This window comes from Alcaligenes sp. RM2 (assembly GCF_052931795.1).
This window is the reverse complement of sequence record NZ_JBRFIO010000001.1, coordinates 1,032,022-1,257,527: the sequence shown is the minus strand read 5'-3', so window position 1 is coordinate 1,257,527 and position 225,506 is coordinate 1,032,022. Positions and strand designations below refer to the sequence as shown.

217 protein-coding genes, 2 tRNA genes, 1 pseudogene and 3 riboswitches (2 of these 223 only partly in view) are annotated in these 225,506 nt (G+C 55.4%); of the genes and pseudogenes, 139 read left to right on the top strand and 81 right to left on the bottom strand.

Annotated elements, in window-relative coordinates; translation table 11 throughout:
- A protein-coding gene (purL, locus tag ACU6HM_RS05815; protein ID WP_446763459.1) for a phosphoribosylformylglycinamidine synthase crosses the window boundary here: on the top strand, nt 1-2,196 show its 3' portion. It extends 1,866 nt beyond the left edge of the window; only the last 2,196 of its 4,062 coding nucleotides appear in the window; the start codon falls outside the window, past its left edge; it ends in the stop codon at nt 2,194-2,196.
- A 43-nt stretch (nt 2,197-2,239) separates the two neighbouring features.
- Nucleotides 2,240-3,700 (top strand): IMP dehydrogenase, encoded by a 1,461-nt coding sequence (gene guaB, locus ACU6HM_RS05810; RefSeq protein ID WP_009457979.1) that lies wholly within the window; start codon nt 2,240-2,242, stop codon nt 3,698-3,700.
- A gap of 811 nt (nt 3,701-4,511) precedes the next feature.
- Here the strand turns inward: guaB and ACU6HM_RS05805 are convergent.
- A complete protein-coding gene (locus ACU6HM_RS05805; protein ID WP_446763458.1) occupies nt 4,512-5,417 on the bottom strand; it encodes a DMT family transporter in 906 nt (301 codons plus the stop codon).
- An 85-nt stretch (nt 5,418-5,502) separates the two neighbouring features.
- On the opposite strand from ACU6HM_RS05805, the gene ACU6HM_RS05800 reads away from it, so the two are divergent.
- Entirely contained in the window at nt 5,503-6,309 is an 807-nt protein-coding gene (locus tag ACU6HM_RS05800; protein WP_446763457.1) for an AraC family transcriptional regulator, read from the top strand.
- Here ACU6HM_RS05800 and ACU6HM_RS05795 read toward each other — a convergent pair.
- Complete coding sequence (locus ACU6HM_RS05795) at nt 6,306-7,196, bottom strand: alpha/beta fold hydrolase (RefSeq protein WP_369326676.1); 891 nt, start codon at nt 7,194-7,196, stop codon at nt 6,306-6,308. The genes ACU6HM_RS05800 and ACU6HM_RS05795 overlap by 4 nt on opposite strands.
- A 161-nt stretch (nt 7,197-7,357) precedes the next feature.
- Between ACU6HM_RS05795 and guaA the strand changes: the two genes are divergently transcribed.
- The 3 genes from guaA (at nt 7,358) to ACU6HM_RS05780 (ending at nt 15,265) form a co-directional block, all read left to right on the top strand.
- Nucleotides 7,358-8,944, top strand: a complete 1,587-nt coding sequence (gene guaA / locus ACU6HM_RS05790; RefSeq protein ID WP_045931552.1) for a glutamine-hydrolyzing GMP synthase — start codon at nt 7,358-7,360, stop codon at nt 8,942-8,944.
- Between the two features lie 372 nt (nt 8,945-9,316).
- The gene (locus ACU6HM_RS05785) at nt 9,317-13,072 is read left to right on the top strand and encodes a hypothetical protein (protein ID WP_033534008.1); all 3,756 of its coding nucleotides are present in this window, start codon (nt 9,317-9,319) and stop codon (nt 13,070-13,072) included.
- A gap of 867 nt (nt 13,073-13,939) precedes the next feature.
- On the top strand, nt 13,940-15,265 hold the full coding sequence (locus ACU6HM_RS05780; protein WP_446763456.1) for a GNAT family N-acetyltransferase: 1,326 nt from the start codon (nt 13,940-13,942) through the stop codon (nt 15,263-15,265).
- Between the two features lie 165 nt (nt 15,266-15,430).
- Here the strand turns inward: ACU6HM_RS05780 and ACU6HM_RS05775 are convergent, their stop codons facing one another.
- Nucleotides 15,431-16,342, bottom strand: a complete 912-nt coding sequence (locus ACU6HM_RS05775; RefSeq protein WP_446763455.1) for a LysR family transcriptional regulator — start codon at nt 16,340-16,342, stop codon at nt 15,431-15,433.
- Nucleotides 16,343-16,453: 111 nt separating this feature from the next.
- Between ACU6HM_RS05775 and metE the strand changes: the two genes are divergently transcribed.
- The 5 genes from metE to ACU6HM_RS05750 all read left to right on the top strand — a co-directional run bounded on the left by metE (nt 16,454) and on the right by ACU6HM_RS05750 (nt 23,656).
- Complete coding sequence (gene metE, locus ACU6HM_RS05770) at nt 16,454-18,745, top strand: 5-methyltetrahydropteroyltriglutamate--homocysteine S-methyltransferase (protein ID WP_446763454.1); 2,292 nt, start codon at nt 16,454-16,456, stop codon at nt 18,743-18,745.
- A 241-nt stretch (nt 18,746-18,986) separates the two neighbouring features.
- Nucleotides 18,987-19,964 carry a DUF1852 domain-containing protein gene (locus tag ACU6HM_RS05765; RefSeq protein WP_446763453.1) on the top strand — a complete coding sequence of 326 codons (978 nt, stop codon included), beginning with the start codon at nt 18,987-18,989 and terminating at the stop codon, nt 19,962-19,964.
- Between the two features lie 29 nt (nt 19,965-19,993).
- Nucleotides 19,994-21,022, top strand: coding sequence for a methionine synthase (locus ACU6HM_RS05760; protein ID WP_446763452.1), 1,029 nt, complete (start codon nt 19,994-19,996; stop codon nt 21,020-21,022).
- A 252-nt stretch (nt 21,023-21,274) separates the two neighbouring features.
- Nucleotides 21,275-21,922 (top strand): TetR/AcrR family transcriptional regulator, encoded by a 648-nt coding sequence (locus ACU6HM_RS05755; RefSeq protein ID WP_250757083.1) that lies wholly within the window; start codon nt 21,275-21,277, stop codon nt 21,920-21,922.
- 21 nt (nt 21,923-21,943) lie between these two features.
- A complete protein-coding gene (locus ACU6HM_RS05750; protein ID WP_446763451.1) occupies nt 21,944-23,656 on the top strand; it encodes an acyl-CoA dehydrogenase family protein in 1,713 nt (570 codons plus the stop codon).
- A gap of 108 nt (nt 23,657-23,764) precedes the next feature.
- Here the strand turns inward: ACU6HM_RS05750 and ACU6HM_RS05745 are convergent, their stop codons facing one another.
- Nucleotides 23,765-24,130: a VOC family protein gene (locus ACU6HM_RS05745; RefSeq protein WP_009454661.1), complete on the bottom strand. Its 366-nt coding sequence runs from the start codon at nt 24,128-24,130 to the stop codon at nt 23,765-23,767.
- Between the two features lie 71 nt (nt 24,131-24,201).
- Between ACU6HM_RS05745 and ACU6HM_RS05740 the strand changes: the two genes are divergently transcribed.
- The 8 genes from ACU6HM_RS05740 to hisI all read left to right on the top strand — a co-directional run bounded on the left by ACU6HM_RS05740 (nt 24,202) and on the right by hisI (nt 30,621).
- Complete coding sequence (locus ACU6HM_RS05740) at nt 24,202-24,903, top strand: helix-turn-helix transcriptional regulator (protein WP_031232155.1); 702 nt, start codon at nt 24,202-24,204, stop codon at nt 24,901-24,903.
- 249 nt (nt 24,904-25,152) lie between these two features.
- Nucleotides 25,153-26,376, top strand: a complete 1,224-nt coding sequence (gene zigA / locus ACU6HM_RS05735) for a zinc metallochaperone GTPase ZigA (protein WP_269513707.1) — start codon at nt 25,153-25,155, stop codon at nt 26,374-26,376.
- 63 nt (nt 26,377-26,439) lie between these two features.
- Nucleotides 26,440-27,381, top strand: coding sequence for a GTP cyclohydrolase FolE2 (gene folE2, locus ACU6HM_RS05730; RefSeq protein WP_446763450.1), 942 nt, complete (start codon nt 26,440-26,442; stop codon nt 27,379-27,381).
- A 130-nt stretch (nt 27,382-27,511) separates the two neighbouring features.
- Nucleotides 27,512-27,787, top strand: coding sequence for a membrane protein insertion efficiency factor YidD (yidD, locus tag ACU6HM_RS05725; RefSeq protein ID WP_009454655.1), 276 nt, complete (start codon nt 27,512-27,514; stop codon nt 27,785-27,787).
- Nucleotides 27,684-28,241 (top strand): SufE family protein, encoded by a 558-nt coding sequence (locus ACU6HM_RS05720; protein WP_446763449.1) that lies wholly within the window; start codon nt 27,684-27,686, stop codon nt 28,239-28,241. Before yidD ends, ACU6HM_RS05720 begins: the two co-directional genes overlap by 104 nt.
- Nucleotides 28,238-29,632, top strand: a complete 1,395-nt coding sequence (locus ACU6HM_RS05715; RefSeq protein WP_446763448.1) for a dihydroorotase — start codon at nt 28,238-28,240, stop codon at nt 29,630-29,632. The genes ACU6HM_RS05720 and ACU6HM_RS05715 overlap by 4 nt, the downstream gene beginning before the upstream one ends.
- A gap of 25 nt (nt 29,633-29,657) precedes the next feature.
- Nucleotides 29,658-30,116: a ferric iron uptake transcriptional regulator gene (gene fur, locus ACU6HM_RS05710; RefSeq protein WP_115635190.1), complete on the top strand. Its 459-nt coding sequence runs from the start codon at nt 29,658-29,660 to the stop codon at nt 30,114-30,116.
- Nucleotides 30,117-30,144: 28 nt separating this feature from the next.
- A complete protein-coding gene (gene hisI / locus ACU6HM_RS05705; protein ID WP_446763447.1) occupies nt 30,145-30,621 on the top strand; it encodes a phosphoribosyl-AMP cyclohydrolase in 477 nt (158 codons plus the stop codon).
- 279 nt (nt 30,622-30,900) lie between these two features.
- Here the strand turns inward: hisI and ACU6HM_RS05700 are convergent, their stop codons facing one another.
- From ACU6HM_RS05700 to ACU6HM_RS05665, 8 genes are all read right to left on the bottom strand, one after another.
- Entirely contained in the window at nt 30,901-32,421 is a 1,521-nt protein-coding gene (locus tag ACU6HM_RS05700; RefSeq protein WP_021446689.1) for a tripartite tricarboxylate transporter permease, read from the bottom strand.
- 3 nt (nt 32,422-32,424) lie between these two features.
- Nucleotides 32,425-32,874 (bottom strand): tripartite tricarboxylate transporter TctB family protein, encoded by a 450-nt coding sequence (locus tag ACU6HM_RS05695; RefSeq protein ID WP_026482781.1) that lies wholly within the window; start codon nt 32,872-32,874, stop codon nt 32,425-32,427.
- 147 nt (nt 32,875-33,021) lie between these two features.
- Nucleotides 33,022-34,380, bottom strand: coding sequence for an ATP-binding protein (locus ACU6HM_RS05690; RefSeq protein ID WP_446763446.1), 1,359 nt, complete (start codon nt 34,378-34,380; stop codon nt 33,022-33,024).
- Nucleotides 34,373-35,092, bottom strand: coding sequence for a response regulator transcription factor (locus ACU6HM_RS05685; RefSeq protein ID WP_446763445.1), 720 nt, complete (start codon nt 35,090-35,092; stop codon nt 34,373-34,375). Before ACU6HM_RS05685 ends, ACU6HM_RS05690 begins: the two co-directional genes overlap by 8 nt.
- A 314-nt stretch (nt 35,093-35,406) precedes the next feature.
- On the bottom strand, nt 35,407-36,243 hold the full coding sequence (gene thiD / locus ACU6HM_RS05680) for a bifunctional hydroxymethylpyrimidine kinase/phosphomethylpyrimidine kinase (protein ID WP_254499361.1): 837 nt from the start codon (nt 36,241-36,243) through the stop codon (nt 35,407-35,409).
- Nucleotides 36,240-36,713 (bottom strand): NUDIX hydrolase, encoded by a 474-nt coding sequence (locus tag ACU6HM_RS05675; RefSeq protein WP_009454635.1) that lies wholly within the window; start codon nt 36,711-36,713, stop codon nt 36,240-36,242. The genes thiD and ACU6HM_RS05675 overlap by 4 nt, the downstream gene beginning before the upstream one ends.
- 44 nt (nt 36,714-36,757) lie before the next feature.
- Nucleotides 36,758-36,876, bottom strand: a riboswitch (TPP riboswitch).
- Nucleotides 36,877-36,921: 45 nt separating this feature from the next.
- Entirely contained in the window at nt 36,922-37,311 is a 390-nt protein-coding gene (locus ACU6HM_RS05670; protein WP_009454633.1) for a tautomerase family protein, read from the bottom strand.
- 6 nt (nt 37,312-37,317) lie between these two features.
- On the bottom strand, nt 37,318-37,695 hold the full coding sequence (locus ACU6HM_RS05665) for a hypothetical protein (protein ID WP_446763444.1): 378 nt from the start codon (nt 37,693-37,695) through the stop codon (nt 37,318-37,320).
- Between the two features lie 591 nt (nt 37,696-38,286).
- Here ACU6HM_RS05665 and ACU6HM_RS05660 point away from each other — a divergent pair.
- Entirely contained in the window at nt 38,287-38,832 is a 546-nt protein-coding gene (locus tag ACU6HM_RS05660) for a cytochrome b (protein WP_009454631.1), read from the top strand.
- Between the two features lie 3 nt (nt 38,833-38,835).
- Complete coding sequence (locus tag ACU6HM_RS05655; RefSeq protein WP_446763443.1) at nt 38,836-39,768, top strand: NAD(P)H-dependent flavin oxidoreductase; 933 nt, start codon at nt 38,836-38,838, stop codon at nt 39,766-39,768.
- Between the two features lie 4 nt (nt 39,769-39,772).
- On the opposite strand, the gene ACU6HM_RS05650 is transcribed toward ACU6HM_RS05655, so the two are convergent.
- On the bottom strand, nt 39,773-40,750 hold the full coding sequence (locus ACU6HM_RS05650; RefSeq protein WP_446763442.1) for a LysR substrate-binding domain-containing protein: 978 nt from the start codon (nt 40,748-40,750) through the stop codon (nt 39,773-39,775).
- Nucleotides 40,751-40,832: 82 nt separating this feature from the next.
- Nucleotides 40,833-41,621 (bottom strand): AraC family transcriptional regulator, encoded by a 789-nt coding sequence (locus ACU6HM_RS05645; RefSeq protein WP_035267993.1) that lies wholly within the window; start codon nt 41,619-41,621, stop codon nt 40,833-40,835.
- A 93-nt stretch (nt 41,622-41,714) separates the two neighbouring features.
- Between ACU6HM_RS05645 and ACU6HM_RS05640 the strand changes: the two genes are divergently transcribed.
- Together ACU6HM_RS05640 and ACU6HM_RS05635 are read left to right on the top strand one after the other, a co-directional pair.
- Nucleotides 41,715-41,969, top strand: coding sequence for a hypothetical protein (locus ACU6HM_RS05640; protein WP_009454626.1), 255 nt, complete (start codon nt 41,715-41,717; stop codon nt 41,967-41,969).
- A gap of 156 nt (nt 41,970-42,125) precedes the next feature.
- A complete protein-coding gene (locus tag ACU6HM_RS05635) occupies nt 42,126-42,512 on the top strand; it encodes a hypothetical protein (protein WP_031232143.1) in 387 nt (128 codons plus the stop codon).
- A gap of 88 nt (nt 42,513-42,600) precedes the next feature.
- Here ACU6HM_RS05635 and ACU6HM_RS05630 read toward each other — a convergent pair whose 3' ends face one another.
- From ACU6HM_RS05630 to ACU6HM_RS05590, 9 genes are all read right to left on the bottom strand, one after another.
- Nucleotides 42,601-44,223, bottom strand: coding sequence for a copper resistance CopC/CopD family protein (locus ACU6HM_RS05630; RefSeq protein ID WP_369326702.1), 1,623 nt, complete (start codon nt 44,221-44,223; stop codon nt 42,601-42,603).
- Nucleotides 44,224-44,270: 47 nt separating this feature from the next.
- Nucleotides 44,271-44,807, bottom strand: a complete 537-nt coding sequence (locus ACU6HM_RS05625) for a YcnI family copper-binding membrane protein (protein ID WP_369326703.1) — start codon at nt 44,805-44,807, stop codon at nt 44,271-44,273.
- Nucleotides 44,808-44,858: 51 nt separating this feature from the next.
- The gene (locus ACU6HM_RS05620; RefSeq protein ID WP_052159153.1) at nt 44,859-45,284 is read right to left on the bottom strand and encodes a DUF2946 family protein; all 426 of its coding nucleotides are present in this window, start codon (nt 45,282-45,284) and stop codon (nt 44,859-44,861) included.
- Between the two features lie 209 nt (nt 45,285-45,493).
- Nucleotides 45,494-46,114, bottom strand: coding sequence for a glutathione S-transferase family protein (locus ACU6HM_RS05615; RefSeq protein WP_446763441.1), 621 nt, complete (start codon nt 46,112-46,114; stop codon nt 45,494-45,496).
- Nucleotides 46,115-46,135: 21 nt separating this feature from the next.
- A complete protein-coding gene (locus ACU6HM_RS05610; protein ID WP_009454612.1) occupies nt 46,136-46,738 on the bottom strand; it encodes an ATP-dependent Clp protease proteolytic subunit in 603 nt (200 codons plus the stop codon).
- A 455-nt stretch (nt 46,739-47,193) separates the two neighbouring features.
- A complete protein-coding gene (locus tag ACU6HM_RS05605; protein ID WP_446763440.1) occupies nt 47,194-48,681 on the bottom strand; it encodes a surface lipoprotein assembly modifier in 1,488 nt (495 codons plus the stop codon).
- Nucleotides 48,682-48,796: 115 nt separating this feature from the next.
- Nucleotides 48,797-49,675: a Slam-dependent surface lipoprotein gene (locus tag ACU6HM_RS05600; RefSeq protein WP_250757100.1), complete on the bottom strand. Its 879-nt coding sequence runs from the start codon at nt 49,673-49,675 to the stop codon at nt 48,797-48,799.
- Nucleotides 49,676-49,739: 64 nt separating this feature from the next.
- Nucleotides 49,740-52,925: a TonB-dependent receptor domain-containing protein gene (locus tag ACU6HM_RS05595; RefSeq protein ID WP_254499352.1), complete on the bottom strand. Its 3,186-nt coding sequence runs from the start codon at nt 52,923-52,925 to the stop codon at nt 49,740-49,742.
- Nucleotides 52,926-53,241: 316 nt separating this feature from the next.
- Nucleotides 53,242-54,219, bottom strand: coding sequence for a helix-turn-helix domain-containing protein (locus tag ACU6HM_RS05590; RefSeq protein WP_446763439.1), 978 nt, complete (start codon nt 54,217-54,219; stop codon nt 53,242-53,244).
- 175 nt (nt 54,220-54,394) lie between these two features.
- Here ACU6HM_RS05590 and ACU6HM_RS05585 point away from each other — a divergent pair, with 175 nt between their 5' ends.
- The 10 genes from ACU6HM_RS05585 to ACU6HM_RS05540 all read left to right on the top strand — a co-directional run bounded on the left by ACU6HM_RS05585 (nt 54,395) and on the right by ACU6HM_RS05540 (nt 65,758).
- Nucleotides 54,395-55,429, top strand: a complete 1,035-nt coding sequence (locus tag ACU6HM_RS05585; RefSeq protein WP_446763438.1) for a class I SAM-dependent methyltransferase — start codon at nt 54,395-54,397, stop codon at nt 55,427-55,429.
- A gap of 5 nt (nt 55,430-55,434) precedes the next feature.
- The gene (locus ACU6HM_RS05580; RefSeq protein ID WP_446763437.1) at nt 55,435-56,670 is read left to right on the top strand and encodes an MFS transporter; all 1,236 of its coding nucleotides are present in this window, start codon (nt 55,435-55,437) and stop codon (nt 56,668-56,670) included.
- A 160-nt stretch (nt 56,671-56,830) separates the two neighbouring features.
- Nucleotides 56,831-58,003, top strand: a complete 1,173-nt coding sequence (moeB, locus tag ACU6HM_RS05575; protein WP_446763436.1) for a molybdopterin-synthase adenylyltransferase MoeB — start codon at nt 56,831-56,833, stop codon at nt 58,001-58,003.
- Between the two features lie 19 nt (nt 58,004-58,022).
- The gene (locus ACU6HM_RS05570) at nt 58,023-58,430 is read left to right on the top strand and encodes a Mov34/MPN/PAD-1 family protein (protein ID WP_003801262.1); all 408 of its coding nucleotides are present in this window, start codon (nt 58,023-58,025) and stop codon (nt 58,428-58,430) included.
- A gap of 74 nt (nt 58,431-58,504) precedes the next feature.
- Nucleotides 58,505-58,777: a MoaD/ThiS family protein gene (locus ACU6HM_RS05565; RefSeq protein WP_369326706.1), complete on the top strand. Its 273-nt coding sequence runs from the start codon at nt 58,505-58,507 to the stop codon at nt 58,775-58,777.
- 83 nt (nt 58,778-58,860) lie between these two features.
- Nucleotides 58,861-60,678, top strand: coding sequence for a CoA transferase (locus tag ACU6HM_RS05560; protein ID WP_446763435.1), 1,818 nt, complete (start codon nt 58,861-58,863; stop codon nt 60,676-60,678).
- Nucleotides 60,675-62,336 (top strand): AMP-binding protein, encoded by a 1,662-nt coding sequence (locus tag ACU6HM_RS05555; protein ID WP_446763434.1) that lies wholly within the window; start codon nt 60,675-60,677, stop codon nt 62,334-62,336. The genes ACU6HM_RS05560 and ACU6HM_RS05555 overlap by 4 nt, the downstream gene beginning before the upstream one ends.
- The gene (locus ACU6HM_RS05550) at nt 62,333-63,526 is read left to right on the top strand and encodes an acyl-CoA dehydrogenase family protein (protein WP_035267961.1); all 1,194 of its coding nucleotides are present in this window, start codon (nt 62,333-62,335) and stop codon (nt 63,524-63,526) included. Before ACU6HM_RS05555 ends, ACU6HM_RS05550 begins: the two co-directional genes overlap by 4 nt.
- Nucleotides 63,523-64,713 (top strand): MFS transporter, encoded by a 1,191-nt coding sequence (locus ACU6HM_RS05545; protein ID WP_021446681.1) that lies wholly within the window; start codon nt 63,523-63,525, stop codon nt 64,711-64,713. The genes ACU6HM_RS05550 and ACU6HM_RS05545 overlap by 4 nt, the downstream gene beginning before the upstream one ends.
- Before the next feature lie 4 nt (nt 64,714-64,717).
- Complete coding sequence (locus ACU6HM_RS05540) at nt 64,718-65,758, top strand: hypothetical protein (RefSeq protein ID WP_021446680.1); 1,041 nt, start codon at nt 64,718-64,720, stop codon at nt 65,756-65,758.
- A 114-nt stretch (nt 65,759-65,872) separates the two neighbouring features.
- Here ACU6HM_RS05540 and ACU6HM_RS05535 read toward each other — a convergent pair whose 3' ends face one another.
- Both ACU6HM_RS05535 and ACU6HM_RS05530 read right to left on the bottom strand, forming a co-directional pair.
- A complete protein-coding gene (locus ACU6HM_RS05535) occupies nt 65,873-66,247 on the bottom strand; it encodes a DsrE family protein (protein ID WP_446763433.1) in 375 nt (124 codons plus the stop codon).
- A 21-nt stretch (nt 66,248-66,268) separates the two neighbouring features.
- Complete coding sequence (locus tag ACU6HM_RS05530) at nt 66,269-66,613, bottom strand: carboxymuconolactone decarboxylase family protein (protein ID WP_009454588.1); 345 nt, start codon at nt 66,611-66,613, stop codon at nt 66,269-66,271.
- Nucleotides 66,614-66,732: 119 nt separating this feature from the next.
- On the opposite strand from ACU6HM_RS05530, the gene ACU6HM_RS05525 reads away from it, so the two are divergent.
- The 4 genes from ACU6HM_RS05525 (at nt 66,733) to ACU6HM_RS05510 (ending at nt 68,256) form a co-directional block, all read left to right on the top strand.
- On the top strand, nt 66,733-67,044 hold the full coding sequence (locus ACU6HM_RS05525; protein ID WP_009454586.1) for an ArsR/SmtB family transcription factor: 312 nt from the start codon (nt 66,733-66,735) through the stop codon (nt 67,042-67,044).
- 87 nt (nt 67,045-67,131) lie between these two features.
- Nucleotides 67,132-67,329, top strand: a complete 198-nt coding sequence (locus tag ACU6HM_RS05520; protein WP_009454584.1) for a YgaP family membrane protein — start codon at nt 67,132-67,134, stop codon at nt 67,327-67,329.
- Nucleotides 67,330-67,526: 197 nt separating this feature from the next.
- Entirely contained in the window at nt 67,527-68,075 is a 549-nt protein-coding gene (locus tag ACU6HM_RS05515) for a zeta toxin family protein (RefSeq protein WP_009454582.1), read from the top strand.
- A complete protein-coding gene (locus ACU6HM_RS05510; protein WP_083053684.1) occupies nt 68,068-68,256 on the top strand; it encodes a hypothetical protein in 189 nt (62 codons plus the stop codon). The genes ACU6HM_RS05515 and ACU6HM_RS05510 overlap by 8 nt, the downstream gene beginning before the upstream one ends.
- Nucleotides 68,257-68,477: 221 nt before the next feature.
- Here the strand turns inward: ACU6HM_RS05510 and ACU6HM_RS05505 are convergent, their stop codons facing one another.
- Complete coding sequence (locus tag ACU6HM_RS05505) at nt 68,478-69,314, bottom strand: AraC family transcriptional regulator (protein ID WP_369326712.1); 837 nt, start codon at nt 69,312-69,314, stop codon at nt 68,478-68,480.
- A 285-nt stretch (nt 69,315-69,599) separates the two neighbouring features.
- Here ACU6HM_RS05505 and leuA point away from each other — a divergent pair, with 285 nt between their 5' ends.
- Nucleotides 69,600-71,270, top strand: a complete 1,671-nt coding sequence (gene leuA / locus ACU6HM_RS05500) for a 2-isopropylmalate synthase (RefSeq protein WP_446763563.1) — start codon at nt 69,600-69,602, stop codon at nt 71,268-71,270.
- A 76-nt stretch (nt 71,271-71,346) separates the two neighbouring features.
- On the opposite strand, the gene ACU6HM_RS05495 is transcribed toward leuA, so the two are convergent.
- The 3 genes from ACU6HM_RS05495 to ACU6HM_RS05485 form a co-directional block, all read right to left on the bottom strand.
- Nucleotides 71,347-71,817 (bottom strand): MarR family winged helix-turn-helix transcriptional regulator, encoded by a 471-nt coding sequence (locus tag ACU6HM_RS05495; RefSeq protein ID WP_254499344.1) that lies wholly within the window; start codon nt 71,815-71,817, stop codon nt 71,347-71,349.
- Nucleotides 71,818-71,850: 33 nt separating this feature from the next.
- The gene (locus ACU6HM_RS05490) at nt 71,851-72,726 is read right to left on the bottom strand and encodes an alpha/beta hydrolase family protein (protein WP_446763432.1); all 876 of its coding nucleotides are present in this window, start codon (nt 72,724-72,726) and stop codon (nt 71,851-71,853) included.
- A 107-nt stretch (nt 72,727-72,833) separates the two neighbouring features.
- The gene (locus tag ACU6HM_RS05485) at nt 72,834-73,706 is read right to left on the bottom strand and encodes a LysR family transcriptional regulator (RefSeq protein ID WP_009454570.1); all 873 of its coding nucleotides are present in this window, start codon (nt 73,704-73,706) and stop codon (nt 72,834-72,836) included.
- A 143-nt stretch (nt 73,707-73,849) separates the two neighbouring features.
- On the opposite strand from ACU6HM_RS05485, the gene ACU6HM_RS05480 reads away from it, so the two are divergent.
- The 12 genes from ACU6HM_RS05480 to ACU6HM_RS05425 all read left to right on the top strand — a co-directional run bounded on the left by ACU6HM_RS05480 (nt 73,850) and on the right by ACU6HM_RS05425 (nt 86,177).
- A complete protein-coding gene (locus tag ACU6HM_RS05480) occupies nt 73,850-75,025 on the top strand; it encodes a muconate/chloromuconate family cycloisomerase (protein WP_026482747.1) in 1,176 nt (391 codons plus the stop codon).
- Nucleotides 75,026-75,093: 68 nt separating this feature from the next.
- Nucleotides 75,094-76,029 carry a catechol 1,2-dioxygenase gene (gene catA, locus ACU6HM_RS05475; protein ID WP_009454566.1) on the top strand — a complete coding sequence of 312 codons (936 nt, stop codon included), beginning with the start codon at nt 75,094-75,096 and terminating at the stop codon, nt 76,027-76,029.
- A 125-nt stretch (nt 76,030-76,154) separates the two neighbouring features.
- Nucleotides 76,155-76,850 (top strand): 3-oxoacid CoA-transferase subunit A, encoded by a 696-nt coding sequence (locus ACU6HM_RS05470; protein ID WP_446763431.1) that lies wholly within the window; start codon nt 76,155-76,157, stop codon nt 76,848-76,850.
- A gap of 26 nt (nt 76,851-76,876) precedes the next feature.
- Nucleotides 76,877-77,545 (top strand): 3-oxoacid CoA-transferase subunit B, encoded by a 669-nt coding sequence (locus tag ACU6HM_RS05465; RefSeq protein WP_035268747.1) that lies wholly within the window; start codon nt 76,877-76,879, stop codon nt 77,543-77,545.
- Complete coding sequence (pcaD, locus tag ACU6HM_RS05460; RefSeq protein ID WP_446763430.1) at nt 77,542-78,345, top strand: 3-oxoadipate enol-lactonase; 804 nt, start codon at nt 77,542-77,544, stop codon at nt 78,343-78,345. Before ACU6HM_RS05465 ends, pcaD begins: the two co-directional genes overlap by 4 nt.
- Nucleotides 78,346-78,378: 33 nt before the next feature.
- Nucleotides 78,379-78,654 (top strand): muconolactone Delta-isomerase, encoded by a 276-nt coding sequence (gene catC, locus ACU6HM_RS05455; RefSeq protein ID WP_009454559.1) that lies wholly within the window; start codon nt 78,379-78,381, stop codon nt 78,652-78,654.
- Between the two features lie 97 nt (nt 78,655-78,751).
- Nucleotides 78,752-79,915, top strand: coding sequence for a benzoate/H(+) symporter BenE family transporter (locus tag ACU6HM_RS05450; protein ID WP_060185891.1), 1,164 nt, complete (start codon nt 78,752-78,754; stop codon nt 79,913-79,915).
- A gap of 17 nt (nt 79,916-79,932) precedes the next feature.
- Nucleotides 79,933-81,195 carry a GTPase gene (locus tag ACU6HM_RS05445; RefSeq protein ID WP_302356583.1) on the top strand — a complete coding sequence of 421 codons (1,263 nt, stop codon included), beginning with the start codon at nt 79,933-79,935 and terminating at the stop codon, nt 81,193-81,195.
- Complete coding sequence (locus ACU6HM_RS05440; protein ID WP_446763429.1) at nt 81,195-82,736, top strand: GTPase; 1,542 nt, start codon at nt 81,195-81,197, stop codon at nt 82,734-82,736. Before ACU6HM_RS05445 ends, ACU6HM_RS05440 begins: the two co-directional genes overlap by 1 nt.
- A 365-nt stretch (nt 82,737-83,101) precedes the next feature.
- Nucleotides 83,102-83,944 carry a ZIP family metal transporter gene (locus ACU6HM_RS05435; protein ID WP_371477530.1) on the top strand — a complete coding sequence of 281 codons (843 nt, stop codon included), beginning with the start codon at nt 83,102-83,104 and terminating at the stop codon, nt 83,942-83,944.
- Between the two features lie 309 nt (nt 83,945-84,253).
- Nucleotides 84,254-84,868 (top strand): ATP-binding cassette domain-containing protein, encoded by a 615-nt coding sequence (locus ACU6HM_RS05430; RefSeq protein WP_060186075.1) that lies wholly within the window; start codon nt 84,254-84,256, stop codon nt 84,866-84,868.
- Nucleotides 84,869-85,067: 199 nt separating this feature from the next.
- Nucleotides 85,068-86,177 carry a class II histone deacetylase gene (locus tag ACU6HM_RS05425; RefSeq protein ID WP_009454546.1) on the top strand — a complete coding sequence of 370 codons (1,110 nt, stop codon included), beginning with the start codon at nt 85,068-85,070 and terminating at the stop codon, nt 86,175-86,177.
- 46 nt (nt 86,178-86,223) lie between these two features.
- Here ACU6HM_RS05425 and ACU6HM_RS05420 read toward each other — a convergent pair whose 3' ends face one another.
- The 7 genes from ACU6HM_RS05420 to ACU6HM_RS05390 form a co-directional block, all read right to left on the bottom strand.
- The gene (locus ACU6HM_RS05420; RefSeq protein WP_302356586.1) at nt 86,224-87,159 is read right to left on the bottom strand and encodes a helix-turn-helix domain-containing protein; all 936 of its coding nucleotides are present in this window, start codon (nt 87,157-87,159) and stop codon (nt 86,224-86,226) included.
- Between the two features lie 231 nt (nt 87,160-87,390).
- Nucleotides 87,391-88,002 (bottom strand): superoxide dismutase, encoded by a 612-nt coding sequence (locus ACU6HM_RS05415; RefSeq protein WP_035267933.1) that lies wholly within the window; start codon nt 88,000-88,002, stop codon nt 87,391-87,393.
- Nucleotides 88,003-88,055: 53 nt separating this feature from the next.
- Nucleotides 88,056-88,535: a hypothetical protein gene (locus ACU6HM_RS05410; RefSeq protein WP_021446677.1), complete on the bottom strand. Its 480-nt coding sequence runs from the start codon at nt 88,533-88,535 to the stop codon at nt 88,056-88,058.
- A 303-nt stretch (nt 88,536-88,838) separates the two neighbouring features.
- Nucleotides 88,839-90,272, bottom strand: a complete 1,434-nt coding sequence (locus ACU6HM_RS05405) for a hypothetical protein (RefSeq protein WP_446763428.1) — start codon at nt 90,270-90,272, stop codon at nt 88,839-88,841.
- Nucleotides 90,273-90,517: 245 nt separating this feature from the next.
- Nucleotides 90,518-92,440 (bottom strand): PIG-L family deacetylase, encoded by a 1,923-nt coding sequence (locus tag ACU6HM_RS05400; protein WP_446763427.1) that lies wholly within the window; start codon nt 92,438-92,440, stop codon nt 90,518-90,520.
- Nucleotides 92,441-92,607: 167 nt separating this feature from the next.
- Nucleotides 92,608-93,771 (bottom strand): NnrS family protein, encoded by a 1,164-nt coding sequence (locus tag ACU6HM_RS05395; protein ID WP_257113357.1) that lies wholly within the window; start codon nt 93,769-93,771, stop codon nt 92,608-92,610.
- A gap of 79 nt (nt 93,772-93,850) precedes the next feature.
- Nucleotides 93,851-94,330 (bottom strand): MarR family winged helix-turn-helix transcriptional regulator, encoded by a 480-nt coding sequence (locus tag ACU6HM_RS05390; protein ID WP_009454533.1) that lies wholly within the window; start codon nt 94,328-94,330, stop codon nt 93,851-93,853.
- 413 nt (nt 94,331-94,743) lie between these two features.
- Here ACU6HM_RS05390 and ACU6HM_RS05385 point away from each other — a divergent pair, with 413 nt between their 5' ends.
- Together ACU6HM_RS05385 and ACU6HM_RS05380 are read left to right on the top strand one after the other, a co-directional pair.
- Nucleotides 94,744-95,883 carry an FAD-dependent monooxygenase gene (locus ACU6HM_RS05385; RefSeq protein WP_009454531.1) on the top strand — a complete coding sequence of 380 codons (1,140 nt, stop codon included), beginning with the start codon at nt 94,744-94,746 and terminating at the stop codon, nt 95,881-95,883.
- Nucleotides 95,884-96,151: 268 nt separating this feature from the next.
- Complete coding sequence (locus tag ACU6HM_RS05380; protein WP_446763426.1) at nt 96,152-97,468, top strand: MFS transporter; 1,317 nt, start codon at nt 96,152-96,154, stop codon at nt 97,466-97,468.
- Nucleotides 97,469-97,608: 140 nt separating this feature from the next.
- On the opposite strand, the gene ACU6HM_RS05375 is transcribed toward ACU6HM_RS05380, so the two are convergent.
- Both ACU6HM_RS05375 and ACU6HM_RS05370 read right to left on the bottom strand, forming a co-directional pair.
- On the bottom strand, nt 97,609-97,878 hold the full coding sequence (locus ACU6HM_RS05375) for a hypothetical protein (protein WP_009454527.1): 270 nt from the start codon (nt 97,876-97,878) through the stop codon (nt 97,609-97,611).
- A complete protein-coding gene (locus tag ACU6HM_RS05370; protein WP_009454526.1) occupies nt 97,875-98,678 on the bottom strand; it encodes a YggS family pyridoxal phosphate-dependent enzyme in 804 nt (267 codons plus the stop codon). The genes ACU6HM_RS05375 and ACU6HM_RS05370 overlap by 4 nt, the downstream gene beginning before the upstream one ends.
- A 77-nt stretch (nt 98,679-98,755) precedes the next feature.
- Here ACU6HM_RS05370 and ACU6HM_RS05365 point away from each other — a divergent pair, with 77 nt between their 5' ends.
- Nucleotides 98,756-100,063, top strand: coding sequence for an aminotransferase class I/II-fold pyridoxal phosphate-dependent enzyme (locus ACU6HM_RS05365; RefSeq protein WP_021446672.1), 1,308 nt, complete (start codon nt 98,756-98,758; stop codon nt 100,061-100,063).
- Nucleotides 100,064-100,164: 101 nt separating this feature from the next.
- On the opposite strand, the gene ACU6HM_RS05360 is transcribed toward ACU6HM_RS05365, so the two are convergent.
- On the bottom strand, nt 100,165-101,034 hold the full coding sequence (locus ACU6HM_RS05360) for a DMT family transporter (protein WP_083053673.1): 870 nt from the start codon (nt 101,032-101,034) through the stop codon (nt 100,165-100,167).
- Between the two features lie 85 nt (nt 101,035-101,119).
- Between ACU6HM_RS05360 and ACU6HM_RS05355 the strand changes: the two genes are divergently transcribed.
- The 3 genes and pseudogenes from ACU6HM_RS05355 to ACU6HM_RS05345 form a co-directional block, all read left to right on the top strand.
- Nucleotides 101,120-101,629, top strand: a complete 510-nt coding sequence (locus ACU6HM_RS05355; protein ID WP_336972400.1) for a MarR family winged helix-turn-helix transcriptional regulator — start codon at nt 101,120-101,122, stop codon at nt 101,627-101,629.
- 39 nt (nt 101,630-101,668) lie between these two features.
- Nucleotides 101,669-103,336, top strand: a complete 1,668-nt coding sequence (locus ACU6HM_RS05350; protein ID WP_254499335.1) for a VRR-NUC domain-containing protein — start codon at nt 101,669-101,671, stop codon at nt 103,334-103,336.
- Nucleotides 103,333-105,510 (top strand): annotated as a pseudogene (locus ACU6HM_RS05345) (ATP-dependent DNA helicase); the annotation flags it as partial. The gene ACU6HM_RS05350 and the pseudogene ACU6HM_RS05345, both read left to right, overlap by 4 nt.
- On the opposite strand, the gene ACU6HM_RS05340 reads toward ACU6HM_RS05345, so the two are convergent.
- The 6 genes from ACU6HM_RS05340 to ACU6HM_RS05315 all read right to left on the bottom strand — a co-directional run bounded on the left by ACU6HM_RS05340 (nt 105,455) and on the right by ACU6HM_RS05315 (nt 113,974).
- Nucleotides 105,455-106,816 carry a D-amino acid dehydrogenase gene (locus ACU6HM_RS05340; RefSeq protein ID WP_031232121.1) on the bottom strand — a complete coding sequence of 454 codons (1,362 nt, stop codon included), beginning with the start codon at nt 106,814-106,816 and terminating at the stop codon, nt 105,455-105,457. The pseudogene ACU6HM_RS05345 and the gene ACU6HM_RS05340 sit on opposite strands and share 56 nt — an antisense overlap.
- Before the next feature lie 48 nt (nt 106,817-106,864).
- Nucleotides 106,865-106,945, bottom strand: a riboswitch (glycine riboswitch).
- Nucleotides 106,946-106,949: 4 nt separating this feature from the next.
- A riboswitch (glycine riboswitch) is annotated at nt 106,950-107,037 on the bottom strand.
- 223 nt (nt 107,038-107,260) lie between these two features.
- Complete coding sequence (gene nadB, locus ACU6HM_RS05335; protein WP_446763425.1) at nt 107,261-109,057, bottom strand: L-aspartate oxidase; 1,797 nt, start codon at nt 109,055-109,057, stop codon at nt 107,261-107,263.
- The gene (gene nadA / locus ACU6HM_RS05330; protein ID WP_302356604.1) at nt 109,057-110,196 is read right to left on the bottom strand and encodes a quinolinate synthase NadA; all 1,140 of its coding nucleotides are present in this window, start codon (nt 110,194-110,196) and stop codon (nt 109,057-109,059) included. The genes nadB and nadA overlap by 1 nt, the downstream gene beginning before the upstream one ends.
- Nucleotides 110,197-110,401: 205 nt before the next feature.
- Nucleotides 110,402-111,448, bottom strand: coding sequence for an NADP(H)-dependent aldo-keto reductase (locus ACU6HM_RS05325; protein WP_446763424.1), 1,047 nt, complete (start codon nt 111,446-111,448; stop codon nt 110,402-110,404).
- Between the two features lie 82 nt (nt 111,449-111,530).
- Nucleotides 111,531-113,189: an amidohydrolase gene (locus ACU6HM_RS05320; RefSeq protein WP_446763423.1), complete on the bottom strand. Its 1,659-nt coding sequence runs from the start codon at nt 113,187-113,189 to the stop codon at nt 111,531-111,533.
- A gap of 368 nt (nt 113,190-113,557) precedes the next feature.
- Nucleotides 113,558-113,974: a YkgJ family cysteine cluster protein gene (locus ACU6HM_RS05315; RefSeq protein ID WP_446763562.1), complete on the bottom strand. Its 417-nt coding sequence runs from the start codon at nt 113,972-113,974 to the stop codon at nt 113,558-113,560.
- A gap of 459 nt (nt 113,975-114,433) precedes the next feature.
- On the opposite strand from ACU6HM_RS05315, the gene ACU6HM_RS05310 reads away from it, so the two are divergent.
- A tRNA-Val gene (locus tag ACU6HM_RS05310) sits at nt 114,434-114,510 on the top strand.
- Between the two features lie 536 nt (nt 114,511-115,046).
- On the opposite strand, the gene trhA is transcribed toward ACU6HM_RS05310, so the two are convergent.
- Nucleotides 115,047-115,667 carry a PAQR family membrane homeostasis protein TrhA gene (gene trhA / locus ACU6HM_RS05305; protein WP_009454498.1) on the bottom strand — a complete coding sequence of 207 codons (621 nt, stop codon included), beginning with the start codon at nt 115,665-115,667 and terminating at the stop codon, nt 115,047-115,049.
- 372 nt (nt 115,668-116,039) lie between these two features.
- Between trhA and ACU6HM_RS05300 the strand changes: the two genes are divergently transcribed.
- Nucleotides 116,040-116,213, top strand: coding sequence for a YegP family protein (locus ACU6HM_RS05300; RefSeq protein ID WP_021446666.1), 174 nt, complete (start codon nt 116,040-116,042; stop codon nt 116,211-116,213).
- A 147-nt stretch (nt 116,214-116,360) separates the two neighbouring features.
- On the opposite strand, the gene ACU6HM_RS05295 is transcribed toward ACU6HM_RS05300, so the two are convergent.
- Nucleotides 116,361-116,765, bottom strand: a complete 405-nt coding sequence (locus ACU6HM_RS05295; protein WP_446763422.1) for a RidA family protein — start codon at nt 116,763-116,765, stop codon at nt 116,361-116,363.
- Nucleotides 116,766-117,109: 344 nt separating this feature from the next.
- Between ACU6HM_RS05295 and ACU6HM_RS05290 the strand changes: the two genes are divergently transcribed.
- The 7 genes from ACU6HM_RS05290 (at nt 117,110) to ACU6HM_RS05260 (ending at nt 122,045) form a co-directional block, all read left to right on the top strand.
- Complete coding sequence (locus ACU6HM_RS05290; RefSeq protein WP_203144732.1) at nt 117,110-117,538, top strand: hypothetical protein; 429 nt, start codon at nt 117,110-117,112, stop codon at nt 117,536-117,538.
- A 176-nt stretch (nt 117,539-117,714) separates the two neighbouring features.
- Complete coding sequence (locus ACU6HM_RS05285) at nt 117,715-118,134, top strand: GFA family protein (RefSeq protein WP_203144731.1); 420 nt, start codon at nt 117,715-117,717, stop codon at nt 118,132-118,134.
- A gap of 125 nt (nt 118,135-118,259) precedes the next feature.
- Nucleotides 118,260-118,799 (top strand): lipocalin family protein, encoded by a 540-nt coding sequence (locus ACU6HM_RS05280; RefSeq protein WP_009454491.1) that lies wholly within the window; start codon nt 118,260-118,262, stop codon nt 118,797-118,799.
- Nucleotides 118,800-118,969: 170 nt separating this feature from the next.
- Complete coding sequence (locus ACU6HM_RS05275; RefSeq protein WP_009454490.1) at nt 118,970-119,779, top strand: ABC transporter substrate-binding protein; 810 nt, start codon at nt 118,970-118,972, stop codon at nt 119,777-119,779.
- Nucleotides 119,780-119,881: 102 nt separating this feature from the next.
- The gene (locus ACU6HM_RS05270) at nt 119,882-120,616 is read left to right on the top strand and encodes an amino acid ABC transporter permease (protein WP_009454488.1); all 735 of its coding nucleotides are present in this window, start codon (nt 119,882-119,884) and stop codon (nt 120,614-120,616) included.
- Nucleotides 120,616-121,314 carry an amino acid ABC transporter permease gene (locus tag ACU6HM_RS05265; protein ID WP_446763421.1) on the top strand — a complete coding sequence of 233 codons (699 nt, stop codon included), beginning with the start codon at nt 120,616-120,618 and terminating at the stop codon, nt 121,312-121,314. Before ACU6HM_RS05270 ends, ACU6HM_RS05265 begins: the two co-directional genes overlap by 1 nt.
- Entirely contained in the window at nt 121,311-122,045 is a 735-nt protein-coding gene (locus tag ACU6HM_RS05260) for an amino acid ABC transporter ATP-binding protein (protein ID WP_446763420.1), read from the top strand. The genes ACU6HM_RS05265 and ACU6HM_RS05260 overlap by 4 nt, the downstream gene beginning before the upstream one ends.
- Nucleotides 122,046-122,277: 232 nt before the next feature.
- Here ACU6HM_RS05260 and ACU6HM_RS05255 read toward each other — a convergent pair whose 3' ends face one another.
- Nucleotides 122,278-122,556, bottom strand: a complete 279-nt coding sequence (locus ACU6HM_RS05255) for a hypothetical protein (RefSeq protein ID WP_009454468.1) — start codon at nt 122,554-122,556, stop codon at nt 122,278-122,280.
- A 156-nt stretch (nt 122,557-122,712) separates the two neighbouring features.
- On the opposite strand from ACU6HM_RS05255, the gene ACU6HM_RS05250 reads away from it, so the two are divergent.
- Together ACU6HM_RS05250 and ACU6HM_RS05245 are read left to right on the top strand one after the other, a co-directional pair.
- The gene (locus tag ACU6HM_RS05250; protein ID WP_250757179.1) at nt 122,713-123,204 is read left to right on the top strand and encodes a hypothetical protein; all 492 of its coding nucleotides are present in this window, start codon (nt 122,713-122,715) and stop codon (nt 123,202-123,204) included.
- A 47-nt stretch (nt 123,205-123,251) separates the two neighbouring features.
- Complete coding sequence (locus tag ACU6HM_RS05245; protein ID WP_021446664.1) at nt 123,252-123,614, top strand: hypothetical protein; 363 nt, start codon at nt 123,252-123,254, stop codon at nt 123,612-123,614.
- A 76-nt stretch (nt 123,615-123,690) separates the two neighbouring features.
- On the opposite strand, the gene ACU6HM_RS05240 is transcribed toward ACU6HM_RS05245, so the two are convergent.
- Nucleotides 123,691-125,394, bottom strand: coding sequence for a sigma-54-dependent Fis family transcriptional regulator (locus tag ACU6HM_RS05240; RefSeq protein ID WP_009454454.1), 1,704 nt, complete (start codon nt 125,392-125,394; stop codon nt 123,691-123,693).
- A 351-nt stretch (nt 125,395-125,745) separates the two neighbouring features.
- Between ACU6HM_RS05240 and ACU6HM_RS05235 the strand changes: the two genes are divergently transcribed.
- From ACU6HM_RS05235 to ACU6HM_RS05210, 6 genes are all read left to right on the top strand, one after another.
- Entirely contained in the window at nt 125,746-126,018 is a 273-nt protein-coding gene (locus tag ACU6HM_RS05235) for a phenol hydroxylase subunit (protein ID WP_094196549.1), read from the top strand.
- A gap of 23 nt (nt 126,019-126,041) precedes the next feature.
- Entirely contained in the window at nt 126,042-127,049 is a 1,008-nt protein-coding gene (locus ACU6HM_RS05230) for an aromatic/alkene monooxygenase hydroxylase subunit beta (RefSeq protein ID WP_446763419.1), read from the top strand.
- A complete protein-coding gene (locus ACU6HM_RS05225; RefSeq protein WP_003800437.1) occupies nt 127,049-127,321 on the top strand; it encodes an MmoB/DmpM family protein in 273 nt (90 codons plus the stop codon). Before ACU6HM_RS05230 ends, ACU6HM_RS05225 begins: the two co-directional genes overlap by 1 nt.
- Nucleotides 127,322-127,339: 18 nt before the next feature.
- The gene (locus ACU6HM_RS05220; protein ID WP_021446663.1) at nt 127,340-128,845 is read left to right on the top strand and encodes an aromatic/alkene/methane monooxygenase hydroxylase/oxygenase subunit alpha; all 1,506 of its coding nucleotides are present in this window, start codon (nt 127,340-127,342) and stop codon (nt 128,843-128,845) included.
- A 65-nt stretch (nt 128,846-128,910) separates the two neighbouring features.
- Nucleotides 128,911-129,273 (top strand): phenol hydroxylase subunit P4, encoded by a 363-nt coding sequence (locus tag ACU6HM_RS05215; RefSeq protein WP_009454448.1) that lies wholly within the window; start codon nt 128,911-128,913, stop codon nt 129,271-129,273.
- Between the two features lie 15 nt (nt 129,274-129,288).
- On the top strand, nt 129,289-130,350 hold the full coding sequence (locus tag ACU6HM_RS05210; protein WP_009454447.1) for an NADH:ubiquinone reductase (Na(+)-transporting) subunit F: 1,062 nt from the start codon (nt 129,289-129,291) through the stop codon (nt 130,348-130,350).
- Between the two features lie 125 nt (nt 130,351-130,475).
- Here the strand turns inward: ACU6HM_RS05210 and ACU6HM_RS05205 are convergent, their stop codons facing one another.
- A complete protein-coding gene (locus ACU6HM_RS05205) occupies nt 130,476-131,414 on the bottom strand; it encodes a LysR family transcriptional regulator (protein ID WP_009454446.1) in 939 nt (312 codons plus the stop codon).
- Between the two features lie 453 nt (nt 131,415-131,867).
- Here ACU6HM_RS05205 and ACU6HM_RS05200 point away from each other — a divergent pair, with 453 nt between their 5' ends.
- The 9 genes from ACU6HM_RS05200 (at nt 131,868) to ACU6HM_RS05160 (ending at nt 140,192) form a co-directional block, all read left to right on the top strand.
- Nucleotides 131,868-133,220, top strand: a complete 1,353-nt coding sequence (locus tag ACU6HM_RS05200) for a Rieske 2Fe-2S domain-containing protein (RefSeq protein WP_446763418.1) — start codon at nt 131,868-131,870, stop codon at nt 133,218-133,220.
- A 3-nt stretch (nt 133,221-133,223) separates the two neighbouring features.
- The gene (gene benB / locus ACU6HM_RS05195) at nt 133,224-133,712 is read left to right on the top strand and encodes a benzoate 1,2-dioxygenase small subunit (RefSeq protein WP_369326763.1); all 489 of its coding nucleotides are present in this window, start codon (nt 133,224-133,226) and stop codon (nt 133,710-133,712) included.
- A 15-nt stretch (nt 133,713-133,727) separates the two neighbouring features.
- Complete coding sequence (benC, locus tag ACU6HM_RS05190) at nt 133,728-134,735, top strand: benzoate 1,2-dioxygenase electron transfer component BenC (RefSeq protein WP_115633581.1); 1,008 nt, start codon at nt 133,728-133,730, stop codon at nt 134,733-134,735.
- Between the two features lie 64 nt (nt 134,736-134,799).
- Entirely contained in the window at nt 134,800-135,570 is a 771-nt protein-coding gene (locus tag ACU6HM_RS05185; protein WP_446763417.1) for a 1,6-dihydroxycyclohexa-2,4-diene-1-carboxylate dehydrogenase, read from the top strand.
- Nucleotides 135,571-135,640: 70 nt separating this feature from the next.
- Entirely contained in the window at nt 135,641-136,972 is a 1,332-nt protein-coding gene (locus tag ACU6HM_RS05180) for an MFS transporter (RefSeq protein ID WP_446763416.1), read from the top strand.
- Between the two features lie 145 nt (nt 136,973-137,117).
- Nucleotides 137,118-137,495, top strand: a complete 378-nt coding sequence (locus ACU6HM_RS05175; RefSeq protein WP_086069684.1) for a cell envelope protein SmpA — start codon at nt 137,118-137,120, stop codon at nt 137,493-137,495.
- Between the two features lie 195 nt (nt 137,496-137,690).
- Nucleotides 137,691-138,311 (top strand): LysE family translocator, encoded by a 621-nt coding sequence (locus ACU6HM_RS05170; RefSeq protein WP_446763415.1) that lies wholly within the window; start codon nt 137,691-137,693, stop codon nt 138,309-138,311.
- Nucleotides 138,312-138,799: 488 nt separating this feature from the next.
- Nucleotides 138,800-138,979 carry a PEGA domain-containing protein gene (locus ACU6HM_RS05165; RefSeq protein WP_009454439.1) on the top strand — a complete coding sequence of 60 codons (180 nt, stop codon included), beginning with the start codon at nt 138,800-138,802 and terminating at the stop codon, nt 138,977-138,979.
- Between the two features lie 175 nt (nt 138,980-139,154).
- Nucleotides 139,155-140,192, top strand: coding sequence for a LacI family DNA-binding transcriptional regulator (locus tag ACU6HM_RS05160; RefSeq protein WP_031232111.1), 1,038 nt, complete (start codon nt 139,155-139,157; stop codon nt 140,190-140,192).
- On the opposite strand, the gene ACU6HM_RS05155 is transcribed toward ACU6HM_RS05160, so the two are convergent.
- The 4 genes from ACU6HM_RS05155 to ACU6HM_RS05140 all read right to left on the bottom strand — a co-directional run bounded on the left by ACU6HM_RS05155 (nt 140,189) and on the right by ACU6HM_RS05140 (nt 144,466).
- Entirely contained in the window at nt 140,189-140,893 is a 705-nt protein-coding gene (locus tag ACU6HM_RS05155; protein WP_336972443.1) for a sulfite exporter TauE/SafE family protein, read from the bottom strand. The genes ACU6HM_RS05160 and ACU6HM_RS05155 overlap by 4 nt on opposite strands.
- Nucleotides 140,890-142,308: an amidohydrolase family protein gene (locus ACU6HM_RS05150; protein ID WP_336972444.1), complete on the bottom strand. Its 1,419-nt coding sequence runs from the start codon at nt 142,306-142,308 to the stop codon at nt 140,890-140,892. The genes ACU6HM_RS05155 and ACU6HM_RS05150 overlap by 4 nt, the downstream gene beginning before the upstream one ends.
- A gap of 11 nt (nt 142,309-142,319) precedes the next feature.
- Nucleotides 142,320-143,657 carry a uracil-xanthine permease family protein gene (locus tag ACU6HM_RS05145; RefSeq protein ID WP_369326767.1) on the bottom strand — a complete coding sequence of 446 codons (1,338 nt, stop codon included), beginning with the start codon at nt 143,655-143,657 and terminating at the stop codon, nt 142,320-142,322.
- Nucleotides 143,658-144,136: 479 nt separating this feature from the next.
- Entirely contained in the window at nt 144,137-144,466 is a 330-nt protein-coding gene (locus tag ACU6HM_RS05140; protein WP_026482692.1) for a DHCW motif cupin fold protein, read from the bottom strand.
- Nucleotides 144,467-144,662: 196 nt separating this feature from the next.
- Here ACU6HM_RS05140 and ACU6HM_RS05135 point away from each other — a divergent pair, with 196 nt between their 5' ends.
- The 7 genes from ACU6HM_RS05135 to ACU6HM_RS05105 all read left to right on the top strand — a co-directional run bounded on the left by ACU6HM_RS05135 (nt 144,663) and on the right by ACU6HM_RS05105 (nt 149,473).
- On the top strand, nt 144,663-145,457 hold the full coding sequence (locus tag ACU6HM_RS05135; protein WP_254499323.1) for a hypothetical protein: 795 nt from the start codon (nt 144,663-144,665) through the stop codon (nt 145,455-145,457).
- 146 nt (nt 145,458-145,603) lie between these two features.
- Complete coding sequence (locus ACU6HM_RS05130) at nt 145,604-146,209, top strand: hypothetical protein (protein ID WP_250757191.1); 606 nt, start codon at nt 145,604-145,606, stop codon at nt 146,207-146,209.
- A 223-nt stretch (nt 146,210-146,432) separates the two neighbouring features.
- Nucleotides 146,433-147,359 carry an SPFH domain-containing protein gene (locus ACU6HM_RS05125; RefSeq protein WP_009454414.1) on the top strand — a complete coding sequence of 309 codons (927 nt, stop codon included), beginning with the start codon at nt 146,433-146,435 and terminating at the stop codon, nt 147,357-147,359.
- A gap of 14 nt (nt 147,360-147,373) precedes the next feature.
- Nucleotides 147,374-147,826, top strand: coding sequence for an NfeD family protein (locus ACU6HM_RS05120; RefSeq protein ID WP_009454411.1), 453 nt, complete (start codon nt 147,374-147,376; stop codon nt 147,824-147,826).
- A 23-nt stretch (nt 147,827-147,849) separates the two neighbouring features.
- Nucleotides 147,850-148,608 (top strand): class I SAM-dependent methyltransferase, encoded by a 759-nt coding sequence (locus tag ACU6HM_RS05115; protein WP_009454410.1) that lies wholly within the window; start codon nt 147,850-147,852, stop codon nt 148,606-148,608.
- A 49-nt stretch (nt 148,609-148,657) separates the two neighbouring features.
- Nucleotides 148,658-149,188 (top strand): WG repeat-containing protein, encoded by a 531-nt coding sequence (locus ACU6HM_RS05110; protein WP_369326771.1) that lies wholly within the window; start codon nt 148,658-148,660, stop codon nt 149,186-149,188.
- Nucleotides 149,189-149,233: 45 nt separating this feature from the next.
- Complete coding sequence (locus ACU6HM_RS05105) at nt 149,234-149,473, top strand: putative hemolysin (RefSeq protein WP_009454408.1); 240 nt, start codon at nt 149,234-149,236, stop codon at nt 149,471-149,473.
- A 39-nt stretch (nt 149,474-149,512) separates the two neighbouring features.
- On the opposite strand, the gene ACU6HM_RS05100 is transcribed toward ACU6HM_RS05105, so the two are convergent.
- Nucleotides 149,513-149,806 carry a hypothetical protein gene (locus ACU6HM_RS05100; protein ID WP_003800394.1) on the bottom strand — a complete coding sequence of 98 codons (294 nt, stop codon included), beginning with the start codon at nt 149,804-149,806 and terminating at the stop codon, nt 149,513-149,515.
- Between the two features lie 258 nt (nt 149,807-150,064).
- On the opposite strand from ACU6HM_RS05100, the gene ACU6HM_RS05095 reads away from it, so the two are divergent.
- From ACU6HM_RS05095 to ACU6HM_RS05030, 14 genes are all read left to right on the top strand, one after another.
- Nucleotides 150,065-151,003 (top strand): carbohydrate kinase family protein, encoded by a 939-nt coding sequence (locus tag ACU6HM_RS05095; protein WP_021446651.1) that lies wholly within the window; start codon nt 150,065-150,067, stop codon nt 151,001-151,003.
- Nucleotides 151,004-151,045: 42 nt separating this feature from the next.
- Nucleotides 151,046-151,216 carry a hypothetical protein gene (locus ACU6HM_RS05090; protein WP_446763414.1) on the top strand — a complete coding sequence of 57 codons (171 nt, stop codon included), beginning with the start codon at nt 151,046-151,048 and terminating at the stop codon, nt 151,214-151,216.
- 591 nt (nt 151,217-151,807) lie between these two features.
- Entirely contained in the window at nt 151,808-152,053 is a 246-nt protein-coding gene (locus ACU6HM_RS05085) for a putative hemolysin (RefSeq protein WP_446763413.1), read from the top strand.
- 231 nt (nt 152,054-152,284) lie between these two features.
- Nucleotides 152,285-154,207 carry a threonine--tRNA ligase gene (gene thrS / locus ACU6HM_RS05080; protein ID WP_369326775.1) on the top strand — a complete coding sequence of 641 codons (1,923 nt, stop codon included), beginning with the start codon at nt 152,285-152,287 and terminating at the stop codon, nt 154,205-154,207.
- 46 nt (nt 154,208-154,253) lie between these two features.
- Nucleotides 154,254-154,778 carry a translation initiation factor IF-3 gene (gene infC / locus ACU6HM_RS05075; protein WP_080584954.1) on the top strand — a complete coding sequence of 175 codons (525 nt, stop codon included), beginning with the start codon at nt 154,254-154,256 and terminating at the stop codon, nt 154,776-154,778.
- A 128-nt stretch (nt 154,779-154,906) separates the two neighbouring features.
- The gene (gene gshB / locus ACU6HM_RS05070) at nt 154,907-155,869 is read left to right on the top strand and encodes a glutathione synthase (protein ID WP_446763412.1); all 963 of its coding nucleotides are present in this window, start codon (nt 154,907-154,909) and stop codon (nt 155,867-155,869) included.
- Complete coding sequence (locus tag ACU6HM_RS05065; protein ID WP_009454402.1) at nt 155,866-156,273, top strand: PTS sugar transporter subunit IIA; 408 nt, start codon at nt 155,866-155,868, stop codon at nt 156,271-156,273. Before gshB ends, ACU6HM_RS05065 begins: the two co-directional genes overlap by 4 nt.
- 35 nt (nt 156,274-156,308) lie before the next feature.
- The gene (locus ACU6HM_RS05060) at nt 156,309-156,578 is read left to right on the top strand and encodes an HPr family phosphocarrier protein (protein WP_003800381.1); all 270 of its coding nucleotides are present in this window, start codon (nt 156,309-156,311) and stop codon (nt 156,576-156,578) included.
- Between the two features lie 60 nt (nt 156,579-156,638).
- On the top strand, nt 156,639-158,351 hold the full coding sequence (gene ptsP / locus ACU6HM_RS05055) for a phosphoenolpyruvate--protein phosphotransferase (RefSeq protein WP_021446646.1): 1,713 nt from the start codon (nt 156,639-156,641) through the stop codon (nt 158,349-158,351).
- A 318-nt stretch (nt 158,352-158,669) separates the two neighbouring features.
- Nucleotides 158,670-159,155 carry a hypothetical protein gene (locus ACU6HM_RS05050; RefSeq protein WP_446763411.1) on the top strand — a complete coding sequence of 162 codons (486 nt, stop codon included), beginning with the start codon at nt 158,670-158,672 and terminating at the stop codon, nt 159,153-159,155.
- Nucleotides 159,156-159,262: 107 nt separating this feature from the next.
- Nucleotides 159,263-159,550, top strand: a complete 288-nt coding sequence (locus ACU6HM_RS05045) for an accessory factor UbiK family protein (protein WP_009454398.1) — start codon at nt 159,263-159,265, stop codon at nt 159,548-159,550.
- An 87-nt stretch (nt 159,551-159,637) separates the two neighbouring features.
- Nucleotides 159,638-160,792, top strand: coding sequence for an MFS transporter (locus ACU6HM_RS05040; RefSeq protein ID WP_336972509.1), 1,155 nt, complete (start codon nt 159,638-159,640; stop codon nt 160,790-160,792).
- Nucleotides 160,793-160,921: 129 nt separating this feature from the next.
- Nucleotides 160,922-161,563, top strand: a complete 642-nt coding sequence (locus ACU6HM_RS05035) for a pentapeptide repeat-containing protein (RefSeq protein ID WP_336972461.1) — start codon at nt 160,922-160,924, stop codon at nt 161,561-161,563.
- Between the two features lie 107 nt (nt 161,564-161,670).
- Entirely contained in the window at nt 161,671-163,194 is a 1,524-nt protein-coding gene (locus ACU6HM_RS05030; RefSeq protein WP_336972463.1) for a YifB family Mg chelatase-like AAA ATPase, read from the top strand.
- Between the two features lie 109 nt (nt 163,195-163,303).
- Here ACU6HM_RS05030 and ACU6HM_RS05025 read toward each other — a convergent pair whose 3' ends face one another.
- Both ACU6HM_RS05025 and ACU6HM_RS05020 read right to left on the bottom strand, forming a co-directional pair.
- Nucleotides 163,304-164,083: a hypothetical protein gene (locus tag ACU6HM_RS05025; RefSeq protein ID WP_446763410.1), complete on the bottom strand. Its 780-nt coding sequence runs from the start codon at nt 164,081-164,083 to the stop codon at nt 163,304-163,306.
- Nucleotides 164,084-164,157: 74 nt separating this feature from the next.
- The gene (locus ACU6HM_RS05020; protein WP_009454393.1) at nt 164,158-164,925 is read right to left on the bottom strand and encodes a hypothetical protein; all 768 of its coding nucleotides are present in this window, start codon (nt 164,923-164,925) and stop codon (nt 164,158-164,160) included.
- 865 nt (nt 164,926-165,790) lie between these two features.
- Between ACU6HM_RS05020 and rpmI the strand changes: the two genes are divergently transcribed.
- From rpmI to ACU6HM_RS04985, 7 genes are all read left to right on the top strand, one after another.
- The gene (gene rpmI / locus ACU6HM_RS05015) at nt 165,791-165,988 is read left to right on the top strand and encodes a 50S ribosomal protein L35 (RefSeq protein ID WP_003800367.1); all 198 of its coding nucleotides are present in this window, start codon (nt 165,791-165,793) and stop codon (nt 165,986-165,988) included.
- Between the two features lie 16 nt (nt 165,989-166,004).
- The gene (gene rplT / locus ACU6HM_RS05010; RefSeq protein ID WP_009454390.1) at nt 166,005-166,364 is read left to right on the top strand and encodes a 50S ribosomal protein L20; all 360 of its coding nucleotides are present in this window, start codon (nt 166,005-166,007) and stop codon (nt 166,362-166,364) included.
- Between the two features lie 70 nt (nt 166,365-166,434).
- Nucleotides 166,435-167,457, top strand: a complete 1,023-nt coding sequence (gene pheS / locus ACU6HM_RS05005; protein WP_009454388.1) for a phenylalanine--tRNA ligase subunit alpha — start codon at nt 166,435-166,437, stop codon at nt 167,455-167,457.
- A gap of 77 nt (nt 167,458-167,534) precedes the next feature.
- Nucleotides 167,535-169,940 carry a phenylalanine--tRNA ligase subunit beta gene (pheT, locus tag ACU6HM_RS05000; RefSeq protein ID WP_250757202.1) on the top strand — a complete coding sequence of 802 codons (2,406 nt, stop codon included), beginning with the start codon at nt 167,535-167,537 and terminating at the stop codon, nt 169,938-169,940.
- A 9-nt stretch (nt 169,941-169,949) separates the two neighbouring features.
- The gene (locus ACU6HM_RS04995) at nt 169,950-170,273 is read left to right on the top strand and encodes an integration host factor subunit alpha (RefSeq protein WP_009454385.1); all 324 of its coding nucleotides are present in this window, start codon (nt 169,950-169,952) and stop codon (nt 170,271-170,273) included.
- Between the two features lie 77 nt (nt 170,274-170,350).
- Nucleotides 170,351-170,755 (top strand): MerR family transcriptional regulator, encoded by a 405-nt coding sequence (locus ACU6HM_RS04990; RefSeq protein WP_021446644.1) that lies wholly within the window; start codon nt 170,351-170,353, stop codon nt 170,753-170,755.
- 68 nt (nt 170,756-170,823) lie between these two features.
- Nucleotides 170,824-171,636: a ferritin-like domain-containing protein gene (locus tag ACU6HM_RS04985; protein ID WP_021446643.1), complete on the top strand. Its 813-nt coding sequence runs from the start codon at nt 170,824-170,826 to the stop codon at nt 171,634-171,636.
- Here the strand turns inward: ACU6HM_RS04985 and ACU6HM_RS04980 are convergent.
- Entirely contained in the window at nt 171,611-173,323 is a 1,713-nt protein-coding gene (locus ACU6HM_RS04980; RefSeq protein WP_446763409.1) for an anti-sigma factor domain-containing protein, read from the bottom strand. The two genes, ACU6HM_RS04985 and ACU6HM_RS04980, sit on opposite strands and share 26 nt — an antisense overlap.
- 69 nt (nt 173,324-173,392) lie before the next feature.
- Between ACU6HM_RS04980 and ACU6HM_RS04975 the strand changes: the two genes are divergently transcribed.
- The 9 genes from ACU6HM_RS04975 (at nt 173,393) to sufT (ending at nt 181,959) form a co-directional block, all read left to right on the top strand.
- Nucleotides 173,393-173,635: a hypothetical protein gene (locus ACU6HM_RS04975; protein ID WP_128831580.1), complete on the top strand. Its 243-nt coding sequence runs from the start codon at nt 173,393-173,395 to the stop codon at nt 173,633-173,635.
- Between the two features lie 172 nt (nt 173,636-173,807).
- A complete protein-coding gene (locus ACU6HM_RS04970) occupies nt 173,808-175,589 on the top strand; it encodes an ABCB family ABC transporter ATP-binding protein/permease (RefSeq protein ID WP_446763561.1) in 1,782 nt (593 codons plus the stop codon).
- 60 nt (nt 175,590-175,649) lie between these two features.
- Complete coding sequence (locus ACU6HM_RS04965; RefSeq protein WP_003800349.1) at nt 175,650-176,144, top strand: SUF system Fe-S cluster assembly regulator; 495 nt, start codon at nt 175,650-175,652, stop codon at nt 176,142-176,144.
- Nucleotides 176,141-177,589 carry a Fe-S cluster assembly protein SufB gene (gene sufB, locus ACU6HM_RS04960; RefSeq protein ID WP_009454374.1) on the top strand — a complete coding sequence of 483 codons (1,449 nt, stop codon included), beginning with the start codon at nt 176,141-176,143 and terminating at the stop codon, nt 177,587-177,589. The genes ACU6HM_RS04965 and sufB overlap by 4 nt, the downstream gene beginning before the upstream one ends.
- Nucleotides 177,590-177,602: 13 nt before the next feature.
- Complete coding sequence (sufC, locus tag ACU6HM_RS04955) at nt 177,603-178,382, top strand: Fe-S cluster assembly ATPase SufC (protein ID WP_009454372.1); 780 nt, start codon at nt 177,603-177,605, stop codon at nt 178,380-178,382.
- Complete coding sequence (sufD, locus tag ACU6HM_RS04950) at nt 178,379-179,686, top strand: Fe-S cluster assembly protein SufD (RefSeq protein WP_254499308.1); 1,308 nt, start codon at nt 178,379-178,381, stop codon at nt 179,684-179,686. The genes sufC and sufD overlap by 4 nt, the downstream gene beginning before the upstream one ends.
- Entirely contained in the window at nt 179,683-180,930 is a 1,248-nt protein-coding gene (locus ACU6HM_RS04945) for a cysteine desulfurase (protein WP_009454368.1), read from the top strand. The genes sufD and ACU6HM_RS04945 overlap by 4 nt, the downstream gene beginning before the upstream one ends.
- On the top strand, nt 180,931-181,383 hold the full coding sequence (gene sufU, locus ACU6HM_RS04940) for a Fe-S cluster assembly sulfur transfer protein SufU (RefSeq protein WP_009454366.1): 453 nt from the start codon (nt 180,931-180,933) through the stop codon (nt 181,381-181,383).
- Nucleotides 181,384-181,398: 15 nt separating this feature from the next.
- Nucleotides 181,399-181,959: a putative Fe-S cluster assembly protein SufT gene (gene sufT, locus ACU6HM_RS04935; RefSeq protein WP_254499306.1), complete on the top strand. Its 561-nt coding sequence runs from the start codon at nt 181,399-181,401 to the stop codon at nt 181,957-181,959.
- 15 nt (nt 181,960-181,974) lie between these two features.
- On the opposite strand, the gene ACU6HM_RS04930 is transcribed toward sufT, so the two are convergent.
- From ACU6HM_RS04930 to pgaA, 9 genes are all read right to left on the bottom strand, one after another.
- Nucleotides 181,975-182,739, bottom strand: a complete 765-nt coding sequence (locus ACU6HM_RS04930; RefSeq protein WP_009454362.1) for a response regulator transcription factor — start codon at nt 182,737-182,739, stop codon at nt 181,975-181,977.
- Nucleotides 182,740-183,128: 389 nt separating this feature from the next.
- Nucleotides 183,129-184,238 carry a hypothetical protein gene (locus tag ACU6HM_RS04925; RefSeq protein ID WP_009454359.1) on the bottom strand — a complete coding sequence of 370 codons (1,110 nt, stop codon included), beginning with the start codon at nt 184,236-184,238 and terminating at the stop codon, nt 183,129-183,131.
- An 89-nt stretch (nt 184,239-184,327) separates the two neighbouring features.
- Nucleotides 184,328-185,296, bottom strand: coding sequence for a CsgG/HfaB family protein (locus ACU6HM_RS04920; RefSeq protein WP_031232101.1), 969 nt, complete (start codon nt 185,294-185,296; stop codon nt 184,328-184,330).
- Complete coding sequence (locus ACU6HM_RS04915) at nt 185,293-185,727, bottom strand: curli assembly protein CsgF (protein WP_121738856.1); 435 nt, start codon at nt 185,725-185,727, stop codon at nt 185,293-185,295. Before ACU6HM_RS04915 ends, ACU6HM_RS04920 begins: the two co-directional genes overlap by 4 nt.
- A gap of 15 nt (nt 185,728-185,742) precedes the next feature.
- Nucleotides 185,743-186,228 carry a curli production assembly/transport protein CsgE gene (locus ACU6HM_RS04910; protein WP_009454353.1) on the bottom strand — a complete coding sequence of 162 codons (486 nt, stop codon included), beginning with the start codon at nt 186,226-186,228 and terminating at the stop codon, nt 185,743-185,745.
- A gap of 137 nt (nt 186,229-186,365) precedes the next feature.
- The gene (gene pgaD, locus ACU6HM_RS04905) at nt 186,366-186,899 is read right to left on the bottom strand and encodes a poly-beta-1,6-N-acetyl-D-glucosamine biosynthesis protein PgaD (protein WP_009454351.1); all 534 of its coding nucleotides are present in this window, start codon (nt 186,897-186,899) and stop codon (nt 186,366-186,368) included.
- The gene (gene pgaC, locus ACU6HM_RS04900) at nt 186,896-188,224 is read right to left on the bottom strand and encodes a poly-beta-1,6-N-acetyl-D-glucosamine synthase (protein WP_021446639.1); all 1,329 of its coding nucleotides are present in this window, start codon (nt 188,222-188,224) and stop codon (nt 186,896-186,898) included. Before pgaC ends, pgaD begins: the two co-directional genes overlap by 4 nt.
- Nucleotides 188,217-190,238 carry a poly-beta-1,6-N-acetyl-D-glucosamine N-deacetylase PgaB gene (gene pgaB, locus ACU6HM_RS04895; RefSeq protein WP_021446638.1) on the bottom strand — a complete coding sequence of 674 codons (2,022 nt, stop codon included), beginning with the start codon at nt 190,236-190,238 and terminating at the stop codon, nt 188,217-188,219. Before pgaB ends, pgaC begins: the two co-directional genes overlap by 8 nt.
- 12 nt (nt 190,239-190,250) lie before the next feature.
- Nucleotides 190,251-192,734 (bottom strand): poly-beta-1,6 N-acetyl-D-glucosamine export porin PgaA, encoded by a 2,484-nt coding sequence (gene pgaA / locus ACU6HM_RS04890; protein WP_446763408.1) that lies wholly within the window; start codon nt 192,732-192,734, stop codon nt 190,251-190,253.
- A gap of 931 nt (nt 192,735-193,665) precedes the next feature.
- Between pgaA and ACU6HM_RS04885 the strand changes: the two genes are divergently transcribed.
- The 14 genes from ACU6HM_RS04885 to ACU6HM_RS04820 all read left to right on the top strand — a co-directional run bounded on the left by ACU6HM_RS04885 (nt 193,666) and on the right by ACU6HM_RS04820 (nt 208,265).
- Nucleotides 193,666-193,833, top strand: coding sequence for a hypothetical protein (locus ACU6HM_RS04885; protein ID WP_254499300.1), 168 nt, complete (start codon nt 193,666-193,668; stop codon nt 193,831-193,833).
- 328 nt (nt 193,834-194,161) lie between these two features.
- Nucleotides 194,162-194,536 (top strand): DUF7079 family protein, encoded by a 375-nt coding sequence (locus ACU6HM_RS04880; RefSeq protein WP_254499298.1) that lies wholly within the window; start codon nt 194,162-194,164, stop codon nt 194,534-194,536.
- A gap of 526 nt (nt 194,537-195,062) precedes the next feature.
- On the top strand, nt 195,063-195,908 hold the full coding sequence (locus ACU6HM_RS04875) for a MurR/RpiR family transcriptional regulator (RefSeq protein WP_009454338.1): 846 nt from the start codon (nt 195,063-195,065) through the stop codon (nt 195,906-195,908).
- Between the two features lie 21 nt (nt 195,909-195,929).
- Nucleotides 195,930-197,177: a diaminopropionate ammonia-lyase gene (locus ACU6HM_RS04870; protein WP_021446636.1), complete on the top strand. Its 1,248-nt coding sequence runs from the start codon at nt 195,930-195,932 to the stop codon at nt 197,175-197,177.
- Nucleotides 197,174-198,418, top strand: a complete 1,245-nt coding sequence (locus ACU6HM_RS04865; RefSeq protein ID WP_446763407.1) for a Zn-dependent hydrolase — start codon at nt 197,174-197,176, stop codon at nt 198,416-198,418. Before ACU6HM_RS04870 ends, ACU6HM_RS04865 begins: the two co-directional genes overlap by 4 nt.
- Before the next feature lie 77 nt (nt 198,419-198,495).
- Nucleotides 198,496-200,094 (top strand): ABC transporter substrate-binding protein, encoded by a 1,599-nt coding sequence (locus tag ACU6HM_RS04860; RefSeq protein ID WP_446763406.1) that lies wholly within the window; start codon nt 198,496-198,498, stop codon nt 200,092-200,094.
- The gene (locus ACU6HM_RS04855) at nt 200,091-201,032 is read left to right on the top strand and encodes an ABC transporter permease (RefSeq protein WP_009454334.1); all 942 of its coding nucleotides are present in this window, start codon (nt 200,091-200,093) and stop codon (nt 201,030-201,032) included. The genes ACU6HM_RS04860 and ACU6HM_RS04855 overlap by 4 nt, the downstream gene beginning before the upstream one ends.
- A gap of 27 nt (nt 201,033-201,059) precedes the next feature.
- On the top strand, nt 201,060-201,899 hold the full coding sequence (locus ACU6HM_RS04850; protein ID WP_009454332.1) for an ABC transporter permease: 840 nt from the start codon (nt 201,060-201,062) through the stop codon (nt 201,897-201,899).
- A 24-nt stretch (nt 201,900-201,923) separates the two neighbouring features.
- A complete protein-coding gene (locus ACU6HM_RS04845) occupies nt 201,924-203,567 on the top strand; it encodes a dipeptide ABC transporter ATP-binding protein (protein WP_009454330.1) in 1,644 nt (547 codons plus the stop codon).
- A gap of 150 nt (nt 203,568-203,717) precedes the next feature.
- Nucleotides 203,718-204,653, top strand: a complete 936-nt coding sequence (locus tag ACU6HM_RS04840; protein ID WP_035273239.1) for an N-carbamoyl-D-amino-acid hydrolase — start codon at nt 203,718-203,720, stop codon at nt 204,651-204,653.
- The gene (locus tag ACU6HM_RS04835) at nt 204,644-205,825 is read left to right on the top strand and encodes a YgeY family selenium metabolism-linked hydrolase (RefSeq protein WP_446763405.1); all 1,182 of its coding nucleotides are present in this window, start codon (nt 204,644-204,646) and stop codon (nt 205,823-205,825) included. The genes ACU6HM_RS04840 and ACU6HM_RS04835 overlap by 10 nt, the downstream gene beginning before the upstream one ends.
- Nucleotides 205,826-205,844: 19 nt before the next feature.
- Nucleotides 205,845-207,377 carry a M81 family metallopeptidase gene (locus ACU6HM_RS04830; protein ID WP_446763404.1) on the top strand — a complete coding sequence of 511 codons (1,533 nt, stop codon included), beginning with the start codon at nt 205,845-205,847 and terminating at the stop codon, nt 207,375-207,377.
- A 213-nt stretch (nt 207,378-207,590) separates the two neighbouring features.
- A tRNA-Pro gene (locus tag ACU6HM_RS04825) sits at nt 207,591-207,667 on the top strand.
- A gap of 199 nt (nt 207,668-207,866) precedes the next feature.
- Nucleotides 207,867-208,265 carry a GNAT family N-acetyltransferase gene (locus tag ACU6HM_RS04820; protein ID WP_446763403.1) on the top strand — a complete coding sequence of 133 codons (399 nt, stop codon included), beginning with the start codon at nt 207,867-207,869 and terminating at the stop codon, nt 208,263-208,265.
- A gap of 102 nt (nt 208,266-208,367) precedes the next feature.
- On the opposite strand, the gene ACU6HM_RS04815 is transcribed toward ACU6HM_RS04820, so the two are convergent.
- Nucleotides 208,368-209,678: a ParB/Srx family N-terminal domain-containing protein gene (locus tag ACU6HM_RS04815; RefSeq protein ID WP_446763402.1), complete on the bottom strand. Its 1,311-nt coding sequence runs from the start codon at nt 209,676-209,678 to the stop codon at nt 208,368-208,370.
- A 241-nt stretch (nt 209,679-209,919) separates the two neighbouring features.
- Here ACU6HM_RS04815 and ACU6HM_RS04810 point away from each other — a divergent pair, with 241 nt between their 5' ends.
- A complete protein-coding gene (locus tag ACU6HM_RS04810) occupies nt 209,920-210,204 on the top strand; it encodes a hypothetical protein (RefSeq protein WP_009454242.1) in 285 nt (94 codons plus the stop codon).
- Nucleotides 210,205-210,303: 99 nt separating this feature from the next.
- Here the strand turns inward: ACU6HM_RS04810 and ACU6HM_RS04805 are convergent, their stop codons facing one another.
- The 4 genes from ACU6HM_RS04805 to ACU6HM_RS04790 all read right to left on the bottom strand — a co-directional run bounded on the left by ACU6HM_RS04805 (nt 210,304) and on the right by ACU6HM_RS04790 (nt 214,648).
- Nucleotides 210,304-210,780 (bottom strand): copper uptake system-associated protein, encoded by a 477-nt coding sequence (locus ACU6HM_RS04805; RefSeq protein ID WP_009454240.1) that lies wholly within the window; start codon nt 210,778-210,780, stop codon nt 210,304-210,306.
- Nucleotides 210,781-210,949: 169 nt separating this feature from the next.
- Nucleotides 210,950-213,097, bottom strand: coding sequence for a TonB-dependent receptor family protein (locus ACU6HM_RS04800; RefSeq protein ID WP_446763401.1), 2,148 nt, complete (start codon nt 213,095-213,097; stop codon nt 210,950-210,952).
- 62 nt (nt 213,098-213,159) lie between these two features.
- Nucleotides 213,160-213,588 carry a DUF2946 family protein gene (locus ACU6HM_RS04795; protein WP_446763400.1) on the bottom strand — a complete coding sequence of 143 codons (429 nt, stop codon included), beginning with the start codon at nt 213,586-213,588 and terminating at the stop codon, nt 213,160-213,162.
- A 64-nt stretch (nt 213,589-213,652) separates the two neighbouring features.
- Nucleotides 213,653-214,648, bottom strand: coding sequence for a zinc-dependent alcohol dehydrogenase family protein (locus ACU6HM_RS04790; protein WP_446763399.1), 996 nt, complete (start codon nt 214,646-214,648; stop codon nt 213,653-213,655).
- Nucleotides 214,649-214,747: 99 nt separating this feature from the next.
- On the opposite strand from ACU6HM_RS04790, the gene ACU6HM_RS04785 reads away from it, so the two are divergent.
- A complete protein-coding gene (locus ACU6HM_RS04785) occupies nt 214,748-215,665 on the top strand; it encodes a cupin domain-containing protein (RefSeq protein WP_446763398.1) in 918 nt (305 codons plus the stop codon).
- Between the two features lie 69 nt (nt 215,666-215,734).
- Here ACU6HM_RS04785 and ACU6HM_RS04780 read toward each other — a convergent pair whose 3' ends face one another.
- Nucleotides 215,735-216,013, bottom strand: coding sequence for a D-serine dehydratase (locus ACU6HM_RS04780; RefSeq protein ID WP_336974477.1), 279 nt, complete (start codon nt 216,011-216,013; stop codon nt 215,735-215,737).
- Between the two features lie 105 nt (nt 216,014-216,118).
- On the opposite strand from ACU6HM_RS04780, the gene ACU6HM_RS04775 reads away from it, so the two are divergent.
- The 3 genes from ACU6HM_RS04775 to ACU6HM_RS04765 are packed head-to-tail and all read left to right on the top strand — an operon-like array spanning nt 216,119 to nt 218,962.
- The gene (locus ACU6HM_RS04775) at nt 216,119-217,249 is read left to right on the top strand and encodes an NAD(P)/FAD-dependent oxidoreductase (RefSeq protein WP_446763397.1); all 1,131 of its coding nucleotides are present in this window, start codon (nt 216,119-216,121) and stop codon (nt 217,247-217,249) included.
- 35 nt (nt 217,250-217,284) lie between these two features.
- Nucleotides 217,285-218,358, top strand: coding sequence for a YkvI family membrane protein (locus ACU6HM_RS04770; RefSeq protein WP_250755625.1), 1,074 nt, complete (start codon nt 217,285-217,287; stop codon nt 218,356-218,358).
- Nucleotides 218,348-218,962, top strand: a complete 615-nt coding sequence (locus ACU6HM_RS04765; RefSeq protein WP_035273216.1) for a helix-turn-helix domain-containing protein — start codon at nt 218,348-218,350, stop codon at nt 218,960-218,962. Before ACU6HM_RS04770 ends, ACU6HM_RS04765 begins: the two co-directional genes overlap by 11 nt.
- On the opposite strand, the gene ACU6HM_RS04760 is transcribed toward ACU6HM_RS04765, so the two are convergent.
- The 5 genes from ACU6HM_RS04760 to ACU6HM_RS04740 form a co-directional block, all read right to left on the bottom strand.
- Nucleotides 218,959-219,900, bottom strand: a complete 942-nt coding sequence (locus ACU6HM_RS04760; protein WP_250755627.1) for a formylglycine-generating enzyme family protein — start codon at nt 219,898-219,900, stop codon at nt 218,959-218,961. The two genes, ACU6HM_RS04765 and ACU6HM_RS04760, sit on opposite strands and share 4 nt — an antisense overlap.
- 154 nt (nt 219,901-220,054) lie before the next feature.
- The gene (locus ACU6HM_RS04755; protein WP_446763396.1) at nt 220,055-220,729 is read right to left on the bottom strand and encodes a hypothetical protein; all 675 of its coding nucleotides are present in this window, start codon (nt 220,727-220,729) and stop codon (nt 220,055-220,057) included.
- Between the two features lie 12 nt (nt 220,730-220,741).
- Entirely contained in the window at nt 220,742-220,942 is a 201-nt protein-coding gene (locus tag ACU6HM_RS04750) for a hypothetical protein (protein WP_223254031.1), read from the bottom strand.
- Nucleotides 220,943-221,074: 132 nt separating this feature from the next.
- Entirely contained in the window at nt 221,075-222,442 is a 1,368-nt protein-coding gene (locus ACU6HM_RS04745; RefSeq protein ID WP_250755629.1) for a TrkH family potassium uptake protein, read from the bottom strand.
- 3 nt (nt 222,443-222,445) lie between these two features.
- Nucleotides 222,446-223,099 carry a potassium channel family protein gene (locus tag ACU6HM_RS04740; protein ID WP_446763395.1) on the bottom strand — a complete coding sequence of 218 codons (654 nt, stop codon included), beginning with the start codon at nt 223,097-223,099 and terminating at the stop codon, nt 222,446-222,448.
- Nucleotides 223,100-223,255: 156 nt separating this feature from the next.
- Here ACU6HM_RS04740 and ACU6HM_RS04735 point away from each other — a divergent pair, with 156 nt between their 5' ends.
- Entirely contained in the window at nt 223,256-224,356 is a 1,101-nt protein-coding gene (locus ACU6HM_RS04735; RefSeq protein WP_009454209.1) for an alkene reductase, read from the top strand.
- Between the two features lie 129 nt (nt 224,357-224,485).
- Here the strand turns inward: ACU6HM_RS04735 and ACU6HM_RS04730 are convergent, their stop codons facing one another.
- The 3 genes from ACU6HM_RS04730 to ACU6HM_RS04720 form a co-directional block, all read right to left on the bottom strand.
- Nucleotides 224,486-224,905, bottom strand: coding sequence for a PaaI family thioesterase (locus ACU6HM_RS04730; protein WP_009454207.1), 420 nt, complete (start codon nt 224,903-224,905; stop codon nt 224,486-224,488).
- Nucleotides 224,902-225,363 carry a GatB/YqeY domain-containing protein gene (locus ACU6HM_RS04725; RefSeq protein ID WP_009454206.1) on the bottom strand — a complete coding sequence of 154 codons (462 nt, stop codon included), beginning with the start codon at nt 225,361-225,363 and terminating at the stop codon, nt 224,902-224,904. The genes ACU6HM_RS04730 and ACU6HM_RS04725 overlap by 4 nt, the downstream gene beginning before the upstream one ends.
- Before the next feature lie 65 nt (nt 225,364-225,428).
- A protein-coding gene (locus ACU6HM_RS04720) for an error-prone DNA polymerase (RefSeq protein ID WP_446763394.1) crosses the window boundary here: on the bottom strand, nt 225,429-225,506 show its end. It continues 3,120 nt past the right edge of the window; 78 of the gene's 3,198 nt are visible here — the last part of the coding sequence; its start codon lies off the right edge, out of view — the gene reads right to left on this strand; its stop codon occupies nt 225,429-225,431.

Below are 225,506 nucleotides of genomic sequence, written 5' to 3'. Positions count from 1 at the left end.
CCTGTTGACGTGCCTATGGATGTGATTCTAGGTAAAGCCCCACGCATGGAACGCGACGTCAAGCGTCTGGACGGCGTGGCCGAACCGCTGGACCTGACCGTTATTCCTTTGACCGAAGCCATGCACCGGGTGCTGCGTCACCCCACTGTGGCCAACAAGACTTTCTTGATCAGCATTGGCGACCGCAGCGTGGGTGGCCTGTGCAGTCGCGATCAGATGGTTGGCCCTTGGCAAGTGCCTGTGGCTGACTGCGCCGTGACATTGGCTGATTTTGAAGGCGTGCGTGGCGAAGCCATGTCCATGGGCGAACGTAGCCCTAGCGCCATGATCGACGCTGCAGCCTCCGGCCGTATGGCTGTGGCTGAAGCCCTGACCAACCTGGTCGCCAGCGATGTGCGTGACCTGAAAGACGTCAAACTGTCCGCCAACTGGATGGCCGCTTGCGGCGTGGATGGCCAGGACGCCGCCTTGTTCGACACGGTTCAGGCTGTCAGCCAGTGGTGCCAGAGCCTGGGCCTGTCCATTCCGGTGGGCAAGGACTCCCTGTCCATGCGTACCAGCTGGGAGCAGGACGGTGAGTCCCGTCAGGTGATTTCGCCAGTTTCCCTGGTGGTGACCGCTTTTGCTCAAGTGGCCGATGTGCGCCGCACCTTGACCCCCCAACTGCAAACCAATGTGGGCGATACTGCTCTGGTTTTGATCGATCTGGGGCAGGGCAAACAGCGTATGGGCGCTTCCGTATTGGCCCACGCCTTCAATCAGGTTGGTCAGTCCGTGCCCGATATGCAGGACGCCGAAGCCATGCTGGCTTTTGTTAAGGTGATTCGCCAATTGGCCGACCAGGATCTGATCCTGGCCTACCACGACCGTTCCGACGGTGGCCTGGCCGCGACCGTGGCCGAGATGGCGTTTGCCGGTCACACAGGCGTGTCCGTGAATCTGGACATGCTGACCATCGACCCTCATGCTGCCGATTGGGGCGATTACAAGATTCGTGCCGAACAGGTTTCCGTGCAGCGTGATGAAATCACCTTGCGCGCCTTGTTCAACGAAGAGGCTGGTGCTGTTATCCAGGTGCCATTGGCCCAGCGTGATCAGGTCATGCAAACTCTGCGTGAAGCAGGTTTGTCGGCTCACTCTCACGTGATTGGTAGCCTGAACAAGACCGATCAGGTCGAGTTCTATCGCGATGGCGCTTGCATTTACCAAGCCTCTCGTGTGGAACTGGCGCAACAGTGGAGCGAAGTTAGCCGCCGCATCATGGAGCGCCGCGATAACCCCGCTTGCGCGCAGGCCGAATTCGATCGCTGGGAAGACGTACAAGATCCAGGCATCTCGCCGCGCGTCATGTTCAACCCGCAGGAAGATATTGCTGCTCCCTTCATCGCTACCGGCAAGCGCCCACGCGTTGCCATCTTGCGCGAACAGGGGTGCAACAGTCAGGTGGAAATGGCCTGGGCCTTTGATACTGCTGGTTTCGAAGCCGTTGACGTACACATGACCGACCTGCTGTCGGGCCGCGCATCGCTGGAAGGCATGCAGGGCATGGTGGCTGTGGGTGGTTTCAGCTATGGCGACGTTCTGGGCGCCGGTGAAGGCTGGGCCAAGACCATTCGTTTCAACAACCAGTTGTCGGATCAGTTTGCTGCTTTCTTCGGTCGCAGCGATACCTTCGGTCTGGGTATTTGTAATGGTTGCCAGATGATGGCCGCTTTGGCTCCCATGATTCCAGGTGCAGAATTCTGGCCACGCTTTACCCGTAACCAGTCGGAAAAATACGAAGCTCGTTTCTCCAGTGTGGAAATTGCCTCTTCGCCATCCTTGTTCTTCAAGGGTATGGAAGGGACCCGTCTGCCAGTAGCCGTGGCTCACGGTGAAGGCTTTGCCAACTTCCAGCGTCAAGGCGATGCGTCCAAGGTCGCCGCTGCGGTTCACTTTGTGGATCATCGCGGTCAGCGCACCGAACAGTACCCGCTGAACCCCAACGGCAGCCCTTACGGTTTGACCGGCGTAACCACGGCAGATGGCCGCTTTACCATCATGATGCCTCACCCGGAACGCGTGACGCGCAACGTCATGATGTCCTGGACTCCAGAGCAGTGGGGCGCCGCCGATCAGGGTGCTGATCAGATGGCAAATGGTGGATTTACTCCCTGGATGCGGATGTTTCGCAACGCTCGGGTCTGGATTGCGTAATTGCTTACGCGTATAATCGATTTTTGGACGGAGTTATAAAAGCATGCGTCTCATCAAGAAAGCACTGACCTTCGACGATGTGTTGTTGGTTCCCGCTTACTCCGAGGTTCTGCCTCGCGATACATCCTTGCTCACCCGCTTTACGCGGGACATCACCCTGAATATCCCGCTGGTTTCGGCTGCCATGGACACGGTAACCGAAGCGCGCCTGGCTATTGCCATGGCACAGGAAGGCGGTATCGGGATCATCCACAAGAACCTGACGGCGGATGCTCAAGCACGTGAAGTTGCACGTGTGAAGCGCCACGAGTTCGGTATCGTGATTGACCCGGTTACTGTTACGCCCACCATGAAGGTGCGCGATGCCATCAACCTGCAGCGTCAGCACGGTATTTCCGGTTTGCCTGTGGTTGAGGCCGGCAAACTGGTGGGTATTGTTACCAACCGCGATCTGCGCTTTGAAGACCGCCTGGATCTGCCTTTGCGTGATGTCATGACGCCTCAAGAGCGTCTGATCACCATGCATGAAGGCGCCACGCTGGACGAAGCTCAGGCCCTGATGCACCGCCACCGTCTGGAGCGCGTGCTGATCGTTAACGATCAGTTCCAGCTGCGTGGTCTGGCAACGGTTAAGGATATTGTCAAAAACACCGAGCACCCTCTGGCCAGCAAAGACAGCCACGGTCAGCTGCGCGTCGGCGCTGCGGTTGGTGTGGGTGACGGTACCGAAGAACGTGTCGAGAAACTGGCCGCAGCCGGTGTGGACGTGGTGGTGGTGGACACTGCCCACGGTCACTCCCGTGGTGTTATCGAGCGCGTTCGCTGGGTCAAGAAGAATTTTCCTCGCATTCAGGTTATTGGTGGCAACATTGCTACCGCTGATGCCGCTCGCGCTCTGGTCGAGGCCGGTGCAGATTGTGTCAAGGTCGGTATTGGCCCTGGCTCTATTTGTACGACTCGTATCGTAGCCGGTGTGGGTGTACCTCAAATTACGGCTATTGCTGACGTTGCCAAGGCTTTGGAAGGTACGGGCGTACCTCTGATCGCTGACGGTGGTATCCGCTTCTCCGGCGATGTGTCCAAGGCTTTGGCTGCTGGCGCTTCCGCTTGCATGATGGGCGGTATGTTTGCTGGTACTGAAGAGTCTCCGGGTGAAGTGGTGCTGTTCCAGGGCCGTTCGTACAAGTCCTACCGCGGTATGGGTAGCTTGGGCGCCATGGTCGATGGTTCGGCTGATCGTTACTTCCAGGATCCTTCGAACAACGCTGACAAGCTGGTTCCAGAAGGTATTGAAGGCCGCGTGCCTTACAAGGGCAGTGTGATTGCCATTATTTACCAACTGGTTGGCGGCATCCGTGCTTCCATGGGCTACTGCGGTTGCAAATCCATCGAGGAATTGCACGCCAAGGCCGAGTTCGTGGAAATTACGGCTGCTGGTGTACGTGAGTCCCACGTGCATGATGTGCAGATCACCAAGGAAGCGCCTAACTACCGCGCTGACTGATCTTAGACAGTCTCTTGCATGCCAGAAACCGCCAGCCTTTGGGTTGGCGGTTTTTTTTGAGGTTTCCGCCTTTGTGTTGTGGGGTAGGGGGGGTCTCAGAATAGACGCCTCTTGCGGCCTGAGTGGGGGCGTGGGGCGGACCGCTTGCCGGTGCTGCGCACCGGTGCCCTTGGCGGTGTCGAGATACGGGCGCACTCTGAACTCACCCGGTGATTGGTCCCCCGGACCAATCACAAGCGTCGGGTTCAAACAGCAGAGTGCTTGCATCCCGTATCCCGACACCGCCCGCGGCAAGCAGTCTGACTCGCCCCACGCCCCCACCCAGGCCGCAAGAGGCTCAGATCGAGCAATATATAGCCCTGCCTGTACCTTGCACTTAGGATTTTTGTGGGTGTGTTGGCTGTTTGGTCAGGGCTCTACACAATCACTACCGTCACCGTCACTGTCACCGTCAAGATCACAGCAACAGCAATTGCAGTAACTACTGCTATCTCAGCCTTTGCTATTTCCACCTTGGCTGGTGCTGTGTAGCCCTTATTTCATTCAGGGAGCGACTCTTTATGAGGTGGGAGGGATGGGAATGCAGAGAACTCTAAATAATAAAAAGCGCCCCGTTTATGACGGGACGCCTTGCTTTGGATGCTGCGGGGTGCGCTTACCCTAAGAGTGCTATTCAGCTATTCAGCTATTCAGCTATTCAGCTATTCAGCCATTCAGTTCATTAGTTCGCCACTCGTTAGCTCACAAATTAGTGGCGGATAGCTGGAAAATCATTTCATATCAGGAGTTGGGTATAAAACTCCCATATTTCTTATTTGGCAGGGGCTGCTTTGGTTTTGAACAGCCATTGTTGAGGCGGCCATTGAGCCAAAATCACCCCTGCCAGAGTCAGCAATCCACCGCTCACATGGTGTGCGCCCAGTTGTTCGCCCAGCAATGGGATGGCCAGCATGGCGGTCATGAAGGGCAGGATATTCAGGAACAGGCTGCATCGGGCCGGGCCCAAGCGTGTGATGCCTTGGATCCAGCAGTAGGGCAGCAGGACGGAGGCCAGGATGTCTGCGTACAGGATCAGGGGGACTGTTTGCTCATTCAATTGAGTTTGTTCAGCCGGTAGCCAGAAGAAGACCGGCAGCAGGGTGATCAAGGCTCCCCAGGCTTGAAGATAGGTCGATTGCCAGGCTGGCACAGTGATATGCCATTTCTTCAAAAAAACACTGTAAAAGGCGTAGCTCAATGCCGCTGTCAGCATCAGCAAGTCGCCAGAGCGGACTCCTTGGCTTAGCAGTTGCATGGGATGGCCGCCGCTAATCAACCAGACTGTTCCAAACAAGGCCAGCAGGGCGCCGGGCAGCATGCCGCGAGGGCCAGAGCCTGCCAGCAGCAGACGTGTGGTCAACAGGGTCAGTAGGGGTGTCAGTGCGGTAATCACGGCCATATTGGTGGCACTGGTGCTGGCTGCTGCCCAATAAGACAGGCACTGATAAAACGCCATGCTCAGAAATCCCAGAAACAGCAGTTTGGGTAGTTGAGGACGGATCGAGTGCCAGTGTCGCCAGACAGGGCGAGCGGCAAACAGGCTCATGATGGCCAGCGCCAGCACGACTCGATAAAAACTCATGGCAGGTGCGGCGATCAGGCCGTGCGCCATTTTGGAAACAATGACATTGCCGGACCACAACAGCATGGTCACCAGCGGATAAGCATAGTTGCGCATTGGAAGCATCCATCAATAAGGAAGACGTATGCTCGCTGTAGACCGACTTGCCTGTCTTTCGCTAAACTGACTTGAATTAGCGCAAATGGGACAGCTTGTGCTTGATCCTCTTATTCATATTCCGGTTGAGCTGGCCAAGATGCCTATTGGTGGTTTGGCAGCAGACTATCCGGACGGCCATCTTATTCACGAACATCAGCATGTACGTGCGCAGTTCTTGTACGCCGTGCAAGGGGTGATGGTGATTGATGCCCAGGAAGGGCGCTGGGTGGTTCCTCCTAGCCGTGGCGTTTGGCTGCAACCGGGTCGTCCTCATACGGTTCGCATGCGCGGGCAGGTCAAAATGCGCACGATCTTTGTGGATGAGGATGCTGCTCCGGGCTTGCCGGCGCGTAACTGCGTGCTGGATGTCAGCCCCTTGCTACGGGAGCTGATTCTGGAGGCCAGCCGAATTCCTTTGGTGTATGCGCAAGACAGTCGCGATGGCCGCTTGATGCGTTTATTGCTGGATGAACTGCGCGAGTTGCCTGTATTGCCGTTTCATCTGCCCTGGCCCGAAGAGCCGCGCTTGCTACTGGTGTGTCGACAGCTGGAGGCTAGCCCCGATGATGATAGAGATGCAGATGCCTGGGCCAGGCAACTGGCCATGAGCGTCAAAACTTTCCACCGCCTGTTTCGTCGCCATACCGGCATCAGCTTTGGGCAATGGCGTCAATTCGCTCGATTGTTGGGGTCTTTGGAGGGCTTGGCAGCTGGTGAGCCTGTTGTGCAAGTGGCTTTGCAGCACGGTTACGCCAGCCAAAGCGCATATGCCGCCGTTTTCCGGCGGTATTTTGGGGTTACTCCCAGAGAGTTTTATCGCTCTAAAGACAGCGCGGGCGACGCAGTTTAGTCCGCTAGCTCCAGTAAAAGCCGGGCCAGCATGTCGGGGTGTGTCATCAACGCGCAGTGCCCGCTTTCCAACTCTCGGAATTCCCAGTCTTTCTGCTGACGGGCCCATTCGCGCGAGGTATCCACCCCCCTGAACGTAGGCTGTGTGCAGGAGATATAGGAGCAAGGGCGGCCATTGCCGATGACGGGGTTCTGTAAGCGCAGGGAAGAGCGGTAGACGCTAAGCGGCTGTGGTGTCAGGCGGTTACCGACAAAGTGCAGATCTTCTGTGGCATGCAGGCCCAAGGCGCTTAGTGGAGGAGGGGGGACGGCAGGAATGGCGCTTTTCCCGGCAGAGGCCACCATGCTGTCGACAATCTTTTCTGGCAGGGTGTCGAAGGTGCTGGTGCCGCTGGGCAGGATAAAGGCGTCCAGGTAAATCAGTTGTTGAATGCAGCGTGGCATGACGTCGGCGACGCCGCTAATGACCAGTCCTCCAAAGCTGTGGCCCACCAGAACCACGTTGGAGAGTTCCTCCCAACGTATCAAATTAGCGACATCATCTACAAAGGTGTTCAGGGTGATGTCCGCGCTAAGCAAGTGGCTGCGTTCGCCCAGGCCTGTCAGTGTGGGGGTATAAACTTTATGCCCCTTGGCCCGTAGCCGGGCAGCCAGTCTGGACCAGCACCAGCCACCGTGCCAGGCACCGTGAACCAGCACAAAGGTCAGGCTGTCGGAGACTTCGTCCGTATCTTCCTGACATTCGTAGGCAAAGCTGTGCGAGCGGGCACCGGAGGGGCCGGGAGCAGGGATATAGCTGCCGCCGCCTTGTTGTTGTGTGGCCTGTGCAGGTCGGGATTCCTGGTGTTCATTAAGTTCGCTCGGACGAGGGGTACGACTCGAAGACATGCTGAAACTCCCAAAATGGCTGCATGTACTGTAGCTGCCTTGCCGCATGAATGCCAGTGATGCAAGACAATTTCGGCCTGGAGTATTTCTGCGACTCCCTAAGCGGCGCTACACAGCGTAAAATAGATCCTTTACCGCTTTATTATTGGCTCGATACTTTCATGCACCAGCGAATTCTGATTCTTGATTACGGCTCCCAGGTCACCCAGCTTATTGCGCGTCGCGTACGCGAAGCCGGTGCGTACTGTGAAATTCACCCCGGTGATGTCAGCGATGAATTCATCCGTTCCCAAGAAGGCCTGAAAGGGATCATTCTGTCGGGCAGCCACGCTTCGGTCTACGCTGAAGACGCTCTGCAAGTTCCCGCCGCTGCTTTTGACGCAGGTGTACCTGTTCTGGGCATTTGCTACGGCATGCAAGCCATGGCCCGCCAACTGGGCGGCGTTACCGAAGGTTCCGACAAGCGCGAATTTGGCTACGCCGAAGTCCGTGCCCACGGCCACACCAAGCTGCTGGACGGTATTCAGGATTTCGCTACGGCAGAAGGCCACGGCATGCTCAAAGTCTGGATGAGCCACGGCGATAAAGTTACCGCCTTGCCTCCCGGCTTCAAGCTGATGGCTTCCACGCCTACATGCCCCATCGCCGGTATGGCTGATGAAGATCGCGGCTTCTACGCGGTTCAGTTCCACCCCGAAGTCACTCACACTGTCCAAGGCGGCGCCTTGTTCGAACGCTTTGTGCGCGACATCTGCGGCTGCGTGGGTGATTGGAACATGCCTGACTACGTGCAAGAGGCTATCGCCAATATCCGCGAACAAGTCGGCGACGAAGAAGTTATTCTGGCTCTGTCCGGTGGTGTGGATTCCTCGGTTGCTGCCGCTCTGATCCACCAGGCTATCGGCGACAAGCTGACCTGCGTATTCGTGGACCATGGCCTGCTGCGTCTGAATGAAGCCCAGCAAGTCATGAGCACCTTCGCCGACAATATGGGTTTGAAGATCATCCATATCGACGCTTCCGACCGCTTCCTGGGCAAACTGGCCGGTGTTACCGATCCAGAAGCCAAGCGCAAGATCATTGGCCGTGAATTCGTGGAAATCTTCCAGGAAGAAGCCGCCAAACTCAGCAACGCCCGCTGGTTGGCCCAAGGCACAATCTACCCGGACGTAATCGAGTCCGCCGCCGCTAAATCCGGTAAAGCTACTGGCATCAAATCCCACCACAACGTGGGCGGCCTGCCAGATACGCTGAACCTGAAACTGCTGGAACCCCTGCGCGAGCTGTTCAAGGACGAAGTGCGCAAACTAGGCGTAGCCCTGGGCCTGCCGCCAGCAATGGTCTACCGTCACCCCTTCCCAGGCCCAGGCTTGGGTGTCCGTATTCTGGGTGAAATCAAGCGCGAATACGCAGATCTGCTGCGTCAAGCCGATGCCATCTTCATCGAAGAGCTGCGCAACACGGTTGACGAAGAAACCGGCAAGAACTGGTACGACCTGACTTCCCAGGCCTTCACCGTCTTCCTGCCAGTGAAAAGCGTAGGCGTGATGGGCGATGCCCGTACTTATGAGTACGTTGTTGCCATGCGTGCTGTGCAGACCACCGACTTCATGACGGCTGACTGGGCTGAACTGCCATACTCGCTGCTGAAACGGACTTCTGGCCGCATCATCAACGAAGTGCGCGGCATTAACCGTGTGACCTACGACGTAAGCAGCAAGCCGCCAGCGACGATTGAGTGGGAGTGAGTGTTTTTTCTAAGAATTTGATTTTAAACGATATTTAGTGTGCCATTGATGATGTGTATGCGTTATCGATGGCATTTTTTATGGTATTGAGTCAGGTCCACAAGTTGGGTTGCGTTGATACCAAGGAGACATCCAGCGACTGGCATGGTATTTGTCCGAGGCCTGCAAGTTGGGGGCTATTTGCGCAGCATCCTGCCGTTCTGTAAGAGGAGGGCACTGACTGTTCTGCAGCGGTTGCGGTCATCCACTCGACGTGAAAGCTGTCCTCGGTAATGTCCTGGATACGCTTGGTACTCATGCAAAATATCGGCTACACCGTAGTCAAAAAAACAGACCTGCCAGGAGCGGGGGACATCTGGGGAGGAAGTAGACGTGCAGTGGATCGACGTAAAAGCCCTTGAAACTTGGGCAACCTTTTTGAACGCTCGAGAAATGGTGATGGCCATGCTGGCGGATCTGATCCGTATGACCATCGACGATGCGTCGCGCTTTCGTTTCCCGAGCGGCGAGGCCAGCCAGCTAAGAGGCTGGGATGGCGACCTCGAAACGACCGAGGCCAAAGGCTTCGTGCCGGCAGGCAAGTCGAAGTGGGAGTTTGGCACTGGTCCAGGTGCATCGAAGGCTAACTCCGACTATGAAAAGCGGACCGGGCAGACCCCCGCTGCAGAAATGGCGGAGAACACGTTGGTTCTCGTCAATCTTGGTTCCTGGGACACGCCGACGAAGAAGATTCCGGAGTGGGAGGATGGCCGGCGTCAAGAGGGTAAATGGAAGGACGTCAAGTACATCGACGGCGTCCAGCTTATTCAATGGTTGCAGGACTATCCGGCCATTGCTGCTCGCTACGCCCGCGATGTTCTCAAGAATGCGCCTCAGGATGGCGCCTTGAGCACGGATGAGTATTGGGAGGAGTTCAGCACGCAGTTCAAGCCACAACTCAGTGAGAAGGTCGTCATCGCTGATCGTACGCAGGAGGCCGACGCGCTCATTGCTAAGCTGCTGGGGCAGCCTGAATCATTCATGCTCGGCGCCGAGACGTCCGAGGAAGTCGTCGCCTTCGCAGTTGCGGCCATACGTAGCGCGGAGCCTGCCGTACGCGAATCATTGGAGTCGAGAACTTTGATCGTTCGCTCGGAAGCGGCGGCCCGCTTCTTAGCAACGCACACCAAGATGGCCTTCATTGCCACGGGCGCTGCCGAGGCACTGGTGGGCGTTCTCGCTAAAAATTGCCCGGTGTTGTCGGCAGCAACTGGTGCCCAGGCCAAGCGCGGTCCAATGTTGAACAGGCCAACTGCCTCTGGCATGGTGCCAGGCTTCATTGAGATGGGGCTCGATCATGGACAAGGCTACGAACTGGCGCACAGGTGCGGGCGTAGCCTGATCATCCTGAAGCGGCTCATAAGGAATGCGCCGGTTGCTGACCCGGTATGGGTGAGCCAGGCTCCTATGCTGAAGCCCGCGCTGCTCGCCGGCGGTTGGTCCAGCGATCTTGATGCCGACTGCGAGGTGCTGAAGGAGCTTGGAGGCCACGCTAACTATGGTGCGATTGAAACCGTCCTCATGCCGACACTGGGCATACCAGACCGCCCGGTTGATCGGGAAGCAGATGTCTGGCAAGTGCGCGCGCCCGTGGATGCCTTCTACTTCTATGGCCGTCAGCTCACCGAGGAAGATCTGACGCGGCTACGCGACGCCATAGTCAAGGTGTTTGGCAAGCAGCCTGAACAACCTTCCCGGGACCAAAAATTCAATCCTGCTAAGGCTGCAACATCTGATCACAGCCGGTGGCTGCGTGATGGCCTTGCGTTGACGTTGCTCATCATCGCATCGATGCACAAGGTGGCAGATCTGCACATCAAGGGGCGGTCGCCGCAGCAGTATGTTGACGAGGTAATTAGCGCGTTACCCGATTGGGGCAAGTCACACCATTCAATCGTTCGCTTGGGCGATCAGACTGCACTACTCGCAGAGGCTGCCCCTAACCCTTTTTTGACGGCCCTCGAGTCTATGCTCGAGGGCGCTCCTGAGCAGGTCGCACAGATCTTCGAGTCAGAGCGGGACCGGTATTTTGGCCCGTCGAGCTCGCACGTGCATTTTCTCTGGGCACTGGAAGCGATTGCCTGGGACCCACGATATCTGAATCGTGCAGTAGTGGTGCTCGCCAAGCTTGGTCAACTGGATCCGGAGCCGGACTCGAACCACGTAAACCGGCCCATCAACAGTCTGCGTGACATACTGTTGGGCTGGTCGCCAAACACCTACGCATTTCAGGCTCAGCGCATTGCGTGTCTTGATGCGGTCCTGGTGGCATGTCCCAGCGTCGGCTGGCAACTACTCGAGAAACTTCTCCCCCGACACCATGACTCATCGTCGCCCACGCAGCATCCAAAGCTGCGCGATCTCGCGCCAGAACAGCCAGAGGAGATCACCTACGGCTTGGTGTGGGATTTTGAAGCTGCCGTCGTGGACCGCGCCCTTGTCGCTGCGGGTGATGACGAAAGTCGTATAAACGCCCTGGTCGAGGCGATGGGGCAATTGCAGCCATTGAGTCGCGCGAAGGTACTTGCACACATTGACGGCTACCTTGCCGCGAACCAGACGGCCGCAGGCAGCGCTATCTGGCACGCGCTCAAAGACGAGGCGGCACGAAATGAGTACTTTGGCGATTCAGACTGGGCATTGACTGGGGAAGAGATCTCTGCTCTCAAGAGTTTGGTCGAGCGACATCGACCAACCGATCCCTTGGTATCTGACCGCCATGCCTTCGATGACTGGACTCCGCACATTGGCAAGTACGACCCGAATGCTGAAGTCTTTGAAGACGCCACCGACTTGCGCAAGGAAGTCATTCAGCGTGTCTTAGCGCGAGACGGCGTACAGGGCATCCTGAAGCTCGCGAAGATGGTCAAGCTGCCGGATCTTCTCGGTCAGGTTTTGGGCGGGGTCTCGTTCACCATCGAGCAGATGTTTGAGCTGATGCAAGGGGCGTTGGAGCCAGACGCTCCTCCCAGTTTGTCGTACTACGTGTCGTCATCTGGTTTCGAAAAATTCGGAGACCAATGGAAAGACACCTTCCACGATCGCGTACTTTCGCGAGTGGCAGACAGCTCAGTAAAAGCTAAGCTTCTCTTGGGATGGTCAGCCACACCATCGACCTGGGCCTATGTCGACGCACTTGGCAGCGAGGTACGTGATCAGTATTGGCGCCACATGGGCCGCTTGCCGCTCGAAGGCCCAATCGACGACTTGCTCTTCGCGATTGATCAACTCCGAAGCGTCGAGCGTGACATTGAAGTCCTAAGCATGCTTCACAAACGAAGTGCTGACCTGCCGTCTAGCCTCCTTATGGGCCTACTTGCCAAAGGTGTTCGACAGGTGAGCGATGGGATCAAGCATCAGGGAAACATGCTTTCTTACTACGTCGGATCGACGTTGAAGGAGTTGAGAACGCGCAGCGATGTCGAGAAGATTGATATAGCAAAGTTGGAATACGCCTATCTCCCAGTTCTGCGCCATGACCGCGAACCGCTGACGATTTATAGCCTCTTGGCATCGAACCCTGAAATGTTTGTCGATGTGCTGTCTCACGTCTTCAAAAGCAAGAATGCGACAGAAGAGCCGGTTCTTAGTGATGAGATGAAGGCGCGTGCAAGGATCTCGTTCGACGTGTTGTCAGCATTCACGACTGTGCCCGGGCTGCGGGATGAAAAGATCGATGTAGGTGAATTGTCCAACTGGGTGACGGAGGCTAGAGAACTAGCGGCCGAGAAGGGGCTTGATGAGATCGGAGATCAACGCATCGGCTTTGTTTTGGCGCATGCACCCCAGGACGCCGAAGAGCCTTTCTGGCCTCCTTCGCCTGTGTGTCAAGTGATCGAAACGGCTGCCTCTGTCCAGCTAGAACGCGGATTCGCGATCGAATGCTTCAATAAGCGCGGCGTATTTGGCAAGGGTATTAACGAAGGTGGAGACCAAGAGCGGCGGTTCGCTGAAACGTATAAAGGCTGGGCAGATGCCACGAGGAACTTCCCTCGAACTTCTGCGATGTTGACGGAGATCTCCGATGACTGGAACCGTCACGCCGACAGAGCGGACGTTGAGGCAGAACAGAGCAAGCTTAAGCATTAAACCTAAGGCGGAGCAGCTTGTCCCGTGTGTCCGCTCCTGCTCAAAACTTCCCATCCGAATGAGCGTCAGCAATCAGCCTAGTCCGGACATTCATGCCTTGATGCGAGTTCCTGTCATTGATGAAATTGTGAGGCTGGGCTCCATAGGCGGTCGACGGTCCGCTACGATACTGCTCATGCTCTGATGTGATTTTTCTTTGTATGGTATTTTTAATGGTATTTGATAGTAGATAGGTTGCAACCTATTGTTGTATAAGAGTTATCCCTGCTTGTTTATCATTGAGTGGGAGTGATCCCGCGTCTGGCATAGCCAGGCAACTCAAGGCATAGAAAGCAGAAAAGCCCGCGTAATTGCGGGCTTTTTTGTGCAAAAACCTTACGGAACTATCACTGTGAAAAAACGACCTATCGGCCAATCTAAGCAGCAACCGTTCGGAGGCTCAGCCTTAAGTTGTTGAAACGGGCGGCAGGACGTGCTCCAAGGTGCTATCAGCGTTCGTTTGGCCTCTTTCAAGCTCTTGATCTGTGGTTCCTAGTGGTGCTTTTCTTCACCTGCCAGCCTTTGAACTGGGAGACACGCTACACGGTATTCTTTTTCCTGCGCAGTACCGCCGCTACGATGCCACACCCGCAAGGCGCCGACTCCTCAGTCTTTACGTTGAAGGACTCTGTCAGTCCTGGTCGAACTCATGTGATTTCCCAATCATCGCCGGAGCCAAAAATCACGGGGCTATGACAGGGGGAGGGGAAATCGCTAGCAAGTGCGAGTCACTGCTCGTACCGTTAGAGCGCGTAGCTTAACGATGGTGGCAGGCTGTAAGATCTGATTGGGTATGTGAGTTTCCGTGCGGATAAACAAGGATTGAAATTGAGTTCTGTCAGTAAAGTTCAGATTCGTCAGCTTGGGGCGGCTGATGTGGAGGATTTTCGCGCCATCCGATTGGCAGCCTTGTTGAAGGCGCCGGACATGTTTGGCTCGGTTTACGAGTGCGAGGTCAAGAAGACGACGGAAACGTTCCTTGAGCGGCTTAACGATGTCGTGGCATTTGGTGCCTATGTCGATGGCAAGATCGTGGGGTTGTCGGTTTTTAAACAGGAAGACGGGCCAAAGGATGCGCACAAAGGGCATTTGTCCGGCGTATTCGTGGAGCCTGAGCAACGCTCTCAAGGAATCGCCGGCAGGCTGCTACGGGCTGTAATAGACTATGGCCGCGACCATGTTGAGCAGATTATGTTAACGGTCGTGGAAGGAAATCTGGGTGCTCTCAGGCTTTACGAAAAGCATGGCTTCAGGGGGTACGGCGTTGAGCCACGTGCTTTGAAAAATGGCCCTGAGTATCGTGACGAAATCCTGATGGCCTTAATTTTCAATCGGGAAGAACGGATGATACCTTCCCGGAAAATGCTCCCCCAAGCATCCTTGCAAGACTTCGCTGCAGGCGTAATCAATGCCGTGGCGGCGGATGGTCGTTTTATCGGATTGCTTGCCGGTGGCTCGTCGATCACCGGGAACACGGATGCATATTCTGATCTCGATCTGATCCTTGTTGTGCGTGATGAAGCCTACACCGATGTGCTCGCCAGCATGCGCCAGTTTGCGGATACGCTTGGCAATCTGCTGTACGCCTTCACGGGGGAACACGTGGGAGAGCCTCGGCTCCTGATTTGTCTTTATGGCAAGCCTGTCCTGCACGTTGACCTCAAGTTTGTGATTATTGACGATCTTGATCAGCGGATCGAGAGCCCTATTATTCTTTGGGAGTCGGACGAGATTCTGGCAGCGCGTCTTTCACAAGGCTCGGTCAGTTGGCCTAATAAGGACGCAGAATGGTTCGAGGAAAGGTTCTGGGTGTGGGTGCACTACGCGGCGGCCAAGCTCGGGCGTGGCGAGTTATTTGAAGTAATCGATATGCTCGCCTTTTTGCGGGGCCAAGTTCTTGGCCCCCTTGCAATGCGTCGTGTCGGAGCTGATCAGAGGGGCGTACGGCGTATCGAAGCGATTGCCCCAGACTTGGCGACGGCTATGGCAGCGACTGTGGGTAGCCATTCAGTTAAAGCCTGCGGCACGGCGTTGCGCAACGCTATTCGCCTTTATATGGATCTTCGGCAGGATTGTCTGCCTATGAATTGTCATCCGGAGAATGAAGCCGAGGTGCTCGCGTATGTCGAAGGCGTTATTGACCCTGATTGTTGAGAGCGGATGCTTGTGTGACTGGGTTTTGAACAGTTTGTCGTTATCAGGAATGTGAAGAAAGTACCTTGTTGTTGAGAACGGTGGGTTTTGCGGAGGGGCGCCACCACCAGAGGTAAAGCTGCCTTTTCAGAAGGACATTGCTTTTAATGTGCCATCAGGAATGTGCTACTTGTTTGCATACTGCAGTCCACCCGGCCCAGACCCCCGAGCTAGCTGCATAAACGCCTGCAGATAATCAATTACCGTCTCCGTCTCCCTCATCCCCAGAAAAATCTGCTTGGCGATGCCGTGCTTACCCAACCTCACCGGCACCACATCCAGCTTCTCCGCATACTCTTCCACCAGCCATCGCGGCAGCGCCGCTACGCCACGGCCACTGGCAACCATCTGCATCATGATGTCCGTCGTCTCAATCGTTTTATGCCGTCGGGGGGCGATACCAGCAGGCAGCAGAAACTGGTTGTAGATATCCAGCCGGTCTATGTCCACCGGATAGGAAATCAGTATTTCCCTGTCCAGGTCTTTAGGCTTGGCGTAGTCCACATTCGCCAGGGCATGGGCCTGGTTCACTACCAGCACCTGCTCGTAGTCGAATACGGGCTCGAACTTCAGGCCGGGTTTGTAAAGCGGGTCGGGGGTGACCAACAGATCAATTTCATACCCAAATAGCGCACCGATCCCGCCGAACTGGAATTTCTGCTTCACGTCCACATCCACGTCTGGCCAAGCGCTAAGGTACGGCGAGACGATCTTAAGCAGCCATTGATAGCAGGGGTGGCATTCCATACCGATGCGCAGCGATCCTCGCTCGCCTTGGGCGAACTGGCCCAGGCGTTCTTCTGCCAGATCCAGCTGCGGCAGGACGCGATTGGCAACAGCCAGTAGATACTGCCCGGCTTGAGTCAGTTGCAGGCTGCGGCCTTCGCGACGCCAGATTTCTGTGCCCAGTTGCTGCTCCAGTTTCCGCATGGTGTGGCTAAGGGCAGATTGGGTAACGTGCAGCACGGCAGCGGCGGCGGTCAGGGACCCTTGCTTGTCAACTTGCTGGACAACGGCCAGGTGGATGCGCTCTAACATGATACGTGAATGATATTCATGGGTTGGTGAGATAAGACCATTTTACTTCATTGATAAGGCTTCCTACAATGCAAGTCATTCATTCATCCACTGGCCTTTAGAGAGCAGCACATGACGACGATTCATAATCTTGGCTTTCCGCGCATTGGCGCCAAACGGGAACTGAAGTTCGCCTTGGAGTCTTACTGGAAGGGCGAATCTTCGCGTGACGAACTCAAGGCTCTGGGCGCCCAGCTGCGTCAGCGTCATTGGGAAAATCAGGCAGGTCTGGATCTGGTGCCCGTTGGAGATTTTTCTTTTTACGATCAGGTGCTGGATGCCAGCTTCTTGCTGGGCAATTTGCCTGAACGTGTGCAGGACTTTCATGGTGACGAGCTGGATAACTATTTCCGTGTAGCGCGCGGTCGTTCGGCCAAGGGGCTGGAAGATCACAGCGCTTGCTGCGGTGGCGTGGCTGCCGGTGAAATGACCAAATGGTTCGACACCAACTATCACTACATCGTCCCCGAATTTACGGCTGACACCCAGTTCAAGCTTGATGCCTCGCGTTTGTTGGAGCAGCTGGCTGAAGCCAAGGCTCAAGGCGTGAAGGCCAAGCCTGTGATTATTGGCCCCGTGACTTATCTGGCACTGGGCAAGGCCAAGGATGAATCCAACAAGCTGGCTCTGCTGGATCGTTTGCTGCCCGTGTATGTCCAATTGCTGGAGACGCTGGCTAAAGCCGGCGTTGAGTGGGTGCAGATTGACGAGCCTATTCTGGTTACCGAGCTGGATGCCGATTGGCAGCAAGCGTTCAAGACCGCTTATCAGCAACTGAAAGCTGCTGGCGTGAAGTTGCTGGTAGCCACTTACTTTGGTCAGTTGCTGGAAAATGCTGCTTTGGCCGCCAGCTTGCCTGTTGCCGGTTTGCATGTGGATGCCATCAATGATCGTGATGGTGTGGATGCACTGCTCAAGCTTTTGGGTGACGACAAGGTCTTGTCTCTGGGCGTGATCAATGGTCGCAATATCTGGAAAACAGATTTGACCGCTGTACTGGACTGGGTTGAGCCCATCGCCAAGCAACTGGGTGATCGTTTGTGGATTGCTCCTTCCTGCTCGCTGCTGCATGTGCCGGTTGATCTGGACAGCGAAGAAAAGCTGGATGCCGATGTGAAGTCCTGGTTGGCCTTTGCTTTGCAAAAGCTGGATGAACTGCGTGTATTGGGTAAAGCCTTGAGCCAAGGGCGTGATGCCGTCAAGGCAGAGCTGGCCGATAACCTGGCCGCTTTGACTGCCCGTCGCAACTCGCCCCGTGTGAATAATCCTGCTGTGAAAGCAGCGGTGGCGCGCATCTCGGCCGAGCTGGGCAAGCGCAAGAGTGTTTACGAACAGCGTGCTTCCAAGCAAGCTGAATTCCTGAAACTGCCCGCATTCCCCACCACCACGATTGGTTCTTTCCCACAAACGGCAGAAATCCGTCGTGCTCGTAGCGAGTTCAAGGCCGGTCGTCTGGACGAAAACAGCTATCAGGCCGCAATGCGTGCCGAGATTGAGCGCAGCGTGCGTGAGCAGGAAAAACTGGGTCTGGACGTGTTGGTGCACGGCGAAGCCGAGCGTAACGACATGGTCGAATACTTTGGTGAGCAGCTGGACGGCTACGCATTCAGCCAGTTCGGTTGGGTGCAGTCCTACGGTTCGCGCTGCGTGAAACCACCCATCCTGTTTGGTGACATCAGCCGTCCTCAAGCCATGACGGTGGAATGGATCACCTACGCCCAGTCGTTGACTCAAAAACCCATGAAGGGCATGTTGACCGGCCCCGTGACGATCTTGAACTGGTCCTTTGTGCGTGATGACCAGCCTCGCTCGGCTTCTTGCCTGCAACTGGCGCTGGCCATTCGCGAAGAAGTGCTGGATCTGGAAAAAGCCGGTGTGCATGTGATTCAGATTGACGAAGCCGCCTTGCGTGAAGGTTTGCCTCTGCGTAAATCGCAATGGCAAAGCTACCTGGACTGGGCCGTGGAAAGCTTCCGCATCACCGCCAACGGCGTGGGCGATGAGACGCAAATCCACACACATATGTGTTACTCGGAATTCAACGACATCATTTCTTCCATTGCCGATATGGATGCGGACGTGATCACCATTGAAACCAGCCGCTCGGACATGGAATTGCTGGAAGCCTTCGAGAACTTCCAGTACCCCAACGAGATCGGCCCTGGTGTGTACGACATTCACTCGCCCAATATTCCGACCGAGCAGCACATTGTGAATTTGATGAAAAAAGCCGCCGAGCGCGTGCCAGCAGAACGTTTGTGGGTGAACCCCGACTGCGGTTTGAAGACACGTCAATGGGCTGAGGTGATTCCCGCTTTGACCAATATGGTGGCCGCAGCGAAAGTTTTGCGGGCAAGTGCCTGATCAGGTCATGAGCTGAGTTTGGCGGAAAGTCCCGGCCAAATGCCGGGACTTTTTTTGAGGCTGATTCAAACCTGTTTTCTGGCTTCACCAGGAAGAAGAGAGTAAGCAGTGCAGCCCCCTGAAGCAGCTCAGACAATCAGCACAGAGTGTACATAAATAAGATGAATTTATTTTTCAAGACCAATGACTTGGCTCGAAAATAAATTCGAGATTGAAATCAGAAATTAGGGCATACATAAAAATGAATAAAGAATTCGCGTTCAGCATCAGAAGCATCCGTTTTGATGAAAACTACCGTCCAGCCGATAACACACGTATCACCACTAACTTTGCCAATTTGGCCCGTGGTGAAAGCCGTCAGCAAAACCTGCGCAATACTCTGAAGATGATCGACAATCGCTTCAATAGTTTGGCGCATTGGGACAACCCGAATGGGGACCGTTATTCAGTTGAACTGGATATTGTCTCTGTTGATATTGATGTTGAAGGCAATGGTTCTACGTTTCCGACCATCGAAATTCTGAAAACCAGTATCGTTGATCGGAAAGAAAACAAGCGTATTGAAGGGATTGTGGGTAACAACTTCTCTTCGTATGTGCGTGACTACGATTTCAGTGTGGTTCTGCTGGAGCACAACAAGAACAAAAATGGTTTCAGCGCCCCGGAAGGCTTTGGTGATTTGCATGGCAAATTGTTCAAGGCTTTTGTGAACTCCACGCTGTATCAGGAAAACTTCAACAAATCCCCCGTGATTTGCCTGAGCGTATCCAGCAGCAAGGTCTACCACCGTACAGGTAATCAGCATCCCGTATTGGGCGTTGAATACCAGCAAAACGAGTTCTCGCCGACCGATGAGTACTTCGCGAAAATGGGTTTGCAGGTTCGTTATTTCATGCCCCCAAATAGCGTGGCGCCTTTGGCCTTTTACTTCCGTGGTGATTTGCTCAGTGACTACACGAATCTGGAATTGATCAGTACCATCAGCACGATGGAGACATTCCAGAAAATCTACCGCCCCGAGATTTACAATGCCAATTCGGCAGCAGGAATGCGCTATCAGCCTAGCCTGAAAAATGCGGATCATTCGGTTACGCAAATTGTCTATGATCGTGAAGAACGTAGCCGTCTGGCGGTTGAGCAGGGCCGGTTTACCGAAGAAAGTTTTATCAAGCCATACAAAGTTATTCTTGATCAATGGGCAGCCAGTTACGCGCTTTGATTCATCAAAAACAACAAGGTTATTTAATTATGAAAAAATTGCTACCCACCTCCACCGCTGGCAGTTTGCCTAAACCCTCCTGGCTTGCTGAACCCGAGAAACTGTGGTCGCCCTGGAGACTGGAAGGTGAGGACCTGGTCGAAGGCAAGAAAGATGCACTGCGCTTGTCCTTGCAAGAACAATTGCACGCCGGTATCGATCTGATTAGCGACGGCGAGCAAACCCGCCAGCACTTTGTCACTACCTTCATCGAACATCTGGAAGGCGTGGACTTCGAAAAGCGTGAGACCGTGCGTATTCGTGACCGTTACGATGCCAGCGTTCCAAGCGTTGTCGGTGCTGTGAATCGCCCCAAGTCCGTGTTTGTGGATGATGCGAAATTTTTGCGTCAGCAAACGTCGCAGCCGATCAAATGGGCGCTGCCTGGCCCCATGACCATGATCGATACGCTGTATGACAACCACTACAAGAGCCGTGAGAAATTGGCATGGGAATTTGCCAAGATCCTGAACCAGGAAGCCAAAGAGCTGGAAGCCGCAGGCGTGGATATCATCCAGTTTGACGAACCTGCTTTCAACGTTTTCTTTGACGAAGTGAATGACTGGGGTATTGCTACGCTGGAACGTGCCATTGAAGGTCTGAAGTGCGAAACCGCCGTGCACATTTGCTACGGTTACGGCATCAAGGCCAACACGGACTGGAAAAAGACCCTGGGTTCGGAATGGCGTCAGTACGAAGAGTCCTTCCCGAAGCTGCAGCAATCCAAGATCGACATCATTTCGCTGGAATGCCAGAACTCCCACGTTCCTATGGATTTGATCGAACTGATCCGTGGCAAGAAAGTGATGGTTGGCGCCATTGACGTGGCCACCAACGTGATTGAAACCGTTGACGACGTGGCCAACACACTGCGCAAGGCGCTGAAGTTTGTAGACGCTGACAAGCTGTACCCTTCCACCAACTGCGGGATGGCACCGTTGCCACGCGCCGTGGCTCGTGGCAAGCTGCACGCCCTGAGCGCCGGTGCTGAAATCGTTCGCAAGGAACTGTCGGCCTGATAGGTTTGATACCTTCGCGCTAGCTAGTTTCAGACAGCCCCCAGCAAACAGTATTGATGGCTTTGCCATCGCTGTTGCTGGGGGCAGTTTTATTGGGGCTGCTGATCGTGTTGCTTTAAATAACAGATGCTCCCAAGCCGCCTGCAATGCCAGGAGGCGAGTATTTTGACACCTCTGCTTAACGAAATTCTTGTCCACCACAAAGAAATGAACTAGGATTCACTCATGTAATGAATCAGAGTTCACTTCTTTATGGCCTATCGTCAAACCCCCGCCGTTGAAGCCCGTCTGCAAGACAATCGCGGCCGTATTCTGGAAGCGGCTCGCGTTTTGGTCAGTGAAGGTGGCTGGCAGGAAGCGCAGGTAGCCAGTGTGGCGGCCGCAGCCGGTATTGCCACCGGGACGGTCTATCGTTACTTCCCCTCCAAGGCCGAGCTGTTTGCAGAAGTCCTGTCGTTGGTGTCACAGCGTGAGGTGGATGTGCTCACGGACATTGCGCAGGCTGACGGAGCCTCTATGCTGCGCCTGCATGCCGCAGTCTCAACATTCGTAAAACGCGCCATGCGTAATCCTCGTCTGGCGTATGCCTTGATTGCCGAGCCATGCGATAAGGAAATCGACGCGGCTCGTCTGGTGTATCGCGCCGCGATCAGCCAGGTCATTCACTCCATTGTTTCCATGGGGCAAGATGCCCAGGAAATGCGCCAGGATGTGCAGCCCGATATTGCGGCTACCGTCATTGTGGGCGGTTTCATGGAAGGGCTGATTGGCCCGCTTTCTCCTTTAAGCCGTCAGCAGCACGATGGCACGGACAGTTACCAGCGCCAAGTGGCTGCGCTGGCTGACCAGATTGCCCAGATGGCGTGCGCCAGTGTGGCAGTCCTTTCTGCCACGCCTTAGAAAAACAGTTCGGAGACAACCATGAACCAAGCGCTTCCCCTCAGCATTTTGAATGCGCCCGAGGATCGTTACAGCACGCATCAGGTTTTGAATCAGGCTTTGCCCGCCAGTGGTTTCAATGCTTTTACGGGTGATCAGGTTTTAACTGAGGCCATTCGCCGCGAAGCCCCGTGGGCCGAATTGCGTTGTCAGGCTTTGGGGGCGGTGGCTGGTGATGAAAATGTTCAGGAGTTGGCCCGTTTGGCGAACCGTCATATCCCTGAACTTAAAACGCATGATCGCTTCGGCAACCGGATTGATTGGCTGGAATGTCACCCCAGCTGGCATGAATTGATGACCCTGGCCTGGCAGCACGAGGTGCCGAATTTAAGCTGGCGTACGCAAGAGAAAAACGGCCACTTCGCTCGTGCGGTCTTGTCCTATCTGTGGAATCAGGTGGAGCATGGTACGGGTTGTCCGACTGGCATGGCGTATGCGGCGTATGCCGGTTTCGAGGCTGAACCTGCTTTGGCGATCTGGGCGGACAAGCTCAACGGGACGCGCTACGAATACAGTCGTCGCGAAGTGGGGGACAAGCCCTCGGTGGTCATTGGCTATGCGATGACAGAAAAGCAGGGCGGTTCAGATTTGCGCGAGACGCAGACTACTGCGCGCTTCTCCCATAGCGCGGATTATCACGGCGCTACGGCGCATTGGTATGAGCTGAGGGGGCATAAGTGGTTTTGCTCAGTGCCGCAGTCTGATGGCTTTTTTACGCTGGCTAAAGTCAATGGTGGTGTTACTTGTTTCTTTTTGCCCCGTACCTTGCCGGACGGCAGCTATAACCGCTTTTTTGTACAACGCCTGAAGGACAAGGCGGGCAATCGTTCCAACGCGTCCAGTGAAGTGGAGTATGCGGGCACGCTGGCAATTCGGGTTGGGGAAGAAGGGCGCGGTATTCGGGAAATTCTGTCGCACTCGCATTTGACACGTCTGGATTTTGCGATTGGCTCGGCGGGTTTGATGCGACAGGCGCTGACCTTGGCCCTGCGTCACACGACATCACGCAAGGCTTTTGGAGCCTCCATTGCCGATCGGCCCATGATGAGCAATGTGCTGGCGGATATGGCGGTAGAAGTGGAAGCGGCAACCTTGATGTCCTTGCGCGTGGCCAAGGCCACTGACCTGATGCAAAGCAGTGACCACGAAAGGTTGCTGGCTCGGGTGGCCACGCCTGCGGCTAAGTACTTCAATTGCTCGCGCGCCCCCTCCATTGCGAATGAGGCTTTGCAATGTCACGGCGGCAATGGCTTTATTGAAGAAAACCCCATGGCCCGTGTGTATCGAGAGGCCCCCTTGAACAGCGTTTGGGAAGGGACGGCGAATATGATGTGCATGGATGTGCGGCGCGCCATGATCAGAGATCCGCTTACGGTGGAGGCGGTTTTCAATGAAATCAGACCCTTGGCCGGGCAAGACAAGCGATTCGATGCACTGGTACAGCACACTGAGCGTTTGGTTCGGGCGGCAATCGAGGATGAGTTCCTGGCCCGCCCCATGACCGAAGCCGTCGCCCGCGTTTTGCAGGCGGCCGAGCTGCTGCGCTATAGCTCTCAAGAAGTGGTGGATGTGTTTTTAAGTACGCGTAGCGGCGGGGAAGTGGGGGCTTGGGGAGCGCATTACGGTACTTTGGGAGTGATGGCATCTTCGTCAGTCGCGCAGAAAATTATGCGCAGAGCGATGGTGACAGATTGATTTGTGCTGTTTGTAGATCCTGGAGTGAGCAGGGGCTATCTGGATCAAGTCCGGGATAGCCCTTGTTCTTTGAAGTCCGACGGCTTTGCAAGTAATGCAGCGTCAGTCTTACGCTGCTGTGCAGACTCTTAATCGGTGTCCATCCGGGTCCAGTGCAACGAATGTGCGCCCAAAAACGGCTGTCATGGGCTCTTGCTCTATGGTGATACCCGCAGTCACCCAGTTTTGATACAGCTGATCAACAGCCGCATCATCGTCCACTAAAAAAGAAAGCTCGGAGCGATGCCCAGTTCCGGATGATACAAAGCTGGCTGCCTGGGTAGACCACAAACCCAGGGTCAGGTCCTTGTTCAGTTCAAACGCGACATAGGTGGGGAAGGATTCAGCGGGCGCTTTTTGAAGCAGCTTCTCATAGAAAAGGCTGCTGGCGGCGGGGTCTTGGACATAGAGCAGCAAAAGGTTTGGGTGATTCATGATCGCTCCAACAAGGTGATTGAGCAGATCATTATGGGTGACCATGCTGCCAAAAAATGGCAGTATCTGGCATGGCCCGAGCAGAACGACTTCTTTCCCTTTTACAAGTGCTACGCCGACACAAGCGCCCGGTGAGTGGTGCGCGGCTGGCCCAAGAGTTGGGTGTCAGCATTCGGACCTTGTATAGGGACATTGCTTCCTTGCAGGCGCAAGGTGCCGATATAGAAGGGGAGCCGGGAGTCGGTTATGTGCTGCGACCTAGTTTCATGCTGCCACCCTTGATGTTTTCTCAAGCAGAGCTGGAGGCCTTGATACTGGGTTTTCGCTGGGTAGAAAAGTTTGCGGACGAGCCGCTGACCAAAGCGGCTGGCGATGCCATGGCCAAGATCTCTGCGGTCTTGCCCGATAGCTTGAGAGACAGCCTGGACAGCACCGCTTTACGGGTTGGGCCTAGAGTGATTCAGGATGCTGAGCTTGTTGATCTCGGCATTGCGCGTACAGCGATTCGTTTGCAGCGCAAGCTGCGCATCACTTATATAGACGGGGCAGGCCAGGAGTCGGAGAGAGTGATCTGGCCTTTTTCCTTGGGCTACTTTCAGCACTTCCGGATTCTGGTGGGCTGGTGCGAATTGAAAGGGGACTTCCGGCATTTCCGGACGGACAGGATACAGCGCTTGGTCTGTCTGGAGGAGTCTTATCCCCGGCATCGGGCTGACTTGTTCAAGCAGTGGCGGGCAACACAAACAGAGCTACGCTACGTGCCTGACACCTGACACCTGACACCTGACACCTGACACCTGACACCTGACACCTGACACCTGACACCTGACACCTGACACCTGACACCTGACACCTGATTCCTGTGACCTTGCTTTGTGAAAACCGGTTTCTCTGTCCTGATCGTCAAGCCCTCCTTGCAAGAGGGTTTTTTCTTTGCCAATTATTGTTATGTTATAACATCTCAAAATTGACAGAAGTCCTCTGCAAGGAACTGCCCATTGATGCCTCAAGGAAGAAGAGAAATGACGATGAACCTCGATAACACGCCAGTCGATCCCGCAGCCCGCATTCCCGTAACGGTTTTGTCCGGTTTTCTGGGTGCGGGCAAGACGACTTTGCTGAACCACATCCTGAACAATCGCGAAGGCCGCCGCGTGGCCGTTATCGTGAACGATATGAGCGAGGTCAATATTGATGCCGCTTTGGTTCGTGACGGTGGTGCCGAGCTATCGCGCACCGATGAAAAGCTGGTGGAAATGAGCAACGGCTGTATTTGCTGCACCTTGCGCGAGGACTTGTTGTTGGAGGTGGACCGTCTGGCCAAGGAAGGGCGTTTTGATCAGTTGGTCATTGAATCCACCGGCATTTCAGAGCCACTGCCCGTGGCTGAAACGTTCACCTTTGAGGGCGAGGATGGCCGCTGCCTGGGTGAAGTCGCGCGCTTGGACACTATGGTCACGGTAGTGGACGCCTTTAACTTTCTGCACGATTACAGCTCGCAAGACAGCATCCAGTCCCGTGGCGAATCTTTGGGTGAAGAAGATGCGCGTACCGTTGTGGACCTGTTAATTGAGCAGATCGAGTTCTGTGATGTGCTGGTTCTGAACAAGATTGATTTGATCAGCGAGCCAGAACGCGAGCGCCTGATGGCCATTCTGAACAGTCTGAATCCCCGTGCTCGTATTGAAACAGCCGAGTTCGGCCAGGTGCCCTTGGACCGCGTTCTGAACACCGGTTTGTTCGATTTTGAAGAGGCTTCCAAGGCCCCAGGCTGGTTGCAGGAATTGCGTGGTACTCATACCCCGGAAACCGAAGAGTACGGCATAGGCAATTTTGTTTACCGCGCCCGCCGTCCATTCCACCCGCAGCGTTTCAAGGCACTGGTCGAAAGTGAATGGCCTGGGGTGGTGCGCTCCAAAGGCTTTTTCTGGTTGGCGAACTTCCCGACTCTGGCGGGCTCCTGGTCACAGGCTGGCGCGGTGGCTCGCTATCACGTGGCGGGTTACTGGTGGGCGTCCATGCCGCCTGAACGCTGGCCGGAGGATCCCGAAGCGGTAGCGCTGATCAAGGAAAAATGGGACGAACGAGTAGGGGATGCGCGTCAGGAGTTGGTTCTGATTGGTATGGATATGGACGAGGAAGCACTGCGCGCCCGTTTCGATGCCTGCCTGTTAAGCGATGAAGAAATGGCCAGCGGCCCCAGCACCTGGACAACATGGACGAATCCGTTTGCAGACTGGCCTTGATAGCGTTGAGGTCTTGCCAGGTCTTTGCCAGCGTGAGCAAGGCCTTTTGATTGGATGTTGAGTATGACTGTTGTACTTCCCGACCCGGCTTTGAGTGATTTCTCTCATGGCCTGACTCCGCTTTCCTGGGTGGGTATGGAGGGAATCGATCTGCCCATTACCGTGCTTGAACGAGGCTATAAGCAGCAGTTGCATGCGCGGGTGGATGCTCAGGTTGATTTGCCCTTGGCACATGTAAAAGGGATACATATGTCCAGGCTGTACCGCTTGCTGAATGACTTGCCGCCAGAACAGTCCTTGTCACCGTTAAGGCTGCGGCGTCTTTTGCAAGGCATGGTGGATAGCCAGCAGGACTGTGGAACGCGCAGTGCAAGACTGTGTTTTCGCTTTGATTTATTGGTGCGACGGCCTGCCTTGGTCACGCAGGGTCTGGCCGGCTGGAAATCCTATCCCGTCGTGCTGGAGGCCAGGCTTTCGGACGATATGTTTATGTGCAAGGTGCAGGTTCAGATAGCTTATTCGTCGACCTGTCCTTGTTCGGCTGCGCTGGCTCGGCAGTTGATTGAACAGGGCTTTATGCAGGCCTTTGGAAAGCAGCCTGTCTTGCATGCAGATGAGGTAGCTGCCTGGTTGCACAAGCACGCCAGTCTGGCCACTCCACATAGTCAGCGTAGTCAGGCTCTGGTTCACATCCAAGTATCGGAAGACAGTGAGGATTTTGGGTTTTTGACGCTGATTGATCGCATTGAAGAGTCATTGGCAACACCCTTGCAAACCGCCGTTAAACGAGCAGACGAGCAAGCCTTTGCCGCCTTGAATGGTCAGAACCTGATGTTTGTGGAAGACGCGGCGCGTCGTATAGAAGCGGCCTTGGGGGGCTATCAGAATCCTGGTGTTCAGGTCCGACATCTGGAGAGTCTGCATCCCCATGATGCAGTGGCGTTCAAAACTCCTGTATCGGAAGGGATGCCTTTTTTGCGGCTGAGCGGGGGCGTAGCGCCATGAATGTTCTAGTCCTTGCTGTCTCGTGCCAGACCCACTCCATGGGTCAAACTTTCTTGCTATTGGCGCAGCCAAGCAAGCTCGCGATATGTCCATTTGAGCGGGTATGTTGCTCCCATGCTTGGGAGCTGCGATGAAAACCGTTCTTGTCTCTGTTCTGGTCCTGCTTGTTCGCGGCTATCAGCTTTTTATTAGCCCATTGCTGGGGCCACGTTGCCGCTTTTATCCAACTTGCTCCCAGTATGCGATTCAGGCTTTGCAGGCGCATGGCCCCCTCAAAGGAACTTGGCTGGCTGCACGGCGCCTTGTTCGTTGTCACCCTTGGCATCCGGGCGGGCATGACCCTGTTCCAGCTCTTGATGATCGGGGTAGGCAATCGCTCAAGCAAGCAGGAGAAGACCGTGGGTAAGGCTGCAGCACCAGAAGAGTCCATAGTTCAAGCCCAGCAAGCCATTGTGGAGAGTTTCCAGTTCCTGGGGAACTGGATGGCCCGCTACGAATATTTGATTGATCTGGGGCGCTCCTTGCCGGACTTCCCGGACGAATGGCGTACCGAGACGAACCGTTTGCATGGCTGTCAGGCACAGGTCTGGATGGTGTCTGAATTGCGTGATCACAAGTTGTTTTTTCAGGCCCGTAGTGATTCCGCCATCGTCACCGGCTTATTGGCTTTATTGATGCAGGTGTACTCGGGGCGTTTGCCGCAAGAAATCCTGTCCCATCCCCCTGACTTTTTACGGGCAATTGAACTGAAGCAGCACTTGTCACCGAATCGCGCCAATGGTCTGTTTCGCATGATGGAGCGGATTCGTTTGACGGCACAAGACGCTCTGGATGTAGAAGCCTCAAAGGTAAAACCATGACGCCAGTAATCCCGAAGGCCTCTACCTCCCGGACTGCAGAAACCGCCAGGCAGCATACTTTGCGTCATGCCGATTTGCTGCTCTGTGGCGCTACGGTAATGACACCTAATGGGGCCGAGCGTCTCGACATCGCCTGTGCGCAAGGCCGGATTACGGCTCTTGGTGATTTGTTGCCCGGCTGGAGTGCAGACTGTGTGCTGGACCTTAATGGCCTGCATGTTTTGCCAGGGGTGATCGACAGTCAGGTGCATTTCCGAGAGCCGGGGCTGGAGCACAAAGAGAATCTGGAAGCGGGTACACGGGGCGCAGTCCTGGGCGGCGTGACGGCGGTTTTTGAAATGCCCAACACCTATCCCTTGACCTTGGGTGCTGCCGATTTGCGAGCCAAGCTGGATGCTGCTCAAGGCCGAAGCTGGTGTGATCATGCCTTTTATATCGGTGGCTCTGCCTTGAATGCCGATTCCTTGCAGGAACTGGAACAGCTCCCAGGTTGTGCAGGCATCAAGGTCTTTATGGGCAGCTCCTTTGGAGACCTATTAGCGGATGAGGACGCCGTGCTGCGTCGCATCTTGCGTCATGGTCGCAGACGGCTGGCAGTACACGCCGAGGATGAGGCCAGGCTGCGTGAACGCAAATATATCGCCCTGGATAGTGGCGACGTGCGCCAACACCCGATTTGGCGTGATGTGGAAAGTGCCTTGAAGGCAAGCCAACGCATTGTTCGTCTGGCGGAAGAGGAGAAGCGCCGATTGCACGTGTTGCATGTGTCTACCGCAGAGGAAATGCAGTTTCTGGCCGCGCACAAAGATCGCGTAACGGTAGAAGTGACCCCACACCATCTCAGTCTGCAAGCCCCCGACTGTTATGAGCGTCTGGGCAGCCTGGCGCAAATGAATCCCCCGGTGCGCGGGCAGGTTCATCAAGACGCGCTGTGGCAGGCGATTCGTTCGGGCGTGGTGGATGTCATTGGCAGCGATCATGCACCTCATACCTTGCAGGAAAAGTCTCAAGCCTATCCCGCCTCACCCAGTGGCATGACTGGCGTGCAAACCTTGCTGCCCGTGATGTTGAACCATGTACACGCAGGCCGCCTGAGTTTGCAGCGACTGGTGGATTTGACCAGTGCCGGACCTGCCCGGATTTTTGGACTGGAAGGCAAGGGACGCATAGCCCTGGGTTTTGATGCGGATTTCAGTATTGTGGATTTGAAGGCACGCCGCCGCGTCCGCAATGACTGGATTGCCAGCGTCAGCGGCTGGTCTCCCTACGACGGCATGCCAGTTGTGGGCTGGCCGATTCACACCATTGTGCGCGGCCATTGTGTTGTTCGTGATGAAGTCCTGGAAGGGCAGGCGCAAGGCAGGCCGCTGCGTTTTCTGGAAGTCCCTTAACCGCCCGTTCAGCAAGGAGTACGTCGTGACGGATTCAAAAGAGCTTAAAGAGCGAGGCCTGAAGGTGACGACGGCTCGTATCCAGATTCTTGAGATATTCCAGGCCCCCGGCATTCGTCATTTGACGGCAGACGATGTGTATCGCCAACTGATCCGGCAAGGCAGTGAGATTGGCCTGGCGACTGTCTACCGGGTGCTGACCCAGCTGCAACAGGCAGGCTTGCTAAAGCAGGTTTATTTTGAATCCGGCCGGGCGCTGTATGAGCTGGACGATGGCGAACACCATGATCACCTGATTTGCACGGACTGCGGGCGTGTGCAGGAGTTTCATGATCAGACGATCGAGCAGCAGCAAAAAATGATTGCTCAGGAGCGGGGCTTTCAGGTTATGGAACATAGTCATGTGGTGTACGGACGCTGCCTGAATCCGGATTGTGAATATCGCCCGGAACCCATGATGACAAGGAGAAAACATGAAGGCTAAAGGACAAGACACAAGATCTGCTGACAATATGGCAGTACAAATAAACCGCCGAATCTCGGTAGAGCAGGTGGAGGAGGGCCACGAACTGGCCCCCAAATTTGACGAACAGGGCCTGATTGCCTGCATCACGACAGACGCTAACAATGGCGAGGTCTTGATGCTGGGTTACATGAACCGGGAAGCCCTGGAAAAGACCATACAGACCGGTGAAGCCCATTACTGGAGTCGCTCGCGTCAAATGCTCTGGCATAAAGGTGCCAGCAGTGGACTGGTGCAGACGGTAGAGGAAATGCGTATCGACGACGACCAGGATGCGGTGTGGTTACGTGTGCGGGTAGCCGGTTCCGGGGCCAGTTGCCACGTAGGCTATCACTCCTGTTTCTACAGACAGGTGCCGGTTGGTGTCGAGCATAGCAAGGGTCAGGATCTGGTCTTTGTGGAGTCCGCCAAGACCTTTGATCCCAAAGACGTGTATGGGGATGTGCCCAATCCCACTATGCTTTAAAGGGTGCTTATGCAACGGTTCCCATCGAGGCGGTTCATGCGGCCTTGATTGCCGGTTTTGGCTGGGTCATGGTGTACGGTGCGCTGACTGCCTTTGCTTTGGCGGCCTTAAGTCATCTGGTGTTTGGTTCCGCCAGGAAGAGTGCACAGGCGTGTTGCAGTCCTGGATAGGGGCAGGCACAAAAAAAGCCGGGCAAATGAGCCCGGCTTTTTCTTATGGAGGCTGCGGTAAAAGCATTGCGTTTAGCCGATCCCCCCATGACTAGTGGGTGTCAGAGTTTCAAGCCTTGGCCAGGGCTCCCAGCTTCTTCTGGCTATTCGAGCGCCAGAACGAGTAGCTCAGTCCCAGCATCAGCAAGATGCACGCAATAATAAAGACCATGCTGATCGGGCGCTCCAGGAAGATCATGGGGTCACCACGAGAAAGCAGCAGGGCGCGGCGGAAGTTTTCTTCTACCATCGGTCCCAAGACAAAGCCCAGCAGCAAGGGGGCCGCCTCAAAGCGCAGGCGCATGAAGAAGTAACCCAGCACCCCAAACAGCAGCACGATATTCACATCGAACAGGTTGTTGTTGGTGCTATAGACACCCACGCACACAAAGAACAGGGCCGCGGGGTACAGGTACTTGAAGGGCACGGACAGCAGGCGCACCCACATGCCGATCAAGGGCAGGTTCAACACCAGCAGCAGGATGTTGCCCACCCAGAAACTGGCGATCAGGCCCCAGAACATATCGGCGTGCTCGACCACCATTTGCGGGCCAGGCTGGATGCCGTGAATGATCAGCGCGCCCAGCATCAAGGCCATGACCGGGTCGCCGGGAATGCCCAGGCTCAGGGTAGGAATGAAGCTGGTCTGGGTAGAGGCACTGGTGGCGGCTTCGGGCGAAGCAATGCCCTCAATCGCACCACGTCCAAAGCGCTCGGGGTTCTTGGCAACTTTCTTTTCCGTGGCGTAGGCAATGAAAGACGCAATGGTCGGGCCAGTGCCGGGCAGAATCCCGAAAGCCGCACCAATCGCAGTACCGCGCACCAGAGCGCCTTTGGATTGCTTGATATCGCCTTTTTCCGGACGCAGGGAACGGGTGGAGACTTTACCAATGGCCTTGGTGTGGCCGCTATTGATCCGGTTGATGTTCTTGAGGAAGTCCGCAATACCGAACAGGCCCATGGCCAGCGCCACAATCTGCAAGCCGTCCTGCAGTTCCGGAATATTGAAATCAAAGCGCGATACACCACTGTTCACATCCGTACCGACCACGCCAAAGATCAAACCCATGACGACCATGGCCACGCCCTTGATGGCAGAACCTTTGGCCAGTGTGGCGCCGGCCAGCAGGCCCAGCATCATCATGGAAAAGTATTCAGCCGGGCCGAATTTGAAGGCAATATCGACCAGCGCGGGCGAGAATAGAATCATGGCCAGAATGCCGATGGTGGCCCCAAAAAAGGAGGACAACATCAACATGAACAGAGCCGATCCGGCTTTGCCGTTGCGGGCCATGGGGTTGCCGTCCAGACACGCCACTGCGTGCGAGGCGGTACCGGGCAGATTCAGCATGATGGAGGTAATGCCGCCACCGTACTGGGAGCCATAGTAAATACCGGCCAACATAATCAGGGCGGCGGTCGGGGTCATGGCGTAGGTCAGGGGCAGCAGGATGGAGATGGCTGCCAGCACACCCATGCCGGGCAGCACCCCGATCAGGTTCCCCATGAACACGCCAAACACGGCCCACATCAGGTTGTCCAGTTGAAAGGCAACGCTAAAGCCGTGCATCAGGTTAGATAGAATTTCCATGGCTTAGCCCCAAGTGAACAGGGGGAATTGCAGCTCCAGCCCCCAGGAGAAAATAACCACACCCAGCAGCGTCACGAAAATGGACAGCAGCAGGGCGGTGAGCCAGGAATGTTCCTTGTCGCCCATGGCAGAGATGAACACCAGGGCAAAGGTGGCGGGAACCAGTCCGCCGTAGCGACCCAGAATAATGAAGGCGATGATGCCACCCACAATCGCCATCCAGCCACGCCATTGCGGCGGGCCGTAGTCCTCCTCCTGCTCATCGTCGTGCGCGGCGGTCTCTACAAACAGGTACAGAGCGCCCAGCACAATCATCACGATGCCCAGCAGAAACGGGAAGTAGCCCGGTCCCATGCGGGCCATGGTGCCCAAGGAGTATTTCTGTCCCATCAGGACGGTAAATACGCCTACTCCCACCATCAGGCCGGCTGAATAATATTTTTGTCTGCTCATGAATCTCCTCATTCCCCTAAAGCAAGCATGATTTTTATAAACCCTGAAAAAGAGCGATTAAAAATGAGGCTAGCTTAGCGGAGCAGGAGAGGGCTTAGGGTGACAGTTTCATTACCTTTTGGTCATGTTTGAACGGTTTGGTAAGGCTTAAACAGGCAGCACAATGGTGACTTTCAAGCCGGATACTCCTTTGGAGAAAATCAGCTCGCCCCGGTGCAATTCAATAATGGCGGCAACGCTGGTTAATCCCAATCCAAATCCTTCACTATTATTATTGAATCTATAAAAATACTTGCCTACGTTTTCATATTCGCTTTCTGGTAATCCCGGGCCATCATCTTCCACAATGATGGAGATTTTATTGTCAAAGCGTTTTTTAATTTCAACGCTGGCATGGGAATGGGCGTATTTAACAGCGTTATCCACCAGATTGGCTAAAGCACTGGCTAATAAATTGCTGTCGCCATTAATAATGACTCTGTCGATTTTCTTTTTCTGCAGCGTGACGCCCTTTTCTTCAGCGAAAAAGCTGTACAAGTCCAGAACGTCTTCGGCAATCACTTCCAGATCGCAGGCCTTGAAGTTCTGTCTTTGCACACCGGCATTCAGCTCGGCAATTTGTAGCAGCTTGCCCAGCAGCACGCTCAGGTTCTCTACTTCTTCAATCGCGTCTTGTTGTGCCTCCCGGACATGGGGCGGGACACCAGGCAGGTTCTGGGTTTCACGCAGCTTGCCAACGATGCGGGTGAGCGGGGTGCGGATATTGTGGGCCACGGTATCGGAGATATGCCGTGCGCCTTGCATCAGGCTCTCGATCTTGTCCAGCATGCGGTTGATGTCGTGGTGGATCAGGCCAAAAACGTCCTCGCTCTCGGAGGTGATGCGCTTGGAAATGTCGCCCGCGCCTACCTGTTCCGTCAGCAGGCGGATGCGGCCCACGCGGTATTTCAGCTCATTGCTAAAGACATAGGCGCCCAGAATTACTAGCATCAAGGCCAGGATCATGGAGGTGACAATGATGCGGCTAAGCATGGCGCGCAGCTCGATCAAGGTGCCCAGCTCGTGGCCGACCACCAGGGTTTCTCCGCCGGACAGTTTGGTGACGCGGACATTGCCTTCGGATAGCGCGTCGATATGCTTGATCTGCACTTCCACCACTTGTCGTTCTGGCAGGTTGTTCAGGCCGGGGATCTCGCTGATATTGCCCACCAGGGTGTGATTGAATTCGTCCAGCAGCAGATAGATTTCCTGGCCCGAATCAATCCGGTCCGAGAGGGTTAGCTCGATCATGCGCAGGATCTCTTCGCGCCCGCCGACTTCGTAGGCAATGCTAAGACGCTGTACGGCGACGTTGATTTGCCGCAGGTGCTCGTCGCGCAAGGCTCCAAACACCTGAACGTAGAAAAAACCGATTAAAAAGAGCGTGGTGAAGATGGCCAGGATGCTGTAGTTCAAGGTCAGCCGGAAGGAGGTGGACTCCCACAGGCGTTTGATGAAATCAATCATCGCAGCGCTTTAGCTTGAAACCGTCGATGCTGTCCTTGTCGCTAAGTACATAGCCACGGCCACGCACGGTATGGATCAGGGGCGTGGCGCCTTCCTTGTCCACCTTGCGCCGCAAACGACTGACCAGCACACCAATCACATTGGATTGGGGGTCGAAGTTATAGCCCCAGACCACTTCCAGAAGCATGGTGCGGGTAACGATCTTGTGGCTGTTCATCAGCAGGTAGGACAGCAGCTTGATTTCACGAGGTTGCAGCTCCAGCACCTCGTCGCCACGGGAGATTTTCTGGTTGCGGATATTCATGACCAGATCATCCACCTGCAGATTCTTGATTTCTGCATTGTCACTGCTGCGGCGTATCAGGGCATGCAGGCGGGCGGCCAATTCCTGAAAGGAAAAGGGCTTGATTAAATAATCATCGCCACCGGCTTTCAAACCATCAACTTTGTCGTCTACGCCGGATAAGGCACTTAATACCAGTACAGGGACTTTTTTACCTAAAGATCGCAAAGTAAAAAGAATGGACAGGCCATCGACATTATTGGGTAGCATGCGATCCAGGATAATCACATCCCATACGTCTTTCATGGCATTTTCCAAACCGGAAACGCCATCATGACTGGTCACCACCGAATAGCCCAGCTCGGATAAGCCATTCACTAAATACCGGGCATTTTCCCGGTCGTCTTCAATCAGTAAGCAATTCCACATTTGGCTTCTCGGAGATTTATGAAGTGGCAGACTCATCCATTCCAGAAATGGATTGATCAAAAAGGCTGATCCCGACTATGAGGCGAACATGACAAAACGGTAATGTTTGATGTCAGGAAATATAAATATTGATTCATCCTGTTAATACTGTCATGTGCTCTGAATTATAGGAGTAATTAGTCAGCACATTATTCTAATAAAAGTCTCAGGGCTGTCGGGCTGGAAATCCGGAAATGCGCCGGAAATTGTCTGGGATGTTTGTCCATTGGCTAAAAAATGCGGGTGGCGCTATGAGGCCCAATACAAGGTGGGCTCTATTCCTGGATTGGGGAGGTCGCCTTACTCTCTGCAGGTGACCACAAAGCATGGAAGTGATGGACCGGACCTTGCCCCAAGCCAATCCGCAATTGGTCAGCCGCGGCCAAAGCGCCATTCAAGTATTCCTTGGCCAAGCCTACCGCGGTCGGTACGCTGCGGCCCGGTAACAGAGCAGCAATGGCGGAGGACAGCGAACAGCCCGTGCCATGCGTGTTGCGTGTCGGAATGCGTGGCGACTGAAAAACATGGCTTTGCCCTTGGCCTTGCAGCAAATCCACACTGTCCGGGCCGTCCAGATGGCCGCCCTTTAACAGCACCCACGCAGGGCCCAGCAAGCACAGTTCGCTTAAGGTGCTGTGCATCTCTTGCAGTGAGGCGGGTTCCGGTTTGTGCAGCAGATCGCCCGCTTCGGGCAAGTTGGGGGTAAGCAGGGTACACATGGGCAGCAGCCTGTCGCGCACGACGGACACGGCTTCGGGGCTGAGCAAACGATCCCCGCTTTTAGCGACCATGACCGGGTCCAGCACAATCGGGCAGTCCAGACCGTGATGGTGCAGGCGGTCTGCAATTGCTTCCGCAATCCCTGCATTGGCGATCATGCCGATCTTGATGGCATCCACGCGCACATCCTCAAACACCGCATCCAACTGGTCCGCCACAAAGTCCGGCTCCAGCGCCACAAAACACCGCACACCCTGGGTGTTTTGCGCGACCACGGCGGTAATCACGCTCATGCCATAAGCGCCCAAGGCATACATGGCTTTCAGATCAGCCTGAATACCGGCACCGCTGGTCGGGTCCGTGCCCGCAATACTCAAGACATTGGGAATCATGCTTGGCCTGCTTGATCTTGAGTGGTAGCCAATGCCAGTGCCCGACGGGCAACTCGTACTACATCAAAGCTGTGTGCCACATCCAGACTGTCCAGTTCCGCATTGCTGAACCAGCGCGCGTCCAGAGCGTCATCGCCTGCTTGCGGCTCACCTTGCTGCCAGCGAAACAGCACGGCAATCAGAATGAAATGCGAATAGGCCAAAGGTCTGGCGCTGGGTTCGCGGTCAAATACATCCAGCGCATCAAAGAGCTGCATGGCCTGGCCTTGTACGCCGGTTTCTTCGGTCAGTTCCCGATGGGCCGCCGCCATGATGGTTTCGCCCGCGCGAATCTTGCCACCCGGAAAGGCCCAGCGTCCTGCATCGGGGCGATTGGCGCGGCGTATCAGCAAAATCCGGTCTTGATGGATGACGGCAGCCAGGGTGGCGGCAACCGGGCCGATGGGGGAGGGAGAGTGGTCAGAAGACAAGATAGCAACTCCTAGTCAAGGATAGCCATCCGGCAGCAAGCGGCGAGCAGGTACAGACCCGTCCCTTCGCCGGCATGACCCGGATCAGGTTCAACGGGTCACTGCGGTGCAATCTGCTCGGGCAGTTTCTCAGCCTGCTCGCCAGGCTCCCCTCGGTGAAAAGACCGTTTCTGTAAAAACGGTCTGGGCGAGTATACCTGTCTTTAGCCTATAACTCCCCCGTCAAAAACTGCGCCCGCCCACGCCCGAAGGACCAGTCTGCATCGCTGTTTTCTACCAGAGCGATGATCAGGTCATTGGGCGACACGCCACAGTTCTGTTCCAGCCGTTCTGCCAGCAAGCGGTAGAACTGGACTTTCTGACTCTCGCTGCGGGGGCGGGACACGATGTGCAGCAGTACCACCTTGTCGCTACGCGGATAGCCCAGGCCGGTGTCTTCCAGTATCAGCTCGCCGGGACGGTGCTGGGTCACGCACTGGTAGCGGTCGCTGGCGGGAACATCAAAGGCTTGCACCATAGCTTGATGCGCGGTGTCCAGCAGCAGGCGCAGCTCTTTGTCGTTGCGGCCTTGGATCAGATCAAATTTCAGTAATGGCATGATGGTTCATTCTTGATTGGTACTGCGGTCTGCAAGGCCGCTGGAACTGATAGCCATATCGTCGTAAATCAGACGTTCGGCTTCGATTAGCAAATTCGACAACTGTTGATAGGCGGCGACCCATCCATCTATGAGCTCGTTGCCTGTCATCCTCGCGATCAGCTCTTCGCGTATGGCCTGCAGCTGGCAAGTGCTCATCATTGGGTCATGCTCGGGCTGGATCTGTAGAGCGAGGAGATTGTTGGCGATCTGGCTGACCAAGGGGCTCATCGGTGGGGAGTCGCGCAGTATCAATTCATAAAAATAGGTGGTCAGGGCTTTGTCGCCGCTTGCCAGCAGCGGGGCAGCGGTCCTGATGATGTCGCGTTGAGCGTCCGTCACCATAAGATTAAAAAGCCGGGCAAGACGTGGCTTTTTTTACAGTGTTCAAGATAGACAGCTGGGCGAGTCATGGTTTCAGTCTCCTGGTTTGAGGGCGGGATAGCAGGGCTATCGATAGGGAAGATAGAAGACTGATTGGATCAAGTAAAATGATGAATAATGATTATATGAATCACTAATAATGATAAAAAAACGATTCATGTAGGCGAGGCCTAGATGAGCCTGCGGTTTCTTGCGAACGATCAGCGGGTGTTACTTGTTGCCCTTGGATGGCTTGATGATGAAGGTTGCACGCCTGTCGCTTGGCGTTCTGAGAAGAACTTTCTGTTTATCAATCACTAAAAAAGATTTTATTAATCAGTATTCATCATTTTACTTGATCTGTTGCTGCGCCTATCGTCAGGGCTTCTAAACGACGGTTCTTGGCACAGCCAAGGCTCTGAAGCCACTGTGACACAGGCCCAGGCCTGCAGGCGACAAGGTGACTGCCGACACTGGCCGCTTGTACCTGTTGGGCAAGTGGCTCACGACGTATCACTCTCGGTATTGCACTGTAGAGGACTTGCCCCCGGTGACCTTTTCAAGGAGCTAATCATGCAATTGCGAGACAACGGACTCAGGTTCTCGCCCATCACTATTGTGCTGCACTGGCTTGTAGCGGCCTTGCTGTTTTCCATTCTGGGCTTGGGGGTGGCCCTGGCCCAAAGCCCCGGCGATGTGCGATTGGTGCAGCTGCAAAATCTGCTGGGGACGCTGCTGTTCCTGATTTCCATCTACCGCTTCTGGGCGCGGGTGACTTCTTTTCACCCCTTGCCGGTGGGCTCGCCCAACCCGGTGGAAGTAATAGTGGCCCGCTCCGTGGCGACAGCCCTGGCCTTGGCGATGGTGCTGCTGCCCGTCGCCGTCTGGCTATCCCGTGCGGCGGCTGGCGTGGCGGTGGAGTTGCCCGGTGGCCTGGCGTTACCGACCGTGATCAGCCCGAATGAGCAGGTCAAAGCCGTGGTTGATGTGCTGTTCAATATTGGCGCCACAGCCTTTTTGGCAGGGCTGGCCTTGCACCTTTTCGGGGCATTCAAGAATCATTTTGTACTGAAGAATCTGGCCTTGCGTCGCATCTTGGGCAAACAGGTGGAGTTGTAAATCATGAGCGAAGCAAATCGAGACTTTGCGGGCAATGTCATTACGGATATGTGCGGAGTGCAGTACCCGATTTTTCTGGCGGGCATGGCTGCGATTTCCGGGCCGCAATTGGTGGCGGCGGTAGCGAACGCGGGTGGGATGGGTGTGCTGGGTGGCTTGCGTCTGGCTCCCTTGATGCTGCGTAAGTGGCTGCGGGAAACCAGGGCACTGACGGACCAGCCTTTCGGGGTGAATGTGGTGCCGCAGTTTGGTGGCCCGGAGGTGTTCGAGGCCCAGTTTCAAGTGATCTTGCAGGAGCGGCCTCGCATCCTGTCGCTGTTCTATGCTGAGGACTATTCCGCCGACATGATTCCCCGCGCCAAAGACGCCGGCATGATTGTGATGGTGCAAACCGGCACGGTGGCTCTGGCTCGTAAAGCGATTGCGCATGGGGCCGACATTATCGTGGCCCAAGGCAGTGAGGGTGGTGGCCATCTGAATCGCGGCACGATTGGCCTGATGTCTTTGCTACCAGCGATTCTGGACTGTGCGCAAGGTCGTCCCGTACTGGCGGCAGGCGGGATTACGACCCGCCAGGATGTCAGGGCGGCCATGAGCCTGGGGGCTTCCGGCGTATTGGTGGGCACGGCCTTTCTGGCCAGCGAGGAGTCCAACGCGCATCCGCTCTACAAGCAAAAGATTCTGGAAGCCAGTACGGACGATACGGAATATCGCACTGGCTATTCCTTTGGCTGGACGTACGGCACGCCGCATCGGGTGATTCCCAACCGCGACAAGTGGAATGTGCTGCGTTTGGTTGGAGGCGGGGCACGGGCGATTGATAAGGACAGAATGGCCAGGAAACTGTCTTTGTATGCCGGTCAGGGCGTCGGCAAGATCCACAGCATTGTGCCAGCGGCAGAACGGGTCGCGGAACTGGCCCTGGGCCTGTCCTGATGCCTTACTGCGGCAAAGCCTGTGCGGCGCTGCTGGACAGACCCACAGGCTGGCCCGTCAGAGCAGGCTGTTCGACCTCGCCCTGATCCAGCTTGGGCAATTGGGCGAACTGCGCTTGAGCCAGGGCCACAAAGCTGCGTAGAGCCGAGCCAGGATTGGCATCAGCACGACGGATAAACACGGTTTTGACACGCGCAAGGTCAGGCGGCAGTTCGTGACATTGCACGGGCAGGCGCAAGCTGCCGTTCTGGGCGATGGCTTTGGGCAGCAGGGTAATGCCCATGCCCGAGGCTACGCAGGACAGAATGCCGTCCAGTGTGCCCATTTCCATGATCTGGTTGGGCACCAGCCCAGCCTGATAAAACCAGTGTTCCAGCGTAGAGCGGTAAAAGCAGCCAGTTCTAAAGACCAGTACGGTTTGTTGGGGAATTTTTTCAATCAAGGCAGGCAGGGATTCCACCGCCTTGCTGCTGACCAGCACCAGTTCTTCTTCAAACACTTCTTCTTGAGTCAGGGCGGCGTTTTGATGAAAGCCACCGACAAACGCACCATCGAGCTGGTGGGTCTCAATGGCCTTGATCAGCTCGGCCGTGGTGCCGGTTTGCAAGGACAACTGAACCTGGGGATAGCGTTCGCGGTATTGGGTCAAAACCTGGGGCAGACGGATGGCGGCCGTGGTCTCCATGGAGCCCAGACGCAGCAGACCGCTGGGAGTGCCAGTGTCTTGCAGGGCGGCACGGCTTTCTTCGGTCAGTTGCAAGATACGGCGGGCGTAGGCCAGAAAGGTATGGCCAGCCGGAGTCAGCACCACACCACTTTTCTGGCGTATGAACAATGGCTGTTCCAGTTCGGCCTCCAGTTCTTTGATGCGCATGGTGACGTTCGATTGCACGGTGTGCACCTTCTGGGCAGCGGCAGTAAAGCTGCCATGCTCGGCAACCGCACAAAAAATCTGTAATTGACGCATTTCCATCTCGGCCATTCCATTTCTGAAAGTGATGTGTGGATTTCTAATCAATCACTTTATGGCATTCTTGATGAGTCGTAAAGCGCTTTGGGGGGGCTTACAGTTGATTGCGGTAGTTCGCCGGGGTGTGACCAAAGCTGCGTCTGAACAGGCTGATAAAGGCACTGGGGCTGGAATACCCCAGATCATAGGCAATGGTGGCGACAGGGGCACCGGCTGCCAGCATTTCCAGGGAGCGCATCAGGCGGGCGCGTTGACGCCAGGCGGTGAAGTTAAAGCCGGTTTCTGTCACGAAACGGCGGCTTAAAGTGCGCAGGCTGACCGCCGCCCAGTCGGCCCAATGTTCCATGCCCTGATTGTTGCTGGGGTCGGCAATCAGGGCGCGGGCAATGCGTTGTAAACGCGGGTCCTGGGGGAGCGGGAGCCCAAAAGGTTCGATGGGCAGACTGCGGATTTCATCCAGGATGACGGAGGCAATATGAGCCTGGGCTTGGGGCAAGGGCGCGGCGGGAATCAAATCCCAGGAGCAGGCGCGCAGCACGGCTTCACGCAGCAGGCCGGAAGTGCGCAAGGTGCAGGCCTGGGAAGGCAGATCGGCGCAGGCTGCTTCGTCTATATAGACGCTCCAGCCATGAAAAGGGCCGTGCGATTGGCCCGAGTGCAGGACGTGCGGCGGCAGCCAGACGGCATGGATGGCGGGTACTACCCAAACGGCGTCCTCCACTCCAACGGACAGCAGGCCGCGCAGGGAGCCGAACAACTGCCCGCGAGCGTGTTGATGGGGGCGGGAGGACAGCTCCGAGTCATGGTTGCCGGTGACGGCGAACAGGACGGGATGCTCAGGAAAGTTCAGAAAATCATGCAAACCAATCTTGCGTTCAGGCATGGCGTAATTTTGTTATCTATTGACCGATATAGTGTACAACTGCCAAAACCTTTCTGCTTACACTGAAAACCTTGATGAATAAAGGAGTGACACATGCAAGCCCATGACATTCTTCCCGATCACGCCAGTGAAGTTCAGATTGATGGCACCACCATTCGTAAAGGCACGGTAGGCGCGTTTCTGGCTAATGCTGCCGCCTTGCGCCAGCCTGATGTCAGCGACGCTCAACGCCAGCGCGCCTTGAACGATATTGTGGCGGCCTTGCCGGCTCTGAAAGCACTAGGCTTGTTTGATGCCTTGGAGATTCGAGATCCTCAACTGCGCGATTTTGTGGAGTCCAGACTGTGATGAGAGGTGAAGGCGCAACGGTTCGACCGTATTTGTTGCGCGATACCGCTTGGCTGTATTTACCTAGCGGCTTGATGCATGCTTTCGGAAGCCCTCCGCATCTGGGCGTGCGCCGCTTCGATGTTGGCTGTCTTTATTGATGGCAAGGAGCCGCTTATGCAAGTTGATGACACGCAGTTTCCATTGGTGTTTCTAAGAGAACACAGCTCGCAGCAAACGCCGCAACAGGCGCAGGATCAATTGGAGGCCTTGTTGAATCGGGGCCAACGTTTTGTCTTGCTGACTGACAGGTTGGGCGGTGGGGATCATGCCCATGAGGAAAGCCACGAGGATCGCAAGCAACGCGCCTTGTTCTTCAAGCAGAACAAGCAGCGCTTGAAGGATTTGTGCGCTGGCATGGTGGTGATCAGCAAGGGGCGGGCCATTCCTGCCGCCGCACGCCTGGCACAGCAGACCTTGGGCCGGGTGCTGGGCCTGCAATTCAGCTTTGTCGTTGATGAAGGCGAAGCCAGGCTTGAGGCCAGTCGTTTACTGGCCCGTTAAATTGCGGGCGGCATGGCTGCCAGAAAGAGGGTATCCGATCAAAAGAGGGACCACAGGCCGTGTGACGCGGCCTGTTTTTGTGTGCGCTTTAGTTGGCTTGCAAATCCAGCGTGCTATCCAGGTGTATGCGTTCAAAATCTGAAATCAGCACCTGAATACGAATATTCCAGCTGGCCAGATGCGGTAGCTCGACATTACTCACTTCCCATTGATCCTGCCGCGTGAGTTCCGCCGGAAAGGTAATGGACTCCACCCCGGCTTGCGGGTTGCTGAAAATCACCTCCACCTCTTGAGCCTTCAGGGGACTGAAATCCGGCTCGTATAAAGCGACGGTCAGAATGGCCGGGTGCTGGGTGGTGGCCGGGATGTATAACAGATCCGCCATGCCGGCTTCGGTATGGATATGACTGGAAACGCTGGGTGGGACTAGCTGGGCCAAGGCGCGTGGAGGCGGGGTGAAGCGCCACAAAGCGGCTACGGCCAAGATCAGCACCGCCAGCACATATTCCAGACGCACTATACGTCGCAGAGCCTGTCGGGCATCGCTACGCTTCTGCAAGACGGCTTGAGTCAGACGATAACGGTTGTAGGCTCCCAAGCCCAGCAAGAGCAGGACCAGAATCAGCTTCGCACTGAGCACTTGTCCATATCGGCTTTCCCATAGCGATGCGGGCTGATCGAATTGCACGTAGATCAACGCGGCTCCGCTCAGGACCAGAACCAGCAGGATGGCGGGAATCCAGCGCGAGAACAGCGTCAGCAAGCGGGATTCCTGAGCATGCTGAAGTGCATGAACCAAAGGCAGGAAGGAACCAATCCACAGTGTCAGCGCCACGACATGCAGCCAGACACTGGGCCGAGATAGCCAGACGGGATCTGCTGTGCTGGCATGTCCGCTGGACGCCAGGGAAGCTCCCAGAAGAATCAGCGCCAAAGCAGCCAGCCATTTCTTACTAGTGGCGTTTCTTGCATTCCAGGAAAGGGCGGCACAGGCTAGGGCGACCCAGCCCAGCGGCACGGCCAAGCCCATCGAGGTGGATGCCGCCGTTTTCCAGGCCGATGTGCTGAACAGGGCGGACAGCGGCAAATCCAGCGCATCGACACCCACCAAGCCCAGGTTCAGCAATAAGGCGACGGCCCCTAAAGTCAGCATGCGTGGCGCGATATGACCTTGACTCGCTGATGTGTTGTTTGATGCTGGACCCAGAGCGCGGTAGACCACCCAAGCTATCCCTGTAAACAGGCCCACATAGCCCAGAAGTCGGGCCAGCCAGATCAGTCCATTTCTGAGGGGATTGCTGTGGGTGCTGTCCACCAGATTTGAGCTGGGCGCCCCAATGGAAAATGTCAGTGTTCCGCCTACGGGATGGCCGTCAGCAGAAATAACCCGCCAGCTCAGCCCATACGTGCCTTCGGTTTCCATGGTCGGCAAGGCCAGTTCCAGTCGCTGGTCTTGTGTCAGAACGTCCTCCAGCTCCTTGGAGGAACCGTCGGGACGAATCAACTTCATCAGCAGGGGCGATACGGACTCATTGAAGCTCAGGCTGGCTGTACTGGGAGCCTGGGCCAGCACCGTGCCGCTATCGGGTTTGCTGGCGACCAGGGAGGCATGGGCATACAGCACCGGCGCCCAGGCCAGCAACAGCAAGGCAAGCAGTAACACGAGCAGTGGGTGGCAAGCTGCCTGCCTACGCAGGGTATGCGTTTGCATAAGATCTCCTTCAGGCTGATGCCCAAAGGCATCAGCCGCCTGGGTGTTTAAGGCTTGGGCAAAAGTTGCAACGCAGGAGCGGGGGCGTCGGAATGGTCTGCCGCTTCCTTAGTACCAGGCGCTGCCTGATCAATCCAGCGCTCCACGCCTTGTTCGCATTCCTGAACAACCGGGAAGTAGAGCGTGCTATTGGGCTTGAGTTCATCGGCCAGGTAGCTGATGAACACGAACTCGTCATAGTGCTCATCCAGCAAGGGGCCGCCAGCCCACACCACTTCCTGAACGCCGGAGCGGACTTTGGCACCCCAACGCGTGTAGGCCTGCTTGTAGTCACCTTTTACTGTTTCCAGGGTCCAGCCTGCTTTGGGCTGTGGCTTTACACCGACCACACCTTCAGGAATACGGACACGGATTTTGGTGGTGGCAGAGCCTTTGCAACCATGCGGCACGGACAGAACCGCCTTGTAGCTGCTGCCCACCGGGGCTTGCTTGGTTTGCAGGGAAACGTGTGCCACAGCGGAAGACGCGAACAGTACGGCAGCCATGCCCAGAGTGGCACGGAAAGACGTAGAAGAAATCGACATTGAAAACCTCGGCTAGATAAAAAAGAGAAACCGTCAAAGGACGGGAACACATCAAGCGAGGAATAAAGGCGGGGCGCGTGAACCTAAAGGAGGGCCTTGTGCCGGCAGCGGTGGCAGGGTTTGATTGCTCTGGGCTAACAAAACCGGCCGGTACCTAATCAGGCTGATCAGAACAGGCGCATCCTGGGTCGGCAACAAGGCGGGGGAGGCCGCGATGCCAAAGGGGCAGTCCTGTTGATTGTGATGCGTATCGGAATCCGCCTGGCCATCCTGGCCGACCAGATCAATCCAGAGCGTATTGGCAGCATTGCCAGCCGTACAGAAGGTAATGGCAAAGCCATTGTCTTGTCCTGAGCGGGTAGGCATGTAGCCTGCCGGGACGATGGCGCGACAGACGTAGGCCAGCAGAGCCAGGCAAAACAGAAGTTGCCAAACTCGGATTTCGCGGGAAACGAAACGGGGACCCAGGGCACGCATGCGGAAAAGTATATTACAAAACCGACGGCCGACAGATGAGGTATTTCCCAGTTATCTGGCGCCAAATTTTAAGTAGATTTGGATTTGGAGTTTGCTGGTTTTCCGTTGCCGTTTTGGTAAAAAGGCGTCAAGCATCCCGCTGTTCAGCCAAGCATAAAAAAAGCCGCGAACACAGCGGGCGGCTTTGGTCAGGCAAGGCAACGCAGTGCTTAGGGAAAACCGGCACATTGCTTTATAAAGGCAGGCCGCGCGGCCAGGCGGTGGTAGTAGTCTTCGACTGCCTTGAGTACCGGGCGATCAAACGGCGTATTCAGCCAGCGGTGAATGGACAGGCCCAGAATGATATCGGCCAGGGTGAATTCCGTTCCGGCGGCATAGGCCTGGGTCTGTGCCAAGTGTTTTTCCAAAATCCCCATTGCTTGGGTCCAGGCTGCCAAGGATGCCTGAACCTGTGCGGCGTCCTGATGTGTGGGCGATTGACGCACCAAACTCCAGAACGCATATGTCCAGGTCGGGTTCAGCTCGGAGGCCTGCCAGTCCAGCCACTGATCCACCTTGGCTCTTTGCCAGGCATCTTGCGGATACAAGGCCGTCGGTGCCTGGCGGTTGGCCAGATAACGCACAATGGTATGGGATTCCCACAGCACACGTTCCCCATCCAGCAGGACGGGGATTTTTGCGTTGGGGTTCAGCGCACGGAATTCGTCCGTGTTGACGTCCTTGAAGCCTATGCCCCAATCCTGCCGCTCAAATTCCAGATTCAGCTCCGCGCAGGTCCACATGACTTTGCGCACATTGATGGAGGATTCTCTGCCAAGAATAGTCAGCATGATGGGGCCCTCAAATGGTCATTACTTGCTGGCAGGCAGCAGTTCGTCACGGCGTTCGATAATGCGTGAGATCAGGCCATATTCAATGGCTTCCTCGGCACTCATCCATTTGTCGCGCTCGATATCGTCACGCACACGCTCGATAGGCTGGCCGGTTTCACGGGCAATTACCTGGGCGATACGTTCACGCGCTTTCATGATTTCCTGGGCTTGAATGGCCATATCGCTGGCCTGACCACCGGCGCCACCGCTGGGTTGGTGAATCAGAAAACGGGTTTGAGGCAGACACACACGACGCTCGCGGGCGGCGCCCAGGAACAGGTGGGTGGCGGCACTGCCAACCCAGCCGGTACCGACCATGGTGACGGGCGAGGAAATAAAACGCACCACATCATGGATGGCATCGCCCGATTCCAGGTGACCACCCGGCGAGGACACGATCATGGTGATAGGGGCGGTGGATTCGGCATCCAGCGCCAGCAGCTTGCGCACGGTTTCCGAGGCGAGCTTATCCGTGATGGTGCCAAAGACCAGCACAGTACGGGCGCGGAAGGCTTTTTCTTCCAGAAAGGCGCTGTCTTGAGGGCTGGTATCAGAGCGAGTTTCTTTTTCTTGGCCAAGCATGGGGAAAGACTCCAAGGGATAAGTATTCTGTCTGCTAAGGAAAATCGATTGCTCGACTATATCCCGGCTGATGGTCAACCGGGCTTTCACTTGGCAATTTTTGTGGTTTTTTTTGTCCGCGCTGGGGGCGCAATAGGGCGCAACGCAAGCAGACAAAGCAAATGCAGGGCGGTCTGCCCCGCAAGTTCATCATAGTCTCATGCTTGTTAAGTGTTTGATCCAGGGAATAAGACCTTATCGTCCTGTCTCCTGGAGCAGCATCACGGGAAGGGCTGATCTACACGCTGCCGCAGGGCCTTGAGACCTGCCACAGAACCCCGATACCTCATTGAAAACGCTTCTTTCAACAGTGGCACGACGCTCCCTGTCACTAAAAAAGATACCTGTCGCTTCAGGCGCTTGATGCTAAAAAGGGACGGCACCCGATCAGACGCCGAGGTCGAAGAAGTCCTTGCTTAAAAACGCTTTTCCAGCTTCAGCGCGACTTCGGTTTGCTTGTATTTGAAAGCCCAGTCGATATTGCTGTTGTTGAAAGTGTGTTTCACATACAAATTGGGTGTAATGCCTTTGAACGCAAAGCGTGGCATGCCCACGTTCAGGATATAAATCTGTTGCCGGTCCTTGCGCAGCCCACCCAGGAACAAGTCCTCGGCATCGTGACGGGTCTGCCGGTACAGGGCCGTGGCGTTGATGTTGAAGCCCGCATCAAAGGCTCGGTAAATTCCCAGGTTCGCCATATAGCTGCGGCTTTGCGCAGTTTGCTGAGACTGCAGATTACGGGTGTAATTCAGGCCCCCGTAGACCACGGTTTTTGCATCGATCAGATACGAGCCGTACAAGCCTATCTGGTTCTCTTTGACTTCTTCAAAGTACTGCCGTAAATCGCCTTTGTAGGACAGGCTCTTGTGCTGGGCATTCACGCCTACTTGCAGCCTGTCGCTAAGATTGTGCTTCCAGTCCACGCGCCCGCCCCAGGACTGATAGCTGGTGCGACGGTTGGTGTAATTGTTCTCGAACAAGGGCGTAATCGACAGATCGTTTTTAGCGTCCTGATAGTTGTAGCCCGCGTAAATAATGCTGGTGTTGTCGCTGTAATAAATGTCCTTGGGCTCGGCTTCCTTATGCTTGTCGTAAAGATTGCCGTAGCTCAGGCCGCGCAGTAGTAGGTTGTGGTTGCCGCTTAGCTGGAAACGCCGGTTCAAGGTCAGGTCGTAGACCATGGCGGTGGATTTGACCGGGTCCGGCATCTTGCGCACTGACGGAAAGCACCCAAAGAAATAGCAGGTAAAGAAGGTGTCTTGCTGGCCGTTTTCTTTGTTGATATTGCTGTTGTAGCCCAAGCCAATCGAGGCGGAACCGTGCCAGGCATTGCGGTCCTGCAAGGCACCCTGGAAGCCTTCAATTACGGGCCGTACTTCATCAGGAATACCGGCAGAGGAAATCTGGCTGAACAGTTCTTTCGCTTCGCTGGATTGATAGTCCTCGAACAGTACGCGGGCCAGCTCCAGCTTGGCGCGCATCATAGTGGGATCGCTTTCCTGAGCCTGGCGCAGCTTGCTGATCGCCAGGCTGTGATTGTCCTTGCTACGGGCCACCATTCCTTGAGCCATCAGCACCAGGGCAGGGTTGTGGTCGGGCAGTTCCTGATACTTTTCTACAAACTGATCCACCTTGGCCCACTGTTGCAGATTGATGGCGACATAAATGGCCGGTTCCAGATCAGTCAGCGTGGCATCGACGCTATAGGTTGTGCCGTTGATGGTGATCAGGGCCGATGGGTCCACATCAGGCGGGGTTTCTTCCACTAAATGGGAGCGTTCGCGTTCGTTCAGATTGCGGTCGATTTGATTCAGAAGTCGGCGCGTATCGTCGTCGTTGGCTTGCACCGCGCTGGATGCCATGGCCAGCAGCAGGCACAAAAGGGGAAGGGCTCGCCCATGCATGAATGAAAACCTTGCAAGAAAAAGGGGAGATGGACGCAGGGTCCGGAGAGAAAGGGGATCGAGCTTGTCGATCCCCTTCTTCTTATGGCAACACTAGCGTGTTGTCAGAGGCGGATTACTGCTTGGCACCGCCGAAGGCCATGTCATTGGCACCGTTGGCTGGGTTGTAGTAAATCCCGGCCAAGGCGTCAGCGGCTGCGCCGTAGAATTGGCCCTCAATTTTGGCTGTACTACCGCTAAAGTTTTTAGCGAAAGAGCCATCGGAAGCAATGGTTGTGCCATTAAACAAAACAGTGCCAACCAGACCAGCCAGAGTACCTGTACCACCACCGTAGTTGGCGGTCAGGGTGCCTTTGGAGATACCAGCCTGGGTGCCGGGGTTGTATTGGTTGACACCTACAACGTCGTACTTGGCATTGACCAGGTTAGGCATGGCTGTAGTTGGGTTTTCGCCGGTGTAGAACACAGTGCGGTCAGCATGGCTCAGGTTCAGATCCGTGCTGCTTGCTGGAGGTGTACCGGCTATGCGGGGAGCCCACTCACCAAAATACACTTCTTGGCCGGAAACCTTGGCAACTACTTCGCCACCGAAGTGGGGGTAGCCCGGCAGAGGATTGTTCAGTTGGCGATAGGCGTAAATTTGAGTGCCTGCTCCTACACCGCTGGTGATGGTATGGCGCCATGTTTCAGCAATGTTTGTTCCCAAGGGCATTTGAATATATCCATTGCCATCAGCACCACCCAGCACTTGATTGGTTTGCCAAAGAGGACCGCTTTTGAAGCTCACCACACCCGATTGTTTGGTGGCGTCATAAGGGTCAGTACCTGGCATGGAGATACCAGCTTCGCCCTGAGCCATCATTGTGGACGGCTTATCCGCCACTACGAATGCTTTCGAGGAACCACCAGCTACGGGGGCAGCGAAGCTGCTGGCGGAGGCCAGCAGGAAAGCCGAAACAATAGCCAGTTTTTGTACATTCAGACTTGCTTTCATTACGAACTCCATTAAGTGAAGAAAAAGGGCGTTTTTACGAAAACGACCAAAAAAACCGATTTACTTAAAAACGTGCTGTCATACCGACGCGCACCGTTCGTCCGGGGGCCGGCATAGAAGTGCGGGCCATGGGGTCCAGGTAGTACTGATTAGTTAGATTGCTGATTGCCACGTCCACATTCAGGTTTTTCTGTACCTGATAGCTGGCGTAGGCATCGAAGACCAAAATGGGGTTCCAGTAGTTCGTTCTGTTAAATGCCCAGCCAAGGCCACCAAAATGCCCTTCATCTTTGTTTTTTGCGGCGCTGTGATACACCGCACGTGCTCCGAGCAGTAGTTTCTTTTCCAGCAAGCGTGCACCGACATCCAGGTTCAGGGAGTACTGCGGTTGCAGACTGGTTCTGGCAAAGGTGCGAGGGAAGCCGCCATCAACGCAGGCAGGAATGTTGTCGCTTCCTGCGGCTCCGGGGATGGGCATAAACGTCTGGGCGTAGTCGGCATCGCATAGCTGCTGCTTTAAGCGGTAGGTTCCGCCAAAGTTGGCAAAGTATTTGCCGCTGTCTACGCGAGCTTGCAGTTCAATACCTGACATTTTCTTCTCGGCAAACTGCACGGTATTGAAGTCCCAGTCCCGGTCTATATAGTCTTTGATCCGGTTATTGAAGTAGTTGATCTTGAGGTCTGCATAGTCCAGGCTTGGGAAGTAGCTGCTCAGATTGTGGACATAGCCGATTTCCCAGTTGTAGGCGTGTTCAGGACGAGTAGCTGCCCCGGTCGAGCGCTTGCTGCCGCCAGCCAAGGCCATGGAGGACTCGAACAGGCTTGGAAAACGTACAAATTCGTTGTAACGGGCATAGAGACGAATATCGTCTGTAATGAAGGCTGTCAGCCCGATGTGAGGAACCCAAGCATGGTCTTTTTGTTTTTTAGGTTCTTCCCATTTATTGGGTATTTCAGATTCGTCTTGATAAACAGGTTTGCGATTGCTTACCGAGGCAATGTATTTGTCTACTGTGCCCTTTTGCCCCTGCGCATCGGTGACTTGCTCTGTTGAGTCAATTTCGCCATTGGTAAAGGGGTTATTGGCAGTAAAACCTTTGTGACTTTCGCCAGAGGGAACAAAAACCGTTTCTTTGGTATAGCGATAGCCGTTAATTTTTCCTTTATGAAATGAATCGCCTAGCATTTCTTCAAATGATTTTTTGCTTGTATGCCCGAAAACGGCCTCCAGCATGCTCGGATCTAAATCGGAAATGAACTGCCAGTCTTCTTCATATTGCTTGTACAGCGGGAGTTCTCTTTCAATGATTTGGCCTTCGTAATCCGCAACTTCCTGGTTGCTCATTAAGCGCTGAACCTGGTAGTTATAGCCTTTCAGGGCAGGCTGAATAGCCCAGTCCTTATGTTGCTGGCTACGCATCTCGGCCAGCTTGTCGTCGTACGACCAGTAGTCGCTATAGCGTGCACCAGCATTCACCTGAAGCCAGTCCACAGGCCGCCAGTCGAAGTTAAAACCAAAATTCCATTGCTGCCGGGTGCCTGATCGAGGCCCCATGTGGTTCACACCCCAGGTCAGTTCGTTCAGATTCTCGAGCTTCTCCGAAGCGTCATGCTGCTTGAGCTTTTCTCGTGTGAAATCAGCCGATAAGCTTAGATCCAGAGTTGGGTGCAAAGTCATGGCGTTGCTAAGGTTCAGCCCACTACGCCTATGGTCGGTAATTTGCAAAGCTCTGGGGATGATGTTGAAACGCCCATCTGTATTGGGCAGCTTTTCTGGGGCGGTAGGAGGTACCCAAGCGCATTCAGAGCCGTTTGTGCCCAGGACATGGCAATTTGTGTAGTTGTCCCAGTCACCATCGCGTCCGTTGTTCAAGCCCTGGCCTTGGATCCCGTAAATGATGTCGCCATTCTGATGACGCTCACTATCGCTTTGGGTAATCCAGGCTCCGGCCTTCAAGTTGATGAAACGACTGCCTTCGGGATTCCAGGAGTAGTTCAGGTTCCAGGTGTCTTGTTTGACCTTGCTATACGGGTTTTCGGTTTGGAGGATATTTTTTTCACCATAGCCATCCAGGGCATGGATTGCCCAGACCACGTTCCATGGCACGTTTTCGCCAAAGGTATGGTTGCTGCGCATGTAGCTCATATCAATGGCTTGATCGTGAGGTAGGCGCAACGTGCCTTTCAGCAGCGTGGTTTCCAGTTCGCTGGATGTGTTCAGAACTTCCTCACCAGGACGGTAGTACTTGGCGATGTAGCTCACTCTGGGGAAGGAGTACGACGGGTTGTAGTCGCTATTTGCGTCCTCTTGCCAGGTGTCGTTCTCGTACTTGTCACTACCTTTCTTACCGCTGTAATAGTTGCCGCGACTGCGGTAGCTGTATGCGGCTAGCAGATCAAAATTTTCTTGTTGTGTGGCGATGGCCAGGCGGTAGGAGTGGTCTTCAAAATTGAAGTTCTTGCCGCTATTCCCGACTTTCGGCATACGGTCTGGAGAAATGTGGTCAGGTAGAACAACGCCGTTGCTGCCTCCTCTATCAAAGACCGCCCCTGGAATATCGCGATAGTCCTTTCCGAAAATCCCAAAAGCCCGTTCATTCGGCTTGGTCGAATTCGTCGCTGTCTCCGCCTTCAATTCAATCCCGAAGGTCTCGCCCGGTTTGACAATATCCTCCACCTGCAGCGTGCGGATCTGCACCGATCCGCCAATCCCGCTGGCTCCCGACGTTGCCGACACGCCTTTTTCCACCAGAATGCTGCTGATCATATTGGGATCAACATAGTTGCGGTTGGCGACCCCGGCCGGACCCAGCCAGACTGATGTTGCCTGTTCCGTGCCGTCAATCGTCAGGGGAATACGGCCTTCACCCTGGATACCGCGAATGTTCGGGTCCAGCGCGCCGCTATTGCGCGAGTCCCCCGCATACACCCCGTTCAGGCCCTTGAACAAATCCCCCACGGAGCTGCCCTTGTACAGCTCGATTTCTTCCTTGCCCGCGTACACATTGGAGACGTCTTTCTCGAAGACATCGGCCTTGCCGGCCTCATCGCGGGTTTCACGTACGACGGTAATGGTGTCCAGGCGAGTGGCTCTGTCCGTATCGTCCTGGCGCTCGTCCTGACGGGAGAAGGGTGGGGCGCTGCCCACGCTTTGGGCCTGTGTCTGCCCGGCCCAGGAGGCCAGAATCAAGGCATACACCAGCGGCTTGAGCGCGTGTTTTTTTGTGTAGGGTGAAAGGGTAGCGGACATAAAACGAACCAGGGCTCCGTGCGAAAAATAACAATCTGTCGTGGGGAGGTACTTCCCGTTTGCTGGCCAGGCTCACCACTTGTCTCAAAAGGTGAGGAAAGGCACGGGGATATTATTCACATTAATGAGAATAATTATCACTTAGATTTATATGCAGGACGGAGCAATTCCTATGCAGGACCGGAAATCCGCGGCAACTGCAGGAATTTGTCAAAGCAGGAGGGGAACTTTTCAGGGAGAGGGCCGCAGGGGGCGGCCTGAAAGAAGGGTGGGCCTCTATGAATGCAGAGGCCGAAAACAGCGGAAATACAAAGGTTTAGGCGCGCTTGTTGCCAAAAATGGATTTGGGTGAGCGGCCAAAGTAGCGCGTAAAGGCGACGGAAAAATTATTGGGGTATTTGTAGCCGACTTGCCAGGCGGCCTGGGCCACTTGTTGGCCGGACTCCAGCAAGGTATAGGCTTTGCGCATACGCAGTTCAAGCAGCAGGCCGATAGGCGTGTTGTCGTACAGATAGCGAAAACCTTCTTTAAGTTTGTGCTCGTTAATGCCCACCGTCGTCGCCAAATACTCCACCGTGATTTGCTGGTCCAGTTGCGAGCTGAGCAAATCGCGTGCTCGCTCAACCCGCTGAATATCATCCACCGACAGCGGGGCGCTGTTGGGGGCGTCGGGCGGAGCCAGGCGGTTGAACTGCTCGGCCAGCAAGCTTAGCGCATGGATTTGCAGATTCAGCCTGTGATTATGGATGGGCTGCTCCGGGGTGCACGGCTGCATATAGCGTGCCAGTGCCGCCGCATGGGCCATGGTGGCCTGGCTGCTGGCATGAAAGGACAGACGGTGCAGTCCCACGCAATCCATCAACTGGGTGGCGCGTTCCGGGCCCACGTATTTGTTCAAGGCCGCCTCGCTGATGACCAGCCGTAATTGCGATACGGATTGGTCCTCTTGATAGTGGCGTTCCCCTCGCAGGGATCGGAAAGCCGTCACCGTGGTATGGCCTGCCTTGAACAGCAGATCTGAGCTCTCCCGACCCTGATAGGCCGACTGTCCTTGCAGACCCACCGTAACCACAATGACACGGCCCGCATGGGGGCCGTTGCTCTCTTCAACCAGCGATCGGCTGGGGTGATAGTGCAAGCGGCCCAACAAGAACCCTTGTTCCAGTTCCACGCATTCGGAATAGCAGTGGCCCAGTTCTTCGGGTAGTTGCAGCCGGACTCGGCCATCGCTCAGAGCGCGGCATGACCTGGGTTCATCCGTGGTTAAGCGATAGCCAAATTTGCGCGTGTTCATCATTTCTCCTGCTAAAAGCGCCTCGCATATGAATTGCTCCGTTCAGCATAGATCTTAATGCAAATAATTCTCATTAAATATATATCATTTCTAGCTGTGATGGCAGAGGGAAGGGCCATTGTGAAATTCACGGAGGTAAAAAACAGTGCTGGATCGATCGCTAGGAGAAGTCGTTTTGTCGGAGCAATTGCTGGAGTCGCATGCTCTGCAAGCCTGTTGGGACGCGCAATTGGCGGGTTTAAGTGCAGATGCCTTGAACCTGGCTTTGGGGTATGGCGTGTTTGCGCATCTGGATAAGTTTATCGCTGCGGAGGAACTTGCGCTTGTGCTCAAGTGGGACGCCGACAACACCGCCTACCTGCTGGAGTTGTTGTGGAGTCTGGAGCTGCTGGAGTGTCAGTGGACCTGTCCGCGACGCTATCGCAGCCTGCCGCAAACGGCGCGTTATTTGAATCCGGGTTCGGCGCAATATTGTGGCGATGCCTTGTTGTTTCGGCATGGAGTCTTGCGCCAAGTGGGTAATCAGCTTGACGAGCTGCTGCGCAATGGCAAATCGCCCCCGCCGGATCCGGCATTGATTCAGCAAGGCTGGGCAGCAGCGGCGCGCTCGCAAATTGCTCAGGAACAAACGGCGGTGACGGCCGAGGTGGCCTGTGAAATTTTTGGAGCCGTGCCGGAGTTCTGGCAGGCGCAACGTTTGCTGGATTTGGGCGGTGGGCCAGGACTGGTAACCATCGCCTTGGCGCAACAGCAGCAGGACTTGAATGCCGTGGTGTTCGAGTACGAAGCGGCGGCGGCCGTCGCCCAGCAAAAAATTCTTGATGCCGGTCTGGAGGCCCGTATCAGCACCTCGGCCGGTGATCTGCTGGTGGACGATCTCGGGGCGGATTATGACCTGATCTGGTGCTCTTCCGTGCTGCATTTTGTACCGGATATTCCTGCTTTGCTGGCCCGTCTGTATCGTGCGCTGCGCCCCGGCGGGGTGCTGGTGTGCTGTCACGCCGAAGTGCATACCGAGGTCAGCAAGGCCAAACGGATTTTGCATTACTACCTGCATATGCGTATGCAAGGCCGCCATGTGCTGCCGGAAGGGCAGTTGGCCCAGTTGCTGGAACAAGCCGGATTTGATGATGTTCAGCAGTTTGATGAGGTGCGCTTTCCGGTTGCGCCCGTCACTGCATTGATTGCGCGCAAGGCGTACAAAGGGTGATGAGAATGAAGACGTGGAAAGCATGGGGGGCGCAGCTGCTGTTTGGCTGGATGAATCTGGTGCTGGCCGTCCCCAGTATTTACCTGATGCTGGGCATGCCCCTGGTGATGCGACAGCATGGCTGGTCCGGCACCGAGATAGGCTTGTTCCAGCTGGCGGCCTTGCCCGCCATTTTCAAGCTGGTGCTGGCCATGCCGGTGCAGCGTGTCCGCCTGGGTGGCGGACATTTTGTGCATTGGCTGTGGTTGATGGCGGTCTTGTTGTTGGCTTTGTATGTAGGCATAGGCCGCGAGAATCTGATTGATCAGCGGACCCTGCTGTTTGCCCTGACCTTTGCCATCAGCATTGTGGCGACCTGGATGGACATCCCCTTGAATGCCTTGGCGGTGCAATACCTGCCGCGTGACGAGCAGTTGCGTGCAGGCAGTATTCGTTCTGCCGCCTTGTTTCTGGGCGCGATCGTCGGGGCGGGGGTGATGGTGCTGGTGCAGGCCCGTTGGGGTTGGCAGGCACCGTTTGCCTTGATGGGCCTGGGGCTGGTGATTGGTTGTTTGCCCTTTGTCTTTTTGCGTTCCAAAGCCGGTTTGCAAGCGGCTGAGACCGAGCAGGCAACGCCCGGTTTTGTTGCCGATTGGGTCAGCTTCTTCGGGCAGGAAGGGGCCAAGCAGTGGACCAGCCTGCTACTGACCAGCTTCCCCTTTATTGGCGCTGTCTGGTTCTACTTGAAACCCTTGATGCTGGACCAGGGCATGCCTTTGGAAGAGGTGGCCTGGACGGTAGGGATTGCCGGTGGCATTACCGGTGCCGTGTTCAGCCTGATTGGCGGACGTTTGGCGTCATTTCTGGGTGCCGCGCGTGCCATTCCGATTTATCTGCTGGCGGCCTTGCTGTCTCTGATTCTGTTGATGGTTTCCGTCTGGGCCAAGCTGGGGCCGGTGTGGCTGATCAGCAGCGCCCTGTTGATTGCGGCCAGCATGGGGGCTGTGTCGGCATTGCTTTTTGGGCTGACCATGTTCTTTACCCGTAGACAGCGCAATGCATCGGACTACGGTTTGCAGTCGACCATCTTCACCTTGGCCCGTATGGCCGTTCCCATTGTCGCCGGCATCGTGCTGGACCGTTTCGGTCAGGTTGTCATGCTGGGCGTGCTCACCTTGGGTGTTCTGTTCGCCTTTGTACTGGCTTGGCGCGTTCGCCACAGCGTCGGTGCCAGCACCGAAGTTTTGCTGCGTAGCCAGTAAGTCAGGGTCTGAAAACGCCAGCGTGTGCAGGTTGCGCTGGCGTTCATCGTTTTTGCTCCGTTTCGCATAGAAATTAGGGCCCGAAGGCTATTGTGTCATTTTCAGTCGTATTTGAGAATAAGTCTTGTTCGTATTCATATGTATTTAACCAGGAGTCATTATGACCTTGCCCCCATTAGTTGAGCCCGGTGAGCCTTTAAGCCGCGAAGAGGTTAACCGTTATAGCCGTCACCTCTTGATTCCCAATGTGGGCATGGAAGGCCAGCGCCGCATCAAAAATGCCAAAGTGCTGGTTATCGGAGCAGGGGGCCTGGGTTCGCCCACCTTGCTGTACTTGGCCGCAGCCGGGGTGGGCACACTGGGCATCATCGACTTTGACCGGGTGGATGAATCCAATCTGCAGCGCCAGATCATTCACACCGTAGACAGCATTGACGAGCTGAAAGTGGAAAGCGCCAAGCGTGCGATTCACAAGCTCAACCCCCATATCAAGGTAGAAACGTATACCGACAGATTGGAACCGGACATGGCGGTCGAGCTGTTTTCGCGCTACGACCTGATTCTGGATGGCACCGACAACTTTGCGACCCGCTATCTGGTCAATGATGCGTGCATGCTGGCCGATAAACCCTATGTCTGGGGTTCGATCTTCCGCTTTGAAGGCCAAGTCTCCGTGTTCTGGGAAAACGCGCCCGGTGGCATAGGTTTGAACTACCGCGACCTGTACCCCGAGCCCCCACCGCCCGAGCTGGCTCCGTCTTGCGCGCAGGGCGGTGTGTTTGGTGTCTTGTGCGCCTCGATTGCCTCCATCATGTCCACCGAAGCCATCAAGCTGATTACCGGCATTGGCGATCCTTTGATCGGCCGCCTGATCGCTTATGACGCACTGGATATGTGCTACCGCGAACTGCCCATCCGCCGCCTGCCCAATCGCAAGCCCGTGACCGAGCTGGGCGATTACCAAACCTTCTGCGGCCTGAATCCACCGGCTGATGCCATGGCCATCCCCGTGCCTGTCATGACTGTGCTGGAGCTGAAAGAACGGCTGGACCAAGAGCAGGCCCCTGTCCTGGTGGACGTGCGCGATCCCAATGAATGGGAAATCGTGAATATTCCTGGCGCGATTCTGATGCCCAAATCGCCCACCGTCGCCGCCGAGATTCTGGCTGCCTTTGGTCCGAATGCGGATCTGGTGATTTCGTGCCGCTCCGGTGCGCGTTCCAGGACCGTGTGCGAAGAGCTGATCAAGTTGAAGGCCCCCAAGGTGCGCAATCTGGAAGGCGGTGTGCTGGCTTGGGTGGAGCAGGTCGATCCCGAATTGGCGTCTTACTAAGTTCGGGAGGAAGCACATCATGGCCTTGCAGATTCGTCGCTCTGCTCTGGAGCAAGTTCTGAATCATGCCAAGCAGGATCACCCCATTGAGGCATGCGGACTGATTGCCGCTCAGGAGGGCTCGCTGGTGGCCGAACGCGTGCTGCCCATGCAAAACCGGGCGGCCTCGGAGGTGTTTTATCAGTTCGATTCGCGTGAGCAATTTCAGGTCTACCGCCGTCTGGATGAGGACGATCAGGAGTGTTGCGTGATCTATCACTCTCATACCGCCAGCCAGGCTTTCCCGAGCAAGGATGACATTGATTTTGCGGGCCATCCCGAACTGCATTACTTGATCGTGTCCACCTGGGATCAGGCCACCGTGCCGGTTCGATCCTTCCGGATTATCGACGGCGGTGTGACCGAAGAAACCATCGTGATTGTCTAGGGAGCAGCGTCGCTCCCCCAAGGGGAGCGTGTGTCCCGGCTGTTGGAAACCACTATTTCAAAGGAGTTTTAAGCATGTCCATTTCAGTCTCTATTCCGACCTTGCTGCGTCCACTGACGAACGGCGAGAAGAAAGTCCAGGCCCAGGGCGCTTCGGTAGGCGAAGCGATCGAGCATCTTGAAGGCCAGTTTCCCGGCATCAAGGCGCGCCTGATGAGCGGCGAAGACCTGCACCGTTTCGTGAATATTTACGTGAACGAAGAGGACATCCGTTTCAGTGATGGCCTGAAAACCGCCATTCGTGCTGGCGACAGCCTGACCGTACTGCCTGCCGTAGCAGGGGGCTAAGACCATCTGGTCTGGATTTTCATGGTGCAAGTGCTGGTTTCTGCAATCAGCACTTGGCGTGCGCATCACTCTGGTTTGGAACTATGTCTGAATTACTACATGGCTGCGGATTACGTTGGCAGATGGGCTCACAGCCCCCGTATTGGCCGGGCTTGCCTGCTGCCTTGAGCCGTCAGGCTCGATTGCTGGGTTTATCTGAACAAGGACAATCCGCAGGCCATCAAGACGAAGCAGCATTCAGCCTGTATTCGCCTGATTTTGGAACGATTAGCACGCATCTGGAAACCGAGGCGGGCGGCATGACGCAAGCCGCGATCAGCGAGCTGAGCATGCAGGCTGCCAGCGGTATCTTGTCCGTGCATGGACGCTCCAGTGGGCTTTCGGGCACGCTGGGCCTGGATTATCTGGCCGTGCTCAGTTCAGCCATGACCCTGCAAGCGACCTTGGCGGCGGCCTTGGGCCAATTGCGCGGCGGGCGTTTCTCTACGGTGTCGGTTTCGCCCTTGGGCTGCGGCCTGCTCAGTATCGGGCAGTATCTGGCCGGGGCAACGGCGGCTCAAGATCCCGAACAGTTATTGGCGGGTAGTTACGATCCCGGCTTGCGGCCTCCCTTTGTTTCGCAAGACGGCGTGGTCTTTGAACTGGAAACCTTGGACCCGCGACCCTGGCGCGCTTTTTGGGAAACAGTGGGCGTACCGGCCGATCTGGCTGGTCAGGCCTGGAAAGCGTTTTTGCTGCGCTATGCCAAGGCGGTGTGCCCTATGCCAGCGGCATGTTTAAGCAGTCTGCAAGCCCTGAACTTTGCCCGTTTGCAGGAACTGGCCTTGCAGACCGGCATGGCCATCTTGCCGGTACGTACCCCGGCTCAACGCCAGAGCGATAGTGATTACGCGGCCTTGGCCGGTCTGTGGCAGCATCAGATTCATGCCGCGCCCGGCTCATTGAGCACCTTGCCGTCCAAGGCCGATTTGCCCCTGCGTGGTTTGCGGGTGGTGGAGTCCTGCCGTCGGATTCAAGGGCCTATTGCCGGTCACTTGCTGGCGCTGCTGGGGGCCGAAGTGATTCGTCTGGAACCGCCCGGTGGTGATCCCTTGCGTGCCATGCCACCGTGCGTGGATGGCTGCTCGGTGCGCTTTGATGCGCTTAATCAATTCAAGATGGTGCAGGAAGTGGACATCAAATCGGCTCAAGGCCGCCAGGCCATTTACGAGCTGGTGAGCGAGTCCGATGTGTTCCTGCATAACTGGGCGCCGGGCAAGGCGGCCGAGCTGCAACTGGATGCCCAGGACTTGCACGCGGTGCGCCCGGATCTGGTCTACGCCTATGCGGGCGGTTGGGGCCAGGAGCAAGTGGATGCGCCGGGGACGGACTTCACGGTGCAAGCCTGGTCGGGCATTGCTCACACCATTTCTCAAACCTCGGATGCACGGGGCGGGTCGTTGTTTACGGTGCTGGATGTGCTGGGCGGGGTGATGGCCGCGCTGGGTATCAGTGCCGCCTTGCTGCGCCGGGGCCTGAGCGGGTCGGGCTTGCGGGTCGACAGCTCTTTGCTGGCCACGGCCGATCATCTGGCCCAGGCCGTTTCTCCCATCAGTAAAACCGGCGTGTCGGCGGTGTTCCAGACGGGCGAGGGCTTCATGGTCATCGACTGTCAGGATCAAACGCATCTGCATGCCCTGGCCGGGTGGTTGAATGTGTCGCCCGATGCCGTCTGGACGGTCTTGCCGGATCGTCTTCTGTCCCAGTCTGCCCGTAGCCTGGAAACGCAACTGGATGTGCTGGGCGTACCGGCCCGCCGCGTCCATAGCAATCTGGCGCAACTGCGTGCTGATCCACGCCTGGCGTCCCATTTCCATGACAAGGGCTATTCGTCTATTAATTCTCCCTGGAGGTTTTTATGAATCACGCTGGCATCATCGATCTGGTCCCTGCGTCATTGCGCCAACGCTGGATAGAGGACGGTACCTACCCGAACAAGCCGGTCTTTACGCTGTTTGCGGAAAAAGCTCAGGCTCATCCGGACAAACTGGCGGTGCTCTCGCCCGAAGGCAATATCAGTTATAGCGCCTTGATGGACGCGGCTCTGCGTCTGGCAGGCAGCTTGCGTCGTGCAGGGATTATGGCGGGCGACGTGGTGGCGTATCAGCTCAGCAACCATTGGGTGTGCTGCGCCATTGACCTGGCCGCCGCTGCTTTGGGGGCGATTGTGGCGCCTTTCCCACCCGGACGGGGCAAGCTGGATATTCAGTCGCTGGTGCGTCGTTGCGATGCACGGGCGGTGATTGTGCCGCATGAATATGCAGGCATTGATTTGTGCGAAGTGATCGAGTCCTTGCGGCCTACGCTGTTGTCCTTACGTGTCCTGATTGTGCAAGGCCCATCGCGTCCGGGCTGGATGACTTTGGATTCCCTGTTCGAGGGCGAACCCCTGGCCTTGTCCGAGTTGCCCGAGGTGTCTCCTAATTCGCCAGTGCGTTTGCTGGTGTCCTCCGGCACGGAGTCCGAACCCAAGCTGGTGGCCTATTCGCATAATGCCCTGGTGGGCGGACGTGGCCGATTCCTGCAACGCATTTCCCCCAATGATGTGGAGTTCCGGGGCATGTATCTGGTGCCGCTGGGTTCTTCATTTGGCTCTACGGCCACCTTCGGTGTGCTGTGCTGGTTGGGAGGTTCTTTGGTGGTCTTGCCCAAGTTTGATGTGCCTAGCGCGATTGCCGCTATCAATGCCTTCAAACCCAGCTTTATTTTGGGCGTGCCCACCATGTTCCAGCGTATTGCGGCAGCGCCCGAGCTGGAGAAGGCCGATAAAGCCAGCTTGCGCGGCTTGATTGTGGGTGGTTCAGTGATTGATGAAGCCACGGTGCGTCGTTGCGTGGAAGCGTTTGATTGCGGCTTTATCAGTCTGTACGGCTCGGCCGATGGGGTGAACTGCCACAACACGCTGGACGATCCCATCGACGTGGTCTTGAGCAGTGTGGGGACCCCTAATCCGCAAGTGTGCGAGATCCGCCTGATTGACGATGAGGGTGCCGAAGTGCCGCAAGGCGAAGTAGGTGAAATTACCGCTCGTGGTCCCTTGAGCCCCATGCAATATGTGAACGCCCCGGAATTGGATGCCCAGTATCGGGACGAACAGGGTTGGGTGAAAACGGGCGATCTGGGTTACATCAATGCCCAAGGGCAGTTGGTACTGGCGGGTCGCAAGAAAGACATCATCATTCGTGGTGGCGCGAACATCAGCCCGGTGCAAATTGAAGGCTTGGTCATGGCTCACCCGGATGTAGTCACTGTGGCTTGCGTGCCGGTTCCCGACGCGGATCTGGGCCAGCGTATTTGCTTGTGCGTGACGGTGCGTGAAGGCGTGCCACGTTTCTCCCTGAAAGAGATTACCGACTTCTTGCGTGAGCAGGGTCTGGAAGTGAACAAGCTGCCGGAGTATCTGCGCTTTTACCGCAGCCTGCCGCTGACGCCTGCAGGCAAGATCGACAAGCGCGCCTTGGCCGCTGATGCGGCTGCATTGGGCTCTGGGGCCAAGACTGCAGCGGGGATAGCAGCATGAACCACCTTGCCATTTCCAGCGCAGCCTTGAGCCGCAAGCTGCGGCAGTTTGTGGATACCGAGATCATCCCCAACGAGGGCATTCTGGCCCAGGGAGATAATCTGGCCCGCGAGCTGACTCTGGATCTGACACGCCGCGCTCAACAGGCGGGTTTGTTCGGCAGTTTCTACCCCATGCATCGCGGCGGTCGGATCGCCAGTTTGGTCGAATACTTGCCCGTGGCTGAACAGGAAGGGCGCTCTGAATATGGTCCTGGCATTTTCGGGGCAGATGCCACGCTGGATGCGTATATGTTGAGCCATCATGGCTCGGCCAGCGTCAAACAGCGCTTTCTGACGCCCTTGCTCAAGGGGGATGCAGTGTCCAGCTATGCCATGTCCGAACCGGACAGCATTGGTTCGATTCCGGCCACCATGCAATGTCAGGCTCGCCTGAAAGACGGGCAATGGCATGTGAATGGCCGCAAGTGGTTTATTTGTCGGGCGCAACAGGCCAGCTTCGCGACCGTGGTGGCGCGCAGCGCGGACGGTCCCGTGAATGAATCCTTGTCCATGGTGATCGTGCCCACGGATGCGGCGGGATTTAAAGTCGTGCGTCCCTTGCCCTTGCTGGGGCGTTATCAAGGGCAGAACGAGCTGCTGTTCAACAATGTGACCGTGCCGGAGGACTATGTTCTGGGTAGCGCCGGACAGGGCATTGCCCTGATGCAAAAGCGTCTGGCCCTGGGGCGTATCTTGCGATCTGTGCAATGGCTGGGCTTGGCGCAACGCAGCTTTGAAATCATGTGCGAGCGCATTCATTCGGAGCGCGGAGAACTGGCCCGTCTGGCGGACAAGCAACTGGTTCGGGCGCGGGTCTATCAGGTGTACCGGGCCATTACCTCGGCCCGTTGCTTGCTGCGTGAAGCGGCTGTCAAGTTCGACGCGGGTTTGCCCAATGCGGTGGAGGTGAATGTGGCCAAGCTGGCGTCGTCGGATGCGGTCAGCGCGGCAGCAGATTCCGCCATCCAGATCATGGGGGCCGAAGGGCTGGCCGATTGGAGCCCCTTGTCCGGCATCTATCGGGCAGCGCGTACCACGCATATTCTGGATGGGGCGGACGACGCCTTGATCAGTACCGTTGGAAAGCACTTGCTGCAAGCCCACTACGCCACTCAAGAGATGGCAGATATGAACAAGGCAGTCGCATGATGCTATCGACACGGGCAAGTCGTTCACCCTGGGTGCTGGCCAGTTTGATGACTCTGGCGATGGGCATGCCCATGATGGTGTTTTACGCCATCGGCGTGCTGGGTCCGCAAATCATTCAGGATCTGGGCATCTCGCGCGAGCAACTGGGGTGGTTGACCACCAGCACCTTTGGGCTGGCTGCCTTGCTTTCGCCGTGGGCGGGGGCCTTGGTGCAGCGCATGGGGAATCGGCACGGTTTGTTTTTGCTGTTCCTGCTGGTGGCCATGTCCTTCAGCCTGATTGCGGTGTTGCCGGGTTTCTGGGGTGTGCTGACGGCCTTGCTCTTGTGCGGCCTGGCGCAGTCCTTGGCCAACCCGGTGACCAATCAGGCCATTGCCCAGTTGGTACCGGCAGAGCGCAAGGCGGGGCTGGTTGGTATCAAGCAGTCCGGCGTGCAGGCTTCGGCCTTGCTGGCCGGTCTGGTCCTGCCCACCCTGGCCTACAAACTGGGGTGGCGGGGGGCGTTTGTGGTGTGGGTACCTGCCATGCTGTGCCTGTCCTACTTTGCCCTGCAGCTTTTGCCAGCCAGAGCCAGCACCGCAGCCGGCAGCATGTCCTGGCGCTTGCCCTGGCCCAGCCAACAACTTTGGCTGTTAATGGCCATTCAGCTGTGCGCGGGTCTGGTGCTGTCGTCCTTCATCACTTTTCTGGGCGTATTTGCGCAGCAACTGGGCGTGTCGCCGTACTGGATAGGGATGCTGGTCAGTGGCTTTGGGGTAATGGGGATTGTGTCCCGAGTGCTCTTGACGCCTATCGCTGCCCGCTTTGGGGATGAAACCTTGTTGCTGGGCATCCTGTTTGTCATCCCGATTGTGGCCTTGTTGCTGATGATGATGGCTGCACCGGACAGGCTCTGGCCCCTGGGAGCCGGGGTGTTGGCCATTGGCTTGACCCTGGTTGCCACCAATGCCATTGCCATGAGCATGTTGCTGCGGGATGCCCGTTTTGGGGCGCCGGCTCGTACCGCAGGGCTGTTGTCCGTCGGGTTTTTTGGCGGCTTTGCCTTTGGTCCGCCACTGTTTGGTGTGCTGCTGCGCTCGCCCGAAGGCTTTGCCGCTGCCTGGCCTTTCCTGATGGGTATTCTGGTATGCGCCAGCTTGTTGTGCCTGATTTTGTACCAGGTTCGTCGCATGGCGAAAGGGGAATGATGGAATGTCTGTGGAGGTATTGGGATCAGCCAGCATCGAGTCCATTTTTGCGAATATGGACCAGATTGCAGAGCAATGTGGGGAGCAGTTTCCCTTGTTCAGACAGTCCTCATCCGAGCAATGGACCTTGTCGCGACGTGGCTCCTGGTTGGGGGGCTTCTGGGCGGGCTTGTGGTGGCGACGCGCCTTGATCAGCGGTCAGGAGCAGGATAGGGAGCAGGCGCTGAACTGGTGTCAGAAGCTGCAAGTCTGGCTGGAAGAGCCCAGCATCAATCGAAGCTTTGTGTTCTGGTATGGCTCCGGCCTGGGCAGCATCTGGCATGGGGATAGAGAGGCCGAAGCCCATGTCGATCAGGCTGCACAAGCTCTGCTGAACAGCTTTGATGCCTCCAGTGGCTTCTGGCCCTTGGGTTCCGGGATGGGGGGCGGGGAGGCGGGCAATCACATGTTGAATGTGGATGCTCTGGCTCCTACGCTTTTAGTGCTGGATGCGCAGGGTGGGCCGGTGGCGCGTCAGTTTGGGCAATGGCATGTGGATGCCTGCCTGCGTTATCTGCAAAAACGCAGCGGAGCCTGGCGCGATACGGTCTTGCTACGCGGGAACGATGTGTTGGCCGAGCAGGGCGCTGAAACCTGGCAACGAGGGCAGGCCTGGGCCATGTTGGGAATGGCAAGCGCAACGCGCTTGTATGACAGAAAGTCCTATGCTCAAGCAGCCCTGAATGCCTGCCGATATTGGCATGAGCGTTGGGGGAGATTTGCGCATGGCTTTTTGACACAGGAGTCCCCACTAAGTCCGGTAGACCGTTCAGCCTGGGCGATTGCTTCTTTGGCTATGTATGAGCTGTCGCAGATTCTGCCGGAACAACAATGGCTGCACGAGCAATCGCGCTTGTATCTGGATGCCTTGCTGACCCCTGAGTTAAGTGAAACAGGGCGTTTTGTGGGGCATCTTTACAAAGTTGCGCCGGGGCAGTCTGAACTGGTGGAATCGGCCTGCGCCAGCTTCTTTTTGCTGGAGGCCTTGCTGGCGCATTCGACTTGATGCGCTTACAGGTCGGTTGCTTGCTTTACTGAACATGGGCATGGCGTGTCGATAACAAACAGGCCAAAACACAGAAATGGTTGTGGCCTGCTTTGCATTTGAGGAAGCAGCGTATCAGGAAATCTGCAAAGAGCCTGTTGCGCCCATCAGCAGGTCGATCACATCCGGCGCGGTAATGATTTCAAAGCGTGGGTCCATCTGCTCGGTGCTCAAGCCGTTATGCAGCATGCAGGACTTGCACACGGCCACGCGTCCGCCTTGTTCCAGATACTTCTTCAACAGCTCTGCTGCCGGTTCAAAGGGGGCGCCAATACTGATGGGGTCGGCGGCACCGGGTACACCCAGCGCGACTCCTTCAGCCATCAGAATCAGGCAGGCGCTATGTCCCTTCTGAACCGCATTGACAGCCATGGTCAGGGCCACGGTTACTTTGTCGGGATTGCCCTGGGCATGGAACAGCGTCGATACAAAAGCAGCGGGTTTAGGCATCACAATTCTCCTTGTTTCGGTTCAAGACTTGAATTCATTGAATGCGGCAACGGCATTGGCCGCGTACATCACGGATGGACCACCACCCATATAGATCGCAACCCCCAAGGCTTCATGTACTTCTTCCAGACTGGCTCCCATCTGCGCCAAGGCCTTGCTATGAAAGCCTATGCAGCCCTCGCAATGGGTGGCTACGCCAATTGCCAAGGCTATCAATTCTTTGGTTTTGGCATCGAGGGCGCCGCCTGTCATGGCGGCCTTGCCCAGATCTCCAAACCCTTTCATCACGTCGGCTTGGGTCTGACGTAGCTGCGCCAGATTGCTGGAAATGCCTTGGGTCAGTTGCTTGTAGCTAGTTTCACTCATGCATGACTCCTGTCGTATTAACAAAAGCAAAGGAATGCTGAAATTGTTGACTGCATTAATTCAGTATATGCTAAATTAAAATCTATCTAAATTAATGCGCAAGAAAAGCTGGATAAACCATGATCCAAAGCAAATCCGACATCGAGCTGTTGCAAGAGAGCGCTGATCAAGCGGCCGCTTTGTTGCAGGCGGTGGGCAATCCCAAACGCCTGGTGATTCTGTGTCTCTTGATTCAGCAAGGCGAGATGAGTGTGGGAGCACTGAACGAGATGGTGGCGTTAAGCCCCTCGGCCCTGTCGCAGCATTTGGCACGCATGCGCCAGGAAGGTTTGGTCAGCTACCGGCGCGAGGCGCAAACCCTGTATTACCGCATTGAGGACCCGAATGTCGCCACCTTGATTGGCACCTTGAAAGATATTTTCTGTCCCTGAGCCTGATGGCATCAGGGGCGGGGCGCATCGCCTGCAGGCCATCGCCCGACCCGTTTTCCCCTTGCTTCTTTGTTAAAAGGATTCGCCATGAAAAGCAATGTAGGTGGTTTGGATCGTATTGCTCGTATCGTTGTGGGTGTGGTGCTGATTGCGCTGGCAGTCACGAACGTCATCGGCTGGTGGGGCTGGCTGGGCCTGATTCCTCTGATCACGGGGCTGGTCGGTTTTTGCCCGCTGTACCCCATGCTGGGCCTGAGCACCTGCCCGCTGAAAAAGCGTCAATAGATCAGTCGCTATGGCCTGGTAGCGGGGCATTCCCGCCCGCTCCTTGAAAAGGTTCCTTGTGCTCAAGGAGCCTTTTTATCGCCTGAAAACCCGCCTTGTCTCGCGGATGCGTGGCGGCCAAAGCAAGGCGCTTGGCTGGCCTTTTCGCCAATGTATGATACAAATCTGTTCAATGTGGACATTGTTTAGGTGTATTTATGTCTGGCAACAACGCTGACACGGGCAAGAGCAAAAAGATTCTGATCATTGCTGGCCCGAACGGGGCAGGCAAGACGACGTTTGCGCGCTCTTTCCTCCCGGCCGAGGCGGAGGTGCTGCGTTTTATCAATGCAGATCTGATTGCTGCAGGTTTGTCGCCTTTTGCGCCAGAGAGCGCGGCCATCAAAGCGGGTCGTTTGATGCTGGACGAATTGAAAGAAGCGGTTCGCTTGGGCGAGAGCTTCGCGCTGGAAACGACCTTGTCTGGCCAAGGCTATGTTCGCCATATTGAAAAATGGCAGGCGCAGGGCTATCGCGTCAGCTTGTATTTTTTAAGTCTGCCCGACGCGGATATGGCGATCGCGCGGGTGGCAGAACGGGTACGTCAGGGGGGCCATAACATCCCCGAACCCGTCATTCGTCGCCGCTTTGCGGCTGGCATGAAGAACTTCCTGCATCATTATCGGGATACCGTGGATGATTGGGTTTTGTACGATAACGCAGGCAGTGTGCCAGTCCTGTTGGAGTGGGGAGAGAAAGATGAATAAAGAAGATATTTCCAAAGCAAAAAACCCGGACTTGCGGGCTTCGCTGGCCGCCTTGGAGCGTGCAGCGCGGTCGGCACGTTTTGTGGCCATGCAAACCAATACCTCGGTGGTCTTGGTAGAGAACGGCAAGATGATCAAGCTCTCGGCAGAGCAACTGCGGCAGGAAGTCTGCAAGAGTTGATGACGCTGGGCTGCTATCGCGGTCCTGGCCTGCTCGCGTCGTACTTTTGTTGCTGCTGAACAGCTGGTTTTGCGAAGTGCTCAAGAGGGCGATGGGTCTTGTAGACAGGCCTGAGATGGATGCATGAATATCCGTATAGCGCATGGGATCAGCCAGAAAGCAGGCTGGCAGACTAAGTAGTTACTCCAATCTGCCAGACATCCTTGTCGTCGAGATCGGCTTCAGACCATGCCCGCATCGTGCTCCCTATCAGGGTACTGGCTCAAAGTCGCCAGAAACTCCGAAGGCGGATAAGCAAAGGTCTTTTTAAAGGCTACTGAGTAAGCGCTCAAACTTTCATAGCCACTTTCCAGCGCCGCCTGCGTGATGGACTTTCCTTGCAGCAGAAACTGGATCGAGGCCATCAAGCGCATCTGTTGCCGCCATTTCCCCAGATTCATCCCCGTGCTTTTCAGGAAACGCCGATGCAAGGTTTTCGGCGTCAAGGCGTATTGCCGCGCTACCTCATCCATTGTTTTTTGCTGGGCTGGCGAGCACACCAGGTCTTCGCAAATCCGTCGCATCAATTCCTCTTGCGGCCAGGGCAAATGAAAAGGCAGGGGATGCAGCACGCGCAACTCTTCTATCAATAGCTGTCCCAGTAAGGCGTCTCGTAACGGTGGGTTCTCTTGCGGAATCACCCGCACCAGTGCTGCAATCAATTCACGCACCAGTGGTGTGACATGGATCACGCAATCGTGGTCCGGTAATTGTGCGGCCAGAATTTCATCAATAAATAAACCATGCACATTCACGGCGGTGGTGGCATTGAGCTGATGCGGCACGCCGGGTCGCAACCAGACGGCGGTGGTCGGGGGCACCAGCCACTGGCCGGTGTCGGCCTGTACCAGCAGCACCCCTTCCGTGGCATACAAAAGATGCCCCCGGTGGTGGCGATGGCGGGGGACTTCATGGCCGGCAGGGTAACGCTCGATCACCCCGCTGACCAGCAAGGGCGAGGTATCGGAGTGCGACAAGTCCAGTGCTCGCCCACCGCGTTCAGGGGATGCGTAGCCCATATTCAGGAATGTCCAAAAAAATAAAACAAATGACTATTTTTTGATAGAAGGCCAAGTTTCTTGCAGTCTAAAGTGCTTTTATCGTCTTCATCAAGCACTTTGGGATTGAACCTGTCGTGACTCATTTGCACTTGCTATCGCTAGGCCTACTAGCCCTGACATCCGGTCGGGGTCCGTACGCCTGTGTGTGCGAATGGTCCTATCCTGGTTTCCCCAGACCCCGACTGTAGCCAGCTCCTTGGAGTAGGGAAGCCAGGTATGTCATTCCCTATATTCGAGGTTCCCATGCTGACTGATCCTTCCCACAAATACCGTCCCTTTCCTGTCGTCAATTTGCCCGATCGCCAGTGGCCGCAGCGCACCCTGAGCCAAGCGCCCGTGTGGCTGTCTACCGATTTGCGCGACGGCAACCAGGCCCTGTTTGAACCCATGAATCGCGACCGTAAATTGCGTCTGTTTCAGGAGCTGGTCCGTATTGGCTTCAAGGAAATCGAGGTGGGTTTTCCGTCTGCCTCGCAAACCGATTTTGATATCGTCCGGCAACTGATTGACGAGGGCATGATCCCGAACGACGTCACGCCTATGGTCATCACCCAACTGCGTGAGGATTTGATCGAAACCACGGTACGCAGCGTGGCGGGCGCGCGTCGTGTGATTGTGCATTTCTACAATGCGATTGCCCCCGCTTTCCGGGAAATCGTCTTCAAGATGGAGGTGCCGCAAATCATCGAGATGGTGCGTCACCATGTGGAGGTGTTCAAGCGCCTGACGGCCAAGCACCCGGAAACGGAGTGGGTGCTGCAATACTCACCTGAAACGTTCTGCATGGCAGAGCTGGAGGTGTCGCTGGCTGTCTGCAATGCGGCTATTGATGTCTGGGACGCGGGTCCAGCGCGGCCCATGATTATCAATTTGCCCACCACGGTGGAAGTGACGACAGCGAACGTCTTTGCTGATCAGATTGAATGGATGGATCGCCATTTGAATAGGCGCGAACATATCGTTCTGTCGGTACACCCGCATAATGATCGCGGAACGGGCGTTGCTTGCGCTGAACAAGCCATGCTGGCCGGCGCACAGCGTGTCGAGGGGTGTCTGTTTGGCAATGGCGAGCGCAGTGGCAATCTGGATGTGGTGACCTTGGCCCTGAATCTGTATACCCAGGGTATCTCTCCGAATCTGGATTTCTCTGACATCTCGGCAGTAGCGCGTATCGCGGAAGAGGCCACGTCCTTGCCCATTCACCCACGTCACCCGTATGTGGGCGATCTGGTCTTTACCGCCTTTTCCGGTTCCCATCAGGACGCGATTGCCAAGGGCTTTGCGGTGCAGAAAGAAGATGCCCCCTGGCGTGTACCTTATCTGCCAGTCGACCCCAAGGATTTGGGCCGCACCTACGACAGCATCGTGCGTGTCAACAGCCAGTCCGGCAAAGGAGGCATCGCTTTTCTGCTGCAACGCGACTACGGCATTGTGATGCCGCGCCGCATGCAGGTGGAGTTCAGTGCCATTGTTCAGCAGATTGCCGATTCCAGCGAAACGGAGCTGAACAGCCAGCAGATTTGGGAACTGTTTGAGACCACCTATCTGCAAGCCAATCAGCGCCAGGGGAACAACAGCTACCGAGCACATCGCCTGTTCGATGAGGCACAAGGGCAGCAGGGCATAGAGCTGCAATGCGTCAATGCCAATGGCGAGACTGAAACCTATACGGGAACGGGCAATGGGCCGATTGCGGCGACGGTGGCGGCCTTGAACCTGCCTTTGCGCATCGATAGTTACGAGGAACGCAGCCTGGGTTCAGGAGCGGACGCTTGCGCGATGGCGATTGTGGAAGCGGTCATGCCCGGTGTGCCTGGTTCGAAATTTGGTGTGGGCAAGCACGCGAATATCATTACGGCCAGTGTGATGGCGGTGATGAATGCGGCGGCACGTTTTGAGGAGGTGGAGGTTTAAGCGCGATCATCCGGCTACTGAGGCCCACAATGATGTCTTGTGTTCAATCCGCGTCGTTGCGGGCCGCAATCTTCGATCAGGCAGGCTGCTCGTCCTTCTGAGCGATATCTTTGTCAGCAGGATGATCCAGACTCACCACCTGACTCAACCAACGTGCGACCACTTTCAATTCATCTTCGGTAAAGCCATCCGACAACTGCTGATTCAAGTCCTGCAAGGTGGCCTTGGCCTTGATGCTGGCGTCCTCACCTGCCGGAGTCAGCGTCAGGCAAATCTTGCGTGTATCCACATCGTCCGTCAGGCGTTGAATCAGGCCTGCTGCCTGCATGCGTTTGGACAGTCCGGTAATCGCAGCCGGTGCGACTTGCAAGGCGCTGGCTGCTTCTCCCACCGTGACCGAGCCTTGAGAGCGAATCAGGAACAGCATGCCAACTTGGGCCGCGCTGATATCTGTCCATGCCGAGGGCTGCTTCTGAATCCAGCGCTGCAAAGCCTTGTGGGCATGGTTCAACAAAAAGACAAAACGTGGCTGTGATTTCTGGCTCATTGTGGCGATGGCTGGATAGATATCGGTTAGACGTCAGGAATTCGATGCAGGGCCGGATTCGCTTTGTGCGATCAGCCAGTCGACCACTATAGGCCAAAGTGCCTCTGCGTTGCGTTTACGAAAGAAGCCCATGTGACCAATATGCGCCAAACCCAGCTGCTTGTGCTCTATTTGATGCCTTTCTATACGGGCCTTGCCTAGTGGTTCCAACAGCCTGGAAATAGCTCGCGGATTGGCCCAGGGGTCATCATCAAAACCCAGAACCAGCAAGGGAATATCGACCTGGCTAGCGCGTTTTTTGGCATCCAGCTGTGGATCGTCATAAAAATAATGAGGCTTTTGCGTCCAGCGGCTCCATTGCTGCATGACGCCACGTGGAAGGTCCTCGCCAAAGCCCAAACGCCGGGTCGGCATATAGCCGTAAAGGCTGCACAGTACGGGAGTAAGTACCCGCATGATCAGCCCCACCCGAAAGCGCTCCATGGGCTTTTCAATTAAAGCGGTAACCCCCGCATGTGACGCAATCATCACGGCAGCTTTCACGGAGCGAGTCGCTGGGGAGATAGCAATTGCATGGCCGCCAACGCTATGACCGATAGCCAACATGGGCAAGCCGTTAAAACGATGGGCGACCCAGTCTGTGACGTAAACCGCATCCTCCAGCATCCAGTGGGACATGGAAACATCGCATTGGCGTATATCCTTCTGACGAGATCGGCCGATACCCCGGTAGTCGTAGCTCAGAACAATGAATCCCAGGCTGTTCAGATGTTCTGCAAAAGGACGATAGAAATCCTGTGGAACGCCGGTGGCGGGGTGAATGATGATGGACGCTTTGGCATCAGGAGCTGGCCATACGGTGGCGCTGATCGGGTCTTTTCCAGCCTGCTGAATCGTGACCTGTTGCATGCTTGTCTCTAATTTTAGTTAACGTGTTAATGATATTAGAGTGGCTTCAGAAGTGAGTCAATCCGGGAACAAAGAGGAAGGGGGTTGTTAGTGACGACAGTCAGACCTTACATTTCAGCGACCAAACCCTTGATCGCCTCGATATACCAAGCCTGATCGTTCATCCTGTGCGTCAAGATAATCGGTGAAGTCGCCTGCGGTTCTTCGATCAAGCGGTAGTGCAGATCGTTGCGCAGACGAGCCGAGGTTGGGATCAAGCACAATCCAGAATCGGCAGCCACCAATCCCAAGGCCGCTTGAATTTCCCCGGCCTCATAAACTTCGGCCGGGCGCACGCTGTGATCGTGCAGCAGGTGCAGAACATGGTCCGCGAAGCTGGGTCTGGGTTCTTTGGGATACACAATCAGCTTCTGGCCTTGCACTTTTTTCAGGCTCAAAGGCTTGTCTGAATCGGCCAGATCCGAGCTGGGGGGAATAGCCAGGGCCAACTGCTCTTCCCGCAACACCGTTCTTTGTACGGACGCATCATTCAGTCGTATTCGCCCAAAACCCACATCAATTCGCCCGGACTTCAAGGCCTCCAGCTGCTGCATGGAGGTCAGCTCCACCGTTTGCATATCCACTTCCGGATATTGATGGCGCAGCTTGCGCATCAAAGCGGGCAGGCCGCCGTACAGGGTCGATGCCACAAAGCCTATTGACAGAGTTTGTCGTTGGTGCAGTCCGATTTGCCGTGTCGTATGCACCAGTTGATCGACCCGGCTCAAGATCTGCAAGGCCTGCTCATAAAATACCCGTCCGGCTTCGGTCAGCCGCAAGGGGCGGTTATTGCGCAGCAGCAGTGTGACGCCCAGCTCCTCTTCCAGCAATTGGATCTGTCGGCTAAGCGGGGGCTGGGCCATGTGCAGGCGCTCCGAAGCCCGAGTGAAGTTGCGGGTTTCGGCAACGGCCACAAAATATTTGAGCTGACGTAGATCCATAAGGGAAAACCATACCTAGGCTGAATTGATGATGTTTAGTTTCTTGATTTTTAATATTTATATCAGAAACTATACTCTAAAGGTATAGAACTAGACCTATTTAGTCTTGGAAATAACGGGCCTGCTTCGTGTTCAATCAAGGCATGGAACACACGCGATCTTCTCAACTATTAGCAGCTCCAGCCCTGATCGAAAGGGTGGAGACTTTGCTGCTGGATCTGCCTACGATCCGTCCTCATCAATTGGCGATGACGACCATGCAAGGCCAGACTTTGATGCTGGTGCGCTTGTACTGTTCGGACGGTACGGTGGGTGTAGGCGAGGGCACGACCATTGGTGGTCTGGCCTACGGTGCCGAGTCGCCCGAAGGTATGAAGCTGGCCATCGACACCTACTTCACTCCCTTGCTGCTGGGCGCCAATGCCAGCGCCGTGCCGGCTTTGATGGCTCGCTTGAACACGGCGATTCAGGATAACCGTTTTGCCAAGAGTGCGGTAGAAACCGCGCTGTTTGATGCCCTGGGCAAGCGCACCGGTCTGCCGGTTTCGCACCTGCTGGGTGGCCGCATGCGCGACAGCCTGCCTGTTGCCTGGACACTGGCCTCGGGTGACACCGCCAAGGATATTGATGAAGCCGAGCGCATGTTGGCGCAGGCTCGTCACCGTATTTTCAAACTCAAGATTGGTCGCCGCCCGGTAAAGGACGATGTGGCGCACGTAGCGGCTATCAAGAAAGCGATGGGTGATCGCGCCGATGTTCGCGTAGATGTGAACATGGCCTGGAGCCCCTTGCAGGCTCAGTATGGTATGGCTGGCCTGGTCGATGCCGGGTGCTCGCTGGTGGAGCAGCCAGTGCGTCGTGCTGATGCTCTGGCCGATCTGAAAGGTCGTTTCCCGATTGCCTTGATGGCCGATGAGTCCCTGACCGGCCCGGCCTCTGCGTTTGCGCTGGCCCGTGATGGCGCCGCCGACGTGTTCGCGATCAAGATTGAACAGTCCGGTGGTTTGCGTGCAGGTTTGCAAGTAGCAGCGATTGCCGAAGCCGCTGGTATTGAATTGTATGGTGGCACCATGCTGGAAGGCGCGATCGGCACGATTGCCGCAGCCCATGTGTTTGCCACAGTGAACCAATTGCAGTGGGGCACGGAACTGTTCGGGCCCTTGCTCTTGACCGAGGAAATCCTGGCAGAGCCACTGAATTACAGCAATTTTGAATTACAGATACCTCAAGGGCCGGGTTTGGGTATCGTACTGGACGAGGATCGTGTCCAGTATTTCCGCCGCGACAGGACACAAGTCAGTGTTGGCTCGGCTGCCTAGGCGCAATAAGAAGCCAGTCGTAGCGGCTTTGCTTGGAACACTTTTTTCAGGATATTAGGAGACACAGAATGAGCGTTAAAATTTTTGACACCCCCGATGTACAAGACTTCCTGCGTTTGGCCTCTGGCCTGGATCAGCCCGGTGGCAATCCACGCGTCAAGCAGATCATGTACCGCATCATCAGCGATCTGTTCAAGACCATTGAAGATCTGGAAATCACCAACGACGAGTACTGGGCAGCCGTGGCTTACCTGAACCGTCTGGGTACGGCCAGCGAAGCCGGTTTGCTTTCTCCCGGTCTGGGCTTTGACCGTTTCCTGGACATGCGCATGGACGCCATGGACAAGGAACTGGGTCTGGACAACGGTACGCCACGCACCATTGAAGGTCCTTTGTACGTGTCGGGCGCTCCTGTGGCGCAAGGTTTTGTTCGCCTGGATGACGGTTCCGATACCGCTGGCGAAACCCTGATCATGCACGGCGTCGTGGCTGGTGCGGACGGCAAGCCTATTGCGGGTGCTCAGGTTGAAGTCTGGCATGCCAATACCAAAGGCTTTTACTCGCACTTTGACCCCACCGGCGAGCAACAGCCCTTCAATATGCGCCGCACCATCATTACCGATGAAAACGGTCGCTACAAGTTCCAGAGCATTGTGCCCAAGGGCTACGGCTGTCCACCGGATGGTCCTACCCAAGGCCTGCTGAACGAGCTGGGCCGTCACGGTAACCGTCCTGCGCACATTCACTTCTTTGTGACGGCTCCGGGCCATCGCAAGCTGACCACGCAGATCAATATCGACGGCGACCCGCTGGTGTATGACGACTTCGCCTACGCCACTCGCGATGGTCTGGTGCCACCGCTGACCGAGCACACGGATCCTGCCCGCATCGCTGCCGAAAACCTGGATGGTCCTTTTGCAGAGATCGTGTTTGATATTTCCTTGACCCCCTTGGTCGATGGCAAGGACAACCAGATCGTGAATCGTCCACGTCTGGCTGCCTAAGTCTTGCTTCAGTCCAGGGCCTGTGTTTGCCAAGTCAAACCAGGTCCTGGGCTGACTTGTTTTTGCTGTGCCTGACGTAAGGGCGAAGCCCATCCGTAGCGTCAGTGCTTTATACGGAGAACGGAGTGATCGATAAACAGGTAAGCAGTGTTGCACAGGCTTTGCATGATGTGCAGGACGGCGCCACGATTCTGGTCGGTGGTTTTGGAACGGCTGGCATACCCACAGAGTTGATCGACGGTCTGATCGAGCAAGGTGCTCGCGACCTGACTATCGTCAACAACAATGCGGGTAATGGCGATGTGGGGCTGGCGGCTTTGCTTAAAACAGGCCGGGTTCGCAAAATTATTTGCAGCTTCCCCCGTCAGGCTGATTCCTGGGTATTTGATGACTTGTATCGCAGCGGCAAGATCGAGCTGGAGTTGGTGCCTCAAGGCAATCTGGCCGAACGATTGCGCGCCGCCGGTGCGGGTATCGGTGGCTTTTTCTGCCCGACAGGCTATGGCACAGAACTGGCCAAGGGCAAGGAAACACGTTTGATCAATGGTCGCTGGCATGTCTATGAAGAGCCCATTCATGGAGATGTCGCCCTGATCAAGGCCGAGCGGGGGGACCGTTGGGGGAATTTGACCTACCGCATGGCGGCGCGCAACTTTGGTCCGGTCATGGCGACCGCAGCTCGTACGACCATTGCCAGTGTGTTTGAGCTGGCGGAACTGGGTCAACTGGACCCCGAAATCATTGTGACGCCCGGCATTCATGTGCGTCGCGTCGTGGTGGTGCCACGCAGTCGCACAGAAGCAGGTGGGTTCAAGGCATGAACGGACAGAGCATGAAGGGGGACAGCATGACGCTCAATTATCAGCGCCGCAGTAAAGACGAATTGGCGCAGCGCGTCGCCCAGGACATCCATGACGGCGCCTATGTGAATCTGGGTATTGGCATGCCAACTCTGGTAGCCAACCATTTGCCCGCTGGTGTGGAAGTGGTACTGCATAGCGAGAACGGTATCCTGGGCATGGGCCCGGCACCGGCCGCCGGGCAGGAAGATTACGATTTGATCAATGCGGGCAAGCAAGCGGTGACGCTGCTGCCCGGTGGTGCGTTTTTCCATCATGCCGACAGCTTTGGCATGATGCGTGGCGGCCATCTGGATATTTGTGTGCTGGGTGCCTTTCAGGTGTCGGCAACCGGCGATCTGGCCAACTGGAGCACGGGTGAGCCCGGCGCGATTCCCGCCGTAGGCGGTGCCATGGATCTGGCCATTGGTGCCAAGCAAACCTGGGTCATGATGGATGTGCTGACCAAGCAAGGCGTCAGCAAGCTGGTTGAGCAATGCAGCTACCCCTTGACCGGCCTGGCTTGCGTGAAGCGCGTATATACCGATTTGGCAACCCTGGCTTGCACGCCAGAAGGTTTGCAACTGATTGATCTGGTGCCTGGTTTGACGCATGAAGCGCTGGAGGAAATGATTGGTTTGCCCATTGCCGCGGCAAAGCAGGGAGAGGGCCAATGACGGTCAGCCCCAGCGCCTTGAATACCGAGCGGGGCATGTTCCGCGTCAGCGTGGAAGGTGATCCGCTGGCCCCGGCCCTGATTCTGAGCAACTCCCTGGGCACCACGCAAGAGATGTGGGACCCGCAGGTGGCAGGTTTCGCCCAGTCCTATCGTCTGATCCGTTATGACACCCGTGGTCATGGCGGCAGTCCGGTCACGCCTGGCCCATACCGCTTCAAGGATGTGGGGCGTGATGTACTGGCGATTCTGGATGCGATGGATATTGAGCGCGCTGCGTTTTGTGGTCTGTCCATGGGTGGTCACACCGGCTTGTGGTTGGGGGTGAATGCCCCGGAGCGTTTGAATGCGCTGATCGTGTGTAATAGCGCTGCCAAGATTGGTACTGCTCAAGCCTGGCAGGAGCGTGCCGAAGCCTTGCGTCAAGGCGGCGCCGCACAGATGCGTACTTTGGCGGATTCGGCGCCTTCGCGATGGTTTGGTGAGGCTTTTATCCAGCAATCGCCGGAGCTGGTAAAAGCGATGCAGGACAGTCTGGCCAAGCTGGACCCGCTGGGTTACGCCGCCTGTTGCGATGCCTTGGCCGAGTCGGATCTGCGTGATCAGATCAGCCGTATTTCGGCACCGACCCTGCTGGTCGCTGGCCAGTGGGACCCGGTCACCACGGTGGCCGATGCCCAGGCCATGCAAGCCAATATTCCTGGCTCCAAAGTGGCGGTCGTACCGGCCTCGCATCTGTCCAATCTGGAAGCGCCCGAAGCCTTCGAGCGTGCCGTATTGAATTTTTTAGCCCAGGCCTGAGTGCCCGAGCGCTTGTTTTTAGAAAGGAACACCATGCTTTATCTGGTTCACATGATTGTTGATATCCCTGACTCCCTGCCAGCCGAAGAGGCTGCCCGTATCAAGGCTGAAGAAAAAGCCTACTCGCAGGATCTGCAACGCTCGGGCAAGTGGCCGCATATCTGGCGCGTGGTGGGTCAGTACGCCAACTACAGCGTATTCGATGTAGAGAGCAATGAAGAGCTGCACAATCTGCTCAGCGCCTTGCCCTTGTTCCCTTACATGCAGATTTCCGTGACTCCCTTGGCGACGCACCCGTCGGCTATTTAAGTTACGCAGCAGTAAAAAACTCAGGCTGCGATCCCAGCGCAGCCTGAGCACCGAGTAAAGTTGAGAATTCAAACAAAAAGACTGGGGAGACAAAACGATGGGATTAAAAAGTGGATCGGCGTCGGTCTGGGTGGCCGGATTTTTGTCGGTGTTGATCGCCTATGCCGGTCCTTTGCTGATCTTTATTCAGGCCGCACAAGTGGGCCGAATTGCTGACGCGGAGTTGATCTCCTGGATTTGGGCGATTTCCATAGGCGCTGGTTTGAGCGGTTTGCTCCTGAGCGCGTATTTGAAGCTGCCCATCATTACAGCCTGGTCCGCACCGGGAACGGCTTTGCTGCTGACTCTGTTTCCAGGCATCACCATGCCTGAAGTGGTGGGGGCGTATCTTAGCGCTGCCTTGATTATCGTCGTCATTGGTCTGACAGGCGGTTTTGAAAAGATTCTTTCCTTCATCCCCAAGGGCATTGCTGCGGGCATGATGGCCGGTATTTTGCTCCAGTTCGGTATGGCAGCGTTCAAGTCCAGCAGCGACATGCCCGCCATCGTATTGGTGATGTTGGCGGTGTACTTGCTGGGCAAGCGTTTTTTGCCGCGTTACGCGATTGTGCTGGTGGCCTTGTCCGGATTTGTGATGGCCATGGCCAGCGGGCAAGTGCATATGGAAGCGTTCCAGCTGGAGCTGGCCAGTCCGGTGTGGGTCAGCCCCGAATTCAATATCGCGACCTTGTTGAGCCTGACCTTGCCCTTGGTGCTGGTCAGTTTGACGGGGCAGTATCTGCCCGGCATGGCGGTCTTGCAGTTGGCGGGTTACCCCACGCCATCGCGCCCCGTGTTGGCTGGCACCGGTTTGGCCTCGATGTTGGTGGCCTGTTTTGGGGGCATCACCATTGTGCTGTCGTCCATTACCGCCGCTTTGTGTACGGGCAAGGATGCCCATCCTGATCCCGACAAGCGCTATGTGGCTGGTATTGCCAATGGCGTGTTTTATCTCTTGGGCGGCACCTTTGCCGGCTCGATTGTGTATTTATTTACGGCTTTGCCCGCCTCCTTGATTGCAGCCCTGGCGGGTCTGGCGTTGATAGGGGCCATTGTGGCCAATGTGCGGGTGATGGTCAGTGAAAGCGGCTATATCGAGCCGTCTGTCATCACATTTTTAACCACCGCATCAGGTATGAGCTTGTTTGGACTGGGCGCTGCATTTTGGGGCGTGGTGTTTGGCTTGGTGGCTTATCGCCTGCTTGGGTCCAAACATAAGTGAAACAAAAGGAAGAGACTATGAATCAGTTGGCACTATCCCTTGATCAAGTATTGGAGCCTGTGTTGGCCGTGTTGCCACAGCGCCGCTGGGATCTGGATCGTTTGCGCGTTCTCTTGCAATTGAACGTGCCGCCAACGGTGACCGTAGTCGGTAAATACAATCACGGCAAAAGTCGTCTGCTCAATGAGTTGATGGGCAGTGATGTTTTCAATGTGGCTGATCGCCGTGAAACTGTCGCATTGGCCGAGCATGTCCATGAAGGGGTGCGCTGGCTGGATGCGCCCGGTCTGTACGCAGACGTGGCCTTGCAGGACGATGCTCTGGCACGTGAAGCCATGGGTTTGCAGGCGGATATTCGTCTGTTCGTCCACGCGGCCAAAGAGGGCGAGCTGGACGCGCTGGAAAGCAATTTGCTGCAAGAGCTGGCCGCAGACCATCAGCGTTCGCAGCGTCAGAACCTGATGGTCATCAGCCAGATTGACCAGTTGGCCGATGACGAGCAGCAAGAAAAAGTCCTGGGCGCGATTCAGCAGCAGTGTGCCGGTGTGACACTGCACCCCGTGTCCAGCACCCGCTATCGCCAGGGCCGTGATGGTGGCAAGCAGCGCATGCTGGAGAAAAGCGGAATTCCCGCTTTGCAGGCTTCTTTGGAAGCGGCCTTGAAACGTGTGCCGCAAGCCCGCGAGTTCGAGCGTGAAGCCTTGCTGACCGAGCTGACGCAAGAACTGAACGCCTTGCAGCAAACGCAAGAGCAAAGCCTGCATAGCCTGCAGCAGACGCAAAAGCAGCAGCACATTGATTTTGTGGACGGTCTGCGCACGATTCTGGAAGGCATTGAGAAGGATCTGGAGCCGGTAGTCAATGCCCCCGGCGTGGATCATTCCCTGGTGCCGGATACCTTCGAGTTTGGTTTCAAGATGACGGCAGGCAAGCAAGAGCGTGCCCGTTTGCAGATTGCCTATTCACGTGCGTGTATTGCGATCAATGGGCATCTGGTGGAATACGGTGCCGTAGGCTTGCCAGCGGCCCAACGTACCTCGGTGCGCAGCATGGATACCGTCATGATTGCGGTGATGGGTGTGTCGGTGAAGTACCGAGATGATCTGCGTCGTATTTTCTGCGAGCAGGCGGGTCGCGACAAGCTGGTTCAGGATTTCACCCATTATTTTGAAGTCTCGGATGGCCGTGTTGCTTTGGAGAAGCAGATCGAGGCGACTGAAAATCAGCTTGAGCAAACGCGTCAGGCTTTGGAGGGTCTGTCCACATTGGAGCATGCGTAATGTCGGTGGAAAGCACGTTTATCAAGGCGGTTGCGCAGCTCAATCCTGCCAGTCAGGATATGCAGCCCGCTATTGCCAAGATGGAGCAGTGGCTGGCGGATTTGGGCCAGACGACCGTGGCGCAAGCCTTGTCCTGCACGGCTTTGGCCGAGCAGGGGACATTGGCGCACAGTGCTCGACAACTGAATCAGCAGTTGCAAGAACAAAAAGAGGCCTGGGCGGCTTCCTGGTCTGCATTGGCACCCGCGCAGGAGTTGGCGGATCGTTTCCGCGATCGCATCATGTTGCTGGTGTTTGGCTCCTTTAATGCCGGTAAAAGCTCCTTGTGTAATTTCCTGGCGGACCGCTTTCGTCGTCAGGGTCATAGCGTGGATTTCTTCCGTCTGGCCGATGGGCAGATGCAGCCCATGCCTGAAGGTTTCCAGGAAGGGGCAACAGAAACCACGGTTGCCTTGCAAGGGGTGTGTCTGGGCGAGAAGCTGGTGTTGCTGGATACCCCCGGCTTGCACTCGGCCAATGCGCATAACGCTGCTTTGACACAGCAGTTTCTGGAAAGCACGGATGCGCTCTTGTGGTTGAGCAGTTCCAGCGCACCGGGGCAAGTACAGGAGTTGGGCGATTTGCTGGTGGAATTGCGCCGCAACAAGCCCTTGCTGCCGGTGATTACCCGCAGCGATCGCATCGAGGAAGATGAGATCGACGACGAGATTATCAAAGTGCTTTGCAACAAGACGGCCGATAACCGCCAGTTGCAGGAAGAGGACGTGATGACGCGGGCAGCGCAGGCCCTGAACCATTGGGGCTTGAGCAGTGACTTGCTCAAACCGGCCTTGTCCCTGTCTGTGCATATGGCGCGCAGTCAGCAGGATGAAGAGCAGGGCTTGGAGCAGGCGGGCTTCGAGCGCTTGTATCTGGCGGTGCAGAACCTGTTGAAGCCTGCCTTGGCATACAAGCAGCGCAAACCTGCCGAGCTGCAATTGCACCATATAGAAGAAGTGATTCTGAGTCCCTTGACGCAAACGCTGGCGCAGGCCGCTGCTCAATTACGTCAGCGTATTGAAGAGCAAACGCTGGTACTGCAAGGAGCCGTGCAAGCTCTGACAGAAGGTACCTGGCGGCGAGTGGTGCCCCAATTGCCCGAAGTACTGGAAAAACATGCCGCCCAGCAAGATGTTGCCGCTGTGCGTACCGAACTTGGCCAGAATTTGAGCGAGGCGTTTGCCGAGTTAAGCCAGACTATCCTGGCGAATTTCCAGTTGATGCAGCCAGACGTGCCGACACTGAATCTGCCTGCCCATATTGGCTATGAAGTGTTCCAGGAGCAGGGGGAAGGGCAAGCGCCGTTGATCGACTACAACCGTCTGTACATGAGCTTGAGTGATGGGGTGATGAATAGTGCCCAGGAGCTGGCGGAACAGGTCGTGGAGCAGGCTGAGCAAAGTCTGGAACAGCTCCAGCAAGAGCTGATTCAATTGGAAAATGCTGTGGCTGAACAGGCCCAGGCTTTGGAGGCAATCAAGCATCAATTGCATACTGCCTGAGCTAGTATTCATTCGGTTTTGCATCGCCATGCAAAGCGCAGATAACAGGCTGGATGGCTGTCAAACCCCAAGCTGATTTCATGGATTGTGGCTTATTTGTTGAAATGCTAATGAGAATTGTTAGTATTTCGATATTTATGTTTTAAATCGAAGATGAAGTCGCTATGATGGTTTGTACAGCATCCATGCCTTTGCAAGAGCCGTTTTACGGCTCTTTGCGTCTGTATCAGGCAAACCTGGATTGCGTAATTTTCTGGGGGCGCACGGCTATGAAACCGAAAACAAGCCACTACTTTTCACCCAATAAGGGAAGCTCGCCTAACTGGCGCCAACACCTGCGCCTGTGGGTTGGACTCATCATCTCCATGGGGGGCGTCTGGGCGCTCTGTCATCAGTTCTGGCTGTACGCACAAGATCACCCGGTGGTCTTGCAGGCCCTGGTGGGCGGCTCCATCGCGGCACTGGCCACAGCACTGGGCACCGTGCCCGTCATGTTTTCTCAAACCATGTCGCAGCGTACGCAAGATACGCTGTATGGCTTTGGGGCGGGGGTGATGCTGGCCGCTTGTGCTTTCTCGCTGGTTCTGCCGGGTCTGGAAGCGGCACAGAACCAGCAAGTGTTTGGCGGTGGTGCCTGGGGCGCGGGCTCCGCCGTGGGCCTGTCCATCTTGTTGGGGGCTGCAGCCTTGATGCTGCTTGATCGCATCCTGCCGCACGAACACTTCATCAAAGGGCGTGAAGGTCCTGGCAGTACGACGTCCACCAAGCTGCGCCGTACCTGGCTGTTTGTGATCGCCATTACGCTGCACAACTTCCCGGAAGGTCTGGCCATTGGCGTGGGCTATGTGGGCAATGAAGGGGTGCGTGCCAATGCGTTGGCTACGGGTATTGCCATTCAGGACGTGCCTGAAGGTTTGGTGGTGGCACTGGCCTTGCTGGCTGCCGGTTACAGCCGTACTTTCTCCGTCGTTTTGGGCATGGCCAGTGGCTTGGTTGAGCCGGTCGGGGCGGTGCTGGGTGCGGTGGCCGTCAGCAGCTCGCTGGTGCTTCTGCCTTTTGGTCTGGGCTTTGCAGCGGGTGCCATGCTGTTTGTCATCAGCCACGAGATCATTCCCGAATCGCACCGGCAAGGACATGAAACCTTTGCAACCGGCGGTTTGATGATCGGTTTTGTCTTGATGATGTTGCTGGATACGGCCTTGGGATAAGCAAGTCCACGCGGAGAAATAGCCTGAACAAGCTTGTCTTGTTTCAGGCTATTTTTTTGGCTTTGGCTTTGGCTTTGGCTTTGGCTGTAGATCCGCGCATGAATGCCTGGCAAGATTGTTCCCGACAAGGTTTTTGCTTTATTTCTGCTGAACCCTGCATGGTCACGGCGCAGCAAGCAGCCCAAACATCAGTTAATAAAGACCTATACTAAGGCGCCTGTTTGGGGCAGCCCCGAACTTATTTTTTTATCTCGCCTCGGCAAAGCATCTTGTATCTGTCCAGGCGCTTCTTTGGCAGTGATTTCCAGCATGCTACGCATAGACAATCTCAGTAAAAACTATGGCGACTACCCCGTTTTCAAGGGGCTGACTCATACATTTAAGCCTGGCTGCGTGGCGCTCTGTGAAGAAGACAGTACCGGCAAATCTACCTTGCTGAACATCATTGCAGGCTTGCTCGAGCCGGACACGGGGGAAGTGTGGATAGATGGGCAGTCGCTAATGAAAACACCCCGACAAGCCCGCGCTCGTATGGCTTATGTACCCGACAACTGCATGCTGTTTCCGTCCCAGACGGGCCGTGAACTGCTGGCGCAAATCGCCGCAGAAAAGAACACCCGCGTGGATGATAATGCGCTGGATTTCGCCTACCGATTAGGGTTGGAGCCACACTTGGATAAGCGCTTCGAGCAGATGTCGACAGGCACGCGCCGCAAGGTTTTTCTGACGGCGGCGGCTTTGGGTGACCCGGCTGTGATTCTTGCCGATGGCCCTAGCAATGGCCTGGATACGCAAGCTCGTGCTGCTTTGGCTGAACAATTCGAGATCTGGTCACAAGACCGTGTTGTGCTGTTCGCTAGCTACGATGCCGAATTGGTTGAGGCTTGTGGAGCAGAAGTAATCAATGTTGCCGAGTTAGTTTAGGTCTTGGGTGTGGCCGCCATCTATAAGTAAATCAGCTTTAAGAAAGAGGCAGAGAACGCTTTGGAAAAAGAGCGTCCTCTGCCTCTTTTGCCGTGAGTGTTCCCTGATCAGCCCATAAATTCGGCAATCCTACGGATTCTTTCCGCCGTTCAGATCCCTACTATGGTTCTGCCAAACAAACCAAAAGAAAGGAGACGACATGGCAACAGGATATATTTGGAACACTCTTTACGGCTGGGTAGATACGGGGACGGGCAGTCTTGCCTCGGCCAATCTGGGGGCCCGTTTACAACCGATCAGCCACCACTTGGCCCATCCCGATACGAAGCGCCGCTTTCACGAGCTGGTTTGCGCCTCCGGGCAAATTGATCATCTGACTAGCATCCAGGCCAAGCCTGCACGCGACAAGGATATTTTGCGTGTGCATACGGCAGAGCATCTGGAAAACATGAAGCGTGTCAGTGCCTTGCCAACCGGCGGCGACACCGGCGACGGCATCACCACCATGGGTAATGGCGGCCTTGAAATTGCCATGCTTTCTGCCGGTGGCGCCATTGAGATGGTCAAGAAAGTGGTCAGTCGTGAAGTCAGTAATGGCTACGCACTGGTAAACCCACCCGGCCACCACGCACCCCGTGCTGGTGCGATGGGTTTTTGCATTTTTAATAACACCTCGGTGGCCGCGGCGTATGCCCGTGAGGAGCTGGGCCTGGATCGTGTCGCGATTCTGGATTGGGACGTGCATCACGGTAATGGTACGCAGGATATCTGGTGGAATGACCCTTCGGTTCTGACCATTTCCCTGCACCAGCATCTATGCTTCCCGGCCAATAGCGGTTTTACGACTGAGCGCGGCGAGGGCGAAGGCTTGGGCTACAACCTGAATATCCCATTGCCTCCCGGTGGTGGGAATGCCGCTTACCTCTATGCCATGGAAAAAGTGGTGTTGCCTGCGCTGCGCGCCTATAAACCGCAGCTGATTATCGTGGGCTCGGGCTTTGATGCCAGCATGATGGACCCGCTGGCACGCATGATGGTGACGGCTTCCGGTTTCCGTCAGATGGCGCGTCAAATTATCGACTGCGCCGAGGAAGTGTGCGAAGGTCGTATCGCTTTTGTGCAGGAAGGGGGGTACAGCCCGCATTACTTGCCATTCTGTGGTCAGGCTGTCATCGAGGAGCTGACCGGTGTACGTACGCTGGCTGATCCTTACGCGGACTTTCTGGGCGGGATGGGCGGCGATACCCTACTGGACGCGGAACGTGCTTGCGTGGACGAAGCAGCAGGCTTGTTGAGCGGTCTACGCTAATACGCCGTGATGTTCATGGCTTGAACGCTACCCCGGAGTCTGCCGTTCAGTGGCAGAGTCCGGGCACGGCAGCCAGGATAGCGCCATGTGCATCCGGCACATACCAGTGATTCAGAGCCGCTTTAACAGCGGCTTCTGTGCGTCTGGTAATGCCCAGCTTGCGCAGCACGGACGTGACATGCGAATGCACAGTGCGTTCGCTTAAAAACAGACTGGCCGCAATTTCCCGGTCGGTATAGCCCGTTACCAGCCAGCCCAGTACTTGCATTTCCTTGGCACTGAGCGTGGCGGGCAAGGGAGCGGGCACCAGTCGAACCAGAACATCTCCCTTGGGAAAACGCTGCGCTTGCAGTCGATAGCTTCGTTTGCCTTCCAACCAGAACGCTTGCAAGGTCGAGGTCTCCTGACCCATGAAGGACAAGGCTTTAGCCAGTGCGGGGCTGAATTGGGAGGCATTGGAGAGCATGTCTTCACGCATGATCAGGCCGCCTGCCTGTGGCACCAAATGCAAGACGATGCCGTTTTGCGCGACCATGTTTTGCATGGCCTCTTCCAGCAGGATTTTTGCGCCCAGCGCCAGCGTGCGGACGTGACGATTGAAGCTGCCGGCCTGTTGGGAAGAAAAGTGAATCATCCCCAGATAGGAATCCCCGCGCTGCAGTTCTACCGTCATGCCATCCTGAAATCCACCACGCAGCAGAGCATCGGTATAGATAGCAGTGCTGCGAAAAGGAGGGTCCATGGTGTCCGAGCACTCGGAAATGGAGGGGGGTAGCAAATCGTGGGGAGAGGCTTGCGCCGTAAATCCGGGTGGATAGATTTGCGGAAAGCCTGTCCCCAAGGCAGAGGCACAGTTCAGGTTATAGCCTTCACAATGCAATTCCAGATGCGTACGGCTTTGTGGTGCACAGCCCAGAAGCTGCACCGCATCGAAGTGAAACAGGGAGCGTAGGGATTGAATACGATCGCAGAGACTCAACATGTGGGGGCCTGGGATGTGTGTGGTAAGGGCGCTAACAATCAACATAGCGTTTGGTGATGCACTGCGCAATTGGGCCAAACCCAGGCGTGGATGCTGGACTGTGTAGGGATGTGCCCCTAAAGCCAAAACCCTCCGAAACTGGAGGGTTGCTTGGAAAGGCAACAAGCTAAAGTGCTTGTTGCTACCTGTCTCCGAGTAAGGCGACAGGGTTTGACGGGGCGTAAAACCGCTTTATTTAACGGCTTCCAGGTATCGTCTCAGCACTTCGGGCCAATTAATCACATTGAAAAAGGCCGCAATGTATTCAGGCCGACGATTCTGATACTTCAGGTAGTAGGCGTGTTCCCACACGTCCAGGCCCAGTATGGGCGTGTTGCCGTGCATCAGCGGGCTGTCCTGATTGCCGGTGCTCTCTACCACCAGCTTCTTTTCCGGGGTGACACTGAGCCAAGCCCAGCCACTACCAAAACGTGAGATCGCCGCTTTGGTAAAGGCATCCTTGAATGACTCGAAACCGCCCAGATCCCGGTCTATGGCATAAGCCAGATCGTTGGGAAGGGTGCTATCGGCATCGGGCGTCATGACGGTCCAAAACAAGCTGTGGTTGGCATGACCGCCACCATTGTTGCGCACGACATTGCGCAGGGATTCAGGCAAGGTATCCAGCCCGGCTACCAGCTCATCAATAGGCGGGTAGGGCAAGTTGGCCGCTTCCAGTGCCGCATTCAGATTATTGATATAGGTCTGATGATGTTTGCTGTAGTGAATCTCCATGGTCTGGGTGTCGATATGCGGCTCCAGAGCATGGTAGGCATAAGGCAGGGCAGGTAAGGTGTAAGACAAGACGCACTCCTCGATAAACCCCAGGCCGGTGGCGCCTGGGGGACAGAATGAAACTAATGAGAAAAAGAGCGTTCCTGCGGGCTGACCGCCCCTAAGAACAGGGCAGAGCAGGTAGGGACATGATGGGGGTAGCGTCGCGCATAGCGGGCCAGTTCGGCATAAGTGCGGCGGCTGTGTTGCCAGGCAGCCATGCGCCAGTCGTCCGCCAGACGAGTATTGGCAGCGGCGCAGCACAAGGTTTCATGAGCTGTGCACAGGTGCAGACCCTGTTCGTCACTTTGACCCAGTTGCTCGCAGGCATCGGCCAGATTCAAATGGGCAATGACCCAGGCGGCAATGGTGGCGTCGGCCCCTTCGCAAGAGCCAAACAGCAGCGGTTTCACATACGCACGAGCTTGCTGATAGTGCGTGATGGCATCGGTGTAATTGTGGGATTGAAAGGCCTGGTTGCCCTGTGTGATCAAATTGCGCCAGGAGGCCAGTTCGTCGCGTTGGGTAAGAGCGTGTTGGGACTGTTGGGCGAGTGTCTGCATGCATTGCTCCTGATAAAAGGTAGCGCATCAATAATGAAATTAATGATAATGATTTGCATTTATATTATCAAGATAATCCCAAAAGCAAATCGTAAGCAGATCAAACGTCAGGCAAAAAAGGAGGGGGAGCACTTCTTAAAGCCAATATCAGTGCGGCTTTGCGGGCAGGGTGAGCGTGCTTAGGTGTATACCCTGTAGCGTGAAGACTCTTGCCTCAGATCAAGGCCAGGATGGCCGCCAGGCAAGAAAAAAGGCTGAAAGCCCGGGAGCTTTCAGCCTTGATATCAGCTTGTCTGAATGGTCTTAACGACGTTTTACCGACAGCTCATATTCCATATCCTGGTCGTAACTGCCCAAGGACATGGCTTTGACTTCGTATTCGCCCGCTTCCAGCTGGACTTCCAGACGTGCGTTCATGTCGCCGCCGCTATCATCGTCTTCAGCAATGGTTTGACCGTCTTTACGCAGCACCAGGTAGGTATCGAAGATAGGCGAGGTCATGTCAATGACGTAGCTGCCAGGTTGACGTACGGTCAACTGGTAGCTGTCGCTGGTGATGCCTTGCAGCATCAGAGCCTGGCGAGGCTCACCCACACGGATGGTTCCGCCGCCGGCATTGGCAGGGACTTCATCAGCCGAGGCGGACAGGGCAAACAGACCAGCCTGGTTGGAGCCAGAAATCTTCACCTGGTGTTCGCCTGCAGCCAGTACGCCGCGGACGCGTTGTTGGCCGGCTTCATCACCGTATTGGTTGGCACTGGTGGAGTCTACTTCCATCGTGGCCTGGAAGCCCTGGGCGTCCATTTGCACGGTGACCAGTTTGGGTTCGGACAAGGTGAAGCTGTAGGTTTGGGTTTCACCCGTGAACAGGCCGGTTTTGCCATCGCCGTCCAGAGTCAGACTGTCGCCGTTTTTCAGCTCGATCTCGCCAGACATTTCTTCGGGTTTGATCTCCAGCGAGAAACCGCCCTGGAAGTTTTGTGCGCCCATGGCCGAGCTGGCCTGCACGATGTATTCGCCGGCTTTCAGGTACACCTGCAAGCGTGCATCGGTGCCGCCACCGCTGTCATCGTCCGAGGCCAATTCCATGCCGCGACGATCCATCAGCTTCAGATAGGCGTCCATGCTGTTTTGCTCGGCCTTCATGGCCAGGCTGTACAAGCCGTCCTTGTCGATATTCAAGCGGTAACGCTTCTGGCCGCCCAGTGCCCAGTCATGAATGGTCTGGTCTTGAGTCAAAGGCTCGCCGGTGTAGGCTTGCAGGGTATCGACGACGACCTGGAACGGACCGTAGGAACTGGTGTTGAAGCCGCTGACAACCACTTGGTAGGTATCGTTGAAATCCGCCTTGAAGCCCAGTGTGGTGGCCTGGCCTTTGGTTTCGCTATCGGGGCAGTCTTCGCAGCGCTGGGTACGGGTGACCAGTTCGCCGTTGCGCAGCACGCTGATTTGCGGGCGCAGGGGACCGCTCACGCTGATCTTGATGATCTGGCCGGCTTCAGCCTTCACATCAAACAGGCTGCTGCGTACGCCATCGCTCAGGTTCAAGAAGCTCTTGCTGGTCAATTCGCCGGAGACGGATTGGCCCAATACCAGGGTTTGAGCAGCACCTATGCTGCTGGGGGCGCTGCTGACCGGGCCGCTGGCCGGTACGGGTACGTTTTTGGCGTAATAAATCGCGCCACCGGCGCCGATGACGACGCCCAACAGGGCTGCAAATAAGGTAGTTGGCTTCATGATCTCTGAAGAGTAGCTAAAAGAATAAGGCACCGATAAGCCGGTGGCCGTTAGCGGGCGATTGTACTGGAGCTGAGAGAGCCAGCGCACACTGTTGCAACAAGATACTACGATATGGCCCTGGATTCCGGGTTTATGGTTGGGGCTTGGATCAATAACTGGATTCGTTTCCTGGCCCGGCTTTGTCTTGAAAGCCCGGCGCATGCCTGCGTACTTTGTTACGTTTTAAGCGGATGCTTCGCTCCTCAAGGCTGCACATAGTCTTGGCTGATGAAGGCAGGGGCCTCGCTAAAGGACTGTCCACCTCCTGGTGGTGGAGCCTGGGTCAATGCTACTTGCACCCATTTGCCGTGACGGCGTTCCAATAATCGATAGCGCTGCTCGGGACCAATCGGACGACTGGCCAGGTAAAGGGTGCCGTTTTGCTTGTACAGAACGGGCTGGGACGCGGATTGCTTGTCCACTTCCTGTTCCTGCCCTTGATCAAGTAGCACAATGGCACCACCCGGACTCTTTTGAATCGCCACAACAACCTGTTCTTTTTCGCCCAGGCTAAGAGCGGGCGTGCCTACGTAGTTCAAACCCAGATCTTGCGGATGAGACCAGCGTTGCTGGCTGTCTTGGCTCAGGCGCTGCAAGTGCTGGCTTTGGCGATCGCGCATATACAGCTCAATCTGACCGTGTGCATTCAGGATAGAAGCCAGTCCGCCGCTGATGGGAGGGACCGGAACCGCTTGCCAGGCCTGCCATGTCGAATCATTTTGCTGAGAGGTCTGGAAAAGCTGGCCTTGCAGATTGCTGGCAAATACATGGGCGCGTCCCTGTTTATCCAGGCTTAGAGTGGCGGGGTAGGCGGCCTGTTCCAGTGCAGGGAGGGCTTTCCAGGCACTCCAGCCGTAATCAGGCTGACGGGCGGCGCTCCAGTAAAAGCGGCCATCGGTACCCATGGCCAAAGCCTGGCTGTCACGGCGGCTGACCATCGGCGTGTGCAGTACGCGTGGGCCGGGTATTTTTTGCCAGGCCAACCAGTCATCCTCATCTGGGGCACGGCTGAACCAGACTTGCCCGCTTGCATCGCGTGCAAACAGGCCGGGGCTGCCGTCTGCATACTGGAAGGCGTTCAAGGCATCCGCTGTGCGTCCGCCCAGGGTGGTCCAGCGCTGTTCTTGCACATCCCATTGATTGATGGCGTCGTTTTGTTCACCCGAGACGAAAAAGCTGAGCCTGCCTTCCTTGTCACTTAACAGGCTGGCCGGATAGTCGGCACGGCTGGTGTAGTAACTACGTTGTACCCAGGCGGCGGCAGGACCAGCGGGTTCCTGGCACACAGCGGGGCCTTTGCAGGCGTGTTGATCATGCCAGGCGTAGCGCCGGAAAATCTCGGTTTTGCTGTGAATTTCATTCAAGGTCAGATTGCGGGCCTGTTCTTGAATCGGGTAGTCCACATAGCCAATTTGCGCGTAATTGCCGGGGGCGGCCAGCATGGCTTCCCGAACCAGTCGGGCGCTGGCGATATGGTCCGGGTGCCCGTGTCCGCTACAACGCCAGCACAGCTGGGTGTAAGGCACGGGACTGGTGTCATCCAGATAGCGAACGCTGGTAGGCCGATACAGTCGTATCAAGGCCGCCAGCGTTTGAACCAGCTGCTCGCGGTTCAATGTTTGTTGAGGACTATCCAGTGTTTGTACGGTTTGGCCGGGTACGGATTCTGCACGGCTCAAGGGAGTCAGGCTTCCCCAGCCGGGGCCCAGCCAAGGGTCTTGCAGACGCAAATGACTAAGCTGAATGCCCGGCCTGGCTCGCAAGGTAAATTGCGCGATCGAGGCACTGCCGACCATCAAGCGGGTTTGCTGCCATTCATTGACCAGCCCGGCCATATAGGCATAGGCGGCGCGCACACCTTGCTCGCGGCTGTACATATATTCCAGCCCGCCTTTGCGTTCACTGGCGGTCAGATACAGAACCTGCATGCAGCCACCTGCCTGGATATTGCTGGACAGGTCCGGGTTCATGAACAGCAGATCGTCATCCATATGGCCCACGACGACCAGATCCCGGCTGCCGTGACAAGCGTCGGCGGCCTGGGCAGAAAACGACAAGAGCAAAGCACACAGTCCGCCAAGCAGCCTGTGTTTCAGGGAAGGACCAGCCGAAAAGGCGAGATACATGAGGATGAGAGCGCGGAAAAAACAAGGATCAGAACGATCCGTCCCGCGTTGCTTGCAGAGGGTGCAAACAACGTGCCTGCTTAGTATAAGCAGGCACGGTCAGGCAGAAAATAAAGATAAACGGTGCCAGGGACTTTGCTTTTTAAAGTGTGGCGCCGACGCTGCGATCAGTTCAATCTGGGGCGAATCAACATGGGGGCAAACTGATGCAGGTAATTGAGCATGGCCAGAATCCAGCATAGGCCAGCCGCATGCAGCAAGGGCAGGCTCCAACTGCTTGGGATCAGGGCCAGCAAGCGCAAGACGCAGGCGGCAATCAGGAAACCGTAACCCAGCACCACTTTGGGTGTGGCACGCAAGGGGCGGCCTAAATGACCCAGGGCAGTACGGGTCAGCATGCCAATAATCATCACGCTGAAACCTGCCAGACCCACAATATGTACCGGCCAGGCTGCGCGCAGAATCCAGCCTGCCTCATACGCCGCAGCACTTAACAGACCCAGTGCCAGACCGGCATAGCCCAGGTACAGGATCCACAGCAGCGGCGTATTGCGGCTGGCCCAGGGTTTCCAGCGTACCCACTGGAAGCAGGCGATCAAGCCCAAAGCAGCCAGAACCAGGGCTAATGACAAACGCCAGGGGCTCAGCGACAAGGCAATGGCGATGGCACTCAAGCCCATTTGCCAATGGCCGCTACGAGTTTGAGCAGGCAGGCTCAGGCCCGGCAAGGCGCGCATGGCAAAGAAGGGGATGATGCGACGGGCAATCAGCAAGGTGATCAAGCCCATGGTCCAGAAGCCACTGTAGAAGTAGGGCATGGGGTCTTGCCCTTGCATCAGGCTGTACATGAACAGCGCATGGCTAAGACCCAAAGCCAGCATGGCGAGCGGAATACCGTAATTGCGCTTGTTGCGGGCGATCAGGATGACGCGCCCCAGTTCCGCTGCGGCAATGGCAAAAAAGAGGGCATCGAGCAGCAATGCCGCCATCATGCCATGGGGAAGTAGCAGGCTGAAGCGCGCCAGAATCCAGATCAGACACAAAGCCCCTAAAGAGGGGCCACGCAAGGTAGGTTGCCCCGTCCAGGTGGCGCTGGCAGTCAGCAAGAATCCCACGGCAATGGTGCCGATAAAGGCCCAGAGCATTTCATGGGCGTGCCAGTACAGGGAAGGGATGGCCGCATTGGCCAGCCATCCGGGCGTATAGAGCCAGAGCGCAATGCTGGCAGCGCCCCAAAGCGTGGCTAAAAGATAGAGGGGACGAAATCCCAGTTCCAGGAATGCGCGCCATTCTGGGCGGGTAGAGGCGGGGGAGGCAGTCAAAGGAGTCATGGCAGATCAGTTATAAGATTTATTTTAAATATATCTTAAAGGCCAAATAAAACATAGTCTCTTCAAGTGATGTTCAGCCTTATTCTTTGTCGCTCATATCCAGGGTGCTATCTATCATTTTGCGCAGCAGATAGACGATGGCCACGCGTTCTGCGGGGTTCAGATTGCCCATGGTCAGTTCGCTGATGGTATGGGCGCGAGGGATGACACGATCGAGCAGGTCCAGCCCTTCCTGGGTCAGCTCCACAATGACCTTGCGTCTGTCGTCCTTGTCCGGTGCCAGTTCAATCAGGTTGCGTGATTTCAGGCGCTGAATAATGCCCCGTATGGTGGCCTGGTCGACCGCCGTCGCTTCGACCAGCTCGGTTTGCGAGCTGGGTCCATGGTCGCGCAGAGCGCAGAGCGTCACGAACTGAATCGCAGTTAGTTGGCTGTCGCCCACGTAATGCTGAAAGATGGCCGTATGCCGCTGGCCCGCCTTGCGCAGCAGGTGGCCGATTTGTTCGGTGACATCGTAGGACAAGGTTTGAGGCTCAGAAACGGGGGAGGTAGGCTGCATAGTCTTTCTGTCTTGTTGTGGAATGGGCAGGCCAGTTAAAGAACAACTGAGCAAGTATACCTTCCTGAGGACCGGTTCACGTCTGATCCAGATCAGTTATTTCGCGTTTAAAGCATCTGTTATTTCAGGGTGTGCACCGCAATAAATGAGTCTACACACTGTTAAATCGGAAAATTAAATAAATTTGAGGTATGGATATTCAAGGCTCGTTTTTGTTTTTGATTTTTTAATTAACTTCTTGATATTATTGTTTTAATAGCTTGTTTAAAGCTTCTTTATGGGCTGTTTAAATCTCCTTTGGATAGGTGTAAACCCTAGCTCAATCACCTGTTTTCATGCTTAAACTTAGTGTGTACACTACTAAAAAACATGTGGTGAGCACTTTTGATGAGTGCCGTGATTTGGAGCTAACGATGGAAAAAACAGTCAAGATTGCGATTGTAGGGGCCGGTCTTGGCGGAGCCGCTGCGGCGACTCTGTTGCAGCAAGCTGGCTTTGAGGTAGAAGTATTTGAGCAGGCGCCAGAATTCTCGCGTTTGGGTGCCGGTATCCACGTGGGCCCCAACGTGATGAAGATTTTCCGCCGCATGGGTCTGGAAAAAGCGCTGGACGATATGGGTTCGCACCCGGATTTCTGGTTCAGTCGTGATGGCGAAACGGGTGACTACCTGTCCCGTATCCCTTTGGGTGAATTTGCCAAGAAAGAATACGGTGCGTCGTACATCACCGTGCACCGTGGCGATATGCACGCTTTGCAAATTGACAGCATCAAGCCGGGCACCGTGCACTTTGGCAAGCGGTTGCAAAATCTGGTGGACCGTGGTGACGACGTTTTGCTGGAATTTGCCGATGGCACCAGCGTAACGGCTGACATTGTGATTGGTGCCGATGGCATCCACTCCAAGATCCGTGAAACCCTGCTGGGTGTAGAAGACCCGATTTACAGCGGCTGGGTGGCACACCGTGCCCTGATCCGTGGCGAAAACCTGGCTCGCTTTGCCGACGAGTTCGAGGACTGTGTGAAATGGTGGACAGACGACCGTCACATGATGGTGTACTACACCACTGGCAAACGTGATGAATACTATTTTGTGACTGGCGTGCCACATCCTGCCTGGGATTTCCAGGGTGCGTACGTAGACAGCTCGCAAGAAGAGATGCTGGCCGCATTTGAAGGCTATCATTCCACGGTTCAGAATCTGATCAAATCGACTGAAAGCATTACCAAGTGGCCATTGCGTAACCGTAATCCGCTGCCTTTGTGGAGCCGTGGTCGTTTGGTCATGTTGGGCGATGCATGTCACCCCATGAAGCCTCACATGGCTCAAGGGGCTTGCATGGCGATTGAGGATGCCGCCATGTTGACGCGCTGCTTGCAAGAGACCGGCTTGTCGGATTTCCGTACGGCTTTCGATCTGTACGAGCTCAACCGCAAAGAGCGTGCGACTCGTGTTCAGTCTGTCTCCAACGCCAATACCTTCTTGCGTACGCAAGAGGATCCGGCCTGGGTTTACGGCTACGACCTGTACGGTCAGGACCTGAAGTCCAGCTAAGCAGTGCACGGTGCTGAGTCCGGGAGCGATCCGGGCTCAGCGCATCAATCTGATCGGGTCCCGCTGTGTCTGGCCTGCCTTTATAGATAAAGCAGGTATGTCCAGTCGGGAGTCACCGTTGATACATCATTCTTCATCTGTAAACGGTCTGCAGCCCAATGGGGGGAATGCGGACGCGTTCAGGGCCCTGCTGTGTTCTGTCAGGCGCTGTTCTTAGGCAGTTTTCTGGTTCACCAGGCATACCAATAATTATCTGGAGATATACAAGGTGCATTCATCCATCCAAAGTCCCACGGCTGTGCCTGCAGGTCGGGACGGAAACGGAGATCTCTATAAGAAGATCGTCTGGCGTCTGATCCCCTTTCTGTGCTTTTGTTATTTGGCTGCTTATCTGGACCGCATCAACGTGGGTTTTGCCAAGCTGCAGATGCTCGATCATTTGCAGTGGAGTGAAACGGCTTACGGTCTGGGTGCTGGCCTGTTCTTTCTGGGCTACATCCTGTTTGAGGTACCCAGCAACCTGATTCTGGAACGTGTGGGTGCCAAGCTGTGGATTGCCCGCATCATGATCACCTGGGGTCTGCTCTCTGGCCTGACCATGTTTGTCACCTCGCCGACGCAGTTCTACATTCTGCGTTTTGTGCTGGGTGCGGCAGAAGCCGGTTTCCTGCCTGGTGTGTTGTATTACCTGACCCTTTGGTTTCCTACGTACCGACGCGGCAAGATCATTGCCTTGTTCATGATTGGCCTGCCTTTGTCCAGCGTGATTGGTGGTCCTTTGTCCGGCTGGATTATTGGTCACTTTGATCACATGAACGGTTGGCGTGGTTGGCAGTGGCTGTTCCTTCTGGAGGCGATTCCTAGCGTGCTGCTCGGTTTCCTGACTTTCTGGGCCTTGCCAAACAACTATCAGTCTGCGAAATGGCTGAGTAATGACGAAAAATCTCGTCTGGCCGCTGACCTGGCTGCCGACGATGCCGAAGGCAAGGGCGTCAAGCACAGCTTTAAAGATGGTTTCTTCAACCTGAAAGTGTGGATGCTGGGCGGGATCGACTTCTCTATTCTATTGGGCACCTACTCCATCAGTTTCTGGATGCCGTCCTTTATCCGTGCGGCGGGTGTGCAGGATCCTTTCCAGATTGGCCTGATGACGGCGATTCCATCGATAGCCGGTGTGGTGGGCATGCTGATGATTGGTGCCAGCTCGGACCGCTGCCGTGAACGCCGTTGGCACTTGATCGTGCCGCTGACCATCGGTGCAATTGCGCTGGTTGCCAGTACCTTTGTGGCGCATCACGCCTGGTTGACCGTTCTGGCCTTCACCGTGGCTTCGGCTGTGATTATGGGTGCGGTACCTGTGTTCTTCAGCTTGCCAGCAACCTTCCTGAAAGGCACCGCCGCGGCAACCGGTTTTGCTCTGGCTTGCTCGCTGGCCAATATCGCCGGTCTGGTCAGTAACTCTCTGATTGGTTGGGTGACCGATCTGACAGGTTCGGGCAGCGCCGCTCTGTGGCTGTTTGCCGGTAGCTTGATGGTGAGCTGCTTGCTGGCTTTCGCCTTGCCAGCCAAACAGGTGAACCGCTAAGTTGCTGTTTGCTCCTGTCGTCTGAAACACAAAAACATACCCGGCTGTTAGCCGGGTATGTTTTTTTATGGTTGCGGCGTCTTGGGTACGCCGCTTTGCCGAACCACGGTGTCAGGCTTGTGACCGAACACCAATCAGGTTCAGGCAGTAACTTTGCTGCCCTGTTGCAACCAGGCTTGCAAATCAACAGTTTCGTACAAAACCTGTGCGCTTAGAACACGTATGCCGTGCGGGCCGCTATCCAGAATGCGGTGTTCGCCTTTGGCTTGTTGCAGTTCCAGTTCGCTGTCAGGCAGCGTCATCAGGTGGCGGGCCACGGTAAACAGCTGCTCGGGTGGGCAGCACGGGCTGGACTCAAAGTGTCCGATTTCTTTACCGTTTTGGCGGATGATCAGGCGTAGTGGATTCATGATGTTGTTGCCGTATCGGAGACGGGCCAGTAAAAGTTATTGGGCGTGGCGCGTGCACCAAAAATGGCTTGTCCAACGCGCACAATCGTGGAGCCTTCGGAAATAGCGACTTCATAGTCACCCGACATACCCATGGACAGCTCACGGATGTTTTCCGCGTGGGCAATGTCATTGCGCAATTGATCGCGCAAATTGCGCAGCAGGGCAAAACAAGGCCGTACCCGTTCCGGGTCAGCGTCCATCAAGGCCAAGGTCATCAGGCCTTTGACTTTCAAAGCAGAAAACTGTGGTAATTCGCGCACAAAAGCATGGACTTCTTCCGGGGGTAAACCGAACTTGCTGTCCTCGTTGGAGGTGTTTACCTGCACGAAAACGTCCAGACTGCGGCCTTCAATTTGCAAGCGGCGGTCCAGGGCTTCTGCGGTCTTGAGCTTGTCCAGTGCATGAAATTCAGAAGCAAAGCGTGCAACGGACTTGGCTTTATTGCTTTGCAGGTGTCCAATAACAGCCCATTCCAAATCCGGTAGTTCTTCGCGCAGGGCTTCGTACTTGCCTTCGGCTTCCTGCACCTTGTTCTCGCCCAGCAGGCGACAACCGGCCTGATAAGCCAGGCGGATGCGGTCAATTCCGAAGGTTTTGCTGACGGTGAGCAAACGTACATCGCCAGCGGCACGCCCGTAGCGCACGCAGGCGGCATCAATTCGTTGTTGTACCAGGGCAATGCGTTCCCGAAATGCCTCTACACTGGTGGAGGTGGGATAATGCTCGGTGTGAAGTAGATCAGGGGCGGATTCGGACATGGCGCACCAGTAAGGAAGAAAAAAAAGATAAACTCGACCCTGCGGGTCGCGCATAAACCATTATGTCATAGGTCAAAATGAATATCCAGGGAAGCAATGCGAAGGAACTTTTCGATGATATCCGACAGCAAGTGGCACTGGGGCGAATCGCTCCGGGCCAGATTTTGCCGCCGGTACGCGAACTGGCTCAAACACTGGGCTTGAACCGCAATACGGTTGCCCTGGCATACAAGCGCCTGGTCTCGGCCGGGGTGGCCGATGCACAAGGCCGTCGCGGTACAAGGATTCGTGAAGCGATCCGGGAGCTGGCGCGGGAAGGGCATGGGGCCAGCTCGGCCTTGCAGGATCTGGCCAGTGGCAATCCGGCGCCGGGCTATTTGCCTGCACCTACCCAATTGATAGCCGGGGTGCGCGGTCAAACCCAGGCTTTGTACGGCGCCGATCCGTTGGTGCCCGAATTGCGCGCCGTATGTCAGCAGGTGTTCCATAAAGACACCCCCCCCGATACCGATTACCACGTCAGTTACGGCGCAGTCGACGCGATCGAGCGCTTGCTGCAAGCCTTTTTGCTGGCGGGCGATAAGGTCGGGATCGAAGATCCCGGCTACCTGAACAGCATCAACTCCGTGCATACGCTGGGCTACAAGCCAGTGGGTATTGCTGTTGATAGTGAAGGGATTGTGCCGGCCTCGCTGGAAGCGGCTTTGGAAGATGGTCTGCGCGCCTTGATTCTGACCCCGCGTGCGCACAACCCTACGGGATGTTCGCTAAGCCGTGCCCGTGCCAAGCAGATCGAGCAAATTCTGAAGCAGTATCCCGAATTGTTGCTGATGATTGACGACCACTTCTGGATGCTGGCCAGCAGCCCTTATCGAAATGTGATTCCTGCCGACCATTTGCGCTGGGCCTTGATCCGTTCGGTGTCCAAAGGCCTGGGCCCGGATTTGCGCGTGGCTCTGGTCGCGTCAGACCTGCAAACCAGCGAGCGCTTGTCGCAACGTCTGGCTTCGGGGGCTCAATGGGTCAGCCATCTGTTGCAGCAAATGGTGGTTCATGGGCTGACCGATGCCGACATCAAGGCGCAGACTCGTGTTGCACAAGCCGCTTACGTACAGGCTCGCGCCGATCTGATGCAAGCCCTGAAAAAGCAGGGCATTCCTTTTTGGGATAGCGAGGAAGGCTTCAATCTGTGGATTCCGCTGGATCGGGAAGCCGAGCCGGTACTGGCAGGCTTGGCCGCACGTGGCTGGCTGGTTCGATCCGGCCAAGTCTTTGGGGTGAGCAATCCCGCTCAAGGCTTGCGTGTCAGTTTTGCGAATCTGAATGCCAAAGACGCTCAACGCTTTGCAAGCGATTTGGCTCAAGTTCTGCAAGAACGCTATTAGTCACTATCTTGCTGCTTCTAGCGGAGTAGCAAGATAGTGAACTCTCTTACGCGCCCATCCAGATAGTTAATAGGGGCGCTATTTTTATGGGCGCGAGATGCTTATTTGGCGGGACGATTGCTGATCCACTGCACCGCCAGCACACTGCCCATCACCAGAATAATGCCCAGCAGGCTGGAGCCTGTCATGGCCTGACCCAAAATCAGCCACCCCAGAATTACAGCGGTCAAAGGGCTAAGCAGACCCAGCGAAGACACGGCCACAGAGGGTAAAACGGCAATCCCGCGGAACCACAGGGTATAGGCCAGGAGTGCACCGACCAGACACAGGTAGAGATAGCCACCGATTTGCACGCCGCTCAAGGAACTGTCCAGCGGTGGGTCCAGCCACAAGGCCAGAGGGGCCAGCATCAGTCCACCCAGCATCAACTGCCAGGCCGTGAAGGCCAGAATGGGCATGCCACTGCGCCAGCGATGCGACAGGTACGTGCCCAAGGCCATGCACAGGGCCCCGACAATGGCCGCGACCATGCCCCAGGTATCCCATTGGCTCTCTGGCGATAGCAGCAAAATACCCATGCCGATAATACCGATCACGCAGGCGACCAGTGCCATGGTCACTGGACGTTTGCCTTCCAAAGCCCAGGCCAGGCCAATCACCACCAAGGGTTGAGCCGCACCCACAACGGCAGCCAATCCACCCGGCAGACGGTAGGCCGCAACGAATAGCAAGGCTTGAAATGCCCCGATGTTCAAGGCTGCCAGAATCAGTGTCTTGCCCCAGTCGCCTGGGGCGGGCATGCGTCGGCTCCACAAGAGCAGCATCACGCCAGCGGGAAAGCAGCGCAAAAAGGCCGCGATAAAAGGGCGGTCGGGGGGCAGAATTTCTGTGGTCACAATGTAAGTGGAACCCCAGATGGCGGGGCCTAGTGCGGTCAAGGCCGTCACCAGCCAAAGAGAAAGTCGGTTCATGATGAAAGTATCTTGATGTCGAGATAAATGCCAGTGTAGGGATGATTTATCTTAATATCAAGATAAATATCGAAATCGAGAAATCATGAGCGAAGAACACGACGCGGTAGACCTGATCATTAATCAATGGCGCGAGCAGCGGCCAGACTTGCAGAACCTGGACGCCATGGCCTTGCTGGGCCGCATGACACGCTGCTTTCAACTGGTCCAAAAACAAATGAGCGAGAACTTCAGGCGTCACGGCCTGCAGCTGGGCGAATTTGATGTGCTGGCCAGTCTGCGCCGCTCCGGCCCGCCGTATACCTTGGCGCCTACCGCCTTGTTTTCCACCTTGATGGTTAGCTCCGGCACCATGACGCATCGCTTGCAGGGCCTGGAAAAGCAGGGCTTGATCGAACGCATTGCTGACCCGGAAGACGCCCGCCGTATTCTGGTGCGTTTGAGCCCTGCGGGTCTGGCCTGTGTGGATGCGGTCGTGGTGGATCATTTGGCCAATGAAGAAAATTTGTTGGAAGGGCTGGATGCCATGCAGCGCCAGAACCTGAATACCTTGTTACGGGACTGGATGCGCTTGTTGGAGTCGCGCCCGGCTTGAAGGAGTGCTAAAGTAGCTGGATATATACACAGCCTGCTTATGATTCCGCCCGAGCTTCCTCCTTTTTATTATCTGCACAATTTCCACCAGGTTTTGCAGTGGGTACAGCATGCCAGTTCCGATCTGCTGGAGCCTGAACACGTCCAATGTGGCCATCGTTTTGGACATGCTTCCCAGCCTGCGCAAGCCTTGCTGGTCCGCTTGCTGATGCGTAAAGGCCCGGTGTTCCGTATCGACAAGCTGCGTTATGCCGAGATCGAAAATCTGGAAGAGGCCGTGCAAGAGCTGGCGGCCTGCGAGCTGATAGAAACCGATCCTGAGCTTGATCTGGAAACGTTGTTTGCTGTCCATACCGTTCCCGAGCTGCGCCGCTTGTTCAGTGAGCTGCCAGCCACCGGGCGCAAGTCAGACTATCTGGAATGGATTGGCCAGACGCAGGGTGAACAGGCCCGGCCTTTTACGCAGTGGTGTGCAGATCCCGGCCTGCACGCTCCGACGCTTCGTCTCTCACCACAAGTCATGCATTGGGCACAGCGTTTGCAACTATTGTTCTTTGGCAATCATTACCAGGACTGGTCCGAGTTCGTGCTCAGCGATCTTGGCTTGTATAGATACGAAACTGTGATTCTGGATCAGTCTAGTCGGGCGTTTCGACATAATGAGGACGTGCGCCTGTATGAAGCCTTGTCCGAGCTGCGTGATGCGCAAGACGAGGCCGATCCAGATCTGTGGGCCCAACGCTTTGCCGCTGTTCAGGCTGTTGAGACCGACAGTGATTGGCTTCAACGACGCAAGGCGAAAACCCTGTTTCAGCTAGGCCAGCAAGCCGAGCGCCAACATTGGTGGCCGTTGGCCGAGCAAGCCTATGTGCAGACCAACTGGCCGGGCGCCCGTTACCGTCAATTGCGGGTGCTGGAGCGTCAGGACAAGCATCAAGGGGCTTGGCCCTTGTTTTGTCAGGCGTGGGAGCAGCCCGAAAATGAGAGTGAAACCCAGAAGCTGCTGCGTATGCTGCCCCGGCTGCGTCGAAAACTGGCGGTAGAAGCTCCGCCCAGCCCGCCATCCACTAAACCTACAAGCCGCACGCAACGTAGTGATCTGGTTTTGTTTGATGACGGCAATCGGGTCGAGTCCCAGGTGTTGGCCCATTGGGATAGTCCCTTGGCTCCGGTTTTTTACGTAGAAAACGCCTTGTTTCCGGCCTTATTGGGATTGTTGAGCTGGGATGCCATTTTCGCTCCCTTGCCCGGTGCATTTTTCCACCCTTATCAAGCCTGTCCGGCCGATTGGGGTAACCCGGACTTTGTGTCGCGCAGACAAAACTTGTTTGATCAATCCTTAAGTGTGCTGGACGGTGCAGACTATAAAACCGTGATCTGGCAACGCTGGCAGCAAAAGCGCGGCATACAGTGCCCCTTGCTGATCTGGCCCGCCTTGGATGAATCCTTGATCGAACAGGCCTTGCATTGCATCCCCGCCCAGCATTTGCAGCTGGTGTTCAAGCGTATCTTGCAGGATTGGCGGGACAACCGTTCCGGTTTGCCGGATTTGGTGCGCTTCATGCCGGCTCAGCAAAGCTATGAATTGATTGAGGTAAAAGGCCCCGGAGACCGCTTGCAAGACAACCAGCGGCGTTGGTTAAGTTATTTCGAGCAACATGCCATCCCTGCGCGTGTTTGCTATGTGACCCGGCCTGAATCACCATGAAAGCCTGGACGGTAGGTGTACGAGCCTTATGCGAATTTACTGCACGTAGCGGGGATCTGGACCTGCGCTTTACGCCTGCGGCCACAGCACAGGAAGGTATCCTTGGCCACCAGCAGCTAAAGCTGCGTCGCCCCGAGCACTATGAAGTCGAGGTGCCCCTGTCGTACGAGATGGAAGGACTGCTGGTGCGTGGTCGAGCCGATGGGTTTGATCCTGTCAGCAACTGCCTGGAGGAGCTGAAAACCTATCGTGGGGCCTTTGATGCTATCCCCGAGCACCATAGACGTCTGCATCAGGCACAAGCCAAGGTCTATGCCGCCATCTTGTGCCAGGAGCGTGATTTGCCGGGGATGACGGTTAGCGTGGTGTATTACCACGTGGACAAGCACAAAGAGACCAGCATCTCCGAGTATATGGAGCGCGCAGCGCTGTGGGCCTTTTTCGAGGAGCAATGCCGCGCTTATGTAGAGTGGGGGCGGCAGGAGCAAAAACACAGGCTGGCGCGCGATCAAGCTTGTACAGCGTTGCAGTTTCCCTATGAACAATTTCGTGCCGGTCAGCGACAGCTAGCCGTGGCCGCGTTCCGGGCCCAACGTGACGCACAGTGCCTCTTAGCCCAAGCGCCCACCGGTATTGGCAAAACCTTGGCCGTCGTATTTCCAGGCCTGAAGGCCATGCCCGAGGCGGGTTTGGACAAGCTGTTTTATCTGACGGCCAAGAACTCCGGTCGGCAAATGGCGCTGGACGCCTTGCAGCGCTTAAGCCCGGAAGGCGAGGGTGCGTGGCGGGTGCTGGAAATGGTGGCCCGTGACAAGCAGTGCCCCCATCCGGATAAGGCCTGTCATGGTCAGTCCTGTCCTTTGGCCGAAGGTTTTTACGACCGTCTTCCGGCTGCCCGTCAGCAAGCTCTGGAGCAACCCATGCTGACTAGCCAGCGCTTGCAACAAGTGGCTAGCGAGCATCAGGTCTGCCCCTATTATTTGAGCCAGGAAATGCTGCGTTGGGCAGACGCTATTGTGGGCGACTACAACTACTTTTTCGACACGCATGCGGTGCTGTATAGCCAGACCCTGGCCCAGCAATGGCGCAGCGCGGTTCTGGTGGATGAGGCTCACAATCTGGTTGAACGTGCCCGTTCCATGTATTCCGCGTCTTTCTCGCAAGTGCAGTTGCGCATGGCGCGTAAAGCCTCGCCTTCGGCCTTGAAGCGTCATTTCGCCCCTTTGACTCGCTTGATGGAGAACTTGATACCTGAGGAAGGCGGTGACCAATGGGGGCTGGAAAAGATCCCGGAGGATTTGCTGGAGCAGTGCGACTATCTGGCGGCCCGTTTAGGCGCTTATGTGGCCGAGAATCCCATGCCGCAAGACAGCCCCTTGCTGCAGTTCTATTTCGAGCTGCTGTACTTTGTGGACCTGGCCGGACAGTTCGGCTCGCATTCCTTATTCGATATTTTGGCGCAGCGCGATGGCGTGCTCCTGAACTTGCGCAATATCGTGCCTGCTCCGTTTCTGGCCGAACGCTATGGCGACGCGCACGGGGTAGTGCTGTTCTCTGGCACCATGAACCCCTCGCAGTTTTATCGTGATGTTTTGGGTCTGCCGCCCAGCACAGCAGAGTTGAACGTGGCATCTCCTTATCGGGCTGAGCAGTTGCGGGTACGTCAATATGCCGGTCTGTCCACGCGCTATGCTGACCGGGCCCAGAGCCTGAGCGGCGTTTGCGATATTGTCGGGCAGGCGTATCAGGAGCAGCCGGGCAACTATCTCTTGTTTTTGAGCAGCTTTGATTATCTGCAGCAGGTCAGTCAGGCCTTGCAGGAGCGCTGGCCGGATATGCCGCTTTGGCATCAGCAACCGGGCATGAGCGATCTGCAAAGAACGCAGTTTCTGGACCGCTTTACGCTGGATGGGAAGGGAGTGGGTTTAGCGGTGCTGGGTGGGGCGTTTTCAGAAGGGGTGGATTTACCCGGTAAACGCTTGATCGGTGCTTTTATTGCCACCCTGGGTTTGCCGCAGTTCAATCCGGCCAATGAGTCCGTCAAACAAGTCATGGCCCGGCTCTTTGGGGAGCGGCGGGCCTATGACTATACCTATCTGTATCCGGGACTACGCAAGATTACACAGGCCGCGGGTCGTGTGATTCGCGATGAACAGGATCAAGGCTTTGTGTATCTGCTGGACGAGCGCTATGGGCAGCGGCGGGTGCAGCAGTTGCTGCCGGACTGGTGGCAAATTGAGCAGGTGCGGACTGACGCTCGTTCTGGGCAATCACTTCGGTAATGATTTGGGCGGTGGCGGCCGACAGCGTCCAGCCCAGGTGACCGTGGCCGGTGTTGTAGTAGACGCCAGGGCGGCTGCCTGCTTTTACGCGCGGCATCATGTCCGGCATCATGGGGCGCAAACCTGCCCACGGTACAACACGGTCGGTAGCCGCGTCGTGGAAGTTGCGACGGGTCCAGTTGGTCAGCGGGGCGATACGGTCGGCGCGAATGTCCTTGTTGGCGCCGTTGTATTCCGCCGTACCGGCCACACGCAGGCGGTCCTTGCCCAGGCGGCTGGTCACAATCTTGGCTTCTTCGTCCAGCAAGCTGACCCAAGGGGCGGCATGTTGGGCTTCTGGCGTATCCAGGTACACCGAGATCGAATAGCCTTTGACCGGGTAGATGTTGATGTAGTCGCCCAGCATATGGGCCAAGTGACGGCTACCCACGCCAGCGCAAACTACCAAGGAATCCACAGACAGTGTATGGGTGTGGGCTTCAGCGCCTTCACCGGTACGCAACTGGATGCGGTGTGGTGGGCCGCAATCAATACCCAGGACTTCCGTATCTTGCAGGAACTTCACGCCGCGCTTGGCGCAGGCATCGGCCAGACCGCGTGTGTATTTATGAATATCGCCTGTGGCGTCCGAAGGCGTAAAGAAACCGCCGTAGTAGGTGCCTTGCAGAGCAGGTTCGATCTGGTGGATTTCTTCGTTGGTAACCGTGCGGCGTTCCAAGCCGCCTTTGTGCAGCAGTTGGCTGACTTTCTTGCCAGATTCAAAGCCGCCGGGGGTGTGGTAGATGTGCAGAATGCCGCGCTGTTCCAGGTCGAAATCAATGTTTTCGTCCTTGGCCCACTGGTACAGATTCTCGCGGGCGCTGATGGCCAGCTTGACGGTGTCCACGGTGTTGCGCTCGTAACCGGAAATCGCGCCCACAAATTGCGCCATCCAGCTGTATTTATGCCAGCTTGGTTTGGGGTTGAACAGCAGTGGGGCGTCTTTGCGCATCATCCACTTCAAGCCCTTGAGAATGGTGCTGCGGCTGTTCCAGACTTCGGCGTTGCACGCAGATAGCTGTCCACCGTTGGCGAAGGAGGTTTCCATCGCGGGGTAGCGCAGGCGGTCGATAACGGTAACTTGATAGCCTTTCAGGCTAAGGGCGTAGGCGGTGGTGATTCCGGAAATACCGGCGCCAATGACGGCAATATGCGACATAACAGGCTCCTGACAGGTGAATTACCACCGAGTAGTGGCAATACCCCATCTGTCCTGTGACCTGAGAGTTTATCCAACCTGTGTGTCTGGCTGGGCTCCTTCGGTGGGCGTCAAACGCCGCTCTCCAGAGTGTCGGGCTGGTACGATCCTTTTGCCTGAGAGATTCCGGGGTGGTTGCTCCGTCGGCGCCTGACTGAACAGGTCTCTTTCATACCGCCTGTAGTGACGCGACTACAGTAGCTGTGCTTACAAAAATTTGCAATCAGGGTAAACCGGGAGCTGCATGCAGCGCTTGGGGGATTTCCATGGATAGATGCGATTGTCGGCTAAGCCCGGGAAGTTGTTGAGACTGCCCGTCCTTGATGCCGAGTTATTACTTACTTTTCGTCTAATTTGCGCCCGATATTTCGTTGATTCCGGAGCGGGGCTCGTTTCTTTATGGACTTAGTCCAAGCGGTAATGCGCACCCAGACTGTGTGGTCGGTCCAAGGCTGCCTGGGTTAGCAGCCAGGCAGTGTCCAGTTGCAGGCTGAGGGTCCGTTGGTCGAGGCTGGGGGGGAGAAGGCTAATTTGCCTGCGCCACCGGTCCAGGGTGTGCAAGGCTTGCATCAGTCCTTGGCGATTGCGCAACAGGCCGACATGCTCTTGCATCAAGTTGCGCAAGGCGGGCAGGGAGGGTGGATTGTTTGTGGATGGGCTGCGGTTTTTACGGTTGCCGTTGCCGTTGCTATAGCTATTGTTTTTGCCATAGTGACGTCCTTTGTCGTTGATTATGTTTTCCATTGCATTGGCTGCCGCCGCAGTCATAAGGGAATGTCTTGGGTTTGGGGTCGAGCGCGAACTAGCGTTCAAACTCAAACCCCAATTCGGGCCGACACTAGCCTGGGAACTGGAACTGGAACTGGAACTGGAACTGGAACTGGAACTGGAACTGGAACTGGAACTGGAACTGGAGTTTGGATTGGAGTTCTTGTATGAACATGAACGTGACATCGAACTTGTATTTGCAACATCTGTCTCAGGGACCAAAGCTGAACGCTGGATTCTCTTGCTTCCAGCAATCGCCTCGGCAGCCGCCCGCCCCATGACGACACACTCCAGCAAGGAGTTGCTGGCCAATCGATTTGCCCCATGCAAACCTGTGCAGGCTACTTCACCCACGGCGTATAAACCAGCTACCGTTGTGCGGCCTGACAAGTCTGTTTCAATCCCTCCGCAGCTGTAGTGCGCGGCAGGCGCTACCGGCACCCAATCCTGACGTAAATCCAGTCCTCGCCGCAAACCTTCTTCCAATGTTTTCGGGAAATGCTGCTGCAAAATGTCTGCACCAAGATGGCGTACATCCAGCCAGACATGGCTGCTACCTTCTTGCCGCATCTGTGTGGCAATAGCACGCGACACAATATCGCGTGGAGCCAGTTCCGCTCTGGCGTCGTAATCCGGCATGAAGCGGCGACCTTGCTTGTCCAGCAGATGTCCACCCTCACCACGCAAGGCTTCGGTTAGCAAGAAGGTGGGACCCTCCGCATGCAAGCAGGTCGGATGAAACTGCACAAACTCCAGATCGCGTATCGCCGCACCAGCGCGCCAGGCCAGGGCAATGCCTTCTCCCAAGGCACTATCGGGATTGGTGCTGTGCGCGTACAGGCTACCTAGCCCACCAGTTGCCAACACGACATGATCCGCCAACATAGTTTCGTAGCGACGAGTGTGCTTGTCGTAGATATCCACGCCAGCCACCGCGCCTTGTTCATTGCGGCGCAGGGCTAATGCCAGGCAGTCTGTACGCTGCTGGATATGAGAGGCTTGAGTCAATTGGGGCAGGAGAGCCTGCATGATGGCGTAACCACTGGCATCGGCCGCGTGTACGATGCGTCGCTGGCTGTGCCCACCTTCGCGAGTCAGGTGCAATTGGCCATCTTCCGTTCTGTCCAGAGGAACCTGCTTTTTCAGTAGCCAATGCACCGCTTCTGGCGCGGCTTGCAAAATCCCGCGCACCGCTTCTTTATCCGAGTGCCGAGCACCCGCTTCCAGCGTGTCTTCAATGTGTTGTTCCAGACTGTCCTGGGCACTGAGTACGGCGGCCAGACCTCCCAAGGCCATCGGGCTGGCCCCACAGGGAGCGGGGGCGCTGCTGAGCAGAGTCACTTTCATGGTGGAGGGCAAGGATAGAGCCAGACTGGTGCCAGCCAGCCCCGCACCGATGATTAACACCTCCGTCTGTGTCGAGCCTGATTGCATCAAGCAGCTCCTACATGCTGGAACTGCTGACTGTGCTCGGCCAGGTCAGCACTAACGCGCAAATTGTTCTGCTGAGCGGCAGCAAAATCCATCATGCGTTGCAAAGAACGTCGGGCGCCTTCACGCAGGTCAGGATCTACTTGAATGCCAGGGCCTGGTTGACTTAATCGTTGATGCAGTGCTTCCAGACTGTTCAAGGCCATCCAGGGGCAAAAGGCGCAGCTTTTGCAGGTAGCACTTTCGCCCGCGGTAGGGGCGGCCAAAAAGGTTTTGCCCGGCGCTTGCTGGCGCATGGCATGCAAGATTCCTTGATCGGTGGCGACGATAAAGGTGTCGGCAGAACGATTGATGGCAGCGCGCAGTAGCTGCGTTGTCGAGCCAACCACATCCGCCAGCGCAACAACAGAAGCGGGTGATTCGGGATGTACCAGCACCTGGGCATCGGGGTGCTCGCTCATCAAGGCTTTCAAGCCATCGGCCTTGAATTCGTCATGGACCAGACAGGAGCCTTGCCAAAGCAGCATGTCTGCGCCGGTTTGTTTTTGGATATAAGAGCCCAAATGACGATCCGGTGCCCACAGAATTTTTTTCCCTTGGGCATGTAAATGCCGCACGATGTCCAGGGCGATGGAGGACGTCACCACCCAATCCGCCTGGGCTTTGACAGCCGCGCTGGTATTGGCATACACCACCACTTCCCGATCCGGATGCGCAGCACAGAATTGCTTGAAATCTTCGGGGGCACAACCTAGATCCAGAGAACACGTCGCCTCGTCATGCACGGCCAGTACGCGCTTTTCAGGGCTCAGAATTTTGGCGGATTCAGCCATAAAGCCCACGCCGGCTACCAAGACCGTGCTGGCTTCATGTTCCTGCCCAAAGCGTGCCATTTCTAAAGAGTCGCCCACGCAGCCCCCGGTTTCCAAGGCCAGGTCTTGAATATCCGGGTCTGTGTAGTAGTGGGCCACCAGTACGGCGTCTTGCTCTTTCAACTGCTTGGCCAGAGCTTGTTTCAAAGCGGCCTTATCGCTTTGCAGATTGAGTTTGGAAGGAACTTCATGCCAGGTAATCTGACGGCTCAAGGCGTCCTTGGCGTCGGGCTGACAGACATCCACGGGGAAATGCTGAATCATGTTCATCCTTGATGCTCATTTTGAGCATAAATAGAATAAAAAAATGGGGAATATGAATTTCTGATCGGAAAGAAGCGCGTCTCTATTGTTATGCTTTTTTTGAGCATAAATAAAAAAACAGCACACTGCAAGCACAAGAGCAGGGTAGGGAAAGAAAAAAGAGGGGGTGCCCCGCCTTGGACGCCTGGGCCCAAGGCGGGGTGAAAGCCAGTTAAGGCGCAGGGTTCGGGGTGTGGTGATGAATAGCGTTGATCTTGGCGATTAACTCATCACTTAATTGAACATCTGCACTGGCGATGTTCTCGCGCAGTTGTTCCAGCGTAGTCGCACCGATCAGGTTGCTGCTGGTAAAGGCTTGCTGGTTTACCCAGGCCAAGGCCAATTGGGTAGGCGTCAAACCGTATTCGCGAGCCAGTTCGTTGTAGGCCAACGCGGCCTCACGAGCGCGGGGAGCATCGTAGCGCGTGAAACGGTCGTACAGCGTCAACCGTCCTTTCTCGGGACGAGCTCCGTTGTCATATTTGCCCGTCAACACACCCATCGCAAAAGGTGAATAGGCCAGCAGACCCAGGCCTTCATAACGGCAGAATTCGGACAGCCCCTCTTCAAACACGCGGTTCAGCAGGTTGTAGGGGTTCTGGATCGTGGCAATCAAAGGCAGAGAGCGGGAGCGCGACAGCTCCAGAAAGCGCGAAACACCCCAAGGCGTTTCATTGGAGACACCTATGTGACGTATCTTGCCTTGACGCACAAAGTCATCCAGTACCGACAAGGTTTCCTCGATTGGGATAGTGTCTTCTTCTTTCCACGGGTAGCTGCGCTGCCCAAATGTCACCGTGCTGCGATCCGGCCAGTGCAGTTGATACAGGTCCAGATAATCCGTTTGCAGTCGACGCAGGCTGTCATGCAGGGCTTGTTCCAGATTCTTGCGATCCAGGCTGGTACCGCCATTGCGGATATGACCAGGGCGTTTGGGGTCACGTTGGGGGCCAGCAATTTTGCTGGCCAGAACAATGTCCTTGCGGCGGCCGGTTTTAGCCAGCCAGGTGCCGATATATTGCTCGGTCAAACCTTGCGTAGCCGCCATAGGGGGCACAGGGTACATCTCGGCGGTATCCACCAGATTCACACCCAGTTCCAAAGCAAGGTCCAGTTGAGCGTGTGCATCGGCCTCGCTGTTCTGTTCCCCGTATGTCATGGTGCCCAAGCCAATCAGGCTGACATCCAGGTCTGTATTGCCCAGCTTGCGGTATTTCATTTGCTTCGACTCCCGAAAGCGCAGGGCCGGGCGGCCCTACAAACCGTGCATGGTAGCGTATTTAGCCAGCCTGCCGGGCAGCTTATTTTGCAGCTGTGTACACCAGACGACCTTGAAAAATTGTCATCAACACCTTGGTGTCGCTGATTTCGCTAGGCTTAATCTTGAATAAGTCCCGATCCAGCACAATCAGATCAGCAGATTTCCCTGTTTCCAAAGACCCTGTTTCTGTTTCGCGGCCCAAAGCCTTGGCACCGTTTTGCGTAAAAATCTGCAGTGCTTCGGTCAGATTCAAGGCTTGTTCAGCGCCCAGTTGCTCACCCTGCCGCTGCCCGAAGGGATTGGCGCGCGTCATCAGAGACTCAATCGCGGGCCAAGGGTTGTTGTCCTTCACACCAGAGGGCCAGTCCGAGCCGGCAATAATGGTGGCGTCATGATCCAACAACATACGGGCCTGGAACATGTTCCTGCTGCGCTCACCCACTACCGAGCTGATGGCGTCAGTCAAACCGGAGGGGTACCAGATATAGGGAGAAAAGTCGGCGGCTACATTCAGAGCCTTGAAGCGCGGTTTGTCCTGATCGTCTACAAACTCCGAGTGTGCAAGCTCGTGCATCAAACCTTGAGGACCATTGGCGTTGCGTGCTTTTTCAATAGCGTTCAACGCCACGCGAATAGCCCGATCACCCGCGGTATGCATCTTCAAACCATAACCGGCTGCATCCAGGTGAGAGACGACGCGATCCAGTTCATTTTCAGGAACGACCAAGGCCCCCAAGGACAGAGGATCATCCTGGTGAGTATCCGCGTAGGGCTCCAGCATGGCGGCTGTATGTGCCGCGGTAGGAACCCCGTCGGTATAGATCTTGACGTAGTTGGTCTTCAGGTCAGGGAGGGCATACTGCTTGCTGATGCGGTCAATTTCAGCAAAATCAAAAACATGCTTGCTGTCCTTGCCCGAGATACGGATGGCGGTGGCGATATGGGCATTCAAACCCTCTTGCTTGGCCAGGTTGTAATACGAGCGCACAACAGCCTCGCTGGCATCGGCATCCTTTAAACCCGTACTCCCGAACTGGTTGGACTCCTGGATGGCATAGCGCGCTGCTTTCAGATATTGATCATCCGTCCAATCCGGTACAAAAGAACGGATATAGATATTGGCCTCGACTAAAACCCCGTTGGGTTCGCGGCTATCAAGCTCGTGCTTGACGGTCATGCCGCTAGGAGGCGTAAAGTTGGCATCAATCTGCGAGAGGCCCAAAGCCTTGGAGTTGACCCAGGCGTTGTGACCCGTGTCGTCGGTCAACACAATAGCCTTGTCGCCAGAGACGGCATCCAGCCATGCGCGCGGCGAAGCAATTTTGTGAGTCTTGAAGAAATCACTGTCCCATTGGCCTCCCTGAATCCACAGCGTTTCGTTACGCGCCACGCAGGCTTTCAAGGTGTTTGCCAATACATCCGGCGTTACCGTGAAAGGGAAGTTGCACTGGAACAGATGCTTCAAGCCACCCCATACAGGATGGGAGTGTGCTTCATTGATACCGGGCATAGCCATTTTCCCGCCAAGATCAATCAGCTGAGTCTTGTCCCCACGTCTGGATTGCAGTTGCTCTGTACTGCCCACGGCTTCAATTTTTCCATCACGTATCGCAATGGCTTCAACCCAAGCCTGTTCCGGGTTTTGCGTATAAATACGCCCATTCACGACTAGCAGGTCGGCCGCAGGTGAGGCTGCCAATATTATTGGGCTGATAGTACTGATCCCAGCCAGGCATGCCAATGAGGCAACTGCTAAACGTGAACGACTAAAAGGCATGTCTCTTTGCTCCAGTATTGTTATGACGATGTTTGAGGTGTTGGATATAGCTTTCTTGTGTTTTTGAGAGTTCAAAAAAGCGATAGCCAACACCTCAAGGCTACAGCTCTGGAGCAGGGGTTTCTATAGGTAAAAACACAATGAGAGATCTACGAATATGCCCAAAGTTATTCAAGCAATAAAATACCTCTGAACGTGTGAAAGAAGCTTTATGTGTCAATTGGTAGCCAACAAAAAAGCCTTCACGCATCAGCAGTGAAGGCTTTCCGAGAGAGGCTCAGCTACGGGTATCAGGCCGCCTCATCATGCTCCGGCAGGGCGGGTGGAGCAGGCAGCGGGCGGGTAGGCAGTAAAGGCAAACCGTGTTTGCTGCGCAAACGCTGGCAATCCACATTTGGGCTGCCATCCAGTTCCCAGATTTGGTAGTCACGACAGGGAGTAGGGCGATCCGGATAAATAGCGCAATGAATCCCAGGCTGGCCCAAGATGCCACGCAAGGCAATACAACGACCTTCCCCTTGCTCGGTTCCTTTCATACAGGCGCGCAACGGCCCAACCTTGGTGGTCAACTCGACCGGCACCGTACCGCCAGTCTCGCCACTTAACTCACCACTATAGAAAGACACCCGAAAGTGCGAACAGCACACGCCGCAGCTTAAACAGGGGTTTTCATCAAAAATCTCGTCATTGGGTGGCGTATAAAGCACCGCTTCCAGCGTAGTTTCCTGAACGCCGGGTAAATCCAGTAGTGGAGTCGGGGTGGGCGGGAGAGAAGAGCAAGTCATGTGCGTAGGTGTCCCGTAGCAGCCGCAGATCTGTTTCGGACGAGATTGATGATCTGCAGGCGTAAAGCAATTATTTTATTTTTGCCCGAAGAACTTGAATAGAAAAATCGTGCGACAGTGGGGTGGCTTGATGCTGGCTGGAGACAGATTGTGTGTATCTGTATGTTTCATGGCTCTGCCTTGCCAGGAAGCACATAAATTTATGGAAATTCGTCAGTTTTTTGTTTAATTCTTATAAATCAATGGATTACAAGATTTCCCAGTCTTGGGGAGCTATTTTTCCAGCTAAGACATATAAAAAAGATCATCTTTTTTATAGAAAAACGCAAAATAGTGTTGACAGCCCCATAGGGAAGATCTATTATTTCATTTCTTCACCGCAGGCGGTTAGCTCAGTTGGTTAGAGCGCTACGTTGACATCGTAGAGGTCGCTGGTTCGAATCCAGTACTGCCTACCAGAATACATGCACACAGCTCCAAGCTGTGCCAAGAAAAGCCCCAAAGATCAATGCTTTGGGGCTTTTTTGTTTTCTACAACTATAGCCTGCACTATTAATGCCTATATTGAATCCAGCGCGCGTCTAAGCTCTCTAGGCTCAGGGCTGACCCCAACGGCCCGTAAATGGCGATTACAGATAAACCAGATTTCGTCCCTGTCGTTAGCCAAAATAAAGAAGGCATCCGATGTCTCTGACGGGTTGAACATCCCCAGGGCACGGTAAGCAGTCTGCATATTGAATCCGCTTTGAAGCGGGGAGGGCTTGGGCCCATCCTTCAGCTCTTGAACACGAAGATATAGTCCCGTCTCTAGTGTGATCATGCAAGCCTCGCTTCTAGTTGCGTTGCTTTATTCTAGGAGCAGGAAAAGATCTTCGCCACAGGTCCGTACCTTTAGGTGTAATAAGACTTCATCAGATATAACAGAGCTTATGGCAGTCGACAAAAAAGCCTCGGTAGAGGCTTTTTTGTGTGTTCGCGCCCGGGGTGCTTTGTCTTACATGACAACATACTGGGAGATGGCCAGAAAATGCGCAGCGCTGCCGGCCAGTACAAATAAATGCCAAATGCCGTGCCAATGTCGGAAGCGTTCGTCAAACACAAAGAACACGATCCCGGCGGTATAAATTGCTCCCCCAGCCGCCAGCCAGGAAAAACCTTCCGAGCCCAGGTTGTCTGCCAGCGGGCCCAGTGCCAGCAATACAATCCATCCCATAACGGCATAGATCACCAGCGATAGTATGCGTGCCGGCGAACGTGGTCGGATATCTTGAAGAATGCCAATCAGTGCCAAACCCCAGACCACGCCGAACAGACTCCATCCCCAAGGGCCTCGCAGCGTTACCAGGCAGAAGGGCGTGTAGCTGCCAGCAATCAACAGGTAGATGGAAAAGTGATCCAGCTTGCGGAAGACGTTTTTGGCCCGCCCCTTGAAGCAGTGGTACAAGGTGGAAATCAGGTACAGCAGGATAAGTGTGGCGCCGTAAATGGCCGTGCTGGTGATGCGCCAGGGGTCCCCGGTAAAGCTCGCCATGACAATTAACCAGGATACGCCGCCTACAGCCAGAACTGCACCGATCAGATGTGACCAGGCATTGAAACGTTCACCGTAATACATGATGCTTTATTCTCTCCGAACATTCGGCACGCCGATTGCAAGACCGTCGACGTGGTCGGAAAAGCTTAGCGCATAAATCAAGCTCTCGTATTGATCTCTGTTAGGTCAATGCGGGACATTCGTTCGCCGCTTTGGATGAGGAATGCCGGTCGAAGTGTCCACTACACAAAACCTGATGAGTTGCACTTTTTTCCTTGCTTGGGTTCTTGCCTGACTTGATGGCATATCTCTTGCGTTGTCAGTAAAAGAGGTGTGGTTTGATGGCAATTCAGTCACTTGTTGGCCTGCCACGTAAACCCCAATACCTGCTGACCAACTCCAGTTTTAGGATACGGTTTGCGCGACGTGCGCTCATACCTAAAGAGGGTCATCATGAAATTTGTGCTTTACAAGGACAAAAGTGGTGAATGGCGGTGGCGATTCAAGGCCGCGAATGGGAACATTATTTGCGTTAGCTCCGAGGGCTACAGCAGTAAGCAGAGCGCACAACATAGTATTGAGTCTGTGAAAAAAGGGATGGCTGATGCTCCGGTTGTCGAGGAGTAAGCAGAGACTTTCCTTAAGTTTTTACGCACAGCTTGTAGACTTATGAATAAAAAAAGCTCCCCAGCGAAAAGGGAGCCCAAAGACCTCGTCAAGATCCGAGGTCTTTTTTATGTCGACTCCGTACGGGAGGCGACTCAACAGCAGCGATCAATCCAGCATCGCTTCAGCCTCAATCTCGATCAGCCACTCAGGCTTGGCCAATCCACTGATCAAGATCCAGGAAGAGGGTGGTGGATTGACGGGAAATCGTTTCAGCAGCGCAGCGGCTATTTCGTCCTGCTCTTGTGGTGAGCTTGCATCTTCCCGGATAAAAATCCGCAGCATGATTACCTGATCAATCTTGCCGCCAACCTCGGCCAGGACCAGTTCAATATTGTCCAAGGCGGCTTCTGTTTGCTCGCGCATTCCGCCAGCTACGGTTTGCTCCTGAGCATTTACGCCTACTTGGCCAGACAGCATGACACGGCGGTTGCCAGTGACCACCAGGCCCTGGCTGAAACCATATTGCAGGGAATTGAATACGGTGGAGGGATTAATAGCGCTTTTTGTCATCTTGATAAATTCATTAAAAGTTGAGTGGGTGTATTTACACACCATACTCCTACTTTGGGGCGTTACGCTGGAAAGCAAGGGCTTGTCTTTGAGGAGGTTTTTTGTGGGTTTGATAAGGGAGTGTTGAGCCTGGTCTCCAACGGAAAAAGGTAGGAAAAATTCTTCAAAATTAATTAAGTTTTATGTAAAGTGTCCATCGTCTGGCTTTATGCTTTTTTGTCCGTAATAGGCCGACCCTTCCTGCTATACTCGCCGCTTATTTTTTTTGGTAATAAAGGAAGCGGGAAATGAAGAAGATCGTATTTATAGCTGCCCTGTCAGTGGGCTTGGCGGGATGTGAAACGATGAACTCCATGACTAAAGGCATTGATGATGCGTTTGCCAGTGTCAATGAAGCGATGGGGGCGGGCCCGATTGCTGACACTCCGGCACAGATTTGTTCAGAGATGCGTTCCAATCATGCGCGTGCTGTGAACAAGTACAGTGGGAAAACCGTTGAGGTAACTGGCAAATTGGTGGCCATGGAGCAAAACACATTGGCTGAGGCCATGAGTGGCATGAACTCAAAAGTATGGGGCAGTGCCAAACAGTTTGACGTTCGAGTCAGCAGTGGGCCTATCGTCTTTTCTTCCTTGATCAACCGCCGCACCGAGCAACTGAATGTGTTCAATATGGGTGACACGGTGACCATTAAAGGCCGTATCAGGACGATTGGCAAAGGGAAGTCTTGCACCATTAGCCTTGAAGAAAACATGAGCATCAAGCAGCAGTAAATGAGTAAGGGTCCGTTATGGCGGACTGCACGAATAAGCCCGCTTTGTAGCGGGCAATGTTGTTTCTGGGGCCCAGGTTTTGTTGCACCTGGCCTTGGGAAAGCCTCATATCGAATTTCCATTACGGGACGATTCAGCCGTTAGAATTGCTTATCCATCTACCTACAGAGGCTCGTATGGCAAACAATAAATCCACGATTCACGGCAACTGTCTGTGCGGTGCCGTCTCGATCAGTTTTCAGCAGCAAAAACCTTCGATCAGCGCTTGCCATTGCGGCATCTGCCGCAGCTGGTCCGGTGGCCCCTTCTTGTCGCTGGAGTCCCATGAGGCCCCAGTAATTGAAGGCGCGGAGCATGTGCGTTCCTATGCTTCTTCGGAGTGGGCGGAGCGCAGTTTCTGTGATGTATGCGGTACGCACTTGTTTTACAAGCTCAAGGCCGGTGGTTTCCATGCTGTTTCTGCTGGCTTGTTCAAGGACAGCGGGAGCTGGCCGTTCGAGCTGCAGGTCTTTATTGATGACAAGCCTGACAACTACGCATTCGCTAACAAAACGCGAGAGATGACGGGCGAAGAGGTGGTTAAGCTGTTTTCGTGATGCTATGACTGGCCAGATGCATATGCAGGGGCCAGGGCAGTGCTTGCTGAAAACTGGACTGGTCGAACTATCAAAGGACGATTCCATAAACTCGATCTTGGGTCATCTATAAGGAGAACTCCGTGATGAAAAGAATTTTTTTCCTGTCGCTGTCTACGTTATTGGTCGCTTGCGCTTCTTCCAATGCCGATCTGGCGACCCAGGAAGATGTAGACCTGGGTAAGTACATGGGCACCTGGTACGAGCAGGCGCGTCTACCCAATAACTTTCAGCGTGAATGTGCCGGAGATGTGCAAGCTAATTACGTGATGGAAGCGGACAAGACGATTACCGTTACCAATCGTTGTCAGGGTACGGACGGTGAGGTGAAGGAAGCCATCGGGCAGGGGCGCTTGTCGACGAGTGTGGAGCCTGTTGATCCGGCGATACTAGAAGTGCGTTTTGCTCCGAAATGGCTGTCCTGGTTCCCTATGGTGTGGGGTGACTACTGGATCATGAAGCTGGAAGGGGACTACCAGTATTCTTTGGTCGGTACGCCGGATCGAAAATATCTCTGGGTCTTGTCCCGACAAAAACAGGCTGATCCGCAGCTTGTCAGTGACTTGCTGGATTACGCGGCATCCCAAGGCTTTGCGGTCCAAAAGGTGATTTCCACCAAGCAGTAGCGTGCATTCGATGATCGAGGCTTCTGCGCCTGCATAAAACAGCATATCCTCTTAGCGTTTTTAGTTATAAGCATGGGGAAATTAGATCGTTTTGAAGAGCTTGCGGCTGTGGTCGAATGGCACGACGGTATGTATCGGACGTGCCATTTTTTTATCGGAATGTTTTTACTATGAAGTCGTTTTTAAGCATTGCCGCGACCCTTACCCTGGCGTTGGTGGCTGGAGTGGCCCAGGCTGATCGTCTGGATGACATCAAGAAAACGGGTGTCTTGAAAGTAGCGTCTTTCGACAGCAATCCACCTTTTGGTTTTGTGGATCAGAAGTCCCGCCAGATCACCGGTCTGGATGTGGATTTTGCTCAGGCTCTGGCTGACAAGCTGGGCGTGAAGCTGGAAGTCTTGCCAACCAACCCGGCCAATCGTGTGCCGCTGTTGACGTCCAATAAAGTAGATCTGGTTTTGGCCAACTTCACCATCACGGAAGAGCGCGCCAAACAGGTAGATTTCAGCATTCCGTACTTTGCATCGGGCCAGCAGTTCCTGGCTAAAAAAGGCGTCTTGTCCTCGCCCGAGCAGTTGAACTCGCTGCGTATTGGTGTGGATAAAGGAACGGTCAATGAGATCGTTCTGCGTGAAAAATACCCCCAGGCCAAGCTGCTTGCCTATGACGATACGCCCTTCGCCTTCACCGCTTTGCGTAACGGTAACGTGCAGGCCATCACTCAGGATGGTCCCAAGCTGATCGGTTTGCTGGCGAACGTGCCGGACAAGGAAAACTATGAAATCCCGGCCTTCAGCATTTCCGAGGACTTGATCGGCATTGGTATCCCCAAAGGCGAGACAGCACTGAAGTCTTTTGTGGATGAAACTTTGCTGGAGCTGGAAAGCCAGGGCAAGGCACAAGCCATTTATGACGTCTGGTTTGGCCCTCAGTCCAAAACACCGCTGGAGCGCTTGTACCGCATCGGTCAGCAACAGTAAGTCATCACTTGCTTGCAAGCCAGCCTTGAATGTTCAGGCTGGCCTTTTCCTGTTTGTGTTTTTAACAGCGGGATCACTTGATCCTGCTTTTTGGTGTTTGCTATGCCGTCTTCTGATTTCTGGCTGGCACCCCACTATGTGGGTTGGTTGCTGCAAGGGTTCTGGGTCACGATCCAGCTCTCTTTAGTCGTCTCCTTCGCTGCAACTGTTTTGGGTTTTCTGGTTTGTATTGCCAGGCTCTCGCCGTTTGCCTGGCTGGCCTGGCCGGTACGTGCTTACCTGAGTCTGTTCCGTAATACGCCCTTGTTGGTGCAACTGTTTTTCTGGTATTTCGGTGCCTCGGCGTTGATGCCGCCGGAGCTGGTTCAATGGTTGAACACCCAGCATGTCTTGCAACTGGTCTTGTTCGATGTGCATTGGCCCAGTTTCGAGATGCTGGCCGCTTTTGCAGGTTTGACGATCTACACCACGGCTTTTGTTGCAGAAGAATTTCGTTCTGGTGTGCGGGCAGTTCGCAAAGGGCAGTGGGCCGCAGCAGCCTCCTTGGGCATGTCTTCCATGCAGGTCTGGCGCTATGTGGTGATGCCGCAGGCCTTGCGCAATACCTTTCCCTCGCTGATCGGGCAGTACATGAATGTCATCAAGAACACCTCGTTGACCATGGCCATTGGCTTGGCAGAGCTGTCTTATGCGTCTCGTCAGGTGGAGACTGAAACTTTCAAGACCTTCCAGTCCTTTGGGATTGCAACGCTGTTGTATGTCTTGCTGGTCATGCTGGTTGAAGTGGGTGGGCAGTGGTTACAACGCCACCGTCTGCAAGTGCGAGGTGGGCTGTAATGGACTTCGACGTAATTCATGACAATTTGCTGTACTTCCTGGTGGGGGCGTATCCGCATGGCCCTTTAGGCGGTGCTGCGTTGACGCTCTTGCTAAGCGTGCTCTCGGCAAGCTTGTCGGCCGTTCTGGGGCTGGCTTTTGGTATAGCCCTGGTCTTGACGCGTGGTGTGGCGCATACCGCTTTGCTGCTGTTTCTGGGCTTTTTCCGCGCTATCCCCGTCATCATGCTGATTTTCTGGGTGTATTTTCTGCTGCCCATTCTGTTCAAGGTGGATGTGCCGGGCCTGTTTACCGTCGTCTGCGCCTTGTCCTTGATTGGTGGCGCCTATCTGGCGCACTCGGTATTTGCGGGCATCAGCAGCTTGCCGGCGGGGCAATGGCAAGCGGGCAAGGCCCTGGGCCTGAAAACTGCCCAAATCATGAAGTCCATCATCCTGCCGCAAGCTTTGCCGGTGATGCTGCCTTCTTTTATTAATCAGTGGGTTGCCTTGATCAAGGATACGTCGCTGGCCTACGTTATTGGCGTGGCGGAACTGTCTTTTGTGGCCACCCAGGTCAGCAACCGGGTTATGGTGCACCCCACTGAAATCTTCTTGTTTGTCGGGCTGATGTACTACGTGATCTGCGCAACGCTGGAGTTGATTGCGAATCGTGTGGCTCGACGTTATGACAAACATCTGCGACTGGATGGCAAATGATCCGTATCGATAGTGTTTCCAAGTGGTATGGCACGTTTCAGGTGCTCAAGAACTGCACGGCCCAGGTGGACCGTCAGGAAGTCGTGGTGGTGTGCGGGCCTTCGGGCTCGGGCAAGTCCACCTTGTTGAAAACCGTCAATGGTCTGGAACCGTTTCAGCAGGGCACGATTGTTGTGGATGGGATTTCTGTCGGTGATCGGGCAACGAATCTGCCCGACTTGCGCAGTCGGGTCGGGATGGTTTTTCAGAACTTCGAGCTGTTTCCACATCTGAACGTCTTGGCCAATCTGACCTTGGCGCAGCGTAAAGTGCTGGGCAGGGAGCGGGACGAAGCGAATGATCGGGCCTTGCTGTACCTGGACAGGGTGGGCCTGAAAGCGCTGGCGGATCGTTATCCAGCCAGTTTGTCGGGCGGGCAGCAACAACGTGTCGCCATTGCGCGGGCCTTGTGCATGGATCCGGTCTGCATGCTGTTTGACGAGCCTACTTCGGCTCTGGATCCTGAAATGGTCAACGAGGTGCTGGACGTAATGGTTAGTTTGGCGGAAGAGGGGATGACCATGATGTGCGTGACCCATGAGATGGGCTTTGCCCGCAAGGTGGCGGATCGGATGGTTTTCATGGATCAGGGTCAGATTCTGGAAGATGTGCCCACGGATGTGTTCTTTGGTCATCTGGATGGCAGGCCGCAGCGGGTGCAAACCTTTTTGTCCAAGGAGTTGCGGCTGTAGCTTGTTTCTTTGTACGGCAGCTAGTTTGATGTTGCCAAGCTAAGCCAAGCCAAGCCAAGCCAAGCCAAGCCAAGCCAAGCCAAGCTGCGCGTAGCAGAAGCTGGAGTCCGCATCCATAAAAAAAGCCCGCCTGTTTAAAAATGGGCGAGCTTCTTTTATGGGCGAGCAAACCAGGCTTGATGAAACTGGGCTACTGACATGCTTGCCCGGCCTGGAGAGTGTCGCTATGTGCTCAGGATGACTGAGTGGCTGTGTCGAACGATTGCAGCAGAGCTTCTGATGCCAGTACGGCACGGCGTGCCTGCTCGTGCTGATCATGCAGGGCCAGGTAACGTGCTTCGGCCTCATCGCCTCGCGCTACATCCCCGTTGTATGACTGCGCTACGTAGTTTGCGTACCAGATGGACTCGGCTACGGTCATACCCACAAACACGTCATTGTCGTCCTGATCTTGAGACAGGGCACGGATACCAGATAAATACGCCCGTTCACGGGGCTGAAATTCCAACATAAGACTCCTTAGATAAGCCCCCATTGTAGTAGGTGGGGTGAATCATGCCAGTGTTGGGCGTAGCACGGTGTTCGGTTGATGTTTGGCTGCTGGAGTATAAATAGTCTTGGGATTGGGGGTAATCAAGTGTTATTTTGAAAATGTCGAGGATAAACAGTGCATAAGTTATTTTCTAATTTGGTTTTGGGCCTGACCTTTGCCTCTGTACCGGCCTTCGCTTCAAGTATGCAAGAGAGTGCTCAACTAGGACGGATACACATACAGGCGGACCAGGTTGACGTGTTGAGCACGCATGAGCTGAAAGCTTCGGGTGATGTGACAGTAACCGGCAAGGAGAGCGTCATACATGCTCAGGAGGCTGTTATTCGTAGACGGGGCCCTGTGATTGAAGTGCTGGCACAAGAGTTGGTGCAGTTTGAGCCAAGCTCTAGGCCTTCTTCTGAGTTCAATCCGCTTAGCTTGCAAGATGCTCGTGCGGCAGGCGGGGAAATGCGGTTGCAAAAAGAAGGGTACGTGCCAGTGAGAGTGCAGGGTTTAAGTGCCATGTGGTGGAACGATTCAAACCAGACATGTATCACTGTTAAAACTAGCCAAGGGCGCTACAGTGATGTTAAAAAAGTGGGGGCCGAGGCATGCAGCGGGAGTTAGGTCTGGTCTGGCTTGGTTAAGGATGTATGCGGCTGTAAGGAGAGGGCATGGGCATTAAGTGGGAGTCGTCGTTTCATCAAGTGGCCTCTGTGCTGGCAACAGCTCTCTCTTCGCTCGTATTTATTCTGGCCCTGATCTTTTTAATTGATGGGTTGGCCAATCCACAAGTCCAGTATGGGGCAATCAATTATATATTTGCCAGTATCGGTGTCGGTTTTTCTTGGCTGATCTTTGTGGTGAACAGGTATTACGGCAGGGTTTGTCGATCCTTATCGATGGGTGCAAGGCGTGACGCCCGGCTTCTGGGCTGGTCCTTAAGTATCCTCTATGCCGTTTTGATTGGTTTGTTCATGCTGGGGGCCTTCGGCATAGGTGCCAGGTTGCTGCAAGGTCAGCATATTTTTGGTTAAGTGCCAAAACTGGGAAATTGTTGCAGAGGCAAGGTTTGGTCGGGCTTAGCCGATAGCCTGGGCAACGCTGGTGTCCCTATGTCGGTATCGCTACCTTCTTCAGCCTGTATGCCAAAGCAGGGCGTGTCAGCCCCAGTCGTCGCGCAGCTTCTGAAATATTCCCGTTCGTTTTCTTCAGCGTCAGCTGGATGATCTGTTCTTCCAGGTCGTCCAGGTTGAAGGGCGTTTCCAGCAGGTTCTCCAGATATTGCGTCTGGTTTGCGCTGAAACAGGACTCTTTCGCCATAAAGCCTTGCGTATTCAAACTGCTCAGATACTGCAAGGCGCTTTTCTGCTGCGGGAACAGGTGGTGAGTTTCGATTTCGTGATTGTGCTCGGTCAGGATGACGCCACGTTCGATCATGTTTTCAAATTCGCGGATATTGCCTGGCCAGTCGTATTGCATCAGCAATTCACGGCTGCGGTCGCTCACTCCCAGCACGTGCTTTTTGTACATGCTGGAGTATTTGTTCAGGAAGTATTCGGTCAGCAGCGGAATGTCTTCTTTACGCTCGCGCAGCGGCGGAATATGAATGGGAAAGACATTCAGGCGGTAGTACAGGTCGGCACGAAAGGTGCCTTTCTGTACGGCTTCGGCCAAATCTTCGTTGGTGGCCGCCACCACGCGCACGTCGATATGGCGAGTGTTCTCATCACCCACGCGTTCCAGTTCCTGTTCTTGCAATACACGCAGCAGGGCGGCTTGGGAACGTGGTGACAGCTCCACGATTTCATCCAGAAAGATGGTGCCGCTCTGGGCACGCTCAAAACGACCTGGGCGGGATTTATGTGCGCCGGTATAAGCGCCTTTCTCGACACCAAACAGCTCGGACTCAATAAGCTCGGGGGGAATGGACGCACAGTTCACTGCGACAAAGGGTTGATCTGCCCGGTCGCTGGCGGCGTGCAGGCCGCGCGCGAAGGCTTCTTTCCCTACACCGGTTTCCCCCAACAGCAGCACGGACACTTTGCTTTGCGCCGCCTTTTCCAGCAGATGACAGGCGGCCTGGTAAGCGGCGGACTGACCAATGGAGTTGGGCAAGGTGAAGTTGGCGCTGGAGTGCTTGAACTCCTGTTCGCGCAACTTCACCAGCTCACATCGCAAGGCAAACAGTTCGTCCTGGACTGGATCGGGCAGCATGAAACGGTCAATCTCGGGGTCATCATCTTCCCATTCCTCGGCTGGCTTGCCCACGATCTTGCAGTGGCTATGGCCCATGGCGCCGCATTGGGTTTCTTTGTAAATGATGCTCTTGCCCATATAGAAGCTGGTGTAGCCGCTGGCATAGCCCAGCAAGCTCCAACAGACCGGCTCGCTGGACTGGCCATGTTCTTTCTGGTGATTGCTGACTTCATAGGAGTCAAACCAGTCAAATTCGCCGTAGTACTGGCCTGCGTCGCGGTCAAAGGTCAGGGCGGTGGGCACGACTTTGACCATGCCGCGGATGGTGTGCATTTGCGGGCCGGCCAAAAAGGTCTCTTTCAGTGACAGGTCCGGGCGCACTTTTTGTGAGACCTCGGCATCTTTCATGCCCGCGTGGTAGCCAAAGCGCATCAGAAAGTATTTGGCGCGCTCGCTGCCCAAAGAGGCAATCAGTTCCTTGCGTAGCTGGCCAAAACCGCTGGCGTGCAGCAAGAGCATGCGCTGCTCGCCAAACCATATTTTGCCTTCCCGCGCATCAAAACGAATGGCGTCGATCAGGTCCTGACTTAATGGCAGTGTGAGTTCAGTAGCCCCCATGGCTGTCTCCATCCTGTGATTTCTTATTGTGGTTTTGAGTGTTCTAAAACCAGTATGCCGCCTGTCTTTCCAGTGACTCAAGGAAAACATAATAGTGTCCAGAGGACGGATAAAACGGATTTTTCTAAGGTTTTACCCTAACTCAGCATTTGATGAAAACGGCGCTAAGCACTTGATCAAATGATCAATTTTCCTGCCGCCACCCCTTCGCAGGCCGCATTCCTTCTAGGCTAGGTTTCACCTATCTCTTTAATCCTAAAGGGTTAAATCCTTCAAATTTAAAGTTGGCACGCGGTTTGCTATGAACAGGCTGTGGACACTCATGCAACAGCTTGATCAGGAGGAGAACAGATGTCAGACACGAGCTTGCCCACTTTGACAAAGTACGTACGCGTACGCAGTCCGGCCAACGCCCGTTTTGTGGAATTTGATTTTGCCATCGGCCAGCCGGACCTGTTTGTGGAACTGGTCATGCCCCCGGCGGCGTTTGAGCAGTTTTGTCTGCAAAACAATGTGCAGCCCATGAGCGAAGAGCAAATGCGGGTCAATGACGAGAACGAAGAAAAATGGCGTTTTGGTTATGACACTTTGGTCGGCAACAGTCGCCAGGCTGAAGCCCAGTAGGTTTTATTCAGGAGAACAAGAGGATGACATTAGAAATTAAAACGGCCAGTTTGCAGCCTGTGCGGCAAACCTTCGCCAACGTGGCTCGCCGCTTTGGCGAAAAACCGGCCACGCGCTACCAGGAAGCCACTTACGATGCCCAGGCGACGGCCAACTTCCATTACCGCCCCCTGTGGATGCCGGACAAGACCCTGAACGACCCCACACACACCGCCATTCAAATGAAGGACTGGTATGTGTTCCGTGACCCTCGTCAGTTCTACTACGGTGCTTACGTGCAAAACCGTGCCCGCATGCAGGAATCGGCTGAAACCAATTACGGCTTTTTTGAAAAGCGGGAACTGGCTCAGTATCTGAGCGAGGACGTCAAAGCCAAGGTCACCCGCTTGCTGCTGCCTTTGCGTCACATCGAGCAAGCCGCCAACCTGAATTTCATGTCCGGCTCGGCTTACGGGTATGGCACCACCATTACCCAAGCCTGTCTCTATGCCGGGATGGACTCGCTGGGTATGGCGCAATACGTCTCCCGTATTGGGCTGCTGATTGATGGCAATAGCGCCGATTCCCTGAGCCAAGCCAAAGAGGCCTGGATGCAGGATGCGGCCTGGCAAGGTCTGCGCGCCTTGTGCGAAAAAACGCTGGTCCAGAAAGACTGGTTTGAACTGCTGTTGGTGCAGTCCTTGCTGATCAATACCGTGGTGCATCAAGTGGTGTATCAGGGTCTGGTCGCGGATCTGGCCAAGGAAGGCGGCCGCGATCTGGATATGCTGCTGGAGTTCATGCTGGAGTGCCATAAAGACCTGTCCAACTGGAGCGATAGCGTCTTCAAGATCGCGGCGGCTGAAAGTGAGGAAAACAAGCAGCAACTGCAAAGCTGGCTGAATCAGTGGCTGCCACAAGTGCAAGCCGCCTTCATGCCGTACATCCAGGCTGCCTTTGCCGACCAGGCGGATCAGGTCTGGGAGCAAGCGCAGGAAACCATTGCCAAACGCGTCACTAAAGCAGGCTTGAGCCTGGGTGGAGAAGCCTGATGACATCCAAGGTTTATATCGGTCTGCAAGACAACGACATGTCGCGCTACATCGTCGAGGCCATCGAAGAAGACAACCCGGACGCCACGGTGATTTATCAGCCAGCCATGATTCGCATTGAGTGCGTGGGCCAGCTGACCGTCAAGCGCGAGACCGTGGAAGAAAAGTATGGGCAGCAGTGGGACATGCAGGAGCTGCATCTGAATCTGATCACCTTGGGTGGCAACGTGGATGAAGATGAAGACCGCTTGTTTTTGCACTGGAACAGCTAAATCAGAAAAGGGGGCAACATGGCCACGAAAAAACTAAATATCAAAGACAAATATCGCTATCTGACTCGTGATCTGGACTGGGAATTCAGCTACCAGGATCGCAAGGACGCCTTCCCCTACGAGGAGTTTGAGGGCATCAAGATTACCGATTGGTCCAAATGGGAAGATCCGTTCCGTCTGACAATGGACGCGTACTGGAAATACCAGGCCGAAAAAGAAAAGAAGCTGTACGCCATTTTTGATGCCTTCGCGCAGAACAATGGCCAGATGAATATTTCCGACCCGCGTTACTTGAACGCGATCAAGGTGTTTCTGACCGCGGTGACCCCGCTGGAATACCAGGCTTACCAGGGCTACTCCCATGTGGGCCGTCAATTCAGCGGCATCGGTGCACGTATTGCGTGCCAGATGCAGTCGATTGACGAGCTGCGTCACGTCCAGACGCAGGTTCACGCCATGAGCCACTACAACAAGTTTTTCAATGGCTTCCAGGACTGGAGCCATATGCACGACCGGGTCTGGTACCTGTCGGTGCCCAAGTCCTTTTTTGAAGATGCCCGCGCTGCCGGCCCCTTCGAGTTCCTGCTGGCAATCAGCTTCTCCTTCGAGTACGTGCTGACCAACCTGCTGTTCGTGCCCTTCATGTCGGGTGCAGCCTACAACGGCGACATGGCCACGGTGACTTTCGGTTTCAGCTCGCAGTCTGACGAAGCACGCCACATGACACTGGGCCTGGAAGTGATCAAGTTCCTGCTGGAGCAGCACGAGGACAACGTGCCTATCGTTCAGCAGTGGATCGACAAATGGTTCTGGCGCGGCACCCGCCTGCTGTCCGTGGTCGGCATGATGATGGACTACATGCTGCCCAACAAGGTCATGTCCTGGAAAGAAGCCTGGGAGGTCTATTTCGAACAGGCTGGTGGTGCACTGTTCAAGGATCTGGCCCGCTACGGCATCCGCATGCCCAAGTACAGCGAAGTGATCGAAAAAGAGAAAGAGCACATCTCGCACCAGGCCTGGTGGATCTTCTACAACTTCGGTCACGCTGCCGGTTTCCACACCTGGATCCCCAGCGACGAGGAGCTGGATTGGTTGAGCGCCAAGTACCCCGATACTTTCGACAAGTACTACCGCCCACGCTGGGAAATGGCCAAGAAGATGGAAGCCGAAGGCAAGCGCTTTTACTCCAGCGGACTGCCGCAGCTGTGTCAGGTATGTCAGGTGCCCATGACCTTTACCGACATGGAAAAACCCGACGAAATCACCTACCGCCAAAGCCAGTACAAGGGCGAGCGCTATCACACCTGCTCGGACGGTTGCCGCGACATTTTCGAGCACGAGCCTGAAAAGTACATCCAGGCCTGGCTGCCAGTGAACCAGATCCTGCAAGGTGGCTGCGGTGGTCCCGAGCTGGAGAAAATCCTGAGCGACTACTACCAGTTGAACGTAGGTGTCGACAATATGGACTTCAAGGGTTCGGTGGACGAAGCGCGCTGGAACGAATGGAAAGGAGTGACGGCCTAGTCACGCGAGAAAAAGGGCAGTGCCTCGGTGGGCACTGCCACTACCTATAAAAATTGGAGATCAATATGGCAGTTACTGCAATTACCCCGGACTACCAAGGCTATGCGCGCGACCAGCAGTCGCACTATGGCGACAGCATGTTGCTGTATATAGGCTGGGACGAGCACCTTTTGTTCTGCTCGGCCAAGGCCTTTCTGGTTCAGCCCGAGATGACCGTGTCCCAGATGATCCAGCAACTGTTGCCTGCCGGTTTTGCCCAGCACCCTGACTTCGAGCAGATCGAATGGAGCAAGGTGCAATGGAATTTGAACGGCGAGGCGGTTGAACTGAATCCTGACGACACCTTGGGTTCCAAGGGCTTCGATCACAAATCCTTGTTGCGTTTCAAGACCCCTGGCCTGAATGGCTACAAGGGTACGGGCGTATAAGAGGCGGAGGCAGCAATGACGTATCAGGTAACCGTAGAACCCACAGGTGATGTGGTAGAGGTGGAAGATGGACAAACCTTGTTGGACGCTGCGTTGCGACAAGGGGTTTGGTTGCCTTTTGCCTGTGGACATGGCACGTGCGGCACCTGCAAGGTGCAGGTGCTGGAAGGCTATGCAGACGCAGGTGATGCGTCCAGCTTTGCCCTGATGGATTCGGAGCGGGACGAAGGCAAGCTGCTGGCTTGCTGTTGCCTGCCCGAATCCGATATGGTCATCGAGGCCGATATCGACGTAGACCCGGACTTCCAGGGCCTGCCGGTGGAGGACTATCAGGGCAAGGTCGTCCTGATTGAAGACTTGTCGCCCACGATCAAGCACATCCGTCTGGAACTGGATCGCCCAATGGCGTTCCAGGCCGGGCAATACATCAACCTTCATGTGCCGTCCATTGACAGCACCCGTGCCTTTTCCATCGCGAATCCGCCGTCCATGAGCGGCATTATTGATTTGCATGTACGCAAGGTAGAGGGGGGCGCAGGTACGACGTGGCTACACGAGGAACTGGAAGTGGGGCAGTCTTTGGACGTGTCCGGCCCTTACGGCCAATTCTTTGTGCGCAAGTCCGACCCGCAAGGCGCCATTTTCATCGCCGGTGGCTCGGGCCTGTCCAGCCCCGAATCCATGATTATGGACTTGCTGGAAGAGGGCGATACCCGTCCTATTTATCTGTTCCAGGGTGCGCGCAATAAAGCCGAGCTGTATCACGCGGATCATTTCTATCAACTAGCTGAAAAGCACGACAATTTCCACTACATTCCGGCCTTGAATGCGCCTTTGCCGGATGATGCCTGGGAAGGCTTTGTGGGCTTTGTGCATGAAGCCGTGGGGCAGTTCTTTGAGCAGCGTTGCTCGGGTAACAAGGCCTACTTGTGTGGCCCGCCCCCCATGATTGAAGCGGCGATTTCCACCCTGATGCAAAGCCGCCTCTTCGAGCGCGATATTCACATGGAACAATTCCTGACAGCCGCGGATGGCGCAACCGGCAAGGTACGTTCAGCGCTGTTCAAGCGTATCTAAGCGGTTTTAACTGACTGCCGAGCAGACCTTTTTTCAGTGAAAAGGTCTGCGGCTGGTGGTCGTGAACGCCGCATCTTCCTGGCCTTGCAAGAAGTGTTAACGACGCTTTGCAGGGCCTTTTTGTATCAGACGGGTGGCAGCCCGTTACTCAAGGCGCTGTGTCCCGGAATCAGCCAGGGCGGTTTCTCCGCATACATTTCCTCAATAAAGGCATGCATCTGGGCGATGTACCAGGAGTTGTCGTTTTTCCTGTGGCTGAAAATAATCGGCGACGTTACTTTCTCGTCGTCAATCAGCCGGTAGACCAGATCACTGCGTATCTGTGCGGCTGAAGGAATCAGGCACAAGCCCACGCCGCCGGCGACCAGTCCCATGGCCGTCTGCAACTCCAGTACTTCATGCACTTCGGTGGGAAAGATGGCGTTGTCATGCAGGATATTCAGCACATGATCGGCAAAGCTGGGGCGTGGGGACTTGGGATACACAATAAAGGCGTGATCGGCGATGACCTGCAAGGACACCGGCCCCCGATCCTTGGCCAAATCAATTTTCGGCGGAATCGCCAGCACCAGGCGCTCTTCACGCAAGACAGTACGGCACACCGCGCTGTCATGAATACGCACACGTCCAAAGGCAATATCAATGCGTCCGGCGCGCAAGGCGGCGATCTGCTGGCTGCTGGTGAGTTCCAGAAAGTGAAAGCGGATATCCGGGTAGGCGTGGCGGAACTTCTGAATCAGGATAGGCAGACCGCCGTACAAGGTGGAAGCTACAAAGCCAATCGACAATTGCGGGCGCTGGTTCAGGCCGACTTCAGTGGTCGCCGCTTTCATGACCTCCACACGATTGAGCAATTGCAGGGATTGCTCGTAAAAAATGCGGCCCGCTTCGGTTAGCTGCAGGGGGCGGCTCTCCCGTGACAGCAGCAAAACATTGAGCTCTTGTTCCAGCAACTGAATCTGTCTGCTGAGTGCAGGTTGGGCAATGTGCAACTGCTCGGCAGCGCGAGTGAAATTGCGCGCTTTGGCGACCGCAACAAAGTAGCGGATTTGTTTCAAGTCCATATGCTTTGCCCGTGGTCCAGGTCCAGAAAATCCGGACCAATATATCACCTATCTCGACCATCCAAGCTTCAAGCATATACCTGACAAGCTCTAGGGTTAACGATAGGTTTTGTTTTTCATGCCCTGCAAGATTCTGATTTTATTGGAAAAAAAACAAACTATAGCATTTTGCTATAGAGCGGGACCGATATTGTATTGGAAGCCTGCTGGAGCAAAGACTGTAATGAACGTCATGCAGAGCAGCCCCGAATTTCCTTGCGAAAGTGGGCTGGGCAATATCGGCCCGACGGTGTCCCTATCGGGTTTGAGTCAGGCTCAAGGCTAAGCCAGCAATACGCTGCCACGAGTCAGTCCGGTCTCAATCCGGAGCGATTTTTCTTTTCTATCACGCGTACTTGCTATGCCTTCATGGGCATGGGCAGGGACGGCTGCAACTCTCATAAAGGCCACATTATGTCAGTCCTTATGGATAAAACTAAAGATATCAGGCGCTTGCTTGATACCGCCCTGGAAGAAAATAAAGAAACAGGCGTGTATCGCTGCCGTCGTGACATCTTCACGAATCCGGATCTGTTCGAGCTGGAGATGAAGCATATTTTTGAAGGCAATTGGGTCTACCTGGCGCATGAAAGCCAACTGCCCAATGTGAATGATTACTTCACTACGTATATCGGTCGTCAGCCCGTGTTTTTGACGCGTGGTAAGGACGGTGGTTTGAATGCCTTTATCAATGCCTGTGCTCACCGCGGCGCCATGTTGTGCCGCCGCAAGCATGGCAATAAGGGCAGCTTTACCTGTCCTTTCCATGGCTGGACCTTCAATAACGCGGGCAAGTTGCTCAAGGTCAAGGACGAGAAAAACACTCAGTATCCCGAGCAGTTCAATACCGAAGGCTCGCATGACTTGAAGCGTGTCGCGCGCTTTGAGAACTATCGCGGCTTTCTATTTGGCAGCCTGAATCCGGATGTGGTGTCTCTGGACGAGTATCTGGGTGAAACCAAGGTCATCATCGATCAGATCGTGGATCAAGCCCCTGAAGGTCTGGAAGTGCTGCGTGGCAATTCTTCCTATATCTACGATGGCAACTGGAAACTGCAGATGGAAAACGGCGCGGATGGCTACCACGTCAGCAGCGTGCACTGGAATTACTCCGCCACCATGGGTCGCCGAAAAGAGGGCGGCACGCAAGCGGTGGATGCGAACGGCTGGAGCAAGAGCCTGGGTGGCGTGTATGGCTTTGATTACGGTCATATCTTGCTGTGGACCAAAACCATGAATCCAAGCGTGCGTCCGGTCTACGAGCATCGCGAGGAGCTGAAGCAGCGTTTGGGCGAGGACCGTGCCGAGTTCATCGTGAATCAGACTCGCAATCTGTGCCTGTACCCGAATGTGTATCTGATGGATCAGTTCTCTACCCAGATTCGGGTAACGCGTCCTATCAGTGTGGACAAGACTGAAGTCACGATCTACTGCTTTGGTCCCAAAGGGGAAAGCGCTGAGCAGCGTGCCATCCGTATCCGTCAATACGAAGACTTTTTCAATGTGTCCGGCATGGGAACGGCAGACGATCTGGAGGAGTTCCGTGCCTGTCAGGAAGGCTATGCGGGTATTGCGGCGCCCTGGAATGATTTGAGCCGAGGTGCGCCTTTGTGGGTGCACGGGCCGGACGAGAATGCCAAAGCCATGGGCATGAAGCCCTTGATCAGTGGCGGGCGTAGTGAAGATGAAGGCTTGTTTGTCTGCCAGCACGAGTACTGGGCCAAGACCATGAGCCAGGCGTTAAAAGCAGAAAACGGGGAGGCCTGAGCCATGAACGCAACGTATCACTCTATTTGCGCTTTCCTGTATCGCGAAGCCCGCTTGCTGGATGACCGTCAGTGGGATGAATGGCTGGAATGCTATAGCCCCAACGCCCAGTACTGGATGCCTTGCTGGGATGATGATGATCAGTTGACCGAAGATCCGCATAGTGAGATTTCCTTGATCTTCTATCCCAACCGTAACGGTCTGGAGGATCGGGTGTTCCGCATCAAGACCGAGCGCTCCGGTGCCTCCACACCCGAGCCACGTACCGCTCACATGCTCAGCAATATCGAGATTCTGGCCGAGTGCGATGGGCAGGTGGACGTCCGCTACAACTTTTTGACGCTTAACCATCGCTACCGGGTGACGGACCAGTTCTTCGGCACGATTTACCTGACCTTGTCGCCTCAGGAGCAGGGCTGGTTGATCGAGCAAAAAAAGGTAGTGCTCAAGAACGACTACATCCGTCAAGTGATTGATGTGTATCACATTTAAAGCTGGGGGTTAGTCGTGAACAGCTATCGTATTGCGCTGAATTTTGAGGACGGCGTCACCCGTTTCGTGGACTGTGGTGAACATGAAAAAGTGCTGGATGCTGCGTATCGTCATCAGATCAATCTACCCATGGATTGCTCGGACGGCGTGTGCGGCACCTGTAAATGTCAGGCCGAAAGTGGTCAGTATGAGCAGGGCGATGACTACATCGAGGATGCCCTGACGCAAGAAGAAGCGGACAAGGGTTTGGTTCTGACCTGCCAGATGATTCCCAAGTCTGACTGCGTGATTGCCGTGCCGATTTCATCGGGTGTGTGCAAGACGGCCGTGGCCAAGTGGCAGGGGCAAGTGTCGGAATGCCGTCAGTATGAGGATGCGGCGTACGAGCTGAAGATTGATGCGGCCGATGAAGCTTTGCCTTTTCTGCCTGGGCAGTACGTGAACATTACGGTGCCCGGCGGGCAGGCGCATCGTTCCTATTCCTTCAGCTCTGCACCGGGCGAGTCGCGCTTGAGCTTTTTGATCAAGCAGGTTCCGGGCGGTCTGATGAGCTCCTGGCTGGCGGCGCAGCCGCTAGGCCAGCAGGTGGAAATGACGGGGCCTTTGGGGAGCTTTTATCTGCGGCAGGTGACGCGCCCCTTGCTGTTCCTGGCCGGTGGTACAGGTCTGGCTCCGTTCTTGTCCATGCTGGAAGTCCTGGTCAAGCAAGGCTGTACGCAGCCTGTGCATCTGGTCTATGGCGTCACCCGTGATCAGGATCTGGTGATGCTGGCAGAGCTGGAGTCCTTTACTCAGCGTTTGCCCGGCTTTAGCTACACCACCTGCGTGGTGGACCCGCAATCCAGCCATGAGCGCAAAGGCTACGTGACCCAGCATCTGGATCCGGCGCATTGGCATGAAGGGCAGGTGGATGTGTACCTGTGCGGGCCGCCACCCATGGTGGATGCCGTCAGCCAGTTCATTGATGCGCAAGCCCATGCTCCCGCGAATTTCTATTACGAAAAATTCATTACCAGCCAATAAATGTATTCAGACAGCGCCCCTTTGCGGGGCGCCCTGTGTTGGATGACTCCTACAAGGAAAGATCATGACTGCGCCTGTGCGTTTTCATCAAAAAGTGGCCATTGTGACGGGCGCGGCCCAAGGCATTGGCCGTCGTGTTGCCGAGCGCTTGCAGGCTGAAGGAGCCTGGGTACTGGCCGTAGACCGATCCGAGCTGGTGCGGGAACTGGCCAGCGAGGCGGTCCTGACACTGGAAGTGGATCTGGAAACCGTTGAAGGTGCTCAGGCTGCGGCCCAGGCGGCGCTGGATAAATGGGGACGTATTGATATTTTGATCAATAACGTCGGGGGAACGATCTGGACGCGCCCTTACGAGCACTACACACCGGCACAGATCGAGGCCGAGATACGCCGTTCCCTGTTTCCAACCCTGTGGTCCTGTCATGCCGTTTTACCCAGCATGCAGGAGCAGGGTAGTGGGGCCATTGTGAATGTGTCCTCGATTGCCACTCGCAGCATTAACCGCGTGCCGTATGCAGCGGCTAAAGGGGGCGTCAATGCCTTGACCGCCTCATTGGCTTTTGAGAATGCCCAGCGCGGCATTCGGGTCAATGCTGTTTCACCCGGCGGGACCGAGGCACCGCCACGGCGCATTCCTCGCAATACCCAGAACCAGGAAGATCCCCAGGAAGCGATCTGGTATCAGCAGATTGTGGATCAGACCGTGGCTAGTAGTTTGATGAAGCGTTACGGCAGCCTGGATGAACAGGCCGCCAGCATTTTGTTTTTGGCCTCCGACGAGGCTTCGTATATCACCGGCACTGTCTTGCCAGTAGGAGGCGGCGACCAGGGCTGATCAATCGATGCACGCGGCTGGTAGAGCGAAGGGCATCAAGACAAAAAACTCCATTTGGGGGAGACAAATCATGAAAACACTAGACGTTAATGAAGTGATTGAGCAGGCGCGCTTCGGGCGCTTTCACTGGATGGTGATGAGCCTGTGCGCCTTGTTGTTGATATTCGATGGCTATGACTTGTTTATTTACGGTGTGGTTTTGCCGGTGCTGATGGACGAGTGGAATTTGACGCCGGTGCAAGCCGGGGCCTTGGGTAGTTACGCCTTGTTCGGCATGATGTTTGGCGCGTTTGTATTTGGGCCGCTGGCAGACAAGATTGGCCGTAAAAAAGGCGTGATGATCTGCTTTGCCTTGTTCAGCCTGGCTACCTTCCTGAATGGCTTTGCGAGCTCACCGACCGAGTTTGGTGTCTACCGCTTTCTGGCCGGCTTGGGCTGTGGCGGATTGATGCCCAACGCTGTGGCTTTGATGAACGAGTATTCGCCCAAGCGTTCGCGCAGCACCTTGGTCGCCATCATGTTCAGCGGCTATTCATTGGGTGGCTTGTTGTCGGCAGCGATTGGCATCTACATGCTGCCGCGCTTTGGCTGGCAGTCCATGTTTTTCTGTGCAGCCATTCCGTTGTTGTTGCTACCGTTTATTGTCTGGAAGCTGCCGGAGTCACTGGTGTTTTTGATGCGCCAAGGGCAAGAGGAAAAAGCACGCCGCATTGTGCAGACCTTGGCCCCTGAAATGGTTGTATCACCAGAGATCGTCTTGACCTTGCATGAGCAGAAAAAGACGGGAGTGCCCATGCTGGATCTGGTCAAGGAAGGGCGCTTGCTTGGCACCTTGATGATTTGGGTGGCGTTTTTCTGCTGCCTCTTGATGGTCTATGCCCTGGGTTCCTGGTTGCCAAAATTGATGGCCAACGCGGGCTATAGCCTGGGTTCCAGCCTGTCCTTCCTGGTGGCCTTGAACCTGGGCGGCATGTTTGGTGCGATTCTGGGTGGTTGGTTGGGGGATCGTTTTAGCTTGCCTAAAGTGGTGGCCTGGTTCTTTCTGGTGTCGGCCGTGTCCATTACCTTGCTGGGTTTCAAGAGCCCGACTCTGGTGCTGTACGTGTTGATCGTGATTGCCGGTGCCACCACCATTGGCACGCAGATCCTGCTGTACGCCAATACGGCGCAGTTCTATCCCTTGTCCATGCGTTCCTCGGGCTTGGGCTGGGCGTCGGGAGTGGGGCGGATCGGTGCGATTGCCGGGCCTTTCCTGGGCGGCACGCTGATGGCGGCCAAGTTGCCCTTGCAGATGAACTTCATGGCCTTTGCCGTGCCGGGTGTCGTGGCAATGCTGGCTTTCCTGATGTTTATGGTGTCTTTACGTCAGGCGGGCAAAATTTCGCTGGCCGCGGCGGCCTAGTAAAATAGAAGTAAAGCTTGAATTAGGATCCTGTTAAAGCCACCACAAAGGTAGAAAGTCAAAAAGTGAGTCAACAGCATAATGAGTTGATAGGCTTATTACCTGTGCTTTGTTATGCTTTGACTTTTACTTTTGGGGGGGCTATATGTTCAAGTGGCTAGCCGTGGTGATGCTATCTGTCTTTATGGTTGGATGCGCTGCGCGTGTTGATTACAACCGGAAGTCGATAGATTTAGCCATTGGGATGAATAAATCGGAAGTGCGAGCCGTAATGGGCGAACCACGTCGCACAGATGTAAATGAGGATCGCGAGCGCTGGATTTTCTGGAACCCGGCGATTATCGGCTTTACGCCCATTGATAATGAAACTCTTTCGCAAGACCGTTTGGTGGTGACTTTCGTAGAGGGCAAAGTGACTCGTTGGGGTAATCAGACCTATATGGATGATGCCGCTGAGATTAGCCGGAAGTCGATGGAAAACTCCATGACTCTGATTAAAGAGACACAAAAAACAGCACAATAAACTGTTTGCTGGATTCTTCATAAACCCGCCTTGGCGGGTTTTTTGCTTTATGGGCGGTTGTTTTTTGGAATAGCCATATGACTGAAGATGCAGTACTTGCTAAAACAGTGCTTTTGTTGATTGGTATACTCTCTGGTTTCATAAAAGTAGGGGCGACATTTTGTCTAGAAGTCCCTAGAGGTGCTTAGGTGTTCCATGAGTTCTAACGTTTTCTGGTTGTTCTTACCCGCCTGTTTTGCCCTGAATATGGCCTTCGGACCCAATAATCTGCTGTCCATGACGGTAGGGGCCAAGCAAGGGGTGTCGACTGCCATGGTAGCGGCTATGGGGCGTCTGGTCGCTTTTGCCATCATGATTGTGGTGGCGGCCTTGGGAATGGGAACCTTGTTGATGGTTTCGGAGACGGCCTTTACCGTGGTCAAGCTTGCGGGAGCGGCGTATCTGGTCTGGCTGGGTATCAAGGTGCTGCGTGCCAGTAGCAAAACATCAGCAGAGCAAACCGAGGTAAGCAAAAAAGATATCTGGGGCCTGGTGCGCCAGGAGTTCTTTGTGGCTATCGGCAATCCTAAAGCCATTCTGATCTTCACCGCCTTCTTCCCGCAGTTTGTAGATATGAACAACTATTGGGCTAGCTTCATGACACAGGGTGTGATTTTCCTGCTGCTGGAAGTGATCGCGATTGCGGCGTATGCCTATGTAGGCACTCGTTTGTCCGGCGTGATGCAAAATGCGCGTGGTCTGCGTTGGGTGAACCGCATTAGCGGCAGCATGATGATAGGTTTTGGCGTGATCCTGGCCATGGCTCGACGTTCCTGATGTAAGCCCCGATCTGGCGGCACAAGTCGGAAAATGAAAGGCTCTCCTTGCGAGGGCCTTTTTGATGTTTCTATTTGTACAGGGTAAACACTGAATATGCTATTTAGTGCTTGAAGTTTGTAAATTTTTTGTTAGGATAAAAATTCGTTCTAGGCTTTCTCGATTAAATAAACAGCAGGAGGTTTGGATATGAATGACACGCCCATGAACTGGCCCAGTGATTTTCCGAGCAAACACGATTCAATATAAAACCTCAAAAAAAACGGAGACCGTTAACTAGCCAGGCCGCCCTATGGGCGGCTTTTTCATTAGCGCCTTATTGTTCTGGTTTTTAGATCGATATGTCCTGAGATTGAGCTGGCCTTTTATTGATAAGATTCAAATTCTGAACTGCTCAGGATTGGAAAGTTTCACTGGGCTACCTTAAATTGGGTTTTATTGCATTTTAATGCATGGAATGGCTTGGAAAAATACGGAGCAGGAAAAGAATGAATGACATCAAGGCCTTGTTTGCTTTGTGTTTTTCCCTGCTTCCTGCTGCTTGTTCCTGTATCGCCGTCACTTATCCTGGCGATCCCGAAGGAGCCACTGCCGTTTGCAATGGCAGTGCCTATGGCGAGACGCCACTGACAATTAACAGTCTGCTGGAGGGGGCGTCGAAATGTTAGTGTCCCCTTGAGTAGGTATTAACTTGTAATATGGCTCCTGAACGAGCTTGGCCAAACACTCTAGCTAAGATTCTTTATTTTTAAGTTTGGCTGATTCACTGCTTTGCTCTACGTAAACAAGCTCCCAGCGCTATGTTATTTTCCTCTCTCTCTCCCTTTTCTGATTGATCCAGCCTTGCCACGTTCCTCTGCTACCCCCCCTCGTCGTATCACCATCCGCGATGTCGCCAAGGCGGCAGGGGTGTCTTTGACTACGGTTTCACACGCCTTGAATGACAGAGGGGTGGTGGACCCGTTAACGCGTGCCAAGGTCAAACAGATCGCGGCTGATATGGGCTATAGGCCCAATGTACGAGCGCAGCGCTTGCGCTCGGGGGCGGCCAACAGCATTGCCCTGGTATCGTCCATGCCTTTTGCCGTGTCGGGTGGCGTTTCGCGTCTGGGCTTCATGATGGAAGTGGCGGGCATTGCGGCCGAGGCGGCCATGCGGCGCGGCCTGGCTCTGGTGTTCGTGCCGCCCTTGGAAAATGCCCAGGCCTTTCTGGAAGGTCTGGATATTGATGGGGCGATTCTGTTGGAGCCCATGACGGATGATCCCAATGTGCGCTTGTTGCAAGAGCGTGGCGTGGCCTTGGTGTCGATTGGGCGTCAAGGCGGTAGCGTAGACAGCATTCCCTTTATTGATCTGCAATCGACCGCAACCGCGCATTTGTTATTGAATCACTTGTGGGAGCAAGGACGGCGACGTATCGCTCTGGTGCAAAGCAGTGCCGCACGTGACTCTTACGCCAGCCATAAAAAAGCCTACGAGAATTTCGCTGCAGCGCACGCCATGCCAGTGCGCTATATGCAGGTAGAGGAAAGCTTGGGTGAAGCCGGTGGATTTGATGCCTGCGCCCGGCTTTTAACACAGTATCCTGATACGGATGCCTTATGTGTGCCTGTGGATGCCTTTGCAGTGGGCGCCTTGGCGGCTGTGCAGCAGGCCGGTTTGCGTGTCCCGCAGGATGTAATGATCGCCACCCGTTACGATGGCTTGCGTGCCCGTACCGCAGAACCGGCGTTGACAGCTGTGGATCTTCATCTGGAACAAGTGGCCACCCTGGCGGTAGAACTGCTGTTCGAGCATCTATCGGGTGATAAGAGCCGCCTGTCGGCTTTGGGCCCAAAGCCGGAACTTCGGGCCCGTGCCTCTACACAGCTGGACGATTAAGTCAGCATGACGGCCAGACCGGAGACGGTCGCAAACACCAGAACTCCAATGCGCAAACGGCGTTGATCCAGCTTGTGATGTACCAGGCTGCTCAAGCCCATCCCCAGCAGCAATGCGGGCAGGCACAGCACGGCGTAGCTCAGGTGGGACCACTTTAGCGCGCCGGAGATACCCAGCACGGCCAGCGAAATCACTTCCCCCACCAGAAAGCACAAGGCGACTGTCGAGCGCAAGGTGGCGACAGGGGCGTGCTGGTACACCAGAGCCAAAGGCGGGCCACCAATGCCGGTGGCGGTTTCAGTGATGCCGGTGACCAGACCTGTGGCAATAAAGGCCTTCTTGCCGGGCGTGAAGCTGGGAGCCAGCACCGACGCCAGTACAGCCAGCAAGGTACTGATACCGACAAACTGGTTTAACCAGTAAGTCGACAGCACCAGCAAAATCCCCAAACCGGCAAAAGTCCCTGCAAAACGTCCGACGGTGATCCAGCCCGCGCCGCTGCGGTCGATCGCTCCACGTTCACGCCAGGCAACATAGGCGTTCAGCGGCAGCATCAGAAACAGGAGCGCTCCTGGTATGGCCTCGGGATGAACCAAAGCCAGTACCGGGACTACGATCAGGGCAAAACCCATCCCGCTGGCACCCTGAATAAAGGCACCCGCCAGCACGGCGGCAAAAGCAATCAGCAAACCCACTGTCATGCCAAGGCCTTTTCCTGCTCGGCGTGACGAGCCAGGTGCTCGGTGGATGGGGCATGCAGCTTGCGGATATCCGATTGCGCGACCGCATGGCGAGCCAGCTCACGCACTTCTTCCAGCAAGGGCAGGGGATCCCAATCCACAGGCTGGCCTTCCCACAGACGCAGCTTGCCTTGGACAACGACAGCCCGAATCTGATCGCGAGCAGCAATCCGAACCAGTTCCCAAGGCAGATCCCAGGAGGGCGTCATCTCGGGCACTTGCAGATCGACCACGAGGAAGTCGGCTTGGGCGCCCACCCGAATCTGCCCGGTTTGAGCTCCCAGGCCTATGACTTCGGCCCCCCCTCGGGTCGCCATATCCAGCCAGGTCCAACCCGCACCGCAAGAGGAGTCGCCCACCATCATGCCGAAGGCAAAGCGTTGTGCCGCCTCGCCATAATCCATCATGCGAAAGGCATCGCTGCGAGTGCCGTCCGTCCCCATGCCCAAACGTATGCCTTGAACGCGCATGGCTTCGGCAGGAGCGACGGCATTGCCTTTCCAGGCGCTGGCAACCGGGTTGTAGGAAACGGCAGCGTTCAAATCAGCCATCAGCCGGATTTCGCTGGGGGTAACCAAGGTGGCATGGGCCAGCAAGGAAGCCGAACCTAGGGCACCAATATGGGCAAGATGCTCGATCGGGCGACGACCATGGGCATTCAAGGAACGCTCCACCGCGACCAAATGCTCGTTGGCATGGGTCTGGAACACACGGCCCGCTTCTTCGCTCATGGAATAGATACGATGCAACATCGCATCACTGGCGGCTTCGGGAATAGAGATAGCCAGTGAAGGGCTAATCAAGACATGGTGTTCCCATTGCTGAAGGTGGGCCTGGGCGCGAGCCACAATAGGCTCGGCGTCCAATAGTACCGCGCCGTGCTTGTCGTTGCAGATCAGGCCCAGAACGCAGCGTATACCTACGTCTGTGGTGGCTTGCACAATCGCGTCCAGATCCTCGGACGATCGCGTGCCAGCGTCGCAAACCGTCGTGAACCCGCCCCGCAAGGCTTCCAGTGCCGACAGCTTGCTGGAGGCATACAGATGGCGAGCGTTCAAGGTGCTTTCCAGCGGCACCCAGACCCGGCGGAAAATCTCCGAGGGCTCGCCATACACCAGCGACTTCCCATATGACTGGGTGACGTGATGGTGTGCATCCACAAAACCGGGCATCAACAAATGACCGGGCAAGCTCAGACGTGGCAGCCCAGGGTGACGGGCGGCAATCTCTTCTACCCTGCCAATATCGCTGAAGTGACCTTCTTCAATCAGGACAGCGTGTCCGCTGACAGGTCCTTGCGGCAGCAAAAGGTGTTCGGGTTCCAGAATGCGGGCCTGAGCCAGGTCGTGGGATTGAAATAAAGATGCGTGATTCATGGCACAGCTCATCAAGAATGTTGAAGGGGAGCGGGTTTGGGCGAGCGCTGGCCGAGGTGAATGAACAGGTAGTTCAAAACAGCCGCCGTCAGCGCACCCATAGCAACGCCGTTGGACAAGAGCAATCGCACTTGGGAGGGAAGTTGGTCGTAAATGCCGGGAACGACGATGGGCAGCAAACCGATCGCCAGAGCCGTGGCAACCACATACATGGCGGCATGGCCGCGCAGGTCTACCTTGCGCAACATGTCTATGCCCATGGTGCCGACGATGGCAAAGACCACCAGCCCAGTTGCGCCAATGACAGAGGCAGGAATGACGCTGATCAGCGCGGAGAGCGGCGAGAACACGCCAAACAGAATCAGGAACAGTCCACCGACGGCCGTGACATAGCGGGAGCGCACTTGGGTCGCGCGAATGATGCCGATGTTTTCACCACTGGTAATGATTAGCGAGGTCCCGAAAATACCGCCCAGCAAAGAAGCCAGCCCGTCGCCACGGATCGTATTGGGCACTTGTGCCTGTTGTTCGGCCTCGTTTTCCTTGCCCAGGACCTCATTCAAGGCAATGGTCTGGCCAGTGGCTTCCACCATGGAAATCAAGGTGAACAACAGCAGCGGCAAAGCGGCGATCAGATCAAAGTTGGGCGGGCCAAAGGGGAAAGGCGATGGCAGGGCCAGCAGTGGGCCACTGCCCACGCCGCTCAAGCTGATGTCGCCCATCAAGGCAGCGGACAAGGCACCCACAATCAAGCCTAGCAAGATAGCCAGCTGGCGGCACATGCCCTTGAGCAAACGGGCAAACAGCACCGTAGATGCAATGGTGATCAGGGCCAAGAGCAAATTGTCGGTATTACCGAAATTGGCCGAGCCGGGTGTGCCGGCAATCAATTTGCCGGATATCTGCGCCAGGTTGATGGCAACCAGCAAGAGCATGATGCCGATGACCAGCGACGGGAAGTAACACAAAAAACGTTTGAAGATGGGGACGATCAGAAAGTACAGCAGGGCAGACAGAATCACCGCACCGGAGGCAGTGGGCAGATCGGTCTGTTGAGCGATCAAAATGAACAAAATAATGGGCGCGCCACCGGGCAACATCACAAAAGGCAGTTTGGCGCCTATACCGCCTGGACCGAAGGATTGGATCAAGGTGCCTATGCCACAGACCAGAAAGGTGGCGCTCAGTAGCTGAGTGGTCAGGACAGCATCAAAGCCCAGGGCCTTGCTCATCAAGAACACGGCGGCGATAGGGGAGGCGGCCATGACCAGTACGTGTTGCAGCCCGAAGGCAATCATGCGCTGAGGGGAATACAGCTCATCCACTTGCGCAGTGGGGGTGTCTTTCATCAGTGTCTCCTGTGCTGCATTGTCAGGTGCTAAAGATCCTGCTGCAGTCCTTTAGGTTTTTATCGAATTTATGAGTAAAACGATTTGGTTTTGATTTTATGTTCAACCAAAACGTTTTGGTAGTGTATTTATGCTTGGCTGAAAAGTCGATGCGCAAATCAAATAAGGATTATTTCTGCAGGCTGAACTAGCCTGTTGGAGGCAGAGGCAGAGGCAGAGGCAGAGGCAGAGGCAGAGGCAGAGGCAGAGGCAGAGGCAGAGCGGGGCATTGGGCAGTTTGCCTGGCGATCTTATGCAGATGCAGGACGCGGCATGGTGAGGGCCACCGTTGCGGGGAGTGAGGCGATCGCTGGTTTAAAAAAGCGGGAGGGGCAAACTATGAGGCGGAGATGACAAAAATGAACGTCAGCACAGAGGGATTGTTTACCCTTTAGATAGCCAGTTCCGATCATCTAAAGGGTGTTTTTACGTAACAGGCTTTAATCCACGATGTAGAGTTTGGCGCCCGTCTGAGTGGAGGAACGGTGCGGCTCGGCATTGTCAGCCACATGGTAAGACTGTCCCGGTTCCAGGGTGAAGCGGCGGCCGTCTTCCAGTTCGGTATCCAGCCGGCCTTCCAGACACAGCAACATATGGCCCTTTACGCACCAGTGGTCGGCCAGATAGCCGGGGCTGTATTCCACCATGCGTACGCGAATGGGGCCAAATTGCTGGGTGCGCCACAGGGCCATACCTGTTTCGCCTTTGTGTTCTGTAGGAGTAATGTCGGACCAGTTAACGGTGCAAAAGGGTAGGTTCTGAATATCCATGCTTGCGGCTCGTGAGGAGGAATGACGTTTATAGTAGGCCTCTTTGCGAGGCTTGGTTTGTTGCCTTACTGATTCTTCCTGATACAGGCAATTTCAATTTAGAAATTTGCTGACGTCACAAACGCAGAGAGATCAGGAATACTCGCGCTCAACAGGGGCTTGTCATGGCACTTGTACTGACAAAAAGGGGAAGCGCATGAGTCTGTCTCAATCAACATTATTCGCACGGCACCGTGGACGGTGGGGCGTGCTGGCCGTTGCCTTGTTGCTATCAGCTTGCAGCAGTGTGCCTCAACAATCGGCACAGCGTGAGGCGGTCTCAGCGGCAGCCCCACAAACGGCCTCGACTTTGGGTACGCAATGGGGAGAAGGGCGTGAGTCACGGGCCTATTCGGTTCAGGCTCAGCGCGTCGAGCCTTTGCGTGATGAGCTGCAATTAGCCTATTCCGATGAACGCAGTATTCGCCAGGCTTTGGGCCAAAATCTGGATGCCCAGCGCAGCATTTTGCTGGATCAAGGCAAGGTGGAATTGTCTGTGCATGATGGGCGCGACGCACCTTTGACAATTTTCAGCAGCATCGGGCAGAAAAACTATCAGCTGGCGGGTAAAGCAGGGGAACGTTACGTCCTGGTCTATACCAATCGCAGCGCTACGCCTTATGAAATCATCACCACGGTAGATGGTCTGGATGTCTTGTCGGGCAAGCCGGGCAGCCGCAGCTATAACGGCTATCTCTTGCAGGCCGGGGCCGTCTTGCGTATCGAGGGCTTTCGTAAAAGTGCTGATGAAGTGGCCGCTTTCCGTTTCTCGGGCAAGGACCGGGCTTACGCGGCGAACACTCTGGCGGGTGACAAACGCAATATCGGTGTGATCGGTACGGTGCTTTACGAAGTGCGCCCGGTGACTCCGGCTCAAGCTGCCGTGCCGTCGCCCAATCCTTTTCCTGCTGACAAAGGCAATGGGCAATACGCACCTGCGCCGCGTTATTAAGACTTGACCGTTTCCTTCGGCAAAAGAGCAGTCGGATTTTGACGAAGGGACGAAAGATATTCACGCAAATATCAGGGCTCTTAGCGGGAAATTACGCGCTTGGAGCCCTGCAATGACTCTGTTAAGGTGTGCCAGGATTAGCCACTTTGCAAGGACAGCGCGTGCCGCCAGAGTTGATCCATCCAGAGCATTTTGTCCACGTACGCATCATCATTGGCATGGTGCTGGGTATCAGCATTTCCAGACTGATCGTAGGCGTCTCTGAATTCATCCAACACCCCAAAGCCAAGCGTATCTATCCCATTCACTTGGGGTGGGTGCTGTATCTGTTCCTGACGATTATCCATTTTTGGTGGTATGAATTCAGTCTGGTGAAAGTGCAGGTCTGGTCCTTTCAGCTGTATTTTTTCCTGATTTTGTATACCTGTGTGTTTGCCATCATGGCGTCCTTGTTGTTTCCGTCCAATATGGAGGAATACCGCGGTTTCGAGGATTATTTCCAGACCCGGCGGCGCTCGCTTTACGGCTTTTTTGTGCTGATTCAGCTTATGGACCTGGTCGATACAGCCATTAAAGGAAAAGAGTATTTCTTGTCGCTGGGTGTGGAATACCCCTTGCAGCAAGCCGTGTTCATTGTCATGGGCCTGATCGCCATGCTGGTGCCCAGCAAGCGCTATCAGGCGGCCTTGGTGGTGCTGACGATAGTCTATAAAGGGCTGTGGATTTTCCGTTTGTACGATATTTTGAATTGAGTCAGCCGCTCGTTTTTTCGGGTTCTATCTGTCCTTAAAGGCACAACGGTTTTCTCCGGCTGCGCCCCTTTCGTCTAGCTTGTCCGCATTTCTCTTTAGCTCCTGCCCGGTCAAATGGGACATGGATAGGCTATGGGGCGGTCAAACATCCGCTTTAGCAGATCTGTCATTAAGGCTGGGCTAGAATCGCTTTTTTAGTTGTGTTCTTGGAGATGGTGACGACATGAGTGGCTCCTTTACTTTTGTAGTGATGTTGGCGTTCTTGGCTGTGGTCGTGGTGATGGCTGGGGTCAAAGTTGTGCCTCAGGGCCAGCAATGGACGGTCGAGCGCTTTGGTCGCTACACCCGCACCCTGACACCCGGCTTGTCCTTGCTGGTGCCTTTTATGGACCGCGTGGGCCGCAAGCTCAAAATGATGGAATCCGTGCTGGATGTTCCCTCGCAAAATGTGATTTCCCGCGACAACGTGGCCGTGACGGCTGACGGTGTCGTGTTTTATCGCATCGACAATGCTGCCCAGGCTGCCTATGAAATTGATCACCTGGAAATGGCGATTGTGAACCTGACTACCACCAACCTGCGTTCGGTCCTGGGTTCGATGGAACTGGATCACATGCTGTCCAATCGCGAAGTGATTAACGATCGCCTGCTGGCAGCGGTGGATGCAGCGACGACACCTTGGGGGGTGAAAGTTACCCGCGTGGAAATCCGTGATTTGAATATGGCTCCCGAGTTACAGGAAGCCATGAATCTGCAGATGACGGCTGAGCGTCATCGTCGTGCTGCCGTGACCAAGGCCAGCGGCCAGAAAGAAGCCGAAGTGCTGCAAGCCGAAGGGGAGAAGCAAGCGGCTGTGTTGCGTGCCGAGGGTGAAAAGCAATCCGCTATCTTGCGTGCTGAAGCGCGTGAGCGTGAAGCCGAGGCCGAAGCCCGTGCAACCCGCGAAGTGTCCGAAGCCATCAAGAGCGGTGATGTACAAGCCCTGCAATACTTTGTGGGCCTGAAGTATGTGGAAGCCTTGCGCGATGTGGGTACGGGCCCCAATAGCAAGCTGGTGCTGATGCCTTTGGAGGCCAGCGGCATTACCGGTGCGGTGGCAGGTGTGACCGAGCTGCTCAAGACCACCGGCAGCAAGTTGGGACAAGGCTAAGCGGTTAGCTGGAGGTGCTGATCTTGTCATTCATTTTTGATTCCTTTTGGTACTGGCTGGTGTCTGGCGTCGTGCTGATCGCTGCCGAGGTCGTCATCTCTGGCGTCTATCTGCTGTGGCTGGGCTTGGGGGCTTTGACGGTGGGCTTGTTTGCCGCCGCCTGGCCGGATGCTCCCTCCTGGTTGCAATGGCTGATTCTGGCCGTGGCCATGTTGGGGTGGGTGGTCGTTGGTGTGCGTTGGCAACGGCGCAGCCGGGCCAATCAGCCTGATATTTTGAATACCGGCTTGAGCGCCTATGTGGGGGCTCGCGCGCAGGTCAGCGAAAGTTTTGTGAACGGCCGGGGGCGTATTCGGCTTAACGATAGTTATTACAGTGCCACAGCGACCCAAAATCTGGAGCAGGGCACTGCGGTTGTGGTCTTGGCGGTGGAAGGCGCTGAAATGCGTGTTCAGGCTGTTGAGTAAGAGAAATAGTAGGGTATGGAACAATGATGAACAATCGCTATGGCAAGCTGGCTTCTTTGGTATATCACCTGGACAAGCCGGTAGGACGCTCTTTCGGTGATGTGGAGTACTACCTGGAGCGCTTGCAGGGCACAAGTGGGCCCATTCTGGAGCCCGCAGTAGGTACAGGGCGCATTCTGATTCCCTTGCTGCAGGCGGGGCTGGATGTGAATGGCTTTGACCTGTCTCAGGAAATGCTGGATTATTGCCAGCGTGAACTGGAATTGAGATCCCTGAAGACCACGCTTCAGTTGGCAGGTTTTACGGATTTCATCGCAGATCGTCCTTTGGAGGCGATTGTGGTGCCAGCTGGCTCTTTTCAGCTTCTGGATTCGTTTGAGCAGGGCATTGCTGCGTTAAGCCGTTTTCACGCCAGCTTGAAACCAGGTGGGCGGTTGTTGCTGGATCTGGACCCGGTGGCGGCGATTGTGAGTGTGCAGTCTGGTATGCGGACCTGGTCAGCTCCTCCGCATGGACTGATTACCCTGAATGCCACCGCCCTGGAAAAAGACTACTGCGCCCAGGTGACTCGCGAAATGCATCGCTACGAGCTGTGGGAGCATGGTGTCTTGTTGGAAACCCAGCTGGAACAGTTCTCGCTGCGGTGGTGGGGCGTTCAGGAACTGAGAATGGCACTGGAGCAGTTGGGGTTTGGCGAGATCGTCATTTCTGGCGGGTATCAGTATGGCAAGACGCCTCAGGATACTGACGGGATTATTTCGTTTGAAGCGCGCAAGTTGTAAGACTGGGACTGGGCTTGGAGCCAGTAATCGTATCAGTGTGGTGGCTAAGGTGGAAACCGTACGCGATATGAGCAATGGCATAGGTTCATGCGTGGATACTGGTACCGCAACCGCAACCGCAACCGCAACCGCAACCGCAATTGCAGGATTGCAAGCTGCTGGGCTTGGATCCGGACGACGGATTCTTTCAGCCCTATCTGCTTTTATATTGGTTCTACTACCTGTATTCAGCCCCATCGCACAAGGGCAAAGCCTGATACAGGATGAACAAGGCTGGGTTTATGTGAATGAAAGGGGCGAAGCAGTTCTGCGTCCCTTTATTTACGACAACGGCCCTGATTACTTTGAAGAAGGTCTGGCCCGTTTCGTCGCCAAGGGGAAGATGGGCTTTCACGACCAGTCACTGAAAATCTGGATTCCGGCCCGTTACGATTTCGCCTTTCCTTTTGTGGATGGCAAAGCCAAGGTCGGCATGGATTGCAAGCTCATTCCACACGGTGAACACCATTCAGTTCACTGCCAGCACTGGGAAAATATTTCCAATCCTTTGACAGCACCAAAAGATCAACCTGAAAACTAGTCCGTGCACAGTACACTGCAGTACAGAATTTATCCGGAGAACACGATGAATAAATGGGGAATCCTGGGACTGGTCGGCGTCTTGGCTGCTTGCGCCAATCAAGCCTCGACACAGTCACCCGTGGGAATTGCCAATCCGGCCTCGGCTTATTGCGTGGAGAAGGGCGGGCGTTTGGATATCGTCAACACACCAACAGGGCAAGTGGGCATGTGCACCTTGCCGGATGGCACGGTGATCGAGGAGTGGGAGTTGATGCGCCGTGACCACCCTTCGGCAAAGTCCTGATGCCAGATCATAAAAGCCAGCTATTTGCTGGCTTTTATATTAGCGTTCGATACGGACCTCAAAGTACGCTTCGGACTCGCCCAGATCACGAAAGCCATCACTCATGGCGCGCGTGGCGGCGGCAATCCATTTTTTGGCCAGGGCAATGTCTTCCCCGGACAATTCCGTCTCTGCCGTTTCTTCGGCCAGTTGCCACGCTCGATAGGCCTGGACCACGGCCTCCGGGCCTTGCATGACTTTTTCTAAGCTGCGGCGAAAACGCTCCTCAGCCTCGCGGCGGCCGCGTTCGGTGATATCGGAAGGAGCGTCGTGCAAAGTGATGGTATAGGACATGATGCTTCTTTTTGCTGTATGGATGAACAGTAATTTAGCATGTCTTTTTATCTTGAGCCAGATTTTTGTGATGTCTGTTGCATCAACTATTAGTCGGATTATTCTGCGCCCCCAAACAGGCTGAAAAGATGTGTGCGTTTGTTCGACTTTGCACGACTGGCCCAGCCCTGATTTTCCACCATAGACTATCTGCTTGCGCCCGTGGGTATACTGCTCCAAGCAGATTCATGCTCTCTTTTTTCATGGCCGAGGTTCAGGGTGCAGCTTGTAGCGATTGGCAGTATTACCGTTGATATTGTGGTCTCAGGCATGCCAGCCGAGCTGGCGCGTGGTGACAAACAGGAAGTGGGCTCGATCGACTTGTATCCAGGTGGTGGGGCGCTTAATGCGACAGCGAGCTTCATGGAGCAAGGAGAATCGGTTCGCCTGCTTGGGGCACTGGGTCGAGACGGCCTGGGTGATCGTTTGCGTGCACATATCGAGCAGTTGGGGATTGATGTCAGCAGCATGCAGGTCTGTTCTGATCAGCCCACCGGTAAAGCCATCGTTCTGGTTGAACCGTCCGGGAGTGCTTCGGTGCTGGCACGACGTGGGGCAAATGCCTGCCTGCGTGTTCAGGCTCAAGATCTGCAAGCGGACCTGATTTATGTGGCTCCCTTGGCCTTGCAGCCTATGGAAAGTTTAGCGCAGGCCTTGGCAGACAGAAATGATACTTCGGCCTGCCTGGTAGTGAATCCCAGCGTGGCGTGTTTGCAGCATCAAGGTCAGGGATTCAAGCAGGTCTACGCACGCGCAGATGTGCTGGGCTTGAATGCAGTAGAGGCCCAAATGCTGGCAGGCGTTCAGGGTGCCGATATTCAGCTGGAGCTATCGATTCAGGAAGCGTGCGAGCTGGCTACGCGTCTGCAACACCATTCTCAACAAGCCTTGCTGATCACCTTGGGTGTGCAGGGGGCGGTGTTGGCTGTTAATGGTCAGCAGTATGTGGAACCTGCGTGCAAGGTGGCGGTGTGCTCAACGGTGGGGGCAGGAGACGCCTTTTTATCCAGCTTTGCCCTGGCCTGGAAAAGGGGGCTGGAGCCATCAGAAGCCCTAAAGTTGGCTAGCCAGGCAGCGGCGGCACGATTAGGGCAGTGGGCGGCCAATACCTTTCCACCCATGTTCGGACAAGACGCAGCGCAAGCTCTGACTTTGTAAGTACCAAAAGCACAGCAAAACAAATCACAAAGGGGAGAGGATATGGCAGCCACTATCATTATTATTGGCTTGTATCTGCTGGTGACAGTCCTGCTGGGAGTCACACTCTGTTATACCCGTCCCAGGACATGGAAGCGTGATACGGCTTTATTAATGATTACCCCCTTGGCTGTCCCTGTGGTTTACGCCATTTTCACAATGCTCAATGGATAGGGGGCAGGCACAAAACGTCTCTTCCTGGCATTTTGTTGCATGTTATGCGCTTTTGCGAAGATTTTTGCCGCAAAAGTAAGCTTATGTAGTCTAATCCTAGTCTTTGTGTTGTCTCTGTGTCGGATCTTGACAATCGTTGACTTCATGTTTTGATGGTGGCCCGCTACCATATTCTCAAGCTTGTTTTAGTTGGGACTTTGGGATGTATGCCATGATTAATGCCTCGAATCTGATCGATTATGTACCTATGGTATTAATGCTGGCTGGCTGCGGTATTTTGGGCTTTATTTTGTTGTCTTTTTGGCTGCATCGCTCTTGATCTACACCCAGCCTTGTCGTGCTTTGCAATAAAGCACCGATATTTACGCTTGATTTCAGCAGCTTCTTTTACCTGCCGTGTTGCTTTTGTTGCACGCTTGCCTTCGCACACTTTTCATATCAAACAAGTGTAGTAAGCTACTTCCACGATCTGTTTCGCGACCAGCGCTTGAGGGTTTTAACCCTGCGCTAACAGCAGACGCGGCCTGGACAGTCTTCATCTCGAATGATTTGTCAGGCATCAGCAAACATCAGGTCAAGGAGAAGGAAATCATGTTTTTCCGCTTAGTTTCTGCCTGTGCAGGTTCTTTGATGTTGTCGGCATGCGCCAGTTCCCCCCAAACGGCCACCAAACCAGTCGGGCAGGCCAATCTGGCTTCCATTTTTTGTCAGCGCATGGGCGGGCAAACCATTGTTCATGAAAGTGAGCGTGGTGCCTACGGAACCTGCTTGATGAAAGATGGTTCCGAATCCGAAGAATGGGCCTTTTACCGTAGCTGGTATCCCCGGATGGACTGAATTCTTTGCCAAATGTGGTTTTTGTGGCGATACAACGCCGCGATAGCGGGCGAAGGTGATAAACTTATCCAATCAAATGTGTTATTTGGGAAGCAGAATCTTATGAACTCAACGCGAACTACCCGTCGGCAAATCTAGCCGTGGCCGCGTAGCGTTTCGTTTGCTTTCCAAGAACGTTCAATTCAAAAGCGCGGCTTTTTCAAGGCCGCGTTTTTTATTTCAGGAAGTGTTATGGTCCGAATCACACTGCCCGATGGCTCCCAGCGAGAGTTTCAGGGCCCGGTTTCCGTCAGCGAAGTGGCGAACTCGATTGGTACTGGCCTGGGCCGCGCCGCCCTGGCTGGCCGTGTCGGCACGCCCGGCACCGAGTCGCGTCTGGTGGACACCTCGTATGTGATCGACCAGGACAGCAATTTGGCCATCATTACCGCCAAGGACGCTGACGGTCTGGATTTGATTCGTCACTCCACTGCTCACTTGCTGGCTTACGCGGTCAAGAGCTTGTTTCCGGATGCCCAAGTTACCATCGGCCCGGTGATTGACAACGGCTTTTATTACGACTTTTCCTACAAGCGTGCCTTTACGCCCGAGGATCTGGAAGCCATTGAAAAGAAAATGGCGGAACTGGCCAAGAAAGACGAAGTGGTTACCCGCGAAGAGTGGTTGCGCGACGATGCCGTCGAGTTCTTCAAGAGCATTGGCGAGGACTACAAGGCAGAGATCATTGCCTCCATTCCGTCCAACGAGCCGATCAGCCTGTATCGCGAAGGCGATTTCATTGACTTGTGTCGTGGCCCTCACGTGCCATCTACTGGCAAGCTGAAAGTATTCAAGCTGATGAAAGTAGCCGGGGCTTACTGGCGTGGCGACAGCAATAACGAAATGCTGCAACGCATTTACGGGACTGCCTGGGCGACCAAGGAAGATCAACAAGCTTATCTGACCATGCTGGAAGAGGCCGAGCGCCGCGACCACCGCAAACTGGGCCGTGAGCTGGATCTGTTCCACTTCCAGGAAGAGGCCCCTGGTCTGATTTTCTGGCATCCCAAAGGTTGGGTGATCTGGCAACAGGTCGAACAATACATTCGCCGTGTCTATCAGGACAATGGCTACCAGGAAGTGAAAGCACCGCAAATTCTGGATTTGTCGTTGTGGAAGAAAACTGGCCACTGGGACAACTACGCTGAAAACATGTTCACGACTGAGTCGGAGAATCGTGTTTATGGCTTGAAGCCCATGAACTGCCCCGGTCACGTGCAAATCTTCAATTCCGGTCTGCATTCCTACCGTGAACTGCCTATCCGCTACGGCGAGTTCGGTCAGTGCCATCGTAACGAACCCTCGGGTGCCTTGCACGGCATGATGCGCGTACGCGGCTTTACCCAAGACGATGGCCATATTTTCTGTACCGAAGACCAACTGCAAGACGAGTGCGCTGCCTTTACTGCTCAGTTGCAAGCCGTCTACGCGGACTTTGGCTTTACCGAAATTCTGTACAAAGTGGCTACTCGCCCAGAAAAGCGCATCGGTGACGATGCGGTCTGGGACAAGGCTGAACAAGCCCTGATCGAAAGCTTGCGCCGTACCGGCTGCGAGTTCGAGATCTCGGAAGGCGAGGGTGCTTTCTACGGTCCGAAGATTGAGTACACGCTGAAAGACGCCATTGGTCGTCATTGGCAGTGTGGCACCATCCAGGTGGACTTTTCCATGCCAGCCCGTTTGGGCGCCGAGTATGTGGATGCCCATGATCAGCGTCGTGTGCCTGTCATGTTGCACCGTGCTATTTTGGGTTCCTTCGAGCGCTTTATCGGCATGCTGATCGAAAACCACGCCGGTGCCTTGCCTGCCTGGTTGGCTCCTGAGCATGTGGTGGTATGCTGCATTTCCGAAAGTTCAGCCGATTATGCTCAATCCGTGGCGCAAAACCTGAAGAAAATGGGATTCCGTGCCTCCTCTGATTTGCGTGGTGAAAAAATCACTCGTAAAATCCGTGAGCACAGTATGCAAAAAGTGCCCTATATTCTGGTCGTGGGTGAAAAAGAGCGTGAAAACGGCGCAGTCGCCGTGCGTGCGCGTGGTGGCGTGGACTTGGGCGTCATGCCAATAGCCGATTTTTCAGCACGATTGAAGCAAGAGATCGATAGCCGTCAGTAAAACAGGAACGCTATCGTTTTTATCGACATTTTTAGGAGTTTTCGACATCGCAACCGAGAAAAAACATCGCATCAATGGTGAAATTCGTATTCCAGAGGTGCGACTCATTGGAGTCGAGGGTGAGCAGCTAGGTATCGTCAAGGTGCCTGACGCCTTGGCAATGGCAGAACAGCATGATGTGGATCTGGTGGAAATCGCCCCTGCGGCTGTACCACCGGTGTGCCGTTTGATGGATTACGGCAAATTCCGCTATCAGGAACAGAAACGCCAACAAGAAGCCAAGGCCAAGCAAAAAATCATTCAGATCAAGGAAGTCAAATTCCGTCCTGGTACGGACGAAGGCGACTACCAGGTCAAGCTGCGTAATGTGAAGCGTTTTATTGATGATGGCGACAAGGTCAAAGTGACCTTGCGTTTCCGTGGTCGTGAAATGGCTCATCAGGAACTGGGTATGCGCGTACTGGAACGGATTCGCGACGAAGTCAGCGAAATCTGTCAGGTTGAAGCCATGCCCAAGCTGGAAGGCCGTCAAATGGTCATGGTCTTGGCGCCTCGCAAGAAAGCGTCCTGATACTCTTGCACGATACTGCCTGGATCCGCCCAGGAGCATTATGCGTCGCTCGACTCGCTCCCAAGTAGCGGGTCGGGCACAATCGCCTTTGCAGCTCGGCTGCAAAGGCGTTTTTCTCTAGGTGTCATATGCACGTTTTATTCATCATTGATCCCTTGCCCAGCCTGTCGGCTTACAAGGATTCCTCCGTTGCCATGATGCGTGCATTTCTGGCGCGTGGTCATCGCGTCAGCGTGACCTTGCAGTCTGATTTGTACATTTCCCAAAGTCGGGTTCGTACGCGCAGTCAGGCTGTCAGTATTGCTGCCGATGCCGATTTGCGTGCGCCTTCGTGGTGGACACATCCCGAGCCTGCCACCGAGCAGGAATTGAATGTCTTTGATGCAGTCATCATGCGCAAAGACCCGCCTTTCGATATGGAATACTCCTATTCCACGCACTTGCTCAGTTTTGCGCAGGAGCAGGGGGCCAAGGTATTCAATTCAGGCGAGGCTATTCGCAATCACCCTGAAAAACTCGCTATTACCGAATTTCCGGAATTTACCCCACCCACCTTGGTCACCCGTGACATGGCCCGCTTGCGCGCCTTTCACCAGGAATACAAGGATGTGATCGTCAAGCCGCTGGATGGCATGGGCGGCATGGGTATTTTCCGTCTGCAAGATCCCGAACCCAACCTGGGTGCGATTCTGGAAACGCTGACAGCCAATGGTACGCAAACCATTATGGCGCAGCGCTACATCCCTGAAATCGTCAAGGGTGACAAGCGCATCCTGATCATTGACGGCGAACCTGTACCTTACGCCCTGGCTCGCATTCCCCTGGCCGGCGAGACACGCGGCAATCTGGCCGCAGGTGGTCGCGGGGTTGCTCAGTCCTTGTCCGAACACGACTGGCACATTGCCCGTACCCTGGGCCCTGTGCTGGCCGCACGTGGCTTGCTGCTGATTGGTTTGGATGTGATTGGTGACTACGTCACGGAAATCAATGTGACCAGCCCAACCTGTTTCGTTGAAATTACTGAACAGACCGGCTTTGATGTTGCACAGCGTTTTGCCGAGGCCGTCGAAAAAGCGACGGGACGCGCGTGATTCGCCTTGCCTTGATCATGCACGAGCCCCTGGCCAGCGCGTTTGCCAGCTGTGCCGAGCACGTCCTGGGCGAAAAGCCAGATCTGTTTGTCTTTGACATTCAGGCCGACGAATGCACGGATACGGCGGTGGACCGCTTGCTGGGGCAGTTGCAAACGCAAGCGCCGGACTCGCCCGCCACACTGATACTGTGTGATCTTTACGGTGCCACCCCCTTTAACGTGGCACGTCGAGTCCAGCAAGCTTTGCAAGATCAAGGGCAGGGCGCTTATTTATTGACCGGCACCAATATGTGCATGGTGTTGAAAGCCTTGACCGAGCGACGTGACAATCCCGAGCAGTTCGCTCAGGATGTCATGGCAGGCGCATTGCGTGGCATTGTTCACGCCGACTGCCATTGCTAATTTGAATTTTCACTTTCATTTTTCCAGTTGCCCCTATGCCTAGCGTATCCATCACGATCAGTAATAAATTAGGTCTTCATGCACGGGCAGCAGCCAAGCTTACCCAGTTGGCCGGCCGTTATAGCAGTGAGATTTTTATCGCGCGTGGCTCTCAGCGCGTGAATGCAAAAAGTATCATGGGTGTCATGATGCTGGCCGCCGGAATGGGGGTCACTGTGGTTGTCGATGCCCAGGGTGACGATGCCGATCAGGCCCTCAATGATATTCAGGCGTTGTTTGACGCCAAGTTTGGTGAAAACGAATAAGGAAGAAATCTGGTCATGAATAGTGCTGCAGCTCGAACCCCGGCGTCTGATTTGTCCGCGATGTTTACCGCTCAAGGTCAAGCAGTCGGTAAGGGGTACGCCATTGCCAAGGCCGTGGTAATGAGCGCAGCAGCACTGGAAGTCCCTCATTACCGGATTGCCGCCGAAGACGTCGATTCTGAAAGCCAGCGCCTGCTTAGCGCCATGGCCAGTACTCGTGACGAACTTCGTGCCATGGTGGACCAGCTGCCTGTGGATGCACCACGCGAGCTAGCTCCTATCTTGACGGTGCACAGTCTGCTCCTGGACGATCCCATGCTGACGCAGCAAACCTGCGCCATCATTGCCGAGCGTCACTACAACGCAGAATGGGCTCTGACCTCGCAAGGTCAGATGCTGGTTGAGCAGTTCTCCCAAATGGAAGACGAATACCTGCGCGAGCGTGGTGCTGATGTGCGCCAGGTTATCGAGCGCGTATTGCGCGTTCTGGCAGGCAAGCCTGCTTTGCTGCCTGGTTTTTCAGCCGCTCAGGAAGAGCCGCTGATTGTGGTAGCACGCGATATTTCCCCGGCAGATATGCTGCGCTTGCGCGGTGGTCATTTCGCCGGTTTTCTGACGGATTTGGGTGGGCCCACCTCGCATACAGCGATTGTAGCTCGCAGCTTGAGTGTTCCTGCTGTAGTGGGTTTGGGCAGCTTTCGCAGTCTGATACGCGATGGCGACTTTCTGATTGTGGACGGCTTCTCGGGTGCGGTAATTGTGAATCCGTCGGAGCAAGTGTTGGCCGAATACCGGGAGCGTCAGGAAGCTTATCGTCGCGAACGGGCTGAACTGGAAGAGTTGCTGGATGCGCCAGCGATGACGCTGGATGGGATTAACGTCCGCCTGGAAGCCAATATCGAGCTTCCCGAGGAGGCGGAGCTGGCTTTGAAAGCGGGCGCCGATGGCATTGGCTTGTTCCGCAGCGAGTTTTTGTTCATGGGACGCACGGATTTGCCTTCCGAGCAGGAACAGTACGAAGCGTACTCCCGTGTAGTAAAAGCCATGAAGGGCAAGGTCGTCACTATCCGTACACTGGATATTGGGGCCGATAAAACCCTGGATGGAGATGCCACGGTAGCGACTAACCCGGCCTTGGGCTTGCGTGCAATTCGCTACTGTCTGGACAGGCCCGAGATGTTTGCCACCCAGCTACGCGCCTTGTTGCGTGCCAGCTTGCATGGACAAATCCGTATTTTGATCCCCATGATTTCCTCCATGAACGAGGTGCATGCCAGTCGTCAGGCTATTGAGTCGGCAGCTCGGGAACTGGAAAAATCCGGTACCCCATTCGCACGCAACTATTTATTGGGGGCTATGGTGGAAGTGCCCGCCATAGCCATTGCCATTGAGCCCTTTGTACAGGAACTGGATTTTCTGTCCATCGGCACCAATGACTTGATTCAATATGTTCTGGCTGTAGACCGGGGCGATGCCGAGGTTGCCAGCCTGTACGACCCCATGCACCCCGCCGTCTTGCGTTTGATTGCACACACGATCAATGCGGCTGATCGTGCTGGCAAACCGGTGGCGGTCTGTGGGGAAATGGCGGGGGATGCTTCGGTGACTCGCATGTTGCTGGGGCTGGGCCTGAAAGAATTTTCCATGCATCCGCAGCAACTGCTGGATGTGAAAAAAGAAGTGCGCCTATCGCATTCCAATGCCTTGCGCGTGAAAGTGGCCAGTGCCTTGAACCGTGCCGAGCGCATCGATCTGGCTACCTTAGCCGCCTAAGTAATTGAAAACAGGCCAATTTAGTTGGCAAATATGTAACAAAGCCCAGCTGTAGTCCTACGAGGGATTCCATTTGTAACAACGTATCTGGACCTGTTCGCTCTCTAGATGCTTGTTGTTAAAGGGTTTGTCATGAAGCTTGAGCTATATCGTCAGAATAATTGAAATCAGGATTTACACTAATAGATTGGTCTGTGTGCTCAGCACCGATAGAATGGCTTCTAGGGGAGTTGTAACAGACCCAAGGCCGAGCCGGAAGTCGCACCAGGCATCGGCCCATTCTATCTAGCGACCTTGGAATAGTAGGAAGGAAATCTTATGAAACTGACTCGTGCTCATTTTGCTGTCATGGCCGCTGCTGCTTCGATGACTCTTTTGGCTGCGTGTTCCAAAGAGGACGACAAAGCCGCTACGAGCGCGCCACCTGCTCCTGTCGCTGCTCCACAATCGACAGCACCTGCCACTCCACCCGCACCAGAGGCTGACAAGTCCCTGGAGCAAAAAACGGAAGAACTGAAGCAGGACGCCGCTAAAGTTGCTGACGACGTCAAAAAAGAAGCAGAGGAACAGAAAGAGAACGCCAAGGAAAATACCCACTCCTTGAAGGAAGATGCCAAGGCTGCTGGCGATAAAGTCGCTGAAAAAGCTGGTGAAGCCAAGGATGCAATAGCCGATGCTGCCAGCCGTACGGGCGATGCCATTAAAGACGGCGCTGCCAAGGCTGACAAAGCCATCCAGGACAAGCTGGGTAATGGTGTTGACTCCTCGCCATCTGCCGTGCCTTCGGAACAAGCCAAACCTTAAGGCTTGAATAATTCGGCTGATTGTCTGGCCAAATGCAAAAAGCGGGTGCCTTTGGCACCCGCTTTTTCTATACTGCTGGTAGTGTCAATATTTTAAGGAGAGGGACCGTGATTAATCGTAGCGAATGGCTGGAAGATCTGCAAAAAAACGTCTCGGAGCTGATCGCCAAAAGTCCGGCTGCCGATATTGAGCGCAATGTAAAAGCCTTTATGGGTCAGGCCTTCAACCGTATGGACCTGGTTACTCGTGAAGAGTTTGATACCTACAAGCTGATGCTGGAACGCGCACTGGCTCGTGTGGCGGCTCTGGAAACACGTTTGCAAGCCTTGGAAGGGCGGCAAACTCCTGTTCCTCAAGATGGTGACACCTCTGCTCAAGAGGGCAGCCAAGGCTGATCACTTCATTTGAATACAGTCACCAGGCCTGGGGGTAAACAATCGGCCAGCCCCTTTTTTATTGCTGTTTTTCTGGTCTTGACCGGGGTGTGCGCCGCACAACATGTGTGGAAAGTACCCCCGGCCTTGCCTTTTATGCAGCGCGAACTGGGCATGGATCTGGTGCAGGCAGGTTTTCTGCTGGCCAGCGTGCAAATGGCCGGGATGTTGCTGGGGCTATGCATAGGCCTGATCTCCGAGAAAATTGGTCTGCGTCGCTGCATTTTGACGGGGCTGGGTATTTTGAGTCTGGCCTCGTTAATCGGCTCCTTGTTTGAACATAGCGCTCTGGTTTTGTTGGGGCGGATGATAGAAGGCTGCGGCTTTCTGATGGTGGTACTGCCCATTCCCGCCTTGATCAAACGTATTACTGATGCGGCGCGGTTGAGCCGAGTCATGGGTTTGTGGGGCTGTTACATGCCCGCGGGGGCGGTCTTGATGCTGTGGGCTGGCGCTGCCTGGTTGGCAGTTGGCTCCTGGCGTACCTTGTGGGTGGTTCTCGGTGTATTGACAGCCATCTTCATGATTTTGACCTTCCTTCTGGTGCCACCGGATTCTCAGACTCAAACCAGAAGTGCGGCGCAGCATACCTCTGCTCATCGCTGGACCAGACTGCTGCGCACGACTTTAAGCTCCGGCCGGGTTTGGTTGCTGGCTTTGGCCTTTGGTGTGTACGCGGCGCAATGGGCGGCAGTCGTGGGCTTCATGCCCACTATTTACAATCAGGCGCAGATAGCAGTCGGCACCGCCGGTTTGCTGACAGCCTTGATTGCTGCTGGGAATGTCGTGGGTAATCTGGGGGCAGGGCGCTGTTTGCACGCCGGTATCCCACCTCATAGGCTGCTGCAGGCAGGCTACTTGGGTATGATCGCATGTGCCATCGTTGCGTTCGGGCTGACACAAAGCTTGGTGGTTCAGTTTGTCGCCATCCTGTTGTTTTCGATTGTGGGCGGCTTGATTCCAGCTACCTTGTTCTTCCTGTCGGTCACGGCAGCACCTTCGCCTGAGACCACCTCGACCTCGGTGGGCTGGGTACAGCAATGTTCTTCACTGGGTCAGTTTGTGGGCCCCCCTGTTGTGGCGTCGGTTGTACATGCGTTGGGTGGATGGCAGTGGGCTTGGGTCGCGACGGTTAGTTTTGCCGTTTTGGGTTTGATCATTGCCTGGCGCTTGTCGCATTTGGGTCTGCCCAATGGCCGTTAGGCCTTGCTCAGATCAGCGTCGGATTAGATGAAAGAGATCATGAAAGAGCCAGCTCAATAAAGCTGGCTCAGTTTTTTTGGAAGGGAAAGCAGTATGCTCGTTAGTAATGTCCCGATCACAAGAGATGAGTTGGCTGATCTTTTGGCCGTCTCCCATGAGTCTTTGAGTTTCGAGAACTGCAGTTTTGATGATGAGGATCTGTCGGGTCTGGAGCTGGATGGTTCGCAGTTTTCGGGCTGCAGCTTTTTGAATGCCCGATTGATACGGGCACATTTGCAAGACACGATCTGGCAGCGTTGCAAGTTGGGTCAAGCAGATTTCAGTTTGGCGGATCTCAGTTCGGCGCGTTTTAGTGTTTGTGATCTGCACTTGAGCAAGTGGGTGCGCACCCAGATCGCTTCCTTGCAGATCGAGGATTCCAAGCTAAGCGGTGCTGTTTTCAACGAAACCCGTGGTTTGGACCTGAGCCTGCGCGAGTGCAAGCTGGTGGGTGCAACTTTGCGCGCCATTAATTTCCGTAAGCAAAATCTGGTGCAACTGGATTTCTCCGATGCGGACTTGGGCGGCTGCAATTTTCAGGATGCCGTATTTGAAGGCGGCAGCTTGAGGGGCGCCAGCTTGAGAGGGGTGAACTTCAAGGGAGCAGACCTGCGCAGTGTGGAACTGGGCAGCATCACCTTGTACGACTTGAATAACTCTTTCCAAGGCGCATGTTTGTCCGTAGAGCAGGCCGTCCAGCTGGTCAGTTCCATGGGTGTGCAGGTTCAGTAAGACCCTGGGGCCGTACAAGTACGCAGTGATGTTTTAAGGCAGGCATCTGGAGCTTATTTTTCCCGACGGGCAGACTGAATGTTTGCCTTGGAAAGGGAGAAGGGCATATGTCCTTGGCCGTGTTGAACAGTTGTGCCTTGTCGGGCCTGGATTTTATCGACGTGCGTGTCGAGGCGCATGTCGCTCCAGGATTACCCGCCTTCCATATTGTTGGTTTGCCCGATGCCGGTATTCGCGAAAGCCGGGAGCGCATACGGGCCGCCTTGCAGGCCAGTGGCTTTGACTTTCCTGCAGCCCGACTGACTATCAATCTGGCGCCTGCTGATTTGCCCAAGGATTCGGGGCGCTTTGATTTACCCGTGGCTTTGGCGATTTTATTGGCCAGCGGCCAGCTGAGCCGCCCGGATGACAAGCAGCGTGAGCAAGCGATCACCGGTCTGGAGCGCTATGTCATGGCCGGGGAGTTGTCTTTGACAGGGGCCGTGGTTCCTGTGCAGAGTGCGCTAACGATTGCCCTGGGTATGGCGCGTCGGCATCCGGAGCTTTGTTTGCTTTTGCCTGCGCAGAGTGCAGAAATGGCGGCCCATGTTCCTGACCTGCAGGTCTACGGGGTTGCCAGTTTGGCAGAGGCGGCGAGGTATCTGCGAGGGGACAAGGAGCCGGAACCCGCATTGGCCAGGCCGTGGTCAGAAGAGTGGAATGATGGCCAACAACTTTGCTTGTCGGACGTGCTGGGGCAGCCTTTGGCTTGCCGTGCTTTGGAAGTGGCCGCTGCGGGTGGCCATAGCCTTTTGTTGAATGGCTCGCCGGGTGTGGGCAAGACCATGCTGGCTCAACGTCTGCCGGGTCTATTGCCAGACCTGGAGCGATACGCTCAGCTGGAAGTAGCCGCCTTGTATTCCTTTGTGCAGGAACAGGATTTTTTCAGCAGGCGACCCCCTTTTCGTGCCCCACACCATAGTGTGTCTACTCCTGCCTTGATTGGAGGTGGTAGCCGCCCAAGACCGGGGGAGGTTTCGCTGGCTCATCATGGCGTACTGTTTCTGGATGAGTTGCCTGAGTTCAGTCGGCGTTCACTGGAGGCGTTGCGCGAACCGCTGGAGCAGGGCTGCGTGCATATTTCTCGTGCCCAGAAGCAAGCGGTTTTTCCGGCGCAGTTTCAGTTTGTGGCTGCCATGAACCCATGTCCCTGTGGCTGGGCGGCGAGCCGTCATCGGGCGTGTCGGTGTTCTCCTGCTCAACGGGAGCTGTATCGGCAGCGCTTGTCGGGACCGATGCTGGACAGGATTGATCTTTTGGTGACCTTAAGCGAGTCCGAGCCGGAGCGTGATCAAGCAGCACAGGCGTCCAGTCAGGTCAGGCTGCGGGTACAGGAGGCGATCGAGAGGCAGTTGGCACGTCAGGCGGTACGAAATGCTCGTCTGTCAGTGGCAGGTTTGAAAGAGCATGGGGGCTTGTCTGCGGAGGCCTTGCAGCTACTGGCCAGTGCACGCAAGCGCTGGCATTGGTCAGAGCGAGTGCAGGGTAGAGTCTTGCGGGTAGCGCGGACAATTGCGGACCTGGCCGGAGTAAAGCAGATTGCCAGACCTCATATCGCGGAAGCATTGCAGTTCCGGCCTGAATTGCCTTGAATCGAGGTAAGAAGAAGGCGGGTGTCGCTAGGTGTGGCAGGATTGGGCTGACTGTAGGCTGAGGGCGACAGGCGCCATGACTTCCATGGTTGGCCTGTGCATTGCTTGATTAAATTTTCAGGCTGCGTATGAAACTGCGCGCCTCTGTGGGGGAAGGGGGGGAGGGCTTATCGCTGTTATCGGCTACCAGCACAATATTGGTGTTGATGTTCTCACCCAGCTTTTCGATAACTTGTTGCCTGATGTGGCCGTAATTGGTCTCGGAGAGTAGAGCCTTTAAATAAAACACATTAATGTTTCCAATCAGATTTTTGATTGCGAATTTCTGTGTGAATAATTCGTCGCTGACTGCCTGGCTGGTTTGGAAGAAAATATTGCACAGTGCGATTTCCGACCCTGTATGGGCAATACTGATTTGCAAGTTGACGCTATAAGTCTCTTTTTGGGGCGGTTTGTTCACCTTGGTAGCCGCAGAGATCTGGGCATGTGATTTCGCGTTATAGAGGATGAAGGCAGGATCATCTTCAGAGAGTTGACTAAACAGATCAACACTTGCCGTGGCGCTATCGATTTGCGCTTGGTTGAGCCGTTTGAAAAAACTCTGCTCCAGTATTTGCAGCACGGTGATGCTTGCGGTACCGGCTGAGATTTTCAGCGTGCTGGTTCCCTGCTCGCTCAGGTTCCAGAACAGATTGCCTACTGTATTCTTGAAAAAACTCAGCCAGCCTGCGGGGTCAACAAAGCGGGAGCCCAGTTTTTTATCGGCGCCCATCTGGGCCAAAAGGTTGGAATGGATAAAGTCTTCATAGCTCAGCGTATTGGTGTCTTCCGTGGTGGCAGAAATCAGATTGCCTGACACCACATAGGTTTGCTCAGTAGAAAAAGCCATCTTGATTCTCCTTTGTTGAATCCAGTGTCTGCAAGCGCACTGCCCGGCTTTACAGGCCGGGCTTGATTCAGTGCTTAAATATCCAGATCCAGCACAAAGTTCACGGCGTTATCGCCGAGCTTGTCGATGACTGCCTGGCGTACTTTCGAGTACACCGATTCATTGAGCACAATCAGGTTGGCTGCGCGGTAGAGCCAAGCGGTGGATTTGCTCCATTTCCAGAACAGGAAGCTGCCGGATTGGATGTCGGTCCGTGCATTGATGGCGGTCAGCACCATGCTGACGGTGCCGTGCTGGTCCTGGCCAGCAGGCAGAATCTGGAATTTGCCGCGGTCTTCTTTGGTGCTGCTGTGGTCAAACAGCTTCATGGGTTTTTGATTGGCAGGCTTGTTCAAGGCGCCGAATGTTTCCTGGGCGATTTTGTATAGCGGATTATTGACGTTGTTAACCACTGTCAGTATCACCTCCAGTACGACCTGGTCCATGGTGACGTCCGTATTCTTGGGTTGGAAGCGTTCAAAGAAGCTACTGCTGCTACCCCAGCCCAGGTTGGTCAGCCCATCCGAGTAAAACTTGAACCATTTTTCGCGATCATTTTCGTTGGGGTATTTCTTGTCAGCGGCCAGTTGCATCAACAAGGTGCTGTTTTGCACGTCGGCGCGGGATTGTTCGGTCAGTCCGCTGACAAAGCAAGGGATGCTGGCTTTGGCAACGACGGCACCATCTTCGTCGGCACTGCTGGTCGCTCGTGCGGTTACACGGTTGCCGCCGGCCGGGGCGTCGGGAATGTCCAGGGCGTTAATCCATGCCAATACCTGCTTGTGGTCAGTAATCGTGCTCATGGTAATACTCCGAAATTAAAAAGGGTTTTTACTGCATCAAAAAGTCTTTTTCGATTTTCCTTTTGAGATAATCGATTTTTAAAAGACCTTAATTTTTAATTTGGTTTTATTTTTGGTTATTTATTAGTTAAGTCGATTGCAAAATTATTGTCAAAGACGTTTCCGAAATATATGAAAAGGTTGCAAGCGTTACCAGTTATGAGTTGGCTTGCAATATGTGATCTTACTTGAATTGCTTTGGCTGCCTATGGTGTGCTGGCTGCTTTGGTTTTCAAGATAATTGATTTTTTATTTAATCGACGATTATTTTTTTGTTTGGTTGTATTTTGATTTTATTAACGGTCTGTGCGTTATTTATTTATATTTAAAGTTCGTTTTTAGGTATGGAATGGATTTTTGGAAAATAGATACCACGCATGCGATGCATGCAATAAACAGCTGCGCAGCGACTGTTTGATCAAAGGTCGAACGGTGGTGATGGTGGGGAAGCACTGACAACAAGGTGTTGTAAAGCGTGGGCTGATCCATGCCTTGGGATCACCCGTAGTAATGAGGGCTTGTGAAATGCTTAGAGGCGGGTGGAGTCTTCCGCAAGGATTGAGCGGATCGCGTGTGCTGACGCGCATCCGGCTGGGTCATTGTTTCTGGTTTTCCTTTATGGCCTGCCGACAACGGCCCTCCTACAAAAATCCCTTTGATATCTGGACAATCCTTCAGGGATCACCCTATAATCAAGAGCTTTTCCCCTGTTTGGATCTGTTCTGGCAGCGGACAAAGAAAAAAATAAGTGCCTGTTTTGGGTCATACAAGTGTCCGCCAGCTTCCTAGGCGACCACCCGCAGACACAAATTAGTCGAGTAATTTCATGCCTAAAATGAAAACCAAAAAAAGCGCCTCCAAGCGCTTTGTGGTTCGTGGTAGCGGTTCCATCAAGCGGGGCCAAGCGTTCAAGCGTCACATTCTGACCAAGAAGACGACCAAGAACAAACGTCAGTTGCGCGGTGCCGTCGAGGTTCATAAAGCCGACGTCGCTTCCGTAAAAGCAATGATGCCTTTCGCTTGATTAGGGAGAATCGAACATGTCACGAGTAAAACGCGGTGTTAACGCACGCGCACGCCACAAGAAAGTAATTGCCCAGGCCAAAGGTTTTCGCGGCCGTCGCGGTAATGTATTCCGTATAGCCAAACAGGCTGTCATGAAGGCAGGTCAGTACGCCTACCGTGACCGCCGTAACAAGAAACGCGTATTCCGCTCGCTGTGGATTACCCGTATCAACGCAGCTTGCCGCGAACTGGATATGAGCTACAGCCAGTTTATCGCCGGCCTGAACAAAGCCTCCATCGCTTTGGACCGTAAGGTTCTGGCTGACTTGGCTGTTAAAGACAAGGCAGGTTTTGCTGCTGTTGTTGCACAGGCTAAGAACGCTCTGGCTGCTTAAGCGGTATCTGACTGTATAGTTCACAAACGGGGCCTTTGGGGCTCCGTTTGTTTTTGGAAAGTAACACGCCATGACTTCCTCCCACGACGATCTGATTGCCCAGGCTCGGGCCTTATTTGAGCAGTCTCAGGACGCCGCTTCGCTGGAAAACGCTAAAGCTCGATTTTTGGGCAAACAAGGTGCCATCACTGCCTTGATGAAAGGCCTTGCCCAGATGGAGCCGGAGCAGAAAAAAGCAGCCGGTGCCAGCATCAACGTGCTCAAGCGCGAAATTGAAGATCTGCTGAACGATCGTCGTGCTGCCCTGGCGGCAGAACAATTGAACCAGCGACTGGCTCAAGAACAAATTGATGTGACTTTGCCCGGCCGTGGTCGTGGCACCGGTGGTATCCACCCGGTGATCCAGACCTGGCAGCGTGTTGAAGCCATTTTCCGCTCTATCGGTTTCGATGTGGCTGACGGCCCTGAAATCGAAAATGACTGGACAAATTTTACCGCTCTGAATAATCCAGAGAATCACCCCGCTCGTTCGATGCAAGACACGTTCTATATCGATATGAACGACGAGCAGGGTTTGCCCTATTTGCTGCGTACGCACACCAGTCCCATGCAGGTGCGTTATGCACGCATGAATAAGGCCCCTATCAAGGTTATTGCTCCCGGCCGCACCTATCGTGTCGATAGTGATGCCACCCACTCGCCCATGTTCCACCAGGTGGAAGGGCTGTGGATTGCCGAGGATATTTCCTTTGCCGATCTGAAAGGCGTTTACACGAACTTTCTGCGCGCCTTCTTTGAAAGCGACGATCTGGTCGTGCGCTTTCGACCTTCTTTCTTCCCCTTTACCGAGCCATCCGCCGAGATTGACATGATGTTCTCCTCCGGCCCCAACAAGGGCCGTTGGCTGGAGATCTCCGGCTCCGGGCAGGTTCACCCGCAAGTGGTGCGCAATTTCGGTTTGGACCCAGAGCGTTACATCGGTTTCGCCTTTGGTTCCGGACTGGAGCGCCTGACTATGTTGCGCTATGGTGTTAACGATTTGCGCCAGTTCTTTGAAGGCGATCTGCGCTTTCTGAAGCAGTTCAATCGTTGATTCCTACTTCGCGCCGCTGGGCCTTTTAGGCCCGGTCGGTTCCGGTATACGCCGTTTTACGTCTCCATCTTTGCATCATGTTATTTTCCGAATCGTGGCTGCGCCGCTTTGTGAATCCCAAACTGGGAACTGAAGAACTGGGTCATCAACTGACGATGGCTGGCCTGGAGGTTGAAGAAATTCAAGCCGCCGCGCCAGCGTTCGAGAATGTTGTCGTCGGCTTTATTGCCGAGATTGCCCCTCATCCCGACGCTGACCGCCTGCGCGTATGCCAGGTCGATGACGGCTCGGGCAAGCTGCTGCAGATTGTGTGCGGTGCACCCAATGCGGCTCAAGGCATCAAGATCCCGGTCGCACGTGTGGGTGCAGAGCTGCCCGGTGGCATGAAAATCGGCCCGGTCAAAATGCGTGGCGTGGAGTCCGCCGGCATGTTGTGCTCGGGTCGCGAACTGGGTCTGTCGCAAGATCACGATGGTTTGCTGGTACTGGATGCTGATGCGCCCGTGGGCCAGAGCCTGCGCGAACTGCTGGATCTGGACGACCAGATTATCGAATTGAAATTGACGCCTAACCGTGCGGACTGCCTGTCCGTGCTGGGCGTGGCACGCGAAGTAGCCGCCCTGACTGGCGAGCCACTGACACTGCCAGACTTCACTCCTGTTCCTGTCACGATTGAGGATCGTGTTTCCGTTACCGTGAAAGACGCTGATTTGTGCGGCCGTTTTGCCGGGCGTGTGATTCGTGGCGTCAATGCGCGTGCCAAAACCCCGGACTGGATGAAAACTCGTCTGGAGCGCAGTGGCCAGCGTTCAATCTCCGCATTGGTGGACATTTCCAATTACGTCATGCTGGAACTGGGCCGTCCTACGCACGTGTTCGATTTGCAGCACGTACAGGCTGGTCTGGAAGTGCGTTGGGCACGTAAAGGCGAGACGCTGGAGCTGCTGAGCGGTTTGAATGTCGAGCTGGATACCGATGTGGGTGTGATTGCGGTTAACGATGTGCCGCAAAGCATGGCCGGTATCATGGGCGGCGAACAAAGCGCTGTCACACTGGATACGACGGATGTGTATCTGGAAGGCGCTTTCTGGTGGCCAGAAGCCATCATGGGCCGTGCCCGTCGCTACAAGTTTTCTTCCGACGCCAGCCACCGTTTCGAGCGTGGCGTGGACTTCGACTCCATTACCCAGCATTTGGAACGCACCACAGCGCTGATCCTGGAAATCTGCGGCGGCCAAGCGGGACCTATGGATGACCAGGTTGTGGCCTTGCCCGAGCGCAAGCCCGTTGCCATGCGCCTGGAGCGTTGCCGCCGTGTTCTGGGTATTCCTCTGGATCAAAAGCAGGTGGAGAGCATCTTCACCTTGTTGGGCCTGGACTTCTCGGTGGCTGACGAAGTCTTTACGGTCAATCCTCCCAGCTTCCGTTTCGATTTGACGATTGAAGAAGACCTGATCGAGGAAGTTGCCCGTATCTACGGTTTTGAAAATATTCCTGATCTGCCTCCGGTCGCTGCTGCACAAATGCGTGTGCCAGTCGAGTCCTTGCGTGGTCCGCACGCCTTGCGCGCTATATTGGCCGCCCAGGACTACCAGGAAGTGATCAACTTCTCCTTTGTGCAAGAGTCTTGGGAAAAAGATATTAACGGACAGGCTGACCCTATCCGTTTGTTGAACCCCATTGCCAGCCAGTTGGCGGTGATGCGTACCAGCCTGATTCCTGGTCTGCTGGCCAATATTGAACGCAACGCCAACCGCCGTCAGTCGCGCGTGCGTGTGTTCGAGTTTGGCCGCGTCTTCATGCGCGATGCCTCTCAAGAAAATGGTCCGTTGACCGTGGCCGGTATCCATCAGCCCAACCGCATTGCCGCCGCAGCCTGGGGCCCTGTTGTGACCGAGCAGTGGGGACAGCCCGATCGTCTTGTCGACTTCTTTGACGTCAAGCGCGATCTGGAAACTTTGCTGGGTCAACGTGCTGCTCAAGTCCGTTTCGAGCCTGAAGCTCACCCGGCCTTGCACCCAGGCCGTAGCGCCAGTGTGAAACTGGATGGTAAAACCATAGGCTGGATCGGTGAAATCCATCCTCAGTGGTTGAGCGAATTTGGTTTGAATCAAGCGCCGGTCGTCTTTGAGGTGGACGTTGATGCCATCTCTCACGACGAAGTGGTACACGCTCAGGAAGTATCCAAGCAACCCGTTGTGCAACGAGATCTAGCGGTTTGGCTGGATAAGGACGTATCCTATCAAGCTGTGCTGGATACACTGAACCAGGTGCGCAGCACGGCACCGCAAGCGGCTATCGTCAAAGATATTCAGTTGTTTGACGTCTGGCGCGACAAGAACGATGCATCGGAAAAGAGTCTGGCGATTCGATTCTGGCTGCAAGACAGCGCAAGCACGCTGGACGATGAACGCGTCGAGCAATGCCTGGATGCATTGTTGGCGGCACTGGTGTCTGCGCATGGCGCACGGGCACGAGCATAAGGAGACACAATGAACGTAGAGCGTACTCTGACCAAGGCGGATCTGGCCGAACTCTTGTTTGAACGTGTTGGCTTGAATAAACGCGAAGCCAAAGATATTGTGGATACTTTCTTTGCCGAAATCCGCGACTCCCTGGCCGATGGTGTCGAGGTCAAGTTGTCCGGTTTCGGTAATTTCCAGGTTCGGGACAAACCCCCGCGTCCTGGTCGCAACCCCAAAACGGGTGAAGTCATCCCGATTTCGGCGCGACGCGTGGTGACATTCCACGCCAGTCAGAAGCTCAAAAGTGTAGTCGAAGGGGCGCCAGTGGCGCCCGAGGATGACCAGGACTGAAGCCTGGTACGTTTGCGTACAGTTTTGCCTGACTGAACGTGTAAAATCACTCCTATTGTCGATGAGCATCAGTGGCTATGAGCACAAACGAAAAGACGGCGACCTTGCCACCTATCCCTGCCAAGCGGTATTTCACCATCGGTGAAGTCAGCGAGCTTTGCTTGGTCAAGCCCCACGTCCTGCGTTATTGGGAGCAGGAGTTTACGCAGTTAAAGCCCGTCAAGCGACGCGGTAACCGACGTTATTACCAGCACCATGAGGTGCTGCTGATACGCCGGATTCGCGGTTTGCTGTACGACGAAGGCTTTACGATCAGTGGTGCGCGCAATCGTCTGGGCGATGGTCCGGATATGCCTTTTGACCAGGAAGCCGCTGTGCGTCTGACCGGTCAGGAAATGCAGGCCTTGCGCACCAACTTGGGTCAGATCCAGGCAATGCTGGATCAAGCCTTGGCAATCACGGATCCTGGCTCGGCTCAGTAATCTGGGGTTGCTAAGCAGGAACGAAGGTCGGCCTTGGTGCCGGCCTTTTTTCATGGAAGGGATTAGCAGTGAACTTACGTAGTCAGGCTCTAAAGGCTTTGTTAGTACAAGAGCCGGCTGCCAAGCTGGCAGCAGTACGAGCAATTGCCCATGGCTTGCCCGTAGGGGCAGATGAGCATTTGGAAGAGCCGCCCGGCGTACCGGGACGGCCCGAGGGTTTGCGTTTTGTGAGCCCTCAGCATGTTCCCAAGCGGTCCGTGCGTACGATCCAGGGGCGAGCAGCCTTATTGCATTCCTTGGCGCATATTGAGTTCAATGCCATCAATCTGGCCTTGGATGTCTTGTGGCGTTATCCCGGTTTGCCCGACGCATTCTATGCGGGCTGGTTACAGGTGGCGGTGGAGGAGGCTTTGCATTTTGAGCTGCTGAGCGATCATCTTCAAACGATGGGTGTCCGCTATGGGGATTTGCCTGTCCATGACGGCTTGTGGGAGATGGCAGAGCGAACACGCTTTGATCTGCTGGCGCGTATGGCTTTGGTGCCGCGTACTCTGGAAGCACGGGGGCTGGATGCCTGCCCCCTGGTGCATAAGAAGTTGCTGGATGCTGGCGATGAAAAAGCCGCCGCGATTATTGCCATCATTTTGCGCGATGAGGTCGGGCATGTAGCGTTGGGAAATTACTGGTATCGCAAAGTCTGCCGGGAACAAGGCTTGCCTGATTTTGCTACGTATGGCGAGTTGGCGCAGCGCTATCGCGCACCGCGTTTGCGCGGCCCCTTTAATCGCGAAGCCCGCCTGGAGGCGGGCTTCACTGTCGAGGAAATCGACGAGCTGGAACGGCTGGATGCCGCTTTTAAGAGCGGGTTGCCGACGAGCTAGCTTCCGTGTTGGGCTTGGGCAGGTTATCCAGCTGCCCAAAGCTTACGATGCGGCCAATATACAGAACGGGGCCTTCCGGTGCACCACTATTGGAACCGCCTTCGGTTTCCAGTGTCATCTCAAAAATCTGCTCATCTTCTACGGTGCCAATCAAGGCCGCAGGAACGGTGATGGGGCGATTGGGATCAATCAAACCCAATGAACGAATTTGTGTGCCGCGTGGGGTGTGTGTCCATAGCTGCACCGACTGCGTTGCTTTGACTTCAGTGCTGACCTTGGGCACCAGCAGGACATTGCCTTGTGGGTCTACTGTTGCAATCCAGGCCGGAGTAGAGGATTGGCCAGGGGCCTGCAGGATAGCCGCCTGACGTGGCTTCATCTCAATAACATTGACAGGCGGTTCCGAGTTCATGTTCATGAGCAGGGCAATCACCAGGCCCAGAATCACGACCGCAGCCAAGCCGCCCCACAAAACAGGCATGGGCATGGCAAAGCCACGGGACTTGCGTTCGCCATCAACAGGTTCGGGTTTGCGTTTTTTCTCTAAGGTGACTGACTCAGGCTCGCTTTTGATGGGCTTTATCTTGTCGGCGACCTTGGCTGGTGCTGTGGGCGCTGCTTCGGCTGTGACAGCAGCTGCTTTGGTGGCTGGGTCGGACTCTGCACGCAGCAAGGTGGGGAAGGGCGGTGTGTGATCGTCAGCCTTGTCGTTCGAGCTGTTGGCGGACCAGCGAGGTTCAGTGCGAGTGGCAGCTTCCGCTTTAGTGCTTTGGTCTGCCGAAATACTGATCTTGATACTAGGTTCCTGGCGCACTGCTTTGATAGCTGGAGCGCTTGTGCTGGCGTTGCCAGTGCTTGCCGATTTGGGAGCTTCAGCAGCCGGACTGCTTGTGCTCCCAGCCTGACGACGTGCGGCAGGTGGAGGCAAGCCCAGGGTATGGTGAATGTGAGCCAGACTGGTGGGGGCAGGCACTGTTGGGGTCAGGCAGTCCACTAGCTCCAGCCACGCTTGCTCCCAAGCCAATGCCAGACGCGCTGCCTGATCATTTTGCTGCATCAGGGTGTGGGCTTGGGCCAATTCATGCTGGCTGAGCAGCCCCAAGGTATATTCGCCAATCATCACTGCATGGCGTGGATCGTTGGCGTTGCCCTCATTAATCAGGGGAGTGAGCTGTTGCAAGCCATGCTGGACCACAGCACGCAATTGTGCGGGGGAGCGGTTCAACTGAGGGCCCAACTGTTCGTAACTATTGCCGTGCAGATAGGCATGGATCATGGCGCGTTGGCTGGTGCCATCCAGCTTGCCCATGGCAGGGATGAAACGCTGTCCGGCTTGCGGCTTGATGGCAGGCAGGGCGTAATTATTATCGCCGCTTTGCGCGCGTTGACGCAGGCGAGCCAGTAGCCTGAACCGCAGAATGCTGTAAATCCAGGCGCGCCCTTCGCCTAAATCGGGGTCATAGCCGGCAGCGTTTTTCCATAACAAAACAAAGCTATCGCGCAGAACCTCTTCGGCATCAATGCGGCGGCCCAACACGGCCTGGCCCAAAGCCAGCATCAAGGGGGCTTCCTGGTCGTACAGCACATCCAGCGCCTGGCTGTCCTGTGCGGCTAACTGGTCCAGGGAAGAAGAATACGAAAAAGAAGAAGACGGCATGGATGGATTTTGCACGGTAAAGGGATTCATGAGCCAGATGTCTGGTATCGGGCGCTATTTTTACTGTGTCTGCGCCAGTTTCAGACAAGCAGGTATTGTATGCCTTTCGTTGAAGGCTTGAAGGTAACAAAGTGCTGGATTGCCAGCATTTTCTTTGCAGTGACAAGCCTTGAATTTCCCGATTTTCAGCACTGGATGCTTGCTGGTCAGGTCCCTTATTCGTGTGACTGTGGTTTGCAGGTCAATAATCAGCCAAACAAGCATGCCGTCGGCAGGGTCTTGGCAAGGATAAGCAGTTCAAAAGGCTATACTTATTCGTTATGTGCTACCTGGCAGTTTTGATAATTACCCAGGCGTAGAACCTCATTTCTGTATTCGCATCAAGGACATGGCAGGGCCTGCCTGCCAGTGGAAAGCGTAGTCTGCTTGTCCTGCCTTGATTTCAGCGTTGTGCTGCAACTTATTTTTAAGCTGTCCGCGGTTTTTCGGCTTTGTGCTGTTGAACACGGACCTATTGCGTGTGCCTCCTCGTCCTGAAGTGCTTGATGGTGTCTCCGGTGGTCTGAGCACCCTGAAATCCTTATTTCCTTACGTTTGGCGATTCAAGACTCGCGTGGTCTTGGCTTTGTCCTGTTTGCTGCTGGCAAAAGTCGCCACCGTGATGATGCCGATCTACCTGAAGCAGGTAATCGATGCGTTGAGCCTGCCCGCTACGGCTTTGATGCTGCCGGTGGCCGCCTTGTTGGGATATGGCGCCGTACGTCTGGCCTCCAGCGCTTTTGGTGAAATACGGGATGCCCTGTTTGCGCGAGTCACGCAAGGGTCGGTGCGGCTGATTGCGAACCACGTCTTTCGGCACCTGCTGGATCTGTCCTTGCGCTTTCATACTGAACGCCAGACAGGTGGCTTGAGCCGGGATATTGAACGGGGCACCAAAGGCGTTAGCTTTCTGCTGAATTTCCTGGTCTTCAATATTTTGCCAACCTTGCTGGAAATAGCTCTGGTCTGTGGCATCTTGCTCTGGCGATACGACTGGGCCTTCGCGGCGGTGACCTTGGGGACGATTGCGGCCTATGTTGTGTTCACCTTGCTGGTGACTGAGCGGCGCATGCGTTATCGGCGAGCCATGAACGACTTGGACAGTCGTGCCAACTCTCGCGCGATTGATGCCTTGCTCAATTACGAGACAGTCAAATACTTCGGTAACGAGGATTACGAGATCAATCGCTACGATCAGAATATGGGCCAGTGGGTCCAGGCTGCCGTGCGTAATCAGGTATCGCTGAACCTGCTCAATATTGGTCAGGCTTCGATTATCAGTGTTGGGGTGACGGCCTTGCTGTTCATGTCGGCGCAAGGTGTGCTGGCCGGAACCATGACGGTGGGTGACGTTGTGCTGGTGTCTGCCTTCCTGACTCAGCTTTATGCGCCTTTGAACTTTCTGGGTTTTGTTTACCGCGAAATCAAGAATTCACTGGCTGATATGGAGCGCCTGTTCTCCTTGCTGCGTCGCAAGCAAGAGGTGAAAGATGCGCCGGATGCCCAGGTCTTGTCCTGTGAGCAGGCGGGTGTGCGTTTCGAGAACGTCGGCTTTGCCTATGACAGCCGTCGCAAAGTCATTCAAAACCTGAGTTTCGAGATTCCCGCCGGCAAGACGGTAGCGGTGGTGGGTTCTTCGGGCGCAGGTAAATCCACCTTGTCGCGTCTTTTGTTTCGTTTCTATGATGTGACGGAAGGTCGCATCCTGTTCAACAATCGCGAGTTGCGCGAATGGACGCAAGAGAGCTTGCGTCGTCATATCGGTATCGTTCCCCAGGATACGGTCCTGTTCAACGATACGATTTTGCACAATATTGCGTATGGCCGTCCTGATGCCAGCAAAGAGCAGATCGTGGCAGCAGCACGGGCCGCCAGTATCCACGACTTCATCGAAAGCCTGCCCGATGGTTACGAGACCATCGTGGGTGAACGTGGTTTGAAGTTGTCCGGGGGCGAAAAGCAGCGCGTGGCCATTGCCCGCACCTTGCTGAAGAACCCACCGGTGCTGATTCTGGACGAAGCCACCAGTGCGCTGGACACGCGCACGGAACGGGCGATTCAGGCGGAGTTGAACGAGATTGCCCGCGACCGCACTACCTTGATCATTGCTCACCGTCTATCCACGATTACGGACGCGGATTTGATTCTGGTTCTGGAGCGCGGACAGATCGTGGAGCAGGGCACGCACAGCGAGCTTTTAGCCCTGGATGGCGCCTATGCCCGGATGTGGAATATCCAGCAAAGTCTGGAGGGATAATTTGACCATATAGTACCAAAGCGGTACTATATGGCTCTACGACCTGTTCAGAGAGAAGGAATGCTGCGAATCAGTAAAATCATTGATTACGGCACTTTGGTGCTGACACACATGGCTGGCGATCCAGACCGTGTGTTCAGTGCGTCTGACTTGGCCGCCATCCTGGGTTTGGGCCAACCGACTGTCAGCAAGGTGCTTAAACTGCTGGGCCAGCACGAGCTGGTCATCAGCAGCCGAGGCGCACGCGGAGGGTATGTGTTGGGCCGCCCCGCCAAACAGATAAGTGTAGCGCAGATTATTGATGCACTGGAAGATCAGCCCTTTGGCTTGACTGAATGTGTAGCTACTCCTGGAGCCTGTTCCGTGGAGTCAGATTGCCATATACGCAGTAATTGGCAGCGTATCAACGATATTGTCCGACGCACCTTGGAAGAGGTCAGTGTTGCAGACATGATACGCGTGCCCGTTAACGAATTTCCCCTGACACACAAGCCGGGTCCCGAATTGAAAAACAGAAACAAGGCGAACACCTCCAACGTGGAGTTAACCGAATGAGTACCGTCAACGAACATCTGGACACCTTCCTCGATCGTGATTACGAGGCAGGCTTTGTCACCGACATCGAGTCTGAAACCATACCGAAAGGTCTGAACGAAGACGTCATCCGTTTCCTGTCCGCGAAAAAACGCGAACCGGAGTTCATGCTGGAATGGCGCCTGGCTGCTTACCGCCAGTGGCTGACCATGAAGTATCCCAAGTGGTCGATTGTGGAGTATCCACCTATCGACTTCCAGGACATCAGCTACTACTCCGCGCCCAAGAGCAAGGCCGACGGCCCCAAGAGCCTGGACGAGGTGGATCCTGAATTGCTGCGCACCTATGAAAAACTGGGTGTGCCCTTGCACGAGCGCGCGCGTCTGGCCGGTGTGGCAGTTGACGCCGTGTTTGACTCAGTCTCGGTGGCCACCACCTTCCGCAAAGAGCTGGAAGAAGTGGGCGTGATCTTCTGTTCCTTTTCCGAGGCTGTGCGTGAATATCCGGAACTGGTGAAAAAGTATCTGGGTACGGTTGTCCCTCCTAGCGACAACTTCTACGCCGCCTTGAACTCGGCCGTATTCTCCGATGGCTCCTTTGTGTTCATCCCCAAAGGCGTACGCTGCCCGATGGAGCTGTCCACCTACTTCCGCATCAATGCCCGCGACACTGGTCAGTTCGAGCGCACCTTGATCATTGCGGAAGAGGGCGCTTCGGTCAGCTATCTGGAAGGCTGTACGGCGCCGATGCGCGATGAAAACCAGTTGCACGCAGCGGTCGTGGAACTGGTCGCCTTGGACGACGCCAAGATCAAGTACTCCACCGTGCAAAACTGGTACCCCGGCGATAAAGACGGCGTAGGCGGTATTTACAACTTCGTCACCAAGCGTGGCGAATGCCGTGGCGCACGTTCGCACATCTCCTGGACGCAGGTTGAAACTGGCTCGGCCATCACCTGGAAATACCCCAGCGTGGTGCTGCGCGGCGATGATTCCCAAGGCGAGTTCTACTCGGTCGCCCTGAGCAACCACCGCCAGCAAGCCGATACCGGCACCAAAATGATTCATATGGGTCGCAATACCCGCAGCACGATTATCTCCAAGGGGATTTCGGCTGGCCAAGGTATCAATACCTATCGCGGTCTGGTTCGTATTACCCCCAAGGCAGAAAACGCCCGCAATTACACCCAGTGTGATTCGCTGCTGATCGGCAAGCGCTGCGCTGCACACACCTTCCCAACTATGGAAGTGCAGAACCCCAGCGCCAGTGTGGAACACGAAGCAACCGCTTCGCGCATTGGCGAGGACCAGCTCTTTTATGCCATGCAGCGCGGCCTGACTGCCGAAGATGCCGTCTCCATGATCGTGAACGGCTTTTGTAAAGAAGTGATTAAAGAATTGCCCATGGAGTTTGCGGTCGAAGCACAGAATTTGCTCGGCGTCAGCTTGGAAGGCAGTGTAGGTTAAGGAGAATAATGAAATGCTGACGATTAAAGATTTGCGCGCTTCGGTTGAAGATAAACCTATCCTTAAAGGTCTGAACCTGGAAATCAAGCCCGGTGAAGTCCACGCCATCATGGGCCCGAACGGCTCGGGCAAGAGCACCTTGTCCCAAGTTCTGGCCGGTCGTGAAGACTACACCGTGGAAGGCGGTTCGGTTGATTGGCTGGGTCAAGACCTGCTGGAAATGAAGATTGAAGACCGTGCCCGTTCCGGTCTGTTCCTGGCCTTCCAGTACCCCATCGAAATTCCCGGTGTGTCCAACGCCTACTTCCTGCGCGCTTCCGTGAACGCCGTGCGCCGTCATCAGGGCTTGCCTGAGCTGGACGCCATGGACTTCCTCAAGCGTGTCAAAGAGGAAATGAAGACGGTTGGCATGCGCGAAGAGTTTCTGTACCGCTCCGTGAACGAAGGTTTTTCCGGCGGCGAAAAGAAACGCAACGAAGTTCTGCAAATGAGCCTGCTGGAACCCAAGCTGGCCATCCTGGACGAAACCGACTCCGGTCTGGATATTGACGCTTTGCGTGTGGTTGCAGACGGCGTGAACCGCCTGCGTTCCCCCGAGCGCTCCTTGCTGGTGATTACTCACTACCAACGTCTGCTGGACTACATCGTGCCTGACTTTGTGCACGTATTGGCCGGCGGCAAGATCATTCGTTCCGGTGGCCGTGAATTGGCTCTGGAACTGGAAGAGCGTGGCTACGGTTGGGTGCTGGAACAAGCAGCTGCCGAACAAAAAGCCAAGGGAGCTGCGGTATGAGTCTGCCGGATTGGGTCAACAGCTTTGCCGCTCAGGCTGCACAAGCACCTGGAGCCGGCCTGCCATGGCTAAGCGCCGTGCGTCAGCGCGCGCTGGATCGTTTCGCACAAGAAGGCTGGCCAACCACGCGTATTGAAGCCTGGCATCACACCTCCTTGGCTTTGCTGGAACAACAAAGTTTTGCGCCTCAGAAGTCGGCTTCGGCCGCAGAACTGGTGGCGTCGGTGCGCCAGCAAGAAGACGGGTACTTCCTGGTCTTTGTGGATGGTCACTACGATGCGGCCTTGTCGCACCTGAACGAGTTGCCAGCAGGCGTGCGTTTGTCCTCGCTCAGCACCTGTCTGGAACAGGATGCAGACTGGTTGCAGCAGGCTTATGGGGACGAGTCCCTGGGCGCCTCGACCGCGGCCTTGAACCTGGCTTTGGCCCAGGATGGCGCGGCCTTGCACATCGCTGCGGGCAAGCACCTGGAGCAGCCTGTTCATCTGGTTTTTGTGCGCACCCAAGGTGGCAGCGCCAGCTTCACGCGTAACCTGATTTCTCTGGAATCCGGTGCCAGTGCAACGGTGGTTGAACACTATGTAGGTCAGGAAGGAACGGATGCTTCCTTGAGCAGCGTCGTGACTCGCCTGAACGTGGCGCCTGATGCCAAGCTGACACACATGAAGTTGCAGCAGGAAGCGCTGCAAGACTTTCACCTGGCTGCAATCGATGTGCAGCAAGGTCGTGGCTCGGTATTCAATTCGCACTCCCTGTCCTTCGGTGCCCGTATTGCCCGCAACGACATTGCTACCGTCTTCAATGGCGAGCGCTGCGAAACCTTGTTCAATGGTTTGTATTTTGTGGATGGCCGCCGTCACGTGGACCACAACACCATCATTGATCACGCTCAGCCTAACTGCCAAAGCCGTGAGTTCTACCGTGGCATTTTGGCCGACACCGCCCGCGGTGTGTTCAGTGGTCGCGTATTGGTAGGCAAGGGCGCGGATGGTACGGATTCGGTACAGCGTTCGGACAGCTTGCTCTTGTCCAAGATGGCACGTGCAGACTCCCGCCCTGAGTTGGAAATCTACGCCGACGACGTCAAGTGTGCACACGGTGCCACTGTGGGTCAGCTGGATGCAGATAGCCTGTTCTACCTGCGCTCGCGTGGCATGACCATGGAAGATGCACGCAATATGCTGATTTACGCATTTGCCGCTCAGTCTCTGGAGCGCATTGCGTCCGAGAGCCTGCGTAGCCGTGCCACAGTCGGTATTAATGCTTTGTTGCCTGGCGGTCTTGCCCTTGGAGATCTTGCATGAATGCGCCTATGCCCGTAACTGCTGCTGGTTTGCTGAATCACCGCGAGGATTTTCCTATCCTGGCTCGCCCCATCCGGGGCCAACGCCTGTCCTATCTGGACAATGGCGCGACGACGCAAAAGCCGCGCTCGGTCATTGAAGCCGAGGCGCGATTCTATGAGCAGTCCAATGCCAACATCCACCGTGGTGTGCATTGGCTGTCTCAGCATGCTACTGAGCTGTACGATCAGGCCAGAAGTACAGTGCGGGCATTTCTGAATGCCGCGCGCGACGAAGAAATTGTATTTACGCGTGGCACCACAGAATCCATCAACCTGGTGGCCTATAGCTGGGGCATGGACAACCTGAAAGCAGGCGACGAGATTCTGCTGACCGGCCTGGAGCATCACTCCAATATCGTGCCTTGGCAATTGGTTGCCCAGCGTACCGGTGCCGTTATTCGCGTGGTGCCTGTGCTGGATAACGGTGAGCTGGATCAGGAAGCCTTCAAGCAACTGCTCAACGAGAGAACCCGCCTGCTGGCTGTGGGCCATGTGTCCAATGCCTTGGGCACGATCAACCCCATCGCTGAAATGACCCGTCAGGCGCATGCCGTCGGCGCCAAGGTGCTGGTGGATGGTGCCCAATCCGTTCCCCACGGTGTGGTGGACGTACAAGCCCTGGATGCGGATTTTTACACGTTTTCGGCCCATAAACTGTACGGTCCTACCGGCATGGGCGCCTTGTACGTGCGCTACGAGATTCTGGACAGCATGTCGCCCTGGATGGGCGGCGGTGACATGATCACCACCGTCAGTTTCGAGCAAAGTAATTACGCCCCTGTGCCACAGCGCTTTGAGGCAGGTACGCCCAATATCGCTGGTGCCATTACCATGGCTGCCGCTATCGATTATTTGATGGGTATAGGCATGCAGCGTATTGCCGACCATGAAGCGCTGTTGCTGGACTACGCCACCGAAGCCTTGCTGGCCATGCCTGGCATTCGCATTATTGGTACGGCCGCACACAAGGCAGGCATTGTGTCCTTCCTGGTCGACGGTATTCACCCGCATGATCTGGGCACGATTCTGGACATGGACGGCGTTGCTGTGCGTGCCGGTCACCACTGTGCCATGCCCTTGATGACGCGCTTTGGCATTCCCGGTACGGCTCGTGCCTCCTTTGCCTTGTACAACGATTACGCTGATATTGATGCTTTGCTGGGCAGCCTGCGCAAAGCTCAAAAACTATTTGGAGTTGGCTAAATGAGCCAGGATTTCAACGGGCTGCGCGAGCTCTACCAAGAGGTCATTTTTGACCATAACCGTAGCCCGCGTAACTTTGAAGTAATAGAAAACGCCAGTCATTTTGCCAATGGCCACAATCCGCTGTGTGGGGATCAACTGGCTGTGTACGCCGTGGTTGAAGACGGCATTGTGCAGAAAGTCAGCTTTGTGGGGCATGGCTGCGCTATTTCCAAGGCTTCGGCATCCTTAATGACCGAAGCCGTAAAAGGCCTGAGTCTGGCCGAGTTTGAGTCTCTATTTCAAGATATGCACGCCATGTTGACAGAGGCCCATCCCGATCGAGATCTGGGCAAGCTGGAAGTGTTATCTGGTGTGCGTGAATTCCCCGCACGGGTTAAATGTGCCACTCTGGCCTGGCATACCCTGCATAACGCCATCAATCAGGCCAAAGAAACCGCGCAAACCGAATAAAGGCGCAAACAAGCCATGAGCTACTTTGAACGACATGATGTGCTGGTCAGCCGGGATTGTCCGGCTGTCAGTATCCCTTACGGTGCTCCCGTTACGATCGAGGCGGGTTGTACAGCAACGATTACCCAGAAGCTGGGTGGCAGCTATACCGTGATGGTAGAGGGCAACCTGTACCGAATTGAAGGTGTCGATGCCGATGCGCTGGGTTTTGAGGCCCAGGACAAGCCCGAGGTTTTTGTACCCGAGCTGCCCCTGAGCGAAAAAACCATTGAAGACGCCGCCTGGATTGTGCTGGCTAGCGTTTATGATCCGGAGATTCCGGTCGATATCGTTAATCTGGGCTTGGTGTACGCTTGTCACGTGAAGCAGACTGGTCCAGAAGCGTTCTCCATCACCATGGAAATGACGCTGACGGCTCCGGGTTGCGGTATGGGCGCCATGATTGCCGATGAGGCCCGCTACAAGCTGGAGACTATCCAGGGCGTAGAGAAGGCCGTAGTGGATCTGGTTTGGGATCCACCGTGGAGCCGGGAACGTATGAGTGAATCAGCTCGCTTGCAACTAGGAATGCTGTAATAGAAAAGCCTGCGGTTAGCAGGCTTTTTCGATGTGGGTGTTGGGCATCCCTAGCCTGGCTCCTTTGGAGACCGCGTGATAGACGGCCTCGTTACGGTTGTGTACGTTCATCCGCATATACAGGGTTTCAGCATGCGCCTTGGCTGTAGCCGATGAAATATTCAACTGCCGGGCCACGCCCTTGATGGTCATGCCGCGTGCCAATAACACCAGCACTTCATACTGGCGCGGTGTCAGGCCCAGCAGCCGCGCTTCGTCAAGATGGTCTGTCTCAGGATCGGCGGGTGGCCAGCGTATGGGCTCGTAGGACGTAATCAGCTTGTCGGAATGAGCTTGGGACGGCGATGGACTCGATGGCTGGGTTACAGTCGTGGTCATTGCCATCGTTTGACGCTGGGGCGCAGGCGATGGAAAACAGGAGCCGCCGGCCAACACCAGATTGATCGAAGCCGCCATTAATTCCGGTGTGGCGGTCTTGAGCAAATGTCCCATAACGCCGGCAGGCATGTCTTGAAGCGCAGGCAAGGCGTAGTGGGAGTCGGCTATCAGGAGTACGGCGCTGGGTTGCAGGCTGCGGTACGCATCAGCCAGCAGCTTCAAACAGGCCTTGGCCGATGGCACCGACAATAGCAGCAGCTCACAACATCGTGTCTGCAGACCGGTTTCCATAGATTCGTAGTCCATGCTGAGCAGTTCCGCGCTGGGCAGGGTGTCTGCCAGCAGCCGTACGATACCCAACCTGTATAAGGTGTGTGGCTCTACGATGATAATTGTTGTCATTTTATGTCTCCCTCGCTGCGTCATGGGCTCTATGTCATTACGTTGAATAAGCCTTTTGTTGGTTCGATTGCATGTGTCATTGTCTTTGGTAGTTATGGGTATTTTCTTTTTTCATTCCTATTGGCAGCCTAATTTTCAGATGGCTAGCCGCATTCAGAACGGGCGAATCATGTGAAATTGTTAATCATTGTTTGTTTTGGTTAAATTTTGATGTTTTAAACGCCATACCGTGCCCAAAAGCGCGGATCAGGTATCTGGAAAGCCTTATAAACTCGGGTTACTCCTATGCTCCATAATCCCTAAACCGCTTACATATCAATAGCTTGAGTGTTGTCAGCGGCGCCTACTATATAACATATTGCCGCTGACATTTGGCTTACGTCAGCCGGTTAATGTTGGTTGACATACGCATTGTTGAAATTACCCGTCTGGGTGACGGTACTGTTGTGGTTCAGGCCGCTTTGCACCACTTGGGCACGGTTGCCCCAACCGTTCTGCATAACCGACGAATCCAGGTTGAAACCGACCTGGGTAACCACGGCCTTGTTATAGCCGCCGCTCTGGCTGATGTAGGAATCGTTGCCGATGCCTGCTTGGGAGTTATAGGCGTCATTGCCCAGGCCACTTTGGATGATGTTGCTGTCGTTGCTGTAGCCGGTCTGTTCAGTAACGGCTTTGTTATGCGAGCCGATCTGGACAATACTGGCGTGCAGGCGATCCGAATTGCCCCACCACGTGCCGGTTTGGCTGATAGTGGCATCATTTTTGTGGCCACCGCCCTGGACGATGGAGGCGTTCGAGTTGGAGACATTCCACTGATCGATCACGCCTTTGTCGTACTTGCCCCTGTCGGTGATGCTGGCGGTCGAGCTCATGCTTTTGTATTGATTGATGTACGCATCTCCTTTGTACCCCGATTGGGTAATGAAGGCGTTGACATGGCTGCTGTTGTCTTGCTCAATGACTGAGTCGTTGCGCGCGCCGCTGTCGTTGATGACAGCCAGTGCGTCACGGGTTCGGTATTGATTGACATAGGCATCGCCCGCTTGTCCCGTTTGGTTTACCCAGGCCTGGTCACCAGTGCTGCGGACTTGTTCCACAACCGCCTTGTTGTCCGAGCGTAATTGCTTGATGCCGATTTGCGATCCGTTGGCCTGCCATTGGCTGGCAAAGGCGTCGTTGCGGTTGCGTGACTGGGTGATGGTGATCGTGGAGTTGCCGCCGCTGCGGCTTTGTTCCACCACGGCCTTGTTGTCGTTGCCGTTGATGACCTTCACGGTGGTGCGAACCGTACCGTTATCCCACTGGTTGATGTAATCGTCGTTGCGGTCTCCCTTTACGTCGATGGTCGCGTTGGCGTTGGCGTTGTGGTTTTGAAGAACTACGCCTTTGTTGAAATTGCCGGTCTGCGTCACGGTGGCGTTGTCAGCCAGCGCCAGTGTGGGCAGGGCCAGCGCGGTGCCCAGGGCAATAGCTAATGTGGACAGTTTGCCGTTCATATACTTCTCCTCAGTGCATGTCGAAGACCGTTGTTAGGAAAGAGAGCGGTGGCCGGTCTTCTCGGAACCACCGCGCTGTCTGCTCGTGTTCAACTGCCGGTGACTGGAGCGGTCTGCACCTCATCGCTTGTGGCCTCATTGGCTTGCGTGGCCTCAGGAGCGGCCACAGCGGTCTGGGTGCGCATGCTGCGATAGGTTTCGTTTTGCTTCATGTAGTTCTGCACGATGGGGTTGTTACGGTCGGCCTCGTTTTGCAGTCGCCATTGGCCTTCCTTCATGCCTTGCACGATCAGATGCACCACCGCCGATTCAATGGCCTCTTTGACCGAGAGCTGGGCCGGTTCGTTGTTAGTTACGCCAGCCTCGATTTCCAGCAGGTCTTTGAAGTTCACGAACTTGTAGACGCTGGGCCGGACTTCGTAGGAAAAGATGGTCTTGGTCGTGGACACGCTTTGCAAAATGTTGCCGGTGCGCACGTCGATGGCCCGCAGGTTGACCGTGACTTGATCCACCCGATACTGGGTAGACAGGCCTACGCCCAGAAAGCGTGCGCCCGCGCCGCCCGTGCGCACATTGCTTTCATAGGAGATGATGCCTCCGTCCATCATGATTTCGGCCGGGGCTAGCGGCGGGATGTTAATGGCGGTGCGCTGGCCGTTTTCCTGCGATCCGTCCAGGGCGCGCACGATGCGCCGCTCGGTCAGCAGTTCCTGCAGGCTTTCGCGCTCGACCGGAGTGAACCAGCGCGAGTCACGCAAGGCTTTGACCAGCAGGGCGGCGGCTCCCTGGGTGACTGAGGTGGAAAAGGAACTGTCCGGATTGGGCTTGTATTGGCCGGTCTGGTCACGAAACCCGTAGACGGCCACGGTCAGGCGCTGGGCGGGCGCGGGGAGCTCCAGCAGATCGTGTGTGGCTGGCGAGGCGGGCGTCAGGTAGGCAGAGCCTTTGACTTCGGCCGGGGTGGAGGGGACGGCGCAGGCAGCCAGGGCCCAGGTCAGGGCCAGCACGCTTAACAGGCGTGTTGGGCGCGCGTTCAGGACGGTCACTGTGCTCATCATGGTTGCATCACTCGGAAAGTAGTGGAAGCGCCGGTGATCCGGTCCGTAGTGGTGATCGTCAGTGCTCCGCCGCCGATATCGACGACGCTGACAGTAAAGCTGCCGGTCTCGAAGGTCCCGGGTACAAATTTGCCGTTGCTGTCCACAAACTGCGAGGACGCGGCCGAGGCCAGGCGACTGAGTACCGAGCGCTCCAACTGATCGTTGAAGTCCTGGAAGGGCGTGCGCTGCTCAAAGGATGAGCCCAGGTCTTCGGCGTCGGGGTCCGTGTGCTTGTTGGTGACCTGGGCCGAGTTCAGTAGCCATTGCCCATTGAGCGGGCTGCCGCCGAAATTGGGATTGACGGGGGTATATATCAGTTCGGTTGCGTGGACGGGAGCAAATAGCGCACCGGTCAGCAAAACAGAGGCAAGGGGCAGGAAGGTCTTCACGTTATGTCTCTCTTGTTAAAGTTCGTCCGGAGCAAGGTCCGGGTTGTTGGTGAGTACGCGTTCGATCTCGCTTTTATTGACGTTTTCCAGAACAAGATCCACAGCCCGCTCACTGGCCTTCTTTGTGCCGGAACGCGCGGGCGTGAGAAAAGCGTGATACATGCGCTGGCGGCGGTATTCGACCCAAATTTCGCTGCCCCAGCGGGCCGACGGGCGCTCCACCACCGTCAGGGTGAAGGGACTGGCCCCGGTCAGCTCGCGCCAGCGATTGCTGAAGTAGCGGTAAAAGTCTTGTCCTTGCACCGTTACGGTGCGGTTGATGACGATGCCCGCGAGCGGATCGTCAAACAGGTTCTTGCGAACTACTTCAGCCTGCCGGATGGCTTCCATGAAGTTGGCCGGTTTGGGCTTGCTGGTATCTCTGCCTGGTTGTGCAGCGGCGCTGCTCATGACACACAGCATTGCCAGGAGCACGGCCCCTTGTTGGTATGGTTTTGTCATTGCAGCACCTGTTGTTCCTTCGCCTTACGGCTTGATACATCGGCGTTACTGACTATGGTAGAGACGGCCATCTGCAATTACATGAGCCGCATTTCCTAGGCTGTTTGCCCTTGCACAGGGCTGTTTTTGCGTCGGTGCTACTGATTCGGCGTAGGCTGTTTGGGGTAGGCGCGCGGACGAAAGATCAGCGGTGTCAGTGGTTCTCCGTCGTGTGGGCCGGTTGCCTGCTGCATGGGTAGCGGATTGGCTGCTTCTACATGCTGTACCGCGCCGTCCTGGGCGTTGTAGAGCACGACGATGCGGCTGTGGCGCACGGTATCGATCTGCTCGTGATCAAAGTGCGGCAGGGGGGGCTGCTTGACGCGATGCGAGCGGCTGCGTTGGCGGTACAGGGCCTGGCGCAGGTGGCGCTGCTGGCGCTGCTGGCGTCGCCAGCGTGACCAGGCCAACAGCAGCAGGCCGTTGGTCAGCAGAACCGCCCCGTAGAACAGAAAGGTGGTCAGGGTTGGGAAGATCGGATCTATCTGTTCGTAGCCAGCTTTGTCCATGGTGTGACCGATCAATAGGAGCAAGCCTTTGGCGATCAGGTAACTGAAGACGAACCAGCCGGCGATGGTCAGTAGACGGTCTATCCAGCGAGTGATGGGATGGCGTTGGGTCGTGATGATCATGACAGCTCCTTGATACCCCGGTCGGGGCTGCTCCAGCGGGCGCGTTTGCGACGCAGGCGCAGCATGACCATGGGGAAACTCCACAGCGTGGTTAAAAAATTGATCAACCAGTAGGCAAATGGGTACCAGATGATCCAGAACATCGTCAGGGGCAGATCGGGCTCGTAGCGACGGTCGATCCAGATACTGACGGCGAACTGCAGCAGGCACATGCCGGCCAGCACCATACCGGTGAACGAGGGCGGGAACAGGCCGTCGATCTGGGTGGCGGCAGGCAAGTGGAGCATTTGTCCAAGCAACCAGATCAGCATCGCTACGCCCAGGGCGAAACTCCATAAGGTCGAACACAGGTATTCCAGGGTCAGGGGCCACATGCCGCGGTTTTCCCAGCGCAGCACCTGCGGGGTGTATTTCAGGAAGGTTTCCGCACCGCCCTGAGCCCAGCGCAAACGCTGCTTGAACAGGCCTTTCAGTGTTTCGGGCATCAGCACCCAGCACAGGGCGCGCGGCTCATAGAACACCTGCCAGCCGGCCAGCTGCAACTTCCAGGTCACATCGATGTCCTCGGTGATCATGTCCAGACTCCAGTAGTCCACTTCGTCCAAGGCCTGGCGACGAAAGCCTGCGATCACGCCGGAAATCGTGAAGATTTTTCCGTAGACGCGCTGCGTGCGCTTGATTAGCCCGATGATCGAGGAGAACTCGCCAACCTGGATGCGGCCGATCAGGGTGGAGCGCGTGCGGATGCGCGGATTACCGGTGGTGGCACCGACTTCCGGGTTACGCAGCATGGGGGCGACCAGGTAATTGACGCCTTCCGGGTCCAGGTAAGCATCCCCGTCTATACACACGAAGTAATCGCCGCTGGCGCTCAGGGCTCCCATGCGCAGGGCCAGTGCCTTGCCCTGGTTCTGGGCCAGATGGATGACGCGCAGCTTGTCGTACTCCTCGCTCAGATCATTGAGCACTTGGGCGGTGCGGTCGCTGGAGCCGTCGTTGATGGCGATGACTTCGATGTTGGGATAGACCTGGTTCAGCGCGGACAGGATGGTAGAGCGGGCGTTGGCCTGTTCGTTAAAGCAGGGGATCAGGATGCTGACCAGCGGCATGCCTTCCAGTTCGGGTGGGGCGTGTGGTTTATAGGTCCAGCGGCGTTCATGCTGGAACCAGAAGATCAAGCCGCCGCCTATCCATATGCCCGACATGAACAGCGGGTACATGAAGATGAAGTAGAGCAGTAGGTGGCTGGTCAGGGCGACGGTGATTCCCAGGGGAATTCCGACGATCAGGCACAGGGCCAATAGGGCGATCAGTCGTTCAATCATTTTTTGTTGGATACCATTCAATCGTGATTTCCGGACGAATCACGTTCATCTTGGGCTGATTGTTGACAAAGTCGTCGGGGTAATAGCCGACATGTCGCGCCCCTCTTGCCGTCAGTGCATTGAGCCAGCCGGCCACTAGATGGGAGTCCAGCGGACGGGATGGTTGACCTTGGCCGGGCCAATCGACCGATTGCACTTCGAACACGGTGCGGCGCAGGCCTTCTGGGTGGCTGGCCACCTTATCGACCAGCTCGTTCAGCCAGGTCACGGCATGCTGATCGAGGATGTCTTCCATGCGGGGCATGGCCATCACGGCAGTCCAGTCATAGGCTTGCAGAAAATCGTTCAGGTTCTGGGCAAACCACTGTTCGCTCTGGGGCTTCAGAACCGGTAGAGCGTACATATTGCGGGCCGTACTGATCTGCGGGCCGCGCTGCTTGCGTACCCGATCAGCTAGTTCCCGGGTCAAGTCGATCAGGGCTTGTGATTTAAAGCGCGTCCAGCGCTCAAACTGCTCGGGATTGGCTCGTATCGTTCTGATGTCCCTGCCAAAGCCGGCGTTTTCGTAGGCGTCCAGGGCGGCGGGCGAGGCATCTTCAAAGTCGGTCAGCGTGGCATCGTCATGGAATACGACACCAAAGAAGATGGCGCTGCGTCCCAGGTCTTCGTACAGATCGCCCATGATCTGGCGAGTGCGAGGGTCAAAGGGGGACAGGCGGCGGTAGCCTTGTGTGGGCAGGGAAGGTGGGCTGCCGTCGGCATGCCATTGCAGCACGCGTTGCGCCGGCTCGGACGTCTCGATGGCCAGCACGGGCATCCATGCAAAGACATTGACGTGGGCGCGCGAACTTAATTGCCAGGCCGTGCGATTGAACAGGTCGGCGCGCATGGGCAGGTGGCGGTTGGGGAAGTAGACCGCGCGCACCAGGCCATCGCCTGTGGGGTCGGCGAAGGCTTGCAGATAGACACTACGTGGTTTCAGGTCTGCGATGCGTTGCACCAGGGCGCTCAAGTTGCGTTCCATCTGCGCCGGATCGGGGTCGTACACATAATCCAGATCCACATGCACCACGCGCTCGGCCTGACGGTCTTCACGGGCGGTGATAAAGCCTGCAAAGGTGCTGATGTCCGGGTCGTTATCCACCAGATAGCGGGGCATATTCATCGGGTCGTGGACATTGGCCACGCCGTCGGTCAGCGTCAGGGCCATCTGATAGCCTTCTTGCTCCAGAATTTGCAGGCCCAGGCCGCTGATCCGGCCATAGGGCCAGACCCAGACGCGCGGCGGCTTACCGGCGTGCTGTTTGACGCGGGCACTGATGGCGCGCACATCCTCGCGAAAGCGGGCGGTGTACTCGGCATCGGTCTCGTAGCGTTTCTGATCGGTCAGGTAGCGATGTGCGGCAGCCACTGGCTGGATATTGCCTTGTGGGTTGGCGATGGCACCGTAATGCATGTTTTGGGTGTGCGCGCCGATTTCCACCAAACCGGATTTGGCCATTTCGTCGATTTGTGCCCAGTGCAAAAAGCGCGAACGTTCGGTGGGAAGACCGCCAAAGTCCACTTTTTCGTTGTCGGGGGTGTCCAACCATTTGCCGACCGGGGCCAGCAGCGCAGGCCAGTGATAGGCTTTTAGCAGCGGGAACACGCGGGTATAGAAACTTTGATACCCGTCGTCAAATGACAGCAGCACTGCCTTTTCAGGCAGAGGCTCCACACCTTGGCGGGCGCGCATAATCTGCTCTACGCTGACGGGCACATAGTTGTTTTCCTGTAGCCAGGAAAACTGCTGGCGCAGGTGCTCGGTACTGACGCTCAGGTACGCCTGGTTAGGATCGTGGTCCTCCACGTCGTGGTAGGCGATGATGAGTAGCTCGTCATTGCGCCAGGGCTGCTCTTGTTGTTCGAGGCGACGCTGCTCGGGCGGTACATACAGGGCCGGCGGGCTGGCGCTGCAGGCGGATAAAAGGGCGCTGAAGGCCACTATCAGAAGGGTCAGGATTCGTGTGCTCATTGTCGTGGCCGCTTAGAATTTGATCTTGAGTTCAACCATGCCGCTGTACTGCTGTTCGCGCTGGCCGTCATAGGGGCGGGACAGGGCCTGCAGGCGCAGGCCGACTTCCAGATTGCGGTCGTGCTGGTAGTTCAGTTCGTAGGCGACGGAACCTACGGTGCCATTGCCATAGCCGCTTTGGTGATGTAAGCCCACACCCAGTGTGAGGGCTTGGGTCAGGCGCTCGTCATAGTGTTGGTAAAGCAGGTGCTCCAGACGTAGGGCAGGCACAGCCATGTATTCGCGCCGTGGGCTGTAGTAGGGTCTGTCTTCGTCTTTGTTGCCGGAAGCCCATAGTTCCAGCTGGGCGTCGGCCTTGATGCGCGGGCTGGTGTAGATGCGTTGGTTACCTGTGATCTGCAGACTCTGACGTACGTTGTTGTCAGAGAATTTTGTCCCGGTATAGGCGGCTTGCACCCATTGTTCGGGGCCGTTTTTCCAGCGCAGCCGTACTTGTCCCTGGTTGGCCGTGATGCCTGCGGCCAGGGCGCGATTCGGAATATCCAGGGTGCGATAGTCCAGGGTGCCGCCGATGCTCCAGTTATCGCTCAGCTCGTGATCAAGCTGCAGGCTGGCTCCCATCTTGTTGCCCTGACCCCAGTTCTGGTTGTTGATTGTCAACTGTGATTGCCAGTCGCGGCCGCGGTACTCCAGGCCGGCTCCCTGCCAGTTCACGTTGTGACCAAGCTCGTCGCTGGTATCAAGGTGACCGGCCAGGGCGGTGGCGCGCCAGTTGTAGTTGATGGGGGCGCTGTACCATTGCGCCTCGGTGCGAATGCCGTCATTGCCCGAGATATCGCCGCCGTTGCTGGTTTCAAAACCGCTGCGCAGGATCAATTCATTCTTGCGGTAGGACTGCCAGTCTTTTTCCAGTTCCGCGACCCGCATATTGGTGGGGTAGTGCGCTTTGGCATACGCCAATAGTTCTTCGGCCTGGCGGTATTCGTGCAGATCCAGGGCGGTCTGGGCCTGGCTGATGATGACGTCTTCTTGGCGCGGCGCGTAGGTTTCGGCGATCTTCAGATTGCGTTCCGCCGCCCGTGGCATGCCCGACATGCGCTGGGCATCGGCCAGCGGCACGCGTAGGTTGACGTTACTCGGTGCCTGTGCGCTGGCCTTGCCCAGATTTTCGCGCGCCTCCTTGAGCAAACCCGTATAGGTATAGAGCGAGTTTTTCAAAATCAAGGCGTCGGTATAGCCTGGATTGGGCTGGGGGATTGGATTCCCGCGTAGCCACCGAGTGGCGGGCATGTCTTTTTCCATGCGCTCGGCCAATGCCAGTGCCTGATCTTCGCGGCCAGACTCCAGCAAGGAAAAGGCCAATCCGGTTTGATAGCGTGTGCGTGTTTTTGCGTCCAGCGAGGGTTCGGCCAACGCCCGCTCGTAGCTGGATACGGCTTGTTCGGGGTGACGGGCGCGCAGTTGCAGGGCTCCTAGCGAGGCGTAGGCATAGCCTGGATATTGGGCCGCCCGTTCGGGAGCAATGTCTACTGTAGAGGGTGCGTCTTCGCGTGTGTCCATCGCAATCAGACGGTCACCACGGATGCGGCGGGCGAAAGCGGGGTTACCCAGAAAGCTGGCGCTGTCAGCCAGTTTGTCTTGCAACGCGATGGCTCGATTGGCGACCAGAAAACGTTCGGGTAGTGTGCGTGTGGGCTGGGGCGACAGCCGTGTCAATTCAGCGGCATAGTCGGCTTGACGGTCAGCCAGGTCTGCGTTCGAGAAGATGTCGGGATGTTGTGTTTGCCATTCCATCGCCTGGCGGTGCAGTCCGGCGGCATGCAGGGACTGGTCATAATCCCGGATAACATCGGTTTTGTCTGGCTGGACAGCCAGAGCGTCCTGGCTGACGCGCAGGGCTTCGTAGTTCTGGCCGGCAGCGCGGTAGATGTAGCTGCGCGTCAGCAGGTACATGGTGTTTTGGCGTGTGGCCGGCTGCAGTTGCTGGGCGCAGCTCAAGGCCTGGGCAGTCAGTCCGGCATCGGCCAGGCTCATGCACAGGCCCATGGTGAAGGCGGCTTGTTGTGGAAAGCGCCGCATTCCTTCCCGATACAGGTTTTGGGCCGGTGTCCATTGGCGCGCATCTTTGTAGGCGCGTGCTGTCAGCAGCAATACATCGGCCGGCAAGGGCAGGTTGGTCGGCCAGCTTTGGTACAGGCGGATGACCTCTTGCGGCTGGCCTGCCCAGGCATGAATGCGCATCAGATCAAGCTGGACACGTGTCTCTTGCGGATGCTGTTGCCGGTACTGCTGCAAGCCGGCAATGGCGGATTGGTATTGGCCTTGGCGTGCCTGTTTGATCCAATCCTCGTAGGAGGCGGCATACAGGCTGGTGCTACACGCGGTCAGTACCAGCAGGGTAAAGGAATCCAGCCAGAACCGGCGCAGAAACGAGGTTCTGGCTGGGAAGAGACCGACGTTTTGCAGAGCTTGTCTTTTTATTGATCGCCTGGACACTTCTCTTCCCCTTGTTGTTTGTGTGTACGTCCTGCCACTGTTCGTTACTGAGCGAACAGAAGGGTCTTAAGGGGTATCCTAGGAGTCTGGGCCTCTGGCGGTAATTGGCCTTTTGATGTAAACCACCAGGTTTTTTGTAGTAAGCCACTCGGCCTAAGCTAGATGCTTCTTAAGAAAAAGCTTGCACAACAGAGCAAACAGGGTCGGGGCTTGATTCTTTCGGGGCGTAGCGCACTTGCATGGGGTGCAATGGGTCGAAGGTTCTAATCCTTCCGTTCCGACCATATTTATCAAGGGCTTACAGCATTATTGCTGTAAGCCCTTGTTCATTGCTGTGGGGATTCTGTGGGGACTCGTTTTTCACCGATCACCCCGTCTTCTCAGAAGCGTAACCGCTGGCGCTTTTTCGGCATTGTGGGCAAGCTTCTCAACTTCGTTCAGCAATTTGGACAAATCAGCGGCTGAATAGTCGGTTGTGATTGACCCATTCGTGGGATCTAGCAGAACTTGCCTGTTTGCCAAATGCATTCCCGCAGCACGCAGCCGTCGCCCAAATGTGTGCTTTAAGTCATGTACTCGCACTGCGCTGAAACCGGCATTGGCTGGACATTGGTACAAATCCTCTCACGGTTGGGCCGCTCGTCACTTGGCAGCCCACCAGAGGCATTCATTTCGCTATGGGTTCACCCTTGTATGGAAAAACACATACGGCTCGTGTCTTGAAAGGGTAGGGGCTACTGCTGCAACCATACCAAAGTGCGTGTACGTCCAGACATCTGGCCTTGCCAGGGGGGTCATGGTTATGGGGCCGGTTGGTTCAATGCCTGTTATGCTGGATGAGGTGACAGGTTATCCGTGATGATTCCTGTGGCCGAGATTAAACCGAGCGAACGCAAAATAAACGCAAGTTGACCAAACCGGAGAGATTTCCATGGGCACCAAAATTGTTACAGAAGCCGACCGTAAGCGTACTCCCCCTCCTGCCCCCCCCAAGGGCGTGAACCTCAGCACGAAATTCCGGGGGCAACGTGTTAGCCAGGAGCGCGGTGCGCATACCCGCAGCAAGAAAAATCCCGGCAAGCGTGCACATTCGGGTTAATTTCTGGAGACAGCTTGGTACCTGGCAAGGCTTCAACGGCGGATGCTGGAAGAATTAAGCATTTCCACACGCAAAAATGCCCGCCTGTTGAAAAATTGAACTGCACCCCAAAAGTTTGATACCCATCCAAGCTTTGGGGTGTTTTATATGGCGATGTACACAGAAGCATTCAAGCTAGAAGTTGCACAGACATATTGATCAACGCAGATAGGGGCGTGATCCTTAGCTGCCCAGTATCGTCTGGACCACCGGACGGTGTGTCGCTGGATGTTATGGTAGTTCCCTTCATTATCAAAGGGGGAAATGGCTGGAGAGAAGGAGTTACATCTTGAGTGATCAGCCAAGCGATAAGGCGTTGTGTGAAGCCTTGTCGGAATTGTTTGTAGATAGGCCGGTTAATTACCAGGCTATTGCGAACGTGGCCAAGTACTTTTCGGTCCACCATGTAGAAAGGGCTTTGTTCGAGTGGGTGGCGCCGGTTTGCTATTCCAACGCGCTTGCCCCCATCCCTTCAATCTGGACCGGGTTTGAACCCGACCAACTCTGGCGCGATATTGTGGCGCATCGCCAGGCTCGTGCCGGTGCCGGTCTGTTCAGACGGGTGCGCTGGCATGCCCAACAGCGTTTCCTGCGCTATTACTTTGCCAAGGAGTGGCGTGAGCTGTCTCAGTACTTGTCATCGGGTAATCCCCCCCATTTCTAACGATCGTTAAAAATGGGGGCGTGATGCGACAAGCCTTGCAAGAGGCATCCGCGTATCGATGTGAACTGTTGGCGCTTGATGTTGAGGATGCCATGCTGGCTTGCCAGATGTAGGCGCTCTGGTCCCGGAGTGTGGCCAGAAGTCTGTCCTTGGCCGATATTCTGATTGCGCGTTGTTTGTCTTTGTTGCCAGCGCAATAGGCCCACTTGACGGGGTTTTTCTGGCTTCTGCAAGCGGCCTTGGTTCTGAAATTTGTCTTACCAAAGCCCATGATGAAATTTAAATTTCATCATGGGCTTTATGCTTTCATTGCCAGGAAACAGAAATTTTTCCCAATAAGGGTTTATCCCTTATTTTTCTCTGTGGGCCTTATTTGAAGCCACTCTTGGTGGACGTGAGATCATGATCTTCTTTCTTTTTTTCTGCTCCCAAGGGTAAATACGGAGCCAAATCATTACATCCATAATTGAAATTAAAATTTTATTAAGTATTATATGAAAAACAAATTTCAATTTTAGGTTGTGTCATGGTCATCAAAGATTCGATCCTGGATATTCTCGATGTCCTGCCCAGCGCGGAGCGGCGGTTGGCCGATGTGGTCCTGTCTCATATGGGGCAGCTGGCGACTTACTCCGCCCAGGAACTGGCCGAGAAAGCAGGTGTATCGGCGGCTACCGCGGTGCGCTTTTTCCGGCGTCTGGGTTTTAACGGCTTTAACGAATTCCGGGTCACGGCCCGCGAGCAAATGGGTGACGGCGCTCCCTTCAAGCGTCTGCACTCCATGTCCAGCAGCGGTATTCAGGCCGATATGACGCCGTTTATCAATGCAGACGTACAGAACATTTCCACCACCTTCCAGAACATTACTGAACAGCATCTGGACAACTTCACCCAAGCCGCCCTGAAAGCACGACGCATCTGGGTGTTTGGTTTCCGCAATGGCCAGATCCTGGCGTGCTACGCCCACTCTTTACTGCAGCAGCTGCGCCCGGATGTGCATCTGGCGGTGGGCACGGTGGCCCATCTGACCGAGCAACTGGCCGATGTGGAAGCAGGGGATCTGGCCCTGGTGATGGATTTTCGTCGCCGCTCGGTGCTCTTGCCTTCCTTGGTGGAGCATCTGCGGGGCGAGTCGGTACAGATGGCTTTTTTGACGGATGGCCTGGAAAGCTCCTTGCTGCGTTCGCAAGACATCGCATTCACGGTGGCAACACGCGGGGAGTACTTGTTTGACTCGCATACCGGCACGCTCAGCCTGATCAATTACTTGGTCAGCCGGGTGGCACTGCAGGCCGAGACGCAGGTTGCCCGTAAGTTGCAGAAGATTGAATCCATCCATCGCAGTTTTCAGGACTTGAAGTCCAATAATTAAACCCATAGAAGTGGAGCAGACATGAACAAACATGCCGTTCGGGAGCAAGGCGCGGTGCAACTGTATCTGAACCCTCGTTGCGTTCAGGATAGCCAGGAATATGACGCCTCCTTGCAATCGATTTTGTCGGTGGCCGCCTACGAGCAGGCTCAGGCCAGCATCGTGCAGTGGCCCGGTTACGCGCCTACTCCTTTGCGTCATTTGCCCGGCCTGGCCGCGCAGATGAAGGTGGGCGGGGTGTATTACAAGGATGAGGCCGGTCGTTTTGGTTTGGGCAGCTTCAAGGCTTTGGGCGGTGCTTATGCCGTCAATCGTTTGCTGTTGCGTCAGTTGCAAGCTCATACCGGCAATGCCAGCCTGACGCTGGATGATCTGAAGAGTCCTGCCTACAAGGACTTTATTGCTGGTTTGACCGTGACCTGCGCGACCGATGGCAATCATGGCCGCTCGGTGGCTTGGGGGGCGAAGAATGCCGGTTGTCAGTGCGTGATCTATATCCATGAGCATGTCAGTACTGGTCGTGAGCAGGCCATTGCCTCTTACGGGGCAAAGGTAGTACGCGTGCCCGGCAATTACGATGATTCGGTGCGCCAAGCTGCTGAAGATGCCAAAGAGCATGGCTATTTTGTGGTGTCCGATACGTCCTACCCGGGCTATATGGATGTGCCCAAGGATGTGATGCAGGGCTACACCGTGATGGTGCAGGAAGCGCTGGATCAGATTGCTTCGGGCAAGCCGGTGACTCACGTCTTTATTCAGGGTGGTGTGGGTGGTTTGGCGGCGGCCGTATGCGCCCATATGTGGGAGCGTCTGGGTGCGCAGCGCCCTCGCTTGATTGTGGTGGAACCCAACAAGGCCGATTGCCTGTTCCAAAGTGCTGTTCAAGGTAAGCCCGTCACGGTCACCGGCGATTTGAATACGGTGATGGCCGGTCTGGCTTGCGGCGAAATCTCCTTGCTGGCCTGGGAAATTCTGGATCCCGGCACCTATGCCTATATGACGCTGGAAGACGATGCCGCCTTGCAAACCATGCGCCGTCTGGCCCGTGCCGATAAAGGTGATGCGCCGATTGTGGCGGGTGAGTCTGCCGTGGCCGGTGTGGCGGCTTGCATGGCTGCGTGCGAGCAAGCGGACTGGCGTCAGGCATTGGGTATTGATGAAAACAGCCAAATCCTATTTTTTGCCAGCGAAGGTGATACCGATGCAGAGCTGTATCAGCGCATTGTCGGTATGAGCGCCAAAGAAGTGCTGGCTCAGGAGCCGGTATGAACAGCCCAGCCAGCACATGTTTAGCCATTAATGGCGAACGCCTGCTGCAGCGTATTGCGCAGTTGGCGCAGATTGGTGCAATCGACGGGGGCGGTGTCTGTCGCCTGGCCTTGACGGACGAGGACAAGGCGGGCCGCGATCAGGTGGTCAGCTGGATGCGTGATCTGGGCATGCGTGTGGAGATCGATCAGATCGGTAACATTATCGGGACACGCGCTGGCCGTCTGGATGTGGCGCCGGTCATGACGGGTTCGCACATTGATACCGTGCGTACTGGCGGACGCTACGACGGCAATCTGGGTGTGCTGGCTGGACTGGAAGTGGTGGCCAGCTTGAATGATGCCGATGTGCAACTGGATCGTCCCTTGCAAGTGGTGGCCTTTACCAATGAGGAAGGAGCGCGCTTTGCTCCGGACATGATGGGCAGTCTGGTGTTTCAAGGTGGCTTGTCCTTGCAGGAAGCACTGGACACCGTGGGCATTGATGGCAGCACCGTGCGCGAGAATCTGGAGCGTATTGGCTACGCCGGTTCCGTGCTTTGCGGCCAACCTGATGTGCATGCCTATATGGAACTGCATATTGAGCAGGGCCCGGTTCTGGAGCATGAAAGCATTGATATTGGTGCCGTGACTGGCGTGCAAGGGATTTGCTGGCTGGAGTTTGAGGTGCATGGTGTCTCCAACCATGCGGGCACCACGCCCATGCACCTGCGTCATGATGCCGGTGTCGTGGCGCAGCAAATTGGTAGTTTTGTACGCCAGTTGACTGAGCGTTACGGCCCGCCGCAACTGGGCACAGTAGGGCGCTGCGAGCTGTTTCCGAATCTGGTCAATGTGATCCCCAGCAAAGCCGTATTTACCGTGGATTTGCGCAATGTGGACAAGGCCAGCCTGGATCAGGCCGAACAGGAAGTGCTGGATTTCGCCCGGCAGGCGGCCGAGCGTGAGGGTGTGCAGATCAAGCATCGCCATTTGGCCCGCTTTGATCCTGTGCAGTTTGATGAACGCTTGATCAGCAAGGTCGAGCAACACGCCAAGGATCTGGGCTGCTCGGTCAAGCGCATGCCCAGCGGTGCCGGGCACGATGCGCAGATGCTGGCGCGCTCTTGCCCCACAGGCATGATTTTTGTACCGAGTGTACGTGGTTTGAGCCACAACCCGGCAGAGTTTACCCACGATAAAGACCTGATAGCGGGATGTTCGATTCTGCTATCGACCTTGGTGGAGCTGGCCCGTGAATAAGCAGTAAATCCCTGATGACGGGACCGCCGCCACAAGAGCAAAGGCGGACCGCTTTTAACTACCTGGAGAGACAAAACATGAGCAACCTGCTTAAGGACCGCTTGCGTCCTGCCAAATCGTTAGCCGCTGTCTGGGCTGCCCTTGCCATCACGGCGATTGCCCCTGCGGCCGTCAGTGCGCAAACCACGCTGACCGCCGTGATGGAAGCGCCACTGCGCTCCCTGGATCCAGTCATTACTACCTCCTACATTGTGCGTAACTACGGCTATATGGTGTACGACACCTTGCTGGCGGAAGATGCGCAGGGGCAGGTCAAACCCCAGATGCTGGAAGGCTGGAAAGTCTCTGAAGACGGCCAGACTTACACCATGACCTTGCGTGAAAACCTGCGCTGGCATGATGGCTCGCCCGTAACGGCTGATGATGCGGTCGAGTCCATCAAGCGCTGGATTCAGCTGGACAAGATGGGCCAGATCATGACGGAGTTCCTGACCAAGATGGAGGTCGTGGATGATCGCTCCTTTGTGATGCAGTTCTCTTTCCCGACCGACATCGCGCTGCGCGCCATGGGCAAGCCCAGTTCCTTGCCTTTGTTCGTCATGCCCAAGGAGGTGGCACGTACGCCGGTCAGTCAGGCGATTACTTCTACGGTGGGTTCGGGACCATTCCGATTTGTGGAGAAGGAATATCGCCCAGGTGTGCAGGCCGTGTTCGAGAAAAACCCGGACTACGTGCCCCGCAATGAGCCTGCCAGCGGGTTGGCCGGTGGCAAGCAGGTCAAGGTAGATCGTGTGCGTTGGGTGGCCATGCCCGATGCCATGACCGGGGTGAACGCGCTGCGCAGTGGCGAGATTGATGTGATCGATCAGGTTCAGCTGGACCTCTTGCCCCTGCTGCAAAACGAGTCGGACATTGTTCTGAATGCTTCTACGGCTCGGGGCGCGCAGACTGAAATGCGCTTTAACTTCCTGCAGCCGCCATTCAATAACAAGCAAGTGCGTCAGGCCGCCATGATGGCGCTGAACCAGAAGCCCTTGATGCAGGCACAAGTGGGCAACCCGGAATACTTTGAAACGTGTGGGGCGGTGTTTGGCTGCCACAGCGTATTCCCGTCACAAGCCGGTTCTGAAGCCTACTTCAAGGGTGATGCCGCCGGTGCGAAAAAGCTGCTGGAGCAGGCCGGCTACAAGGGCGAGCCCGTGGTCTTGCTGCATCCCACCGACTTCCTGACTTCGCCCGTGGTGCCTGTGATTGCCCAGCAACTGCGCAATGCCGGGTTCACCGTCAATGTGGAAGCCATGGACTGGCAAACCGTGCAGACTCGCCGCACCTCCAAGCGTCCCGTGCAAGAGGGGGGCTGGAGCATCATCACCACCTATTCCGGGCTGGTGGATGTCAGCAATCCGCTGAGCTTCATGGCGGTGGCCTCCAACGGCGACAAGGCCTGGTTTGGCTGGCCGGATGTCCCTGCCATTGAAAAGACACGCATGGAATTTGCCCGCGCCAGTGGCGAGTCCGAGCTGGTGCGTTTGGCCACGGACTTGCAAAAACACATCATGGATGAAGGTGTGATCGTCCCTCTGGGTGAGTTCAAGATGGTCAGCGCCGTGCGCAAGAACCTGAATGGCTTTCTGCAAACGCCGGTTCCGGTCTTCTGGAATGTGGAGAAGCGATGATTGGGCTTATTTTCAAGCGCGTACTGGCCACCATCCCGGTATTGCTGATTGTGGCGCTGGTGATCTTTGTGGTCCTGCGCATGACACATGGCGATGCCGCTGTACTGGTGGCGGGTGATAACGCGACGGATGCACAGATCGCGGAAATCCGTCATCAGATGGGGCTGGACCAGCCAGTGCCGGTGCAGTTTGTGCAATGGCTGGGCAGCATGGTGCAAGGGGACTTTGGCACGTCCCTGATCTCCAGCCGCCCGGTCAAGGATCTGGTGCTGGATCGTCTGGGGCCTACGGTTTCGCTGACCTTGTTGACCCTGGCCTACACCCTGGCCATTTCCATTCCGCTAGGGGTGTGCTCGGCCTGGTATCGAGGCAAGTCGCTGGATCGCTTTGTGATGGCAGGGTCGGTGGCGGGCTTTTCCGTGCCGGTATTCATCGTGGCTTATTTGTTGATCCTGCTGTTTTCGCTGGAGCTGCGCTGGTTGCCGGTACAGGGCTACAAGCCCTTGAGTGAAGGCCTGTGGGAACACCTGCGGCATTTGATTCTGCCGGCGGTGTCCCTGGGTACGGTGTACATCGCCCTGATTACCCGCATTGTGCGCACCAGTGTGATCGACACCTTGAACGAGGACTACATCCGCACCGCCCGTGCCAAAGGCTTGAACGAGCGTCGTGTCCTGACACGTCATGCCCTGGGCAATGCGGCAGTTCCCATCCTGACGATTATCGGCATCAGCATCACCATGCTGATCGGCGGGGTGGTGGTGACCGAATCGGTCTTCAACATTCCGGGGCTTGGGCGCTTGGTGCTGGATGCGGTGCTGTCGCGCGACTTTACGGTGATTCAGAGCCTGATCGTGCTGTTTTCGCTGGTGTATGTAGGGGTGAATCTGCTGATTGATATCTCCTACATGCTGGTCGATCCCCGTATCGATTATTGAGCCCTCGCTTTTTACAGGTAGAACAATATGCAAAAGCTCAACAAATTGAAGAAAGTGGTCGCCAGCAATTCGGCCCGTGCTGCCTTGCTGTTCCTGATCCTGATGGCCGCCATGGCGATCTTTGCTCCGTTTCTGGGTACGCAAGATCCCACCCAACTGGACCCCAGTGTGCGTCTGCAACCGCCTTCCGAGCAGTTCTGGCTGGGGACGGATGCACTGGGTCGGGATCTGTATTCCCGCGTGGTGTATGGGGCGCAAGTGTCCTTTATGGTGGGGTTCGGTGTCCTGGCCATCAGCGTGTTCTTTGGCGTGATTCTGGGTTCGCTGGCGGGTTACTTCCGCCGTCTGGACGCCGTCATCATGCGAGTGATGGATGGTGTGATGGCCATCCCTGGCATCTTGCTGGCCATTGCGCTGGTGTCGGTGTCCGGTGCCAGCCTGACCACGGTACTGATCGCCATTGCCATCCCGGAGATCCCACGCATGACACGGTTGGTGCGGGGCGTGATTCTTAGCGTGCGTTCCGAGCCCTATGTGGAAGCGGCCATGACAGTGGGGACTTCGGCCTACGTGATCTTGTCGCGCCATATGTTCCCCAACACCTTTGCCCCTCTGATTGTGCAGGGCACTTATGTGTTTGCCTCGGCGGTGTTGTTGGAAGCGATCTTGAGTTTCCTGGGGGCGGGCATCCCTCCCGAGATGGCCTCCTGGGGCAACATCATTGCCGAAGGTCGCCTGTACTTTCAGCTGATTCCCGGCATCGTGCTGTACCCCGGCATTGTGCTGTCCATCACCATTCTCAGTATCAACGTCCTGGGCGACGCCTTGCGCGATGCTCTGGATCCCAAGCTGGTCACACGGCTGTAAATGACGAGGGCAGGAGACATAACAATGAATACCTCTACGACCAAGCCCCACTGTGTTTTGTCGGTGAAGGACTTGTGCATCGAAACTAAAGCGACTAATCCCCGCCAGTTGGTGAACAAGCTCAGCTTTGATGTGTATGCAGGCGAGACCCTGTGCATTGTGGGCGAGTCCGGCTCGGGCAAATCCTTGAGTTCCTTTGCCATCATGGGCTTGTTGCCGCCCGATACCTTGCGTGTCAGCCAAGGCAGTATCGAGCTGATGGGCGAGAACCTGCTGACCATGAACAAGGAGCATTTGCTGTCCTTGCGGGCTTCGGCCATGTCCATGGTGTTTCAGGAGCCCATGACCGCGCTGAATCCGGTGCAGCGGGTGGGCGAGCAGATCGACGAAGTGATCCGTATCCACGAAAAGAACAGTTCCCGGCAGGAGCGTCGCCAGCGTGTGATCAATATGCTGGAGCGCGTGCGTTTGCCGGAGCCGGAAAAACTCTTCATGGCCTATCCGCATGAGCTGTCCGGCGGTCAGCGCCAGCGCATCATGATTGCCATGGCCTTGATCTTGCAGCCACGTTTGTTGATTGCGGATGAGCCTACCACGGCGTTGGACGTGACCACGCAAAAGCAGATTCTAAGCCTGATCAAGGAACTGCAAAGCGAATGCGGCACCTCGGTCATTTTCGTGACGCACGACTTTGGTGTGGTGGCCGATATTGCTGACCGGATTCTGGTGATGAAGCGTGGCGATAGTGTGGAGATGGGGACGTGTCAGCAGATTCTGTCCAATCCCAAAGAAGCGTATACCCGCTCCCTGATTGCGTCCGTTCCCAATGTGCATCCGCCTGCAAAAGAGGAAGTGCAAAACGAGATCGTGTTGAGCGCCCGTGGTTTGGGCAAGGTCTATGGCTCGGATTGCTGGTTCTCCAAAGGTCGCAAGATGCATGCGCTTAGCGATATCAATCTGGATATACGCCGTGATGAAGTGCTGGGTGTCGTGGGGGAGTCCGGCTCGGGCAAGTCCACCTTGGCGCGCTGCATTATTGGCCTGGTTGAGGCAAGTTCAGGGCAGATCACGCTGAACGGTGAAACTTTACCCGCCGCCTGCAAGGATCGCAGCCTGGCGCAGCGGCGCAAAGTGCAAATCGTGTTTCAGGACCCGTATCGCTCGCTGAATCCCCGCGTAACGATTGGCCAGTCTTTGACCGAGGGCATGCACAACATCGGCGTCGATCCCAAAGTCGCTATCGAACGCGTGACCGAGGTCTTGTCCATTGTGGGGCTGGACGCGGATGTGCTGGAGCGCTATCCGCATCAATTTTCGGGTGGTCAGCGGCAACGGCTTTGTCTGGCCCGCGCCATTGTGATGGAGCCGGATGTCCTGATTGCGGACGAATCCGTGTCCGCGCTGGATGTGCTGGTGCAAGAGCAAGTGCTCAAGTTGCTGGTCGATATCAAGCGCAAAACTGGTGTGGCCATCCTGTTTATTACGCACGATTTAAGGGTGGCGGCCCAGATTTCCGATCGCATTGTGGTGATGCAAAAAGGCCGGATTGTGGAGGCCGGGGACCCAGGCCGTGTCATTAGCCAGCCTAGTCAGGCTTACACCCGTGAACTGGTGGAATCCGCACCCGGTGTGCATTGGGATTTTCAGAATTTTTGTGCTTATGCCTGATTGATGCGCGTGTCAGCGCAACTGGGGGCTGAGCCTTGTGCGCAGCCCGGCGCGCAGTCTGTTTTCGATTTCTGGCCCTTGATTGAGAGGGGCCGGGCGTTCCGAATCCCGCCCAGGGCGGATCTTAATTGTTGATGGAGTTCATATTTCATGTCCAGGTTTGTCAATGTAGCTGCGGCCCAACTGGGTCCTATCGCGCGCAACGAAACCAAGAAGCAGGTGGTTGACCGCTTGCTGGCCCATTTGCATCAGGCCAAGAGAATGGATGTTGATGTGGTGGTGTTTCCCGAGCTGGCACTGACCACGTTTTTCCCGCGCTGGTTCAGCGAGGATATTTCCGATTTTGATTGTTTTTACGAAACCCAGATGCCGGGGCCGGACACCCAGCCCTTGTTTGATGCCGCTGCCAAATTGCAGATAGGTTTCTACCTGGGCTATGCCGAGCTGGTCATTGAAAACGGCGTAAAGCGTCGTTTTAACGTATCCATTCTGGTCGATAAAACCGGCACGATTGTGGGCAAGTATCGCAAGGTGCATTTGCCCGGTCACGGCCAGGACGAGCCCTGGCGTGCTTTCCAGCATCTGGAGAAATATTACTTTGAACCCGGCCACGAGTTCGGTGTGTGGTCGGCCTTTGGGGGCGTGATGGGCATGGCTTTGTGCAACGACCGCCGCTGGTCAGAAACCTACCGCGTCATGGGTTTGAAGGGCGTGGAAATGGTCATGCTGGGCTACAACACGCCGGTTCACAACCCGCCCGCCCCGGAGCACGACGATCTGTCCATGTTCCACAACCATCTGGTGATGCAGGCCGGGGCCTATCAGAACGGCACCTGGGTGGTGGGCGTGGCCAAGGCGGGTAGCGAAGAGGGCATCGAGATGATTGGCGGCAGCGCCATCATTGCGCCGTCTGGGGAGATTGTTGCGGCTTGCTCGACCAAGGGTGACGAGCTGGCCATTGCCCGCTGCGATCTGGATCTGTGCCATTCCTACAAAAGCACGACCTTCAACTTTGAGCGTCATCGTCGACCAGAGGCTTATGGTTTGATCAGCTCGCAACGTGGAGCGGTAGTGCCATGGGCGTGAGCGAACACAAGCAAATGGATCTGGCCTGGGACGTGGTCAGCCTGACACAGGCCTTTGTGCGCATTCCCAGCCTGTCCGGGCAGGAACAGGCCATGGCGGACTTTGTGCAGCAAGTCATGCGGGACTTGGGCTTTGATCAAATCAGTGTTGATGAAAAAGGTTCGGTGCTGGGCTTTGTGGGCCCGGCCCAGGCCCCGCTGGCGCTGTTATTCGATGCTCATATGGATGTGGTCCCTATTGCTGGAACCTGGACGGTGGAGCCTTTTGGAGCGCAGATCAAGGACGGTCGCATGTATGGGCGCGGCACCAGTGATATGAAGGCAGGCTTGGCCGCTGCTCTGTGTGGCGCGGCGGCAGCGGCTCGTTACGGCGCCTTGAAACAGCGTATTGCCGTGTCTGCCAGCGTGATGGAGGAGGTGATCGAAGGCTATGCCTTGTCTCACGCTCTGGAACAATGCACGCCAGCCGCCGTGGTGATTTGTGAGCCATCACGTTTGCGCATCATGGTGGGTCAGAAAGGGCGGCAGGAGATCCTGTTGCGTCTGCAAGGCCGTCCTGCCCATGCAGCCTTGCCGCACCTGGGAGTTAATCCGATTCAGGCCGCAGCCAGGGCGATTTCGGCCCTACAGACGCTGGAATTGCCGCAGGATGCGCAGGTGGGGCAGGCTTTGCTGGTGCCGACCGACATTATTTCTGACCCGCATCCGTCCATTTCGCTGATTCCTTCTTCCGTTACCGTCCGTTTTGATCGTCGCACCCTGGTGGGAGAAAGCAGTGAATCGGTGCTCAAGCAAATGGAGCAATGCTTGCAAGCCGCAGGGGTGGAGGGCTTTTCGCTGGAACTGGTGGACAGTCAGGTACAAACCTATACAGGTCAGCAGGCCAGTCCGGGGCGGGACTTGCCCGCCTGGCGATTGGATGAGTCGGCTCCTTTGGCGCAAGCCATGGTGCAAGCCGTCCAGCAAGCTGGGCGTGTGGTGGAAATGGATACCTGGTGGTTTTGCACCAATGGCTCCGAGTCTGCGGGGCGGCGTGGCATTCCGACCATCGGTCTGGGACCGGGCGAGGAAGCACAGGCGCATACGGCGGATGAGTCGGTGGCTATCGATGATGTTCTGGGGGCCAAGGACATTTACGAACAGCTTTGCCTTCAACTGGCGGGACAAGCGTAATAGCAATCGGAGACAAGTGATGCGTATTGCAGTAGCGGGTTTTCAGCATGAGACCAATACCTTTGGCCCGGCCATGGCAACGATGGCGGACTTTGAGCATGGGGGCGGCTGGCCGGGAATGTGCCGGGCAGAGGCGATTGAACCTGCCTTGCGTGGTGCCAACATCCCGGCAGCCGGGTTTATGGCTGCCGCCTCACAAGCCGGGGTCGAGTGCGTCCCGCTATTGTGGGCCGCGGCCAGTCCTTCCGCTCCCGTCGAAGCCATGACGTATGAGGCGATCGTGGCGGAGATTCTGTACCGCCTGGAGCAAGTTCTGCCCGTGGATGCGGTGTATCTGGACTTGCACGGCGCCATGGTGGCCGAGCATCGGGACGATGGGGAAGGGCATTTGCTGGTTCTGGTGCGCGAGATGGTGGGGCCGGACGTGCCGGTGGTCGCCAGTCTGGACTTGCACGCCAATGTCAGCGACACCATGCTGGCGCAGGCCGATATGCTGGTGGCGTACAAAACTTACCCGCATGTGGATATGGCGCAAACGGGTGAGCGTACTTTTCAGGCGCTGATGCGATGTCTGCAAAGCGGTCGTCGCCCGGAATTGGCCTGGCATCGACTGCCCTTCCTGATCCCGGCGATCTGGCAAAGCACCGAGATGGAACCGGCTGCCAGCCTGTACCGTCACTTGTCATCGCTGGAAGAAATAGAAGGCGAGGGGAGCGTGTCCTTCGCCATGGGCTTTCCTGCTGCTGACGTACCCGAATGCGGAGCGGTTTTGTGGGCCTATGCGCAGACGCAGGAAGAAGCCGATAGCCGTTTAGCAGGCTTTCTGGACGAGGTGCTTGATAAAGCCCAAGGCTTCCAAGGCAAGCTGTACGAACCGGACGAAGCTGTGCAATGGGCGCTGAGTCATCCCGGCAAAGGCCCGGTGATTATTGCCGATGCGCACGATAACCCCGGAGGCGGTGCCAGCTCCGATACCTGTGGGCTCTTGCGTGCCTTGCTGAAAGCCAAGGTATCCGATGCGGCTTTAGGCTTGATCGTGGATCCGGAAAGCGCTGCTCTGGTTCACCAGGCAGGGGTTGGTAAAAGCATCGAGCTGTCCCTGGGCGGTAAATCCGGTGTTCCCGGTGATATGCCCTTGCATGCACGCTTCTATATCGAGTCCGTATCCGATGGTCAGTTCTCCGCCACCGGTCCGTATTACGCAGGCTGTGCCATGAACCTGGGGCCTAGTGCCTGTTTGCGCATAGAGGGCGTGCGTATCGTTCTGGCCTCCTACAAGTCGCAAATGGCAGATCAAAGCATGTTCCGTTTTGTGGGGATAGAGCCGGAGCAAATGAAGATACTGGTCTTGAAAAGCGCTGTACATTTCAGGGCGGACTTTGGCTGTATCAGTGACCGTATCATTGTCGGAGCCGCCCCGGGAGGCGTTTCCATGCGCACGACAGACCTGCCATGGGAGCGCTTGCCGGCAGAGCGCCTGCTGTATCCCGGTGGCCCCAGCCTGTCTCAATGGCGAATCATGCAATCAGAAGGGCAGGCCTGTTCACAATAGCTTTGCATTTTTTACCTAAGTAGGTATACTCCTGCCTTCACGGTTTTGATGCGGATTAGCTCGGTAAAATGAGCTTCGAAAATCAGACCGCCTGTTCAGACAAGTGTGGATTTCAATCGGCACCGGGATTAACTATCAATAATCTCGAATCGAAAGAAAAAATCTAAAAAACACTTGCAAGAAAGGAAGAACAGGGTTATAGTTTAATTCTTTCGGGGCGTAGCGCAGCCTGGTAGCGCACTTGCATGGGGTGCAAGGGGTCGAAGGTTCAAATCCTTCCGTTCCGACCAAATTTAAAAAGGCCTACAGCATTTTTGCTGTAGGCCTTTTTATGCGTTGTCTGCGGGGGGCTCGTGTCATGGCAAGGCCAGTGTTAGTGATGTCGTTGTACAAGAGGTGGGTTACAACAGGCGTGTTTTGTCAGATGTTTGGTTCTTAAGAATGTTAATTAGAAAGGCAATACCGCAAGATCATCAGGCTGTGAGTTGTTTGGCGTATCGCTCCAAAGCTTACTGGGCTTATACAGAAAGTTTTTTGCAAGCTTGCAAAGCGGATTTAACGGTCAGTGCGCAATTTATTGAGCGCAATCCCGTCTATGTGCTGGAGCATGAAGGGCAACTGCTTGCTTTCTATGCTTTCAATCTTGGTGAGGAAAAGCTGGATGCTTTGTTTATAGACCCGGACAGCGTTGGTCAAGGCTTAGGACGGTTGTTATGGGCTGATTTACTGAAAAAGGCGAGAGACCTCGGTCTTGTTCAATTCACTCTGGATGCCGATCCAAATGCAGAGGGTTTTTATCTAAAGATGGGGGCCTATACTATCGGTAAGACGCCTTCAAGCATAGACCCGGAGCGTTATCTTCCTCTTTTGAGAGTGCTCGTGCCATAGCTGGCCGTAGTCACGCTATGTGATTACGGCCGAGCTTAGTGTGCCGATTTGGCAGGATTTAGCGGGCTTACCGAGCTGCCTGATGAGAATGTGCTGCTTCTGTTACCACCCCCAGCAAGTCCCCGCCGCAGGCTTGCCGCAATTGCGGTAGTTCACTGCAAACCACAGCTTTCCTGCACCCCGTGGGCTACCGTCAGATTTGACGTCGTTGCGTGGCAGTTCTTCCAGGGTGTCGCGCGCTGTTTTAGTGTCGGAGTCACTGGCAGCGTCCGGTTCCAGGACGATACGGCCTAAAGCTGCTGCATCACGGTCTTCAAAGACCAGATCCGTGTCTTTCAGAGCCGTCATTTTCAAGGCTGCATCGCGCACGGCAGCCGCGTAGCTGTCGTTTGAACCACCGGGTTTCAAGGTCTTGTTCAAGGTGCTCACCGCCAGAATCTGGGTCGGTGTGGCGGGTGGGGCCATCTGGTATTCGTCCAGCTTGGGCAGTTGGCCCCCGGAAGCTTGGCGGCGCAGCCAGTCGCCCCACAGAAACTCTGCGTATTCAGGCAGCTTGCCGTTTTTATAGGCAAGGTCGCGGGTGAAATACACCAGGGAGCGATAGCGATCTTCCTGCATGCCACCGGCTTCTTTTTCGCTGGCCAGCCCAACGCGGGTAGGCAGTTGCTCGACAGTAATAGCCTGGTTTTCACCATCACGCAGCCAGACCAGTTTCTCTTTGCTCATGCGCTCCCAGAAGGCGGACGCTTCGCGGATGTCGCTGTAGTTGGCGCTGACTTTTACCCAGACGGGCAGTTTGGGGCCGCCGTCCGGGATTTCGCGCAGGGATGAGAAGGTGTGGTGGCCATCGGTCAGATAGAGATTGCCGTCCCAGCCTACGACCACGGTTTTCAGGTTTTCTGTTTGCGAGCCCAGAGGGTCTTTGCACAGATAGGTGGTGGGCTGGTCCAGGCGGGCAGCTTGAGCCTCAGCGATGGTCAGAAATTTTTGAGCACGTTCGGTTCCGCCCATATCCTCGCAGTAGTCGTCAAACTTCTTGCCGATGGTGCGATTCAGGTAGTCCAGTTGCTGTTTGGGGTCCTTAGCCCAAGTGGGCCGATCCAGATCGCCTTGCCAGCGTCCCAGCTTGTAGTAAACCTGATCGTAGCCAATGGCCGCTTGGGTGGGATGCAGTTCTTCGATGCGGACCTTGATGACATCGCCTGCCTTGCTGTCCAGATAGGCGGTGTTGCGAGGTGGTTCCGGGTCTTCAGTGACGGGTGGCGTCACGACGGGGGCTTCGGGGGAGTGGCTGCCGCCTGTGCTGGAGCCGCTGTCGCAGGCTGCCAAGGCCAAGGGCAACAGGGCAATACCCAGGGCACGCAGAAGCTGTTGTCGGGCGGGGACAAGAGAGTGCAAAGAAGCGAGGTTCATGGTCTGTTGGGGATTTTGTTGGAAGATCCTAGATCATGATGGATGGGTATTGCCGCAACATTGCATTCAGAAACATTCATCGCTTGTGCGGGATAGCTGCCCGCTTGTCACGGCCGGGGCGAAATTGTGACCAGCTTGCTCAGTCCTCTCCCATGCGGACTGAATCCCGTAAACTGTCCACGCTTGAATTAAATCGCTAAATCACTTCCTGGCTGTGGGAGCTGGTTTTAAAAGGTCATTAATGTCGCTCTACAAAAAAGCCTGGCTGTTCACCTTGTTCAATATCTTGCTCCTGGTCGCCTTGTATTTTGGGCTGCCTGTGTTCGACCGTGTGTTGGGGACCTTCGGGTTTTTAGTCTTTGGCTTTTATATTCTGGGCCAGGGCTTGGTAGCCATGACCGTTTTTACTTGCCCAAAGTGCGGTTTGTCGCCGTTCATGGGTAGCCAGAGCTTGTTCACCAGTTATTCGCCCTTTCCGCGCAAGAAGTGTGGACAGTGCGGGCATGACCACACTCAGACTGAGTAGGGCAAGTTGCGATCCGGCGGCCCGGCGGCCCGGCGGCCCGGCCCGGTGCACTGATTCCTTGTTGACTCAGTCCTTGCGCAGCGGGTTCTCCTTCCTGGATTAGTCGGGTTGATGGTTGTGATCCACCACCATATTGTCTCCAAAGGTGGAGAATTTGGCGGTCACTTCGGCGGGCAGTTTGGCTTCTGCTGCGCTAGTGTTCTTGACCAGGCGTTCTGCCGCTTCAGCGCTCATGCCTGCCATGGTTAGAGTCTCGACATCGTTCAAGCCATCGCCACCACACATATGAACATTCCATTCCCCATGACGACTCTTTAATAGCGCACGACCACCACGTGTCAGTTGCGTCCAACCCGCCAGGGCGTAGTCACCCTCGATTACGATAGGCTCCACCACAAGAGGGGCTTCGGGGCTGTCCCAAATCGCCTTCATGGCTTGGGAGATGCGATCGGCCTCTGATGGTGCAGCGTGAGCCATGCCCGTGAACATAGCGAACAAGATGAATAAAGCCATGGCGAAGAAAAGCCCATGGAGTGCCACTTTGAAGGTCTGGCGATGTTGTGAAGCGGTTTTCATAAAAACTCCTTGTTTCTCAAGCTAATAAAAGACAGGGTGGGGCTGTCGCCCCAAGCAGAGTGCTCAGCTGACTTGTTGGCAGCCAAGAGGCAGTGATCTGGCATATAAAGCGTGATAGTGGCGATTTGACGGGCATGACAAACCCCTTAGCAAGATAAAAAAAGTGGAATTAATACTGGATCTGCACACCGGCAAAGACCGATCTCCCTGTGCCCGGCTCGAACAAGGGCGAGGAGGCTGTGGCATAGTCGGTAATGCTGGCGCTGGCGATGTATCGACGATCTGTCAGATTGCGGCCATCTATATAGAAGGAGTAGGGGCCGCGTTCCCATCCGGCTCGCAAGCCAAGCAAGGCATAGGAGCTGGTCTTGGTGGTATTGGCGTTATCCACGTAGTAAGCCTGGGGCACCCATTCCACATTGGGGCCAATGTGAAAGCCCGACGGGTGTTTGTAGATAATCTCTGCCCGCAGATAATGCTTGGGTACGCCGGGCATTTGATTGTTGTTCCAGTCCCGATCATTGTCGAATTTGAAGTTGCTGTAGGTGTAGGCGCCTTTAATGTCCAGGCTGTCACTTTGCAGACCTTGTACCAACAAGCCACGAGCGGCCGTCCACTGCACACCCAGTTCTATGCCTTGATGGGTTGTACGATCTGCGTTGACGGTTTTGTCGCAAATGTTCCAAGGCGCGCTGATGCATTGCAGCTCGTTTTTGACGCGGGCATGGTACAGGGAGACGTCCCAGGCCACGTTTCCGTTTTCCCCCCGGGTGCCTATTTCGAAGGTGGTGGCACGTTGAGCTTGCAGACGATCCAGGTCATTGCGGGTCGAGAACGTCATATCGTCAAAAGTTGGCGGCTCGGCGCTGCGGGAAATATTTCCGTAGATTTGCCACTGCGAACCTGCATCCCATAACAGGCCTAATTTGGGATTGAAGAGGTTGTAGCTTTTGTCCCCGGACCGGGTGGCGGGCAGGCCGCCGTTATACAGATCCTGACGCTTGCGTTGGGCGTGCATGTATTGCAGGCCGGTAATCAGAGATAAGTCCGAACCAAGACTCCAGGCGTTCTCGGCATAGGCGCTCAGATTGCTGTCCCTGTCTTTGCTGGCAGACAGTTTCTCCTGCCGTTTGCCTCCTGCGTTTACAGAGTTTTGAGCATCAATCTTGCCTGCCGACCAAGTCAAGCCTAGCGTGAAGCGGTTGTCTCTGCCTGCCAGCGGGCTGGTGTTGATCAGCCTGCCGTAAGCGCCGTAGCTGTTTGTGTCCCTATCAATAAATTGATAAATGGGGTGCCGTAGCGAGCTTTGCTCGAACCAGCCACCCAGTTCATATTGGGTCTCTCCCATGAGCAGCACTGTGCGGTTGGCAATGCGGCCTCCGTCCAGGTTGAGCTGCCAATCGTGCTCTTTATTTGCTTTGGCAGCTTGCCGTGGATTATTCAGAGCCTGATCGCGGCTGACCGAGCCGGGAATATCCTGATGAATTTGATAGCCGCTCAGGTAAAAACGGGTTTCTGCCCGGTCTGAAAGCTGCCAAGCCAGGTTTGCGCTGGCCCGCGAGGAATGGCCAGCACTTTGTTCCCTATACCCATCCTGGGTTTGCCAGGAGCCGGAAATCACGCCATCCAGTTTCTCGCCCGCAAAACCGCTGCCAAGTTGCACGCGCCGCCAGCCAAAGCTACCGGTATCCAGACGCCCTTGAAAGGCGCCGGCATCATGGCCGGTGGGGGTGAAGAAGTTGATAGCCCCACCTAAAGTAGCGGCTCCGTACTGCAAGGCATTGGCGCCTTTATAGACCTCGGTATAGCGGTAGGCTGTAGGGTCGATGCGATGAAAATTGCTGCTGCCGTCCGGGTCATTTAATGGAATGCCATCCTGGTATAAGCTGATGCCGCGCAGATGGTAATACCGCGACAGGCCCGAGCCACGTATGGACAGACGTGCATCATCTCCCCATTTGGGCTGTGCAAACACCCCCGGTGTGTAGTCCAGGATGTCTTTGATGGCGGCGGCTTTGGTATCACGCCAGGCGCTCTCGGACACCAAAGCCACGCCGCCCGCGGTTTGTTCAATGGTTTTTTGAGCGCTTTGCAGGTCTGGAACGGTCAGACTTTTACCACGCTCTGGAGTGACGATGACGGGAGCCAGTGTTGGCGTCTGTGCATGAGCAAGGCTGGTCCAGGAGCTGGAAAACAGCAAGGTCAGAGCCAGGACGCTGCTTCGTGTGCGTGGTGATGTTTGTGCCGAGTGACGAGAGGGCGAAAAAGGGGCGGTCTGCACGGCGCATGCCTGTGCAGAAACACAAAAAATGGACATAAAAAAACCTTGAATGACTTCGCTGAAAAGCGACTGCACATACGGCAGTCGACGACGAGAGATCAAGCAAGGTTGACAGGTGGAGCGCGTGACCCTAGCGGTGGCCCCAAGGCAGGCAGGGGTGGCAAGCTCTGATTACGGTGTACTAGCAACAAAGGCTGGCGAATCACCGGGGCATCCAGGCTTGCCATATCAGCGCTGGGCAGGGCTACTTGGGACAGAACCAGTGCGTAAGGGCACTTCTGCATATCCGCGTGTTCATTGGATTGCGGCGGATCGGCCTGTCCTGTCAGGCTCATCCAGATCGTGCTGGGCGTTCCTCCGGGGACACAAAGCGTGACGGAAAAGAAGCCATTCTGTTCACCCAAGCTACCGGGCATGTAGCCTGCCGGGACCAGCGAACGGCTCAGAAATGACAGGATCGCCAGGCAAAAAAGAACTTGCCAGGCTATGCCATCTTTAACGAGAGAGCAGTTCCGTTGGACAGACATGGCGCGATTGTATTACAACTGCTTCTCAATTAGCTTTGATTTATCTGATGCCCGGACTCCGTTATTAGTGATGGATCACGATTTTTCCAAAGCGATCGCGCTGTTGCAGATAGCGGTAGGCTTCATGAGCGTTTTTGAAATCGAAGACCCGGTCGATCACCGGATGGATCCGGTGCTGGCTAATGACTCGATTCATGGCTTCCAGATCACTGCGACTACCTACACCAATGGCTTTGTAGTTGGCCTGACTAAAGACCAGATCCATGACATCCAGCGATTGCACGGATTTTCCCAAGGAGCCGATCAAGGACACTTGCCCACCTACAGCAATCGCTTTGATGGATTGCGCAATTGTCACCGGACCACCGACATCGACAATACGATTTGCGCCTTCGCCATGTGTGTAGTCTCGTACAAACTCGGACCATTCTGGCGTGTCTTTGTAGTTGAAAACCTTGTCAGCCCCTAACTGCAGCAGCTTGTCGAACTTATTGTCTGAAGAAGTGCTGGAGATGACGCAGGCTCCCATTGCCTTGGCCAATTGAATGGCAAAAATGGACACGCCACCTGCTCCTTGTGTCAGCACTGTATCGCCTGCATTAATACCGGCCAGTGCGGACCAGGCCGTCAAGGCTGCGCAAGGCAGGGTTGCTGCCTCTTCAAAACTCAGATGGGAGGGCATAGGCGACAAGGCCTCTGCCGACACGACTTTGTATTGAGTCAGCCAGCCGTCATGCTCAACACCATATTGTTCCCGGCCTGCGTAGGCTGGGCCACCGAACCAGTTCGGGAAAAAACTGTTGATGACACGGTCGCCCAACTTGAAGCGCTGCACGCCGGGGCCAAGGGCATCAATGATTCCTGCTGCATCTGACAGTGGTACAGCCCCTGGCGTAGTGGGATAGCGCAATGTATCTTTCATGACCAACAGGTCTCTGAAGTTCAAGGACGAGGCCATGACTTGAACCCGCACTTGTCCGGGGCCGGGTTCGGGAAGCGGTTCCTGACCTCGTGTCAGGTAGTCCAAACTGCCATATTGTGTAAAACGGTAGGTGTCCATGCATGCTCCTGTTGATACTTGCATGGAGCATGCTAGGCCTGAGACTTCAGACGATCTATAGTTAAAAATCCGATTTTCCTGTCTTATCGTCTGATAGTCATGAACCCCTTTGATGAAATTCTGGATGGCATGCGTTTGCAGCATGCTTTGTATGCGTGCTTCCAACTGCGTGCGCCTTGGGGCGTCAGCTTTGACACCGGCGAGTATGCGCGGCTGTTGATTGTCAGAAAAGGGGCTTGTTATTTGAAGGGAGAGCAGCGGGCCGATCCCGTGCGGCTGGAAGCGGACACCTGCATGCTTGTTCAACCAGGGGTGCAATTCTCGCTGTGTGACGGCAAGGAAAGTCCGCTGGTTTCCTGTGAGACTTTGGCTCGGTATCCGCATGCTGAGCCGATCGTCCATGGGGGCGATGGAGCCTTGACTGAAATCGTGACGGCCCGCTTTGCTTTCAACAAGTTGGCTGCCGAACCCCTGTTCAGTGCGCTTGGCCCCTTGGTACACACTCGCTTGAGGGCGGAAGATGCTGTCGCCATAAAAAGCATCCTGCATGTGCTGCAAACCGAAGCGCAAAGCCGGGATTACGGAACTCAGCTGATTAACGCCCGCCTGGTTGATGTGATGTTCATTCAGGTGCTGCGGGCTTTATCGCACTGTGCCACCTTGGGGGCAGGGCTGTTGGCGGGTATTCGAGACCCCCGAATGGCCCCGGTCTTGCAAGCTGTGCATCAGCAGATTGCGCATCCGTGGTCGGTGGAGGAAATGGGCGCACTGATCGGGCTGTCCCGGTCCACCTTTTCTGCTTTGTTCAAGGCGGCTGTCGGGCAAGCTCCCTTGGCGTATCTGACGGCTTGGCGTATCTATAAAGCCAAGCTTTTGTTGGCAGCCGGTTCGCAGACGATAGGGCAAATTGCCGCGCAGGTGGGGTATGACAATGAGTCCAGCCTGAGCCGTGCTTTTAGCCGTTTGGAAGGAGTCTCGCCCGGTGTGTGGCGGCAGAGGCAAAGAGCCGGAGTTTGATGTCCGGCCCTACGTCAGAAGATTGAACAGGCGCAGCCTTGCCTGAGAGCCTGTTCTGTCAGTTTCCGCTTACAGGCTGCGCCCCTTATCCAGATAGGTTTGAAACTCCGCCTCCGGCACCATGCTACCGCCCGTTCCCCAAACCAGGTGGGTAGCGTTCTCCAGCTGAACATGCATAAAACCCATACGCTGCAGATATTCAGGCGAGTTCAATACCCGCGCCATGCCGGGCACGCCAGCCAGGGCGGAGGGTTCCAGTTTGACCTTGTCCTGCTCATAGGCAATGACCATCAAACGGTATAACTCTTCGTCCGTGACGGTGTAATAGCCGTCGATCAGACGCTGCATGGCTTTGCCCACGAAGCCCGAAGTGTCCGCCTAGTAAAAACCCTCTTGGATGTTTTTCTTGGAAAGACCTACTATTAGCCCTCAATTATCGGATATGAGAATTTTATGGTGTACGACTACGTAATTGTTGGAGCCGGGATGGCAGGCGTGTCTTTGGCCTACCGTTTGCCCGAAAGTGCCCAAGTGCTGGTTCTGGAAAGAGAGTCCCATGCTGCGTATCACTCCACGGGACGCTCGGCCGCGATGTTTGTTGAAACCTACGGTACGGAAACGATTCGTGCCTTGACTGTTGCGGGCAATGATTTTTTCAGCCATCCACCCGCGGGCTTTAGCGATCAGCCAATTTTGCTGCCGCGCGGTGTGCTGTATGTGGGGACCGCCGATCAGCAGGATTTGCTGGACAGCCAGTATCAGGATTGGCATGAACAAGGTCTGGATGTGAGCCGCTTGAGTGCCGAAGAAGCCTTGGCCATGGTGCCCTGTCTGGACCCTGCGCAATTGGCCGGTGCCTTGTATGACGGTCAGGGTCAGGACATGGATGTACATGCCTTGCACCAAGGGTTTCTGAAAGGTGCACAAGCTAAGGGTGTGAAACTGCGTCTGCATACGGAAGTGGTGTCGGCCAAGTGGGATGGCGAATGTTGGGAAGTTCAGCTCAACGCCGAGCCTGCAAGTTTGCGCACTCGTGTGCTGGTCAATGCGGCGGGTGCCTGGGCTGATACCTTGGCAGAACGCTGTGGCGTGCAGGCCTTGGGCATTCAACCCAAACGTCGTTCCGCCTTCCTGTTTTCGCCCCCCGAAGGTGTGGATCATCGTGACTGGCCTGCCGTCATTGATATTGGCGAAGAGTTTTACTTCAAGCCCGATGCTGGCATGTTGCTGGGTTCACCTGCCAATGCCGACGACGTGGATGCCCATGATGTCGTGGCTGAAGAGCTGGATGTGGCCACCGGTATTTACCGTATTGAAGAGCGCACTCAGCTCCGTATCCGTCGTCCCAGCCACACTTGGGCGGGGCTGCGCAGTTTTGCTCCTGATGGCGAGCTGGTGATTGGTCAGGATGCAAACTGCCCCGGCTTTTTCTGGCTGGCCGGTCAAGGTGGCTATGGGATTCAGACCGCCGCAGGCGCGTCCTTGCTGGCGGCCAGTTTGTTGCAAAAGCAGGATCTGCCCGATTCTTTGAAGGCCTTGAATATTGATCCGGCTGTGGTGTCACCCGCTCGTTTCAGAACATAAAAACAGCAGCACTTTGATCTCCCGGAGGAGAAAGCATGTCGAATATAAAAAATATCCTGGGCATTGCGATGGCCTTTGTCGGTGTGGTGGTGGGGGCCGGCTTTGCATCAGGACAAGAGATATTGCAGTTTTTCAGCAGCTTTGGGTATTGGGGGCTGCTGGGAGGGGTGGTCAGTGGTCTGTGCTTCACGATACTGGGCATGGCGGTGGGGGAGCTTAGCCAGGTTTCGGTATCGCATTCCTTCAAAGAGGGTTTGTATCTGATTTGTGGGCCACGTCTGGGTGTGGTGGTCGACATCATGATTACCTTCTTCATGTATGCCATTGCCGTGGTGATGTTCGCTGGTGGCGGCTCGCTGATGGAGCAGCAATGGGGCGTGCCGGCGCAATACGGCAGTATCGCCGTCATGCTGATTACCGTGCTGATTGTGTTCTTGCGCGTGGATCGGGTGATGGCCTTTATTGGCAGCATCACGCCCATCCTGGTTCTGATGATGATTTTCCTGTGTATTTACAGCTGGAATACGCGGGATTTGCCATTGGAAGAACTGGATGTGATTGCGCAGACTAAACCACAAGGTGCGGGGCATTGGCTGGTCGGCTCTTTACTGTACGTGTCCTACAACATGGTGGTGGGGGCGCCGTTCCTGATGATTGCCGGTGCGCAAGCGACTTCTCGGCGCAATGCCTTGCTCGGTGGACTGGTAGGTGGCTTGTTGCTGGGCTTTTTGATTGTGCTGATCAGCGCCGGTGTGTTTGGCCGTATCGATACGATTGGCTCGGCGGCCTTGCCCATGCTGATGCTGGCTACTGAACAGTCCAAACTGCTGGGAACCATTATGTCCGTGGTGATTTTCGCCATGATTCTGACAACCTCGGTGGGTGTGCTGTATTCCTTCTCGGCCCGGATTTTTACGCCCAATACCCGTAAATTCAATATCGGTACGGCTATCGCCGGGGTGCTGGGACTGGTGGGCGCCAAGATTGGTTTCATCAATCTGGTGGGCACGGTATACCCGTTTTTCGGCTACCTGGGCTTTGTTTTGATGGCCTGGATTCTGATTGCCTGGTTCCGTTTGCGCCGCTTACAATCCAGGAATGCTACGTAATGAACTGCTCAGCAAGGAACAGGTAGGAACCCGCCTGCGCCAAGCCCGACATAATCAAAAACAGACACTCAAGCAGTTGTCTGAAAAAACCGGCTTGGCGCTGTCCACTATTTCCAAAGCAGAGTTGGGGCAGGTCACTTTAAGCTATGAAAAGTTTGTGGTCCTGGCCCGTGCCCTGAATATTGAAGTCGGTTCTTTGTTTGCCGTTCCCGATCAGGAAACTGCGCAGCCATTGCCCACCACCGAAGTGGGCATTTCCAGCCATAAATCTACGGCCACCCCTGGCTATGCCACCCGCAACTATGAATACGGCCTGTTGTTTGGCGAGCTCAGCGGCAAGCACATGAATCCGATTCTGGCCGTGATTGATTCACGCGATGCCAGCGAGTTTGACGACTATATCCGTCACGCTGGGCAGGAGTTTGTGATCGTGCTGTCAGGCTCTATTGCCATTCAGTTTGAAACTGGCGAAACCCTGTTTCTGGAAGCCCACGAGTCAGCATATTTTGACAGCGGTATCGGACATATCTATTTATCCACCAGCGAAGACGACGCCAAGGTTGTGGCTGTCTGTACCAGCGGCTTGCCGCCGGGGATTGTTTAAGGTTCGTCGCTTGGTTTGCGCTTGTCCGTTACATCATCAAAAATCGTTGGCAGGATGGTGTTTTGCGTGGCCGATACGGGTGGCGTGCCGTTGGTTTTCAAGGGGGCCACACAACGCGCGGTGGCGTGCTGGAAATACACCGTGCCTACTGGGCGGCCTTTCAGACGAGCCAGTTCGGGCTTGGCGTCAATAGCCGCTTCCGACAAGGGAAAGACAATGCCGCGTGTGGGGATGGTGTGGCGTGAGCTGGCTCCCTCATTGCTGCCGCCTTTGAAAATCCGTACGTGGGCTGGATCCCGGGTCGGGTCTGAGATCACCCATTCATGCAGGCCATTGGCCATATCCTGAATGCCCAGCGGATTGGGTGGGAAGGCGCCCGTCTTGTTTTTGTCTGCTTCATTGCCTTGCTCAGGCACGTTGCGGCCTGCCTGCCACTGGCCGTTGTCGGTTGCCCAGGGAAAGGGCTGGCCACGGCTGCGGGCCGCGTATTCCCATTCAGCCTCTGTAGGCAGGCGCATGTCCAGGCCGGTGTTTTTTCCTAACCAGGCGCAAAAGGCTTCCGCTTCGTCGTAGGGCATATTGGCGACTTGTTCGCCATCGCCTTTTACCGGCTGCCAGCGCGCAGGGCGCTTGGTTTGCTTCAAGAAGCGATCATACAAGGCGTTAGTTGCCTCTTTTTTCATGATGGAAAAGGCGTTGACCTCTACCGGGTAGGGCTCCAGAGCCCCCTGATCCGGCTGCGCCACCCATTGCACGGACAACTCACCGTCGGAGTTACGCATGGGAACCTGAAAATTGCCGGCCATAAAAGAGCCGCCTTCTACCTGGATCAGTTCAGGACCGGGTTCGGGGCGCGTGGGTAGTGATCTCAGCACCAGCAGGAGCAGGACGCTGGCAACGATGAGGGTGGCGCTGATCCGAAAGGGGGTATGACGCAATCTTGTTTCCTTGCTCTCACCGCATGTGAGCTGAGAGCTTTGTCGATTAATTTCGCTTATATGGCCCCGTATTATTCCATGCCTGTTTATAAGACGGGTCTGTCTGAGCGCAGAGTTTAATGATTTATTGGTATGGAGGGGGCGTCTATTATGTTTATTCAGCGTTTTTAGACGGTTTTTCAGGGACAACCGTCAAAGGAATGCGGATAGCCTGGCCTTCCTGGATCATAAAGTGCCAGCGAGTGGCATCAAACAAGGCTGGGCTGATCTCAAAGACTGCGACATCCGAAACGCTCACCAAGGGGTTGATTTTGTCAGGGCCAACCGTGTCCAGATCATGAGCGTAGCGATAGTCCTGTGTCGCTCGCTGATTGGGCGCTACTTTCTGGCCTGAAGGGTCAACCAGAAACAGGCGTGGCCGATGGATCTGCGGATTCAGAGGACGAGGGCTGGTGTTGGTGTAGCGGTAGTGCAAGACGATAAACAGATTGTCCTGACGCGCCGGAGTTGCCAGTTCCCCGGAGTCCAGCTGAGTCTGACGCTGCCATTCATCCAGGTAAGTATGCAGGCGCACACCCTGATAGTCGGGCGTGAACAAGGTCGTCCCGTAGTTCAGAACGGGGGCCGCAGGCGGGATAGGCGCAATGCCGGGAAGGGAGCCAGGCTGATTTTGTGTAGACAGAACCCGATCGTTTTGACTGTAGGCAGTGGCAGAACACAAGGCTAAAGCGGCGCACAGCCAAAAACGGGGCAGGGTGACAGTCATGGATGTGAACAGGGCCGCTTCAAGAGGTGTAGGCAGGGGAATGGGGGCCTTAATCGCAGGCAAAAAATAAACGGCTCATGAGCCGTTTTTCTTAACTACTTTTTTTAGATCGTCCAGCTCTTTGCGCAGGGCGACAACTTCGTCACTGAGCAAACCAATAACGGCCATTTGACTTTGATACATTTCGACCAGCGGGTGGTAGCTAATCCCACGGCTGGTCAGTTCCCGGCAAAGCGCGCTAAGCCCGGTGCCAGCGCGCTTGGTTAAAGTAGCCATCTTCCTGTGATCCATAAGCCTGCATCCTGATCAGTAGTTGTTCGATGTTTACATCCATTAACCATACCAAAATTCGGTGACAATAGTCGTTTTTCTTAAAACTTCTTGTATATCTGTGGTTTAGCGACAGGTCTAGCCCACTTGGAAGTTGCCTTCCGGGTAGCGAATACGGCTGCGTTTGCGTGTGGCCAGCGAGTAAATCAAGGTTAGAGGCCCGAGTCGGCCTGCAAACATCAGCACCATGATCAGGATCTGGCTAGGCGTGGACAGCTTGTGGGTAATGCCGTGACTCATGCCGGTGGTACTCAAGGCCGACGCGGCTTCAAACAGCAGGCTGGTAATGGGCATGTCCTCAAACAAGGTCAGCAGCAAGACGCTGATGAAGTACAGTGCGCCGGTAATCAGGAAAAGGGCCAGGGCTTTCTGTACGGTTTCTGGAGCCACGCTGCGTTCCATCAAGACCACTTCTTCGCGTTGACGGATGTAGGAGCGTACCGCCGCCAGCAAGACAATCAAGGTGCCGATTTTGATACCGCTGGCCGTACTGAGCGAGCCGCCACCAATCAGCATCAGCACAATCAGGGTCAACTGAGTGCTGTCGCGCAGGCTGGCAATGTCCATGGTGGTAAAACCCGCGGTACGGGTGGCCGCATTCTGCATCCAGGCGGCCAGCGCCTGATCGCCCAGGCCCAGCATGCCCAACGTATTTGGATTCGTGAATTCCAGCGCCCAGAGACTGAAAAAACCAATCAGGTTCAGGATGAGTGTTCCGATCAGGATCAGCTTTGTGTACGGCAAAAGTGTTTGCCAGCGTTTTTTCTGGCCTACGTCGGCCAGTACGGTAAAGCCAATCCCGCCCAAAATAATCAGGCCGGATAAAGTCATGACTGACACGAAATCCCCGGAAATGGGGATCAAGGAGTCATGAAATAGCGAGAAGCCCGCATTATTGAAAGCCGTGACCGCATGGAACAAGGCGCGATAAAGGGCTGTGGTCCACGGTAAATCAATGGTCCATCGCAGAAACAGAATGGCGGCGGCGATCAGCTCAATCAGGGCAGCAATCTTGAACACTTGAAAGGCTGTACTGCGGATGCGGGACACGCTGGTTTGATTAAAAGCCTCCAGTGCCAGTGCCTGCTGGTTGACACTGATGCGTTTGTGCATGGTGATGGCCGCAATCACGGCAAAGGTCACAAAGCCCATACCGCCAATTTGCACGAGCAGCGCCAGCACAATTTGCCCAAAGTGCGTCAAGTCTGTTGCCGGATCAATGACCGCCAGGCCCGTGACAGTGACGGCCGAGGTAGCCATGAACAGCGCCTGAAAAATCCCCAGCCGGGGCGTAGCTGCTTGTGGCAGGCTCAGCAAAATCGCGCCCAGAATAATCAGGGCCATAAAACCCAGCGCCAGCACCAGTGGCGGGCTGGCGCTCAGGGTGCGGGTATGAGGATTGACCTCAAGACGGCGAGTCAGACTATTGGGCAGCCAGTTGCGCATACATCAGACCAATTTGGGGGCGGCGGTACGAAGTGCTTGCAGCTGTCCAAGCAGGATCAGCAGATCCTTGGCATGCAGGGCAAAATCAGCATCGGGCTGGATGGTGGTTTGGCCACGACGTTTGACCAGCAGGACCTGAACATCGTTCATTTGCTCGCGCAGCACGTCCTTGATGGTCTGGCCATTCATATTGTCGCTGGCCGTGACTTCGACGACGTAATCACCATTGCCCAGGCTGATGTAGTCGTTGACCATGGGGTAGCTGAGCATTTGGGCGACTCGTATGCCCATTTCTTCTTCGGGGTGAATAATCCGGTTCACACCAATCTTGGCCAGAATCAAGTGCTGGGTATGGGAAATGGCTTTGGCCCAGATTGTCGGAACACCAAAACTTTTCAGGTGAACCACGCAAACCAGGCAGGATTCAATATCAGCCCCAATCGCAACCAGAACTACGTCATAATTGTCCAGCCCCAGCTCTTCCAGAGCCTGGCGGTCAGTGACATCGGCAATGACGGCACGGTTTAATTGGTCCGCATACTTGTTGACCAATTTCGGATTGGTATCCACTCCCAGTACGGAGTGGCCCATTTTCATGAGTTCCAGGGCGCAGGCCGAACCGAAGCGGCCTAATCCTATGACGGCGAACTGTGCCATAGCTTATTTGATCCGTTTGATGCTTGAAACAATTTCAAGCCAAATTAAGCGTTGATGGTATAAAGACATATCTGGTAAAAACCCTTATCGGGTATTCCCTTGGGCGCGTGTCGTTCAAGCCCTGGCGGAAACATCAATAGTGGACAGTGTAAAACAATGGTTAGTTTGTTTGATCCAATCAAACTGGGTGATATTGAACTCATGAACCGCATCATCATGGCGCCCATGACACGCGCACGCGCCTCGGAGGGCCGTATGCCCAATGATTTGATGCGTATGTACTATTGCCAGCGGGCCAGCGCGGGGCTGATTGTAGCCGAAGCCACTTCGGTATCGCCGCAAGGTGTGGGCTATGCCCACACGCCGGGCATCTGGAGTAGTGCACAGGTAGATGCGTGGCGCACGATTACCGAAGCCGTCCATGCCAAGGGTGGCCGTATTGTCTTGCAGTTGTGGCATGTGGGGCGTGTGTCTGATCCGGAGTTTCTGAATGGCCAAATGCCGGTTGCGCCCAGCGCAATTGCCTGTGAGGGCATGGTCAGTCATTTAAGCCCGGAACGTCCTTTTGTAGTGCCGCGTGCCCTGCGCAGTGAAGAAATTGCCGATATTGTGGACGACTTTGCCGTTGCCGCTCAAAACGCGCTGAGCGCCGGCTTTGATGGGGTGGAGATACACGGTGCCAATGGCTACCTGATCGACCAGTTCCTGCATGATGGCTCCAATACCCGCACGGATGCTTACGGTGGCTCGATTGAAAACCGGGCTCGTTTCCTGTTGGAGATTGTGGACGCCTGTGTCGCCATTTGGGGCGCTGGCCGAGTCGGTGTGCATTTGTCCCCACGTGGTGGCTTGCATGGCATGAAGGATTCCGATCCGGCCCGTTTGTTCTCGTACGTGGCTTGCGAACTGGATCGCCGTGATATTGCCTTTTTGTTCCTGCGTGAAAGCCCGGCTTCGGACAGCTTGTTGCCCATGATCAAATGCCAGTTTGGTGGTGCGATTATCGCTAATGAACATTTCGATTTGCCGACAGCACAGACCACTTTATCCAAAGGCATGGCAGACGCCGTGTCGTTCGGTAAGGCTTTTTTGTCCAATCCGGACTTGCCCTTGCGTTTGCAGTTGCGTGCGCCCTTGAATGGCTGGGATCGGGATTCGTTTTACACCCAGGGGCCTAAAGGCTATACGGATTATCCATTTTTGAAATCCAACCCGGAATGGGATCAGCCTGTGGGTGAGGATTTGCAGGCGCATTAAGCTTGCCTGTGATTAAGTAGGTGGAAATAAAAAAGCCCGTTTGATACGGGCTTTTTTAATGGGCTTTATTGTAGATCGGTAGCAGTTTGGGGCAGCGTGCCACTTTCCAAGGTGTATTGCACCTGGTGTTCAGCTACCGCGCACCACTCGAAAAGTGGCTGCCGCTTTAACCAGCAAGCGTTCCTTCTCGTCATACCCGCCACCTTCGCAGTAAGCGGTATCGCCTTCCAGATACAGGCATTGGGCCTTGAACCAGACATCGCCACGAGCAGGCAGTAGAAACTGCGAGTTCATGTCTATGGTGGCCATCCCTGAGCCAGGACGTTGTGCCCGTGCGGCGGCGCTAAGGGTGAAATCCAGAATCGCCATCAAGGTGCCCCCGTGCACATCGGCACGGGAGTTGGCATTACAGGCTTGCCAGGGCAGAAAAGTAATCACTTCCTGCTCGGTGCTGCTCACGGTTTGCAGGCCCAGGTGCTGCATCAGGGGGATATGTGTGCCGAAAAAGTCCTGTTTGGGCTGCGCCAGTTCGGCCTGCAAATGCTTCATGGGTTCAGCTTTTGCTTCACTTGAGCGGAAACCTGGGACATATCGGCACGGCCAGCCAGTTTGGCTTTCACCAGACCCATGACCTTGCCCATCAATGCGGGGCCTTGAGCGCCGTCAGCCTGAGCCTGGGTAATCGCATCGGCAATGGTCGCATCAATTTCGGCGCTATCGGCTTGCTGTGGCAGGTATTCCTGCAGAATCAGCAATTCGGATTTTTCTTTCTCGGCGCTTTCGGTACGGCCAGCAGATTCAAAAGCCTGGATGGATTCGCGGCGTTGCTTGACTTGTTTTTCAATGATGCTGCTTACTTCAGCATCGCCCAGCTCGGTACGTTCGTCCACTTCGCGTTGTTTGATCGCGGCTTGCAGAAAACGCAAGGTCTCCAGGCGTCCGCTATCGCGAGCGCGCATCGCCGTTTTGATATCTTCAGCTAAACGGGTTTTGAGTGTTTGACTCATGGTGGTTCCTGGTTGAACGGGCAAAGCCCTAGTTTAACGCAGGGCGGGGGTAGGGAAAAATCCGATTATTGAAAATCCCGGCTGCGTGCGACCAGATCACCAATCAGGTGATTCATGGATACCAGACGGCGGGCAATTAAATG

Excerpts from the sequence above, each read along its gene's own strand:
- guaB (WP_009457979.1), top strand. The coding sequence starts at position 2,240 with ATGCGTCTCATCAAGAAAGCACTGACCTTCGACGATGTGTTGTTGGTT.
- ACU6HM_RS05805 (WP_446763458.1), bottom strand. The coding sequence starts at position 5,417 with ATGCGCAACTATGCTTATCCGCTGGTGACCATGCTGTTGTGGTCCGGC.
- ACU6HM_RS05800 (WP_446763457.1), top strand. The coding sequence starts at position 5,503 with ATGGGACAGCTTGTGCTTGATCCTCTTATTCATATTCCGGTTGAGCTG.
- ACU6HM_RS05795 (WP_369326676.1), bottom strand. The coding sequence starts at position 7,196 with ATGTCTTCGAGTCGTACCCCTCGTCCGAGCGAACTTAATGAACACCAG.
- guaA (WP_045931552.1), top strand. The coding sequence starts at position 7,358 with ATGCACCAGCGAATTCTGATTCTTGATTACGGCTCCCAGGTCACCCAG.
- ACU6HM_RS05775 (WP_446763455.1), bottom strand. The coding sequence starts at position 16,342 with ATGTTAGAGCGCATCCACCTGGCCGTTGTCCAGCAAGTTGACAAGCAA.
- metE (WP_446763454.1), top strand. The coding sequence starts at position 16,454 with ATGACGACGATTCATAATCTTGGCTTTCCGCGCATTGGCGCCAAACGG.
- ACU6HM_RS05765 (WP_446763453.1), top strand. The coding sequence starts at position 18,987 with ATGAATAAAGAATTCGCGTTCAGCATCAGAAGCATCCGTTTTGATGAA.
- ACU6HM_RS05760 (WP_446763452.1), top strand. The coding sequence starts at position 19,994 with ATGAAAAAATTGCTACCCACCTCCACCGCTGGCAGTTTGCCTAAACCC.
- ACU6HM_RS05755 (WP_250757083.1), top strand. The coding sequence starts at position 21,275 with ATGGCCTATCGTCAAACCCCCGCCGTTGAAGCCCGTCTGCAAGACAAT.
- ACU6HM_RS05750 (WP_446763451.1), top strand. The coding sequence starts at position 21,944 with ATGAACCAAGCGCTTCCCCTCAGCATTTTGAATGCGCCCGAGGATCGT.
- ACU6HM_RS05745 (WP_009454661.1), bottom strand. The coding sequence starts at position 24,130 with ATGAATCACCCAAACCTTTTGCTGCTCTATGTCCAAGACCCCGCCGCC.
- ACU6HM_RS05740 (WP_031232155.1), top strand. The coding sequence starts at position 24,202 with ATGGCCCGAGCAGAACGACTTCTTTCCCTTTTACAAGTGCTACGCCGA.
- zigA (WP_269513707.1), top strand. The coding sequence starts at position 25,153 with ATGACGATGAACCTCGATAACACGCCAGTCGATCCCGCAGCCCGCATT.
- folE2 (WP_446763450.1), top strand. The coding sequence starts at position 26,440 with ATGACTGTTGTACTTCCCGACCCGGCTTTGAGTGATTTCTCTCATGGC.
- yidD (WP_009454655.1), top strand. The coding sequence starts at position 27,512 with ATGAAAACCGTTCTTGTCTCTGTTCTGGTCCTGCTTGTTCGCGGCTAT.
- ACU6HM_RS05715 (WP_446763448.1), top strand. The coding sequence starts at position 28,238 with ATGACGCCAGTAATCCCGAAGGCCTCTACCTCCCGGACTGCAGAAACC.
- hisI (WP_446763447.1), top strand. The coding sequence starts at position 30,145 with ATGGCAGTACAAATAAACCGCCGAATCTCGGTAGAGCAGGTGGAGGAG.
- ACU6HM_RS05700 (WP_021446689.1), bottom strand. The coding sequence starts at position 32,421 with ATGGAAATTCTATCTAACCTGATGCACGGCTTTAGCGTTGCCTTTCAA.
- ACU6HM_RS05695 (WP_026482781.1), bottom strand. The coding sequence starts at position 32,874 with ATGAGCAGACAAAAATATTATTCAGCCGGCCTGATGGTGGGAGTAGGC.
- ACU6HM_RS05690 (WP_446763446.1), bottom strand. The coding sequence starts at position 34,380 with ATGATTGATTTCATCAAACGCCTGTGGGAGTCCACCTCCTTCCGGCTG.
- ACU6HM_RS05685 (WP_446763445.1), bottom strand. The coding sequence starts at position 35,092 with ATGTGGAATTGCTTACTGATTGAAGACGACCGGGAAAATGCCCGGTAT.
- thiD (WP_254499361.1), bottom strand. The coding sequence starts at position 36,243 with ATGATTCCCAATGTCTTGAGTATTGCGGGCACGGACCCGACCAGCGGT.
- ACU6HM_RS05670 (WP_009454633.1), bottom strand. The coding sequence starts at position 37,311 with ATGCCATTACTGAAATTTGATCTGATCCAAGGCCGCAACGACAAAGAG.
- ACU6HM_RS05665 (WP_446763444.1), bottom strand. The coding sequence starts at position 37,695 with ATGGTGACGGACGCTCAACGCGACATCATCAGGACCGCTGCCCCGCTG.
- ACU6HM_RS05660 (WP_009454631.1), top strand. The coding sequence starts at position 38,287 with ATGCAATTGCGAGACAACGGACTCAGGTTCTCGCCCATCACTATTGTG.
- ACU6HM_RS05655 (WP_446763443.1), top strand. The coding sequence starts at position 38,836 with ATGAGCGAAGCAAATCGAGACTTTGCGGGCAATGTCATTACGGATATG.
- ACU6HM_RS05650 (WP_446763442.1), bottom strand. The coding sequence starts at position 40,750 with ATGGCCGAGATGGAAATGCGTCAATTACAGATTTTTTGTGCGGTTGCC.
- ACU6HM_RS05645 (WP_035267993.1), bottom strand. The coding sequence starts at position 41,621 with ATGCCTGAACGCAAGATTGGTTTGCATGATTTTCTGAACTTTCCTGAG.
- ACU6HM_RS05640 (WP_009454626.1), top strand. The coding sequence starts at position 41,715 with ATGCAAGCCCATGACATTCTTCCCGATCACGCCAGTGAAGTTCAGATT.
- ACU6HM_RS05635 (WP_031232143.1), top strand. The coding sequence starts at position 42,126 with ATGCAAGTTGATGACACGCAGTTTCCATTGGTGTTTCTAAGAGAACAC.
- ACU6HM_RS05630 (WP_369326702.1), bottom strand. The coding sequence starts at position 44,223 with ATGCAAACGCATACCCTGCGTAGGCAGGCAGCTTGCCACCCACTGCTC.
- ACU6HM_RS05625 (WP_369326703.1), bottom strand. The coding sequence starts at position 44,807 with ATGTCGATTTCTTCTACGTCTTTCCGTGCCACTCTGGGCATGGCTGCC.
- ACU6HM_RS05620 (WP_052159153.1), bottom strand. The coding sequence starts at position 45,284 with ATGCGTGCCCTGGGTCCCCGTTTCGTTTCCCGCGAAATCCGAGTTTGG.
- ACU6HM_RS05615 (WP_446763441.1), bottom strand. The coding sequence starts at position 46,114 with ATGCTGACTATTCTTGGCAGAGAATCCTCCATCAATGTGCGCAAAGTC.
- ACU6HM_RS05610 (WP_009454612.1), bottom strand. The coding sequence starts at position 46,738 with ATGCTTGGCCAAGAAAAAGAAACTCGCTCTGATACCAGCCCTCAAGAC.
- ACU6HM_RS05605 (WP_446763440.1), bottom strand. The coding sequence starts at position 48,681 with ATGCATGGGCGAGCCCTTCCCCTTTTGTGCCTGCTGCTGGCCATGGCA.
- ACU6HM_RS05600 (WP_250757100.1), bottom strand. The coding sequence starts at position 49,675 with ATGAAAGCAAGTCTGAATGTACAAAAACTGGCTATTGTTTCGGCTTTC.
- ACU6HM_RS05595 (WP_254499352.1), bottom strand. The coding sequence starts at position 52,925 with ATGTCCGCTACCCTTTCACCCTACACAAAAAAACACGCGCTCAAGCCG.
- ACU6HM_RS05590 (WP_446763439.1), bottom strand. The coding sequence starts at position 54,219 with ATGAACACGCGCAAATTTGGCTATCGCTTAACCACGGATGAACCCAGG.
- ACU6HM_RS05580 (WP_446763437.1), top strand. The coding sequence starts at position 55,435 with ATGAAGACGTGGAAAGCATGGGGGGCGCAGCTGCTGTTTGGCTGGATG.
- moeB (WP_446763436.1), top strand. The coding sequence starts at position 56,831 with ATGACCTTGCCCCCATTAGTTGAGCCCGGTGAGCCTTTAAGCCGCGAA.
- ACU6HM_RS05570 (WP_003801262.1), top strand. The coding sequence starts at position 58,023 with ATGGCCTTGCAGATTCGTCGCTCTGCTCTGGAGCAAGTTCTGAATCAT.
- ACU6HM_RS05565 (WP_369326706.1), top strand. The coding sequence starts at position 58,505 with ATGTCCATTTCAGTCTCTATTCCGACCTTGCTGCGTCCACTGACGAAC.
- ACU6HM_RS05560 (WP_446763435.1), top strand. The coding sequence starts at position 58,861 with ATGTCTGAATTACTACATGGCTGCGGATTACGTTGGCAGATGGGCTCA.
- ACU6HM_RS05555 (WP_446763434.1), top strand. The coding sequence starts at position 60,675 with ATGAATCACGCTGGCATCATCGATCTGGTCCCTGCGTCATTGCGCCAA.
- ACU6HM_RS05550 (WP_035267961.1), top strand. The coding sequence starts at position 62,333 with ATGAACCACCTTGCCATTTCCAGCGCAGCCTTGAGCCGCAAGCTGCGG.
- ACU6HM_RS05545 (WP_021446681.1), top strand. The coding sequence starts at position 63,523 with ATGATGCTATCGACACGGGCAAGTCGTTCACCCTGGGTGCTGGCCAGT.
- ACU6HM_RS05540 (WP_021446680.1), top strand. The coding sequence starts at position 64,718 with ATGTCTGTGGAGGTATTGGGATCAGCCAGCATCGAGTCCATTTTTGCG.
- ACU6HM_RS05535 (WP_446763433.1), bottom strand. The coding sequence starts at position 66,247 with ATGCCTAAACCCGCTGCTTTTGTATCGACGCTGTTCCATGCCCAGGGC.
- ACU6HM_RS05530 (WP_009454588.1), bottom strand. The coding sequence starts at position 66,613 with ATGAGTGAAACTAGCTACAAGCAACTGACCCAAGGCATTTCCAGCAAT.
- ACU6HM_RS05525 (WP_009454586.1), top strand. The coding sequence starts at position 66,733 with ATGATCCAAAGCAAATCCGACATCGAGCTGTTGCAAGAGAGCGCTGAT.
- ACU6HM_RS05520 (WP_009454584.1), top strand. The coding sequence starts at position 67,132 with ATGAAAAGCAATGTAGGTGGTTTGGATCGTATTGCTCGTATCGTTGTG.
- ACU6HM_RS05515 (WP_009454582.1), top strand. The coding sequence starts at position 67,527 with ATGTCTGGCAACAACGCTGACACGGGCAAGAGCAAAAAGATTCTGATC.
- ACU6HM_RS05510 (WP_083053684.1), top strand. The coding sequence starts at position 68,068 with ATGAATAAAGAAGATATTTCCAAAGCAAAAAACCCGGACTTGCGGGCT.
- ACU6HM_RS05505 (WP_369326712.1), bottom strand. The coding sequence starts at position 69,314 with ATGGGCTACGCATCCCCTGAACGCGGTGGGCGAGCACTGGACTTGTCG.
- leuA (WP_446763563.1), top strand. The coding sequence starts at position 69,600 with ATGCTGACTGATCCTTCCCACAAATACCGTCCCTTTCCTGTCGTCAAT.
- ACU6HM_RS05495 (WP_254499344.1), bottom strand. The coding sequence starts at position 71,817 with ATGAGCCAGAAATCACAGCCACGTTTTGTCTTTTTGTTGAACCATGCC.
- ACU6HM_RS05490 (WP_446763432.1), bottom strand. The coding sequence starts at position 72,726 with ATGCAACAGGTCACGATTCAGCAGGCTGGAAAAGACCCGATCAGCGCC.
- ACU6HM_RS05485 (WP_009454570.1), bottom strand. The coding sequence starts at position 73,706 with ATGGATCTACGTCAGCTCAAATATTTTGTGGCCGTTGCCGAAACCCGC.
- ACU6HM_RS05480 (WP_026482747.1), top strand. The coding sequence starts at position 73,850 with ATGGAACACACGCGATCTTCTCAACTATTAGCAGCTCCAGCCCTGATC.
- catA (WP_009454566.1), top strand. The coding sequence starts at position 75,094 with ATGAGCGTTAAAATTTTTGACACCCCCGATGTACAAGACTTCCTGCGT.
- ACU6HM_RS05465 (WP_035268747.1), top strand. The coding sequence starts at position 76,877 with ATGACGCTCAATTATCAGCGCCGCAGTAAAGACGAATTGGCGCAGCGC.
- pcaD (WP_446763430.1), top strand. The coding sequence starts at position 77,542 with ATGACGGTCAGCCCCAGCGCCTTGAATACCGAGCGGGGCATGTTCCGC.
- catC (WP_009454559.1), top strand. The coding sequence starts at position 78,379 with ATGCTTTATCTGGTTCACATGATTGTTGATATCCCTGACTCCCTGCCA.
- ACU6HM_RS05450 (WP_060185891.1), top strand. The coding sequence starts at position 78,752 with ATGGGATTAAAAAGTGGATCGGCGTCGGTCTGGGTGGCCGGATTTTTG.
- ACU6HM_RS05445 (WP_302356583.1), top strand. The coding sequence starts at position 79,933 with ATGAATCAGTTGGCACTATCCCTTGATCAAGTATTGGAGCCTGTGTTG.
- ACU6HM_RS05440 (WP_446763429.1), top strand. The coding sequence starts at position 81,195 with ATGTCGGTGGAAAGCACGTTTATCAAGGCGGTTGCGCAGCTCAATCCT.
- ACU6HM_RS05435 (WP_371477530.1), top strand. The coding sequence starts at position 83,102 with ATGGGGGGCGTCTGGGCGCTCTGTCATCAGTTCTGGCTGTACGCACAA.
- ACU6HM_RS05430 (WP_060186075.1), top strand. The coding sequence starts at position 84,254 with ATGCTACGCATAGACAATCTCAGTAAAAACTATGGCGACTACCCCGTT.
- ACU6HM_RS05425 (WP_009454546.1), top strand. The coding sequence starts at position 85,068 with ATGGCAACAGGATATATTTGGAACACTCTTTACGGCTGGGTAGATACG.
- ACU6HM_RS05420 (WP_302356586.1), bottom strand. The coding sequence starts at position 87,159 with ATGTTGAGTCTCTGCGATCGTATTCAATCCCTACGCTCCCTGTTTCAC.
- ACU6HM_RS05410 (WP_021446677.1), bottom strand. The coding sequence starts at position 88,535 with ATGCAGACACTCGCCCAACAGTCCCAACACGCTCTTACCCAACGCGAC.
- ACU6HM_RS05405 (WP_446763428.1), bottom strand. The coding sequence starts at position 90,272 with ATGAAGCCAACTACCTTATTTGCAGCCCTGTTGGGCGTCGTCATCGGC.
- ACU6HM_RS05400 (WP_446763427.1), bottom strand. The coding sequence starts at position 92,440 with ATGTATCTCGCCTTTTCGGCTGGTCCTTCCCTGAAACACAGGCTGCTT.
- ACU6HM_RS05395 (WP_257113357.1), bottom strand. The coding sequence starts at position 93,771 with ATGACTCCTTTGACTGCCTCCCCCGCCTCTACCCGCCCAGAATGGCGC.
- ACU6HM_RS05390 (WP_009454533.1), bottom strand. The coding sequence starts at position 94,330 with ATGCAGCCTACCTCCCCCGTTTCTGAGCCTCAAACCTTGTCCTACGAT.
- ACU6HM_RS05385 (WP_009454531.1), top strand. The coding sequence starts at position 94,744 with ATGGAAAAAACAGTCAAGATTGCGATTGTAGGGGCCGGTCTTGGCGGA.
- ACU6HM_RS05375 (WP_009454527.1), bottom strand. The coding sequence starts at position 97,878 with ATGAATCCACTACGCCTGATCATCCGCCAAAACGGTAAAGAAATCGGA.
- ACU6HM_RS05370 (WP_009454526.1), bottom strand. The coding sequence starts at position 98,678 with ATGTCCGAATCCGCCCCTGATCTACTTCACACCGAGCATTATCCCACC.
- ACU6HM_RS05365 (WP_021446672.1), top strand. The coding sequence starts at position 98,756 with ATGAATATCCAGGGAAGCAATGCGAAGGAACTTTTCGATGATATCCGA.
- ACU6HM_RS05360 (WP_083053673.1), bottom strand. The coding sequence starts at position 101,034 with ATGAACCGACTTTCTCTTTGGCTGGTGACGGCCTTGACCGCACTAGGC.
- ACU6HM_RS05355 (WP_336972400.1), top strand. The coding sequence starts at position 101,120 with ATGAGCGAAGAACACGACGCGGTAGACCTGATCATTAATCAATGGCGC.
- ACU6HM_RS05350 (WP_254499335.1), top strand. The coding sequence starts at position 101,669 with ATGATTCCGCCCGAGCTTCCTCCTTTTTATTATCTGCACAATTTCCAC.
- ACU6HM_RS05340 (WP_031232121.1), bottom strand. The coding sequence starts at position 106,816 with ATGTCGCATATTGCCGTCATTGGCGCCGGTATTTCCGGAATCACCACC.
- nadB (WP_446763425.1), bottom strand. The coding sequence starts at position 109,057 with ATGCAATCAGGCTCGACACAGACGGAGGTGTTAATCATCGGTGCGGGG.
- nadA (WP_302356604.1), bottom strand. The coding sequence starts at position 110,196 with ATGAACATGATTCAGCATTTCCCCGTGGATGTCTGTCAGCCCGACGCC.
- ACU6HM_RS05325 (WP_446763424.1), bottom strand. The coding sequence starts at position 111,448 with ATGAAATACCGCAAGCTGGGCAATACAGACCTGGATGTCAGCCTGATT.
- trhA (WP_009454498.1), bottom strand. The coding sequence starts at position 115,667 with ATGTATTACGGTGAACGTTTCAATGCCTGGTCACATCTGATCGGTGCA.
- ACU6HM_RS05300 (WP_021446666.1), top strand. The coding sequence starts at position 116,040 with ATGAAATTTGTGCTTTACAAGGACAAAAGTGGTGAATGGCGGTGGCGA.
- ACU6HM_RS05295 (WP_446763422.1), bottom strand. The coding sequence starts at position 116,765 with ATGACAAAAAGCGCTATTAATCCCTCCACCGTATTCAATTCCCTGCAA.
- ACU6HM_RS05290 (WP_203144732.1), top strand. The coding sequence starts at position 117,110 with ATGAACTCCATGACTAAAGGCATTGATGATGCGTTTGCCAGTGTCAAT.
- ACU6HM_RS05285 (WP_203144731.1), top strand. The coding sequence starts at position 117,715 with ATGGCAAACAATAAATCCACGATTCACGGCAACTGTCTGTGCGGTGCC.
- ACU6HM_RS05280 (WP_009454491.1), top strand. The coding sequence starts at position 118,260 with ATGAAAAGAATTTTTTTCCTGTCGCTGTCTACGTTATTGGTCGCTTGC.
- ACU6HM_RS05275 (WP_009454490.1), top strand. The coding sequence starts at position 118,970 with ATGAAGTCGTTTTTAAGCATTGCCGCGACCCTTACCCTGGCGTTGGTG.
- ACU6HM_RS05270 (WP_009454488.1), top strand. The coding sequence starts at position 119,882 with ATGCCGTCTTCTGATTTCTGGCTGGCACCCCACTATGTGGGTTGGTTG.
- ACU6HM_RS05265 (WP_446763421.1), top strand. The coding sequence starts at position 120,616 with ATGGACTTCGACGTAATTCATGACAATTTGCTGTACTTCCTGGTGGGG.
- ACU6HM_RS05260 (WP_446763420.1), top strand. The coding sequence starts at position 121,311 with ATGATCCGTATCGATAGTGTTTCCAAGTGGTATGGCACGTTTCAGGTG.
- ACU6HM_RS05255 (WP_009454468.1), bottom strand. The coding sequence starts at position 122,556 with ATGTTGGAATTTCAGCCCCGTGAACGGGCGTATTTATCTGGTATCCGT.
- ACU6HM_RS05245 (WP_021446664.1), top strand. The coding sequence starts at position 123,252 with ATGGGCATTAAGTGGGAGTCGTCGTTTCATCAAGTGGCCTCTGTGCTG.
- ACU6HM_RS05240 (WP_009454454.1), bottom strand. The coding sequence starts at position 125,394 with ATGGGGGCTACTGAACTCACACTGCCATTAAGTCAGGACCTGATCGAC.
- ACU6HM_RS05235 (WP_094196549.1), top strand. The coding sequence starts at position 125,746 with ATGTCAGACACGAGCTTGCCCACTTTGACAAAGTACGTACGCGTACGC.
- ACU6HM_RS05230 (WP_446763419.1), top strand. The coding sequence starts at position 126,042 with ATGACATTAGAAATTAAAACGGCCAGTTTGCAGCCTGTGCGGCAAACC.
- ACU6HM_RS05225 (WP_003800437.1), top strand. The coding sequence starts at position 127,049 with ATGACATCCAAGGTTTATATCGGTCTGCAAGACAACGACATGTCGCGC.
- ACU6HM_RS05220 (WP_021446663.1), top strand. The coding sequence starts at position 127,340 with ATGGCCACGAAAAAACTAAATATCAAAGACAAATATCGCTATCTGACT.
- ACU6HM_RS05215 (WP_009454448.1), top strand. The coding sequence starts at position 128,911 with ATGGCAGTTACTGCAATTACCCCGGACTACCAAGGCTATGCGCGCGAC.
- ACU6HM_RS05210 (WP_009454447.1), top strand. The coding sequence starts at position 129,289 with ATGACGTATCAGGTAACCGTAGAACCCACAGGTGATGTGGTAGAGGTG.
- ACU6HM_RS05205 (WP_009454446.1), bottom strand. The coding sequence starts at position 131,414 with ATGGACTTGAAACAAATCCGCTACTTTGTTGCGGTCGCCAAAGCGCGC.
- ACU6HM_RS05200 (WP_446763418.1), top strand. The coding sequence starts at position 131,868 with ATGTCAGTCCTTATGGATAAAACTAAAGATATCAGGCGCTTGCTTGAT.
- benB (WP_369326763.1), top strand. The coding sequence starts at position 133,224 with ATGAACGCAACGTATCACTCTATTTGCGCTTTCCTGTATCGCGAAGCC.
- ACU6HM_RS05185 (WP_446763417.1), top strand. The coding sequence starts at position 134,800 with ATGACTGCGCCTGTGCGTTTTCATCAAAAAGTGGCCATTGTGACGGGC.
- ACU6HM_RS05180 (WP_446763416.1), top strand. The coding sequence starts at position 135,641 with ATGAAAACACTAGACGTTAATGAAGTGATTGAGCAGGCGCGCTTCGGG.
- ACU6HM_RS05175 (WP_086069684.1), top strand. The coding sequence starts at position 137,118 with ATGTTCAAGTGGCTAGCCGTGGTGATGCTATCTGTCTTTATGGTTGGA.
- ACU6HM_RS05170 (WP_446763415.1), top strand. The coding sequence starts at position 137,691 with ATGAGTTCTAACGTTTTCTGGTTGTTCTTACCCGCCTGTTTTGCCCTG.
- ACU6HM_RS05165 (WP_009454439.1), top strand. The coding sequence starts at position 138,800 with ATGAATGACATCAAGGCCTTGTTTGCTTTGTGTTTTTCCCTGCTTCCT.
- ACU6HM_RS05155 (WP_336972443.1), bottom strand. The coding sequence starts at position 140,893 with ATGACAGTGGGTTTGCTGATTGCTTTTGCCGCCGTGCTGGCGGGTGCC.
- ACU6HM_RS05150 (WP_336972444.1), bottom strand. The coding sequence starts at position 142,308 with ATGAATCACGCATCTTTATTTCAATCCCACGACCTGGCTCAGGCCCGC.
- ACU6HM_RS05145 (WP_369326767.1), bottom strand. The coding sequence starts at position 143,657 with ATGAAAGACACCCCCACTGCGCAAGTGGATGAGCTGTATTCCCCTCAG.
- ACU6HM_RS05140 (WP_026482692.1), bottom strand. The coding sequence starts at position 144,466 with ATGGATATTCAGAACCTACCCTTTTGCACCGTTAACTGGTCCGACATT.
- ACU6HM_RS05135 (WP_254499323.1), top strand. The coding sequence starts at position 144,663 with ATGAGTCTGTCTCAATCAACATTATTCGCACGGCACCGTGGACGGTGG.
- ACU6HM_RS05125 (WP_009454414.1), top strand. The coding sequence starts at position 146,433 with ATGAGTGGCTCCTTTACTTTTGTAGTGATGTTGGCGTTCTTGGCTGTG.
- ACU6HM_RS05115 (WP_009454410.1), top strand. The coding sequence starts at position 147,850 with ATGATGAACAATCGCTATGGCAAGCTGGCTTCTTTGGTATATCACCTG.
- ACU6HM_RS05105 (WP_009454408.1), top strand. The coding sequence starts at position 149,234 with ATGAATAAATGGGGAATCCTGGGACTGGTCGGCGTCTTGGCTGCTTGC.
- ACU6HM_RS05100 (WP_003800394.1), bottom strand. The coding sequence starts at position 149,806 with ATGTCCTATACCATCACTTTGCACGACGCTCCTTCCGATATCACCGAA.
- ACU6HM_RS05090 (WP_446763414.1), top strand. The coding sequence starts at position 151,046 with ATGGCAGCCACTATCATTATTATTGGCTTGTATCTGCTGGTGACAGTC.
- ACU6HM_RS05085 (WP_446763413.1), top strand. The coding sequence starts at position 151,808 with ATGTTTTTCCGCTTAGTTTCTGCCTGTGCAGGTTCTTTGATGTTGTCG.
- thrS (WP_369326775.1), top strand. The coding sequence starts at position 152,285 with ATGGTCCGAATCACACTGCCCGATGGCTCCCAGCGAGAGTTTCAGGGC.
- gshB (WP_446763412.1), top strand. The coding sequence starts at position 154,907 with ATGCACGTTTTATTCATCATTGATCCCTTGCCCAGCCTGTCGGCTTAC.
- ACU6HM_RS05060 (WP_003800381.1), top strand. The coding sequence starts at position 156,309 with ATGCCTAGCGTATCCATCACGATCAGTAATAAATTAGGTCTTCATGCA.
- ptsP (WP_021446646.1), top strand. The coding sequence starts at position 156,639 with ATGTTTACCGCTCAAGGTCAAGCAGTCGGTAAGGGGTACGCCATTGCC.
- ACU6HM_RS05050 (WP_446763411.1), top strand. The coding sequence starts at position 158,670 with ATGAAACTGACTCGTGCTCATTTTGCTGTCATGGCCGCTGCTGCTTCG.
- ACU6HM_RS05030 (WP_336972463.1), top strand. The coding sequence starts at position 161,671 with ATGTCCTTGGCCGTGTTGAACAGTTGTGCCTTGTCGGGCCTGGATTTT.
- ACU6HM_RS05025 (WP_446763410.1), bottom strand. The coding sequence starts at position 164,083 with ATGGCTTTTTCTACTGAGCAAACCTATGTGGTGTCAGGCAATCTGATT.
- ACU6HM_RS05020 (WP_009454393.1), bottom strand. The coding sequence starts at position 164,925 with ATGAGCACGATTACTGACCACAAGCAGGTATTGGCATGGATTAACGCC.
- rpmI (WP_003800367.1), top strand. The coding sequence starts at position 165,791 with ATGCCTAAAATGAAAACCAAAAAAAGCGCCTCCAAGCGCTTTGTGGTT.
- rplT (WP_009454390.1), top strand. The coding sequence starts at position 166,005 with ATGTCACGAGTAAAACGCGGTGTTAACGCACGCGCACGCCACAAGAAA.
- pheS (WP_009454388.1), top strand. The coding sequence starts at position 166,435 with ATGACTTCCTCCCACGACGATCTGATTGCCCAGGCTCGGGCCTTATTT.
- pheT (WP_250757202.1), top strand. The coding sequence starts at position 167,535 with ATGTTATTTTCCGAATCGTGGCTGCGCCGCTTTGTGAATCCCAAACTG.
- ACU6HM_RS04995 (WP_009454385.1), top strand. The coding sequence starts at position 169,950 with ATGAACGTAGAGCGTACTCTGACCAAGGCGGATCTGGCCGAACTCTTG.
- ACU6HM_RS04990 (WP_021446644.1), top strand. The coding sequence starts at position 170,351 with ATGAGCACAAACGAAAAGACGGCGACCTTGCCACCTATCCCTGCCAAG.
- ACU6HM_RS04980 (WP_446763409.1), bottom strand. The coding sequence starts at position 173,323 with ATGAATCCCTTTACCGTGCAAAATCCATCCATGCCGTCTTCTTCTTTT.
- ACU6HM_RS04975 (WP_128831580.1), top strand. The coding sequence starts at position 173,393 with ATGCCTTTCGTTGAAGGCTTGAAGGTAACAAAGTGCTGGATTGCCAGC.
- ACU6HM_RS04965 (WP_003800349.1), top strand. The coding sequence starts at position 175,650 with ATGCTGCGAATCAGTAAAATCATTGATTACGGCACTTTGGTGCTGACA.
- sufB (WP_009454374.1), top strand. The coding sequence starts at position 176,141 with ATGAGTACCGTCAACGAACATCTGGACACCTTCCTCGATCGTGATTAC.
- sufC (WP_009454372.1), top strand. The coding sequence starts at position 177,603 with ATGCTGACGATTAAAGATTTGCGCGCTTCGGTTGAAGATAAACCTATC.
- sufD (WP_254499308.1), top strand. The coding sequence starts at position 178,379 with ATGAGTCTGCCGGATTGGGTCAACAGCTTTGCCGCTCAGGCTGCACAA.
- ACU6HM_RS04945 (WP_009454368.1), top strand. The coding sequence starts at position 179,683 with ATGAATGCGCCTATGCCCGTAACTGCTGCTGGTTTGCTGAATCACCGC.
- sufU (WP_009454366.1), top strand. The coding sequence starts at position 180,931 with ATGAGCCAGGATTTCAACGGGCTGCGCGAGCTCTACCAAGAGGTCATT.
- sufT (WP_254499306.1), top strand. The coding sequence starts at position 181,399 with ATGAGCTACTTTGAACGACATGATGTGCTGGTCAGCCGGGATTGTCCG.
- ACU6HM_RS04930 (WP_009454362.1), bottom strand. The coding sequence starts at position 182,739 with ATGACAACAATTATCATCGTAGAGCCACACACCTTATACAGGTTGGGT.
- ACU6HM_RS04925 (WP_009454359.1), bottom strand. The coding sequence starts at position 184,238 with ATGAACGGCAAACTGTCCACATTAGCTATTGCCCTGGGCACCGCGCTG.
- ACU6HM_RS04920 (WP_031232101.1), bottom strand. The coding sequence starts at position 185,296 with ATGATGAGCACAGTGACCGTCCTGAACGCGCGCCCAACACGCCTGTTA.
- ACU6HM_RS04910 (WP_009454353.1), bottom strand. The coding sequence starts at position 186,228 with ATGACAAAACCATACCAACAAGGGGCCGTGCTCCTGGCAATGCTGTGT.
- pgaD (WP_009454351.1), bottom strand. The coding sequence starts at position 186,899 with ATGATCATCACGACCCAACGCCATCCCATCACTCGCTGGATAGACCGT.
- pgaC (WP_021446639.1), bottom strand. The coding sequence starts at position 188,224 with ATGATTGAACGACTGATCGCCCTATTGGCCCTGTGCCTGATCGTCGGA.
- pgaB (WP_021446638.1), bottom strand. The coding sequence starts at position 190,238 with ATGAGCACACGAATCCTGACCCTTCTGATAGTGGCCTTCAGCGCCCTT.
- ACU6HM_RS04885 (WP_254499300.1), top strand. The coding sequence starts at position 193,666 with ATGGGCACCAAAATTGTTACAGAAGCCGACCGTAAGCGTACTCCCCCT.
- ACU6HM_RS04875 (WP_009454338.1), top strand. The coding sequence starts at position 195,063 with ATGGTCATCAAAGATTCGATCCTGGATATTCTCGATGTCCTGCCCAGC.
- ACU6HM_RS04870 (WP_021446636.1), top strand. The coding sequence starts at position 195,930 with ATGAACAAACATGCCGTTCGGGAGCAAGGCGCGGTGCAACTGTATCTG.
- ACU6HM_RS04865 (WP_446763407.1), top strand. The coding sequence starts at position 197,174 with ATGAACAGCCCAGCCAGCACATGTTTAGCCATTAATGGCGAACGCCTG.
- ACU6HM_RS04860 (WP_446763406.1), top strand. The coding sequence starts at position 198,496 with ATGAGCAACCTGCTTAAGGACCGCTTGCGTCCTGCCAAATCGTTAGCC.
- ACU6HM_RS04855 (WP_009454334.1), top strand. The coding sequence starts at position 200,091 with ATGATTGGGCTTATTTTCAAGCGCGTACTGGCCACCATCCCGGTATTG.
- ACU6HM_RS04850 (WP_009454332.1), top strand. The coding sequence starts at position 201,060 with ATGCAAAAGCTCAACAAATTGAAGAAAGTGGTCGCCAGCAATTCGGCC.
- ACU6HM_RS04845 (WP_009454330.1), top strand. The coding sequence starts at position 201,924 with ATGAATACCTCTACGACCAAGCCCCACTGTGTTTTGTCGGTGAAGGAC.
- ACU6HM_RS04840 (WP_035273239.1), top strand. The coding sequence starts at position 203,718 with ATGTCCAGGTTTGTCAATGTAGCTGCGGCCCAACTGGGTCCTATCGCG.
- ACU6HM_RS04835 (WP_446763405.1), top strand. The coding sequence starts at position 204,644 with ATGGGCGTGAGCGAACACAAGCAAATGGATCTGGCCTGGGACGTGGTC.
- ACU6HM_RS04830 (WP_446763404.1), top strand. The coding sequence starts at position 205,845 with ATGCGTATTGCAGTAGCGGGTTTTCAGCATGAGACCAATACCTTTGGC.
- ACU6HM_RS04815 (WP_446763402.1), bottom strand. The coding sequence starts at position 209,678 with ATGAACCTCGCTTCTTTGCACTCTCTTGTCCCCGCCCGACAACAGCTT.
- ACU6HM_RS04810 (WP_009454242.1), top strand. The coding sequence starts at position 209,920 with ATGTCGCTCTACAAAAAAGCCTGGCTGTTCACCTTGTTCAATATCTTG.
- ACU6HM_RS04805 (WP_009454240.1), bottom strand. The coding sequence starts at position 210,780 with ATGAAAACCGCTTCACAACATCGCCAGACCTTCAAAGTGGCACTCCAT.
- ACU6HM_RS04800 (WP_446763401.1), bottom strand. The coding sequence starts at position 213,097 with ATGTCCATTTTTTGTGTTTCTGCACAGGCATGCGCCGTGCAGACCGCC.
- ACU6HM_RS04795 (WP_446763400.1), bottom strand. The coding sequence starts at position 213,588 with ATGTCTGTCCAACGGAACTGCTCTCTCGTTAAAGATGGCATAGCCTGG.
- ACU6HM_RS04790 (WP_446763399.1), bottom strand. The coding sequence starts at position 214,648 with ATGGACACCTACCGTTTTACACAATATGGCAGTTTGGACTACCTGACA.
- ACU6HM_RS04785 (WP_446763398.1), top strand. The coding sequence starts at position 214,748 with ATGAACCCCTTTGATGAAATTCTGGATGGCATGCGTTTGCAGCATGCT.
- ACU6HM_RS04780 (WP_336974477.1), bottom strand. The coding sequence starts at position 216,013 with ATGCAGCGTCTGATCGACGGCTATTACACCGTCACGGACGAAGAGTTA.
- ACU6HM_RS04775 (WP_446763397.1), top strand. The coding sequence starts at position 216,119 with ATGGTGTACGACTACGTAATTGTTGGAGCCGGGATGGCAGGCGTGTCT.
- ACU6HM_RS04770 (WP_250755625.1), top strand. The coding sequence starts at position 217,285 with ATGTCGAATATAAAAAATATCCTGGGCATTGCGATGGCCTTTGTCGGT.
- ACU6HM_RS04765 (WP_035273216.1), top strand. The coding sequence starts at position 218,348 with ATGCTACGTAATGAACTGCTCAGCAAGGAACAGGTAGGAACCCGCCTG.
- ACU6HM_RS04750 (WP_223254031.1), bottom strand. The coding sequence starts at position 220,942 with ATGGCTACTTTAACCAAGCGCGCTGGCACCGGGCTTAGCGCGCTTTGC.
- ACU6HM_RS04745 (WP_250755629.1), bottom strand. The coding sequence starts at position 222,442 with ATGCGCAACTGGCTGCCCAATAGTCTGACTCGCCGTCTTGAGGTCAAT.
- ACU6HM_RS04740 (WP_446763395.1), bottom strand. The coding sequence starts at position 223,099 with ATGGCACAGTTCGCCGTCATAGGATTAGGCCGCTTCGGTTCGGCCTGC.
- ACU6HM_RS04735 (WP_009454209.1), top strand. The coding sequence starts at position 223,256 with ATGGTTAGTTTGTTTGATCCAATCAAACTGGGTGATATTGAACTCATG.
- ACU6HM_RS04730 (WP_009454207.1), bottom strand. The coding sequence starts at position 224,905 with ATGAAGCATTTGCAGGCCGAACTGGCGCAGCCCAAACAGGACTTTTTC.
- ACU6HM_RS04725 (WP_009454206.1), bottom strand. The coding sequence starts at position 225,363 with ATGAGTCAAACACTCAAAACCCGTTTAGCTGAAGATATCAAAACGGCG.